The sequence below is a fragment of the Diaphorobacter caeni genome (assembly GCF_015354245.1).
GTDB lineage: Bacteria > Pseudomonadota > Gammaproteobacteria > Burkholderiales > Burkholderiaceae_C > Diaphorobacter_A > Diaphorobacter_A caeni.
Map to the genome: position 1 here is coordinate 454,988 of NZ_JADKYZ010000001.1, position 230,686 is coordinate 685,673.

Annotated in this window: 180 protein-coding genes, 3 tRNA genes and 2 pseudogenes (2 of these 185 cut by a window edge); 89 read left to right on the plus strand and 96 right to left on the minus strand. The window is 64.5% G+C overall.

All coding sequences use genetic code 11. The features are described 5' to 3' along the window. The 4 genes in view from ISG32_RS02065 to ISG32_RS02080 are tightly spaced (at most 5 nt apart) and all read left to right on the plus strand, a layout consistent with a single transcriptional unit that may run on beyond the window. Nucleotides 1-155: the 3' portion of a hypothetical protein gene (locus ISG32_RS02065; protein WP_194769347.1), read on the plus strand. The gene continues 613 nt to the left of window position 1, outside the view; only the last 155 of its 768 coding nucleotides appear in the window; its start codon lies beyond the left edge, outside the window; it ends in the stop codon at nucleotides 153-155. Further along, on the plus strand, nucleotides 152-1,369 hold the full coding sequence (locus tag ISG32_RS02070) for a COX15/CtaA family protein (RefSeq protein ID WP_228529532.1): 1,218 nt from the start codon (nucleotides 152-154) through the stop codon (nucleotides 1,367-1,369). The genes ISG32_RS02065 and ISG32_RS02070 overlap by 4 nt, the downstream gene beginning before the upstream one ends. Further along, nucleotides 1,366-2,325 carry a heme o synthase gene (gene cyoE / locus ISG32_RS02075; RefSeq protein ID WP_194769348.1) on the plus strand — a complete coding sequence of 320 codons (960 nt, stop codon included), beginning with the start codon at nucleotides 1,366-1,368 and terminating at the stop codon, nucleotides 2,323-2,325. The genes ISG32_RS02070 and cyoE overlap by 4 nt, the downstream gene beginning before the upstream one ends. A 5-nt stretch (nucleotides 2,326-2,330) precedes the next feature. Beyond that, nucleotides 2,331-2,969, plus strand: coding sequence for an SCO family protein (locus ISG32_RS02080; RefSeq protein WP_407645015.1), 639 nt, complete (start codon nucleotides 2,331-2,333; stop codon nucleotides 2,967-2,969). Between the two features lie 584 nt (nucleotides 2,970-3,553). Here the strand turns inward: ISG32_RS02080 and ISG32_RS02085 are convergent. From ISG32_RS02085 to ISG32_RS02100, 4 genes are all read right to left on the minus strand, one after another. After that, nucleotides 3,554-4,582 (minus strand): Bug family tripartite tricarboxylate transporter substrate binding protein, encoded by a 1,029-nt coding sequence (locus ISG32_RS02085; protein WP_194769349.1) that lies wholly within the window; start codon nucleotides 4,580-4,582, stop codon nucleotides 3,554-3,556. 113 nt (nucleotides 4,583-4,695) lie between these two features. Then, nucleotides 4,696-5,637 carry an RNA polymerase sigma factor RpoH gene (gene rpoH / locus ISG32_RS02090; protein ID WP_194769350.1) on the minus strand — a complete coding sequence of 314 codons (942 nt, stop codon included), beginning with the start codon at nucleotides 5,635-5,637 and terminating at the stop codon, nucleotides 4,696-4,698. Nucleotides 5,638-5,962: 325 nt separating this feature from the next. Next, complete coding sequence (locus ISG32_RS02095; RefSeq protein ID WP_194769351.1) at nucleotides 5,963-6,364, minus strand: hypothetical protein; 402 nt, start codon at nucleotides 6,362-6,364, stop codon at nucleotides 5,963-5,965. 81 nt (nucleotides 6,365-6,445) lie between these two features. Then, nucleotides 6,446-7,390 carry a carbon-nitrogen hydrolase family protein gene (locus tag ISG32_RS02100; protein ID WP_194769352.1) on the minus strand — a complete coding sequence of 315 codons (945 nt, stop codon included), beginning with the start codon at nucleotides 7,388-7,390 and terminating at the stop codon, nucleotides 6,446-6,448. A 179-nt stretch (nucleotides 7,391-7,569) separates the two neighbouring features. Between ISG32_RS02100 and cutA the strand changes: the two genes are divergently transcribed. Beyond that, nucleotides 7,570-7,905 (plus strand): divalent-cation tolerance protein CutA, encoded by a 336-nt coding sequence (cutA, locus tag ISG32_RS02105; RefSeq protein ID WP_194769353.1) that lies wholly within the window; start codon nucleotides 7,570-7,572, stop codon nucleotides 7,903-7,905. A 26-nt stretch (nucleotides 7,906-7,931) separates the two neighbouring features. On the opposite strand, the gene ISG32_RS02110 is transcribed toward cutA, so the two are convergent. Together ISG32_RS02110 and ftsY are read right to left on the minus strand one after the other, a co-directional pair. Continuing rightward, on the minus strand, nucleotides 7,932-9,491 hold the full coding sequence (locus ISG32_RS02110; protein WP_194769354.1) for a serine hydrolase domain-containing protein: 1,560 nt from the start codon (nucleotides 9,489-9,491) through the stop codon (nucleotides 7,932-7,934). Nucleotides 9,492-9,685: 194 nt separating this feature from the next. Beyond that, nucleotides 9,686-10,843 (minus strand): signal recognition particle-docking protein FtsY, encoded by a 1,158-nt coding sequence (gene ftsY / locus ISG32_RS02115; RefSeq protein WP_194769355.1) that lies wholly within the window; start codon nucleotides 10,841-10,843, stop codon nucleotides 9,686-9,688. Between the two features lie 29 nt (nucleotides 10,844-10,872). Between ftsY and ISG32_RS02120 the strand changes: the two genes are divergently transcribed. The 3 genes from ISG32_RS02120 (at nucleotide 10,873) to rsmD (ending at nucleotide 14,381) form a co-directional block, all read left to right on the plus strand. Further along, on the plus strand, nucleotides 10,873-12,339 hold the full coding sequence (locus tag ISG32_RS02120; protein WP_194769356.1) for a M16 family metallopeptidase: 1,467 nt from the start codon (nucleotides 10,873-10,875) through the stop codon (nucleotides 12,337-12,339). Between the two features lie 63 nt (nucleotides 12,340-12,402). Then, a complete protein-coding gene (locus ISG32_RS02125; protein WP_228529533.1) occupies nucleotides 12,403-13,749 on the plus strand; it encodes a M16 family metallopeptidase in 1,347 nt (448 codons plus the stop codon). A gap of 14 nt (nucleotides 13,750-13,763) precedes the next feature. Continuing rightward, the gene (gene rsmD / locus ISG32_RS02130) at nucleotides 13,764-14,381 is read left to right on the plus strand and encodes a 16S rRNA (guanine(966)-N(2))-methyltransferase RsmD (RefSeq protein WP_407645022.1); all 618 of its coding nucleotides are present in this window, start codon (nucleotides 13,764-13,766) and stop codon (nucleotides 14,379-14,381) included. A 570-nt stretch (nucleotides 14,382-14,951) separates the two neighbouring features. Here the strand turns inward: rsmD and ISG32_RS02135 are convergent. After that, nucleotides 14,952-16,703 (minus strand): AMP-binding protein, encoded by a 1,752-nt coding sequence (locus ISG32_RS02135; protein WP_194769358.1) that lies wholly within the window; start codon nucleotides 16,701-16,703, stop codon nucleotides 14,952-14,954. Between the two features lie 199 nt (nucleotides 16,704-16,902). Then, a complete protein-coding gene (locus ISG32_RS02140; RefSeq protein WP_194769359.1) occupies nucleotides 16,903-17,856 on the minus strand; it encodes a LysR family transcriptional regulator in 954 nt (317 codons plus the stop codon). 136 nt (nucleotides 17,857-17,992) lie between these two features. Here ISG32_RS02140 and ISG32_RS02145 point away from each other — a divergent pair, with 136 nt between their 5' ends. Together ISG32_RS02145 and coaD are read left to right on the plus strand one after the other, a co-directional pair. Beyond that, nucleotides 17,993-19,006, plus strand: a complete 1,014-nt coding sequence (locus ISG32_RS02145) for a DMT family transporter (RefSeq protein WP_228529534.1) — start codon at nucleotides 17,993-17,995, stop codon at nucleotides 19,004-19,006. A gap of 49 nt (nucleotides 19,007-19,055) precedes the next feature. After that, a complete protein-coding gene (gene coaD / locus ISG32_RS02150) occupies nucleotides 19,056-19,556 on the plus strand; it encodes a pantetheine-phosphate adenylyltransferase (protein WP_194769360.1) in 501 nt (166 codons plus the stop codon). Between the two features lie 59 nt (nucleotides 19,557-19,615). On the opposite strand, the gene ISG32_RS02155 is transcribed toward coaD, so the two are convergent. Further along, nucleotides 19,616-20,617 carry a siderophore ABC transporter substrate-binding protein gene (locus tag ISG32_RS02155; RefSeq protein ID WP_194769361.1) on the minus strand — a complete coding sequence of 334 codons (1,002 nt, stop codon included), beginning with the start codon at nucleotides 20,615-20,617 and terminating at the stop codon, nucleotides 19,616-19,618. A gap of 180 nt (nucleotides 20,618-20,797) precedes the next feature. Between ISG32_RS02155 and ISG32_RS02160 the strand changes: the two genes are divergently transcribed. Then, nucleotides 20,798-23,062, plus strand: coding sequence for a FepA family TonB-dependent siderophore receptor (locus tag ISG32_RS02160; RefSeq protein WP_194769362.1), 2,265 nt, complete (start codon nucleotides 20,798-20,800; stop codon nucleotides 23,060-23,062). Here ISG32_RS02160 and ISG32_RS02165 read toward each other — a convergent pair. The 5 genes from ISG32_RS02165 to ISG32_RS02185 form a co-directional block, all read right to left on the minus strand. Beyond that, entirely contained in the window at nucleotides 23,035-24,234 is a 1,200-nt protein-coding gene (locus ISG32_RS02165; RefSeq protein ID WP_194769363.1) for a zinc-binding metallopeptidase family protein, read from the minus strand. The genes ISG32_RS02160 and ISG32_RS02165 overlap by 28 nt on opposite strands. 126 nt (nucleotides 24,235-24,360) lie before the next feature. After that, entirely contained in the window at nucleotides 24,361-24,678 is a 318-nt protein-coding gene (locus ISG32_RS02170; protein WP_194769364.1) for a BON domain-containing protein, read from the minus strand. 140 nt (nucleotides 24,679-24,818) lie between these two features. Beyond that, nucleotides 24,819-25,220: a DUF883 family protein gene (locus tag ISG32_RS02175; RefSeq protein ID WP_194769365.1), complete on the minus strand. Its 402-nt coding sequence runs from the start codon at nucleotides 25,218-25,220 to the stop codon at nucleotides 24,819-24,821. A gap of 108 nt (nucleotides 25,221-25,328) precedes the next feature. Further along, a complete protein-coding gene (locus ISG32_RS02180) occupies nucleotides 25,329-25,493 on the minus strand; it encodes a DUF1328 domain-containing protein (protein ID WP_166071004.1) in 165 nt (54 codons plus the stop codon). Nucleotides 25,494-25,723: 230 nt separating this feature from the next. Continuing rightward, complete coding sequence (locus ISG32_RS02185) at nucleotides 25,724-27,064, minus strand: sensor histidine kinase (RefSeq protein WP_228529535.1); 1,341 nt, start codon at nucleotides 27,062-27,064, stop codon at nucleotides 25,724-25,726. 161 nt (nucleotides 27,065-27,225) lie between these two features. Between ISG32_RS02185 and ISG32_RS02190 the strand changes: the two genes are divergently transcribed. Then, nucleotides 27,226-27,858 (plus strand): response regulator, encoded by a 633-nt coding sequence (locus tag ISG32_RS02190; protein ID WP_194769366.1) that lies wholly within the window; start codon nucleotides 27,226-27,228, stop codon nucleotides 27,856-27,858. A 97-nt stretch (nucleotides 27,859-27,955) separates the two neighbouring features. On the opposite strand, the gene ISG32_RS02195 is transcribed toward ISG32_RS02190, so the two are convergent. The 4 genes from ISG32_RS02195 to gpmA form a co-directional block, all read right to left on the minus strand. Next, nucleotides 27,956-28,354, minus strand: coding sequence for a response regulator (locus ISG32_RS02195; protein WP_194769367.1), 399 nt, complete (start codon nucleotides 28,352-28,354; stop codon nucleotides 27,956-27,958). A gap of 141 nt (nucleotides 28,355-28,495) precedes the next feature. Then, a complete protein-coding gene (locus tag ISG32_RS02200) occupies nucleotides 28,496-29,266 on the minus strand; it encodes a HesA/MoeB/ThiF family protein (RefSeq protein WP_194769368.1) in 771 nt (256 codons plus the stop codon). Between the two features lie 238 nt (nucleotides 29,267-29,504). Further along, nucleotides 29,505-30,944 (minus strand): S41 family peptidase, encoded by a 1,440-nt coding sequence (locus ISG32_RS02205; RefSeq protein ID WP_194769369.1) that lies wholly within the window; start codon nucleotides 30,942-30,944, stop codon nucleotides 29,505-29,507. Between the two features lie 271 nt (nucleotides 30,945-31,215). Beyond that, nucleotides 31,216-31,959: a 2,3-diphosphoglycerate-dependent phosphoglycerate mutase gene (gene gpmA / locus ISG32_RS02210; protein ID WP_194769370.1), complete on the minus strand. Its 744-nt coding sequence runs from the start codon at nucleotides 31,957-31,959 to the stop codon at nucleotides 31,216-31,218. Nucleotides 31,960-32,032: 73 nt separating this feature from the next. Here gpmA and ISG32_RS02215 point away from each other — a divergent pair, with 73 nt between their 5' ends. The 5 genes from ISG32_RS02215 to ISG32_RS02235 all read left to right on the plus strand — a co-directional run bounded on the left by ISG32_RS02215 (nucleotide 32,033) and on the right by ISG32_RS02235 (nucleotide 35,559). Further along, entirely contained in the window at nucleotides 32,033-32,440 is a 408-nt protein-coding gene (locus tag ISG32_RS02215; protein WP_194769371.1) for a rhodanese-like domain-containing protein, read from the plus strand. Nucleotides 32,441-32,506: 66 nt separating this feature from the next. Beyond that, a complete protein-coding gene (grxC, locus tag ISG32_RS02220) occupies nucleotides 32,507-32,767 on the plus strand; it encodes a glutaredoxin 3 (RefSeq protein ID WP_194769372.1) in 261 nt (86 codons plus the stop codon). 102 nt (nucleotides 32,768-32,869) lie between these two features. After that, nucleotides 32,870-33,319 (plus strand): protein-export chaperone SecB, encoded by a 450-nt coding sequence (gene secB, locus ISG32_RS02225; protein WP_194769373.1) that lies wholly within the window; start codon nucleotides 32,870-32,872, stop codon nucleotides 33,317-33,319. A 131-nt stretch (nucleotides 33,320-33,450) separates the two neighbouring features. Further along, the gene (locus ISG32_RS02230) at nucleotides 33,451-34,461 is read left to right on the plus strand and encodes an NAD(P)H-dependent glycerol-3-phosphate dehydrogenase (protein ID WP_194769374.1); all 1,011 of its coding nucleotides are present in this window, start codon (nucleotides 33,451-33,453) and stop codon (nucleotides 34,459-34,461) included. Nucleotides 34,462-34,683: 222 nt separating this feature from the next. Next, the gene (locus ISG32_RS02235; RefSeq protein ID WP_194769375.1) at nucleotides 34,684-35,559 is read left to right on the plus strand and encodes a tyrosine-protein phosphatase; all 876 of its coding nucleotides are present in this window, start codon (nucleotides 34,684-34,686) and stop codon (nucleotides 35,557-35,559) included. Nucleotides 35,560-35,571: 12 nt separating this feature from the next. Here ISG32_RS02235 and lysA read toward each other — a convergent pair whose 3' ends face one another. Continuing rightward, nucleotides 35,572-36,819 (minus strand): diaminopimelate decarboxylase, encoded by a 1,248-nt coding sequence (gene lysA, locus ISG32_RS02240; protein ID WP_194769376.1) that lies wholly within the window; start codon nucleotides 36,817-36,819, stop codon nucleotides 35,572-35,574. Nucleotides 36,820-36,925: 106 nt separating this feature from the next. Between lysA and ISG32_RS02245 the strand changes: the two genes are divergently transcribed. Further along, nucleotides 36,926-37,858, plus strand: a complete 933-nt coding sequence (locus ISG32_RS02245) for a LysR family transcriptional regulator (protein ID WP_194769377.1) — start codon at nucleotides 36,926-36,928, stop codon at nucleotides 37,856-37,858. 198 nt (nucleotides 37,859-38,056) lie between these two features. Here the strand turns inward: ISG32_RS02245 and ISG32_RS02250 are convergent, their stop codons facing one another. After that, nucleotides 38,057-38,314 carry a DUF3079 domain-containing protein gene (locus ISG32_RS02250; RefSeq protein WP_194769378.1) on the minus strand — a complete coding sequence of 86 codons (258 nt, stop codon included), beginning with the start codon at nucleotides 38,312-38,314 and terminating at the stop codon, nucleotides 38,057-38,059. Nucleotides 38,315-38,457: 143 nt separating this feature from the next. Continuing rightward, entirely contained in the window at nucleotides 38,458-39,309 is an 852-nt protein-coding gene (panC, locus tag ISG32_RS02255) for a pantoate--beta-alanine ligase (protein ID WP_194769379.1), read from the minus strand. On the opposite strand from panC, the gene ISG32_RS02260 reads away from it, so the two are divergent. After that, the gene (locus tag ISG32_RS02260; protein WP_194769380.1) at nucleotides 39,290-39,538 is read left to right on the plus strand and encodes a hypothetical protein; all 249 of its coding nucleotides are present in this window, start codon (nucleotides 39,290-39,292) and stop codon (nucleotides 39,536-39,538) included. The two genes, panC and ISG32_RS02260, sit on opposite strands and share 20 nt — an antisense overlap. Nucleotides 39,539-39,582: 44 nt before the next feature. Here the strand turns inward: ISG32_RS02260 and ISG32_RS02265 are convergent, their stop codons facing one another. The 7 genes from ISG32_RS02265 to panB all read right to left on the minus strand — a co-directional run bounded on the left by ISG32_RS02265 (nucleotide 39,583) and on the right by panB (nucleotide 53,577). Then, complete coding sequence (locus ISG32_RS02265; protein WP_194769381.1) at nucleotides 39,583-41,181, minus strand: hypothetical protein; 1,599 nt, start codon at nucleotides 41,179-41,181, stop codon at nucleotides 39,583-39,585. Continuing rightward, entirely contained in the window at nucleotides 41,178-42,566 is a 1,389-nt protein-coding gene (locus ISG32_RS02270; protein ID WP_194769382.1) for a type 1 periplasmic-binding domain-containing protein, read from the minus strand. Before ISG32_RS02270 ends, ISG32_RS02265 begins: the two co-directional genes overlap by 4 nt. Before the next feature lie 28 nt (nucleotides 42,567-42,594). Beyond that, nucleotides 42,595-43,212, minus strand: coding sequence for an SCO family protein (locus ISG32_RS02275; RefSeq protein WP_194769383.1), 618 nt, complete (start codon nucleotides 43,210-43,212; stop codon nucleotides 42,595-42,597). Then, nucleotides 43,209-45,038 carry a YncE family protein gene (locus ISG32_RS02280; RefSeq protein WP_194769384.1) on the minus strand — a complete coding sequence of 610 codons (1,830 nt, stop codon included), beginning with the start codon at nucleotides 45,036-45,038 and terminating at the stop codon, nucleotides 43,209-43,211. The genes ISG32_RS02275 and ISG32_RS02280 overlap by 4 nt, the downstream gene beginning before the upstream one ends. A gap of 1 nt (nucleotide 45,039) precedes the next feature. Continuing rightward, nucleotides 45,040-45,606 carry a hypothetical protein gene (locus ISG32_RS02285; RefSeq protein ID WP_194769385.1) on the minus strand — a complete coding sequence of 189 codons (567 nt, stop codon included), beginning with the start codon at nucleotides 45,604-45,606 and terminating at the stop codon, nucleotides 45,040-45,042. Between the two features lie 8 nt (nucleotides 45,607-45,614). Beyond that, a complete protein-coding gene (locus ISG32_RS02290) occupies nucleotides 45,615-52,166 on the minus strand; it encodes a cupredoxin domain-containing protein (RefSeq protein WP_194769386.1) in 6,552 nt (2,183 codons plus the stop codon). Between the two features lie 517 nt (nucleotides 52,167-52,683). Beyond that, complete coding sequence (gene panB, locus ISG32_RS02295; protein ID WP_194769387.1) at nucleotides 52,684-53,577, minus strand: 3-methyl-2-oxobutanoate hydroxymethyltransferase; 894 nt, start codon at nucleotides 53,575-53,577, stop codon at nucleotides 52,684-52,686. A gap of 124 nt (nucleotides 53,578-53,701) precedes the next feature. On the opposite strand from panB, the gene ISG32_RS02300 reads away from it, so the two are divergent. After that, nucleotides 53,702-55,522 carry a chorismate-binding protein gene (locus ISG32_RS02300; RefSeq protein WP_407645016.1) on the plus strand — a complete coding sequence of 607 codons (1,821 nt, stop codon included), beginning with the start codon at nucleotides 53,702-53,704 and terminating at the stop codon, nucleotides 55,520-55,522. 204 nt (nucleotides 55,523-55,726) lie between these two features. Then, a complete protein-coding gene (locus ISG32_RS02305; RefSeq protein WP_407645017.1) occupies nucleotides 55,727-56,800 on the plus strand; it encodes a porin in 1,074 nt (357 codons plus the stop codon). Nucleotides 56,801-56,962: 162 nt separating this feature from the next. Here the strand turns inward: ISG32_RS02305 and ISG32_RS02310 are convergent, their stop codons facing one another. The 5 genes from ISG32_RS02310 to ISG32_RS02330 form a co-directional block, all read right to left on the minus strand. Then, entirely contained in the window at nucleotides 56,963-57,664 is a 702-nt protein-coding gene (locus ISG32_RS02310) for a DUF4198 domain-containing protein (protein ID WP_194769388.1), read from the minus strand. 26 nt (nucleotides 57,665-57,690) lie between these two features. Then, nucleotides 57,691-59,724: a TonB-dependent receptor gene (locus ISG32_RS02315; RefSeq protein ID WP_194769389.1), complete on the minus strand. Its 2,034-nt coding sequence runs from the start codon at nucleotides 59,722-59,724 to the stop codon at nucleotides 57,691-57,693. Between the two features lie 226 nt (nucleotides 59,725-59,950). Further along, nucleotides 59,951-60,310, minus strand: a complete 360-nt coding sequence (locus ISG32_RS02320; protein ID WP_194769390.1) for a 5-carboxymethyl-2-hydroxymuconate Delta-isomerase — start codon at nucleotides 60,308-60,310, stop codon at nucleotides 59,951-59,953. A 42-nt stretch (nucleotides 60,311-60,352) separates the two neighbouring features. After that, nucleotides 60,353-61,219: a segregation and condensation protein A gene (locus ISG32_RS02325; RefSeq protein WP_194769391.1), complete on the minus strand. Its 867-nt coding sequence runs from the start codon at nucleotides 61,217-61,219 to the stop codon at nucleotides 60,353-60,355. Between the two features lie 29 nt (nucleotides 61,220-61,248). After that, nucleotides 61,249-61,452 carry a DUF3460 family protein gene (locus tag ISG32_RS02330; RefSeq protein ID WP_194769392.1) on the minus strand — a complete coding sequence of 68 codons (204 nt, stop codon included), beginning with the start codon at nucleotides 61,450-61,452 and terminating at the stop codon, nucleotides 61,249-61,251. Nucleotides 61,453-61,832: 380 nt separating this feature from the next. On the opposite strand from ISG32_RS02330, the gene ISG32_RS27740 reads away from it, so the two are divergent. The 3 genes from ISG32_RS27740 (at nucleotide 61,833) to bamE (ending at nucleotide 66,748) form a co-directional block, all read left to right on the plus strand. Next, nucleotides 61,833-65,102, plus strand: a complete 3,270-nt coding sequence (locus tag ISG32_RS27740; protein WP_194769393.1) for a purple acid phosphatase family protein — start codon at nucleotides 61,833-61,835, stop codon at nucleotides 65,100-65,102. A gap of 133 nt (nucleotides 65,103-65,235) precedes the next feature. Continuing rightward, nucleotides 65,236-66,030 (plus strand): DeoR/GlpR family DNA-binding transcription regulator, encoded by a 795-nt coding sequence (locus tag ISG32_RS02340; protein ID WP_194769394.1) that lies wholly within the window; start codon nucleotides 65,236-65,238, stop codon nucleotides 66,028-66,030. A 217-nt stretch (nucleotides 66,031-66,247) separates the two neighbouring features. Beyond that, a complete protein-coding gene (gene bamE, locus ISG32_RS02345) occupies nucleotides 66,248-66,748 on the plus strand; it encodes an outer membrane protein assembly factor BamE domain-containing protein (RefSeq protein ID WP_194769395.1) in 501 nt (166 codons plus the stop codon). 110 nt (nucleotides 66,749-66,858) lie between these two features. Here the strand turns inward: bamE and ISG32_RS02350 are convergent, their stop codons facing one another. The 4 genes from ISG32_RS02350 to ISG32_RS02365 form a co-directional block, all read right to left on the minus strand. Further along, entirely contained in the window at nucleotides 66,859-67,215 is a 357-nt protein-coding gene (locus ISG32_RS02350) for a hypothetical protein (RefSeq protein ID WP_228529538.1), read from the minus strand. Nucleotides 67,216-67,232: 17 nt separating this feature from the next. Then, nucleotides 67,233-69,302 (minus strand): methionine--tRNA ligase, encoded by a 2,070-nt coding sequence (gene metG, locus ISG32_RS02355; RefSeq protein WP_194769396.1) that lies wholly within the window; start codon nucleotides 69,300-69,302, stop codon nucleotides 67,233-67,235. A 93-nt stretch (nucleotides 69,303-69,395) separates the two neighbouring features. Then, complete coding sequence (locus tag ISG32_RS02360) at nucleotides 69,396-70,619, minus strand: patatin-like phospholipase family protein (protein ID WP_194769397.1); 1,224 nt, start codon at nucleotides 70,617-70,619, stop codon at nucleotides 69,396-69,398. A gap of 18 nt (nucleotides 70,620-70,637) precedes the next feature. Then, entirely contained in the window at nucleotides 70,638-71,225 is a 588-nt protein-coding gene (locus ISG32_RS02365) for a restriction endonuclease (protein WP_194769398.1), read from the minus strand. A 130-nt stretch (nucleotides 71,226-71,355) separates the two neighbouring features. On the opposite strand from ISG32_RS02365, the gene apbC reads away from it, so the two are divergent. From apbC to ISG32_RS02380, 3 genes are all read left to right on the plus strand, one after another. Continuing rightward, nucleotides 71,356-72,447, plus strand: coding sequence for an iron-sulfur cluster carrier protein ApbC (gene apbC, locus ISG32_RS02370; protein ID WP_194769399.1), 1,092 nt, complete (start codon nucleotides 71,356-71,358; stop codon nucleotides 72,445-72,447). A gap of 100 nt (nucleotides 72,448-72,547) precedes the next feature. Beyond that, nucleotides 72,548-74,839, plus strand: a complete 2,292-nt coding sequence (locus tag ISG32_RS02375) for an FdhF/YdeP family oxidoreductase (RefSeq protein WP_194769400.1) — start codon at nucleotides 72,548-72,550, stop codon at nucleotides 74,837-74,839. Next, nucleotides 74,836-75,141, plus strand: a complete 306-nt coding sequence (locus ISG32_RS02380) for a hypothetical protein (RefSeq protein ID WP_323745882.1) — start codon at nucleotides 74,836-74,838, stop codon at nucleotides 75,139-75,141. Before ISG32_RS02375 ends, ISG32_RS02380 begins: the two co-directional genes overlap by 4 nt. Before the next feature lie 9 nt (nucleotides 75,142-75,150). Here the strand turns inward: ISG32_RS02380 and ISG32_RS02385 are convergent, their stop codons facing one another. The 3 genes from ISG32_RS02385 to mnmH form a co-directional block, all read right to left on the minus strand. Continuing rightward, nucleotides 75,151-76,086 carry a bile acid:sodium symporter family protein gene (locus tag ISG32_RS02385; protein ID WP_194769401.1) on the minus strand — a complete coding sequence of 312 codons (936 nt, stop codon included), beginning with the start codon at nucleotides 76,084-76,086 and terminating at the stop codon, nucleotides 75,151-75,153. 389 nt (nucleotides 76,087-76,475) lie between these two features. Next, nucleotides 76,476-77,696 (minus strand): hypothetical protein, encoded by a 1,221-nt coding sequence (locus tag ISG32_RS02390; protein WP_194769402.1) that lies wholly within the window; start codon nucleotides 77,694-77,696, stop codon nucleotides 76,476-76,478. A gap of 90 nt (nucleotides 77,697-77,786) precedes the next feature. Next, nucleotides 77,787-78,839, minus strand: coding sequence for a tRNA 2-selenouridine(34) synthase MnmH (mnmH, locus tag ISG32_RS02395; RefSeq protein ID WP_194769403.1), 1,053 nt, complete (start codon nucleotides 78,837-78,839; stop codon nucleotides 77,787-77,789). A gap of 146 nt (nucleotides 78,840-78,985) precedes the next feature. Between mnmH and selD the strand changes: the two genes are divergently transcribed. Next, nucleotides 78,986-80,071: a selenide, water dikinase SelD gene (selD, locus tag ISG32_RS02400; RefSeq protein WP_194769404.1), complete on the plus strand. Its 1,086-nt coding sequence runs from the start codon at nucleotides 78,986-78,988 to the stop codon at nucleotides 80,069-80,071. 70 nt (nucleotides 80,072-80,141) lie between these two features. Further along, nucleotides 80,142-80,627 (plus strand): GNAT family N-acetyltransferase, encoded by a 486-nt coding sequence (locus ISG32_RS02405; protein ID WP_194769405.1) that lies wholly within the window; start codon nucleotides 80,142-80,144, stop codon nucleotides 80,625-80,627. 601 nt (nucleotides 80,628-81,228) lie between these two features. Here ISG32_RS02405 and ISG32_RS02410 read toward each other — a convergent pair. The 5 genes from ISG32_RS02410 to ISG32_RS02430 all read right to left on the minus strand — a co-directional run bounded on the left by ISG32_RS02410 (nucleotide 81,229) and on the right by ISG32_RS02430 (nucleotide 88,707). Continuing rightward, nucleotides 81,229-82,500, minus strand: a complete 1,272-nt coding sequence (locus ISG32_RS02410; protein WP_194769406.1) for a Zn-dependent hydrolase — start codon at nucleotides 82,498-82,500, stop codon at nucleotides 81,229-81,231. 39 nt (nucleotides 82,501-82,539) lie between these two features. Continuing rightward, nucleotides 82,540-84,009, minus strand: coding sequence for a dihydropyrimidinase (gene hydA, locus ISG32_RS02415; RefSeq protein ID WP_194769407.1), 1,470 nt, complete (start codon nucleotides 84,007-84,009; stop codon nucleotides 82,540-82,542). Nucleotides 84,010-84,312: 303 nt separating this feature from the next. Continuing rightward, nucleotides 84,313-85,803, minus strand: coding sequence for an NCS1 family nucleobase:cation symporter-1 (locus ISG32_RS02420; RefSeq protein ID WP_194769408.1), 1,491 nt, complete (start codon nucleotides 85,801-85,803; stop codon nucleotides 84,313-84,315). A 176-nt stretch (nucleotides 85,804-85,979) separates the two neighbouring features. Then, nucleotides 85,980-87,299, minus strand: coding sequence for an NAD-dependent dihydropyrimidine dehydrogenase subunit PreA (gene preA, locus ISG32_RS02425; protein ID WP_194769409.1), 1,320 nt, complete (start codon nucleotides 87,297-87,299; stop codon nucleotides 85,980-85,982). 52 nt (nucleotides 87,300-87,351) lie between these two features. Further along, entirely contained in the window at nucleotides 87,352-88,707 is a 1,356-nt protein-coding gene (locus ISG32_RS02430; RefSeq protein WP_194769410.1) for an NAD(P)-dependent oxidoreductase, read from the minus strand. Between the two features lie 410 nt (nucleotides 88,708-89,117). On the opposite strand from ISG32_RS02430, the gene ISG32_RS02435 reads away from it, so the two are divergent. After that, nucleotides 89,118-89,870 carry a TetR family transcriptional regulator C-terminal domain-containing protein gene (locus tag ISG32_RS02435; protein ID WP_194769411.1) on the plus strand — a complete coding sequence of 251 codons (753 nt, stop codon included), beginning with the start codon at nucleotides 89,118-89,120 and terminating at the stop codon, nucleotides 89,868-89,870. Nucleotides 89,871-89,882: 12 nt separating this feature from the next. On the opposite strand, the gene ISG32_RS02440 is transcribed toward ISG32_RS02435, so the two are convergent. The 7 genes from ISG32_RS02440 to fdhE form a co-directional block, all read right to left on the minus strand. Further along, on the minus strand, nucleotides 89,883-90,728 hold the full coding sequence (locus tag ISG32_RS02440; RefSeq protein WP_194769412.1) for a helix-turn-helix domain-containing protein: 846 nt from the start codon (nucleotides 90,726-90,728) through the stop codon (nucleotides 89,883-89,885). A 32-nt stretch (nucleotides 90,729-90,760) separates the two neighbouring features. Next, nucleotides 90,761-91,402, minus strand: a complete 642-nt coding sequence (locus ISG32_RS02445) for a LysE family translocator (RefSeq protein WP_194769413.1) — start codon at nucleotides 91,400-91,402, stop codon at nucleotides 90,761-90,763. Nucleotides 91,403-91,540: 138 nt separating this feature from the next. Then, nucleotides 91,541-92,242: a hypothetical protein gene (locus ISG32_RS02450; protein ID WP_194769414.1), complete on the minus strand. Its 702-nt coding sequence runs from the start codon at nucleotides 92,240-92,242 to the stop codon at nucleotides 91,541-91,543. A gap of 67 nt (nucleotides 92,243-92,309) precedes the next feature. Beyond that, a tRNA-Sec gene (locus ISG32_RS02455) sits at nucleotides 92,310-92,404 on the minus strand. Between the two features lie 26 nt (nucleotides 92,405-92,430). Beyond that, a complete protein-coding gene (gene selB / locus ISG32_RS02460) occupies nucleotides 92,431-94,365 on the minus strand; it encodes a selenocysteine-specific translation elongation factor (protein ID WP_194769415.1) in 1,935 nt (644 codons plus the stop codon). Nucleotides 94,366-94,603: 238 nt separating this feature from the next. Next, entirely contained in the window at nucleotides 94,604-96,046 is a 1,443-nt protein-coding gene (gene selA, locus ISG32_RS02465; protein ID WP_194769416.1) for an L-seryl-tRNA(Sec) selenium transferase, read from the minus strand. A 10-nt stretch (nucleotides 96,047-96,056) separates the two neighbouring features. Continuing rightward, on the minus strand, nucleotides 96,057-97,004 hold the full coding sequence (gene fdhE / locus ISG32_RS02470; protein ID WP_194769417.1) for a formate dehydrogenase accessory protein FdhE: 948 nt from the start codon (nucleotides 97,002-97,004) through the stop codon (nucleotides 96,057-96,059). Nucleotides 97,005-97,048: 44 nt separating this feature from the next. On the opposite strand from fdhE, the gene ISG32_RS02475 reads away from it, so the two are divergent. Beyond that, nucleotides 97,049-97,228, plus strand: a complete 180-nt coding sequence (locus ISG32_RS02475) for a hypothetical protein (RefSeq protein WP_194769418.1) — start codon at nucleotides 97,049-97,051, stop codon at nucleotides 97,226-97,228. 41 nt (nucleotides 97,229-97,269) lie between these two features. On the opposite strand, the gene ISG32_RS02480 is transcribed toward ISG32_RS02475, so the two are convergent. Genes ISG32_RS02480 through fdnG form a run of 3 tightly spaced genes read right to left on the minus strand, consistent with a single transcriptional unit; the run spans nucleotide 97,270 to nucleotide 101,895 of the window. Next, nucleotides 97,270-97,896: a formate dehydrogenase subunit gamma gene (locus ISG32_RS02480; RefSeq protein WP_194769419.1), complete on the minus strand. Its 627-nt coding sequence runs from the start codon at nucleotides 97,894-97,896 to the stop codon at nucleotides 97,270-97,272. Next, on the minus strand, nucleotides 97,893-98,816 hold the full coding sequence (gene fdxH, locus ISG32_RS02485) for a formate dehydrogenase subunit beta (protein WP_194769420.1): 924 nt from the start codon (nucleotides 98,814-98,816) through the stop codon (nucleotides 97,893-97,895). The genes ISG32_RS02480 and fdxH overlap by 4 nt, the downstream gene beginning before the upstream one ends. Before the next feature lie 13 nt (nucleotides 98,817-98,829). Then, a complete protein-coding gene (fdnG, locus tag ISG32_RS02490) occupies nucleotides 98,830-101,895 on the minus strand; it encodes a formate dehydrogenase-N subunit alpha (protein ID WP_194769421.1) in 3,066 nt (1,021 codons plus the stop codon). Nucleotides 101,896-102,227: 332 nt separating this feature from the next. Here fdnG and fdhD point away from each other — a divergent pair, with 332 nt between their 5' ends. From fdhD to ISG32_RS02510, 4 genes are all read left to right on the plus strand, one after another. Further along, a complete protein-coding gene (fdhD, locus tag ISG32_RS02495; protein WP_228529539.1) occupies nucleotides 102,228-103,091 on the plus strand; it encodes a formate dehydrogenase accessory sulfurtransferase FdhD in 864 nt (287 codons plus the stop codon). An 18-nt stretch (nucleotides 103,092-103,109) separates the two neighbouring features. Then, nucleotides 103,110-105,632: an ABC transporter permease gene (locus ISG32_RS02500; protein WP_194769422.1), complete on the plus strand. Its 2,523-nt coding sequence runs from the start codon at nucleotides 103,110-103,112 to the stop codon at nucleotides 105,630-105,632. Between the two features lie 63 nt (nucleotides 105,633-105,695). Next, nucleotides 105,696-106,526 (plus strand): hypothetical protein, encoded by an 831-nt coding sequence (locus ISG32_RS02505; protein ID WP_194769423.1) that lies wholly within the window; start codon nucleotides 105,696-105,698, stop codon nucleotides 106,524-106,526. Between the two features lie 124 nt (nucleotides 106,527-106,650). Next, on the plus strand, nucleotides 106,651-107,055 hold the full coding sequence (locus tag ISG32_RS02510) for a group II truncated hemoglobin (protein ID WP_194769424.1): 405 nt from the start codon (nucleotides 106,651-106,653) through the stop codon (nucleotides 107,053-107,055). A 69-nt stretch (nucleotides 107,056-107,124) separates the two neighbouring features. Here ISG32_RS02510 and ISG32_RS02515 read toward each other — a convergent pair whose 3' ends face one another. The 3 genes and pseudogenes from ISG32_RS02515 to ISG32_RS27880 all read right to left on the minus strand — a co-directional run. After that, on the minus strand, nucleotides 107,125-107,790 hold the full coding sequence (locus ISG32_RS02515; protein WP_194769425.1) for a Smr/MutS family protein: 666 nt from the start codon (nucleotides 107,788-107,790) through the stop codon (nucleotides 107,125-107,127). A gap of 95 nt (nucleotides 107,791-107,885) precedes the next feature. Further along, nucleotides 107,886-108,404 (minus strand): annotated as a pseudogene (radC, locus tag ISG32_RS02520) (RadC family protein); the annotation flags it as partial. A gap of 86 nt (nucleotides 108,405-108,490) precedes the next feature. After that, nucleotides 108,491-108,644, minus strand: a pseudogene (locus ISG32_RS27880) (UPF0758 domain-containing protein); the annotation flags it as partial. Between the two features lie 79 nt (nucleotides 108,645-108,723). Here ISG32_RS27880 and ISG32_RS02525 point away from each other — a divergent pair. From ISG32_RS02525 to ISG32_RS02580, 12 genes are all read left to right on the plus strand, one after another. After that, nucleotides 108,724-109,203: an FKBP-type peptidyl-prolyl cis-trans isomerase gene (locus ISG32_RS02525; RefSeq protein WP_194769426.1), complete on the plus strand. Its 480-nt coding sequence runs from the start codon at nucleotides 108,724-108,726 to the stop codon at nucleotides 109,201-109,203. Nucleotides 109,204-109,246: 43 nt separating this feature from the next. After that, nucleotides 109,247-110,242, plus strand: a complete 996-nt coding sequence (gene ispH, locus ISG32_RS02530; protein ID WP_194769427.1) for a 4-hydroxy-3-methylbut-2-enyl diphosphate reductase — start codon at nucleotides 109,247-109,249, stop codon at nucleotides 110,240-110,242. A gap of 219 nt (nucleotides 110,243-110,461) precedes the next feature. Next, nucleotides 110,462-111,787, plus strand: coding sequence for a hemolysin family protein (locus tag ISG32_RS02535; RefSeq protein ID WP_194769428.1), 1,326 nt, complete (start codon nucleotides 110,462-110,464; stop codon nucleotides 111,785-111,787). Between the two features lie 178 nt (nucleotides 111,788-111,965). Then, nucleotides 111,966-113,285 carry a serine--tRNA ligase gene (gene serS, locus ISG32_RS02540; protein ID WP_194769429.1) on the plus strand — a complete coding sequence of 440 codons (1,320 nt, stop codon included), beginning with the start codon at nucleotides 111,966-111,968 and terminating at the stop codon, nucleotides 113,283-113,285. Nucleotides 113,286-114,068: 783 nt separating this feature from the next. Next, on the plus strand, nucleotides 114,069-114,383 hold the full coding sequence (locus tag ISG32_RS02545; RefSeq protein WP_194769430.1) for a YkvA family protein: 315 nt from the start codon (nucleotides 114,069-114,071) through the stop codon (nucleotides 114,381-114,383). A 566-nt stretch (nucleotides 114,384-114,949) separates the two neighbouring features. Next, a complete protein-coding gene (locus ISG32_RS02550; protein ID WP_194769431.1) occupies nucleotides 114,950-116,014 on the plus strand; it encodes a response regulator in 1,065 nt (354 codons plus the stop codon). 12 nt (nucleotides 116,015-116,026) lie between these two features. Further along, on the plus strand, nucleotides 116,027-117,139 hold the full coding sequence (locus ISG32_RS02555; protein ID WP_194769432.1) for a sensor histidine kinase: 1,113 nt from the start codon (nucleotides 116,027-116,029) through the stop codon (nucleotides 117,137-117,139). An 897-nt stretch (nucleotides 117,140-118,036) separates the two neighbouring features. Continuing rightward, entirely contained in the window at nucleotides 118,037-118,183 is a 147-nt protein-coding gene (locus tag ISG32_RS02560; RefSeq protein ID WP_194769433.1) for a hypothetical protein, read from the plus strand. A 1,328-nt stretch (nucleotides 118,184-119,511) separates the two neighbouring features. Next, a complete protein-coding gene (locus ISG32_RS02565; protein WP_194769434.1) occupies nucleotides 119,512-121,392 on the plus strand; it encodes a choice-of-anchor U domain-containing protein in 1,881 nt (626 codons plus the stop codon). Nucleotides 121,393-121,637: 245 nt separating this feature from the next. Then, entirely contained in the window at nucleotides 121,638-122,768 is a 1,131-nt protein-coding gene (locus ISG32_RS02570; RefSeq protein ID WP_194769718.1) for an alpha-hydroxy acid oxidase, read from the plus strand. Between the two features lie 126 nt (nucleotides 122,769-122,894). Next, on the plus strand, nucleotides 122,895-123,965 hold the full coding sequence (locus tag ISG32_RS02575; RefSeq protein WP_194769435.1) for a pirin family protein: 1,071 nt from the start codon (nucleotides 122,895-122,897) through the stop codon (nucleotides 123,963-123,965). A 231-nt stretch (nucleotides 123,966-124,196) separates the two neighbouring features. Then, nucleotides 124,197-126,161 carry a gamma-glutamyltransferase family protein gene (locus ISG32_RS02580; RefSeq protein WP_194769436.1) on the plus strand — a complete coding sequence of 655 codons (1,965 nt, stop codon included), beginning with the start codon at nucleotides 124,197-124,199 and terminating at the stop codon, nucleotides 126,159-126,161. Between the two features lie 105 nt (nucleotides 126,162-126,266). Here the strand turns inward: ISG32_RS02580 and ISG32_RS02585 are convergent, their stop codons facing one another. After that, on the minus strand, nucleotides 126,267-126,479 hold the full coding sequence (locus ISG32_RS02585) for a hypothetical protein (protein WP_194769437.1): 213 nt from the start codon (nucleotides 126,477-126,479) through the stop codon (nucleotides 126,267-126,269). Nucleotides 126,480-126,822: 343 nt separating this feature from the next. Here ISG32_RS02585 and ISG32_RS02590 point away from each other — a divergent pair, with 343 nt between their 5' ends. Together ISG32_RS02590 and ISG32_RS02595 are read left to right on the plus strand one after the other, a co-directional pair. Then, nucleotides 126,823-127,860, plus strand: a complete 1,038-nt coding sequence (locus ISG32_RS02590) for an MBL fold metallo-hydrolase (RefSeq protein WP_194769438.1) — start codon at nucleotides 126,823-126,825, stop codon at nucleotides 127,858-127,860. A 369-nt stretch (nucleotides 127,861-128,229) separates the two neighbouring features. Continuing rightward, nucleotides 128,230-129,342: a transporter gene (locus ISG32_RS02595; protein ID WP_194769439.1), complete on the plus strand. Its 1,113-nt coding sequence runs from the start codon at nucleotides 128,230-128,232 to the stop codon at nucleotides 129,340-129,342. Nucleotides 129,343-129,362: 20 nt separating this feature from the next. Here ISG32_RS02595 and ISG32_RS02600 read toward each other — a convergent pair whose 3' ends face one another. Together ISG32_RS02600 and ISG32_RS02605 are read right to left on the minus strand one after the other, a co-directional pair. Beyond that, nucleotides 129,363-130,340, minus strand: a complete 978-nt coding sequence (locus tag ISG32_RS02600) for an amino acid ABC transporter substrate-binding protein (protein WP_194769440.1) — start codon at nucleotides 130,338-130,340, stop codon at nucleotides 129,363-129,365. A 14-nt stretch (nucleotides 130,341-130,354) separates the two neighbouring features. Further along, on the minus strand, nucleotides 130,355-131,701 hold the full coding sequence (locus ISG32_RS02605; RefSeq protein ID WP_407645018.1) for a dicarboxylate/amino acid:cation symporter: 1,347 nt from the start codon (nucleotides 131,699-131,701) through the stop codon (nucleotides 130,355-130,357). A 527-nt stretch (nucleotides 131,702-132,228) separates the two neighbouring features. On the opposite strand from ISG32_RS02605, the gene ISG32_RS02610 reads away from it, so the two are divergent. From ISG32_RS02610 to ISG32_RS02630, 5 genes are all read left to right on the plus strand, one after another. Then, nucleotides 132,229-132,825 (plus strand): (2Fe-2S)-binding protein, encoded by a 597-nt coding sequence (locus ISG32_RS02610; RefSeq protein WP_194769441.1) that lies wholly within the window; start codon nucleotides 132,229-132,231, stop codon nucleotides 132,823-132,825. A gap of 2 nt (nucleotides 132,826-132,827) precedes the next feature. Beyond that, nucleotides 132,828-135,185: a xanthine dehydrogenase family protein molybdopterin-binding subunit gene (locus tag ISG32_RS02615; RefSeq protein ID WP_194769442.1), complete on the plus strand. Its 2,358-nt coding sequence runs from the start codon at nucleotides 132,828-132,830 to the stop codon at nucleotides 135,183-135,185. A 21-nt stretch (nucleotides 135,186-135,206) separates the two neighbouring features. Further along, a complete protein-coding gene (locus tag ISG32_RS02620; protein ID WP_194769443.1) occupies nucleotides 135,207-136,529 on the plus strand; it encodes a cytochrome c in 1,323 nt (440 codons plus the stop codon). A 196-nt stretch (nucleotides 136,530-136,725) separates the two neighbouring features. Continuing rightward, complete coding sequence (locus ISG32_RS02625) at nucleotides 136,726-137,904, plus strand: hypothetical protein (RefSeq protein ID WP_194769444.1); 1,179 nt, start codon at nucleotides 136,726-136,728, stop codon at nucleotides 137,902-137,904. 135 nt (nucleotides 137,905-138,039) lie between these two features. Next, nucleotides 138,040-138,708: a class I SAM-dependent DNA methyltransferase gene (locus ISG32_RS02630; RefSeq protein WP_194769445.1), complete on the plus strand. Its 669-nt coding sequence runs from the start codon at nucleotides 138,040-138,042 to the stop codon at nucleotides 138,706-138,708. A gap of 661 nt (nucleotides 138,709-139,369) precedes the next feature. Here ISG32_RS02630 and ISG32_RS27820 read toward each other — a convergent pair. Further along, nucleotides 139,370-140,845, minus strand: coding sequence for a GGDEF domain-containing protein (locus tag ISG32_RS27820; RefSeq protein ID WP_194769446.1), 1,476 nt, complete (start codon nucleotides 140,843-140,845; stop codon nucleotides 139,370-139,372). 664 nt (nucleotides 140,846-141,509) lie between these two features. Between ISG32_RS27820 and ISG32_RS02640 the strand changes: the two genes are divergently transcribed. Continuing rightward, nucleotides 141,510-142,547, plus strand: a complete 1,038-nt coding sequence (locus ISG32_RS02640) for an asparaginase (protein WP_194769720.1) — start codon at nucleotides 141,510-141,512, stop codon at nucleotides 142,545-142,547. A gap of 8 nt (nucleotides 142,548-142,555) precedes the next feature. On the opposite strand, the gene ISG32_RS02645 is transcribed toward ISG32_RS02640, so the two are convergent. The 4 genes from ISG32_RS02645 to ISG32_RS02660 all read right to left on the minus strand — a co-directional run bounded on the left by ISG32_RS02645 (nucleotide 142,556) and on the right by ISG32_RS02660 (nucleotide 146,926). Continuing rightward, the gene (locus ISG32_RS02645; RefSeq protein ID WP_194769447.1) at nucleotides 142,556-143,269 is read right to left on the minus strand and encodes a phosphoribosyltransferase; all 714 of its coding nucleotides are present in this window, start codon (nucleotides 143,267-143,269) and stop codon (nucleotides 142,556-142,558) included. Between the two features lie 23 nt (nucleotides 143,270-143,292). Beyond that, a complete protein-coding gene (locus ISG32_RS02650) occupies nucleotides 143,293-144,390 on the minus strand; it encodes a BMP family ABC transporter substrate-binding protein (protein ID WP_194769448.1) in 1,098 nt (365 codons plus the stop codon). Nucleotides 144,391-144,533: 143 nt separating this feature from the next. Then, entirely contained in the window at nucleotides 144,534-145,190 is a 657-nt protein-coding gene (locus ISG32_RS02655) for a response regulator transcription factor (protein ID WP_194769449.1), read from the minus strand. Further along, nucleotides 145,187-146,926, minus strand: coding sequence for an ATP-binding protein (locus ISG32_RS02660; protein ID WP_194769450.1), 1,740 nt, complete (start codon nucleotides 146,924-146,926; stop codon nucleotides 145,187-145,189). The genes ISG32_RS02655 and ISG32_RS02660 overlap by 4 nt, the downstream gene beginning before the upstream one ends. A 271-nt stretch (nucleotides 146,927-147,197) precedes the next feature. Between ISG32_RS02660 and ISG32_RS02665 the strand changes: the two genes are divergently transcribed. Next, nucleotides 147,198-149,432 carry an IPTL-CTERM sorting domain-containing protein gene (locus ISG32_RS02665; RefSeq protein WP_194769451.1) on the plus strand — a complete coding sequence of 745 codons (2,235 nt, stop codon included), beginning with the start codon at nucleotides 147,198-147,200 and terminating at the stop codon, nucleotides 149,430-149,432. A 22-nt stretch (nucleotides 149,433-149,454) separates the two neighbouring features. On the opposite strand, the gene ISG32_RS02670 is transcribed toward ISG32_RS02665, so the two are convergent. Beyond that, nucleotides 149,455-149,997 carry a MarR family winged helix-turn-helix transcriptional regulator gene (locus tag ISG32_RS02670; RefSeq protein WP_323745883.1) on the minus strand — a complete coding sequence of 181 codons (543 nt, stop codon included), beginning with the start codon at nucleotides 149,995-149,997 and terminating at the stop codon, nucleotides 149,455-149,457. Between the two features lie 156 nt (nucleotides 149,998-150,153). On the opposite strand from ISG32_RS02670, the gene ISG32_RS02675 reads away from it, so the two are divergent. Then, nucleotides 150,154-151,137, plus strand: a complete 984-nt coding sequence (locus ISG32_RS02675) for a Bug family tripartite tricarboxylate transporter substrate binding protein (RefSeq protein ID WP_194769452.1) — start codon at nucleotides 150,154-150,156, stop codon at nucleotides 151,135-151,137. A 17-nt stretch (nucleotides 151,138-151,154) separates the two neighbouring features. After that, a complete protein-coding gene (locus ISG32_RS02680; protein ID WP_194769453.1) occupies nucleotides 151,155-152,510 on the plus strand; it encodes a sulfatase family protein in 1,356 nt (451 codons plus the stop codon). A gap of 15 nt (nucleotides 152,511-152,525) precedes the next feature. Here the strand turns inward: ISG32_RS02680 and ISG32_RS02685 are convergent, their stop codons facing one another. Next, nucleotides 152,526-153,647, minus strand: a complete 1,122-nt coding sequence (locus tag ISG32_RS02685) for an ATP-binding protein (RefSeq protein WP_194769454.1) — start codon at nucleotides 153,645-153,647, stop codon at nucleotides 152,526-152,528. Beyond that, complete coding sequence (locus ISG32_RS02690; protein WP_194769455.1) at nucleotides 153,644-154,354, minus strand: response regulator; 711 nt, start codon at nucleotides 154,352-154,354, stop codon at nucleotides 153,644-153,646. The genes ISG32_RS02685 and ISG32_RS02690 overlap by 4 nt, the downstream gene beginning before the upstream one ends. A 186-nt stretch (nucleotides 154,355-154,540) precedes the next feature. Between ISG32_RS02690 and ISG32_RS02695 the strand changes: the two genes are divergently transcribed. Further along, the gene (locus ISG32_RS02695) at nucleotides 154,541-155,491 is read left to right on the plus strand and encodes a dioxygenase family protein (protein WP_194769456.1); all 951 of its coding nucleotides are present in this window, start codon (nucleotides 154,541-154,543) and stop codon (nucleotides 155,489-155,491) included. A 628-nt stretch (nucleotides 155,492-156,119) separates the two neighbouring features. Beyond that, on the plus strand, nucleotides 156,120-158,723 hold the full coding sequence (locus tag ISG32_RS02700; protein WP_194769457.1) for a DUF7933 domain-containing protein: 2,604 nt from the start codon (nucleotides 156,120-156,122) through the stop codon (nucleotides 158,721-158,723). Nucleotides 158,724-158,921: 198 nt separating this feature from the next. Here the strand turns inward: ISG32_RS02700 and ISG32_RS02705 are convergent, their stop codons facing one another. Next, a complete protein-coding gene (locus ISG32_RS02705; RefSeq protein ID WP_194769458.1) occupies nucleotides 158,922-159,572 on the minus strand; it encodes an FABP family protein in 651 nt (216 codons plus the stop codon). A gap of 314 nt (nucleotides 159,573-159,886) precedes the next feature. On the opposite strand from ISG32_RS02705, the gene ISG32_RS02710 reads away from it, so the two are divergent. The 6 genes from ISG32_RS02710 to ISG32_RS02735 all read left to right on the plus strand — a co-directional run bounded on the left by ISG32_RS02710 (nucleotide 159,887) and on the right by ISG32_RS02735 (nucleotide 170,398). Continuing rightward, the gene (locus ISG32_RS02710) at nucleotides 159,887-161,665 is read left to right on the plus strand and encodes an IPTL-CTERM sorting domain-containing protein (protein WP_194769459.1); all 1,779 of its coding nucleotides are present in this window, start codon (nucleotides 159,887-159,889) and stop codon (nucleotides 161,663-161,665) included. Between the two features lie 207 nt (nucleotides 161,666-161,872). Next, the gene (locus ISG32_RS02715) at nucleotides 161,873-162,133 is read left to right on the plus strand and encodes a hypothetical protein (protein WP_194769460.1); all 261 of its coding nucleotides are present in this window, start codon (nucleotides 161,873-161,875) and stop codon (nucleotides 162,131-162,133) included. Next, nucleotides 162,123-163,961 carry a PepSY-associated TM helix domain-containing protein gene (locus ISG32_RS02720; RefSeq protein ID WP_194769461.1) on the plus strand — a complete coding sequence of 613 codons (1,839 nt, stop codon included), beginning with the start codon at nucleotides 162,123-162,125 and terminating at the stop codon, nucleotides 163,959-163,961. Before ISG32_RS02715 ends, ISG32_RS02720 begins: the two co-directional genes overlap by 11 nt. 49 nt (nucleotides 163,962-164,010) lie before the next feature. Next, nucleotides 164,011-166,182, plus strand: a complete 2,172-nt coding sequence (locus tag ISG32_RS02725; protein ID WP_194769462.1) for a TonB-dependent receptor — start codon at nucleotides 164,011-164,013, stop codon at nucleotides 166,180-166,182. Between the two features lie 906 nt (nucleotides 166,183-167,088). Further along, nucleotides 167,089-169,734 (plus strand): IPTL-CTERM sorting domain-containing protein, encoded by a 2,646-nt coding sequence (locus ISG32_RS27825; protein ID WP_194769463.1) that lies wholly within the window; start codon nucleotides 167,089-167,091, stop codon nucleotides 169,732-169,734. A 574-nt stretch (nucleotides 169,735-170,308) separates the two neighbouring features. Next, nucleotides 170,309-170,398, plus strand: a tRNA-Ser gene (locus ISG32_RS02735). 64 nt (nucleotides 170,399-170,462) lie between these two features. On the opposite strand, the gene ISG32_RS02740 is transcribed toward ISG32_RS02735, so the two are convergent. Continuing rightward, nucleotides 170,463-171,374 carry a LysR family transcriptional regulator gene (locus tag ISG32_RS02740; protein ID WP_194769464.1) on the minus strand — a complete coding sequence of 304 codons (912 nt, stop codon included), beginning with the start codon at nucleotides 171,372-171,374 and terminating at the stop codon, nucleotides 170,463-170,465. 150 nt (nucleotides 171,375-171,524) lie between these two features. Between ISG32_RS02740 and ISG32_RS02745 the strand changes: the two genes are divergently transcribed. Genes ISG32_RS02745 through ISG32_RS02760 form a run of 4 tightly spaced genes read left to right on the plus strand, consistent with a single transcriptional unit; the run spans nucleotide 171,525 to nucleotide 175,848 of the window. After that, nucleotides 171,525-171,740, plus strand: a complete 216-nt coding sequence (locus ISG32_RS02745) for a DUF3311 domain-containing protein (protein WP_194769465.1) — start codon at nucleotides 171,525-171,527, stop codon at nucleotides 171,738-171,740. Between the two features lie 19 nt (nucleotides 171,741-171,759). Further along, complete coding sequence (locus ISG32_RS02750) at nucleotides 171,760-173,148, plus strand: sodium:solute symporter family protein (protein WP_194769466.1); 1,389 nt, start codon at nucleotides 171,760-171,762, stop codon at nucleotides 173,146-173,148. A gap of 31 nt (nucleotides 173,149-173,179) precedes the next feature. After that, nucleotides 173,180-174,841, plus strand: a complete 1,662-nt coding sequence (locus ISG32_RS02755) for an amidohydrolase (protein ID WP_407645019.1) — start codon at nucleotides 173,180-173,182, stop codon at nucleotides 174,839-174,841. 14 nt (nucleotides 174,842-174,855) lie between these two features. Continuing rightward, nucleotides 174,856-175,848 carry a CobW family GTP-binding protein gene (locus ISG32_RS02760; protein ID WP_407645023.1) on the plus strand — a complete coding sequence of 331 codons (993 nt, stop codon included), beginning with the start codon at nucleotides 174,856-174,858 and terminating at the stop codon, nucleotides 175,846-175,848. On the opposite strand, the gene ISG32_RS02765 is transcribed toward ISG32_RS02760, so the two are convergent. Beyond that, entirely contained in the window at nucleotides 175,849-176,928 is a 1,080-nt protein-coding gene (locus tag ISG32_RS02765) for a LacI family DNA-binding transcriptional regulator (RefSeq protein ID WP_194769468.1), read from the minus strand. A 197-nt stretch (nucleotides 176,929-177,125) separates the two neighbouring features. Between ISG32_RS02765 and ISG32_RS02770 the strand changes: the two genes are divergently transcribed. The 3 genes from ISG32_RS02770 to ISG32_RS02780 all read left to right on the plus strand — a co-directional run bounded on the left by ISG32_RS02770 (nucleotide 177,126) and on the right by ISG32_RS02780 (nucleotide 180,786). Further along, entirely contained in the window at nucleotides 177,126-178,124 is a 999-nt protein-coding gene (locus ISG32_RS02770) for a Bug family tripartite tricarboxylate transporter substrate binding protein (RefSeq protein ID WP_228529540.1), read from the plus strand. Between the two features lie 75 nt (nucleotides 178,125-178,199). Further along, nucleotides 178,200-179,927 carry an N-acyl-D-amino-acid deacylase family protein gene (locus ISG32_RS02775; protein ID WP_194769469.1) on the plus strand — a complete coding sequence of 576 codons (1,728 nt, stop codon included), beginning with the start codon at nucleotides 178,200-178,202 and terminating at the stop codon, nucleotides 179,925-179,927. Between the two features lie 166 nt (nucleotides 179,928-180,093). Then, complete coding sequence (locus ISG32_RS02780; protein ID WP_194769470.1) at nucleotides 180,094-180,786, plus strand: SDR family oxidoreductase; 693 nt, start codon at nucleotides 180,094-180,096, stop codon at nucleotides 180,784-180,786. Nucleotides 180,787-181,080: 294 nt separating this feature from the next. Here ISG32_RS02780 and ISG32_RS02785 read toward each other — a convergent pair whose 3' ends face one another. Both ISG32_RS02785 and xsc read right to left on the minus strand, forming a co-directional pair. Next, nucleotides 181,081-182,031, minus strand: coding sequence for a bifunctional enoyl-CoA hydratase/phosphate acetyltransferase (locus ISG32_RS02785; RefSeq protein WP_194769471.1), 951 nt, complete (start codon nucleotides 182,029-182,031; stop codon nucleotides 181,081-181,083). A 222-nt stretch (nucleotides 182,032-182,253) separates the two neighbouring features. After that, nucleotides 182,254-184,071 (minus strand): sulfoacetaldehyde acetyltransferase, encoded by a 1,818-nt coding sequence (gene xsc, locus ISG32_RS02790; RefSeq protein ID WP_194769472.1) that lies wholly within the window; start codon nucleotides 184,069-184,071, stop codon nucleotides 182,254-182,256. 144 nt (nucleotides 184,072-184,215) lie between these two features. On the opposite strand from xsc, the gene ISG32_RS02795 reads away from it, so the two are divergent. Genes ISG32_RS02795 through ISG32_RS02805 form a run of 3 tightly spaced genes read left to right on the plus strand, consistent with a single transcriptional unit; the run spans nucleotide 184,216 to nucleotide 187,763 of the window. After that, nucleotides 184,216-185,037, plus strand: a complete 822-nt coding sequence (locus tag ISG32_RS02795) for an IclR family transcriptional regulator (RefSeq protein WP_194769473.1) — start codon at nucleotides 184,216-184,218, stop codon at nucleotides 185,035-185,037. Beyond that, nucleotides 185,030-186,019, plus strand: a complete 990-nt coding sequence (locus ISG32_RS02800; RefSeq protein ID WP_194769474.1) for an AAA family ATPase — start codon at nucleotides 185,030-185,032, stop codon at nucleotides 186,017-186,019. The genes ISG32_RS02795 and ISG32_RS02800 overlap by 8 nt, the downstream gene beginning before the upstream one ends. Nucleotide 186,020: 1 nt before the next feature. Beyond that, nucleotides 186,021-187,763, plus strand: a complete 1,743-nt coding sequence (locus ISG32_RS02805; protein WP_194769724.1) for a cobaltochelatase CobT-related protein — start codon at nucleotides 186,021-186,023, stop codon at nucleotides 187,761-187,763. 718 nt (nucleotides 187,764-188,481) lie between these two features. Here the strand turns inward: ISG32_RS02805 and ISG32_RS02810 are convergent. The 4 genes from ISG32_RS02810 to ISG32_RS02825 all read right to left on the minus strand — a co-directional run bounded on the left by ISG32_RS02810 (nucleotide 188,482) and on the right by ISG32_RS02825 (nucleotide 193,271). After that, on the minus strand, nucleotides 188,482-189,357 hold the full coding sequence (locus ISG32_RS02810; protein WP_407645024.1) for an ABC transporter permease subunit: 876 nt from the start codon (nucleotides 189,355-189,357) through the stop codon (nucleotides 188,482-188,484). A 10-nt stretch (nucleotides 189,358-189,367) separates the two neighbouring features. Continuing rightward, on the minus strand, nucleotides 189,368-190,156 hold the full coding sequence (locus ISG32_RS02815) for a taurine ABC transporter ATP-binding protein (protein WP_194769476.1): 789 nt from the start codon (nucleotides 190,154-190,156) through the stop codon (nucleotides 189,368-189,370). A 102-nt stretch (nucleotides 190,157-190,258) separates the two neighbouring features. Further along, nucleotides 190,259-191,266: a taurine ABC transporter substrate-binding protein gene (gene tauA, locus ISG32_RS02820; RefSeq protein ID WP_194769477.1), complete on the minus strand. Its 1,008-nt coding sequence runs from the start codon at nucleotides 191,264-191,266 to the stop codon at nucleotides 190,259-190,261. 583 nt (nucleotides 191,267-191,849) lie between these two features. Further along, a complete protein-coding gene (locus tag ISG32_RS02825; protein ID WP_194769478.1) occupies nucleotides 191,850-193,271 on the minus strand; it encodes an NAD(P)/FAD-dependent oxidoreductase in 1,422 nt (473 codons plus the stop codon). 477 nt (nucleotides 193,272-193,748) lie between these two features. Here ISG32_RS02825 and ISG32_RS02830 point away from each other — a divergent pair, with 477 nt between their 5' ends. Further along, the gene (locus ISG32_RS02830; protein ID WP_194769479.1) at nucleotides 193,749-194,150 is read left to right on the plus strand and encodes a nuclear transport factor 2 family protein; all 402 of its coding nucleotides are present in this window, start codon (nucleotides 193,749-193,751) and stop codon (nucleotides 194,148-194,150) included. A 270-nt stretch (nucleotides 194,151-194,420) separates the two neighbouring features. Beyond that, nucleotides 194,421-195,860 (plus strand): amino acid permease, encoded by a 1,440-nt coding sequence (locus ISG32_RS02835; RefSeq protein WP_228529541.1) that lies wholly within the window; start codon nucleotides 194,421-194,423, stop codon nucleotides 195,858-195,860. 87 nt (nucleotides 195,861-195,947) lie between these two features. On the opposite strand, the gene pdxR is transcribed toward ISG32_RS02835, so the two are convergent. Beyond that, the gene (pdxR, locus tag ISG32_RS02840; protein WP_194769480.1) at nucleotides 195,948-197,492 is read right to left on the minus strand and encodes a MocR-like pyridoxine biosynthesis transcription factor PdxR; all 1,545 of its coding nucleotides are present in this window, start codon (nucleotides 197,490-197,492) and stop codon (nucleotides 195,948-195,950) included. A gap of 349 nt (nucleotides 197,493-197,841) precedes the next feature. On the opposite strand from pdxR, the gene ISG32_RS02845 reads away from it, so the two are divergent. After that, nucleotides 197,842-197,918, plus strand: a tRNA-Arg gene (locus ISG32_RS02845). 254 nt (nucleotides 197,919-198,172) lie between these two features. Here the strand turns inward: ISG32_RS02845 and ISG32_RS02850 are convergent. The 12 genes from ISG32_RS02850 to ISG32_RS02905 all read right to left on the minus strand — a co-directional run bounded on the left by ISG32_RS02850 (nucleotide 198,173) and on the right by ISG32_RS02905 (nucleotide 214,974). Continuing rightward, the gene (locus ISG32_RS02850) at nucleotides 198,173-199,372 is read right to left on the minus strand and encodes an acetate/propionate family kinase (RefSeq protein ID WP_194769481.1); all 1,200 of its coding nucleotides are present in this window, start codon (nucleotides 199,370-199,372) and stop codon (nucleotides 198,173-198,175) included. 6 nt (nucleotides 199,373-199,378) lie between these two features. Continuing rightward, complete coding sequence (locus ISG32_RS02855) at nucleotides 199,379-200,833, minus strand: bifunctional enoyl-CoA hydratase/phosphate acetyltransferase (RefSeq protein WP_194769482.1); 1,455 nt, start codon at nucleotides 200,831-200,833, stop codon at nucleotides 199,379-199,381. A gap of 230 nt (nucleotides 200,834-201,063) precedes the next feature. Next, the gene (locus tag ISG32_RS02860) at nucleotides 201,064-202,914 is read right to left on the minus strand and encodes a PHA/PHB synthase family protein (RefSeq protein WP_323745884.1); all 1,851 of its coding nucleotides are present in this window, start codon (nucleotides 202,912-202,914) and stop codon (nucleotides 201,064-201,066) included. Nucleotides 202,915-203,152: 238 nt separating this feature from the next. Next, nucleotides 203,153-205,489: a CHASE2 domain-containing protein gene (locus tag ISG32_RS02865; RefSeq protein ID WP_194769483.1), complete on the minus strand. Its 2,337-nt coding sequence runs from the start codon at nucleotides 205,487-205,489 to the stop codon at nucleotides 203,153-203,155. 21 nt (nucleotides 205,490-205,510) lie between these two features. Then, on the minus strand, nucleotides 205,511-207,142 hold the full coding sequence (locus ISG32_RS02870) for a FecR domain-containing protein (RefSeq protein WP_194769484.1): 1,632 nt from the start codon (nucleotides 207,140-207,142) through the stop codon (nucleotides 205,511-205,513). A gap of 174 nt (nucleotides 207,143-207,316) precedes the next feature. Beyond that, nucleotides 207,317-208,030, minus strand: a complete 714-nt coding sequence (locus ISG32_RS02875; RefSeq protein WP_194769485.1) for a response regulator transcription factor — start codon at nucleotides 208,028-208,030, stop codon at nucleotides 207,317-207,319. A 363-nt stretch (nucleotides 208,031-208,393) separates the two neighbouring features. Beyond that, nucleotides 208,394-209,689 carry a tryptophan--tRNA ligase gene (locus tag ISG32_RS02880; RefSeq protein WP_194769486.1) on the minus strand — a complete coding sequence of 432 codons (1,296 nt, stop codon included), beginning with the start codon at nucleotides 209,687-209,689 and terminating at the stop codon, nucleotides 208,394-208,396. A gap of 50 nt (nucleotides 209,690-209,739) precedes the next feature. Then, nucleotides 209,740-210,411 (minus strand): site-2 protease family protein, encoded by a 672-nt coding sequence (locus tag ISG32_RS02885; protein WP_194769487.1) that lies wholly within the window; start codon nucleotides 210,409-210,411, stop codon nucleotides 209,740-209,742. 100 nt (nucleotides 210,412-210,511) lie between these two features. After that, the gene (locus ISG32_RS02890; RefSeq protein WP_194769488.1) at nucleotides 210,512-211,147 is read right to left on the minus strand and encodes an L-threonylcarbamoyladenylate synthase; all 636 of its coding nucleotides are present in this window, start codon (nucleotides 211,145-211,147) and stop codon (nucleotides 210,512-210,514) included. A 25-nt stretch (nucleotides 211,148-211,172) separates the two neighbouring features. Further along, nucleotides 211,173-212,063, minus strand: a complete 891-nt coding sequence (locus tag ISG32_RS02895; RefSeq protein ID WP_194769489.1) for a 3',5'-nucleoside bisphosphate phosphatase — start codon at nucleotides 212,061-212,063, stop codon at nucleotides 211,173-211,175. Nucleotides 212,064-212,296: 233 nt separating this feature from the next. After that, nucleotides 212,297-214,012 carry a single-stranded-DNA-specific exonuclease RecJ gene (gene recJ / locus ISG32_RS02900; protein ID WP_194769490.1) on the minus strand — a complete coding sequence of 572 codons (1,716 nt, stop codon included), beginning with the start codon at nucleotides 214,010-214,012 and terminating at the stop codon, nucleotides 212,297-212,299. Then, nucleotides 214,009-214,974, minus strand: coding sequence for a phosphoglycerate mutase (locus tag ISG32_RS02905; protein WP_194769491.1), 966 nt, complete (start codon nucleotides 214,972-214,974; stop codon nucleotides 214,009-214,011). The genes recJ and ISG32_RS02905 overlap by 4 nt, the downstream gene beginning before the upstream one ends. A gap of 99 nt (nucleotides 214,975-215,073) precedes the next feature. On the opposite strand from ISG32_RS02905, the gene ISG32_RS02910 reads away from it, so the two are divergent. Together ISG32_RS02910 and lolD are read left to right on the plus strand one after the other, a co-directional pair. Then, nucleotides 215,074-216,327 carry a lipoprotein-releasing ABC transporter permease subunit gene (locus tag ISG32_RS02910; protein WP_194769492.1) on the plus strand — a complete coding sequence of 418 codons (1,254 nt, stop codon included), beginning with the start codon at nucleotides 215,074-215,076 and terminating at the stop codon, nucleotides 216,325-216,327. Nucleotides 216,328-216,331: 4 nt separating this feature from the next. Beyond that, complete coding sequence (lolD, locus tag ISG32_RS02915) at nucleotides 216,332-217,015, plus strand: lipoprotein-releasing ABC transporter ATP-binding protein LolD (protein WP_194769493.1); 684 nt, start codon at nucleotides 216,332-216,334, stop codon at nucleotides 217,013-217,015. Nucleotides 217,016-217,030: 15 nt separating this feature from the next. On the opposite strand, the gene ISG32_RS02920 is transcribed toward lolD, so the two are convergent. From ISG32_RS02920 to ISG32_RS02935, 4 genes are read right to left on the minus strand one after another with little or no spacing between them, the layout of a single operon-like run. After that, nucleotides 217,031-218,083, minus strand: coding sequence for a VWA domain-containing protein (locus ISG32_RS02920; protein WP_194769494.1), 1,053 nt, complete (start codon nucleotides 218,081-218,083; stop codon nucleotides 217,031-217,033). Between the two features lie 43 nt (nucleotides 218,084-218,126). Continuing rightward, entirely contained in the window at nucleotides 218,127-219,125 is a 999-nt protein-coding gene (locus tag ISG32_RS02925; RefSeq protein ID WP_323745885.1) for a DUF58 domain-containing protein, read from the minus strand. Then, entirely contained in the window at nucleotides 219,118-220,134 is a 1,017-nt protein-coding gene (locus ISG32_RS02930) for an AAA family ATPase (RefSeq protein WP_194769495.1), read from the minus strand. The genes ISG32_RS02925 and ISG32_RS02930 overlap by 8 nt, the downstream gene beginning before the upstream one ends. 34 nt (nucleotides 220,135-220,168) lie before the next feature. Continuing rightward, nucleotides 220,169-221,107 carry a S1C family serine protease gene (locus ISG32_RS02935; protein ID WP_194769496.1) on the minus strand — a complete coding sequence of 313 codons (939 nt, stop codon included), beginning with the start codon at nucleotides 221,105-221,107 and terminating at the stop codon, nucleotides 220,169-220,171. Nucleotides 221,108-221,355: 248 nt separating this feature from the next. Here ISG32_RS02935 and ISG32_RS02940 point away from each other — a divergent pair, with 248 nt between their 5' ends. From ISG32_RS02940 to ISG32_RS02975, 8 genes are all read left to right on the plus strand, one after another. After that, entirely contained in the window at nucleotides 221,356-222,216 is an 861-nt protein-coding gene (locus tag ISG32_RS02940; RefSeq protein WP_194769497.1) for a TatD family hydrolase, read from the plus strand. Next, nucleotides 222,213-222,749, plus strand: a complete 537-nt coding sequence (locus tag ISG32_RS02945; protein WP_194769498.1) for a DNA-deoxyinosine glycosylase — start codon at nucleotides 222,213-222,215, stop codon at nucleotides 222,747-222,749. Before ISG32_RS02940 ends, ISG32_RS02945 begins: the two co-directional genes overlap by 4 nt. After that, nucleotides 222,736-223,533, plus strand: a complete 798-nt coding sequence (locus ISG32_RS02950) for a spermine/spermidine synthase domain-containing protein (protein WP_194769499.1) — start codon at nucleotides 222,736-222,738, stop codon at nucleotides 223,531-223,533. Before ISG32_RS02945 ends, ISG32_RS02950 begins: the two co-directional genes overlap by 14 nt. Nucleotides 223,534-223,585: 52 nt before the next feature. Then, nucleotides 223,586-225,379: a GspE/PulE family protein gene (locus ISG32_RS02955; protein ID WP_228529543.1), complete on the plus strand. Its 1,794-nt coding sequence runs from the start codon at nucleotides 223,586-223,588 to the stop codon at nucleotides 225,377-225,379. A 345-nt stretch (nucleotides 225,380-225,724) separates the two neighbouring features. Continuing rightward, the gene (locus ISG32_RS02960) at nucleotides 225,725-226,213 is read left to right on the plus strand and encodes a tripartite tricarboxylate transporter TctB family protein (protein WP_194769500.1); all 489 of its coding nucleotides are present in this window, start codon (nucleotides 225,725-225,727) and stop codon (nucleotides 226,211-226,213) included. Between the two features lie 16 nt (nucleotides 226,214-226,229). Then, nucleotides 226,230-227,741 (plus strand): tripartite tricarboxylate transporter permease, encoded by a 1,512-nt coding sequence (locus ISG32_RS02965; protein WP_194769501.1) that lies wholly within the window; start codon nucleotides 226,230-226,232, stop codon nucleotides 227,739-227,741. Between the two features lie 359 nt (nucleotides 227,742-228,100). Further along, complete coding sequence (locus tag ISG32_RS02970; RefSeq protein WP_194769502.1) at nucleotides 228,101-229,066, plus strand: DMT family transporter; 966 nt, start codon at nucleotides 228,101-228,103, stop codon at nucleotides 229,064-229,066. Between the two features lie 31 nt (nucleotides 229,067-229,097). Further along, the gene (locus ISG32_RS02975) at nucleotides 229,098-229,898 is read left to right on the plus strand and encodes an SDR family oxidoreductase (protein ID WP_194769503.1); all 801 of its coding nucleotides are present in this window, start codon (nucleotides 229,098-229,100) and stop codon (nucleotides 229,896-229,898) included. An 80-nt stretch (nucleotides 229,899-229,978) separates the two neighbouring features. Here the strand turns inward: ISG32_RS02975 and ISG32_RS02980 are convergent, their stop codons facing one another. Beyond that, nucleotides 229,979-230,686: the 3' portion of a BPSS1780 family membrane protein gene (locus ISG32_RS02980; protein WP_194769504.1), read on the minus strand. Its footprint extends 123 nt past the window's final position; the window shows 708 of its 831 coding nt (coding positions 124-831); its start codon lies beyond the right edge, outside the window — the gene reads right to left on this strand; its stop codon occupies nucleotides 229,979-229,981.

The window sequence follows — 230,686 nt, forward strand, 5'->3', positions numbered from 1 at the left end:
ACGTGGTCGACCCCATGGGCCATTGGATGATGCGCTTTCCCGCCAGGATGGACCGCAAGAGCGCGTCGCAGGCCAAGCGCGATCTGGATCGCCTGCTGCGCGCGTCGTCGTCCTGGGACAAGGCGGGGCGCGACGAGGAGATCGTGAAGCCATGAGCTTGAACGCGAGCGACATGCAACCGCTCTACGACTTTGCCCCGGTGCTGGAGTTGATGGCCTTCGGTCTGGTGATCGCGCTCGCGCCCATCACCTGGGTGTGGCTGCGCAATCGCCACCATACGCCCGTGCGCAAGCTGCAGGCGCTGACCGTGCTCACGCTGTTCCTCACCTTCGATCTGGTGCTGTTCGGCGCATTCACGCGCCTCACCGATTCGGGCCTGGGCTGCCCCGACTGGCCGGGCTGCTACGGCAGCTCCAGTCCCGTCGGCGCGATGGCGGAAATCACCGCCGCGCAGTCCGCCATGCCCACCGGCCCCGTCACGCACGGCAAGGCTTGGGTGGAGATGATCCACCGCTATCTCGCGACGACCGTCGGCGTGCTCATCATCGTGCTGACCGTGGGGGCGTGGCGGCAGCGCCATCAGGCCAGAAAGCAGAAGGCGCCCGAGCCCGCGCTCAGCCCGTGGTGGCCCACGTTCACGCTGTTCTGGGTGTGCCTGCAGGGCGCGTTCGGTGCGTGGACGGTGACGATGAAGCTCTTTCCCGCCATCGTCACGCTGCACCTCATCGGTGGTTCCGTGCTGCTGATCCTGCTGTGCGTGCAGGCCGTGCACAAGACGTTGAACAGCAAGCATCTGCAGCCCGTCCAGATTCCGCGCGGAATGTACGTCGCGATGGCCGTCACCGGCCTGCTCGTCATCGTGCAGACATTGCTCGGCGGCTGGGTCAGCACCAACTACGCGGTGCTCGCATGCACCACTTTCCCGACATGCCAGGGCAGCTGGTGGCCCGCGATGGATTTCTCGCAGGGCTTTCAGATCTGGCGCGAGCTTGGCCTGCTCAAGGATGGCAGCCATATCAGTTTTCAAGCGCTGACCGCGATCCACTATGTGCATCGTCTGGCCGCCTACATCGTGCTGGCCGCGCTGATCGCGCTGGCCTGGCGCATGCATCGCGCGCAGGTGCTGCGCGATCAGACGCGCTGGCTCGCGGGGCTCACGCTGCTGCAGTTTCTCACGGGCCTGTCGAACGTCGTTCTCGACTGGCCACTGGTCGCCGCCGTGCTCCACACGGGTGGTGCGGCAGCGCTGCTGGTGGTGCTGACGTGGGGCCTGGCTGCAAGCAGACCGGCGGGCCACGCCACCGTCTCCGCTTCCATCAGAGCCGAGCAGAACAAGGTGCGCGCAAGCACCACGAAAGTTTCCGTATGAGCGCCGCTCCTTCTCCTTCACCGTCGACTTCTTCTTCCACCGCACCGGCCGCAGCGCCCAAGCCTGCCGCGACCGCCGCGCACCTGCCATCGCGCTTCTCGCAGTTCTATGCGCTCACCAAGCCGCGCGTGGTGCAGCTCATCGTGTTCTGCGCCTTCATCGGCATGGTGCTCGCCGTACCCGGCATGCCCAGCCTCGAGCAATGGGGCCTGATGGCGATCGCCAGCGCAGGCATCTGGCTGGTGGCCGGAGCGGCGGCCGCCTTCAACTGCATCGTGGAGCAGGGCATCGACGCCAAGATGAAGCGCACCGCCTGGCGCCCCACGGCCAAGGGCGAGCTGTCGAACTCGCAGACGCTGATCTTCTCGGCGGCGCTGTGCGCCATCGGCTCGGCCATTCTGTACGTGCTGGTCAACCCGCTCACCATGTGGCTCACCTTCGCCACCTTCGTGGGCTACGCGGTGATCTACACCGTGATCCTCAAGCCGCTCACGCCACAGAACATCGTGATCGGCGGCGCATCGGGCGCCATGCCTCCGGTGCTCGGCTGGGCCGCGATGACCGACCACGTCGGCCCCGAGGCGCTGATCCTGTTTCTCATCATCTTCCTGTGGACCCCGCCGCACTTCTGGGCCCTGGCGCTCTACCGCGTCGAGGACTACCGCAAGTCCGGCCTGCCGATGCTGCCCGTCACGCACGGCAACGAGTTCACGCGGCTGCAGGTTTTTCTCTACACCATCATCCTGTTCGCCGGTTGTCTGATGCCTTTCGTCTACGGCATGAGCTCGTGGATCTATCTTGCGGTGGCCGTGGTGCTGAGTCTGGGTTTCTGCTGGTATGGCTTCAAGCTCTGGCGCAATTATTCCGACGCGCTTGCGCGCAAGACCTTCCGTTTCTCCCTGATCCACCTGAGCGCGCTTTTCGCGGCGCTGCTGGTCGATCATTACGTCCTGTGAGAAGAATGAATTCCAAGCGTATGAACACCGACAAGCGTGATGCACTGAAACGACTCGCCCTTTGGGGCGCGGCCACCTCCTCGCTCGCCACCATGCTCGCCGCATGCTCGCCGTCCGCGCCCTCGTCACCCCAATTTCAGGGCGTTGACGTGACCGGTGCCGAATACGCCAAGGACTTCCCGCTCCTGGACCAGAATGGCAAGCAGCGCAGCATCAAGGACTTCGCGGGCAAGGTGGTCGTGGTGTTCTTCGGCTACACCCAATGCCCCGACGTCTGCCCCACGACGATGAGCGAACTCGCCGAGGTCAAGCGCTCGCTGGGAGCTGATGGCGACAAGCTGCAGGGCGTCTTCATCACCGTCGACCCAGAACGCGACACGCCCGAAGTGCTCAAGGCCTACATGGCGAATTTCGATCCGACCTTTGTGGGGCTGGTTCCTTCGCTGGAACAGCTTCCTGCGCTCGCCAAGGAGTTCAAGATCTATTACAAGAAGGTGGACGGGAAGACGGCGACGAGCTACACGATGGACCATTCGGCGGGTAGCTACATCTACGATACCAAGGGGAATCTGCGGGTCTATTCTCGGTATGGGTCGGGGGGGGCGGCACTTCTTTCTGATGTCAAAGCGCTGCTTGCTGGTTGATTTTTTGCTTCTGTTCTTTGTTTGAGTTCAGAGGCCGGGTCTCGCCCCGGCGGGCGAGTAACTTTTCGCTTGCGCGCGAAAAGTCACCAAAAGCGCGCTTTGAAGTCCTCCGGCAGAACTCGCTATGCGCTGCGCGCGCCGCTCGAACAACCGCCGGAAATCAGTTTGGAAGAGGTGTTTGCGGCACGTTGCTTCGCTCGTGCCGGGGTGCTTGCTGAGTTGGGTTGAGGGGCAGACGCCCACTGTTCTTTTGAGTGACGTTGATCCAGCGAGCAAATCAAAAATCGCGCAGCGCTGGCACCCCAGCATCTCGCGAAGTCGCGAGATGCCCGGCACGAGCGAAGCAATGTGCCGAAAGCACCTCTTGTGAAAACTCTGACTCGCGGCGGTTGCCCGAGCGGCGCGCGCAGCGCAAAGCGAGTTCTGCCGCGGGTATTGAAAAACGCATTTTTGGTGACTTTTTGGGCAAGACCAAAAAGTTACTCCGCCGCCGGGCGGAACTCCCGGCCTCCACCCTAAAACCCGCCACTCCCCTTTAACCAGAAGGCAAAAAATGAGGCAAGAGGTCCGCCAACCTCAACAATTCACTCCGCCCGAATCCCCTGATCCTTGATGATCTTCCCCATCACCGCCGTATCGGCCTTGATCCGATTGGCCAGCCCCTCAGGCGAAGACCCCACAGCCTGCCACCCCTGCTGAAACATCTTCGTGCGCACTTCAGGAGAACGCGCAATCTCGATCAACGCATCGGACAGCCGCGCCTGCAGGTTCGCGGGCATCGTCGACGGCGCAGCAAACGCGTTCCACATCTCCAGATTCAGATTCGGCACACCCGCCTCGGCGAGGCTGGGCACGTCCGGTGCGAGCGTGCTGCGTCCTGCGGCCGTCACGCCGATCAGGCGCAGTTTCCCGGCCTTTTCCTGAGCGAGCGCCAGGGCCGGAGGCAGCAGGGCCATCTGCAACTGGCCGCCGAGCATCGCCTGAGCGACCTGTGGGTATCCGGGGTAGGGCACGTGCACGGGCGCGATGCCGGTGCGGACCTTCATCAGTTCCGTGCCGATGTGGCCCACGGTGCCCACGCCGGGCGTGCCGTAGCTCCACTTGTCGCCCGCCTTTTTGGCGGCTGCGAGGAAGGCGCGCGCGTCCGTGCCGTCGGGGGCGTCGGGCAGATGCACCGGCGCTGTCAGCACGAGTGGCGAAACGCCCACCAGCGTGAGCGGTGCCAGATCCTTCTGCGGGTTGTAGGGAACGCGCTTGTTGATCAGGTTGGCGACGGTCAGGTTGCCGTTGATGAACAGGCCGATGGTGTGATCGTCACGCGACTTGGCGATGTGGTCGGCCGCGATGTTGCCGCCAGCGCCGACCTTGTTTTCGACGATCACCGGATGGCCGAGCTTCTTGGACAGCGGCTCGGCAAAGGTGCGCGCCGTCAGATCGGGCGAGGAGCCACCGGGAAAGCCAACCACGATGCGCAGCGGCTTGTTCGGCCAGCCGGGCGTGGCGTCAGCGCCTTGCGTGGCGGAAAAAGCCGGGCCACTGGACAGGGCCGCGAGCGCGAGCGTCATTGCCGTCGTGCCCAGCACCGTGCGGCGGGCCTTGGAGAATGGAGACATGGGGTTGGAGTCTTTCTTTCGTCTGCACCAAAACAAAAGCGCGCAGCTCCTTGAACGGATCTGCGCGCTTGCAATTATCGCCCTGCGGCCCGCAAGGGCCCGGGAGCATGGGCTCAGGCGTACTCGGCCAGTGCCTTTTTCATCTTCTTCATCGCGGCCACCTCGATCTGGCGGATGCGCTCGGCGCTTACGCCGTAGACGGCGGCCAGATCATGCAGCGTCATGCCGCCCGATCCATCGTCGTTCACCTTCAGCCAGCGCTCTTCCACGATGCGGCGGCTGCGCTCGTCGAGGCTCTCCAGCGCGGTGGCGATGCCGTCGCTGGCAAGGCGGTCACGCTGATGGTTCTCGATCATGGCCGTGGGCTCGTGGCTCGCGTCCGACAGGTAGGCGATCGGGCCGAAGGCCTGCTCGCCGTCGTCGCTCGGAGCCGGGTCGAGCAGCACGTCGCCTCCCGACAAGCGGGTTTCCATCTCGATGACTTCTTCGCGCTTGACATTCAGCTGTTCCGCCACCATATCGATTTCATGGTCGGACAGCGTGTCACGCACGACGGCAGCATCGTCCATGGCCGATTCGGCCTTGAAACCCTGCTTCATCGAGCGCAGATTGAAGAACAGCTTGCGCTGAGCCTTGGTGGTCGCCACCTTGACCATGCGCCAGTTCTTCAAAATGTATTCGTGGATTTCGGCCTTGATCCAGTGCATGGCGTAGGACACCAGACGCACACCCTGATCGGGGTCGAAGCGCTTGACGGCCTTCATCAGGCCGACATTGCCTTCCTGGATCAGGTCGCCGTGCGGCAGCCCATATCCGAGGTATTGGCGCGAGATGGAAACCACGAGGCGCAGGTGCGAGAGCACCAGACGACCGGCGGAGTCCACGTCGCTGTCATTCTTGAGGCGCCGGGCAAACGTCTGCTCTTCCTCCACGGTCAGCAGAGGCAGGCGGTTCACGGCGGAAATATATGCGTCCAGATTCCCCAGCGGCGGCACCAGAGCCCAGGGGTTTGTGGGCGCCAGAGACGTCGAGGAGGATGTAGCTTGCAGGTTCATCAAAGACATCCTTTCATCACCAATTCGGTTCATGTTAGCACTCTGTTGGAGTGAGTGCTAAGCCATAAGTTCCCCACTTTTTTACTTGGGTACTGAATTTCTGATTGCAATAGCAGAAAGACCATACCGATCAAGCATTTATCAGGGAAATGTCACTGAATTTCGAGCTCGATTTCACCCAGTGGCAGCACCGGAAATCCGAAACTCCGACGGGTTTTCGGCTGTTTCAGGATGATGCAATCGGCTTTGTTCTAGCGCAGTCGTTGAATTTTGACTGCGCGTGTCGGAAAAGTTCGCGTCGCCGGACGTCTTCACATTTCTTTTCTCAGGTGCGCAAGGTGTCTGCATCGGGTGACGCAGGCCGCCACAGGCAGACCTCCCGCCCATCGTCATCCTGTCCCCAGGCCTCCCACCCGAGGCTGCGGGCGACCTCGGCGGCCAGCGATTCATACCAGGCAGAGTGCGCGGACTCGTTGTAGGGATATCGCAGCTCAAGCAGATTGACGTGCTTGGGTGGTGGAGCGCCTTGCCGGACGGCGTAGTTGCCCGCTGCGGAGCATGCAAAGGCCTCCAACGTGGCGCGCGGCTTGTGGTCCCTGATGACGTTGAACAACCCATGCCCGGTGCCTTGAAGCCCGGGCTGGTGAGCCAGCAACGTGACAAGGGTGTTCAACGGGATGGAGCGACCATGGGCGGCGTCGGATCGGATGGCTAAATAGATGGTCATTCAAACATTTCAAATGTCAGAGTTGCTTTCCAATTCCGATGTGGCAACTTTGAACCGCAGAGGAATTGCGACGCTCCCGTTTCAGTTCCCTACGGTCGACACCGCCTTCTTCGCTCCCACATCCACCTTGAGCTGGAAGATGTCGGGCCGCGCATAGTGGCCGCTGGCGTCGAAATCGAACTTGCCGCGCGGCACCATGATTGGGTCGATGTCGGCGTAGAGAATGGTTTCGGCCTCGTAGTTGGGGCCGGCCATCACTGCGCCGGTCGGGTCGATGATGGCACTGCCGCCGCGCAGCAGCACGGTTTCGGGATCGTTGCCGAGGCTGCATTCGAAGTCGGCGGGGTAGGCCTCGCGGCGCAGGAACTGACAGGCGGTCAGCACGAAGCAGCGGCCCTCGAGCGCGATGTGGCGCATGGTGGGCAGCCAGGTGTCGCGGTCGTCGGCGGTGGGCGCGCAGTAGATGCTCACGCCCTGGCTGTACATGTGCATGCGCAGCATGGGCATGTAGTTTTCCCAGCAGATCACCGCGCCGATGCGGCCGTAGGGCGTGTCCACGGCCTGCATGGTGGAGCCGTCGCCGAAGCCCCAGATCAGGCGCTCGCCCGCCGTGGGCATGAGCTTGCGGTGTTTGCCGACGAGGCCGGCCTTGCCGCTGAAATACAGCGCCGTGCAGTACAGCGTGCCGCCGTCGCGTTCGATGCAGCCGATCACGACGACGGATTCGGTCTCCTGCACCGCTTCGTTGAGGATCGCGATCTCTTCGCCGTCCATATCGATGGCCTGGCTGTAGTAGGTGGCGTAGGCATCGCGTGCCGTGGGCTTGCGCAGGCCGATGGGGCTGCCGAAGCTGTTGCCCTTGGGGTAGCCACCGAGAAAGGCTTCGGGAAACACCTGGACCTTCGCGCCGTGGCTGGCGGCTTCGCGGATCAGCGAAGCGGCCTTGAGCGCGCATTCGATGCTGTCGGTGGGAATGGAAGAGGCCTGGATCACTGCGGCCTTGAAGGGCTTGGTCGCGGTCGTCATGTCGTGTTGTCTCCTGCAGTTGTTGGAATCGTTCCGTCAGTCTGTCAGTCGCGATGACTTTTATACGCGAGTTGGCGGATTGCAGGGGGCTATCCGGCACTTGGTGGCGGTGAATTCGAACGGCCGAAGACGGCGGACAATGTCCAGATCGAAGGCGTCAATGACGCGAAAGGACAGCGATGCGCGAACTCGACACCCATATGCCTCCGGTGAGCGTGCTCACCACCACGGTCGGAAAGGAAGAAGATGCCCGCCGCATCGCGAGCACGGCGGTGCGCGACCGGCTCGCGGCCTGCGTGCAGGTGGAGCGGATTGCGTCGCACTATGTGTGGCAGGGCACGCAGTGCGAGGACGAGGAGTGGCGTCTGGTGTTCAAGACGCTGCCGACGGGCATGTTCGCGCTGCTGCGCTGGCTGCGCGCCCAGCACCCGTACGACCTGCCGCAGATTCTGGTGCGCGAGGAACAGGCCTCGCGTGAATACGCGGCGTGGGTCGAGGATCGGCTGAAGGTCTGAAGATCAGGCCGACTTCAGACCATTTTTCAGGCCGCTTTGCCGGGCTTCTTGCTGACGATTTCAGGCAGCGAGGTGATGCTCGAATTCACGTTCACGCTGCGCGCGATGCGCACGTAGGGACCGTTGAAGCGGCACACCACTTTGTCGCGGAAGGCCGATTCGACGAAGGTCCAGGTCATCTCGAAGGTGCGTGAATCTGTCCACTCGCCGGTCGCCACCACTCGCATGTTGTCGGGCTGGTATTCGTGGTGCAGCTTGTTGCCGGTGACGGTGGTCGAGCCTTCCACGGCCTTGCCGACACCACATTGCACGACATGCGTGCCACGATCATCTTCCATGGTGAAACGGCACTGCCCTTCGCTGAAATCGAACTTCACCGAGCGGACCTTCTCCGTGTTGTCGGCGAACTCGTAGGAGTGGCCCGAGATGGTTTCGGCCAGCGGCGATTGCGTGGCGCGCGGTGTGGGCATCAACTGCAGCTGCTTCAAGCGAGACGACAGCTTGGCGTTCGCGGCGGGCTTTTCTGCCTTCTCGAATGCCTTGGGGAAATGCTTGTAGACCGCCTTGGCGAGAAAGCCCGCGCCCGATGGGTTGGCGCAGTTCATCGCGATGACGGCATTGTGCTCGGGGAACACCATCGAGTATTGGCCGAACAGGCCGTCGGCCAGATAGACGCCGTTCGGGCCCAGCCACCACTGGTAGCCGTACTGACCCGGCGTATGAGGCTGCTGCACGGCCTTGACCCATTCGGCAGGCAGCAACTGCTTCCCTTTCCATTGACCGTTTTGAGCGTGCAGGATGCCGAGCTTGAGTGCGTCCGCGGTCTTCCAGGACAGGCCGTTCGCGCCGGGCGAAATGCCTTCGGGACCGACGTCCCATTCATAGCCTGTGATACCCAGCGGCTCGAAGAAGCGCGTCTTCAGATAGTCCGCAGTGGACTGGCCCGTGGTCTTGGTGATGATGGCCGAGAGCATGTAGGTCGCGGCGCTGGTGTAGACGAACTTGGTGCCGGGCTCAAACTTCACTGGAATCTTGAAGAACTCCGCAATCCAGCTGGTCTTGATCGGACGCCACACCGAGCCCGAGGTCATCTTTTCGTGGCCGGTGCGCATGGTCAGCAGATCGCGCACGGTCATCGCGGCGAGATTCGCGCTCACGTCGGCAGGCAGATGCTCTGGGAAGAACGAAACGACCTTGTCGTCGAGCTTGAAACGACCCTCGGCGATCGCCATGCCCACGGCGCTCGCGGTGACGCTCTTGGTCAGCGAGTGCGTCATGTGGATGCGCTCGGGACCGTAGGGCTCCCACCAGCCTTCGGCCACCACATGGCCGCTGCGCCAGAGCATGAAACCGTGCATCTCGTAGGCGTTGCGCTCGACCTCGTCGAGAAAATCCATGATCGCGGCGGACGACACGCCCTGCGATTCAGGCGTTGCGCGCAGCAGGCCGTCTGTTGGAAAAGCGAGTGGAGCCGTCGCGGCGGTGCGGGCCAGCGCGCCACCGACCGAAATGGCTGCGGCGCCGCCCAGCGACAGCCGCAGCAGGCCGCGTCGCGAGAGTTCGAGGGATGGGGGTGTGCTCTGCATGCAAGGTCTCCTGTGCGTGTTGTAGATGGAATCGTTGAGACCGATTCTGGGGAGCGAATCTGTCAATCGGCTGTCAATCAATGAACAGGATTCCTTGCCGTGGAATGCGGCAACGCGGGCGTAGCAGTGGCATCCCATCAAGAAAAAGCCCTGCACGAAGGCAGGGCTGATTGGGGGGGGCTGCTTGGGGGCGCTCAGGCCAGCAGCGCCTGAGCAAACTCACGTGCGTTGAAGGTTTCGAGGTCTTCGACCTTTTCACCCACGCCGATGAAGTAGACCGGGATCGGCTTTTCCTGCGCGATGGCGGCCAGCACGCCGCCCTTGGCGGTGCCGTCGAGCTTGGTGACGATGAGGCCGGTGAGCTGCAGCGCTTCGTCGAACGCCTTGACCTGGTTGAGCGCGTTCTGGCCGGTGTTGCCGTCGATGACCAGCAGCACCTCGTGCGGGGCGCTCGCGTCGGCCTTGGTGACCACGCGCTTGATCTTCTTGAGCTCTTCCATCAAATGCAGCTGCGTGGGCAGGCGGCCTGCGGTGTCGACCAGCACGACGTCCTTCTTGCGGGCGCGGCCGGCGCTCACGGCGTCAAAGCTCACTGCGGCCGGGTCGCCGCCGTCCTGGCTGACGATCTCGACGGTGTTGCGCGTGGCCCAGACGCCGAGCTGCTCGCGCGCGGCAGCGCGGAAGGTGTCGGCGGCGGCCAGCAGCACGCTTTCGCCGTGGTCGGCCAGGTGCTTGGTGAGCTTGCCGATGGAGGTGGTCTTGCCCGCGCCGTTCACGCCCGCGACCATGATCACGGTGGGCGTGTGGGTGCCGATGGAAAGCGACTTCTCGAGCGGCTTGAGCAGGTCGGCGAGCGCGTCGGCCAGCAGCGCCTTCACGGCGGCGGGGTCGGTGGTCTTGGAGTCCTTCACGCGCTGCTTGAGGTCGGCCAGCAGGTGCTGCGTGGCCTTCACGCCGGTGTCGGCCATGAGCAGCGCGTCCTCGAGCTCTTCGTAGAGCGCATCGTCGATCTTCGTTCCGGTGAAGATCGTGGAGATGCTGCTGCCGGTCTTGCGCAGGCCGGCCTTGAGGCGGTCCATCCAGCCCTTGCGGTCACCTGCGTCGCTCGGTGCCTCGGGCTTGGCCTGGGGTTCCTGAACGGCGGGCAGGTTGTCCGAATTGCCCGATGATGCCGGCGGGTTATCCGCTTGCGGGGGGGTATCCTTGCTGGCAAACGGATTGCGCAGCCAGCTCTTGGCACCCGAAGCGGCCACCGGCTTGTCGGTGGTTTCGGGTGCAGGCGCGGACGCGGGAGCGCTCGGGACGGGCGTTTCAGCGGGGTCTGAAGATTTTTTCTTGAAGAAACTGAACATTGTCGGGTACTTAGAATCCCATCCATTCTATGAAACAAGCCATTTCCATTCTTGGCCTGCTGGCCTGTGCGCATGTCTCGGCGTTTGCCGACACGTCCGCCAACCCCGTTTCCAACCAGCCCGCGCCCGCCGCCGCGGCGGTGAAACCCGAAGCCACGACGGCCGATGGGGCGCAGCTTTTCACGCTGAAAAATGGCATGCAGCTGATCGTCAAGCCCGACAAGCGCGCGCCCACGGCGGTGCACATGGTCTGGGTGCGCGTGGGCGCGATGGATGAGGTGGACGGCACGACGGGCGTGGCCCACGCATTGGAACACATGATGTTCAAGGGCACCGCCAAGATCGCGCCCGGCCAGTTCTCCAAGCGCGTGGCGGCGCTGGGCGGGCAGGAGAATGCCTTCACCACGCGTGACTACACGGGCTACTACCAGCAGATTCCCTCGAACCGGCTGAAGGACGTGATGGAGCTGGAGTCTGACCGTTTTGCCAACAACCAGTGGCCGGACGAGGAGTTCAAGAAGGAAATCGAGGTCATCAAGGAAGAGCGCCGCATGCGCACCGAAGACCAGCCGCGCTCTGCGCTGTTCGAGCAGTTGAACGCGACGACCTATACCGCATCGCCGTACCGCCGCCCGGTGGTGGGCTGGATGAGCGATCTCGACTCGATGACGCCGCAGGACGTGCGCGAGTTCCACAAGGCCTGGTACGTGCCGCAGAACGCTGCCGTGGTGGTGGCGGGCGATGTGGACGTGGACAAGGTGCTGGCGCTTGCCGAGCAGACTTATGGCCAGATTCCGCAGGGCGTCGTGCCCGCGCGCAAGCCGCGCACCGAGCCTGTGCAGAAGGGCATCCGCCGCATCGATTTCAAGGCGCCCGCCGATCAGGCTTTCGTCGCGATGTCGTTCCGCTCGCCCAGCCTGCGCCGCGTGGACCAGCTCACCGACGAGGATCGTGACGCGCTGTCGCTGCTGATGCTCTCGGCGGTGCTGAGCGGCTATGACGGCGCGCGCCTCGACCGTGCGCTCACTCAAGGCGCTGACCGCGTGGCCGACAGCGCGGGCAGCTCGGCATCGATCATCGGACGCGGCCCGGGCAATTTCATCCTGACCGGCGTGCCCGCTCCCGGCAAGACGACCAAGCAGGTGGAGGACGCGCTGCGCGCACAGATCACCCGCGTGGCCAAGGAGGGCGTGAGCGAATCGGAACTGGCGCGCGTGAAGGCGCAGTGGACGGCGTCGACCGTGTACGAGCGCGATTCGCTGTTCGGCCAGGCCAACGACCTCGGCGGCAATTGGGCCGAGGGCTTCCCGCTCGACGCCGACGACCAGATCCTCAAGCTGCTGCGCAATGTCACGCCGGACCATGTGAAGTCCGTGGCGCAGCGCTATTTCGGCGACGACCAGCTCAATGTCGGCACGCTGCTGCCTCAACCCGTGGCCCCCGGCGCCAAGCACCCAGCAGCGCAGCAGGGCGCGGGCGGCGACCGCATGCACTGATCGACCATGGCCACGAAACGGATTGAACAAGATATGTTGATGATGACGAAGCAAAAAAGTCTCATGAAGACGACGGTGCGTGCAGGCCTGCTCGGCGCGGGTCTGGCGATGTGCGCGCATTCGGCATGGGCGCTGCTGCCCATCCAGCACTGGACCGAGTCCAACGGCGCGCGCGTGTGGCTGGTCGAAAGCCCGGCGATTCCGATGGTCGACGTGCAGATTGATTTCGACGCGGGCGCACGACGCGATCCCGCGCAGCAGATCGGGCTGGCGAGCGCCGCCGCAGGCATGAGCTCCAAGGGTGTGCGCGCCGGTGCGGGCGGCAAGGAGCCTGCGCTCGAAGAGAATGCGCTGGGCGAGGCGTGGGCCGATCTCGGCGCGAGCTTCGGCGCGAGCGCCGAGCGCGACGGCTTTGTGTATTCGATGCGCTCGCTCACTGATCCCGAACTCCTGGCCAAGGCCGCGAATCTGGCCGCGCGCCAGATCGGCGAGCCGAGCTTTCCGCAGAACGTCTGGCAGCGCGAGCGCTCGCGCTGGGAAGCGGCGCTCAAGGAGGCCGCGACCAAGCCCGGCACCGTCGCGAGCAAGGCGTTCGCGGCCGATGTCTACGGCAAGCATCCCTACGGTTATCAAACGACCGCCGAGTCACTGCAGCGCATCAATGCGGGCGATCTGCAGGCGTTCCACAAGCGCTATGTGCAGACCTGCGGCGCGCGCGTGAGCATCGTCGGCGCGCTCGACAAGGCGCAGGCGCAGCAACTCGTGAACAAGCTGCTCTCGCGCCTGCCCGCCAAGGCGGCGGGTGACTGCGCCAAGCTGCCCGAGGTGCCGCAGGTGCAGCCGCTCACCAAGGCCACCGAGCAGAACATTCCTTTCCAATCCGCTCAGGCGCACGTGATCATCGGCCAGCCCGGCATCAAGCGCGACAACCCGGACTTTCTCGCGATCCTCGTGGGCAACCACATTCTGGGCGGCGGCGGTTTCACGTCGCGCCTGACGCAGGAAGTGCGCGAAAAGCGCGGTCTGAGCTACAGCGTGGGCAGCGGCTTCTCGCCGGGCCTCGACGCGGGCGCGTTCGTCGTCGGCCTGCAGACCCGGCCCGACCAGGCTGCGGAAGCGGTCAAAGTCTCGCGGGACGTGGTCAAGCAGTTCGTCGAGCAAGGCCCGACCGAGGAAGAACTGCGCGCCGCCAAGGACAACCTGATCGGCGGCTTTGCACTGCGCATCGACAGCAACCGCAAGCTGCTCGGCAACGTGACCAACATCGCATGGAACAACCTTCCGCTCGACTATCTCGAGCACTGGACCGACCGCGTCGAGGCGCTGACCGCCAAGGACATCCGTGACGCATTTCAGCGCATGGTGCAGCCCGAGCGCATGGTCACCGTGATCGTGGGAGGCAAGCAATGAGACCGCGTTCGACCATGCTGAGCGAAGCCGCAAAGAAAAAAGCCGCCGCCGCGAAAAAGCCCGCACCCGCCGCCTCACATGGCGCGGGTGAAGTGCGCATCGTGGGCGGCCTGTGGAAGCGCACGCGCCTGCCCGTCGCCGACCGCCCGGGCCTGCGCCCCACGCCCGACCGCGTGCGCGAGACCCTGTTCAACTGGCTGGGTCAGGACCTCACCGGCTGGCAATGCATGGACGCGTTCTCGGGAACCGGCGCGCTCGGTTTTGAAGCCGCATCGCGCGGCGCGGCGCAGGTGCTGATGAACGAGGCGGACATGGGGCTGGTCACCCAGCTCAAAAGCATCGCGGCCAAGCTCAAGGCGGACAACGTCCGCGTGTTGCGGGGGGACGGGGTGGCTGCGATCAAGCAGTGCGCTTCGGGCAGCATGCATCTGCTGCTGCTGGATCCGCCGTTTGACAGCGCGCTGTTCAAGCCTGCGTTGGAGGCGGCTGCCAAGGCTGTGGCCGTTGACGGGTTTGTTTACCTGGAAGCTCCGCGGGAGTGGAGTGAGGATGAGGTGCTTGCTTTGGGGTTGGAGCGGTTCCGGCATTTGAAGGCCGGGGCGGTGCATGCGCATCTGCTGCGTCGTTCTTGATGTTTTTGTTTTTTGGGTTTTCGGTTTTTTGTTTTGAGGGCGGAGGCCGGGACTGCCCCCGGCGGGGCAATCACTTTTTGCTTGCGCGCAAAAAGTAATCAAAAACGCGCTTTCAATACCTCCGGCGGAACTCGCTGCGTTCCTTCGTCACTCCGCTCGGGCAACCGCCGGAAGTCAGTTTGAAAGAGGTGTTGCGGCACGTCGCTGCGCTCGTGCCGGGGTGTTTGCAGAGTTGGGTTTAGCTGCAAATGCCCACTGCTTTTTTGAACGAAGTCGATCCCGAGAGCAAGTCAAAAATCGCGCAGCACTGGCGCACCAACATCTCGCGAAGTCGCGAGATGTTCGGCACGAGCGCAGCGAAGTGCCGAACATTCCTCTTGGTTAAACACTGAATCGCGGCGGTTGCCCGAGCGGCGCGCGCAGCGCAAAGCGAGTTCTGCCGCGGGTATTGAAAAGCGCATTTTTGGTGACTTTTTGGGCAAGACCAAAAAGTTACTCCGCCGCCGGGCGGAACTCCCGGCCTCCGCCCTCAACCAAACAACAGAAGCCAGCTAGCTAGCAAAAAGAAAGTCACCCCTTGAGGCCAGGAAAATCCTCCTCAAAAAACTCATGCTCCCCGCGAGCAGCGGCTTGTACCTTCAACACCTCATCCTTGCGCAACTGCACCCGACGAATCTTCCCGGAGATCGTCTTCGGCAACTCATCGACGAACTCGATGCGCCGCACCCGCTTGTAGGGCGCGAGCCGCGAGCGGGCGAACGCAAAGATCTCCTCCGCGAGTTCGCGGCTCGGGGGTGTGCCGGTGGTGAGGATCAGATAGGCCTTGGGAACGGCAAGGCGCACGGGGTCGGGGCTCGGGACGATGGCGACTTCGGCGACGGCCTCGTGCTCCATGAGTGCGCTTTCCAGCTCGAACGGACTGATGCGGTAGTCGCTGGCCTTGAACACGTCGTCGGCGCGGCCCACGAACGTGATGTAGCCGTCGGCATCGCGCTCTGCCGTGTCGCCCGTGTGGTAGTAGCCCTCGCGCATGACCTGCGCGGTCTTTTCGGGGCTGTCCTCGTAGCAGACCATCAGGCCTGTGGGGCGGGGCGAGAGGCGCAGTGAGACCTCGCCCTCGTTGCTCTCCTTGTCGTCCACGTCGAGCAGCACCACGTCGTAGCCGGGCAGCGGTCGGCCCATGGAGCCGGGCTTGAGCGGCTGGCCCGGCGTGTTGCCGATCTGCGCGCAGGTCTCCGTCTGCCCGAAGCCATCGCGCAGCGTGAGGCCCCAGGCGTCACGCACCTGGTCGATGATCTCGGGGTTCAGCGGTTCGCCGGCGCCGATCACTTCGCGCAGCGTGAGGCGCTCGCGCCACGGGCTCAGGTCTTCCTGGATCATCATGCGCCAGACGGTGGGCGGAGCGCAGAGGCTGGTCACCTGGTGGTCCTGCATGGCCTGCAGCAGGGCCTTGGCGGAGAAGCGCGCGTAGTTGTAGATGAAGATGGTCGCGCCGGCGATCCATGGCGCGAAGAAGCAGCTCCAGGCGTGCTTGGCCCAGCCGGGCGAGCTGATGTTCAGGTGCACGCCGCCGGGCTGCAGACCGATCCAGTACATGGTCGAGAGATGGCCGACGGGGTAGCTCTGGTGGGTGTGCAGCACGAGCTTGGGTTTGGAGGTCGTGCCGCTGGTGAAGTACAGCAGCAGCGGATCGTCGGCGAGCGTGCGGCCCTCGGGCGCGAAGACGGTCGTGTGATCCACTGCATCGGCGAACGCATGCCAGCCGTCCTGCCGCGCGCCGACGCAGATGCGCGTGTAGTCGCCTGCGAGCTGGGTGAACTTGTCGGTGTGGGCGCTCGCCACGACGACATGGCGGACCTGACCTCGGTCGAGGCGGTCCTGCAGATCATCGGCGGTGAGCAGCATGGTTGCGGGAATCATCACCGCGCCGAGCTTGATGCAGGCGAGCATCAGCTCCCACAGTGCAAGCTCGTTGCCCAGCATGAGCAGCACGCGGTCGCCGCGCTTGACGCCGAGGCTGCGCAGCCAGTTGGCTACCTGCGACGAGCGCGCGCTCATCTCGGCGAAGCTGCGGCGCGTCTGGCTGCCGTCCTCCTCCACGATGTGCAGCGCCACGGCCTCGTTGCCGCGCGCCATGTGGTCGAAGTAGTCGAGCGCCCAGTTGAATTCGCCAAGCTCGGGCCAGCGGAATTCCTGGTAGGCGCGTTCGTAGTCGGTGCGGTGCTTCTGCAGAAAATCGCGTGCGGCGATGAAGGCGTCGCGTGATTGCTCGGGGCCGATGTGGGGCGTCGCAGTGCTGGGAGTGGACGTGGGCACGGACATGGTCGTTTGTCTCCTTGAAGGCGTTCTGGTGGTTCTTTTGTCATCGGCGCAGGCGCGAGACATGCCTTGAATGTAGAGCGATTGCCCGTGCCGCCGCGGTACGGTTCCCGCAACGCTGGTAGCAATATGCGCCAGAAATCCGGACGCATGACACATTCGCCGTGCCATGATTGTCGAGCGCGCGGCGCAGGCCTGTCTGTCAGCGGGAGGCGGCTTTGGCGTGCTGCAGCAGAAAGTCCAGCATGGCCCGCAGCTTGGGCGGAATGCGCGGGCCCGGCGCGTGCACCGCGTAGGCCATGCGCGGCGCGTAGCTGCCCGTGAGCTGCCAGTGCGGCAGCACCTGCACCAGCTGCCCGGCCGCGATGGCGGGCTCGGCCACGAAGTCCACGACCAGTCCCACGCCGGTCTGCGCATCGGCGCGCAGCGCCTGCCGCAGGCCGAGGCTGCTTGCGATGGTGAGTGGGGTGCTGAGCCGCACCTTCACGGGCGGCGGCGGGACGGAGGCATCCGCCGCATCGGCGGGCGTGAATTCGACGAGGTTCTGGAACGCGCCGTAGCCCAGCGTCATGCAGCGATGCGCGGCGAGATCGGCGGGCGACTTCGGCACGGAATGCGTCTTGAAATAGTCGGGGTGCGCGACCAGCAGGTAGCGTACCTCACGCAGCGGATGTGCGACCAGCGATTGCGGCAGGGCCTCGTGCGTGGTGATGCGGATCGCGAGATCGATGCCCTGCGCCTGCAGGTCGACTATCGCGTCGCTCATGCCAAGCTGCACATGCACTTCAGGCCACTGGCTGCAGAAATGCGGCAGCAATGGGGCAAGCCAGAGATCGCCGAAGACGACCGGCGCGCTGATGCGCAGCACGCCCTGAGGCTGCTGGCGATGGGCGGCGGCGAGCGAGACGGCTTCTTCCGCGTTCTGCAGCATGTGTCTGCAGGCCGCGTGCACTTCCGCGCCCACTTCGGTCAGTGAGAGAGCGCGCGTCGTGCGGTGCAGCAGCTTGACGCCGAGGCGCAGCTCGAGCCGCCCGACGCTGCGGCTCACCGCCGAGGTCGTCAGGCCCAGCTCGCGCGCGGCGGCCGCAAAGCCGCTGCGCTCCACCACATGGGCAAATACCTCGAGATCGGCCAGCGGGAGAGCGTCGTAGTTCATGGGCGGGCGGCGGACATCACTGTTGAAGTGGAATCAACAAATCTTTGCTTGCGGCGATCATTGTTGAATCTGCAGATGTGCGACATCATCCTGCAAAACCAGAGCGCTGCCAATGTGCGCAGCAGGAAAGAATCTCATGAACGGCTCGCAGTCTTCCACGTCCTTCACCCCCACCACGTCCACCCCACCCACCATGGCCAACGCGTCGATGTCCGCCTCACCGCCACCCCCACTTGCCAGTCGCGCAAGCGGCGGCGTCTGGCGCATGGTGCTGGCGATGGCGCTGTCGGGCACCATCGGGCTCTTCGTCATCGAGAGCGGCCTGCCGGTGGAGGTTGTCGTGCTGTCGCGCTGCGTGATCGGCGCGCTGGCGCTCGCGCTGTGGATCACCGCGCGTCGCGAATGGGTCTCGCTGTCGCGTCGCGATCTGGTCTGGATGGCGGTGGGCGGCATGGCGCTGGTCATCAACTGGGTGGCGCTGTTCCATGCCTATGCGTTTGCGGGCATCGGCATCGCGACGGTGGTCTACCACGTGCAGCCGTTCTTTCTGGTGCTGGTGTCGGCGCTGGGCGGCGAGACCATCGGCTGGCGCCGCGTGCCCTACATGCTGCTGGCGCTCGCGGGCGTGGTGCTCAGCAGTGGCGTGGTGCACGAGATGCAACTTGCAAATACCGCTGCGTCGCATGGACAGAGTGTGGTCCAAGGCGTGCTGCTGAGCCTGCTGGCCGCAGCGCTCTACACGCTGACCGTGGTGGCCACGCGGCGCGTCAAGCAGGTGCCGCCCGCGCAGACCGCGATGCTGCAGATGACGGCCGGCGGCGCGGTGCTGGCGCTCTGGGCGCTGCCCCTGCTGCTCGGCAGCGCGGCCCTGCGCTCGGCGTCGGTGCCGCTCGTGCAGACGCTGCTCTGCGTCGTCACGCTGGGGCTGGTGCACACGGCGCTGATGTACGTGATCATGTACGGCGCCTTTCAGCGACTAGGCGCGGCGGCGATCGCGATTCTGAGCTTCATCTACCCCGCCATCGCGCTCACGGTGGACCTGCTGTGGTTCGGCATCCGGCCCGGCGCCTGGCAATGGCTGGGCATCGCGATGATCGCGGCGGCGATCGCGGGCTATCGCATCAGCGAACTGCGTGCGGCCAAAGCGTGAAATCGTGCTGCAGTGCAATGCATAATGCGCCCGAAGGAGATACACAGCCATGGCGCAAAACGTGCTTGCCATCTATCCAGGAACATTCGACCCGATCACGCTCGGGCATGAGGACATCGTGCGTCGCGCCAGTCAGCTGTTCGACCGCGTGATCGTCGCCGTGGCGGCGGGGCACCACAAGAAGACGATGTTCAACCTGGAGGAGAGGATCGCCATGGTGACCGAAGCCTGCAGCCCCTATCCGCAGGTGAAGGTGGAGAGCTTCGACGGCCTGATGCGCGACTTCGTCGTCGCGCGTGGCGGCAAGGCCATGGTGCGCGGGCTGCGTGCGGTGACGGATTTCGATTATGAATTCCAGCTTGCGGGCATGAACCGCCATCTGATGCCCGAAGTGGAGACCGTGTTTCTCACGCCGAGCGACAAGTACCAGTTCATCAGCAGCACCTTCGTGCGCGAAATCGCCACGCTGGGCGGCGAGGTCGACAAGTTCGTCTCGGCGAACGTGCAGCGCAGGCTCAACGACAAGCTCGCGCTGACGAAGAAGCCCTGATCGGTTGACGCGCGCAGCGGAATGACATTGAACAGACCCGTCCGGGTCTGTTGTCACTTTCAGGCGGCGCTGGCAGCGCTGTTGGCTGTCAACGCGCCGCGGATCTGGCGCACGTTCTGGATCATCGCGGTCGGAGCGGCGCTGCCCATCAGGTACCAGCCCTTGGGGTCGAGGAACACGACCTGGCCGCGCTTGCCGGCCGTCGTCGCGCGGATGGTGGCGTTGTCGAACACCTTCTCGGACGCAATCGCCACGCCGCCGCCCGCCGCCGAGCCGGTGGCCGCGTTGCGGTCGATGACATAGAGCCAGTCGGGGTCGATGCGCGCGATGTCGTCCATGGTGAAGGGCTGGCCGCGCGCGGGTACCTTGTCCGCTGCGAGTGCGGGCTGCACGCCGAGCACGTCATGCAGCAGGCCGAAGCGCGTGCCCGGCGCCTGTGGGCTGAGCTTGTCGTTGATGGCGAGCACCAGCAGTCCGCGACCGGCCTTGGCGGTGATTGGCTTGAGCTCGGCGATGTCGTCATGCACCTGCTTCATCAGTTGCTCGCCCTGCGCCTGCTTGCCGTAGAGCGACGCCAACGCCTGTACGTTGCGGCCCATGTCTTCCAGCAGTTGCGTGCCGCGCGTGCTCATGTCGAGCGTCGGGGCGATGCGCGCGAGGGTCTCGCTGCGCGCGGCGGAGCGGCCGCCGACGAGGATCAGATCGGGGCGGATGCGGCTCAGCGCATCGAAGTCGGGATCGAACAGGCTGCCCGCGATGGGGTAGCGGGCGTGGTCGCCAAACCCCTGCAGGTACTGCGGAAAGGCCGCGCGCGGCACGCCTGCCACGGGCAGTTGGAGGCTCTGCATGATGTCCAGCGAGGCGAGGTCGTAGGCCACGACACGCTGCGGATTCGCGGCGACGCGGGCGTTTCCTCTGGCATGGCGGACGTCGACGGTGCCGGTAGTGCCGGTGGAGGACCGTGCCAGGGTCAGTCCGTGGAATGTCGCGGTGCCAAGGGCCACCGCGAAGGCGAGCGCCGTGCGGCGGGTCAGTTGAGGGGGCGTCGAAAGCGGCGACATCTGAGGTTCTCCTGAAACAAAAACGGTCAAAACAAACATTCCTCTTTTTCAGCTTGTGTGCACAAGTCCATCAGGTTGACAAATGACTTGTCACCGTGAGTGGGTTTTGTTGACAACATTATCAACTCACAAGTGTAATAAGAATTAATTTTATTTGCATTTGAGTTGAAAAAGGAAAGCATGCCCATCTCGCACCGTCACAGCCTGTTTGCCCTGAGCGCCATCGCTTTCGGTGTTCATGGACTGGCTCAGGCCCAGACATCCGCTCAGCCGGCCCCGACCGCCGTCACCGAAACCGCCGCCAGCGTGGTGCTGCCCGAGACCACCGTGCGCGCCACCGCCGAGCAGGAACTGAAGCAGGCGCTGGGCGTGTCGATCATCACGCAGGAGGAACTGCAGGAGCGGGCACCGGCGAATGACCTCTCCGAGCTGATCCGCACCATGCCCGGCGTGAACCTCACGGGCAACTCGTCGTCGGGCCAGTTCGGCAACAGCCGCCAGATCGACCTGCGCGGCATGGGCCCCGAGAACACGATGATCATGATCGACGGCAAGCCCGTGCAGTCGCGCAATGCCTCGAAGATGGGCCGCACCGGCGAGCGCGACACGCGCGGCGATTCCAACTGGGTTCCGGTGGAGGCCATCGAGAGCATCGAGGTCATCCGTGGCCCGGCCGCCGCGCGCTACGGCTCGGGTGCAGCGGGGGGCGTGGTCAACATCATCACCAAGAAGCCAACCGACAAGCTCGCCGGTTCGGTCACCGTCTACGCCAACAAGCCCGAGCATTCGGAAGAGGGCAACACCAAGCGCGCCAGCTTCAACCTGTCGGGCCCGGTGGCCGAAAACCTGTCGTTCCGCCTGTTCGGCAACATCGCCAAGACCGACGCCGACGACACCTCGCTCAACAGCCATGTCTCCGATCTGGCGCTGGCCCCTGCGGGCCGCGAGGGCGTGCGCAATCGCGACCTGAACGCGCTGCTGCGCTGGGACCTGACGCCCCAGCAGGTGCTGGAGTTCGAGGCCGGCACCAGCCGTCAGGGCAACATCTATGCGGGCGAGCGCCTGATGAACAGCGACACCAATGCCGCCAACATGCAGGCCTTGCTCGGTCAGGAAACCAACATCACCCATCGCAATACCGTCGGTCTCACGCACCGCGGCAAGTGGGACTGGGGCACGTCGCGCCTTGTCTTCCAGTCGGAAAACACGCGCCGTTCGCAATACCCCGTCGGCTTGGCCGGCGGCCCCGAAGGCTCGATCACATCGACCGATCCGGCCAACATGGTCACGTCCAAGCTGGCCAACTATTTTCTGAACGGCGAAGTCAACACGCCCCTCAGCATCGGCGGCCAGCGCCACATGCTGACCTCGGGCTTTGAATACCGCAACGAGAAGCTCAACGATCCGGGGGCCAACGCGCAGTCCTCCGTCAGCAATGGCGGCGACGACATCTCGGGCCTGACGGGCAGCGGAACGCGCAGCGGCAAGTCCGACGCGCAGACATGGGCCTTCTACGTCGAAGACAACTTTGAGCCGATCAAGAACCTGATCTTCACGCCCGGTCTGCGCTTTGATCACCACAGCCAGGCCGGCAGCAACTGGAGCCCGAGCATCAACGCGACCTACCACCTGACGGATCAGTGGTCGGTCAAGGGCGGCGTGGCGCGCGCGTTCAAGGCGCCGAATCTCTACCAGACCAACGTCAACTACCTGTACTACACGCGCGGCCAGGGCTGTCCGCTCAATTCGCCGAATCTGGGCGGCGGCTGCTACATCCGCGGCAATCCTGATCTCAAGGCCGAGACCAGCGTCAACAAGGAGCTGGGACTGGCGTTCAGCAGTGGCGAAGGTCTGGATGCGAGCCTGACCTACTTCCAGAACGACTACAAGAACAAGATCTACGCGGAGATGAACGACGGAACCTCGACCGTGGTCGGCACCACGCAGGTGTTCCAGTGGATGAACGCGAGCCGCGCGGTGGTGCGTGGTTTCGAGGGTAATCTGACGCTGCCGCTGATCGGCAACCGTGGCGACACCCTCAAGTGGACCAACAACTTCACCTACATGATGAAGAACCACAACAAGGACAACAACCAGCCCCTGTCCGTGATTCCCAAGTACACGGTGAATTCGACGCTGGACTGGCGCGTGACGCCGGCCTGGTCCACGCAGCTGTTCGCGACGTTCTACGGCCGTCAGGAGCCGCGCACCATCAACGCCGGTGGCTCGGCCGCCACGGGGGACGCGCTCACGGAGCTGGGCTCGTACGCCACCTTCGGTCTGGGCGCGCAGTACCAGATCAAGCGCGAATTCTCGGTCAACTTCGGCGTGAACAACATCGGCGACAAGCGCCTGTTCCGCACGGCTTCGAACTCCGCCGGCGGTGCGGCGACCTACAACGAGCCGGGCCGCACCTACTACGTGTCGCTCACCGGCAAGTTCTGAGCGTGATGGGGTGACGCCATCTGGGCGGCGCTTGCGATGCGCCGCTCGGAGATCACCTCGTGCACGAAGCGCATCTTCTCCTGCGCCCGCGCGCTCAGGGCGAACGGGTAGGCGTCGATCTGTCCGAGGCTGCGCGTGAGGCTGTTGAGCAGCAGCGTGGTCGGCACCAGCGCCGACAGCATGCTCTCGAACGGCGGCGGCGGCATGATGAAGGGATCGATCATCGTGAAGTGCTGATCGCCCAGCGGGCTCGGCACATTGATCTGCGTGTCAAAGCTCTTGGCGGTCTCCAGCAGATCCACCAGATGCAGATAGTGGGCCCAGGTCTCCGCCCAGTCCTCCCACGGATGGGCCGTGGCGTAGGCGCTCACGTGCGTGTCGTGCCACTCGGCATCGGGCACGGGCGTGCGCGCATAGTAATTCTGCAGCGCCTGTGCGTAGTCCTGACGTTCGTCTCCGAACAGCGCGCGGAATTCCTCGAGCAGGCGTGGCTCGCCGCGCGCGATCAGCGCATCCCAGAAATAGTGACCGATCTCGTGCCGCAGGTGACCGAGCAGCGTGCGGTAGGGCTCGTGGAACGCAAGCCTGCGGCGCACGCGTTCGTCATCGTCGGCCTCGGCCACGTTCAGCGTGATCACGCCGGAGGCATGTCCGGTGAGCACCGGCGTCGCGCCGGGGAGGTCGGCGAGAAATTCGAAGACCGGGCCGGACTCGCCCGGCAGTGGATCGAGTCCGAGACGGATGTCGATGTAGTACAGCCGCCGCTTGGCCGACTCGATCTGGCCCCAGCGGCGCACGTTCAGCGGATCGGACAGATCCGGCAGCACGCGGGTGTGCTGGCAGGCGCGGCAGAGCGCGTCCTCGGGCGTGCCCGGAGTGTGGATGAGCGCGAAATTGCAGGCGCCGTAGCGCGTGCGGTTGGCGCACATCTGGTAGCGCAGATAAGGCGCCTCCGATTCGCTGACACCGGCGCTCGACGTGTTCTCATGCGTCTCCTGCAGACCCGGGCGGGGCAGGCGTCGCTCGTACAGTCCGCTGCCGTCGCCGCTTTGAATCAGCGCGACCACGTCCACATGCTCGCGCACGAACGCCAGCGTGCTGCCGCAGTGCACGCACTGAAAGCTTTCGAAGAACACGAGGAAGCCGCAGTGGCCGCAATGGAAGAGACGCATGGTCGGGCATTGTGCCGTGAGTGGCGAAAGTTTTCAGCGGGCCGGATGTGGCAACGCCGCCCAGTGTCGGGGGCGGCGTCGGGGATGTGTGGGTCTGCGTGCTTACGGGCTTACGGGCTTACGGGCTTACGGACGCACGACGATGCTGTTGCGCACTTCGCGAACGCCCTTGGTGGTGCGGGCGATGGACTGGGCCTGGTCCTTTTCGGCCTGCGACTTGGCGAACCCGGAGAGCTGCACGGTGCCGTTGAGCGTCTCCACGCTGATCGAGGTGGCCGCCACGGTCTTGTCCTCAGCGAACTTGGCCTTCACGGCAGCGGTGATGCCGGCATCATCCACGTACTCGCCAACGGATTGCTGGTCACGCGCAACCGAGCAGCCGGTCGCGGTGACGATGGTCACGCCTGCCATGGCGGCAAAAGTGAGTGCTCGAACATATTTCATGGTGGACTCCTCTTGTGAAAACAGGGATAGAACAGCAGCGGATCGACGGTGATTCGGCTCTGGTGCGATGCCTTGATCACCTGGGTCGTCGACCGATGTGACCAGTGCCGGCGAGGGCGCTGGTCACGCAGCGGCGAGGCTCAGCGGTCGTCGCCGCGACCACGCGCCAGCATCACCAGCACGGCGGCGGCCGCACCTGCCGCGGCCGCGATCATCAGCGACTTGGCGGGTTGCTCCTGCACATACTGGTTGGTGGCGTCGGCGGCCTGGTGGAACTGGCGGCGAGCGCGCTGGCTCGAATCGGCCATGTAGTTGATGCCGCGATTGGCAAACTCCTGAGCGCGTGCGGCGAGGTCTTCAATGCGCGAGCTTGCGCGCAGTTGCTCGTCCCATTCGTCCAGCGTTTCCTCTGCCTGATCCAGCGCCTTGTTGGCGGCTCGGCGCGTGGTGTACGCCGCCTGCTTGGCGGAGTCCAGCGCGTCCTCGGCCGCTCCCTTGGCAGCATCGGCAACATTCTCGGCAGCCTTGTGCAAATCGCTCATTGAATTTCCTTTCGTTGTAGTGCTGCGGTCGTGCATGCTCCTCGTCGCATGTACTTGCAGTGACGGATTGGAGACCGGATATCGCGAATCCGTTCCCGCGCTTCATTGTCATTTTCGGTTGATCAGCCCCATGACGAAGGTGATGACCGCGATCACGATGAAGACAAAGAACAGGATCTTTGCGATACCGACTGCGCCAGAGGCGATCCCGCCGAATCCGAACAGGGCCGCCACCAGTGCAATCACCAGAAATACTACTGCGTAATGGAGCATATTCACATCCTTGCATGGGTATCGTCACAAGCTGTTGAAATCAACAGCGCATGAAACCACTTTATGGCAGCGATGTGGAGGGCTTGGCCGGTGTGGGGCGCTTGCGTCTGTAGGATCAGGGCTGACAAGGTGGCGCGGACGGCGACTCGCGCACGGCTTTTGTCGCGGCGCATACGCCCCGCACGGCCCATGGGAATGCAGCCGCGAAGAGGCTCAGAGCGTGTTGACGATCAAGCGCTGTGGGGCAGGGTGGCGGATACCAGCGTGCCCTCGCCGGGGTTGGAAGTGACGGTGAGACGCCCGCCCGCCGCCTCCACGCGGTGATGCATGCCGGCGAGGCCGTGCGCCGTGGGCGAGACCATGTGCGTATCAAAGCCCGAACCGTTGTCGCGGACCTGCACGGTGACATGCGTGGGGTAGTCGTGCACGGTGATCAGCACCTTGCTCGCGTTCGCGTACTTGCTGATGTTGGTGAGAGATTCCTGTATCAGTCGGTAAACGGTCAACTGCATGAATTCGGAGAGCTGAACGGACTCCAGGTTCACATCCACCTCGATCTTGGAGCGCTCGGCGAATTCGTGCGTGAGGATCTCCAGCGTGGCCGTGAGGCCGAGATTGGAGAGCGAGGAGGGGCGCAGATCCTCGATGATGCGGCGCTTGAGCGCGATGACGCTGTTGAGCGTCTCCACGAGGTGATTGAGGCGCTCGGAGACTTCGGGCTGCTCGAGGTTCACGCGTGAACGCAGTCGCGCCACGTCGAGCTTGGCGGCCGTGAGCAGCGCACCGAGCTCGTCGTGCAGTTCGCGCGCGAGATGCCCGCGTTCCTCTTCACGCACCTGCTGCAGGTGCGTGGCGAGCTTGCCGAGCGAGGCGGTGCGCTCGCGCACCAGCTGCTCGAGCTGGCTGCGCTCGCGGGCCTGCACTTCCTTCTCGCGCTCGTCGGCTTCCTGCAGCGCCTCGGCCTTGCGCAGGTACATGTAGAACGCCAGCAGACCAATGGTCGCGACTGCCGCGATGCCGATGCGCGAGAGCATCAGTGAATGCGTGATTTCGTCGTTGCTGCTCTCCGCACGCTGGATGGTTCGCTGGGTCATGCGCTCCGCGGTCGTGCGGATCGCTTCCATGTGCTTGAGCCCGACGTCGGTGGTGACCACGAACTTCCATGCATCGTCGTTGCCGCTGCGGCGCAGCTGCAGGCTCAGGTCCAGCTCGGAGATGCGGCGCGCGATCTGGCTCGAGAGCTCGGTGAAGTCGCGGCTGTCCTCGGGGCTGCTCTGGAGCAGGCCATGCAGCCGGTTGATGTCGTGCTCGATGTTCTTGGCACTGGCCGCGTAAGGCTCGATGTACTGCGCGTTGCCGGTCAGCAGATAGCCGCGCAGCCCACTCTCGATGCTGAGCATTTCGCGCACCAGCCGCTCCAGCGTGCGGCGCGTGGTCTGGGCTTTCTCCAGGCTCTGGATGGCGGTGTGGGATGCAAAATATCCAACCTCATTGACGGCCACCAGCACGACAGCGGCCAACAGAGCCAGCAGCATGTTGATGGACATTCTGGTGAGGGGAAACTTGCGCATGGATGTTAATCCTAGTAACACAATTGAAAGAAACACCTATAACGCTGCGCGCATCCATGGCATCATTCAATTGACTTGGCTTTATATTGCGTTTCAATAGTAGTCGCTATTTCATTCATCGAATGAGTGGCCTTGGCCGGTCTCATTCAGAAAGTACGAGAATGATCAGAGTTGGAATCGTGGACGATCACGCGATTGTCCGTTCGGGTTTGAAGCAGTTCTTGTCGGAGCACGTTGATTTGCGTGTCGTCGCAGAAGCCGCGAATGGCCGCGAAGCCATCGACTTGATCCGTGCGCATGAAATCGACGTGCTGGTCATGGATCTGGCCATGCCGGGACAAAGCGGCATTGACGCGCTGGCCATGCTGCGTGCCAAGGCGCCTAACATGGGCATTCTCATCCTGAGCGGCTATCCGGAAGAGCATTACGCGATCAACCTGATCCGTCAGGGCGCGAGCGGTTACCTCAACAAGGAATGCGACCCCAAGGAAATCGTGGAGGCCATCCGCACCATCGCGCTGGGTCGTCGCTACCTCACGCCTGCGGTGGCCGACCTGCTCGCCCAGCAGCTCAACCGCAAGGACAATGCGCCGCCGCATGAGCAGCTGTCGGAACGCGAGTTCCAGGTGTTTCTGAAGCTGGCGCGCGGAGAAACCGCGGGAGACATCGCCAAGTCCCTCTCGCTGAGCGTGAAGACCGTGAGCACCTATCGCACCCGCCTGATGGAGAAACTCGGGCTCTCCTCCAACAGCGATCTCACCTACTACGCCCTCAAAAACAAGCTGATCGATTGATTCGGTTTTTTCGTGGGGCTCATGCGAAGCCTGAGGCTTTGATGCTTCGATGGGGCAGTCGTTCTCATGCGGCAATGCAGGCCAAGTTCTTCTGCGATCAGGACAGCTTGCGGGATTCCACGTGGGTGCGGCCGTGCTCTCGGCAGTAGTCAACTAGGGCCTCGATTTCGTTGGACTTGTCGAAGACGGCATCGACTCCCAGCTGGGCGCAGCGCATGCGCACATCGGGTGTGGCGTAGTTGCTGAGCACGATCATCTTCTGGGATTTGTCGCGCTTGCGGCAGGCTTCGAGAACGCCGAGGCCGCTGCCCTGGCGCAGAAACAGGTCGATGATGGCGAGGTCCCAACTGGCGGGGTTCGACGTCAACCACGCCTTGCCGGCGTCTTCCGTTTCGGCCATGCCAATGGCCTCGACATCGGCCAGCTCTTCCAGCGCGCCGATGAGGTTTTCGCGAATGGTCGCGTTGTCTTCCACAATGTAAGTCCGCAATTTCACGTCTGCCCAGATGAAGTCGATTTCCAATCGTGTCGCGTTCTTTTTGCTGACCACGGGACGGCGAAACGCGCAGGGGTTACTTTACGTGTCGGCTGCGTGACATTTTGCCAGCGTCAGGATGCAGGACGCGTCGGAAAGCGCCTACTTGCCGGTGCCGGCGGCTGAGGCAGCACAAACTTTGCACTCGGGGTCGCGGGCGGTGCGCATTTCGGTCCAGCGCATGCTGCGGCCGTCGAGCATCAGCAGGCGCCCGGTGAGCGGCTGGCCCGCCGTCTCGACGATCAGCTTGAGCGCTTCGGCCGCCTGCATCGAGCCGATGATGCTGACCATGGGCGCAAACACCCCCATGGTTGAGCATTGCACCTCCTCGAACTCGTCATCGGGCGAGAACAGGCAGGCGTAGCAGGGCGACGTGTCGCTGCGGGGATCGAAGACGCTGATCTGGCCGTCCATGCGGATGGCGGCGCCGGCCACGAGCGGCTTGCGTGCCTTGACGCAGGCGGCGTTGATCGCGTGGCGGGTCCTGTAGTTGTCGGTGCAGTCGAGCACGACGGTGGCGTCCTCCACGAGCCGCGAGAGGGCATCGGCGTCCACGCGCGCGCGCACGGTGCGCACGTCCACGCCGGGGTTGATGGCCAGCATGGCGACCTTGGCCGACTCCACCTTGTCCATGCCCACGCGCTCGGTGGTGTGGGCGATCTGGCGCTGCAGATTGGTGAGGTCCACCTGATCGTCGTCGACCAGCGTGACGCGGCCCACGCCTGCTGCCGCGAGAATCAGCGCCACGGGGGAGCCGAGGCCGCCCGCGCCGATCACGAGGGCGTGTGCGGCGAGAATGCGCTCCTGGCCCTCGATGCCGATGTCGTCGAGCATGATGTGGCGGGAGTAGCGCAGGAGTTGGTCGTCGTTCATCGGGTTGCAGTCATCGTCGAGAGATGGTTCTTCGCAAGATTGTCGGACGTCGAGCGCGACGCTGCCTCACGAGATGGCCCATCTTGTTGTGGTGGCGCTCGTTCGGACGCCCAGTGCGCTTAGTTGGCCCGCTCCTGAATCCTAGGTGCTTGGCCATTCCGTGATGTACCAGCAAAAAGGCCGGGAGGAACCGGCCTTTTCTTTGTTCAGCGCATTGACGTTTCCGTCAACGCGTCGTTCATTCGTCCTTCTTCGCTTCGGGGCGTTCGGTCTTGGACTTGCTCGCCAGCACGGTCGTGCCGCGCAACTGGTTGATCGCCTGGTTGAGCTGGAAGTCCTTGTCAGAGCCGAACTCGGGCAGGCGGTCCTTCTTGGCCTTTTCCTTGTCCTTGGACTCTTCCTCGAGGCGCTTCATGGCTTCCTCGCGGGCCTTCTCGCGTGCGGCGTCCTTGACTTCCTCGCCCTGACCGCTGGAGAGATGCTTCTCCAGATCGGCCTCGCGGGGGCGCAGCGAGGCGTACAGGTCGCCATCGGGCGTCTCGTCGACCCACACATCGGGCACGATGCCCTTGGCCTGGATCGAGCGGCCGCTTGGCGTGTAGTAGCGCGCGGTGGTCAGCTTGATGCCGGTGTCGGGGCCGAGCGGGCGCACGGTCTGGACCGAGCCCTTGCCGAAGGTCTGGGCGCCCATGACGGTGGCACGCTTGTGGTCCTGCAGCGCACCGGCCACGATTTCGCTGGCGGACGCCGAGCCTTCGTTGACCAGCACCACCAGCGGCACCTTCTTGAGGGCGGCGGGCAGGCTGCGCAGCGGGTCGCTGCCGCGGCGCGCGTAGTCTTCAGGCGAGGCCTTGAAAGTCGACTTGCTTTCGGGCAACTGGCCGTTGGTGGTCACCACGGTCACGTTCTCCGGCAGGAAGGCGGCGGAGATCGCCACGGCCGCATCGAGCAGACCGCCCGGGTCGTTGCGCAGGTCGAGCACCAGGCCCTTGATGTTGGGGTCCTGCTTGTACAGGTCGTCCACCTTGCGCACGAAGTCGTCGACCGTGCGTTCCTGGAACTGCGACAGGCGCACCCATGCGTAGCCCGGCTGGACCATCTTGGCCTTGACCGACTGGGTCTTGATCTCTTCGCGCGTGATGGTCACGGGGAAGGTGCGGCTTTCGTCCTTGCGCAGGATGGTCAGCGTCACCTTGGTGTTGGGTTCGCCGCGCATGCGCTTGACGGCGTCGTTGAGCGACAGGCCCTTGACGGCCGTGTCGTCGATCTTGGTGATCAGGTCGTTGGTCTTGAGACCGGCGCGGTCGGCGGGGGAGCCTTCAATCGGCGAGACGATCTTGATCAGGCCGTCTTCCTGCGTGATCTCGATGCCGACGCCCACGAAGCGGCCGCTCGTGCCCTCGCGGAATTCCTTGAAGGACTTCTTGTCGAAATACTGGGAGTGCGGATCCAGGCTGGCCACCATGCCGGAGATGGCGTCGGTGATCAGCTTGCGGTCATCGACCTGATCGACGTAATCGGTCTTGATCAGACCAAAAACCGCCGACAGTTGCTGGATTTCTTCCAGAGGCAGAGGCGCCATGCCGCTGCGTGCCACCGTCTGCAAGGACACGGTGGTGAGTGCGCCGGCAAAGACGCCGACGGAAATCCAACCTGCAATTTTGAGTTTTTGGCCCATATATATGTTACCTCAACCGAACTATGTACAACATCTTAGTGCGGTATTGACCTCGGGCAGTTCCCGGGGTTCCATTGCCTGACAACTTATTGCACGCCCCCACACGGTGGGCGGCAACGTCGAATGTCCTCGAAGCGCGGGACTGCCTGCGGATGGCCTGCTGACAATCGGGCGCAAAGAGGACATTGTGACGCAAGGTGGGGCTTTTCCCCCTGCAATCAAGGTTTCTTCACATGCGCCGGTCGGAAAACCAACACCGGCGCGCGAAAGATCAGGCTTTTCCTTGCGAGGCCACGGCTGCAGCGGCCTTGGCGGCGGCTTCGGCGTCGCCCAGATAGTAGTGGCGGATCGGCTTGAGGTTGTCGTCGAGCTCGTACACCAGCGGGATGCCGTTGGGGATGTTGAGGCTGACGATGTCGTCGTCCGAGATGTTGTCCAGGTACTTGACCAGCGCGCGGATGGAGTTGCCGTGCGCGGCGATTACCACGCGCTTGCCCGAGCGGATCGTCGGGGCGATCGAGTCGTTCCAGAACGGCAGCACGCGGGCCACGGTGTCCTTGAGGCACTCGGTGAGCGGAATCTGCTCCTGGTCGAGACCGGCGTAGCGGATGTCGCTGCGTTCGCTGCGTGGGTCGGTCGCCTCGAGCGCCGGTGGGGGGGTGTCGTAGCTGCGGCGCCAGACGAGCACCTGCGCGTCACCGTACTGCTTGGCCATGTCGGCCTTGTTCAGACCCTGCAGGCCGCCGTAGTGGCGCTCGTTCAGGCGCCAGCTGTGCTGTACCGGCAGCCAGGTGCGGTCCATCTCGTCGAGCGTGTGCCAGAGCGTGCGGGTGGCGCGCTTGAGCACGCTGGTGTAGGCCAGATCGAATTCGTAGCCTTCGGCCTTCAGAAGGCGGCCGGCATTCTTTGCCTGCTCGATGCCCGTCGGCGTGAGATCGACATCGGTCCAGCCGGTGAAGCGATTCTCAAGATTCCAAGTGGATTCGCCGTGGCGAATCAGTACCAGTTTATGCATGGGTTACCCTCGAAGGAACAGGCCAAAACCCGACATTCTAGAATTACGGGGTTTGCCCAACCCAAGGACGTTCGTGAAATTCATCTTAGACAACTGGTATTTGATCCTCATCGCGCTGATTTCGGGCGCCTTGCTGCTGGTTCCCATGATCAAGGGGGCGAGCGCCGGCTCGCTTTCGACCGCCCAGGCCATCCAGCTGATCAACCGCGAGAAGGCTGTGGTTATCGATGTGTGCGAACCTGATGAATTCGCGGCCGCTCATGTGAAGGGCGCGAAGAGCGTGCCGCTCGGCCAGCTCGAGGAAAAGCTGCCGCAGGTCGTCAAGAACAAGGCGCTGCCGGTGATTCTGGTGTGCGCCAAGGGCCCCCGCGCCAACCGCGCCGTGGGCGTGGCCAAGAAACTGGGCTATGACAACGCGCAGGCGCTCGCGGGCGGCCTCGCCGCCTGGCGCGAAGCCTCGCTGCCGGTTGAAAAGGCCTGATTCGCCTCCACGTGGGGCTGGCACGCCAAGGCCCCGCGCCACAACTACAACTGAAAGGAACACCCCATGCAAGTCGTCAAGATGTACACCACCGCCGTGTGCCCTTACTGCATCCGCGCCAAGCAGATCCTCAAATCCAAGGGCGTGGAGCACATCGAGGAAGTCCGTGTGGACACTAACCCCGACGAGCGCGTGAAGATGATGGAAATCACCGGCCAGCGCACCGTTCCGCAGATTTTCATCGGTGAAACCCATGTGGGCGGACACGATGATCTCGTCGCGCTGGACGGCCGTGGCGGCTTGATGCCGCTGCTGCAAGGCGCTTAAAAAATTCTGGCGATGTCCCCGCACATTGCATAATGGATTGTTTCGCCCCGGAGAGTTGTTTTCCGGGCGATCTATGTTTCAGACTGAAAGACCCAACCGACCATGGCGACCGAAGATACCCCAGTGTTCCAGATTCAACGCGTTTATCTGAAGGACCTGTCCCTGGAGCAGCCGAACTCTCCGGCCATCCTGCTGGAGCAGGAACAGCCCAACGTGGACATCCAGCTTGGCGTGGAAGCCAATCCCGTGGCCGAAGGCATTTTTGAAATCGCCGTGACCGCCACCGTGCAGACCAAGATCAAGGACAAGACCGTGTTCCTGGTCGAAGCCAAGCAAGCCGGCATCTTCGAAATCCGCAACATTCCTGAAGACCAGATGGGTGCCATCGTCGGCATCGCCTGCCCGCAGATCGTGTATCCCTACCTGCGCGGCAACGTGGCGGACGTGATCACCCGCGCCGGCTTCCCGCCCGTGCATCTGGCCGAAATCAACTTCCAGGCCATGTACGAGCAGCAGCAAGCGGCCGCTCAAGGCAACGCCACGGCTCAGTAAGCCCTTGTCTTACTGACCGCTGAAAGCGAACAGATCCCCGCGAACGGCTCCGGCCTTCGCGGGGATTTGTTTTTTTCCGGGCAGTGGTTTCTTCACCTGCCTGCCACGCAACTCTTGCTATTCTTCGCGCCATGAAGATTTTCGTCATCGGAGCCGGTGCCTGGGGCACGGCCATCGCCATGAGCGCCGCCGGCAGCGCGGGTGGGCATATCGTCAAACTCTGGGCGCGTGATGCCGCGCAGGCCGCGCAGATGCAGGCCGAGCGCGCCAATGCCCGGTATCTCAAGGGCGGCCGCTTTCCCGCGTCGCTGGCCGTCGTGAGCGGCGATGTCGCGCCCCATGTGGCCGATGCCGATCTGATCGTTCTGGGCACGCCGATGGCCGCCCTGCGCGAATGGCTGACGCAGCTCTCCGATGTGAAGGTGCCGGTGGTCTGGCTCTGCAAGGGCTTCGAGGCCGTGGCCGCCGATGCGCCAGCGGGCGCGGTCGGCCTGATGGCGCACGAGGTCTGCAGGCAGGTGGCTCCCCATCTGCGCAGCGGCGTGCTCAGCGGCCCGAGCTTTGCCGACGAGGTGGCGCGCCAGCAGCCCACGGCGCTGGTCGCGGCGAGCGCGCATGCCGAGGTCTCCGAGATGCTGGTGACTGCTTTTCACAGCGAGGCGATGCGCGTCTATGCCAACGGCGACATCGTCGGCGTCGAGGTCGGCGGCGCGGTCAAGAACGTGCTCGCGATCGCCACGGGTCTTTGCGACGGTCTGCAACTCGGCCTCAACGCCCGCGCTGCGCTGATCACGCGCGGGCTGGCGGAGATGACGCGCCTTGGTCTCGCCCTCGGCGCGCGGGCCGAGACCTTCATGGGGCTCTCGGGACTGGGTGACCTCGTGCTCACCGCCACCGGCGACCTGTCGCGCAACCGCAAGGTCGGCCTGCTGCTCGCCAAGGGCATGACGCTGGGCGAGGCGGTCCAGTCGCTCGGCCATGTGGCCGAGGGCGTCTACAGCGCGCGCACGGTGCTCGCGCGGGCGCGTCTGCTCGGCGTGGAAATGCCGATCACGGAGACGGTGGTGGGCCTGCTCGATGGAGAAGTGGCCGTTGGCGATGCGGTGCAGACTCTGATGACGCGCGATCCACGCGGCGAGTGAGGCGCGGATTCATCTCGCAACCTGCGCCGAATGCCCCAGTGAACCGCTGAGGAATGTGGCTTTTCGCTTTGCGCAAATCCCTGTCGCCAAAGGCTTTTCCGAGGCCTAAATCAGCCTTTGTCAAAACATAGGCTGAATTGTCTTGCCCGAAATCCCGCTTCAGTAGATTCTCCGCCCCCAGCAAGCGACACCCAATAGTCGCGCTTGTGCGAGGGATTTCGAATGAATAGTCGGCAAAATCACTTTCTTTTCGCGCGAAATGCGCGCATTTATCGTCGCAGCGCACTGGGGCTCATCGGACTCGGTCTGGTGCCGCCTCTGGCGTTCACCACCATCGTCTCCTCCCGCGGCCAGCGCGCGGAGCATGAGGGGCTGCCCACGGTCCAGGTGCCGCTGCTGCATCTGCCCTCCATCCACAATTTCCGGGACGTGGCGGGCGTTGACGCGCAATCGCCTTATCGCAATGTGCATGGCGTGGCGCTGCGCACCAGAACGCTTTACCGCTCGGGCTGGATCAGCGCCGACGATGCCGATGCGCAGCGCCTGCGCACTCTGGGTGTGGATGTGGTCTACGATCTGCGGCCGCAGGAGCAGCGCGACAGCCAGCCCGACCGGGTGCCGCAGGGCGCCGAGTACGTGCCGCTGTTTCAGATGGGGGCGTCGGCGTCCGCTATGCAAGGACGGCAGGCTGCAGCGCCCGAGAGCATGGAGGAGCGGATGCGCTTTTTCGTGTCGGATCAGGGCATCCGCACGCGCACCGTCTTTCTGCTCGAGCAGATGGCGCTCGTGGAGGGAGCACAGGTGTTTCACTGCGTGCTGGGCTGCGATCTCACGGGGTGGGTCACGGCGCTGCTGCACACCATCGCCGAGCTGCCGCAGGACGTCATCATGCAGGACTATCTTCTGAGCAACGAGCGCCTGAAGAGCGAAGCGAATGCCGAGGCGCAACCGGCGCCCGTGCAGGCGAGCTACCTGCAGGCCGCATTGCACGAGGCCACGGCACGCCATGGCTCGGTGCAGCAGTTCATCAACGAAGGCCTGAGGCTCGGTGAAGCCGCCCAGCAGCGGCTGCGAGGCAAACTGCTGATGCAGACCTGACGCGCCCGTCGATCACAGACCCAGTTCGAGCGCCAGCAGTTCCTCCACTGTCTGGCGGCGGCGGATCAGGCGGGGCTTGCCTGCGTCCACCAGCACTTCCGCTGCCAAGGGGCGCGTGTTGTAGTTGCTCGACATCGATGCGCCGTAGGCACCCGTGTCGTTGATCACCAGCAGATCGCCGACGTTTGCGCCCGCGAGCTCGCGCGGCAGCACCACGCCGCCGTCGCCCTGGGTGAACACGTCGCCCGATTCGCAGAGCGGGCCCGCCACCACGCTGGGCGCGGCGGGCAGTTCCTTGCCGTCGCGGCGCAGCACCTGCATGGCGTGGAAGCTGCCGTACATGGCTGGGCGCATCAGTTCGTTGAAACCGGTGTCGACCAGCACGAAGTGGTTGTTGCCCGCGTTCTTGGTCGCGCGCACGGTGCCCAGCAGCACGCCGGACTCGGCCACGAGGAAACGGCCCGGCTCAATCTCGAGTCCGAGCGCATGGCCGACGATGGCCTCGGCCTGCTTGCGCGCGGCGTCCCACAGGCCGTGGTAGTGCGCTGTGTCGATGGTCGCGTCGCCATTGCGGTACGGAATCGACAGACCGCCGCCCGCCGAGATCGCATGCAGATCGTGGCCCGCGTCCTTGGTGGTCTGCACCAGCTTGACCATCGCGCCGCAGACTTCCTGCAGATGGCCGTAGTCCACGCCCGAGCCGATGTGCATGTGCAGCCCGGCCAGCACCAGGCCGCCCGCGTGGATCGCATCAAGCGCGGCCTGCAGGTCGGTGTGCCAGATGCCGTGCTTGCTGTGCTCGCCGCCGGTGTTGGTCTTGTTGCTGTGGCCGTGGCCAAAGCCGGGGTTGATGCGCAGCCACACATGGTGGCCGGGAGAGGCTTCGCCCAGCTGCGTGAGCATGTCGATGGAACCGGCGTTCACGGGCACCTTGTGCTCGACCACGGTGGCCAGCGTCGCCTCGTCCATCACGTCGGCGGTGAAGACGATGTCGCTTGGCTCGCCGAAGCCTGGCTTGAAACCGGCAGCGATGGCTCGCAGGATTTCGCCGCGCGAGACCGAATCCACCTTCACGCCCTGGCCGCGCATCAGCTCAAGGATGTGGATGTTCGAGCACGCCTTCTGCGCGAAACGGATGGTGTCGAAGGGCTTCAATTGCGCGATGCGCGCGCGGATGGTGTCGGCGTCATAGACCCACAGCGGCGTGCCGAATTCATCGGCCAGTTGCCAGAGTTGGGCGGGGGAGAAGGGATTGCTCATGGTGCGGAAATCTCTGTGTGGTTGGGGCGATCATCGCAGGCGGAGGGTATTTGGTCGAATACTTTGATTTTTCATGTTCATTCATTTCTGATATGGTCTGCGCACCATGTCCAGCTCACCTGTCAGCACCGTTTCTCCCGAAGATTCACGCATCGGTCACCGTCACATCGAGGTCTTTCGCGCCATCATGCTCGCGGGCGGCGTGACGGGTGCGGCGCGGCTGCTCTACACCTCGCAGCCCACGGTGAGCCGCGAGCTCGCGCGGCTCGAGTCGCTGCTCGGCTATGCGCTGTTCGAGCGGGTGCAGGGCCGCCTGCGCGCCACCGCCAAGGCGCTTTCGCTCTGGGACGAGGTGCAGCGCAGCTGGCAGGGGCTCGATCATGTGATCGAGCATGCGCTGGCGCTCGCGCAGCCGAACCACTCGCACATCAGCGTGCTCAGCATGCCCGCTCTGAGCCATGCGCTGCTGCCCGGAGCGCTCGCGCGGCTGCAGCAGGCGCAGGGCCCGCTCGCGCTCAGCGTGGCGAGTCAGGATGGCCCGCTGCTGCTCGAATGGATGTCGGCCCAGCGTTTCGATATCGGGCTTACCGAGCAGTGCGACGCGCCGCCCGGCACGCGCGCCATCGCGCTGCCTGCAGTGGATGAAGTGGCGGTGCTGCCCGTTGGCCATCCGCTTGCCAAGAAGAAGCGTCTCAAGGCCACGGACTTCGCGGGGCAGCCCTTCATCAGCCTGGCGCGCGATGACATCTATCGCCAGCGCATCGACGCGGAATTCATGCGTGCCGGGGTCGAGCGCCAGCTTCTTCTGGAGGCCCACAGCGCCATCGCCATCTGCGCGATGGTGCAGCACGGCCTCGGCATCGCCATCGTCAACCCGCTGACCGCGCGGGCCTGCGAGGGCGAGCAGCTCGTCGTGCGGCCGCTCGCGTTTTCGATTCCGTTTCAGGTGCAGGCGCTGCTGCCGTTGCACCGTCCTGCCGTTGCCGGCGTCGATGCGCTGCTGGAAGCGCTGCAGGCCGAGGTCGCCGCATCGGCCTGATGACTGACCCCTCGCGGCATGGCTGCATGGGGAGTGGAGGAGGGTTTCATGCTCCGTTTTTCAGTTCTGTTTCAAACCTCAACCGGACGGCACGTCGTATCAGGAATATGTGTTGACGGCCAAGGGCGAACGCCACTCGCAGTTGATCGACAAGCGCACGGGAAAGCCGGTGGCATCCATGGTCCCATGGTGCCGAGATCAGCGGATGGAGTCGTCCTTGTGACTGGGCGTACCGACGTACGCATGGTCGGTGGCGGTGGGTGATGTGGCCGGTGAAGCGCTCGGCGGGGCGTCATTCAGGCCCCATTCTGCCCAGTCGTCTCCGAAGAGTTCCATCGGGTGCTGAGTGCGGTCCGAGCCGTTGCCGCAGGCGAGTGAGTCAGCGGCGCAGTATTGATCGCATCCCCAGCAGTTGCGTTCGGGGTGGGCGGGGTGAATCGGAAACTTCTTGGCCATGCTGCTGTATTGCGTCAAGTCTCATTGCCATGAGCTTGAGCGCCTTGCAGTGCCATGGTTTTGCCTTGCGTCAATTTCACGGAGATAAGCCGTGACCGATGTATGCGCCGCTCCAGCGATGACAGCGCGCTGGAGCGAAAACGTCAGAACTCGAGGTTGTCGATCAAACGCGTGTTGCCCAGGCGCGCGGCGCCGAGCGCGACCAGCGGCGCGTTGGTGCCGCTCGTCGCATCGGCGGGCGCGAGCAGATCGCTGCGGTTGCGTACCGTGAGGTAGTCCGGCGCCCAGCCCTTGGCGCGCAGGGCGGCCATGGCCTCGGCTTCGAGCGCTGCGAGCGGCGTGCCGCCACGGCGCGCGGCTTCGGCCAGCGACTTCAGCGCCTGCGACAGCGCCATCGCCTGCTCACGCTCGCTGGTGTTCAGATAGCCGTTGCGCGAACTCAGGGCCAGACCATCTTCCGCACGCGCCGTGTTGCCCGCGATGATCTCGATGGGCAGCGCGAACTGCTGCACCATGCGGCGGATCACCATGAGCTGCTGGTAGTCCTTCATGCCGAACACAGCCGCGCCGCCGCCCGTGGTGGCGAACACGCTCGAGAACAGCTTCATCACGACGGTGCACACGCCGGTGAAAAAACCGGGGCGAAACTCGCCTTCCAGAATGTCGGCCAGCAGCGGGTCGGGCTGCACCTTGAAGACCTGCGGCTCGGGATAGAGATCCTTCTCGCGCGGCGCGAACAGCACATCGCATCCGGCCGATTCGAGCTTGGCGCAGTCGGCATCCCAGGTGCGCGGATAGCTGTCGAAATCCTCGTGCGGCAGAAACTGCAGTCGATTCACGAAGATGCTCGCGACCGTCACGTCGCCATGCTGCCCGGCAATGCGCACCAGCGACAGATGACCGTCATGCAGATTGCCCATGGTGGGCACGAAGGCGGGCTTGCCACGCGATGCAAGCGCGGCACGGAGTTCGGGAATGGAATGGGTGATTTGCATGACGCTGGGAAATGTCTCGATGTGTTCTGTCCAGGCCGCAAGTATCGTTCAAGTGCCGCAGCCGCTCGCCTCGGGGTGCGAGAATGCCCGGATTCGGGAGCCCATTCTCATGGGCAAGAAGCCGCGCGCATCGTCTCATCCAACCTTGATCGTCATCGCCGTCTTCGCGGCGGTGATGGGCGTTGGTCTGCCGCTCGTGCATTCCGGATGTCTTGAGCGCGCGCGGTGAATGATCTGCTGCACTGAAGAACCGTGCGTCGATGCACGCAGCGTTCAATCCCCGCACACCCGCTGCCCCGAACTCGTCGCCTGCGATTGCGCTCGAGCGGCAGGCGAGGGGGTCAATGGCTGAGCGTCGATCTGGATCCACTGGCTTGCATTCGTGGGGTGCGGCTCCATGGATTCCACCTGATTCACGCGCCGCAGAAAGCAGAAGTTCTCGAACGGCACGGGGGGCTGGTAGCCTTTGACGCCAAAGGCCGTGGCTTCGGGGCCGAGGTATTCGCTGATGGGGGACTCGTAGGAGCCGAAGGCGTAGCCGCCGCGGCGGCTGGCGCCGGGCAGGCCGAGGTCGACGGAGCTGGTGCCCGGTGCGTGGTTCGCGCCGCCGCTGAAACCGGGTGAGAGCGTGACGCGCACCGCGCGGCGCACCACGCGTGCGTCCTCCTTGGCGGACCAGATCATCTTGAAGCGGCCCAGTTGCGCACCCGTTGTCGGAACCAGACGCGTCGCCAGGCGCGCGGGGGCGGCAGTGGGGGGCAGGGCGTTGCTGTCGACGTCGTCATCGAAGATGTCCACCGACACGCTGCGTGACGGATCGCTCGTGAAGCCGATGAGCTTGAAGCGCGATGTCTCTTCCTGCGGCAGATCCGCATAGCGTTCACCGACGGTGCCTTCCAATGCCTCTTCAATGAACACGTAGGCCGGGTCCACGCCGGGCGACGTGTAGATGCCGAGCTCCGCGTCGAGGCCGTGCAGCGAGATGAAGTACCCCTGCGCGTCCTTGTCGATTCGACCCACGTAGTTCACGAAATCGCCGACCCTGAGCGGCGCGGGGAGATGCGGTCTGCAGCCCGGCAGGGCGACTGCTCCGATGCCGGCCGTGCCGCCCTGGACCGGCACGCTGCCGCAGGTGAAGCGCTTGACGGCCGCGCCGGCGGGGCGGTTGCTTGACGGGCACAGCGCATCGTTCGCGCTGCGCGGAACGCACACGGGAAAGCCGGTGCGCGCATGCACGGGAGAGTTGCCGGGGTCGACGGCGAAGCGCTGGTCCTGCGTGGTCTGCGCGCGGCCGTAGATGCCTTCGGGGTCGTTGAGCTTGATGCGCGCGGAGGCGGCATCGCTGCCGGTGCCGGGTTCGGCGCCGACGACCATGCTGCCGTCCGCTGCGAAGCTGCGGATGAAGCCGCCGCCCAGGTGAAACGCGCCTTGCGATATGCGCACGGATCCGGCGAGATAGACGCCGTTGAGGAGGTTGCCCATGACCTCGACCTCGGCGGGTGGCAAGGGGCATTGCCTGCCTGCGAATTCCGGCGTGCCGGGACAGGCGAGCTCGGCGGTGCGCAGATCCTGCAGTGCCAGGCCGCTGCGGTTGGGGTCGATCGTGGAGCGCAGATTGCGCCCTTTGAAAATCTGCTGCGCCGTGAGGTAGCCTCCGGGCATGGTGATCACCAGATTCTGCGGCAGCCGCACGTCCACGCCGCGCACGCGCAGGGTGGCGGCCGATGTCCGGCTGGAGGGCTGGTCGAGCGTGAAGCGTTCGATGTGGCCGACGATGACGAAGCCGCTCGGCGGCTGCACCGGCTGCGCCCACGCGATGGAGACGAGTCCAAGCCACAGCAGCGCGAGCAGGGGATGAGTGCGGACTTTCATGGCAGCTCCTTTCGTGGGTGCTGATCGACAACGGGCGGGGACGAGGCGAAGGATTCGGGAAGCCAGCCGTGTGCGCTGCTGCGGCTGAACGCGAGCGGCGCGCCGGGCAGCGGCGCGTATCCGGTGAGCGTGCGGGTCTGAGCGAGCAGGGATTCGGGGACCACATTGCGGCCGCTGCGCGCCAGCGCTTCCACCGTCGTGCGCGCGGCGGTCTGACCGAGCACGAACCACAGTGATTGCGCCTGCTGCTGTGCGAAGTCGGCCACGGCCAAGGGGACGAAGAGAACGAGGCGATGGTCGAGCCGGGGATCGTCCAGTGGCCTGGCTCGCATGCCGGAGAGCTCGATCAGCTGCCTCAAGTCGACACCCGCATTGCGCCAGCGCGTGCGCAGCGCGTCCACCTCCGCCGCCGGTGCGAAGGCCGCCACGCAAAGGCGTGTGCCGGCAGGCCATGGGCGCGCAGAGTTGGCCTCGGGCATGTCGACGGAACCGGCCAGACCCCGTGGGTCGTGGATGGCGCGCGTGCAGTCGGGAGGCGCGGTTTTCAGCAGTTCGACGGCGATGCGCGCCTGCTGATCGAGGCTGGGCAGCAGCGGCCAGTGCCAGCCCGCGGGATCGGCATCACGCGCCAGAAAATCGAGCGTCGCGATGCTGGGCAGGCGCTGCGCGCGCAATGGCCATTGCTGTTGCTGGCCGGATGTGAGTGCGCTCGCCACGAGTGCGAACACGTCGCTCGGCTGCTCGCGCTCCGATGGGATCAGGCGCAGACGGCGTCCATGCACGCCGCCCGCCGCGTTGGTCGCGTCGATCACGCTTTGCGCGCCCGCAGCGACCTGCGTGCGGGCCGCCGCCTGCGTGAGTCCATCCAGCACCAGACCCAGCCGCACCTCGTTGGCGGTGAGCCCGCGCTGCGGCTGCGCGGCGTTGCCGAGCCAGGGCCAGAACGCATCGAGCGCCGCAGCCTCTTCGGCCGTGGGCGCGTAGCGCGGCATGGCGGGATGCAGGGCGCGGCCATCCGCTCCGCGCGCGTTGCGAAGCGCGTTGTGCAGTGCATCCTCGGCGCTGACGCCCGTCACGCCCTTCACGCCTTTCGCGCGCAACGTGGAAAGGCGCACATCCGGCGCGGCGACGTTGGCCTCGCGCGAGCCCTCGCCAAGCGGGCCATGGCATTGCACGCAGGCCGATGCGAACGCGGGCAAGGGAGCGCCGGAGACGGTGGCGGCGCGCGCGAACGGCTGCGTTCCGTAGTAGAGCGCGCGGCCCTGAGCGGCACTGTCCGACCAGCTCTCGGCTCCCTGTGCTGCACGCGCCGTGCAGGCCGACTGCAGCGCGGCCATCCAGGTCGCGGCGCTGAGCAGCAGAATCAGGGAGTTTCTGGGGGACATGGCGACAGGCTCGTTGTGTGGGCCGAGTTCAGGCCGCCGCCGCGCGCAGCCATTGCAGCAGTTCATCCGCGCTCGCAAGGCCCAGAGAGCGCAGCCAGCGCGATTTGCCGGCGTGGCCGATCCAGGTCTGCGCGGGGTGCTCGGCGAGCGATGCGGCATGCACGTCGAAGGCGCGCAGCACCTCGTCGATGTCGCGCGTGCGGGTGGCGCTGCCGGTCAGCATCCACCAACGGGCGGCTGCGCCGAGACGCGCCTCGTAGCGCTGCGCAAAACGCGATACGGCCTGCGGCGAATCGCCCAGCGGATCGATGGACAGCGAGAGCAGGGTGACGTTGGGCAGGCGTTCCTTGTCCAGCAGCTCCTGCAGCTGCCGGAAGATCGCCGTCTGCGGCGGACAGAAACTGCTGCAGCCGGTGTAGAAAAAATTCACCGCGACCGGACCACTTGCGAGCAACGGCCGAAGCTGCGTGGGCGTGCCGTGGTGATCGAGCAGGCTCACATCGGGCACGCGCGGTGGCTGCGTGTTCCATTGGGGTGGCGAAGAGGGACGCGCCCATGGCGAGCCCGGCAACGCCGTGCAGGCCAACGCCGCACCGGCCACCACGCCTCCAAGTACATCGCGCCTTTGCAGGGCATTCGTTTTCATGGCGTGGCTCCCAGCACGCGGGTGCCGAGCGCACCTGCGTGGAACGGCAGATCCTGCGATGCGCTGCCCACCAGCAGATCGATGCCCGCAGACGCGGGGGCCTGCCGGATGCGGGCCTCGTAGATCCCGTCGCCCGCGGCGCGCATGGCCTGACGGGACTGCCAGCCGCTTCTTCTCTCGAAAGCCAGCAGTTGAAGATCGTGCACGCCGGGCAGCGGGCGGGTTCGCTCCCCTTCGCCGATGCTGAGAGCCGCACGTACCAACCATGCGTCGCCGTCGGGCTGCACCTGCACCAGTCGGGCGCGCACCTGCGCGGCGGCCGAGGCCACGGCGGACTGGTTCTGCGTGCCGATCACGGGGACGTCCAACGCGACGCATTCCGCAAAGCGCGGCTGCACCCCGCTCACCACCAGCTCGTAGCTGCCGCCACGCGGTGCGCGCAGGGTCGCGCGATAGCGGCCCTGTCCCAGCGACTGCAGTCCATCGTCAAGCAACAGCAGCGCGAGCGGGCTGCGCCGGTAGTTGGAGAAGCTGCCGATGGGGGCCATCATGCCCTCGGTGTATTGGTAGATCTGGCCGTCGTGCGGGCTCGCGACGTACATGCCCGCACCATCGGGCAAGCGCTGCAGACGTTGGGCGCCGCTGCCCGCCGAGAGGCTGGGCGTGGCGTCGCGCGGATCGGAGCCTACCGCCACCTGCACCGGCTTGGCCTGGCCGCTGCGCAGATCGGCCAGCGACAGCAGAACGGCGCGCGATGCGGGAGCGCTGTGCAGGTAGGCGAAACTGCCGCTGAAGGCGATGTCGGTCACGGAGGAATCGATCGGAATGGTCTGCAGCACCCCTGCCGTGGCCACATCGATCACCATGACCTCGCGGTCGGTGGCGGCGAGCGCATGTCGTCCCTCGTCGAACAACGCGATGCGCTGCACGGGGCCGCGCGTGGTCAATCGCTGTTGCACGAGCCCCTGCGCGTCCAGCCATGCAAGGCCGCCGTCCGCGAGCGATGCGATGGCGCGCTCGGCCAAAGGACTCCATGCCGCGTGCAGCACTCGGCCGCTGGGAGCGACCTGACCATTGGCGCGCACGATGCCGTTCACGCCAAGTCCCAGCGGCTCGCCGGAGCGGTCCGGCTGCAGCCAGCCCTGCACGCGCGGCGCGGCGATGGGTTCGGGATCGCTTTGCGCGCTGGCGATGCGCAGCCATTCGTCGCGCCCCGCCTGCGCCACCCACACGGCGCCACCGGCCTGCGCGAGCGCGACCGGGCGCGCGCCCTTGGTCAGGGTGTAGCTGCGGCGCACGCGGCGTGCATCGGTGTCGACGACGACGATCTGATCGACCTCGGGAAGCGCCAGCCACACCTCATGCAGGGCGGGGCGCTGCAGCACGGCGGAGGGCGTTCCGGGCAGGGTCACGATGTCTTCGAGCTTGGCCTGATTGAGCCGCAGAAACGGGTTGATGAAGGTGAGGGTGTTGTCCGTGTTCACCGCGAGCAGACGGTGGATGTTGAAGTCCAACGCCGCGCGCCGGCCCAGCCCCGGAGACGCCAGCATGCGCACCTTGTCGCGACAGGCGAGCTCGCCTTCGGCCAGTGTGGGCAGAGGCTTCTGCAGCCATGCGGCGAGCTTGCGCGCGGGCAGCTCGACGGGCTGGCCGGTGGCCTCGTCGCGCAGGGTGAGATCAAGCGTCGCAAGTCCATCCGCAGGCAGCGCAGTGAGCTGCACCTGCATCGTCACCGGGCCCTCGCCCGATGCGTGCGCGGACAGGCAAAGCGCAGCGGCGCAGAGTGCCGGTGCGAAGCGTCGTGCGAGGAGCGATGGCCGCAGCATCTCAGCGCATCCAGTGGTAGACCCAGCCGATGGCCATGCGGCCCATCGCCGAGTCGCAGCGCACCTGCACGCGGATCGACTCGATGCGCTCCATGGGCGACACGCCCGCGCTGAGGAACGCGGCCGAAGTCATCTCACCCGGAAGGCAGACATGGTCGCTCGTGCCGGAGACCGGCGGCATGTCTTCAAACACCGTGGAGCCCGCCAGACGGATCGAGAGCATGGCCTCGTAGGGCGTGCCCACGAGCGCCTGCAGACCTGCGAACAGCCCCACGCTGCGCACGCCCGGCGAAAAGCTCAGCGTGAGAGGGCCCGCGTCGGGCGCAGTGAGCGTCAGGATCGGCGTGCGCCGCTCCAGGTTCAGATTCAGGCCGCCCGCAGGCGAGCAGACGGAGCACTGCATGACCTGCGTCGGGACCGGCGAGGTCAGCGTGACGGCGCACTGCCCGCTGCTGTGCGGGTAGGCGCCGGGCCCAAGCAGCGGCTTCATGGGCGGCTGGTCGCCGGGCCTGAGCCAGCCGATGACGTTGCTGTCGTTGAACTCGGTGGGGTACATCGTATGGGCCATGGCGGTTCTCACGGTTTGGTGGAGGCGTTGGATGATTCGTCGGATGGCCCGCGAACGCGCAGGATGCTCCATGCGCCGCCATCGAACACGAAGCTCGCCTGGCTGCGGATTAGGTAGTCCTTGGGCAGTGCGGCCTTGCCGCCCGCGACCATGCCCAGCGTCACGCCCATCATCGGACCGAAGCCGTTGTAGACACCCTGCCAGCTCAGGCAGCCGGGTTGCATCGGGCCGCTGGAGGTGTCGCAGCGCGTCGCGTCGAACACCCGCGACTGCTGGCTCCATGGATAGAAGGGGAAGCCGTGCCCCGCCACGGTCAGCCCCTGCTGGCGCGTGTGTCCACCGGCATGCACGAAATGCAGGCGCACCGGCTGGCCCGCCGTGGCGTTGATCACCGGCGTTTCGGGATCGCAAGCGAGCGGGCCGTCGCCATTGGGCGGCATGCCGGCCTCACACTGCGCGCCTTGCCTGGCGGAACTCAGCATGCGCGTGAGGTCGAAATTCTCGTTGCGGTCCCCGAAATCCGCCGACGGGCTGCCCGCCGTGCGCGCCCACAGCGGCTCGGTGCGGAAGTTGATGGCCTTGACGCCGTAGTCATCGGGCTCCTCCGCGCCCTTGAGGTCGGGCACCGGAAAGCCGCGCTGCACGGCGCTCACCGCGTCCTGCATCAGCAGCACGTGGTCGCCGTAGCGATGGCCATCGGCCGTGCAGACCGTGCGCGATGCGCCGCCGGGGAAATCGCGCTGGTCGTCGTCGCACACGCGCGATCCCTCGGGGCCGATGACCAGCGCACCGGCCATGCCATGCGCGGCGTGCTTGACCACGTCGCCGAAGCTGCGCAGTGGCAGTCCGCCGAATTCGACCGCGCGGCTCTCCACACGCGTGGCTCCGGCGTCGACCACGCGGTGCAGATCGCGCGCCGACCACACCAGCGTGCGGCTGCAGCGATCGGCCTCGCGCTCCTCGTCGCTTTTGCAGGCCGGCACCAGTGACCCGGGCGCTTGAGTGAGCGAGGTGGCAACCCCGGTTTCTGCGGCCACCAGCGCAGCGTTCAAGCTGACGTTGGAGCCATCGCCGTGCAGCGGGTTCTGCGCCACGCGTGGCGCCGAGAGGCCCACCGTGCTCGACATGGTGAACTGGTTGAGGTTGAAGCCGTCGGTGATCATCGGCAGGAAGTTGTAATGGGCGTGCGCCTCGGTCAGCTGCGTCGTGCGCGGCTGCGCGGGTGCAAGATGGTTGCGCAGCTTCACCGTGATGCACTGGCCCGCGGCGGCGCGCAGCACCAGGGGCTCGATGGGGCGGCGCTGCTGGCGGAACTGCTGCTGCAACTGAGCCCAGTTGTCGGCGTGCGATGCGGTCTGCGCTTCGGCGGGATCGGTGCCGTCGAAGCAGCCCATGTCGGTGAGCTTGCCGGCGTCGCGCCTGCAGGTCCTGCTCTCGCGGTTGAGCACGTAGACCACGGCCTGCGGATCGCGGATGTCGAAGCGGCGGCTGTATTCCAGCCCTGCCGTGGGCGATCCGCAATCGCCCATCAGCTCGCAGACCTTGGCGACGCTCACGTCAAAGCTCTTCACCTCCACGGCTTCATCGAGTGCGCGGCCGCTGGTGCAGGCGGCCGTCTGGGCCTCTGCCAGTTCCGTCGTCGGCGTGGCGGTGGCGCGCGGCACGCGCGCGATGAGGCGGGCAATCTGGTCGCGCTCGTTGACCAGCCCGCAATCGCGGCCCTGCGATGGATCGCAGTACGCGCGCAGCGTTCCCCACATGCCGTCCCAGAGCTGGTCAACAGACGATCCGAAGTACAGATAGTCCGCCTGCGGCAGGCTGAAGTTGGGAATCCGCACGTCGAACTCGAAGTGCTCCGAAATGCCGATGGGCTGCGCATTGGTGTAGCCGGAATGCTCGGAGTCCGGCTTGCTCAGCCACTTCACGCCATTCATCGTGAAGATGTGCTGCGCCTCCTGTGAGCCCTGCACCAGGCGGATCTGCACCGGGTCGCCCTCGTGGCTGGCGAGGATGGGGGTGGCCACGTCGCCGAATGCGCGCCACGACTCGTTGACCTGCAGAGTGCGCCGACTCGCCCTCTCGCGGGCCGCGCAGAAGTCGCGGAAATCCTCGACGTCGCGGCTTTCGAATTGGAAGTCCGGCGCGGCCCCATTGAGCCGCCATTGCGCGGAAGGATAGAGCGCGCAGTTGAAGTCCTGACGCCATTGCTCGGCCTGCCGCACGACGGTGCGCAGCAGGGCTTTCTGCTTTGGCGTGGACTGCATGGCGCGCAGCGTGGGCGACACGAGATCGACCTCGCTTTGCGGCGCCGCGCGGTTGCTGTTCTGGGCAATCCATTTCACATAGCTGCGCGTGGCCAGCTCATGGTCGCGCCGGGCATGCACGGCGCTGGAAAAGCCATTCGCCATGTCGCGCAGGCAGTCGCTGTCGCCCACGCGGCAAGTGCTGCCATCGGCTCGCTTGGATGATTCGGAATAGTCGAATCCGCCGAGCGATGGACTCCAGTGCACATCCGCAATGCGCAGCGCGAGCGGCTCGTTGCGGTAGTTCACCAGCTGAGTGCCGGGGTCTTCGCTGGCGATCACGAGTGGGCGCGCCGGGTTCACCGCCACCTGCCGCTCGCCGAAGCGGCGCATCGACACATCGCGCGGCAGCTCGGTGTTGATGGGTTCGAGCGCGAGGTTGTAGACGGTGGAGAAATCGGCGAACGCCAGCCCGAACTCGCGCCGCGTCTGGTGCGCCTCGCCGCTCGCGCAGCTCACCTCGTTGCCGACCAGATAGGGACTGCTTGCGGGTTCGTTCACGCAGGTGGGCGAGACGATGGTAGCGCGCGTGGAGGTGGGGCCTCCGTCCGTGCGTGTCAAGCGGCCAGGCGTTGGCGTTGGGGCAGAGGCTGGGGCAGTGTTCCCCGTCTGGTCCCGGATCAGCTTCAGGGTGGGGCGGGGCTTGAGCATGGCGATCTGTTCGTCACCGGATCCGCCCAAGGCAATGGGGTCGACACTCAGATCGGCGCCGCCGATGAGGGCGTGCGCAAGGCAAGTTTCGGCACGAGCGGCCGACAGCTGGTCCGCAGCGGTGGCCTGCGCGCCGAGCGCAGAAACGCGTCGGCGCTCCGCGAACGACGCCTTGATGCCTGCGTCCAGCGACAGCGGATCGTCGGCGTTGGCGGACGCCACCGCCGCGCAGGCGGTCAGCAGGCTCTTTCTTTGCACCGGATCGGCCGGTAATTCCGCGCGCCAGACCGAGTTGGCGGGCTCGATCACCAGTGCCGCGTAGAGACCGTGCTGCTGGTGCGAGCTCGGTCCGAAATGGTCGTGCGTGAACACGGTGCGCAGCGTGTTGTCCTTGCCCGCGAGCGGGCCGTTGCGCACCAGAATGGGATCGGCCCACCAGCGCTGCGTGGTGCGCTGTGCGCCGCAGTAGGGGTGGTGCTTGTTCAATCGCTCGAGATAGGCGTGATCGCTTTCGCTCGCACCCTGCGGTGGACACAGGCCCTTGTCGGCGAGTTGCCGATCGCGACCCCTGTTCTCGTAGATCGAGCCGTGGGGCTGGAACAGCGGGTGCGCCTTGGGGCTCAGCACGCGGCGACCGGCGGTGTGGTTGATCGCCATGATGCGCTCGCGCACTTCGTCGGGGCTGTACGCGCCGTCCTCGTAGTTGAAGCCATTGCCCGAGCCGTCGGACGAGGTCACGTCGAACTTCACCAGATGGATGTGCTGGCCGATGGTGTCGGTGGGGGTATAGATCTGGAAGTCGTCGGCGTTGAGTGCGCTCGGCACGAAGTTGCTCGACTTGAAGTTGATGCAGTCACCCGAGTTGGCGCGAAAGAACAGCGGCTCGGGCATCTTCGTGCGGTTGTTGGCGTTGATCACGTCCTTGATGTCGTCTTCGAGAATGACGATGCGGCCCTGCGGGTCAAACCAGCCATGGCGGTTGACGGTGATCTCGGTCTGGATGAACGCGGCACGGTAGTCGCGCTTGGGCGCGTTGATGGGGCAGGGGTTGGCGAACGGGGCGCCGGGCGCGCGGCCACGGCCGTTCACGCGGAACAGGGGCTCGCCGTCGGGCGGGTTCATGTCGGCCGTGCTCGCGGCAAAGGCGGTGCGGTAGCCGTTGCCGTAGGTCCACCAGCCAGGGCGGGGCTGCGTGTTCATGACAACCGGGTTCAGTCCTCCGTCGGCCAAGGAGGCGGGCTGCGCGAGCTTCCCTTCGTGAAAGCGCATCGCCGCCTTTTCCGCCGTCGTTCCTTCATGCGGAAGCACCTCGATTTCCAGCGATTTCCACTCGCCCGCGAGCGCTTCGAATGCCGTGGGAAATTCGCGCGCGACCTTGGCGCCGATGAGCTGGGCCGCATCGCCGCCCTTGGCCTTGGCGGCATCGAGAAGCTTGCGGTAGCCCGGCGTTCCGGGCCGCTCGCGCGCCAGCATGGAGACCTCGCCGCTCTTGACCACGTGGCGCGGAAGGCCGCCGTCCACCACCTTGGCGGGGTCGGGGGGCTGGGTGTAGTCGGTGTAGCTGGTGTCGTTGACGTCCATGTCGAGCACCGGCTGCGGTGGGCGGTGTCCGGGCTGGCCCGCGACATAGAACGGATAGCCACGGAACGCGGCGCTGGGCATGGGCGCCAGCGCGATGCCGGGCAGCGGGACGATGGCGGGACTGGCGATGCCCTCGGCCACTTCGGCGTCCGGCAGGCTGCGGCTTTGCGGATCGTTGCTGGCGCTCACCGGCTTGGCGGGGTCGAAATTGCCGCGATGCAGGCCGCTTTCGAACACGTCGTGCACGCGCCAGAGCTCCCACATGCCCTGCGCGAAATGCGGGTAGAGGTGGCAGTGAAAGATCGAGTCGCCCACGGTCAGGTTGCGGTTGCCCGAGCCGCCGAACTCGATGCCGTAGCTGAAGGTCGCGCCCGGCGCGATCGTCTGCGAGTCGAGGTAGGTGGAGTTCGGGTCGCTCGCGTCCATCACCCACTGGTGCGCATGCAGGTGAAAGACGTGTGTCTCCTTCGGGCCCGCATGCAGGTTGCGGAACACGACGGGGTCGCCAAGGTAGCTGTGGTGCACGTTCGATGGGTCGTCGGGATAGCGCGCGCCGGTGGGGCGCTCTCCGTTGCCGTCCCACTTCAGGACCAGCGCCGGATCGCCGTTGGCCCAGGACGAGAGGAAGAACTCCTCCGCGCGGCACTCGGGGCATTTGGCGGCCGGTCCGACGCCACGCTGCGGCTGCGCGGCATAGGCCGTCGAGCCCATGCTGGAGACGCCGTAGTTGATGCCCATGCCGTCCTTGATGTAGTGCAGCGGGTTGTCCTCGTCCTCGAGCTCGGGGAAGGCCTGGACCGCGTGCACCTCGTCATGCAGGATCACGGTGAACTCGCGGAACGACGGCTCGCAGCGCTGGCCGTCGACCAGCGTGTCTTTCATGCGGGTCTCGCAGCGCTTGTGCTGTGCGGCGCTGCGCACAATGATGGCGTTGAGATCGCTGTGCACGATCTCGCCGTTCTGCACGAGCGAAATCTGCTCGTAGTCCACTTTCTCGAACGGATGCGCGTCGCCGCCGGCCGGCGTTTTGGTCACGCTGCGCATGATGTCTTCGTCAACCTGAGAGCGGTACCAGCGCGACTGCGGAGGCTCCACGTTCACCGCCGCAAACAGGCCCAGCCCGATCTGCCCGCCATCGCCCTCGCCGCCGATGGGTGCGGCGGTGGAGTGTGCAAAGAAGCTGCCTTCACGCGGCGCGGACCAGAGCGTGACCGAGACCTGGCCGGGCTGGATCACCGATCCGCTTTGGTAGCGGTTCCTGACGTCGCTGGAAGTGCCCGGGTTGAAGAAGATGCCCTGCTGGTTGCGCAGGCCGACATAGGTGCCGTCGCCGCCGCATACCGCGTTCACCGGGCAATGGCGCGGCTGCTGCACATCGAGGCCCGCCACGAAGAACGAGGCGCTGCGCGTGCGCGGGGCATCGACGCTGACCTTGGAGAGCGGCTTGAGCCGCCGCGACGATGGACTGCCGATGGGGTCCATCAGATGGGCGGGCGCCGCCGCGACGCGTTCGCCGTTCAGAGGCACCGTGGGGTCCGGCGGTTTGCCGCCTTCGTCCTCCCACTCAGGAGCGAGCCAGTTGTGCAGCGTCACCTGCAGGCAGCCGCCCTCGTGCGCGCGCAGCACCAGCGGTCGCGGGCGCTTGTCCTCGCGCAGTCTGGCGTTGCCGGGGCCTGCGGGGCCCTTGCTCGAATCGAGCGCCACCACGTCGCGCTTGAGCGCATACATCATCCCCGCAGGCACGAAGGCGCCAAAACGGTTGAGCACATAGGCCTGCTCGAGCGCGACGATCTCCGCACGCGTGGTGTTGCCCGGATGGCATTGCGTGGCGGCCTGCGGTGGCTGGGGAGGGGCCTGCGGAGTCGGCTCAGGGGCGGTGGGCGGCGCGGTGCAACTGGCCAACGCCACGGCAAGGAACAGGACGGGGACCAGAACCCGCATCGGGTCATGGGGCGGAACCTGCAGCACATGACGGGGGGCGCGCGCGTCCTTGTCACCGACTCCCGTGGTTCGACTGAATCGCATCATGTTCTCCCCTCGTGCGAAGCGTTCGGGCATGGCGCTGCCGGCGTGCAGACAGGGCCGCAGGGCGGTTCATTGTGTAGACGGGCTACATCACGGTGGTCGTGTATCGGGGCGGTCTTGCGCGGCCTGGCGATACAGGAGCTGCCCCGCATGGCCTGCGCACCGGTCGCAGCGCATGGTGATGCTGCGACGCTGATCTCCACGTCCGTGCCCGTTCTTTGTGTCCCCTCGAACGTGAGCACATCGGTGCGTGGATTTCTAATTCATTGGCACGCTACCTACGGAGTCAGACGGCGTGAGCGGGTCTTGTCCGCTGCGGCCTGGCGCGCGCATCCGCCGAAACGGCTGGTGGATGCGGCGAAAAGTACCTGAGCGCTCACTTCGTCTGTGTCAACTGCACCGTAGCATGTTTGTGCAAATTTGATGTAACGTGGGAATCCATAGGAATTGTTAACGAATTCCAAACCAAAAAGGAGTCGTTGCTGACCGATTTCAGGTTCACGACTCTTGCGATTGCTTACCACGCATGGACTTGATCGTCCGGAAATTCTCCCGATTTGACGGCCCGCACATAGGCCTCGATCGCCCCGCGCACCGAGCCCGCATCCTGCATGAAGTTGCGCACGAACTTCGGGTTCTTGCCCAGATTCACGCCCAGCATGTCGTGCATGACCAGCACCTGCCCGGCGGTGCCGCTGCCCGCTCCGATGCCGATGGTGTGGCAGGTGGCGAGCGCCTGGGTGAGGCTGCGCGAGAGCTCGGCGGGCACCATCTCGAGCACCAGCATCGACGCGCCCGCTTCCTGCAGTTCGGCGGCCTGACGGCGCAGCGTGGCGGCGGCCACGTCATCGCGGCCCTGCACGCGGTAGCCGCCGAGCGCATGCACGGTCTGCGGCGTGAGGCCCAGATGCGCGCAGACCGGCACGCCGCGCTCGACGAGGAACTGCACGATGGGCGCGGTCCAGCCGCCGCCCTCGAGCTTGATCATGTGGGCACCGGCCTGCATCAGTCGGCTCGCGCTGCGCATCGCCTGCTCCTTGCCCTCCGCATAGCTGCCGTAGGGCAGGTCGCTGACCAGCCAGGCCGTGGCCTGCGCGCGGTGCAGACCACGCGCGACGCATTCGGTGTGATAGGCCATGTCGTCAAGCGACACGCCCACCGTGCTGTGCAGGCCCTGGCAGACCATGCCGAGCGAGTCGCCCACCAGAATGCACTCGACGCCCGCCGCATCGGCCACGGCCGCGTAGGTCGCGTCGTAGGCGGTGATCATGGTGATCTTCTCGCCCGCTTCGCGCATCTGCGCGAGGCGCGGCAGGCTGATGGGCTTGCGCTGCGGCATCGGTGATGCGGGCGGGATGGTGCCGTAGGGGGTGCCCGTGGTGGATGTGGTGGATGTGCTTGTGGTGTTCATGGCGTTGCCTCCGCGTTTTTGAAAATTGGGGCAGTCTATAAGAGAGCCCGGAACCGCGCCACGGTGCAAGGACATGCGCGGAGCTTCGAGAGGATCCCCCACCGCATGGAATAATTTGCGCCCCATGCCCGCCTTGCCCAGAATGCCTTTCGCCCTGATCGATTTCCCCCAGCCGCATCACCCGGAATCGGCGCGCATGCGCTGGCGCTTTGGCGCGCCGCTGCGGGTCTGGCAGGCACATGCGCTGTCCGAAGTGCGCGATGTGCTCGACGCCGTCGAGCAGGCCGCGCGTGCCGGGCGCTGGTGCGTGGGGGGGCTGGCCTACGAAGCCGCGGGAACGTTCGACACCGCTTTTTCCACGCACATTCCGAAGAGTGCGAAGAGTGCGAAGAGTGGATCGCCGCTTGCATGGTTTGCCGAATTCGACGGACCGCTGACCGATGATGCCGATGCGCATCCCGAAGCCACTCACGCGCTTGCCCACATCCACTGGCAAGCTGGCGCGCATTCCGAGCCTGCGCGTGGCGCATTCGAGGTCGATATCGCGCGCATCCACGCGGCCATTGCGGCGGGCGAGTGCTACCAGATCAACTACACAGCGCCGCTGCATGGCGAGCTGTTCGGCTCATCGCAAGCATTGTTTGATGCGCTGCGCGCGTCGCAGCCCGATGGCTATGTGGCAAGCATGCCATGGGGTGAGGAGCAGGTGCTCTGCCTGTCTCCGGAATTGTTTTTTGACTGGGATGGCGAGGCGCTGCTCACGCGCCCGATGAAGGGCACGGCGGCGCGCGGCGCGACGCCCGGGCAGGACGCGGCGCTTGCCGAGCATCTGGGCACGTCGCCCAAGGAGCGTGCGGAGAACGTGATGATCGTCGACCTGCTGCGCAACGATGTCTCGCGCATTGCGCAGCCGCACAGCGTGAAGGTGCCCCGTCTCTTTCATGTCGAGGCGCTGCCTACCGTGTGGCAGATGACCTCGGACGTGACCGCGCGCACGCGCCCCGGCACGCGGCTGGTCGATGTGTTCGCGGCGCTGTTTCCCTGTGGCTCGATCACCGGCGCGCCCAAGGTGCAGGCGATGCGCCTGATCGCCGAGCTCGAATCCGCGCCGCGCGGAGTCTATTGCGGCGCGCTCGGCATCGTGCGGCCGGGCGATGCGCCGGGCCAGCTGCATGCGACCTTCAATGTGCCGATCCGCACGCTCACCGTGCGTGATGAGCAGGTGCAATGCGGCATCGGCAGCGGCATCACCGCGAGCGCCAACGCGGCGGACGAATGGCTCGAATGGAAGCACAAGCGCGCTTTCATCGACCGCGCGCTGCCACCGCTGGAGGTGCTCGAAACGCTGGCGCTGAGCGGTGGAGATTTCAGGCATCTCGACCGGCATCTCGCGCGCATGCGGGCATCGGCCAAGCACTTCCGCATCGACTGGCCCGAAGCACAGATCACCGCGTCGCTCGACGCCCTGCGCGCGACACACGCGGAAGGCGACTGGCGCGTGCGTCTGCTGCTCGGCAAGCAGGGGGCGTTCACCGCGCAGGCCTTCGCGCTGGCCGCGACGCCACAGCCCGTGAAGCTCGCTCTGGCCGACCGGCCCTTCATCGCCGCGCACAGCGATTTCGTGCGCCACAAGACGACGCGGCGCGGGCACTACGCGGCGTGGGAGCCTGCGGCGGGCAGCGGCGTGTTCGACGTGATTCTGTGGAACGAGGCGGGCGAGATCACCGAATGCACGCGCGGCAATGTCGCGATGCGGCTCGGCGATGGACGCTGGATCACGCCGCCGCTTGCCTGCGGTCTGCTGCCCGGCGTGGGGCGCGCGCTGGCGATCGAGTCGGGGCGGGTGCGCGAAGAAGTGCTGCATCTGCGCGACATCGACAAGGTCGTTCAGTGGGCCTTCATCAACAGCCTGCGCGGTTGGCTGGACGCGGATCTCGTGCGCTGACGGTGACTGTGAAGGCGCGCGCGGTATAACGCAAAAACCGCGCGGAATTGTCGGCTGCGATTAATCCAGCATGACAAAGTAGGGTACGCGGGCTTGTCCCTGAATTGTCACACTTAGTCACTCAAATTGACTTGTCCCGACATCGGGCCAGGCCGGTTTGCCAGTGAGCCACCGGCTGTTCGTTTGATCCATTCAATCCATTCCATGAACAGCATGAACAAGACCCTCGTCGCCATCGCCGCATTGCTCGCCGCTGCGGGCGCATCGGCACAATCCTCGACCTCCTCGGTCACGCTCTTCGGCGTGGCGGATGTCTCCGTCGCCCACCTCAAGAGCGACACCAACAGCGTGAGCGGTGTGTCGAGCGGCGGCGTGTCCAGCAGCCGCCTGGGCTTTCGCGGCGTCGAAGATCTGGGTGGTGGCCTCAAGGCAGGCTTCTGGCTCGAAGGCGGCATCGCGGTCGACAACGGCGGCAGCGGCTTCAAGTTCGACCGCCGCTCCACCGTCAGCCTGATGGGTGGCTTCGGCGAGGTGCGCATCGGCCGCGACAAGACGCCCGCGTACCTCAACATCGAGACCTTTGATCCCTTCGGCGACGTGGGCGTGGGCGGCGTGAACGGCGCCAACCTGATCGGCGGAACGAGCGTCGCGGTCGGCACGCCCGAGGGCAGCGGCCACAAGCGTGTGAGCAACAGCATCAACTACATCCTGCCCAAGCTCGGCGGCTTCTACGGCCAGCTGCAGTACGGCTTCGGCGAAAAGGCCGACGGCATCGCCAACGACCGTCTGGGCAGCTCCGCCGCCGTGCGCCTGGGCTACCAATCCGGCCCGCTGAACGTGGCGGCTGCCTACGGCACGACACGCGGTGGCACCGATGCCAAGGGCGTCGACTACAAGGCATGGAACGTGGGCGCCGCCTACGACTTCGGCATGGTCAAGCCCATGGCCCAGTTCGCCACCGAGCGCGGCAACTCCAGCCAGCGCGTGGACATGTACCTGATCGGCGCGACCATGCCGCTCGGCGCGGGCGAACTGCGCGCGGCCTACTCGCAGATCAGCACCAAGCGCATGAACGACGCCGACACCCAGCGCTTCTCTCTTGGCTACGGCTACAACCTGTCCAAGCGCACGCAGGTCTACGCGACGATCGCGCACATCAAGAACGATGACAACGCCAAGCGCGGCTTCGCGGTCTCGTCGTCGTCGCTGATCAGCCCGACCATGACGGCCGGCGACAGCGCAACGGGATTCGAGTTCGGCGTCCGCCACTCGTTCTGACCGTTCCTGCGTTGGGACCTGTTCCTGCCTGGTGGGGAAGCGAGCAGGTCCTTTCTATCAACGCAACTTGGCCTGCATTCTTCGGAATGCGGGCTGTCTGTCTTTGCGCTGCTGATCGGTACGTCGAAGATGTTGGCCAATACGAACCGCCCGAACTTCGGGTCAATGGGCCGGGAAGGTGACCAGCGTCTCGTAGCTGATCTGCGTGGTCTTCGCGTTGCCCGTCACCGGTATGCGCAATATGGCCTGGAGCTGGTTGGTTCCGGCCTTCGGTGTCACCGCGACCAGACCGTTCGCGTCCGACATCACGGGTTCACCTTTCTCGCCGAGCGAGACGCGCACGCCCTGTTTGGGCTGGCCGTCGAACAGCACCTGGAACTGCACCGGCTGGCCTGCGTGCGCGGGCTGGTGGGTGCGGGCGACGAGTTCGAACTTCTGGCCCAGTTCCTTTTTCGACAACACGCCCCATTGGATGAAGGTCTTGTGGAACTTGAGCGCGTGCACGCCGCTGGTGGCGCCGGGGTTTTCGTCCATCGGCTTGTTGACCATCGGACCGTCGCCGACCCGGCTGTAGAAGCCGTTGTCGAACTCCGCGGAGAGCATCGCGGCTTCTTTTTTGGGCGTCACGCGGGCACCGTCCTGCAGGGGCTCGATCTTCACATCGATCTTGCGTCCGCGTCGGTCGTAGGCCTGCACGCTGGTGAGCTTTTCGATGGGAAAGCTCTCGAGCTTGCCCTCATGGCCGCCGAACTGCACGGTGTAGGCGCCGTTGGCATCGGGCTCGAGCCAGACGTTGTGGGCCTGCGCCAGCGGGGTGGTGAGCAGGGCGGCGAGGCAGGCGGTGCGCAGGTGTGCGAGTGTCATGGCTGAAAGATCAATTCGGAAAAAATCTAGAAGCGCGCATGGACGCCGACCTTGAAGGTGCGCGGCGCGCCGGGCGTGTAGAGCTGCATGCCACCGATCATCGAGGACGAGGTGGCGTGGACCTTGTCGGTGAGATTGCTCACCAGGGCGTAGAGGCGCAGGCCATTCATGGGCAGATCGTGGCTCAGGCCCAGGTCCCATGTCGCGAAGCCGTTGTGGAAGGCGGCGTTCGCGTCGTTGACCGCGTAGCGGCCCACGCGTCGCCAGGTCAGTGTGGTCTCCCATGCCGGGGCGGGGCGCCATGTCGCGCCGAACGTGGTGGTGGTGCGCGGCACGCCTGCAACGCGGTTGCCGATGAGCGCGGCGTTGCCGTTCTCGAGCACGCGCGAGTGGGCGCTGCCCCAGGCCAGCTGCAGATCGATATTGCGGTGCGCGGCCCACAGCGCGCTCATCTCCACGCCGGTGCGGCGGGTGCGGCCGTAGTTCTCGTAGACGCCGGGCGCGACGTTGCGGATCTCATCGGACGAGATCATGCGGTACGCGGCAAGGTCCACTACCAGATCGGCGAAGGGCTTGAGCTGCACGCCGACCTCGGTCTGGCGAAAGACGTTGGGACTCAGGCTGGCCGCGCCGAGCGCGTATTTGGCGAACGTGCTGGGCAGCGCAAAGCCTTCGGACCAGCTGGTTCGGAACAGCACGCCCGGCGCGACCTGCGAGCGCACGCCGAACTTGGGGCTGCCGTGCGACACGCGGTTGAGCGCGCCGCACGGGTCGCTGCCGGTCTCCGCGCCATTGCGTTCGCAGTCGCCGGTGAAGCGGTCCCAGCGCATGCCCGCCGACACCTGCAGCAGCGGGTGAATGGGCGCGTCGATCTCGCCGAAGGCCGAGACGCTGTTGAGCCTGGATGTGCGGTCGCTGATCGCGGGGTTCACGCGCGCGCGGCGGTCGAGGCCATCAAAGTATTCGTAGTCGGTCGATTCGCGGAACGCCTCGATGCCCGCCACCCATTTGAGTGGCGTGAGGGAGGTCTGGTGGCTGCCGTTCAGGCTGGTGCCCGCGCCGTAGACCGCACGGTCATAGTTCTCTTCGCGCTGGCGCCATGCGGTGGTGCTGACCGGACGGCTGAACCAGCGCGTGAAGCTCTGGCGCGTGGTGTAGGCGAACGACAGCCAGGTGAGCTCCGGCGCGAGCGAGTAGCGCGCATCGGCGCGCAGCGTGGCGAAGTCCTTCTTCGCGCCGTCGTTCATCGCGCGTGGGTCCTTGCCGTAGGGATCGGTGGCGAACTGCGCGCCCGTCAGATAACCCGGCGAGTCGCCCTCGCTGTGATGCAGTCGGCCCGACACGGCAATTTCCAGATCGCCCGAGACCTGCTTGCTCCAACGTGCGGCCAACGTGGTTCGGTCGTGGTCGGACTGCGTGCGCCAGCCCTTGGTGCGGTAGTGCTGCGCTGCCAGATTCAGATGCTCTCCCTCGTCGATCTTGAGGCCGAACGCGGCCTGCGCATCGAGCGTGGCATGCGACGAGAGGCTCAGATCGGCCTCCTTGTACTGCTCGCTTTTGCGAGTCTCGATGGCCATGAGCCCCGCGCGATTGAAGTTGCCGTACAGCGCCGACACGGGTCCCTTGTAGACCGTGAGCCGCTGGATTTCGAGCGGCACGATCACGTTCAGATCGACATATCCATCGGCATGCGACATGGCCTCGTTGAGCGGAATACCGTCAAGCACCACGCCGATGTCGCCCCCATGCCCGCCACCGCCAAAGCCGCGCATCACGATGGCGTCGCCCACGCCCGAGAGGTTGTAGTTCTGCACGTTCATGCCGGGCACCTTGCGCAGCAGATCCTGCGGATGGCTGATGTGCGCGTCCTGAAAATCCTGCGTCGTCAGCTCGGTGGACGAATAGGCCGCAGCGGCGCCGCGCGTGGTCTGGCCCTTGATTTCGATGGTGGGCAGCGAGGCGACGGATTCCTGCTCCGATGCGTGGACGGAAGCAGAGAGGAAAAGCAGCGCGCAGGTGGCGGCGAGAGGATGGGGGTGAAAGAAGGCTCGTGGGTGCATGGCGCGGGGTGCGGGAAGCAGGTCTCCTGATCGTTATGAGCAGAAGAGCATGCAAGGTCCGTACCTGCGGTAACGCTGGTGTGAGGCAATGCACGCCTGGCATTGCCCCAGCTTGGTGCATCCGGTATGGAGTGGCCGCGTGGAGGATTGTGCGGCTGTCAGTTTGTCTTGCAGTTGTGTCGCTCAGGTGAAAGAGTTGCTTTCGCCTGAGCGTGAGAGGGAGGCCTTACAGCCGTTCCTTCACATAGCTCGGACGGTCCATGTCCACGATCTCCACGCTGAGCTGGACCATCACGCCCGCAGGACGCGGCGTGTGCTTGCGCAGCACCACGGCAACCTGTTCGGCGAGTTCTTTCTTCGCCTCGGGCGAGCGGCCCGAGAGCAGGCGCAGCTGGGCGTGCACGAAGCCGCGATTGGCGGGCTGGTTGCCGATCTCGAAATGCTCGATGCGGTTGGTGCGACTCTTGAGGTCGGCCTCTTCCTTGATCTCAGGATGCGCGCACAGCGCGGCGTTCACGTCCTTGAGGATCTGTGCCTGCGGAAAGTCGGTGAGATTGGCGCTGTAGTCGATGACGAGATGGGGCATGTCGGAGGTCTCCGCAAAACGGGGGGATTGGAAAAAAACGGATCAGACCGGCGTGTAGGCCAGGCGCACGTAGATCGGCGCGAAAGCCTCGGCCTGGGTGATCTCGATGAGCGTTTCCTTGGCGAGCTCGAGCATCGCGATGAAGGTCACGACCAGCACCGTGCTGCCCTTTTCAGGCTGGAACAGCTCTTCGAATTCGACGAAACGGCGGCCCTGCAGCGACTTGAGCATGTTGCTCATGTACTCGCGCACCGAGAGCTCCTCGCGCGTGATCTTGTGGTGCTGCACGAGCTTGGCGCGCTTGAGGATGTCGCGCCAGGCGTCCTGCAGATCGACCAGCTCCACATCCGGAAAGCGCGGCTGCAGGCTCTGCTCGATGTAGACCTGCGCGCGCAGAAAGTCGCGGCCGTACTGCGGCACGGCGTTGATGCGCTGGCTCGCGAGCTTCATCTGTTCGTACTCGAGCAGGCGGCGCACCAGTTCGGCGCGCGGGTCTTCGGGCTCGACTTCGCCTTCCTGCTTCTTGGGCGGCAGCAGCATGCGCGACTTGATCTCGATGAGCATCGCGGCCATCAGCAGGTACTCGGCGGCCAGCTCCAGATTGCGGCTGCGGATCTCGTCCACGTAGCTCAGGTACTGCTGCGTGACCTTGAGCATCGGAATGTCGAGGATGTTGAAGTTCTGCTTGCGGATCAGATAGAGCAGCAGATCCAGTGGGCCTTCGAAGGCCTCGAGAAAGATCTCGAGCGCATCGGGCGGAATGTACAGATCCTGCGGCAGCGCGAACAGCGGCTCGCCATAGAGGCGCGCGAGAGCGACCTGATCGATGACGTCAGGCAGGCCATCGCTGCCCGGGGGGGCGGGCGGCGCGTCGTCTTCGGTGATGGACGGGTCGTCGTGGTCGGCCATGGCGGGCGCCGCTCAAGCGCGGCGTCGCATCAGGAGTTGGTCTGATAGACGTAGGGCTTCTGGGCGACGCGACCGTCGTTGTATTCCTTCTGCACGTCGCGGTCGACTTCCTTGTCCCACAGCAGCGAGCGGCCATGCAGTTGCTGCGCTTCCAGCTCGGGCTTCTGTTCCTTGAGCTTGTTGATGAACTGCGTGGTGTCGGATTGGTAGTCGGGGCGGCGGAAGAAGGACATGGCTCGTTTCAGTGGCGTGCACGGGGCACGCGAAAAAGAAGAGAAAGAGAGAAAAACAGGCGGTTTGCCGCGCATTTTAGCCCTTGTGCGTCTTGAGAGCCTATTTGTGGCCCAGACGCGGGCCGGGCGCAGTCCCGACGCGGTCTTGCAGCCGCTGCCTCTGGCGGTCTGCCCCGCGTTGCCAATGCTCGCCACGGATCCAAGCGGGCGCTGCGGTTGACGTCTTGCCACCCGCCCGCCGAGATCGCCAGCAGGCTTCTTGTTTCCTCCAAGCGGTTCTTGGGATGTCATTGTATTTTCATGTAATTTTGTTAATTTTTGCATTTATTGGTGATTCCAGCCAATCCACACCACTGATTTGCCTTCAGGCAGGAGGATTCATGCAAAACAAACGGCGGCTTCTATGGCTTGCGGGTACGTGGGCGATCTGCGGCCTGGCCCATGCCCAGACACAGACCACGGTGCTTCAGGAGCAGAACTTCGACACGGCGGGCGTCGGCTCCACCATCGGCACCCAGCCGCCTGCGGGCTGGACGGTCAAGACCTTCTACTCCGACGGCTCGGTGGACGAAGTCAAGCCCGCCGCGGGCTACAACGCCACATGGCTGGGCTGGAGGTTCGTGACCACCGACGCCTGGAAGGCCAGCAAGTCCACCGCCGCCAGCACCAAGCGCGGCGATTTCAGCAAGGGCTCGGGCGGCATCGCGATCATCGAGTCCGACGGTCTGCGCGCCGAGAAGGTCTACAGCACCGCGCTGATCGCTCCCAGCCTCGCGGTGACGGCGGCCAAGCGCTATGTGGTCAGCTTCGACACCCACTACCGCCAGGGGCAGAGCCCGCAGACGGCGGACGTGACGATCACATTCGACAAGGGCGATGCGGTGGTCCGGTCGTACGCGGCCGACACGCTCAACCAGAGCGCGAGCGTGGAGTTCACCGCGCCCGCCGGCGCCACCACGGCACAGGTGAGCTGGAACTACCGCAGCACCGCCAACAACTGGTACTGGGCGCTGGACAACGTGAAGTTGCAGCGCGACGACACCCCGTCCGCCGGGCCGTTCGATCCTGCGGCGCTTCCCGCCACGAACACGAAGCCGGTGATGGCCGTCGGCCCGACGCTGCAGAACCCCGGCATGGACCACATGTCGGTGATGCTGGAAACCGCCGAATCGACACCGACGGTCTGGGTGCGCAAGGCGGGCTCCACCGGGCCGTTCACCATCGTCAACGCGGTCAATGCCGTGGGCGATTTCAAGGACGCGAACATTTTCTTCGCCGATCTCACCGGGCTGGATTCCAACACGCTGTATGAATACGCCGTCGTCACCGGCACCAGCGTCGCGCCCAAGCTCGCGGGGCCATACCGCTTCAAGACCTGGCCACGCGCGGGCGACAAGGTCATGAGCGCCAAATTCGCCACCGTGTCCGACACGCAGGACGGCATCGACAACCGCTTCAAGAACATCGTCAACGGCCTGATCGCCAACGACTGCGGCGGTCAGCCCGCGCAGTGCGCCGAGGCGCTCGCGGGCTTCGTCGTGCCGGGCGATCTGGTGGCCTCGGGCAACTCGCGCACCCAGTGGGCCGCGCAGTTCTTCACGCCGCTGAGCGCGCTCTCGGCCTACGTGCCGCTGCTGCCCGCCGCGGGCAACCACGAGTACTTCGGCGAGCAGGCCAGCGCAGGCAGCGAGAAAAGCTGGATGAAGACCTACCGCAAGTACTTCAACCGCCTTCCCTCCAACGGCTCCGAGAAGCATCCGCTGCACTGGTACTCCGTGGACTATCTGGGGCTGCGCATCGTCGCGAGCGATTTCAATCCCGCCTCCGCCATGCACAACACCGGCGGCTGGACCAACTACGACAACGGTCGTGGTCTGTTCCGCGCGGACTACATGAAGGAGCATCTCGACTGGTTCACCGGCCTGATGAAGCGCACGCGTGAAGAGGCCAAGCCCTACGTGCTGCTGCTCAACCACCACCCTTGTCTGAGCGAGAAATGGCGGCAGGGCGAGGTGATCGCGGCCTGCGACTTCATCTCGCAGCTTGAAGACTACGGACGCAGCAGCGGCGCCATCACCGCCAACGTGAACGGGCATGTGCATTTCTACGAACGCGGCAATTCGATGGACAGCCGCCATCTCTGGCTCAACGTGGCTTCGGGCAGCGGCGGCCTTGAATCGGCCGAGCAGGACGATGACACCGACCTCGACGTGATCGCCAACACCAAGCTCGCGTTCGGCTACGGCACGCTGCGCTACAGCTTCGACGACGCTGCCGCGCCGTCGCTTGAATGGAAGCGCTACGACCTGAGCGGCACGGCCGTCAGTCCATCGGCCAACGACGCCATCCGCGTGACCAGCGAGCGCTTCGCCGCCAGTCCGCAATTGCCCGAGGCCAGCCTCGGCAAGGTCGATGCAGCCTCGGTGCAGTTGCGCTATGCGATGAGCGGCTCTCCCGCGATCTACGAGGCGCAGTGGCAGCTCTCGAAATCGCGCAAGTTCGACGCCGGCGCGCCCGTCTACGACGTGTGGGGCAACGACACCCGCCGCGAGAACTGGACCTATCTGAACAACGCGCGCGTCAACACGCAAAAGGATGCGGACATCACCACGCTCGCGCTGGGACAGTTGCTCGCCAACCCCAAGCGCGTCTATCCGAACGTGGGCGCGGCCACCAAGCGCGGCAAGCTCAATCACGCGTTCATCGCGGGCGGCAACAGCCTGCTCGACCGCTGGAGCTGCGCCTACAAGTGGGATGAATACGGTGACACGGGCGGTGCGGACGATCCGCGCCAGGGCGGCCGTCAGTGCTTTGCCCGCCTCACGCAGGCCAATGGCGAGAAGGGCTCGGAGCTCGATCCGTTCAACGGCAAGGCGCCCGAGGTGCTGAGTCTTGGCAACGACGAGCGCTGGTACTGGCGCGTTCGCGTGCGCGACGAAAACCTGAACTGGTCGGACTGGAGCGCGGCCGGATCATTCGAGCTCGGCAACCCCGCGCCTGAGCCGACCGATCCGGTCGACCCGGTCGATCCGGTCGATCCCGTTGATCCCGTTGATCCCGTCGATCCACCAAAGCCCCAGGTGCTGATCGACACGCAGCTCCCGTCGCCCGGCGCGGGCCTGCCCGGCGCCAGCCTCAACGTGCAATCGCTCGAGAGCTGCAAGCAGGTCACCTCGAGCGCGAGTGCCGTGCCCGCCGGTTTGCTGCCCGATGGACAGAAGGCGGCGAGCGGTCTCATCGCCTTCAGCCTGAGCGACTGCGCCACGCCGGGCTTCGAAGCCAGCATCACGCTGACTCTCCCAGCGCCACTGCCCACGGGCAGCAAGCTCATGAAGGTGTCCACCGACGCGAGCGGCAACAAGATCGCCACCGAGATCCCGAACGCCACCATCACCGGCAGCACCGTGAGCTACCGCGTGACCGACGGCGGCGTGCTCGACGAGGATGGCAAGGTCAACGCCGCCATCGTCGACCCGGTGCTGATCGCGAGCCCTGCCACCGTCGTGAACCCACCGGTGACGCCGCCCGTCACGCCAACGGTCCAGCCGGTTCCCGTAGGCCACCCGCTGATGCTGGCATTGGCCGCGTTGCTGATGGGCGGATGGGGTGCATGGAGGCAGCGCCGCGACCAGCGCGCATCTCGCGCATGACGAGCGCGATGACGACATGAAGCGGGCTCGTCGAGAGCCGCTTCCCTGAGATCGTCAACACGCTCTGAGCCGGGGCGACTTCGCATATGCTCGAAGTCGCCCTGCATTTTTTCAAGCCAAGGCCAGACCACCCATGTTGCAAGAAGACCGGTTCGCACGCATCCAATCGCTGCTCGCATCCCTTGACCGCGTGCGCACCGAACAGCTGATCCAGGACCTGCAGGTCTCGCGAGAGACCATACGCCTCGATCTGCTCGCGCTCGAATCACTCGGCCTCGTGCGCCGCGTGCATGGCGGCGTCGCGCGCGTGGCCCAGGAGGAAGAGCCTCCGTTCGTGCAGCGCCAGACCCAGCGCGTGAGCGAAAAGCGCGCCATCGCCCGCGCCGCCGTCAAGCGCCTGCACCCCGGCCAAATGGTGTTTCTGGACGCGGGCACGACCACGGGCATCTTTGCCGAAGAGCTGTGCCTGATGAAGACGCCGCTCGTGGTGGTGACCAACTCCATCGCCGCCGCGCTCAAGCTCCAGTCCGCGCAGCCTGGTGTGTCGGGATCGAACGGATCGAGCGCGCTGCGCGTGATCCTGCTCGGCGGCGACATCAATCCCGAAGTGCCCTGCACCTATGGCGAGGTCACGCTCAACGCCATCCGCAACTACCGCGCCGACGTGGCCCTGCTGTCGCCGTTTGGCATCAGCGCGGCCGACGGCGTCACCTTCTTCGACGCCCACGAAGCCAGCGTCGCCACGGCGATGATCGAGCAGTCATCATCCTTGCAAATCCTGGCCGACTACAGCAAGGTGGGCGTGCGCGGGCGCTATGCCGTCGCAACGGCGGCGCAGACGGATGCGGTGGTGACCAATGCACACGCGGCGAATGCCGCAGCGTTGGCGGAGCTGCGGGAGGCGAGTGTCGCGGTGGTCGAGGTTTAGAGGTAACGTGGAGCGACGGCGTTGGACCCATGGCAGGCCGCGCCTGTCCCGCAATCGAACCTGCTGACTGGTGAACACTGCAAACATTCGTACGATTTGGCATCTTCGCCAACCCAAACCGCTTCTGACGCGTTAGAGTGCCGTCCTCGAGTGAGTTCACGGTGGATCACTATGATGACGAACGCCTCTACGACAGGTTCAATCGGAAGGACATTTCATGGCAATGACGCGCATGGTGCGTGCAGGTTTGGCGGCGGCTCTCGCGGTGGTCACGATGTTGGCCGGGTGTGACAACCAGCGCATCAAGGAGCTGGAGGAGGGTGTCTCCACCGAGATGGACGTGCGCGCCAAGTTCGGCGAGCCCGAGTTCGTCTGGCAGGAGCCTGATGGCTCGCGCACCTTCGAATACAACCGCCAGCCCATGGGCGCGCGCAACTACATGATCACCATCGGCACCGATGGCAAGATGAGCGCGCTGCGCCAAGTGCTTGCGCCGCACAACTTTGAAAAGATCCAGCCCGGCATGAGCCAGGAGCAGGTGCGCCGCATCCTCGGCATGCCCGCCAAGGCCGTGCCCTACAACCTCAAGCAGACCGTCGAGTGGGACTGGAACTGGATCGACCCGCCCACACGCCAGATGCACTTTACGGTGGTGTTCGGCCCGGATTTCCGGGTGAAGAACAGCTACAGCGCCGAGAAGCTGCACGACGGTCCTTGATCCGGCGTCGCCTTCGGCGGCCTCCTGATCGCCAGGATGCGCCGCACCAGGCTTGGCGTTGCGATGAAACTGGAAGCCGTGAACGTCGTTTGCCATTCACTGGCAACCGTTCACTGCGGCGAGTTGGACCCCGCGGCGTGCGCGGGCGCTGCAGCACCCGCGCTGGCACCCGAACGGGTGGGTTGATCTGTCAACGGCGCCTCGCGCGATTCGCGGTATTTGATGGTGATCCCGCTGTTGTCCGGCTTTTCATCGTCATCATCGAGCATGGCATCGGCCGCCTTGCCCACGCCCTTGCCAACGATGCGCACGGTGCCGATGGCGGCGTCCGCCGCGAGGCCCACCACCGATCCGGCGACGCTGACCACGGTGCAGCCGGACAGCGAGGTCAGCAGCCAAGGCGCGCCGAGGAGAAGCCACAAAAAAGCCCCGGGGCTTTTGCGGCGAAGGGGCTTGGGTGTGCTCATGAGATGAACGCGTCGGGTCAGTGAATGCGCATGCCGGGCGTCGCGCCGGGGAAGGGCTCAAGCACGTAGATGCCGGGGTGGGCTTTCTCGTCCGCGTGGCTCGCTGCGAGGACCATGCCTTCGCTCACGCCGAACTTCATCTTGCGCGGTGCGAGGTTGGCGACCACCACGGTGAGCTTGCCCTGCAGCTGCTCGGGCTTGTACATGCTGCTCACGCCGCTGAAGACGTTGCGCGTGCGGCCTTCGCCCACGTCCAGTGTGAGCTGCAGCAGCTTGGTCGAGCCTTCGACAGCCTTGCATTCGACGATCTTCGCGATGCGCAGGTCGACCTTGGCGAAATCATCGATGGTGATCGTGGGGGCGATCTCTTCGCCACCGGGCAGCACTTTTTCCTCTACCGGAGCAGGAGGGGCTTCAAACAGCGCGTCGAGCTGCTTCACGTCCACGCGCTGCATCAGGTGCTTGTACTCGCCGATCTGGTGATCCTTGCCCAGCGGCTTGGCGATGTCGGCAAAGCTCTCGGGCGGCACGATGAGGAAGTTCGCGACCTCTGCGGCCACCTGCGGCAGGATGGGCTTGAGGTACACGGTCAGGATGCGGAAGGCCTCGATGCAGGTTGTGCACACGTCCTGCAGGCGCGCGTCCATGCCTTCCTTCTTGGCCAGTTCCCAAGGCTTGTTGGCGTCGACATAGCTGTTCACGCGGTCGCACAGCAGCATGACTTCGCGCACTACGCGCGCGGTGTCGCGGGCCTCGTAGGCCGCGACGATGGGGCCTTGCTGCTCGCGCAGCTGGGCGATCAGCGCCTGGCCGTCGTCGCTCATCTCGCCGAGCTTGCCGCCAAAACGCTTAACGAGGAAGCCCGCCGCGCGCGAGGCGATGTTCACGTACTTGCCGATCAGATCGGCGTTCACGCGCGCCATGAAGTCTTCGGGGTTGAAGTCGATGTCCTCGTTCTTGCCGTTGAGCTTGGCGCCCAGGTAATAGCGCAGCCACTCGGGATTCATGCCGAGGCTCAGGTACTTGAGCGGATCCAGACCCGTGCCGCGGCTCTTGCTCATCTTCTCGCCGTTGTTCACCGTCATGAAGCCGTGCACGCAGATCTTGGTGGGCGTCTTGCGTCCGCTGAACTTCAGCATCGCGGGCCAGAACAGCGTGTGGAAAGTGATGATGTCCTTGCCGATGAAGTGGTACTGCTCGAGGGCGGGATCGGCCATGTAGGCGTCGTAGTTCTCGCCGCGCTTGTTGAGGAGCTCCTTGAGCGAGGCGAGATAGCCCACGGGCGCATCCAGCCACACGTAGAAGTATTTGCCCGGCGCGTCTGGAATCTCGATGCCGAAATAGGGCGCGTCGCGGCTGATGTCCCAGTCGTCCAGACCTTCGCTGGTCGTGCCATCGGGATTGGTGCGCACGCCGAACCATTCCTTGATCTTGTTAGCGACTTCGGGCTGCACATGCACGCCGTCCTGCGTCCATTCGGTGAGGAATTCCACGGCACGCGGATCGGAGAGCTTGAAGAAGAAATGTTCCGACGTCTTGAGCACCGGCTTCGCACCCGAGAGTGCGGAATACGGGTTGATCAGATCGGTGGGTGAGTAGACGGAGCTGCACACCTCGCAGTTATCGCCGTACTGGTCCTTGGCGTGGCAGCGCGGGCACTCGCCCTTGATGAAACGGTCGGGCAGGAACATGTTCTTCTCGGGGTCGAAGAACTGCTCGATCACGCGCGTCTCGATGAACCCGGCCTTCTTCAGGTCGAGATAGATCTGCTTGGACAGCTCGTGGTTCTCGGCGCTGTCGGTGTTGCTCCAGTTGTCGAAGGCGATGTGAAAGCCGTCGAGATACTGTTTGCGTCCGGCGGCGATGTCGGCCACGAACTGCTGCGGCGTCTTGCCCGCCTTCTCGGCCGCGATCATGATCGGCGCGCCGTGCGCGTCGTCGGCACCCACAAAGTTCACCACATTGCCCTGCATTCGCTGCGCACGCACCCATGTGTCGGCCTGGATGTATTCCATGATGTGGCCGATATGGAAGTTGCCGTTGGCATACGGCAGTGCGGTGGTGGCGAAAATCTTGCGTGCAGTCATCGGTTCAAACTTTCGGTAAGCCTCGAAATTGTGGCAAATGGGCCATTTCGGGCGGAACCCTGCATTGTAATTGGTGAAGTTTTCTTCTACGCCTTAGTGGGCTTGGCCGGGGGCCGTCCATCCAAAGAATGCACAGATTTCCTCGCGCTTGGCCTCCACGTCCGCGCGGCCGAGAGCCATCAGTTCGCCGGTGAAACCGGGCTCGAACAGCAGGTAGCTCGCAAGCGCCGCGCCGCCTGCGCCGGGTTGGCCGGGTATGGGCTCTTTCACCCCGACGGCGCCGAGCAGGGTGCGGATGGTGGCGGGGAGTTCGCTGATGTGGCGCGCGGCGATTTCGTCGATGCGCTGGCTGGGTGAGATCACCTGCAGATTCAAGGGGCGCAGCGGGCTGCGCGCGCGGGCTTCGGCGGGGATGAGGGAGAGGGTCTGGTTGATGCGCTCGGCGCGTTCGATGTCCACCGAGAGGGCATCGAGGAAGATGCTGGAGAGCGCATGGCCGCCGATCTGGGCGAGCGAGGGGTAGCTGGGTTCCGCTCCTTGCGGCAGTTGCGCATCGGGCTCCTTCATGCGGCCTGCGCCGATGACGAGGATGCGTTCTGCGCCCAGATGGATGGCGGGCGCGATGGGGGCGGTCTGGCGCATCGAGCCATCGCCGAGGTAGTGGGGCTGGCCGTCCACGGTGACCGGACGGGCAGGGAAGATGAACGGAATGGCCGAGGAGGCGAGCAGGTGGCTGATGCCAATGTCGGTGCGCACGGCCTTGCGCTGCGAGCGCACCCAGGGCGCGCGGGCGTCGCGTGACTGGTAGAAGGTGATGTGCTCGCCAGTGGTGTAGCTCGATCCGGTGACGGCGAGGGCGCTCAGGTGGCCGTCGCGTATCAGCTCGGGGAGGCGGTCGAGGTGCACGAGCTGCTTGAGCAGTTCGGCCAGCGGCTGGTTGTTGAGCAGCGCATGCGGGCGCACCTTGCGCCAGCGCGCGACGGTCCAGCCGAGCGAGAGCAGCGTGAGCCAGTGCGCGCCGCTGCGGATCACGCTCAGAGAGTCGGCGCGGTAGACCTGCTCGGCGTGAAAGTGCCGCCAGACGCTGGCGACATGGCGCACGGCGTCGTCGAAATGGTCGGCCGCGCTGGCCAGAGCCGCCGCGTTGATGGCTCCGGCCGAGGTGCCGCAGAAGATCTGGAACGGGCTGTTCTGGCGCGGCAGGCCGCAGGCGATGCGCAGGTCGGCGATGGCTTCGAGCACGCCCACCTGATAGGCCGCGCGCGCGCCGCCTCCCGAAAGTACCAATCCGGTGAGAGGCGTGTGCGCTGTTTGCATGTGGGGGGCCAAAGGGTGTCAGGTGTTGTTTGGTCTCGATTTCGGTTTCGACTTCAGCAGCATCGCGGCGAGCGCGTCGCCTTCGAGCAGCAGCAGGCCGTGCTCTTTGGCATAAGCGCGCGCCGTCTCGCTCAGGGTGCCTTGCAGCACCACGTAGACGCCGTACTGTGTCTTGAGTCGCACGACGGCATCATTTAGTTCCCTCAGAGGCTCGACACCGTGCGTGGCGGCCTTCCAGCGGCGGGCGCTGACCAGCGTGGCGGTGCCGGATTTTTCCAGGCGCAGGTCGGCGGCGCGGTCGGTGATGTGCTGCACGCTCTGGCCCTCGCTCGCCCATGCGGCCTCAAGGGCGCTGGCGAACTGCTTCCACGACATGGCGGCCGCTTCGGCGCGGATGGCCTCGACCTTGGCGCTGCTCGGTGCCTTGAACTGGCGCCATGCGGCCATGCAACCGATGATGAAGATGGGCGCGGCACCCAGCGCTGCAAACGGCCAGATCTCCTTGGGCAGCAGGGCGCTGCAGGCCGCCACGATGGCGATGGCGATCACGAAACTGATCCACCAGGGTGAACGCAACAGGATTGCGAACAGGGAGTTCTTGGCCATCTTCAACTTCACGGGGAAACCTTCTTGGGAGCTTGCGTCAGGGTAAATGACGGATTTTTTGTAATGCCACGTGCCTGCACGTGTGTTCCAGCTTGGATAGACTACCCGACTCTCGAGGAGTTAATGAAGTATGGCCATTACTGAACAGGGTCTCATGGAGGCTCTCGCCCAGGTCCGCGACCCCTATACCGGTAAGGATTATGTGAGCACGCGCGCGCTGCGCAATGTCTCGATCAGCGGCGGCGACGTCGCCTTCGACGTGGAAATCGGCTATCCCGCCAAGAGCCTGGTGCCCGAGCTGCGCCAGCAACTGGTGACGGCCGCCAAGGCGCTGCCGGGCGTGGAGAACGTCTCGGTCAACGTCGTCAGCAAGATCATTGCGCATGCCGTTCAGCGCGGCGTGCAGATGCTGCCCGGCGTGAAGAACATCATCGCCGTGGCGTCCGGCAAGGGCGGCGTGGGCAAGAGCACCACGGCCGTGAATCTGGCGCTGGCGCTGGCGGCCGAGGGCGCGAACGTCGGCCTGCTCGACGCCGACATCTACGGCCCGAGCCAGCCGCTGATGACCAGCACCTCGGGCAAGCCCGAGAGTCTGGACGGCAAGCTGATGGAGCCCAAGCGCAGCATGGGTCTGCAGATCAACTCCATCGGCTTTCTGGTGGACGAGGAGCAGGCCATGATCTGGCGCGGCCCGATGGCCAGCCAGGCGCTGGAGCAGCTCATCATGCAGACGCGCTGGCAGGACCTGGACTACCTCGTCGTCGACATGCCTCCGGGCACTGGCGACATCCAGCTGACCATGTCGCAGAAGGTGCCGCTGACCGGCGCCGTGATCGTGACCACGCCGCAGGACATCGCGCTGCTCGACGCCAAGAAGGGCATCAACATGTTCCAGAAGGTCAACGTGCCGATTCTGGGACTGGTGGAAAACATGGCCGTGCACGTGTGCACGAACTGCGGCCATGTGGAACACATCTTCGGCGAAGATGGCGGCAAGAAGATGGCCGAAAAGATGGGTATGGACTACCTTGGCGCGCTGCCGCTGGCCATGAGCATCCGCCAGCAGGCCGACAGCGGCAAACCCACGGTGGTGGCCGATCCGGATGGCGACGTCGCGAAGATCTACAAGTCGATCGCGCGCACGGTGGCGGTGAAGATCGCGCAGCAGGCCAAGGACTTCTCGTCCAAGTTCCCGACCATCACGGTGAGCAAGAACACCTGAGCGAAGCCATCGGGTGAATCGCCCAGGCTGCCGCAGTGTGGCCGGGCGAGCGTGAAGAGCACGAGACAGTGCAGGGCAGAGTGCCCAAGGAGACAGCGCCATGAGCGAGCAGAAGATCGAGTTCTACAAGGGCCCTGCCGGTGGCTGGGGTGCGCTCAACAGCGTGAAGAATGCGCTGCTCCGGCAGGACATTCCGCTCAAGGGCGCGAAGACGCTGCTCTCGGCCAACCAGCCCGATGGATTTGACTGCCCGGGCTGCGCGTGGCCGGATCGCCATCACGCATCCACGTTCGAGTTCTGCGAAAACGGCGTCAAGGCCGTGGCAGCCGAGGCCACCGCGCGTCGCGCGGGCCCCGAGCTGTTCGCGCGGCACACGGTCAGCGAGCTGGCCGGCCAGAGCGACTTCTGGCTTGAAGACCAGGGGCGGCTCACGCACCCGATGGTGTTCGACGCGGCGAGCGACAAGTACCTGCCCATCGCGTGGGACGACGCGTTCGCGATCATCGCGCGGCATCTGAACGCGTTGCCCGATCCCAATCAGGCGATCTTCTACACCTCGGGCCGTGCGAGCAACGAAGCGGCGTTTCTCTACCAGCTGTTCGTGCGCGAGTTCGGCACCAACAATTTTCCCGATTGCTCCAACATGTGCCACGAGCCGAGCGGCAGCGCGATGCGCCCGCAGATCGGTGTGGCCAAGGGGACGGTGGAGCTGGACGATTTCGAGCGCGCCGACGCGATCTTCATCTTCGGGCAGAACCCGGGCACCAACCATCCGCGCATGCTCGGCGAGCTGCGCGAGGCGCACAAGCGCGGCGCGCGCATCGTGAGCTTCAACCCGCTGCGCGAGCGCGGGCTCGAGCGCTTTGCCGATCCCCAGGACAAGCTGGAGATGGCGACCTTCGGCTCGACGCCCATCAGCACGCACTACTTCCAGCTGCGCGTGGGCGGCGATCTTGCGGCCCTCAAAGGCATGATGAAGCATGTGCTGGAACAGGAAGACGCGCGTGGCGACGTGCTCGACCGCGCCTTCATCGCTGAGCACACCAGCGGATTCGAAGCGCTCGCGCACAGCCTGCGTGAGGAATCCTGGCAGGTCCTCGAAGAAGAATCCGGCCTCGGCGAGGCGCAGATGCGCAGCGCGGCCGATGTATACATCGGCGCCAGGAGCGTGATCGCCTGCTGGGGCATGGGCATCACGCAGCATATGCATTCGGTGGCGACGATCCAGATGATCGTGAACCTGCTGATGCTGCGCGGCAATCTCGGCCGCCCCGGCGCGGGCGCCTGTCCCGTGCGCGGACACAGCAACGTGCAGGGCGACCGCACCATGGGCATCTGGGAGAAGCCACCCGCCGCGCTGCTCGACAAGCTGCAGGCGGTCTACGGATTCGAGCCGCCGCGCGAGAACGGCGTGGACACGGTCGAAGCCATCGCCGCGATGCGCGATGGCGACGCCAAGGTGTTCTTCGCGCTCGGCGGCAACTTCGCTGCGGCCACGCCCGACACCTACGAAACCTGGAAGGCCCTCGCGCGCTGCGACCTGACGGTGCACGTCACCACCAAGCTCAACCGTAGTCACGTGGTGCATGGCAAGGAGGCACTGATCCTGCCGTGCCTCGGCCGCACCGAGATCGACATGCAGGCCAGCGGCGTGCAGGGCGTGACGGTGGAGGATTCGATGAGCATGGTGCACATCTCGATGGGCATCAACCCGCCCGCGTCGGAGCATCTGCTGTCCGAGCCCGCCATCGTCGCGCGGCTCGCGCATGCGACGCTCGGCGGGCGCAGCCGCGTGAACTGGCTGCAGCTCGCAGGCAATTACGCGCTGATCCGCGACGAGATCGAAAAAGTGTTCCCCGACTTTGCCCGCTTCAACGAGCGCGTGGCGGTGCCCGGCGGCTTTCGCCTGCGCAACACGGCGAGCGAGAGGGTGTGGAGCACGGCGAGCGGCAAGGCGTCATTCTTGGCGCACGCGGTGCCACGCGACACGCCATCGCACCGCGCACGCGAACGGGTGCGCGACCAGGTTGTCTTCACGCTGCTCACCACGCGCTCGCACGACCAGTACAACACCACCATCTACGGCATGGACGACCGCTACCGCGGCGTGTTCGGCCAGCGCCGCGTGGTGTTCATCCATGCCGACGACATCCGCGCGCTCGGCATGAAGGATGGAGACTGGATCAACATCCGCACCGTCTGGGACGACGGTCAGGAGCGACGCGCCGACGGCTTCAAGCTCGTGGCCTACGACATCCCGCGCGGCAATATTGCGGCTTATTACCCAGAGACCAATCCGCTGGTGCCGCTGTCGGCCGTCGCGGCCAATGCGGGCACGCCTACCTCCAAGTCCATCCCCGTGGTGCTGGAGCCGGGCAGGGCGCCCGCGTGAGCCAGGAGGCGGGCGATGCGTCACGCGAGCAGCCCGTGCCGCTGGCCGCACGGATTCTGCTGGCGCTTGCGCAGGAGTTGAAGGCGCGCGGTGATGAAACGGCAGCGGTGCCGCTGTCGCGTCTGTCGAAGATTCTGGGAGAGAGCGCCAGCGTACTGATGCGCGAGATCACGCTGATGAGCGATGCGCAGATTGGAGCCCAGCGCGGGCCGGGCTGGGTCCGCTTGCAGCAGGACGAGTCACGCTGGCTCGTGCTGCTGACGCCCGCAGGCCGCGCGCTTCTCGACGAAGGCGCGCGGTAGCCGTCTGGATCAGCGCTTGTTGTTGTCGAAGCGTTGAAAAACAGTGGCGATGATCGGGCCGGAGATGTTGTGCCACACGCTGAAGATCGCGCTGGGCACGGCGGCCAGCGGCGAGAAGTGCGCGGTGGCCAGCGCCACGCCGAGGCCCGAGTTCTGCATGCCGACCTCGATGGCCAGTGTCTTGCGCTTGGGCACGCTCATGCCGAACAGCTTGGCCAGACCGTAGCCGAGCAGATAGCCGAGACCGTTGTGCAGCACCACGACGGCGAAGATCATCAGACCGCTGGTGGCGATGCGCTGCTGGTTGCCCGACACGACGGCGGCCACGATGGCGACGATGGCGATCACCGAGACGAGCGGCAGCACATCGACGGCGGCCTTGACCTTGTCGCGCAGAAAGGTCTGGCAGATCACGCCAAGCGCGATCGGCAGCACCACCACCTGCACGATGGACCAGAACATGGCGGCCGCGCTCACCTCGATCCACTGGCTGGCCAGCAGATAGATCAGCGCGGGCGTCACGATGGGCGCAAGCAGTGTGGTCACGGAGGTGATGGCCACCGACAGCGCAACGTCGCCGCGCGCCAGAAAGGTCATCACGTTCGAGGCCGTGCCGCCGGGGCAGCAGCCCACGAGGATCACGCCCACGGCCACTTCGGGCGGCAGGTTCAGGCCCTTGGACAGCGCCCAGGCCAGGCCCGGCATGATGACGAACTGACCGAGCACGCCGATGGTCACGTCCAGAGGGCGGCGCAGCACTTCGCGGAAATCCGCCTTGGACAGCGTGAGACCCATGCCGAACATGATGACGCCCAGAAGCGGCACGACGTAGGGGCCGATCCATTTGAACTGTGCGGGGAAATAGAAAGCCAGAATGGCGAAAAGCAACGTCCAGAGAGCGAACGTCCTGCCAACGAATTGGCTCAGGCGAGCGATGGCCTGCATGGTGAAAAATCCTTGACTCAAAAACCGTGCAGCGCGGCGTTGGGTGTGCAGGGCGCTGCAAAGGCCGCGGGGCGGCCGGATCGACAGATGGGCAGGGTTCGGGGCCTGGGTGGCGGCGCAGAACTTCCCTAAGCGCGTGTTGACGATCTCGTCGTGAGGCTTGCCGGATGCGGATCGGGATGGGCTGCGAGGCGCAGACCGCCCGAGACCGCGCCTGCAAGGCCGCGTGGAGATCGCAAAAACGCACTAAAGACAGACACGGGTAAGTGCGATGGCCACGCGGCGTGGGTCGGAACGCGGGGCACATCGGGAATCTTAGGGAGTTTGCGATACCGATGTCGCCCGTGGGTCATTGCGGGCGGCATTGTCAAGTGCCTGCGCCTGTGAAATCAACGGGTTCCGCGCGCCAGAATCTGCGGCTCGTGCAGCGCGGCGTTCAGGGCCTCGTCGCGCAGCCAGCGGTTGCCCGGCATGTAGAGATAGTCTTCGCAGTTGGACGCCTCGCAGCGCTGGCTGTCGATGATCTCGAGGATCACCGCATCGCGTGTTCCGTCGTCGGTGGAGCGCCCCTTCACGCGCGCCGCGACGATGCGGCCCTGTTCGTCCCAGTTGGCGATGGGGCCGCGCAGCAGCACGTTGGACCAGTCGTACCGCCCGCCATTGGCGGAGCGCACCGTGGCCTCGATGGGCGTGCGCGCCTCGTGCATGCGCACCGCCACGAGGATCACGCTGTCGCCGAAGCGAAACGGATTCTTCTCCAGCGCCCGCAGCTCGACATAGCGCGTCGCGCCATGCTTGTGGGCAAACGCGCGCAGGCGCTTCTCGTTGGCCTGCAACTGCTCGGCCTGCTGCTTGTCGCGCTGGGCGCTGGCCTGTTGCTGTGCCGCGCGGTTGCTGTAGCTCTGCCAAGTGTGTGGCGCGGCTTCGGCCGTCGCGCTGATGGGCCTCGAGGCCTGGGCCACGCCACCCGGAATGTTGCCGTAGGAATCGGGTGACCAGCCCGTGCCGTCATGCAGCAGCACGCGCAGCTGGCGGCCTTTCAAGGCATCCGCGCCCGAGGCTTTGCAGATGGAGAGCCAGCGCGCATACGCCTTGTCCATCCAGCCCTTGGCGAGATCGTCGCTCGCGAAATCTCCGTTGGCCGAGACCTGCAGGCTCAGCGGTTGGCAGATCGACGGCGGCAGCTTGCCCTCCACGCGGCTCTCCACCCAGAGCCGCCCGGCCTTCGCGCCCTTGGGCGCATCGAGCGGGCCGGTGTCGAGCAGCACGCGCGTGCTGTCCACGCGCTTTGTGCCCAGCGTCTGCGGATCGGCGAGATAGACGCCTTGAGTGAACTTGCCTTGCCACACGACGGGCGCTGCGGACTGCGCATAGCGCGACTGCCATGTCGCCTTGCCATTGCCATCTGCCAGACCGTTCTTGCATGCGCCTTCGTACTGTGCGATGTACTCGCCACTGCGCAACTGGCCCGAGGCCAGCACATCGCAACTGCCGGTGCTCACGCCTTCAGGCGCGGCGTGGGCGATGGCGCCCTGCGCGAGCAGGCAGGCGGCGAAGAGGGCGGCGCGCCAAGGTGTCGTGAACGAAGTCGAAGGAGTGGGTCTGCGCATGGACGGTTCGCTGGATGAAGAAAACCACCCGACTATGTCAGAGAGGGCGCGCGCAGATTGTCAGCGTTTGTAGTTGCAGTCGGTCTGGGGTCAGACTTCCAGCGCGATGATCTGCGCGGCGATGCGTTCGATGTCCGGCTGTTCGAGCGACGTGGCCTCGATCTTGCGGCGCTGTTCCCAGCCGCTGAAATGATTCGATTGCGACCGTTCGTAGTGGGGGTCATAGTGCATGCGCATGAGCTCCGCGAACAGCGGCGAGAGCGATTTCTCGCGTGCCCACTCCTGCCATCGGCCGACGGTTTCCTTGCCGAGGGATTCGGTCAGAACACCGAGCTTGTCCGTCAGCGCGTCGACATCGTCGCCCAGATACGCATAGTCGCGCAGCAAGTAGGACAGGCGTGCCTCGGGCGTGGCGGCGACCTCGATGGCGGGCGCGGCGCGCATTTGCGTGACCAGCGGCAGCGGCACGGTGAGGCGGCCGATGCGCGCGCTTTCGCCTTCCACATAGAGCGGGCGTGAGAGATCCAGCGACTCGAGCACGGTGCCGATCTGGGTCTCGAAGTTCTTCTGCGAAGGCTGGTCTACGCCCGGGAGATTGCCGAGCAGCGAGCCCTTGTGGCGTGCGCAGTGCTCCAGATCGAGCACCTGCGCGCCCTGGTCGGTGAGCGCCTGCAGCACGCGCGTCTTGGCACTGCCCGTGGCACCCAGAATCACGCGCAGCTGCAGCTTGGGAACAAGGTCCTCGATCTGAGAGATCACATGCCGGCGGAACGACTTGTAGCCGCCCGCGAGCTGCTGCGCGTCCCAGCCGACGAGGCGCATCCAGTGCACCATCGAGCCGCTGCGCATGCCGCCGCGCCAGCAGTACACGAGCGGCTTCCAGCGCTCGGGCCGTTCGGCGAACTGCTCTTTCAGATGCCTGGCCAGATTGGCGGCCACCATCGCGCCGCCGACGCGCCGCGCCTCGAACGCGCCCTGCTGCACATAGATCGTGCCGACGATGGCGCGCTCCTCGTTGTCGAGCACCGGGCAGTTGATGGCTCCGGGAATGTGGTCAAGGGCGAACTCCGCAGGCGAGCGCGCATCGATGATGGCGTCGAAGCGGTGGCGGTCTGCAGGGCGAACGGGCTGGAAATGGGACATGGGGCGTGGAAATCTGAGGGCACGACTATAGCGGGCTGCATTTGGCAGCGTTGTCCGCGTGAGTATCCGCGCACGCAGGTTGAGTGCTCCGAATCTGGGATGATCAGGGCTGAATCCCCTGTCATCCTCCCCATTTCCAGACTGCCATGACCGCATCAGCACCCACCCCTTCCGCCTCCACTGCAACGCCCGCACTGCCGCGCCTGACATCGCTGTCGCACGGTGGCGGCTGCGGCTGCAAGATCGCGCCGGGCGTGCTGTCGGAGATTCTCAAGTCGAGCGGCGCGAACGCCGTGATCCCGCCCGAGCTGATGGTCGGCATCGAAACCTCGGACGACGCCGCCGTCTACAAGCTCAACGACGAGCAGGCGCTCGTGGCCACGACCGACTTCTTCATGCCCATCGTCGATGATCCGTATGAATTTGGCCGCATCGCCGCGACCAATGCGCTGTCGGACGTCTACGCCATGGGCGGCAAGCCCATCATGGCGCTGGCACTCGTCGCCATGCCCATCAACGTGCTGCCGCTTGACGTGATCGGCGCGATCGTGCGCGGAGGTCAGGACGTGTGCCGCACCGCAGGCATTCCGATTGCGGGCGGCCACACCATCGACTCGGTCGAGCCGATCTATGGCCTCGTCGCCATGGGGATCGTCCACCCCGACCGCGTGCGCCGCAATGCCGAAGCCAAGGCCGGTGACGTGCTCGTGCTCGGCAAGCCGCTCGGCGTGGGCGTCTATTCCGCAGCGCTCAAGAAGCTCAAGCTCGACGACGCGGGCTACCGCGAAATGATCGCCAACACCACCAAGCTGAACACCCCCGGCCCGCTGCTTGCCGACCTGCCCGGCGTGCATGCGATCACCGACGTAACGGGCTTTGGATTGGCCGGACACGCGCTTGAAATGGCACGCGGCGCGGGCGTCAGGATCGTGGTCGACTGGGCCAAGGTGCCGCTGCTGCCCGGTGTCGTCCAGCTGGCCGAAGAAGGCAACGTCACCGGCGCCAGCGGCCGCAACTGGGCCGCCTACGGCGCGCAAGTGCAGCTTGCCCCAGGCCTGCATGCCACCACGCAGAACCTTCTGAGCGACCCCCAGACCTCGGGCGGCCTGCTCGTCGCCTGCGCACCTGAAGCTGTCAACGACGTGCTCGCGATCTTCGCGCGCGAAGGATTTGAAGCGGCGGCAGTCATCGGCCACGTCGAGGCCGGAGCCGCCCGACTGCAGGTTGCGTGATTTTTTTGCTTTTTTCCGTTTTGGTTCTGATTTGAACCGCTTGAGTTAGCTGAGTTGAGTTGAATTGAGTATGAATTCCGAACTTGTGATCCGTCCCGCCGTCATCGGCGACACCGACACCATCCTGCGCTTCATCCGCGATCTCGCGATCTTTGAAAACGCCGAAAACGAAGTGCTGACCACTGCAGCGCATGTCCACCGCACCATCTTTTCCGAAGGCGCCACCGCGCATGCGCTGATCTGCGAGAGCGAGGGAAGCCCCATCGGATTCGCGGTCTACTTTTACAACTACTCCACATGGCAGGGCCGCAACGGCATCTACCTTGAGGACCTCTACATCGACCCCGAGGCGCGGGGCAAGGGCGCGGGCAAGGCGATGCTCCAGCACATCGCGAAGATCGCGGTGGAAAACGACTGCGGGCGATTCGAGTGGAGCGTGCTGGATTGGAATACGCCTGCGATCAAGGTGTATGACGCGATTGGGGCGAAGCCGCAGAGTGAGTGGATTCGGTATCGGTTGACGGGGGATGCGTTGTTGGAGTTGGCTTCTTCGTAAGGCTCTTTCTCTGCGTTTGCCTTTGCCTTTGCTGTGGTGCTGGCGGCGGAGGCCGGGAGTTCCGCCCGGCGGCGGAGTAACTTTTTGGTCTTGCCCAAAAAGTCACCAAAAATGCGTTTTTCAATACCCGCGCCAGAACTCGCTTTGCGCTGCGCGCGCCGCTCGGGCAACCGCCGCGAGCTAGTGCTTAACCAAGAGGAATGTGCGGCACGTCGCTGCGCTCGTGCCGCTCATCTCGCGACTTCGCGAGATGCTGGGGTGCCAGAGCTGCTCGATTTTTGATTTGCTCGCTGGATCAACTTCGTTCAAAAGAGCAGCGGGCCTTTGCCCACCAACCCAACTCAGCAAGCACCCCGGCACAAGCGCAGCGACGTGCCGCAAATACCTCTTGGTTAAGCACTGACTCGCGGCGGTTGCCCGAACGGAGCGACGCAGTCGCGCAGTGAGTTCTGCCGCGTGACCCCGAATTCAAAAGCGCGCTTTTGGTGACTTTTTGGGCAAGACCAAAAAGTTACTGCCCCGCCGGGGGCAGTCCCGGCCTCTGCCCTCAACCCAAGAGCAGAAGCCAAAAGAAAAGTCACAAGAAAAGCAAAAAGAAAACTCAGCCCCCAGCCCGCTCCAGCATGGCATGCAACAGCACATTGCACCCCGCAGTGATGTGCTCAGGCTTCGCATCCTCAATCTCATTGTGCGAGATCCCATCCTTGCAAGGAATGAAGATCATCCCCGCAGGAGCCAGCCGCGCCATGTAGACGGCATCGTGCCCAGCGCCGGACACCGCATTCATGTGGGAATAGCCCAAGGTTTCAGCACCACGCCGCACCGCCTCGATGCACTCCGCGTTGAACGGCTGCGCGGGATAGCTCGACACCAGATCGATCCTGATCGGCAGACCGGTTTCCTTGCTGATGCGATCGGCCACGGCGCGGATGTCCGCGTCCATGGCCTCGCAGTCCGCGTCGCTCGCGTTGCGCAAGTCGATGCTGAACTTGACCTCCCCGGGAATCACGTTGCGGCTGTTGGGGTGCACGTGCACCATGCCGACCGTGCCGCGTCCGTGCGGTGGGTGACGGTGGGCGCAGGCCACCACTTCCTGCATCACGCGGGTCGCCACCTGCAGGGCGTCCTTGCGCAGGGCCATGGGGGTGGGGCCCGCGTGGGCTTCCATGCCGGTCACGGTGCAGTCGTACCAGCGGATGCCCAGAACGCCGGTCACCACGCCGATGGTCTTGTCATTGTCTTCGAGCACCGGGCCCTGTTCGATATGGGTCTCGAAGTAGTAGCCGATGGGGTGGTCGCCCGGTTCCTCGGGGCCGATGTAGCCGATGCGTTCGAGCTCTTCCTTCACGCTCTTGCCTTCGGTGTCCTTGGCGGCGTAGGCGTGTTCCAGCGTGAAGGCCTTGGCGAAGACGCCCGAGCCCATCATCACCGGAACAAAGCGCGAACCTTCCTCATTGGTCCAGAACGCGACTTCGATGGGGGCTTCGGTCTCGATGTTGTGGTCGTTCAAAGTGCGCACCACCTCGATGCCTGCGAGCACGCCGTAGTTGCCGTCGAACTTGCCGCCGGTGGGCTGGGTGTCGATGTGGCTGCCGGTCATGATGGGCGGCAGGCTGTTGTTGCGGCCGGGGCGGCGCATGAAGCCGTTGCCGATCTTGTCGATGGTGACGGTCATGCCGGCTTCCCTGGCCCAGCGGGTGACCAGATCGCGGCCCTTCTTGTCGAGGTCGGTGAGCGCCAGGCGGCACACGCCACCCTTTGCCGTGCCGCCGATTTCGGCAAGTTCCATGAGCGATTGCCAGAGGCGCTCGCCGTTCACCCGCAGGTGGCTGGTGTCTGTGTGGTGGTTGCTCGTTTTCACTTTGGTGTCCATGTTGGTTATCTCCTCGGGGTATTTTGCAGCACGCGCCGCTCAACCCTGTTTGCGTTCAACCGCAGTGGGTGCGAGGTCTTGGGAGCGCTTTTGCACCGCCTGGAAATTGGGGCCGAAGGCAGGACGCTTGAAATATTGGCCTGCGCCTTTTTCCGCACGCAGATCGCCATTGGCATAGACGAGCTTGCCGCGGCTGATGGTGTGGCTGGGCAGTCCGGTCACGTTGCGGCCTTCGAAGATGTTGAAGTCGCCCTTGGAGTGCTGCGTCTTCACCGACAGCGTCTTGGTGGCCTTGGGGTCCCAGAGCACCACGTCGGCGTCCGCACCCACGCCGATGAAGCCCTTGCGTGGGTAGACGTTGAACAGCTTGGCGGTGTTGGCTGAGGTGATGGCGACGAACTCGCTCGGTGTCAACCGCCCGGTGTTCACGCCCGCATCCCAGACCACCGCCATGCGTTCCTCGACGCCGCCGGTGCCGTTGGGCGTCTTGGCGAAGTTGTCCTTGCCGGCCGCCTTCTGCGCGGCGCAGAAGGTGCAGTGGTCGGTCGCGGTGGTGTGCAGATGGCCCGCCTGCAGTCCGCGCCAGAGCGCCTCCTGGTGTTCCTTGGGGCGGAAGGGCGGGCTCATCACGTAGGCGGCGGCGGTTGCGTAGTCGGGGTGGCGATACACGCTGTCGTCGATGGTCAGGTGACCCGCGAGCACTTCGCCATACACGCGCTGGCCACGTGCACGGGCCCGCGCGATCGCGTCGGCGGCTTCGATGCAGCTCACGTGCACCACGTAGATGGGAACGCCGAGCACGTCGGCAATCGCGATGGCACGGTTGGCGGCTTCGGCCTCCACCATCGGAGGGCGGGACAGTGGGTGGCCCTCGGGACCGGTGATGCCCATGCGCGCGACTTCCTGCTGCAGCAGATAGACCAGCTCGCCGTTTTCGGCGTGCACCGTGGGCATGGCGCCGAGCTCGAGCGCGCGCTTGAAGCTGTTCACCAGCGTCTCGTCGTCGCACATGATGGCGTTCTTGTAGGCCATGAAGTGCTTGAAGCTGTTGATGCCTTCCTCGCGCACCAGCGTGCCCATGTCTTCGCGCACCTTGTCGCTCCACCAGGTGACGGCGACGTGGAAGGAATAGTCGGACGCGGCTTTCTCAGCCCAGCCGCGCCACTTTCTGTAGGCGTCCATCAGCGGTTCCTGAGGGTCCGGAATCACGAAGTCGATGATGCTGGTGGTGCCTCCGGCCAAGGCGGCGGCGGTGCCGGTGAAGAAGTCGTCCGCCGTGACCGTGCCCATGAAGGGTAGCTGCATGTGCGTGTGGGGGTCAATGCCCCCGGGCATGACGTATTGGCCGCTGGCGTCCAGCGTTTCGGAACCGGCAGGAGCCTGGGCAGCAGCCGTGTCTCCGACTGCCGCGATCCTGCCATCGACGATCAGGACGTCGGCGCGTTCTTCGCGATCGGCATTCACTACGATGCCACCACGGATCAGAATAGGGCGGCTGGCTGTGCTCATCATGTTGCTCCTTTGCTTACTTACTCACTGGGGAAACTTTGGGAATTTCGTGCTTTTGACGAATTTGCTTTTCGTTTGTTGTTTGGCAGTCTTCGTTTTGGGGTGCCGATACAGGCCCTCATGCGTCGTTGCAAAGGCTTGCCATACCAAAGTACTGTCTGCGCCTTTGACGCCTAGCCTGAGGGCCTGTCTCGTCATTGGGGTGGGGGTTCGATTGCCCGCTCCGCTGCCTGGTTGGGTTGTTTGAAAGCCGGGGGCATTGGTTGTATTCCGGCTTTGCCTCTTTCATCCTTGGAACTTATTTCATGCTCGCTTCAAAGTGGCTTGTGTGGACTCCATGTGGCTGCCCATGCCGAGGCGATAGACCACGGCGGCGATGAACAGGCCGATGAACCAGGCGTAGGCATAGAGTTCCTTGAAGACGGCGCCAACGTTGGGGAATGTGTTGGGGAAGGCCGCGTTGAGGAAGCCGGGCACGTTGGGAGCCACGCCGATCACGAAGGCCGCGATGGCTACCCAGTTCCAGCCGCCGGAGTAGGAGTACCTGCCGTTTTCCTTGTAGAGCTCGGGCACGTCGAGCTGGGTGCGGCGGATGAGGAAGTAGTCGACCATCAGGATGCCGGCGATGGGGCCGAGCAGGGCGGAGTAGCCGATGAGCCAGGTGAAGATGTAGCCTTGCGTGGATTCGAGGATCTTCCACGGCATCATGATGATCGCGATGGCCACGGTGATGTAGCCGCCGGTGCGGTAGCTGATCTTGCGTGGATTGAGCGCGGAGAAGTCGTAGGCGGGGCCGACCAGGTTGGCGGCGAGGTTGACGCTGACGGTGTCGACCAGCAGCACGATGAGCGCGATCAGCACGGCGATGCCGGTCATGCGCGCGGCCACGTCCACGGGGTCCCACAGCGCCTTGCCGTAGATGACGACGGTGGCGGAGGTGACGATCACGGCCAGACCCGCGAGCAGGCCCATGGGAACGGGCAGGCCGATGGCCTGACCGACGACCTGGTCACGCTGCGATTTGGCGAAGCGGGTGAAGTCGGGGATGTTCAACGCCAGCGTTGCCCAGAAGCCGATCATGGCGGTGAGCGATGGCCAGAAGGACGACCAGAACTGGCCTGCCTTGGTGCCTCCGGCTTCAAACGCGGAAGGCTTGGAGAGGATGGGGCCGAAACCGCCGGCCTTCTCGTAGACCCACCACAGCAGCACGAAGCAGATGACGATCTTGGCGGGGGCGGTGTAGGTCTCGAGCTTGCGGATCGACTCGATGCCGTGCACCACGAAATAGAACTGAATGGCCCAGAACACCAGGAAGCAGATGAGCTGCGCGAGGTTGATGCCGAGGCCGGGGATCTTGTCGCTCTCCAGCGGGTGCCCGAGGATCACGCCCAGCAGCGTGTAGATCATCAGGCCGCCGAACCAGGTCTGGATGCCGTACCAGCCGCAGGCCACGAGCGCGCGCAGCACGGCGGGCAGCTTGGCGCCGCGCGTGCCGAACGAAGCGCGTGCCAGCACCGCATAGGGGATGCCGTATTTCGCGCCCGCATGGCCGATGAGCAGCATCGGAACAAGCACGATCACGTTGGCCAGAAAAACCGTCATCACCGCCTGCATCGCCGACATGCCGCCCTCGACCAGACTGGCCGCGAGCGTGTAGGCGGGAATGCACATCACCATGCCGATCCACAGCGCCGTGAAGTGATACCAGCGCCAGGTTCGCTGCGCCTCGGTGGTGGGCGCCAGATCGTCATTCGTCAGGTCGCTGGCGGCACCAGCGGGATGCGGGCTTGTCATGGGAACGCTCCTGTTTTCAAGTAGTCATTGGGGGAAGCAAACTCTCATAGCATTAGCAAAAAACCTACCAACTCCAGCAATGCAATCTTGCAACGCAATTGCCCCGAAACGGGGCAGTTGCGTTTGCTTATGCGGATCGAAAAATCAAGTCACCCAAACTGCAAAAGTGACGATGTTCATGCCTCCGCAGCCGTAAGGCATTGGGGATTGTTCGGATGCGTGGTCCAGTTTCCGTATTCGCCGGTCACCTTGATGCCGGTGCGTGCGTCCACTTCGCCCACCGCGAGCGTGCGCATCGAGATGGTGTCCGGCACCGGGCAGATCGATACGCACAGATTGCAGCCCACGCATTCGGCTTCGTTGATCTCGAATCGGCGCTCTCCGTTCTCTCCTTTTTGGTAGAAGATGGCCTGATGCGAGGTGTCTTCGCAGACCACGTGGCAGCGGCCGCATTGGATGCACGAATCCTGGTCGATGACGGCCTTGTCGATGTGCTTGAGGTTGAGCTGCTTCCAGTCCTTGACCGTCGGTACGGCCTTGCCCTTGAAGTCGTCGATGGTTTGATAGCCGTGCGCGTCCATGAAGTTGGAGAGGCCGTCACACATGTCCTCGACGATCTTGAAGCCGTAGACCATCGCGGCCGTGCAGACCTGTACCGTGCCGCAGCCCAGCGCGATGTACTCGGCCGCGTCGCGCCACGTCGTCACGCCGCCGATGCCGCTGATCGGCAGGCCGGCGGTCTCGGTGTCGCGGGCGATCTCGCCCACCATGTTGAGCGCGATGGGCTTGACGGCCGGGCCGCAGTAGCCACCGTGCGAGCCCCAGCCGCCGGTGCTCGGATGCATGACCATGGACTCCAGATCCACGCCCATGATGGAGTTGATGGTGTTGATCAGCGAGACCGCATCCGCGCCGCCGCGCTTGGCTGCGCGGGCGGGCATGCGCACGTCGGTGATGTTGGGCGTGAGCTTCACGATCACCGGCAGCCTGGAGTAGTGCTTGCACCACTCGGTCACCATCTGGATGTACTCCGGCACCTGTCCCACGGCCGCGCCCATGCCGCGCTCGCTCATGCCGTGCGGGCAGCCGAAGTTGAGCTCGATGCCGTCGGCTCCGACGTCCTCGACCATCGGCAGGATGCGCTTCCAGCTCTCTTCGACGCACGGCACCATGAGCGAGACGATCATTGCGCGGTCGGGCCATGCGCGCTTGACGCGGCGGATTTCGTCGAGATTCTGCTGCAGCGGCCGGTCGGTGATCAGTTCGATGTTGTTCAGGCCGATCACGCGGCGGTCCTGCGACATGAGCGTCGAGTAGCGCGGGCCGTTCACGTTGACGACCGGTGGATCTTCGCCGAGCGTCTTCCAGACGACGCCGCCCCAGCCGGCTTCGAATGCGCGGGTGACGTTGATCTCCTTGTCGGTGGGCGGTGCGGATGCGAGCCAGAACGGATTGGGACTTTTGATGCCCAGAAAATTGCTGCTGATGTCGGCCATGTGGGTTCTCCTGATTCGGATTGGATGAAGTGGCGTGGGGCCTGGCTCAGGCTCAGGCCGCGTTCAGCGCCGCATGGATGGACTGCGCGGCGACCTTGCCGTGCTCCACCGCTTCCACGGTGAGGTCGCGTCCTCCCGCGCGGCAGTCGCCACCTGCCCAGACGCGCGCGACGCTGGTGCGTCCGTCTTCGTCCGTGGCGATCCGTCCGCCCGTCAACTGGATCGTCGTGCCCGCGTGATCGGCGCTGTAGGTCTGGCCGATGGCCTTGAGCACCATGTCCGCTTCGATCGTGAACTGTTCGTCGGTTTCGGTGATGCCGCCATCCGCGCGCTGCGTGGTCATCGCAAAGCGCACGCCGGTGACCTTGCCGTTCTCGCTGAGGATTTTCTTGGGAGCGCTCCAATGCTTGATCTTCACGCCATGCGTCTGTGCCCAGCGCTGCTCGACCGTCGATGCCGACATGGCGGCTGCGCCGCGTCGGTACGCGATGGTCACGTCCTGCGCGCCCAGTTTGGTGGCCTGAACGGCCGCGTCCACCGCCGTCATGCCGCCGCCGATCACCACCACGCGGCGGCCGACTGGCACGTCGGCGAAGCTGCCTGCCTGGCGCAGTTCGGCAATGAAGTCGACCGCGTTGCGCAGACCTTCCGCCTGGGGCTCTGCGATGCCGATGGCGTTCACGCCCGAGAGGCCAAGGCCGAGGAAAACCGCGTCGTGGCTCTCCAGCAGCGAGTCCACCGTCATGTCGCGACCCAGGCGCTGATTGCAGCGCACCGAGATGCCGCCGATGGACAGCAGCCAGTCGACCTCCTTCTGCGCGAAACCGTTGGTCGTCTTGTAGGTCGCGAGACCGTATTCGTTCAGGCCGCCGAGCTTGGGGTGCGCGTCGAACAGCACCACGTCGTTGCCGCGCATCGCAAGACCATGCGCGCAGGCAAGGCCCGCGGGACCCGCGCCCACCACGGCGATGCGCTTGCCGGTGGAGGCCGCGCGGGTGAACAGCGGCGCACCGGGGTTGTCGAACAGCGCGTCGGTCGCGTAGCGCTGCAGCGAGCCGATCTCGACCGGCTTGTCTTCGTTGGTGTTGCGCACGCAGGCCTGCTCGCAGAGCACTTCCGTGGGGCAGACGCGGGCGCACATGCCGCCGAGCGGGTTGGCCTCGAGAATCGCGCGCGCCGCGCCCCGGTCGTTGCCTTGCGCGATGCGCTGGATGAAGGAGGGGATGTCGATGCTGGTAGGACAGGCCGTGGCGCATGGCGCGTCGTAGCAGTAGTAGCAACGCTCGGCCTCGATCAGGGCCTGTGGCTTGGTCAGCGGGGCGTGCGAGTCGCTGAAATTCACAGCGTACTCGACGAGGTTCAGGCGTGCGGCGTGCACTCCACACGCGCGGTTGGCGGTCGATTCCATCGTGGCTCCTTTGTTGTGGGTGGGGCGTGAAGTCAGAGGTGCGGGGCGGGCGTCCGCGCGCACCGCCGCGCTCGGGGGCTGCGGTGCGAAGTGAGTTGTCGCCAAGTGGAGAGATCGATCGCCGCGTGCGCGCAGGGCGGCGCAAGGCGATGGGAGCGCGCAAACTGTCGAGGTGTCATCGTGGGCCTCTTCTATGCGTTGCTGCGGGTCTGTGCCCGCATGGGTGGCTGGGTCAGAACGTCGTGCGGATCACATCGGCAATCTGGCGTTGCCGCAGTGTCCGTGCGCATGGCGTGCTGTCGTGGCTGATCAATAATTTACTTTCTGGTAAAAAATTACCAATCAGTAAAAACCCACGGCACGCAAACCTTGTGCCTGAAAATGTCGCAGTGCCGCATCACAATGGAGGCATGACAGACGTGCGAAAAGTTTCCAATGCCAATGAGCCCGGTGCGCCCGTAGAGGCGAGTGCCCGCTCCAGAAAGGTGCGCGTGCACAACGACGATGCACCCGTGCCCTCCAATGTGCCCCCGAATGGAACGCGCGCGCCGACCGCCTCGCGGCTGCGCAAGGAGCAGAACATCCTCAAGGAGGCCGAGAACCAGTTCGCCGTGCTCGGCTTCGAGGGCGCCTCGCTCGAAGGCATCGCGAACGCGGTGGGCATCAGCCGCCACAACCTGCTGTACTACTTTCCAAGCAAGGAAGTGCTCTACCGCCGCGTGCTCGACGATGTGGTCTTCGGCTGGCTGGCCGGCATGGAGGACGTATGGCGCGAGCCCACCGATCCGGTGAAGGCGCTGCGCACCTACATTCACGGCAAGCTGCGTTCATCGCTCGAGCGCCCCAACGCCGCAAAGATCTTCGCCAAGGAAGTGATCGCGGGCGCGCCGCGCTACGCCGACGTGATCGCAGCGCGCGTGAAGCCCGTGCTCGATCTCGAGGTGAAGACCTTCGAGACCTGGGCGCAGAAGGGACTGGTCACGCGGCTCGATTTCACGCACCTGATGTTCGTGATCTGGACCGTCACCCAGGCCTATGCTGAACACCAGGCGCAGTTCGCGATCCTGCTTGGCAAGCCCGCACTCGACGAGGCGGACTTCGAGCGCGCGGAAGAAGTGATCACGCGGCTGGTGCTCAGCGGGCTGGGGCAGAAGGTGGATTGACGCGCCAGGCGTTCAGCGCGCGGAGGGCAGGTGCAGCGTCGCCGTCTGCGCGTAGTTCCCCGGCGTGAGCGCATGGTGCGTCTTGAAGCTGCGCTGCATGTGCGACTGGTCCGCAAAGCCCATCTCGTGCGCGGCCTGCGCGAGCGTTGCGCCATCGGCGAGCAGACGGCGTGCACCGTTCAGCCGCAGGTTGAGCCGATACGCACCAGGCGTCACACCGGTGGCGGCCTTGAACTGGCGGATGAAGCGCGACGGGCTCAGCCCTTGGCTTTCCGCGAGGGATTCGATGGTGATGTCGGAGTCGGGACGGGCGTGCAGCGTCCGCAGCGCGTGGCGCACGGCATCGGGCTCTGCTGCATTGGGCGCGGTGGTGTGGCGGCGGGCGTGCTGCCGCAGAAAATCCTGCAGCTCGCGACGATGCGCCTCGATGTCGCACGCGTTTTGCAGCGGTTGGCAAAGGCGATCCACCAGCACAGCCGCGTCGCGTGAGTGCAATGCGCGGTGATCGAAGGTGATGGCTCGCGTGGGCCTGTCGCCATGCACATCCGCATCGACCTGAGTATCCATCTGCGCATGCAACCAGTCTGCCTTCACGAACAGCATGCGATAGGCCCAACTGCGCGGCAGCTCGGGATTGCAGGCGTGCCAGCGATGCGGCTCGATCAGCACCACGCTGCCCGCGCGCACCGGCTCGGGCCCCTGCGCGTGATGGAACATCGCTCCGCCATGATCGACGATGCCGATGGAGTACTCCTCATGCGTGTGCAGCCGAAAGCAATGCGCCGAAGGCTGGCTCACGCGCAGCTCCAGCCACGGAGCCTCCGGATGGCGGTGGAACTGGTGGATCGGTTGCGTCATGGTGGAACGACTCATGTGCGAGGTCGGCGTCATCATGCCAGCATCCCGCCAACGCTGGCCAGCAGCACCGCCGCCAGCACCCAATTGAGCGCACGTTGCCTGCGCGCCGTGCGCAACCAGCGCCGCAGCACATTGCCCAGCAGCGCCCAGCAACCCACCCCCACCATGCAGGCCAGAAGCGACACCAGACAGAACGCGAGCAAGGTCGCATGCGGCACGTCGGCCTGCATGGACAACGGCACCACGAACAAGCCGACGCCCGACAGCGCGACCAGCCAGGCCTTGGGATTGAGCGACTGAATCGCCACGCCCTGCCAGAACGCCTGATGGAATCCCCGCGGCACGCTGACGGCATCGCTGACTTGTGCGGCGTTGCCATCATCAACGCGATCTGCCACCGGCGCCCGCGCGATGCGCCAAGCCAGCCACACCAGATACGCCGCGCATATGCGCGACGCCATCACCGCCACGGCCGGATCGCGCAGCAGCCACTGCCCGAAGAGCCCCATGATCCAGACCACGACCGCATAGCTCACGCTCGCTCCCACCACATAAAGCAACGCACACCCACGCCGCGACTGACTGCCATGCCGCATCGCGAGCACATTGACGGGCCCGGGCGTGATCGCGCCCGCGAGGGCAAAGCCGGCCATGGCGAAAAGGGAGGAAAGCATCGGGTCCAAACTGCGGTGGGAGTGGAGATGCTGCAGTGTGGCGGGATGCGGCGTGCGTGTATTGAACGCAATTGCGCGCAGGGATGGTGGCAGCAAACAGCCCGCGTGAAAGAGGCCTGCGTTGGCGAGGGAGGTGCTCTATCTGCTGAACGCGCTTTTCGGCATGAGTGTTTTGAAGAATTCAAGCATCTTGTTCAGGTCCGCCTTGTTGGCGGTGCTGGAGCAGCTTGTTGGTTTGTAGAAGGAATAGTCCGCTTCGTCATGCAATCCAAAGACCGTCATGCCCCACATGCATTTGCTTTTGTCGGTTGCTGCGATGTCGAAATCAAGAGCGGCGGGCAATCCATTCAGACGGCTGTTCATGGCGGAACTGGGAACGCATGCTTTGAACTTGCTTTTGTTGTGGAGCATTTTGACCAGAAAAATCTGACCGATTTCCGTGTCGTAGTGAACGCCTGCTCTCGACTCGTCATCAACGAAATAGGCTTTGATCCGTTCGGGCTTCTGAAACGCATATTTTTGTGCCACGCTGGCAATCCCCGGCTGATCATGATGCTTGAACGCGCTGGCATCCAGCATGATTGCATCGGGGATTTCAACGGTGTTCCATGTGATTTCAGACGGCACGGTGTATTGCCCTGAAATCTCAAGGGAGCGTTTGCCTGGGCAATCGTTGTTGCTCTGCGCGTGCGACGCGAGTGGGAGCAGGACGGCAAGCCACAGTACACAATTCAAATTGAGCATCAACGATCCTCCATAGTGTTTCGATTGCGCTGTCATGGGCGTGAAATCCATTGTGGATTCTTTGAAGGCGTTGCCCCTGCCGTAACGCTGCAGCAATGGCTCTCTTCAAGCTGCCGGTGCGGAGTCCATCATGCTTGAACACTCTTGTTTTTGCACTGGAATCTGGCGGAAGAGAGCAGGAGTCGAACCTACCGACCGCGCGTGGCGCAATCCACCGGGTTTGAAGCCCGGGCGCCCCACCAGGGACGTTTCTCTTCCAATATGCAGTGTCCGTTGCCCAGGCTCTAGTTCTCGTTGCCGCTGTCGAACAGCGACGTGCCGGGGCGCAGCAGATGCTGGTCTTTCACGCGACGGGTGAAACCGACGCGGTCGAAGAACTCGAGCAACTGGATCGCGCGCTTGCGGCCGAGGCCGGTGGCGTCGCGGAACGCGGCGGCCTGGAGGCCTGCGTCCGACGAGGTGCATGCGCGCGCGATTTCTGCGAGACGCTCGATTGTATTCAAAGGATAGAACAAATCCTTCACTACCTGAAAAACTTGACCGCGACGTGCGAGACTGGCGAGCGTCTGGCGGACCAGAGTCTCGGGGGTCTTGGTGTCGGCGGCGAGGGTGCGCACCCAAGGTGGGTCAAAGGCTCCGTTGATCAGCAGAGGCAGCAGCTGCTCGGCGATCTGCTCCTCGGCTTCGTTCATGCGCACCGCGTGTTCCGGGCGGTGCAGCCAGTGGCCACTGCGCGCCATGCTGCCGTCGGCGAGCAGTTGCTCGATGAGGTATTGCCACAGCGCCTCGTCGGCGCGCGGTGCGGCAAGGCGCTTGAGGCGCTTGATGTCGGGACCGATCTCGTCGGGCGAGGTGGTGTGGAAGGTCTGCAGGCGCTCGATCACCAGCGCTTTCAAGGATTGCAGCGCGGCGGGCGCAATCGCCATCTGTCCGTTCGAGAAGCGCAGCGCATCCGGTGGCAGAGTCAACGCGTCGGCGCTGCTCAGGCCTTCGGCACGTGCGGCACGCAGCAGGTCCAGGCCCATGGCCGATTGCGCGAGCAGCGCGGCCAGACGATCGGCGCGTTGCGGCAGTGCCTGGGCCTGCAGGGTGGCAAGGCGTTCGGGCGTGCTGCGATAGCGCTGCGGGGCGTAGGGATCGAGCACGCGGATGCCGGCGATGGTGCGGGTGGCCGAGGCGTCCCGCAGCACGCCGCGATCACCATGCCATGCGGGCAGGCTGCCGTGCAGCACGATCTGCGCGAGCGCGGTGGTGCCGGGTTCGAGCGTGGTACGGCCCAGCAGCACGATGCTGCCCATGAGGTCGCTGGTGCCAAGGTGCACATGCACGGGTGTGCCCGAGCGCAGCGCGCGTTCCTCGTCGGGCCAGAGCGTGCATTCGACGTCGAGGCGTTCGGTATGCAGCGCGATGTGGCTGGCACTGATCCAGTCACCGCGATGCACTTCGTCCTTGGCCACGCCCGCGAGCGCCAATGCGCTGCGCTGTCCGCGCGCGGCGGACGTGGCCTGTCGGTTCAACGCGTGGATGCCGCGCACGCGCACAGACTTGCCGCTCGGGCTCAGCGTGAGCTCGTCGCCGATCGAGACGGTGCCGTGCGTGATGCTGCCGGTGACCACGGTGCCGACGCCGGTGAGCGTGAACGAGCGGTCCACGGCCATGCGGAAGGCGTGCGTGTCGGAGCCTGGCGTCGCGGCGCTGCCGTCATGTTCCAAGGCATGCGCGAGCAAGTGCTGGCGCAGCGCATCGATGCCTTCGCCGGAGAGGGCGGACACTTCGAACATGGGGGCACCCGCGAGCGCGGTGGGGGCGAGCAGCCGGGTGACTTCGGCGCGCACTTCCGCGATGCGTTCGGCGCGGGTGGCGGCGTCGAGCCGGTCCGTCTTGGTGATGGCGACCGTGGCCTGCTGCACGCCAAGCAGCGAGACGACCGCGAAGTGCTCGCGCGTCTGCGGCATCACGCCGTCGTCGGCCGCCACCACGAGCAGGGCATGGGCGATGCCGGTGGCTCCGGCGAGCATGGTGTGCAGGAGTTTTTCGTGGCCGGGAACGTCGACGAAGCCGAGCGTCGTGCCGTCGTCGGCATGCAGATAGGCGTAGCCCAGCTCGATGGAGATGCCGCGGCGTTTTTCCTCTGGGAGACGGTCCGTTTCAACGCCGGTGAGTGCGCGTACCAGCGAGGTTTTGCCGTGGTCGATGTGTCCTGCGGTGCCGATGATCATTTCTTGATTCTAATTTTGGTGGGTGATTTTGCGGTGTGACGGACTTCGGGTCTTCTCGGACGTTGGCAGTCTTCGTTTTGGGGTGACGATATGGCCCCTCATGCGTTGTTGCAACTCCTTGCCGTACGAAAGTACTGTCGGCGTCGGTGCGCCTAGCCTGAGGGGCCATCTCGTCTTTGGGGTGGGTGTTCAAACACCCTTGGCGCTGCTGAGGTTGCTGCCGCTTTTTCTGTGTTTCTCAGTGCATGTTCATCGCGCTTGCTAGCGTTGTCAGTTGCTGTGTGAAAGTGGCTTCGTCGCGGGTCTCGAGGCAGCGCAGGTCGAGCCAGAGTGTGTCGTCGGAGATGCGGCCGATGACCGGGCGGGGGAGGCTGCGCAGGGCGGCTTCGAGCTTGCCCAGGGCGCGGCCGGCGCGCTTGATGTGGATGGGGCGAATGGCGAGGCCGTAGCTGGGCAGGGTGTCCACGGGCAGCGCGCCGCTGCCGATCTGGCTGAGCATGGCGGCGGTGCTGACTTCGTATTCCGTGCCGACGGCCGCTTGCAGCGCGGCGACGAGTGCCTGGGCCTGCGCCTTCATCTGCGCCTGTGGGCGGGTGAAGAGGCGCAGCGTGGTGAGGCGCTCGGCCAGATGTTCGGGCGTGAGGTAGAGCTGCAGCACGGGCTCGAGCGCGGCGAGCGTGAGCTTGCCCACGCGCAGCGCGCGCTTGAGCGGGTTTTTCTTGATCTTGGCGATCAGGTCCTTGTTGCCGACGATGAGGCCGGCCTGCGGGCCGCCGAGCAGCTTGTCGCCGCTGAAGGTGACGATGTCCGCGCCCGCTTCAATCGTCTCGCGCACGGTGGCCTCGTGTGGCAGGCCGTATTGCGCGAGGTCGACCAGCGTGCCGCTGCCCAGATCGACGGCCAGCGGCAGGCCGCGCGCGTGGGCGATCGCGGCCACTTCGGCCTCGGTCACGCTTTTGGTGAACCCCGTCACTTCGTAGTTGCTGCAATGCACCTTCATCAGCAGCGCGGTGTCGTCGGTGATGTTGTCGGCGTAGTCCTTGGGGTGCGTGCGGTTGGTGGTGCCCACTTCGACCAGCCTGGCGCCCGCGCGGCTCATGATGTCGGGGATGCGGAAGGCGCCGCCGATCTCGACGAGCTCGCCGCGCGAGACGATCACTTCCTTTTTGGCCGCCAGCGCGTTGAGCGTGAGCAGCACCGCCGCCGCGTTGTTGTTGACGACGGTGGCGGCTTCGGCACCCGTCAGCTCGCGCAGCAGATCGTTGACAAGATCATCGCGATCACCGCGCCCGCCCGTGGCCAGATCGAACTCGAGATTGGCCGGCGTGGTGAGCGCCTGCACCACCGCGTTCACGGCCGCATCGGGCAGCAGCGCGCGGCCCAGATTGGTGTGCAGCACGGTGCCGGTGAGGTTGAACACGGCCTTCAGGCGCGGCGCGAATTTCTGCGCGAGGCGTGAGGCGGCCTGCCGCGCGATGGCGTCGGGCTGCAGATGCTCTGCGGTCACTTCGCCAGCGAGCGCCGCGGGGCGCAGCTCGTCAATCGCTGCGCGCACGGCCTGGGTGGCGGCGGTGTTGCCATATTCGGCGATGAGCGCCTTGAGCGCGGGCGTGCCGAGCACGCGGTCCACGGCGGGCAGGCGGGCTGCGGAGGAGATCGGTGCGTGTTCGGCAGTGCTCATGGTCAGGCGGTCAGGCGTTGTGGTCGTCGGGTGTCGCGTCGGTTTCCGCCATCGGCAGCAGCGGGTTGATGCTGGCGCGCGCGAAGTCGGTCTCGCTCATCAACAGGTCCAGCATCAGCGTGGCGAGGTCGTCGGCCAGCGGTTCCGCGAACGGGTCCTTTTCCTGATTGGTGATCTTGCGGTAGGTGTGGCATACGTCGCAGGTCTCGGCCAGCACGGTCTCGTCACCGCCATCGACCTTCTGGTAGCGCACGCCCTTGGTGCTCTCGCAGTGGCTGCACTTCACGCGCACCATGTGCCATTCGGTGGCGCAGGTGCCGCAGTGCAGATAGCGCAGGCCCGCGTCGCGACCGCCGATGCGGATCACGCTGGCCACGGGCGCGGTGGCGCAGACGGGGCAGATCGAGGCGGGGTCGGTGTACGGCACGTCGCTCTCCTGCAGGCGGCTCGCGCGGTCGGCGAACGTGACCTGCAGCGCGGCCATCACGACGGGGGCGGCGGCGAGGTCGGCGCTGTCGGTGAGCAGGCCCACCAGCACGCGGCGCGCGAGCGTGTCGCGCTCTTCGGCGCTCATGGTGCGCAGCGACTGCAGCGTGGGCTGGACGGCCTCGGGCACGTGTTCCGCGTGGTCCAGCGCATCGAGCAATTGCATCAGCACGTCCTGCCACACTGGGTCGATGTGGCTCGCGGCGGGCAGCAGCGGCATGGAGTGTTCCTGGGCCTGCGCGATCAAGTCAGCGTCGGGCGCGGCGGTCTGCACGCTGGCTGCGGCCTTCTGCTGGGCGCGCACGATCTGCGCGACGAAGCGCAGGTAGTCGGCGATGGGGTTGCCATCGGCCTTCTGTTCGAGGCGCGCGGCGCGCTCGGCGAACAGTTGCACAGGCAGGGGCAGGCGAATGCGCTGCGGGTTGGTGCGGTCGAGCGACTCGATGTCGCCCGGTTGAAGAATGCGTTGCACTTTGGAGGGACTCCCAAAAACCAGGTTTCTTGCGGAATTGCGAGATGACGAGCAGCGGTTGGATTCTTTGTGTTGCAGCGCAGCGTTTTGACGTGGCGCCTGCGGTGCCGATGGGCCAATGGGCCAATCGTGCGGAGATGCCGGGAAAGACCGGTCCGGGTCGGCAGAATCCGGTGCTCCTTTTCTTTCAATTTCGTGTTCAACCAAAAAAACAATGCCGCTGACCACCCGGGCGGTCAGCGGCAGGGCAGGGACTTTTGCTATGTTAGCTGTTGTCGCCCGTCATCTTGCGATACCAGCCGCGGTGGTGCTGTTTTGCCCAGGCACGCGTGACCGTGCCGTAGAGCATCGCGCGGATGGTGCCGCGGGTCCAGATGGCGGCGTAGACGTGCATGATGATCAGGCCGATCATCCACACGGCCGCCACGGCGTGCAGCACCGAGGCGATGCGCACCACGTCCACGGGCAGGTTCAGCCAGGCGCGCCACATCAGGACGCCGGTGACGATGAGCATCAGCATGCCGATGCCCAGTCCCCAGAACAGCACCTTCTGGCCGCCGTTGTACTTGCCCTGCTCGGGCATGTCATGGTCGTCGCCGTCCACCATCTTGTTGACGTTCTTGAGCCACTCGACGTCACGTGGTTCGATCACGTTGAGCTTCGCGAAGCGGAAGAACATCACCAGGAAGAACACGAACATCACCACACCGATGTAGGGGTGCAGGATGCGCGTCCACGGTCCACCGCCGAACAGCATGGTCAGCGGGAAGAACGCCGGATGGAAGAACGCCAGACCGGAGAGCGCCAGCAGGATGAAGCAGATGCCCACCACCCAGTGGTTCAGGCGCTCCGAGGCGGTATAGCGTTGCAGGTCACGAGGATTGCGTCTCATGGCTGATTCTCCTTGGCTTCGGCTTCACGGTCCTTGCGTTCCATTTCATCTTCCAATTCCTTGGAGACCTCGTTCGGCCCCTTGGTGATGTAGTGGAACAGGCTGCCGATGGCGGCGGCGCCGAGCAGCGCCATCGACACCGGCTTGGCCAGACCCTTCCAGACGCTGACCATCGGGCTGATGGTCGGCGTGTTGGGCAGGTCGGCGTACAGCGACGGCTTGTCCGCATGGTGCAGGACGTACATCACGTGCGTGCCGCCCACGCCTTGCGGGTCGTACAGGCCGGCCTGCTTGAAACCGCGCTCGTTGAGGTCCTTGACGCGTTCCGCGGCCTGGTCCTTCATCGCCTTCTTGGTGCCGAACATGATGGCGCCGGTCGGGCAAGTGGTGACGCAGGCCGGCTCGCGGCCAACGGCCACGCGGTCCGAGCACAGCGTGCACTTGTAGGCCTTGTGGTCCTTCTTGGAGATGCGCGGCACGTTGAACGGGCAGCCGGTGACGCAGTAGCCGCAGCCAACGCAGTTTTCCTCATGGAAATCCACGATGCCGTTGGTGTACTGGACGATGGCGCCGGGCGATGGGCAGGCCTTCAGGCATCCGGGGTCGGCGCAGTGCATGCAGCCGTCCTTGCGGATGAGCCATTCCAGATTGCCCGTGGCCTCGTTGTCGTATTCGGTGAATTTCATCACCGTCCACGCGTTCTCGGTCAGGTCGGTCGGATTGTCGTAGGTGCCGTGGTTTTCACCGGGCTCCTGACGCAGATCGTTCCACTCCATGCACGCTGTCTGGCAAGCCTTGCAGCCGATGCATTTGGAGACGTCGATGAGTTTGGCGACTTCGCCGGACTGCGGCGACCGCGCCTGTGGAGGCGGGGTCGTCGTGGCCGAGAGGCGCATGATATCGAGTGATTGCAGTGACATCAGTTGCTCCTCATTAGGCCTTCTCAACCTTCACGAGGAAGGTTTTGAATTCCGGCGTTTGGCTGTTTCCATCGCCGACGAACGGGGTCAGGATGTTGGCCAGATAACCTGGCTTGGTCACACCCTTGAAGCCCCAGTGGATCGGAATGCCCACGTGGTGAACCATCTTGCCTTCGATCTTCATCGGCTTGATGCGCTTGGTGACCACGGCGACCGCCTTGATCGAACCCCGCTTGGAGGACACCTTCACCCGGTCGCCCGCCGCAATGCCCAGCTCCTTGGCCAGCGCTTCGCCGATTTCGACGAACTGCTCCGGCTGCGTGATGGCATTGACCAGCGAGTGCTTGGTCCAGTAGTGGAAGTGCTCCGTCAGGCGATAGGTCGTGCCCACGTGCGGGAACTCGTCCGCCTTGCCGAAGGTCTCCCAGATGTGCGGGAACACCCGTGCCGCCGGCGAGCTGGTGGCCTTGGGGTTGTTCGGGTACATCGGGTTCTTGCCGATCGGCGTGTCGAACGGTTCGTAGTGCGTGGGGAACGGACCTTCGTTCATGCCCTTGCGGGCGAAGAAACGGGCGACGCCTTCCGGGTTCATGATGAACGGACCGTTGCCGGTTTCAGGCGCGATGCCCACCCCGGTATCCGGCACGTCAGCACCTGCCCAGGCCTTGCCGTTCCACTCGACGAGCTTGCGGTTCGGGTTGAACGCCTTGCCCGCCACGTCGGCCGAAGCACGGTTGTAGAGCACGCGGCGGTTTGCCGGCCAGGCCCAGGCCCAGTTCAGCGTGTTGCCGATGCCAGTCGGGTCGGAGTTGTCGCGGCGGCCCATCTGGTTGCCCGCCACCGTCCATGCACCCGCGTAGATCCAGCAGCCCGAGGCCGTGGAGCCGTCGTCGCGCAGCTCGGCAAATCCGGAGACTTGCTGGCCTGCGGGTCGCAGCACCTTGGTCGGGTCCTTGGGATCGGTGAGGTCGACGAGCGCCTTGCCGTTGTACTCCTTGGCGATCTCTTCCGAAGACGGATGAGCCGGCTGTGCGTACTTCCAGTCCAGATTCGCGATCGGGTCCGGGAATGCGCCGCCGTCCTTGGCGTACATGGCCTTCAGGCGCACATGCAGGGCCGACATGATGGCCACGTCGGTCTTGGCTTCTCCCGGTGGCTCCGCAGCCTTCCAGTGCCACTGCAGCACGCGCGACGAACTCACCACCGCGCCGTCTTCTTCCGCGAAGCAGGTGGTCGGCAGACGGAACACTTCGGTCTTGATGTCCTCGGTCTTCACGTCGTTGAACTCGCCGAAGTTCTTCCAGAACTCGGAGGTTTCAGTCGCCAGCGGGTCCATGACGATGAGGAACTTCAGCTTGGACAGGCCATCGCGCACGCGGGTGCTGTTGGACAGCGCCGCGATCGGGTTGAAGCCCTGTGCGATGTAGCCGTTGACCTTGCCTTCGTTCATCAGCTGGAAGTACTGGAGCATGTCGTACGGCTTGTCCAGCTTGGGCAGATAGTCGTAGGCCCAGTTGTTTTCCGCCGTTGCCGCAGCACCGAAGAACGACTTCATCAGGCTGACGTGGAACTTGGGATAGTTCTGCCAGTAGCTCATCTGATTGGCGCGCAGAGGCTTCTGCGTGCGGCTCGCGATGTAGCCCTGATAGTCCTGCTCCGCCTGATTGGGCAGCGTGAGGTAGCCCGGCAGGCTGTTGGTCAGCAGGCCCAGATCGGTCAGACCCTGGATGTTGGAGTGACCGCGCAGCGCGTTCATGCCGCCACCAGCGATGCCGATGTTGCCGCACAGCAGCTGCACCATCGCGCCGCAACGCAGGATCTGCGCGCCGGTGGAGTGCTGTGTCCAGCCGAGCGCGTACAGAATCGTCGCCGCACGGCCTGGAACGGCGGTGGACGCGAACTGCTCGCACACATGCTTGAACTTGTCCTGCGGCGTGCCGCAGACGCTCTCCACGCGCTCTGGCGTGTAGCTCTCGTAGTGCTTCTTCATCAGCTGGTAGACGCAGCGCGGGTGCTGCAGCGTCGGGTCGGTCTTGACGAAGCCATCTTCGCCCAGCTCGTAGTCCCAGCTCTTCTTGTCGTAGGTACGCTTCTCTTCGTTGTAGCCCGAGAAGATGCCGTCCACGAATTCATAGTCATCGCGCACGATGAAAGTGAAGTCCGTGTAGTTTTTCACGTACTCGTGGTGGATCTTGTCGTTCGAGAGCAGGTAATTGATCATGCCCCCGAGGAACACGATGTCCGAACCTGAGCGGATCGGCGCGTAGAAATCCGCTACCGAGGCTGAACGGTTGAAACGCGGGTCCACCACCATGAAGTGCGCCTTGTTGTGCGCCTTTGCTTCGGTGACCCATTTGAAGCCGCACGGGTGCGCTTCAGCGGCATTGCCGCCCATGATCAAAATGACGTCCGCATTCTTGATGTCGACCCAATGGTTCGTCATCGCTCCACGGCCAAACGTCGGGGCAAGACCTGCCACCGTCGGGCCGTGTCAAACACGGGCTTGGTTGTCGAATGCCAGCAGGCCCCACGAACGGGCCACTTTGTGCGTGATGTATCCGGCTTCGTTGCTTGCTGCGGAAGCAGCCAGCATGCCGGTGGTCAGCCAACGGTTGACCGTCAGGCCGTCTTCGGTCTTGGCGACGAAGTTGGCGTCGCGGTCGTCCTTGAGCAGCTTGGTGATGCGGGTCAGCGCCTCGTCCCAAGACATGCGCTTCCACTCGTTGGAGCCGGGAGCGCGGTACTCGGGGTACAGCAGACGGTTGGGGCTGTTGATGAAGTCGAGCAGACCGGCGCCCTTGGGGCACAGCGTGCCGCGGTTCACCGGGTGGTCCGGATCGCCCTCGACGTGGATCACCGAGGACTTGGCGTTCTTGCCGCCCGTGCCCAGCGAATACATGAGGATGCCGCAACCGACCGAGCAGTACGTACAGGTCTGGCGCGTGACCGTGGTCGACGCAAGCTTGAACTGACGCACCTCCGCAAGAGCGGCCGTGGGCGAGAAGCCCATGGCCACGAGGCTGGAGCCGACCAGGCCCGCCCCGCTCATGCGGAAGAAATGTCTTCTGTTCATGTCCATGACAGATCCTCCTTTGATGTTAGTGGTGAGAAATTCATCGCAGTAGCTTTTGATAACTGGCTTGATTCCGGCGCCGCAGATGAGCAGACGCCAAAACCTCCAGTGCCGGTGGACGCTGGAGGACCAAAAAACTGCCTGAAGTCACGATGGAGAGCCATTTGCCGCACTGCAGCAAATTGTTGGTGCATGCCCGCTTTTGCAGTGAACGGCTGGATGCGCTGGACATCGTGGCTTGGAGACGAGTTGCGATGATCTTAACTGGTTGATTCAATTCCCTCAATGAGCAGCAGGTCTGGGGGAAGCGCCCAGTGGCACGCTGGTATCGTTGTGGTATGCAAAATTCAGAGAGTTCTTCATCCGCCTGCCCGATGGCGGACATGCCCGGGACGACGCTGCCCTCGCTGGTGCAGGTGCAGGCCCATCAATGGTCTGCGGGGGGCGGTGCGGGGCAGGCGGTGTCGCGGGAGGTCTCGGCCGAGGTGCCGGTGGCCATGGTCTTCAACGGCATCTCGCACGCCGTGATGATGGCAAGCCCCAGAGATTTGGTCGAGTTTGGCGTGGGTTTTGCGATCAGCGAGGGCATCGTCGAGAGCCCAGAGGACTGCCGCGATGTCGAAACCGAGGTGCATGGAGCCGGGACGCCCGACGCCAGTTGTGCGGTGCACATGGAGATCGCGTCCCGCCATTTCGCGCGCCTGAAGGACCAGCGCCGCACGCTCGCCGGGCGCACGGGCTGCGGGGTGTGCGGGATTGACAGCATTCAGGCGCTCGATCTGCATCCCGAGCAGGTGCCGTCGCCCGCGTGGCGCGATCGGTTCGGCGTGGAGTCGATCAACGCCGCGTTCTCGGCGCTGTCGGCCAAGCAGGCGCTCAACGCGCGTTCCGGCTCGCTGCATGCGGCCGGTTGGGCGAGGCCCGACGGCACGCTCGAACATGTGATGGAGGACGTGGGCCGGCACAACGCGCTCGACAAGCTCATCGGCAAGCTGGCGCTGGCAAGGGAGCTGGGCACGCCGGGCTTCGTGGTCATGACCAGTCGCACGAGCTACGAGCTGGTTCGCAAATGCGCACGCGTGGGCATCCCGGCGCTCGCGACCATTTCGGCGCCGACCTCGCTCGCCCTGCAACTGGCCGACGAGGCTGGCATGCAGCTCTGGGGTTTCTGCCGCCCGCCTTCGGCGGTGCGCTACGTCTGATCGCTGGAGGCCGCATTCATGAACATCTCCGCGTGGACTCTGGGCTGGCGCACTCTCTGGCGCGATGTGCGCGCGGGCGAGCTGCGCCTGCTGATCGTGGCCGTGACGCTGGCGGTCGCGGCGCTCACGTCCGTGGGCTTCTTCTCGGACCGGCTGCAAAGCGGCCTGCAGCGCGATGCGCTGCAACTGCTGGGCGGCGATGTGGTGATCGTGAGCGACAACGCGACGCCCGACACCTTCGTGCAGGGGGCGAAAAGGCTGGGCCTGCGCGGCGCCGCGACGCTGAGTTTCCCGACCATGGCGCGCGCAAGCGATGCTCAGGGCGGCGAGAGCAAGCTTGTGGCCTTGAAGAGCGTGGACGACAACTATCCGCTGCGGGGCCAGCTCCAGACCGCGACCCAGGTCGCGCAGCCCGGCGCGGCGACCAGCGAAATACCGGCGGCGGGCGAGGCGTGGGCCGATGCGCCGCTGCTCGAGTCGCTCGGCATCGCCGTGGGCGACACGCTTCTGCTGGGCGACGCCAGCCTGCGGGTCAGCCGCATCATCACGCTGGAGCCTGACCGTGGCGCGGGCTTCATGAGCTTTGCACCGCGTGTGCTGATCAACGCGCAGGATCTTGCAGCGACCGGCCTCGTGCAGCCCGCGAGCCGCATCACCTACCGTTTTGCAGTGGCGGGCGATGCGCCGCGCGCGGTGCAGCAGTTCAAGGACTTCGCGACCAGGCTCGTTGATGGACACGAGGTGCGCGGGGTGCGCGTGGAGTCGCTTGACAGCGGCCGCCCCGAGATGCACCAGACGCTGGTGCGCGCACAGAATTTTCTGAATCTCGTGGCGCTGCTCGCGGCCCTGCTGTCCGCCGTGGCCGTGGCGCTGGCCGCGCGCGGTTTTGCCAACGAGCATCTGGACGCCTCCGCCATGCTGCGCGTGCTGGGCCAGAGCCAGCGCACCATCGCCTGGGCCTACGCCATCGAGTTCGCGCTCATTGGTCTTTTCGCCAGCCTGCTCGGCGTGGCGCTGGGCTTTGCGGTGCATTACGTGTTCGTGTGGATGTTCTCCGGGCTGGTCAACGCGGTGCTGCCCGCCGCCACCTTTTGGCCGGTGCTGTTCGGCCTTGGCGTGGGGCTCACGCTGATGTTCGCCTTCGGCCTGCCGCCGGTGCTGCAGCTCGCGCAGGTGCCGCCGCTCAGGGTGATCCGCCGCGATCTGGGAGGCTTCAAGCCCGCGTCGCTCTTCGTGCTGGGCCTCGGCATGGTCGGCTTCGCCGTGCTGCTGATGGCGGTGAGCCGTGATCTCAAGCTGGGCGGCATCGCGGTCGGCGGCTTTGCGGCGGCGGTGGTGGTGTTCGCGGCGCTGGCGTGGCTGGCGGTCAAGGCGCTGCGGCGCATGGTGAACGAGGCCACCGCGCCGCGCTGGCTGGTGCTCGCGACGCGGCAGATCTCCGCGCGTCCGGCCTATGCGGTGGTGCAGGTCAGCAGCCTGGCGGTGGGGCTGCTTGCGCTGGTGCTGCTGGTGCTGCTGCGCACCGACCTGATCAGCAGCTGGCAGAAGGCCACGCCGCCCGATGCGCCCAACCGCTTCGTGATCAACGTGCTGCCGGAGCAGGCCGAGGGTTTCCAGAACGCGCTCAAACAATCGGGCGTGCAGAAGTTCGACTGGTATCCGATGATCCGTGGTCGCCTCGTCGCCGTGAACGGCAAGGAGGTGAGCCCGGACGACTACGCCGAGGACCGCGCCAAGCGCCTTGTCGACCGCGAGTTCAATCTCTCGAACGCTGCCGAGCCGCCCGAGCACAACATGATCGTCGGCGGTGCCTGGAAGGCCGAGGAGCAGGGCGCGATGAGCGTGGAGGAGGGCATCGCCAAGACGCTGGGCCTCAAGCTCGGCGACACGCTGCGCTTTGACATCGGCGGCATCCAGAACGAAGCCAGGATCACCAGCCTGCGCAAGGTGGACTGGGCGTCGATGCGCGCGAACTTCTTCGTGATGTATCCCGTCGCGAACCTGCCAGATGTGCCCGCGACCTATCTCGCCGCCTACCGCGCGCCCGACAAGCCGGGCTTTGACAATGCGCTGGTGCACGAGTTTCCCAACATCACCAACGTGGACCTGAGCGCCACGCTGCAGCAGGTGCAGACCGTGCTCGGTCAGGTGATCCGCGCGGTGGAATTCCTGTTTGGCTTCACGCTGGTGGCCGGGCTGGTGGTGCTGTTCGCGGCCGTCACCGCCACGCGCGAGGAGCGTGCGCGCGAGTTCGCCATCATGCGTGCCATGGGCGCGCGCGGGCAGTTGCTCAGGCAGGTGCAGCGTGCGGAGCTGGCCGGCGTGGGCCTGCTCGCGGGGTTTCTCGCCAGCGTGGTGGCCGTGGCGGTGGGCTGGGCGCTGGCGCGCTATGTGTTCGACTTCAGCTGGAACGCGCCGCTGTGGGTGCCGCTGGGCGGCGCGGTCTGCGGCGCGCTGCTGGCGCTGGCGGCGGGTTGGTGGGGGCTGCGCGAGGTGCTGCGCAGGCCGGTGGTGGACACGCTGCGGCGTGCGGCGCAGTAAAAGATTGCACGGCGGTGCAGAGGCGGCGCGGCTCCGTTATGCTCGCCTGCGGTGACGTTTCACATGACTGAGAAATTGACAGAGAATTATTCGGACCTGTTCGCCGATACCCGACCGCTTGCATCGCCGCCCGAGCCGCTTTCGCCGAATTCTTCGGGGAGTGCCGTGGTGGTCGCTCGTCCCGTTTCGTTTTTGCGCTGGATGGTCGAGGGCATGCGCGCGACCTTCCTGCTGCGCTCGCGCATCGCGCTGGATGCCGTTCCCGGTCCATGGCAGCTCGCCTTCCTGATGCTGATCGCCAGCGGGCTCGACGTGCTGTTCGATTGGCTCTCGCTGTCCGGCGACGTGCAGTTCAACTACCAGGGCTGGCTGATTCAATGGAGCCTGTGTCTGATAACGCTCTGGATCGGCTGGTGCCTCGCGCCGCGCGTGCGCCTTGGCGCGGCGCAGGCCGCGGGCCGCGTGATCGCATGGTTTGCGCTGCTGACCTGGGCGCTGCTGCTGCCGATGCTGGCGTATTACAGCGTCATGTTCTGGATCAAAATTGCCGACGACAGCGACGTGCCCGCATGGGTGGGCGACTTTTCGATGAGCCTGATCGCCTCGATCTGGATGTTCGCCGTCATGAGCAAGGTCTCGCGCCACTATTTTGAAAGCTGGCTGCGCGCGTTCATCCTGGTGCTGGCCGTGTTTGTCGTGACGGCCGTGCTGTTCGCCACCGCGGATGCGGAAACCTGGCTCGCTGCGGATTCCGACGTCAATCCGGTGGAAGTCGTTCCGGGTGACGAGGAGTCGGACGACGGCACCGATGAAGAGGACGACACCGGCTCGACCGAGCTGCTGGAGGCGCTGCTGCATGCGCCGATCCCGCCTTTGTCACACCGCGTGATCTGACGCGGGCCTTGCCATTGGAGCGCAGGGGAATGCGGGACAATCGCCGCTGCCCTGCTTGCTTGTTGGCTTGCTCTCTTTCGTTCTCACCTTCTCAATCCACTCTCGTCCGACTGCACCGCGCGCCATGCCAGAAGAAACCCCGAATCAACACGCTCCCGCCACGCCCTTCGAATGGATAGGCGGCGAAGAAAAGGTGCAGGCGCTGGTCACGCGCTTCTACGACCTGATGGATCTGGAGCCGGTCTACAAGGAACTGCGCGCGGCCCACGGTCCCGCGCTCGACGATGCGAGGCAGAAGCTCTTCTGGTTCCTCTGCGGCTGGCTTGGCGGACCGGACTATTACCAGGAACGCTTCGGACACCCGCGCCTGCGCATGCGCCATTTCCCCTTCGCCATCGGCATTCAGGAGCGCGACCAATGGGTGGCCTGCATGAATCAGGCGATGGAGGAAACCGGCGTGCCGGACGAGCTGCGCGAGCGGCTCAATCAGAGCTTCATGGGGACGGCGGACTGGATGAGGAACCGATGACCCGCTGAGCGAGGTGAAGGAGCGAGGTCACTGCGGCCTCAGGCGCGCTCTCAGAACGTGTTTGCGACCTCAGCCACTCATGCGACGCTGGGAGGGCTGCAGCAGCACGACCAGCGCGCCCGCGCCGCCTTCCGCGGGCCGGGCCTGCACGAACGCCAGCACTTCCTTTTTCTGCACCAGCCAGCTTTGCACCCGGCCCTTGAGAACGGGGGTCTTGCCGGGCGAGCCGAGGCCCTTGCCGTGGACCACGCGCACGCAGCGGATGCCGGTGCGGAACGACAGCCGGATGAATTCGCCGAGCGCTTCGCGCGCCTCATCGGTGCGCAGGCCGTGCAGATCGAGCTGGCGCTGGATGCTCCAATGCCCGGCACGCAGCTTGCGCGTCACGTCGGGGCCGATGCCGGGGCGGCGAAAGCTGAGCTGATCATCGGTGTCGAGCAGGGTGCTCACGTCGAAGGCGTCGCTCAGCGATTCGCGCAGCACGCGCTCTTCGTCGAGCTCGCGCTGCACCGGCAGCGGATCGGGGGGCTCGGGCGTGTACCACATGCGGTCGCTTTGCCCGCGCAGGGCCTTGACGCTGCCGATGGCATCACGAAACAGGTTCTGCTCGCGCTGCGCCTTGCGCTGGGCCTCGGCGAGTGCGCGCTTGCGTTCCGCCTCGCGCTCGGCGGCCTCTGCAATGGCTTTGCGCAAGGATTTTAGGTCGGCGAGAGAGCGGATTTTGATGTCTGACATGGCACGGCGAAGAACAACAGCGTTTTTACCGCATCAAAGGAGCCTCCTCGACCGCAAGGGGGAAAAATTGCGCTGAATCGCATGTTTTGAAGGAATCACATATGCCCGCTCTCGGCCATCGACAGGGCGGCACCCGGTGCGACGATGAAATGGTCCAGCACGCGCACGTCGACCAGCGCCAGCGTGGTCTTGAGCAACTGGGTGAGCTGGATGTCGGACGCGCTGGGCGCGGTGTTGCCGCTCGGGTGGTTGTGGGCGAGGATGACTCCGGCGCAGTGGTGGTGCAGGGCGCGCACCACCACCTCGCGCGGGTAGACGCTGGCCTGGGTGAGCGTGCCGCGAAACAGCTCCTCCATGGTGATGAGCCGGTTCAGGCTGTCGACGAACAGCACGACGAAGACTTCATGGCGCTTGGCCGCCAGGTGCAGCTGAAGGAATTGCTTGACTGCTTGAGGCGAATCAAAAATTGTGTCCCTGCTGAGCTGCTCGGTCAGGGCGCGGCGGGAGAGCTCGAGCACCGCGACCAACTCCGCGCGCTTGGCCGGCCCCAGTCCCTTGATCCGCTTGAGATCGCTGCCGCTTGCGTTCAGAAGACCGGAGATGCCAGCAAATCCGGTGGTTCTGGATGGGGGTGGAGGCGGGATGGGCTCGGCGACGCCAGGAATCGCCTGCGCCGCGTGGACGATGTCGGCATGCGGGGTGATGAGCTCCTGGGCGAGCTCGAGCACGCCTTTTCCCTTGATGCCGGTGCGCAGCACGATGGCGAGCAATTCCGCGTCGCTCAAGGCCTGGGGGCCGCGCGCGAGCAGTTTTTCGCGGGGACGGGACTCGGCGGGAAGGTCTTTGAGGGGCATGTCGATGTCGCTTTCGTCAGGCAGGCTCATAAGGGAATCCCCGATTTTTTACAATGGCGGCAGTTTTGCGAGGCCATTCATGTCAAGTTCCACCCCCGTTTCCGATTCCGCCGTGCCTACCGTGCAACCCGGCTCCTTTCTCACGCTGCACTATCGACTGGCGGGACCGGCCGGTGACGTGATCAACACCTTCGAGGGCCTGCCCGCCACGCTGTCGCTGGGCACGGGCGAGCTGGCGCCGGCGGTCGAAGAGCGCCTGCTCGGCATGGCCGAGGGCACGCGTGCGACCTTCGAGCTGCCCGCTGGCGTGGCGTTCGGCGAGCGCAACCCCGACATGCAGCAGTGGCTCGCGCGCAAGGCGCTCAACGAGCTCGGTGATCCGATGGAGCAGTACACCATCGGCGACGTGGTGCAGTTTCCCACCCCCGACGGCTCGGGCACCTTCGCGGGCACGGTGCTGCAGGTGCGCGAGGGCGACGGCGCGGTGCTGTTCGACTTCAGCCATCCGCTCGCGGGCCTGCCCGTGACGTTCGAAGTGCAGCTGATCGGCGTGCTCTGAGCCGCCTGCGCGTGACCACATAAAAAAGCGACCCACGAGACCCATGCAAAAACCCCAGGAAATCGTTCTTGCCGAACCGCGCGGCTTCTGCGCCGGCGTGGACCGCGCCATCGAGATCGTCGAGCGCGCGCTGCAGAAATTCGGCCGCCCGATCTACGTGCGCCACGAGATCGTGCACAACACCTACGTGGTGAACGACCTCAAGAACAAGGGCGCGATCTTCATCGAGGAGCTGGACGACGTGCCCCCCGGTGCGACGCTGGTCTTCAGTGCCCACGGCGTGAGCAAGGCGGTTCAGCGCGAGGCCGAAGCGCGCGGGTTCCAGATCTTTGACGCCACCTGCCCGCTGGTGACCAAGGTGCATGTGGAGGTCGCCAAGCTCGCCAAGGAAGGCTACGAGTTCATCATGATCGGCCACAAGGGGCACCCCGAGGTGGAGGGCACGATGGGCCAGCTCAGCGAGGGCATCCATCTGGTCGAGGACGTGGCGGATGTCGCCACGGTGCAGCCGGGCCAGACAGAACGCCTGGCCGTCGTGACGCAGACGACGCTTTCCGTGGATGACGCGGCCGCGATCACCGCCGCCGTGCGCGCGCGCTTTCCGAGCATCCGCGAGCCCAAGCAGCAGGACATCTGCTACGCCACGCAGAACCGTCAGGACGCCGTCAAGCTGCTCAGCGGTCAGGTCGATCTGGTGATCGTCGTCGGCAGCCCCACCAGCTCCAACAGCAACCGCCTGCGGGAGCTGGCCGCGCGTCTGGGCACGCCCGCCTACATGATCGACAGCGCCGACGAGCTGCAGCACGAGTGGTTTGACGGCATCGCGCGCGTGGGCCTCACGGCCGGCGCATCGGCGCCCGAGGTGCTGGTCAAGGATGTGATCCACCGCATCAAGGAGCTTGGGGCCACGTCGGTGCGCAAGATGGACGGCGTGGAGGAAACGCTCAAGTTCCCGCTGCCCAAGGGCCTCAAGATCGACGCCGCGACCGGCCTCGAGATCGAAGTGCGCAAGACTCCGGAAACCGGACCCGGCCGCTGACGTATCAAAACAACGCTTGATTCAAGCTCCTGAATTGAGAGCGACAAACGCATTGTCCATGTAGGATTGCATCGCAATTTCCTCAAATTTTCATGAACGCGGCAGCAACGCGCACTATGATGACCGTAGTGCGCGCCGGGTACTGTTCCAGCCGCAGCCGCGCGAATTCATACAATTTGGGCTTCTCTACACCGGGGGAGTACATCGGTCTCCCTGATCATGGAAATAGCAATACTGTTCGCCCTCATCCTGCTCAATGGCTTGTTCGCCATGTCGGAGCTGGCCTTGGTTTCAGCGCGCAAGACGCGCCTGCAGAAACTCATCGATGAGGGCGATAGCGGCGCCAAGGCAGCCGTCAAGCTGGGCGAAGATCCCACGCGCTTTCTCTCCACCATCCAGATCGGCATCACCTCGATCGGCGTGCTCAACGGCATCGTCGGCGAGGCAGCGCTGGCGCAGCCGCTTGGCCTCTGGCTCATCAAGATGGGCATGGACGCCAAGATGGCGGGCTACCTGTCCACCGGCCTGGTCGTGGTGCTCATCACCTACTTCTCCATCGTCGTCGGCGAACTGGTGCCCAAGCGTCTGGGCCAGAGCTACCCCGAGACGCTGGCGCGCATCGTCGCGCGGCCTATCAACTGGCTGGCCATCGCCACCAAGCCGTTCGTGAAGCTGCTCGCAGGCTCCACCGTGGCGCTGCTGCGCGCGCTGGGCGTGAAGGAGGGCTCCAGCAGCGCGGTCACCGAGGATGAGATCCACGCCGTGCTGGCCGAAGGCACAAGTGCCGGCGTGATCGAATCGCACGAGCACGAGATGGTGCGCAACGTGTTCCGCCTCGACGACCGCCAGATCGGTTCGCTGATGCTGCCGCGTGCGGATGTGGTGTACCTCGACGTGGAAGACTCGTTCGAAGCCAACCTCAAGCTGGTGGAGGAATCCGACCACGCACGCTTTCCCGTGGTGCGCGGCAGCATGGAGAACGTGCTCGGCGTGATCAACGCGCGCCAGTGGTTTGCCCGCGCCGTGCGCGACCCCGCCGCCCGCGATCTGGCGGAGCAGCCGCTCAAGCCCGCGCTCTATGTGCCCGAAACCATCAACGGCCTCGAACTGCTTGACGAGTTCCGCCTCTCCGACGTGCAGATGGCTTTCGTCATCGACGAGTACGGCGAAGTGCAGGGCATCGTCACGCTGCAGGACCTGATCGAGGCCATCACCGGCGAATTCCAGCCGCGCGACCCCGAGACCTCGTGGGCCGTGGAGCGCGAAGACGGCAGCTGGCTGCTCGACGGCCATATCCCGGTGCCGGAACTCAAGGACCGCCTGAACCTCGCCAGCGTTCCCGAAGAGGACCGTGGCCGTTACCACACGCTCAGCGGCATGCTGATGTTCCTCACCGGCAAGCTGCCCGCGGAGACGGATGCCGTGCAGTGGGAAAACTGGCGCTTCGAGGTCATCGACATGGACGGCAAGACCATCGACAAGGTGCTCGCCACCCGCGTGCCCGAGCCGGAGATCGACCTCTCCGCCGAATCGATCTCGGGCTGATCCGCCAAGCCGGTTTCGGTCTGACGCGCCGCCTGCCAGCAAGCCCTCTTCGGAGGGCTTTTTGCTGCCCGCGCGCAGTCGCGCATCGCAGGGCGGCGTCGCGAATGCGCATCGTCCGCGCGGCGATTTTCCGCCACACCGCGCCCCGGGGCGGCCGCTCCATTAAAATCGACGGTCTATGCTAGACATCCTCCAACTCCGTAAAGACCTCGATTCGGTCGTCGCTCGTCTCGAGACCCGCAAAAAGCCACAGGCATTCCTGAATGTGGACGCTTTCAAGTCTCTGGAATCCGAACGCAAGACGATTCAGCAACGCACGGAGGAGCTGCAGGCCAAGCGCAACACGCTGTCCAAGCAGGTCGGCATGCTGATGGGCAAGGGCGAAAAGGACGCCGCCGAAGCCGCCAAGGCAGAAGTGGCAGCGCTCAAGGGCGAACTGGAAACGTCGGCCGCGCGTCTCGAGCAGATCCAGTCGGAAATGCTGGGCATGCTCCAGGCCGTGCCCAATCTGCCGCACGAGAGCGTGCCGGTCGGCGCCGATGAACACGCCAACGTCGAAGTGCGCAAATGGGGCACGCCGCCCACGTTCGCCTTCGAGGCCAAGGACCACGTCGACGTCGGCACGCCGCTCGGCCTCGACTTCGACATGGGCGTGAAGCTCTCGGGCGCGCGCTTCACCGTCATGAAGGGCGGCATCGCCCGCATGCACCGCGCGCTCGCGCAGTTCATGCTCGACCTGCAGACCGGCGAGCACGGCTATACCGAATGCTACGTGCCTTATGCGGTGAACACCGACTCGCTGCGCGGCACCGGCCAGCTGCCCAAATTCGAGGGCGACCTGTTCGCCGCGAAGAAGGGCGGCCAGGACGGCGAACCCGTGCCCGACAACACCGCACTTTATCTGATCCCCACCAGCGAAGTGCCGCTCACTAACTTCATGCGCGACGTGATCGTCGCCGAAGCCGAACTGCCGATCCGCCTGACCGCCCATACGCCGTGCTTCCGCTCCGAAGCTGGCAGCTACGGCCGCGACACGCGCGGCATGATCCGCCAGCACCAGTTCGACAAGGTCGAGATGGTGCAGATCGTGCATCCGGAAAAGAGCTACGAAGCGCTCGAAGAAATGACCGGGCACGCCGAAACCGTGCTGCAGAAGCTCGGCCTGCCGTACCGCGTGATGTCGCTGTGCACCGGCGACATGGGCTTCGGCGCCGCCAAGACCTATGACCTCGAAGTCTGGCTGCCAGGACAGAGCGCGTACCGCGAAATCAGCTCGATCTCCAACTGCGAAGCCTTCCAGGCGCGCCGCATGCAGGCACGTTTCAAGAACGCTGCAGGCAAGAACGAGCTCGTCCATACCTTGAACGGCTCGGGCCTTGCGGTTGGGCGCACGTTGGTGGCTGTGCTCGAGAACTATCAGAACGCTGATGGTTCTGTGACGGTGCCTGAGGTGTTGCGGCCTTATATGGGTGGGGTGGCTACGCTGACTGCGGGTTGATTCTCTTCTCTTCACTTCACGTTGTTCTCTTTGCATGGGGTGGGGTAGGGCTCTTTTTGAGGGCGGAGGCCGAGAGTTCCGCCCGGCGGCGGAGTAACTTTTTGGTCTTGCCCAAAAAGTCACCAAAAATGCGCTTTTGAATACCCGCGGCAGAACTCGCTTTGCGCTGCGCGCGCCGCTCGGGCAACCGCCGCGAGCTAGTGCTTAACCAAGAGGTGTGTTCGGCACGTCGCTTCGCTCGTGCCGAAACATCTCGCGACTTCGCGAGATGCTGGGGTGCCAGTGTTGTGCGATTGCTTGCTGCAACTCGGTCACTTCGTTCGAAAAGAGCAGTGGGCATTTGCAGCTAAACCCAACTTTGCAAAAGCCCGGGCACGAGCGAAGCAAAGTGCCGCAAACACCTCTTCCAAACTGACTTCCGGCGGTTGTCCGAGCGGAGTGACGAAGGAACGCAGCGAGTTCCGCCGGAGGTATTGAAAGCGCGTTTTGGGTTACTTTTTGCGCGCAAGCAAAAAGTGACTGCCCAGCCGGGGGCAGTCCCGGCCTCCACCCTCCAATCCCCAACAACCGCAAAAAGCTGCACCGACGCCATCCCTCGCAAAAATAATAAAAAAAATCGACAACATCTTGTCATCCCCCACCGAGCCCACACGTTATTCCCTCTGCCACCGCTGATCTTTCCCCCGCCCCCTCATTGGAAGACCCAGGCGAGGAAACATCAGCCCGGAGCAAAGCAACTGTCCGTCCTTCTGTCCGTCTGCCATCACCACCGGAGGTACCACCATGTGGAAGCTGGGTCGTCTGTTCACCATGTTTCGCAAGGAGCTGCTGCTCGCCTGGGCCGTCCTGCGCGACCCGCGCTCTCCCAAGGCCGCCAAGCTCGTGACGGTGCTGGCCGCGCTTTACGTGGTGAGTCCGGTGGATTTCGTCTCTGATTTCATTCCCGTTCTGGGATGGCTGGATGACGGGCTGATCGCCTATTTCCTGCTGCAGCTGGCGTTCAAGTTCCTGCCTCCCGAGCTGCTCGCTTCGCTGCAGTCGCGCGTGGGTGAGCGCACTCGACAGCAGAACCCCAAGCACAAGCAGACGGCGACGTAGGTCGCTCGCTGAAAGACAAGACAAAAACACCACGACGACGAAGTCAGGTGACCAGAAACTGGTTGCCTGGCTTTCTGTTTCTGGTGGAGCCGAATCACCGCCTGTTTGGCGGCGGTGAGCGGGCTATTTGCGCCCACGATGCGCGCGCGACCGGAGTTCTGAGCTTATGTTTCCTTTCATTGGGTGTAAGTAATTGCTCGCATTCGGTTGCGGGGTGCTGCTCCCCAAAAGGATGAAAAGGCGCAAGGGCCACATTCTGTGGAGCCACCGAAATGGTAAACATGGTGGTCCAAAATACCCCATTTAAGTGATAGGCAAGATGCAGCGCAATGTATCTAATGGATACGTATGTTGTGTGTGATCGCCAGCTATCAGGTGCTCTGAAGTGAAAGTGATCGCGCTCCAGTTCACAAGGCTTGGGTTGACAAGTCTGCAATGGGGGGAGGCTCTGAGATGAAGTTGATCCTGGCGCAAGCATTCGGGCGGATCCCTGCCGAGATGGGGTGGCGGGCGTTGTGCATGGAAGTTGCGAAAGCGCAACCGCTGACGTGCGCGTGAGCGTAAGCGTGAGCGTTCATCCCATGGGCCCTGATGCGCCTCGTCCCATCATCCTCTGTGTGGAGGATGAACCCTCATTGCTGCACGATCTGTGCGAGGAGTTGCGCGCGGCGGGGTACGAGCCGGTGGGCGTGCCCGATGTGGAGCGGGCGCAGAACCTGCTGTCTCAACTGACGCCCGCGATGATCGTCTGCGACGTCAATCTGCCGGGCAAGAGCGGGCTGGAGTTCATGTCCGAACTGCGGACCGGCGAGCACTTGAGCGATGTGCCGTTCATGCTGCTCACGGCGCTGGCCGATCGCGAGCATGTGCTGTGCGGCAAGCGGGCCGGGGCGGATGACTATCTGGTCAAGCCGGTGGATTACGACATGCTGCTCGCCAGCATCGCCTCGCGCCTGGCTCAGGTCGGACGCCTGCAGGCGAGCCATCGCACGCGGCTGCGCCAGCAGTCCAACGAATTGCTGCTGCAATGGACCAACGTGCTCGACAAGATCAGCCATTGCGCGCTGGTGTGCGATGCGGCGCTGGGCGTGCGTTTTGCCAACCGTGCGGCCTACAGCCTGTGCAGGGATGGCGACAACAGCCTGCTGTCGGTGGACGACATGGGGCAGATCGCGCTGAACGGCGACATCGTGCGGCATCCCGACGTGCGGCAGTTTCTGGCGGGCGACGGAGAGGCCGTGAAGATCGACATCTCGTCGCGCACCGGAGCGCCGAGAAACTGGCAGGTGTCGATGCTCGCGCTCGGCGAGCGCAGCGCGGTGACGCCAGTGCGGGACGAATCGTTCGTCGTGTTCCTGTCGGACCTGTCGCAGCGCCATCTGCACAACCGCGCGGCGCTGGCGCGGCGGTTTTCGCTCACGCCCACGGAGATGCAGGTGGCGAGTCTGCTCATCGACGGACTGACCAAGCAGGAGATGTGCGAGCAGTTGAACGTCAGCGCGGCCACGACGGCCTATCACCTGCGCAATCTGTTCAGCAAGACCGACACCAAGCGCCAGGCGGAGCTGGTGGCCATGCTCATGTCCGTCGCGTGGAACGACATCGCCATGCCCGCGAGTGCGCGGCATTGAGGGCACGGTACCATGGAGTCTCTGGCAGCAGAACCACCCCCACCACCGCCGCTTGCGATGCTTGGCGACAGGCGGGCGCGTCGGCGCTGGGCGCTGCTGCTGGGCATCGCGGTGCTGTTTTTGGCGCTCGGCGTGGGGGTGGCGTGGCAATGGGCGGTGCAGGTTGGCCAGCCCGATGTTCTTGACGCCGGCCGCCTGCTCTCGTTGTCAAGGCAGCATGGCGTTCTTCAGGAAAACTGGGATCGGCTGATCCTCGCCGTCTTTGCGGCATTCGTCGTGGTGCTCGTCATTGGCGGCGTGCTGGTGTGGCAGCTGCTCAGATCACTGTCGCATCAGCGCGAGCAATTGTGCGTCATCGCCGAGCAGCGCGACACGCTGCAGGACGCCGTCCAACAACTGCACGAGGCGCAGCGCGCCACCGAAACCTACCGCAACTTCGTCTCGCTGGTGTCGCACCAGTTCCGCACGCCGCTCGCGGTCATCGACTCCACCGCGCAGCGCCTCCTGCGCACAGCGCGCAGTGCACCGGATTCGGGCTTTGCCGACAGCGAACTGGTGCTCGAGAAAATGCATCTCACGCGCAGCACGGTGGAGCACATGAACAAGCTCATCGACAGCGTGCTCACCAGCGTGCGGCTGGAGAGCGGCGCGCTGCGGCTGCAGGCCCAGCGCCTCAACATGGACGAACTGGTGGGCAAGGTGATGGCGGCCCACGCGCATCTTCTGCACGATCGCCCGCTGCTCATGGAGACGGACGGCAACGGGCAGGACTTCGTCTGCATGGGCGACGCCAACCTGCTGGAGCACGTGCTGCAGAACCTGCTGTCCAACGCCTGCAAGTACACCGAGGCCGGAACCGCCATCTCCGTCACCCTCGCACGTGCCCACAACGGGCACATCCTCTGCACCATGCGCGACTGGGGCGAGGGCGTGTCCGAGACCGAGCTGCCCCTGCTGTTCGAGCGTTTCTTCCGCTCCGAAACCGCGCGCTCGGCCAACGGAACGGGCCTCGGGCTCTACCTCGCGCGCTCCATCGCGCAACTGCACGGCGGCGACCTGCACGCGAGCCTGCCGCAAGGGGGCGGTCTGGCGGTGCATCTGCGGATTCCGGCAGGCCCTAGGTAGACGCCCGACGTGCGTAGAAACCAGTTTGTTTTTTGTGATTTTTGCGACTGACTGTGTTTTTCCCATCCGAACGAATGGGGCGCTAACTGAAAAGAATTCTTACGCTTTAACCAACTGACTCTTGAGGCTGCAGCTTTGCATTGCTGGGGCGCGATCCGAATGGATTGCGCTGATGCCCAAGGGCAGGGTGGCGATCAATTTCCATACTAGTTTGAGGCAATCACATGAAAAAAAACGAGCGGAGCCGGGGGCACTTAGGTGCGCACGGAGGGAGAGGGAATAGTTGTTGGGATCAAACCGCACCCATGCTCCGCGCCGTCGCGGTGGCGGGGGCTTTGATGGCACTTTCCCAAGCTTCTTGGGCGGCAGACGAAAATGCGACTTTTTCGTCAGGCTCAGGCGAATGGGACGTCCCTTCAGGAGTGACGAAGATCACCATCACGGCGATTGGTGGAGGAGGAGGAGGTGGTGGTGGTGTACGAGGAAATGGAGGTGGCCCAGGCGGAACCTCGGTCAACGGTGGCGCTGGCGGCGGTGGTGCGCAGATCGTTTTGACTGATCTTTCAGTGAAGCCGGGCAGCAAGGTTCAACTGCATACCGGCGGTGGTGGTGGTGGTGGCTCAGGTGCCTCGGGGGGAAATAATGTCAGCTCCTCCGGGGGCGGAGGAGGCGGCTCCACCTACGTTCAATGGACTACGTTTTCCAATGAATCAAGGAGTTTGATTGCGGCTGGAGGAGGCGGCGGCAGTGGTGCCTCTACCAGCAATCCATCATCTGTAACGAATGGCGGTGTAGGCTGCCTGGCGTCGTTGTCTGGCGGTGCTGGCGGTGGCGGTGGGACAGGGGTTGCCGGCGGAAGTGGGGGAGTGCCCAGCACTACTGTAGGTGGTGGAGGAAATGGAACCGCCAGCAACGGTTCGAGCGCAAGTACGGGTGGTGCAGGTCAAGGCGGTGCAGGCGATGGTGTCGGAAATGCAGGCCGTACTGCCCAAGGTGACTCCAACGGAGGTGGTGGAGCGGGCTATGGAGGAGGAGGCGCGGTAACAAACGCCAACGCGCGCCGAGGCGGCGGTGCGGGCGGCAGTGATTGGCCCACGCGTGTTGCGAGCGCTTCAAACAGCGGATCTCCTTGTTCGGGCGCGAGCAACGGGGGGACGGCGGGTGTAGCAAATCCGAGTAGTAACAACGATACCGACCGCGTTGGCGCTCCCGGTGGCGCTGGTTCTGTCACCATCTCCTGGGTGCCGGTGCCTGTCCAAACACTGACCTGCCCGACTTCGGGCCAAAGCATCCCATGGGGTCAGACGGTGCCGGGTGTTGACGTGTCGGCTCCTTCCGGAATGACGGCAGGTGCCGTTTCCTACAGCAACGTTTCGAACAGCGCCTGTACGACTGTGGGCGGAGTGCCCACTACTACCGGCATCGGTGCGTGTTCCTATACGGCCACTGCTGCAGCAAGCGGAACTTTGGCGGAAACGTCCAAGACATGTGATATCGGAAGCGTGGTGAAAGCCACGCCTGTGATCAATTGGACGGATACAGCGACTACCGTCGCGGTGGATGGCCAAGTCCAGCTCGCCGCGACAAGCACTTCGGGGGAGGGTGCGGTTTCCTTCAACGCTGGGTCCTCCACGGGCTGCACGGTCACGCAGCAAGGTGGCGTTGTGACCGGGACGGCAGCGGGCGGGAGCTGTGCGGTCACTCTTGCTCAGGCGGAATCGGAGCACTTCAATTCCGCATCCAGCTCGCATGCAGCCATTGCGGTGACCAAGGGAGTACTGAGCAGCCTTTCGGTTTCGTGGCCCCAAAGTATTGCGGTTGGGACGGGTTCTTCATTGATGGTGATAAGTTATGACGCTCGAGGTGGAGTCCCAACTGTCAGCACCACGACGGCTAACTGCTCGGCGACGGCGACAGCGACAGGTGCCGTCGTCACAGGTTTAGTCGCCAATCAGCCTTGCTCGTTGGTGGTGAGCCAGGCTGAAACCGCCAACTATCTTGGCGCAATTCAATCGAACAGCCTCTCGGTCGGGAAGGGGAAGCCCGTGTTGTCATGGCCGAGCGTGCTGCCGACTCTCAAGGTCGGTGAAGCGGTGGCTCCCACACTGACAGCGACCAGTTCCGTGAGCCTGGCAGATTTGGCGAACCCTGTGACCTATTCCGCATCGGGTGCACCCAACGCGAATGAATGCACGGTCACGTCGGCCAACGGTGTTGGGACCATTACGGCAGCACATGTGGGTACCTGCACGATCACAGCAAGCCAGACTGGCAATGCCAATTACGAAGACGCGGCGTCGATTGTCACGACTGCGTTGGCCGTCAATCAAGGCGACCAAACCCTCGTATGGAGCACGCCAACGGCAACCACCATGTCGGTTGACCAAAAGCTCACGCAAACGGCCACCACCACGGTTACCCCCATCCCTTCGGGCAATGCCGTGAAGTACAAGAGCAACACCACTACGGTCTGCTCCGTGAATGGCAGCACCGGCGAGGTGACCGCGTTGAAGGCGGGCACCTGCACGATCGCAGCGAATCTGGATGGCAACAATGACTACACCATGGCGAGCGAACGGACACATGACATCATTGTCGGCACGGCCAAGCCACAGCTGACGTGGAGCACTTCCGTGCCTTCGCTGGTGGTGGGGGACACGACCAAGTCGCTGACCGCAACCAGTACCGCAACCGGCACCAACGCGTCGCTGCTTGTCTACAGCTCCACCACGCAGACGGTGTGCACGATCGATTCGTCTACCGGCGTGATCCAGGCTCTCAAGGCAGGTGCCTGCAGCGTGCATGCCAATCAGGCGGCAAGTGCTGACTACTACGACAAGGCAGATCAGATCGACAACACGCTGACGGTCGGCAAGGCCAGCCAGACGCTGACTTTCCCGGCGCAGACTACTGCCACACGCGAGTTCGCATTGAATGGCACGTTCGATGTGTTACCGGTAGCCACAAGCGATCATCCGGCCACAACGCGCCCCGTCAAATACAGCTCTGCCACCGCATCGGTGTGCGAAGTTACGGGCACGACGGTGACCATGAAATCCGCCGGTACCTGCACGCTGAATGCCAATCAGGACGGTGATGATGACTACACCGCCGCTGCGCAACAGCAGCGGAGCGTGCAACTGGGCGAAGCCAAGCCAACGCTGACATGGGGCACGGTGCCCAGCCTGGTGGTGGGTGACAAGACCAAGTCGCTTGTTGCTTCCAGCTCGGTCTCTGATGGTTCCGCCGTTCAATACAGCAGCAAGGATGCAGCCATCTGCGCGGTGGACAGCACGAGCGGTGTGATCGACGCCAAGAAGAAAGGCACTTGCACGATTGTTGCAAACCAGCCGGCCAAGACCAACTTCTATGTGGCGGCGGACGCGATCGAGAAAGACATCGAGATCGGCCAGACTGCGCAGACACTGACTTTCCCGGCGCAAAGCCCTGCTGAACGCCCGTTCCAGCGCAATACGACGTTTGACGTGTCGCCACTCGCCACGAGCGATCATGTGGACGAAGCCAACCGCCCCGTCACCTACAGCTCCACGACCGCAGCCGTCTGCCAAGTGACTGGAAAAACGGTGAAGATGCTGAAGGCCGGAACCTGCACGATCGCCGCCGACCAGGCGGGCGACGACACTTACAGCAAGGCGGTACAGAAGACGCAGGATGTGGTGTTCAAGTCCAACAAGACGTTCTCCGGTACCACGGTGCCTGAAACGGACACGCCTTCCGGCACAGCCACGGTCACGCTGGACGGCGGCGGCGATACCTGCGGTTTCGACACGACGGCTGGCGCTACGGCGTTCGAGAAAGGTCCAGGCACCCTCGCAACGGGTGAAACAAGCAAGCAGGGTCAGTTCCGCTTCAAGCTGCTCGATTGCGACCAGACCGCAGTGAAGGTCACCATCCAGTGGCCTCAGCCAGTGGCTGGCATGCGCAAGCTGGGCAAGGCGACACGTGACGCCGACAAGGCCACTTTCTTTGCACCGACCGATCTGGCCATCTCCAAGGACGGACTGACCACCTCCTACACCGTCAAGGACGGCGAACTGGGTGACGATGACTGGACCGTGAACGGCGAGATCGTCGATCCTGTGGTTTCGTTGCAGGCAGCCCCGGTCACGCCACCGGCCGGCCCATCGGGCGCGGTGTCGGTACCCTTCCTCAACATGGGTGGTCTTGCACTGCTGAGCCTCATGGCTTCGGTGATGGGCGCACTCGGACTGCGTCGTCGCAAGGCGGCGTAAGGTCAAGCGCAGCGCTCTGCGCCGATAGCCTGAACGGCCTGCAACTGGAAACGGTTGCAGGCCGTTGTCGTCATGGCTGCCGCGTGAGCGTCTGATTGCCACCATTGGCAGACATCTGGCGCGGGCCTTGGCAGCGGATCGTCGAGAATGGGGGCTGAATTCCGACGGCGACCGACATGAGCAGCAACAGCAACAGCAGCAGCAGCAACGACCCCAGCCAGACACTTCCTTCTTTCCTGAACGCGCTGAACGCTCTGGGAGAGCCGGTGCGGCCCGCGTGGCAGCGCATTCCGGCGGACATCATGTCGCTGCGCGACTATGAGCGGCACGCGCTGCACCATGTGGAGCGCGCCTCGTGGGCGCACATCGCCTGCGGTGCGGATCAGGAACTGAGCGTGGCGCACAACCGTGCGGCGTTCGACGCTCTGCGGCTCGTGCCGGAGCCGTTGCCCGATCTGTCGAATGCGCACACGCGCGTCGATCTGCTGGGCCGCAGCCTGCGAAGCCCGATCCTGCTCGCGCCCGTGGCCTATCAGCGCCTCATGCATCCGGACGGCGAACTGGCGACGGTGCGCGCCGCGATGGCGATGCAGACGGCGATGATAGTGAGCACGCTCGCCACGCAGACCATCGAGGACATCGCGCAGGCGGCCGAATCCGCGCGGCGCGAGCTGGGGCGGGGCGCGCCGCTGTATTTCCAGCTCTACAGCCAGCCCGAGCGCGGCACCTCGCTGAACCTTGTGCGCCGCGCCGAGGCGGCGGGGTACGAGGCCATCGTGTGGACGGTGGACGCCAACATCAAGCGCTCGCGCTTTCCGCTGCCGCCCGGCGTGGAGGCGATCAACCTGCGCGGCAGCGCGCAGCAGCCGACGCAGACCAGCGATCTGACGAGCGAGCACATCCTCTTTGGCACGCCGCTCGCGAATCAGGCGCCGGGCTGGGACGAGCTGGCCTGGCTGCGCAACGAGACGCGGCTGCCGCTGGTGGTCAAGGGCATCCTGTCGGCCGGTGCGGCCAAGCGGGCGGTGGAGCTGGGGGCGGATGCCATCGTGGTCTCCAACCATGGCGGGCGGGTGCTCGACGGGGTGGTCTCGCCCATCGACGTGCTGCCCGCGATCCGCGCGGCCGTGCCGCAGCACGTTCCGCTGATCGTCGACAGCGGCGTGCGTCTGGGCACCGACGTGGTCAAGGCGATAGCGCTCGGCGCGACGGCGGTGATGGTCGGTCGTCCGCAGCTGCATGCGCTCGCCACCGCGGGCATGCTCGGAGTCGCGCACATGCTGCATCTGCTGCGCTCGGAGCTGGAACTGGCGATGGCGCAGACCGGCTGCGCGACGCTCGATCAGATCTCTGCGCAGTTGCTGGTGCGCGGTTGAACGGCGGTCGGTGGTCCGCAGGGCGGCTGATGGTGTCTTGCAATCGGTTGCATTGACCTCATATGCATTGTTGATCAGGTGCAGAACGGGCAGCGTCCCGCTGTGCTGAACAAGGAGCTTTCATCAATGACCACAACCAGCAAGCCATCGCTCATCCAGAGCGCACACGCCATCGAGGGGCGCCTGCCGGGGCTCGATCCCTTCATCTTCGGTGCCTACCACCAGGACCTGTACCCCAAGGGGAACGGCAAACTCGGCCCCGATCCCGCGCTGCTCAAGGGTCGCGACATCGGCATGGATTTCGGCCGTCAGGACGGCTGGAGCATGTACCACGGTGACGACGTTCCCGGCTTTCCGGCCCACCCGCATCGCGGCTTCGAGACCGTGACCATCGTGCGCAAGGGGCTGGTCGACCATGCCGATTCGCTGGGCGCGACCGCGCGCTACGGCGAGGGCGACGTGCAGTGGCTCACCACCGGCGCGGGCGTGCAGCACGGCGAGATGTTCCCCATGGTGCACGAGGACAAGGGCAACACGCTGGACCTGTTCCAGCTGTGGCTGAACCTGCCCGCCAAGAGCAAGATGGCGCCACCGGACTTCACCATGTTCTGGGCGCATGACATCCCGCATGTGGTGCAGACCGATGCGCAAGGCCGCCGCTCAGAGGTGGAGGTGATCGCGGGCGACTACGTGCCCGTCGATGCGGCTGCGGCCGGTGGTTCCGTGGCGACCAAGGCCCTGCGTCCACCGAGCGATTCGTGGGCGAGCGAGCCCGGTGCGGACGTGGCGATCTGGATCGTTCGGCTGGAGCCCGGTGCGAGCCTGACGCTGCCTGCCGCCTCCGCAGGAATCAACCGCGCGGTCTATCTCACGAGCGGCAAGACCGTGACCGTGGACGGGCACCGATTCGATCAGCGCGTGATGCTTGTACTGCGCTCCGATCTGCCGGTGCCGATGCGAAACGAGGGCGACGAGGTGATCGAGGTGCTGCTTCTGCAGGGCAAGCCGATTGGCGAGCCGGTGGCGGCGCGTGGACCGTTCGTGATGAACAGCGAACAGGAGCTCGTGCAGGCCATGCGCGATTACCAGCGCACCCAGTTCGGCGGCTGGCCATGGCCTTCGCATGCGCACACGCATGGCAAGGAAAAGCGGTTCGCCAGACACCCGGACGGGCGGGTCGAAACGCCGCGGGAGTGATCTTCGCACCGCGGATGCGGTGAGCCGCCAGACAGCGAACGGGCCTTCATGGCCCGTTCGCTTTTTTGCGTGCCGTGAACCGATGGTTGCAGGTCTGGGGGCAAATACTGACGCGGCCCGGCGACAGCTTTTGATACCGTGCAAGACTGGTCTGTCTCGTCTTGCGGTCCATCTCGGTCGCGGTCGATCCGGACCGGCATGAGCACCCCATTCAAACGACAGGAGACAACGATGCAGAAAAGAAAATTCTGGCCGCTGGCACCCATGGCCATCGCGGTGCTGCTGATGGGCTGCAACAGCAGCAATCACCATGATGACGAGAACGAGCTGCGCGTGGACACCGATGCCAAGAGCTGCACGGTGCTCAGCAGCTCGGGGGGATCGGTGGTGGTGGGATCGGGCGTGACGGGCGATCCCGCAGCGCCGGAGGCGGCTTCCGGGTATCGCCTCGGACTCAAGGCCAAGCAGTCGAACAGCTACATGGCCGTGGCCAACACGCCGCTGGCGAGCAAGGCGGGCTGCGAGGTGCTGAAGGCGGGCGGAACGGCGGTCGATGCGGCGGTCGCGATGCAGGCCGTGCTGGGTCTGGTCGAACCCCAGTCGAGCACGATCGCGGGCAGCGCATTCATGGTCTATTACGACGCCAAGACCAAGAAGGTCGTGGCCTACGACGGCCGCGAAACGGCACCGGCGGCGGCCACGGGCTACTATCTTGCGCGCCAGGACCAGGCCGATCCCAACTCCCCCGCGCCCGTGCCGTCGGCGCGCCGCAGCGGGCGCTCGATCGGTGTGCCGGGCGTGCTGCGCATGCTCGAGATGGCGCAGAAGGAGCATGGCCGACTCGCATGGAGCGGCCTGTTCGATTCAGGCATCAAGCTCGCGGATGACGGCTTCAAGATCCCGGGGCGTCTCGGCGACGCGATCAAGAGCAACGCCACCAGCCTCGCGCTGGACGGCAACGCGATGGCCACCTATTTCAAGGATGATGGCACGCCGCGCCTGACCGGCGAGGTGATGACCAACAAGCCCTATGCAGCCACGCTGCGCGCGATCGCGGGCAAGGGCGCGGATGCGCTGCACACCGGCGACATCGCCAAGAACATCGTCGCCAAGGCTGCGCAGTCGGTGGGGGACGATGCTGCGAAGACGCCGATCACGCCAAGCCTGATGACGCTCGAGGATCTCGCCAATTTCAAGCCCAAGAAGCGCGAACCGGTCTGCGTGAACTACCGCGGCGCCTACCATGTCTGCACCATGTCGCCTCCTTCGTCGGGCGGCATCGCCATCGCGCAGGGCCTCGGCATTCTGAGCCAGTTCAACATGGGGCAGTACGCGCCGATGAATCCGGGCAACGAGGGCGGCGTGCCGAGCGTGATGGGCGTGCATCTGCTCACCGAGGCCGAACGTCTGGCCTATGCGGATCGCGACAAGTACGTGGCCGACACCGACTTCATTCCGCTGCCGGGCAATGGCGTCTCCACGCTGCTGAACGCGGACTACCTCAAGGCCCGCGCCGCGCTCATCAATCCCGACAAGAGCATGGGCACCGCCCAGGCGGGTGATCTGGGCAGCGTGCCGCTCGGAGTGGACAAGACGGTGGAGCATGGCACGACGCATCTGTCGGTGGTCGATGCCTACGGCAACGTGGTGTCGATGACGACGACGGTGGAGTCCAGCATGGGCTCCTTCCACATGGTCGATGGCTTCCTGCTGACCAACCAGCTCACCGACTTCTCGGCCGCGCCCGTGGATTCCGCCGGCACGCCGATCGCGAACCGCGTCGCGCCCGGCAAGCGTCCGCGCAGCACCATGGCACCGACGCTGGTGTTCAAGGGCGACAAGCCCGGCGACTTCGTGATGGCGACCGGCTCGCCCGGCGGCGGTGCGATCATTCAGTACGTGATGAAGACCGTGGTCGGCGCGCTCGACTGGGGGCTGGATGCGCAGCAGGCGACCTCGCTCGTGAACACCGGCGCATCGAACAGCGCGACCACCGGCATCGATGGATCGAACACCTCGCTCGATCTCACGGCGCTGATCGACGGCCTCAAGGCCAAGGGCCATACGGTGAACTCGTCCGCGCAGTCGAGCGGCGTGGCCACCATCATCCGCGTGACCAAGGACGGCAAGTCGGTGCTGCAGGGCGGTGCGGATCCGCGGCGCGAAGGCATCGTGCTGGGCGACGGGGCGCTGTAGTTCTCTTCGGGCCCTTGGGGCGTGAGTCCGAGTGCGGGCCCGATCCACAATGACGACAGGGCGCTGCATGCGCCCTGTCGTGCTTTCTTTGTGAGGCGTTGGACGTTACTCCAGCAGCTGTCTGCAGATGTTCTTGCCGGTGGTGGTCAGCTGCAGGCTGCCGCCCACCCATTCCAGCCAGTGCAGCGACACCAGATCGTCGATCACGGCATCGTCGATCTCATTGGCGCGGCGCTTTTGAAGCAGCTGCGACACCTGCGGCAGGACATCACGCAGCGTTTCCCGCCGGGCCTGCGGGACGGAAGACACTTGGTTCATACGAGCCCTTCTTTCATCTTGCGAACGGAATAGAGAAACCAGCCTACACGCTTGCGCGGCGGAGTGCATCGGGGAAGCCCTTGTTGCGCAGCGGCTGGCGATGTCCGCCGGGCCGCCGATGAGTCCTTGCAAGGCAATCGTTTCATTTTGCTGGATTTGGCGGGGCTTGCAAGCTGAATCTGGCGGCGCAGCGCGCACCGAAAAGGTGCCATCCCGGTGCCGCGGCTGAAATGAAGGTGACAGCAGCCGTTTTCCGGATCGCCGAATTCGGAGCATGATGCATGCACACCACGAAGCGGACGAGTCTTCGTCCCCGTCTCCCGAGCGCAACAGGAACACAAGGATGCCGCAAACCAATCTTTCCTTCCCGATGGAGCCCCCGGCCGCCGGCCAATGGCGCGAGGTCAGCAAGGGCGTCTACTGGCTGCGTCAGCCGATGCCGCTGGCACTCAATCACATCAACGTCTGGCTGCTCGAGGACGGCGACGGCTTCGCGCTGGTCGACACCGGGCCGCGGACCGAGGAAACGGTGGAGATCTGGACCCGTGTGCTCGCCGCCCCGCCGTTCGACCGCAAGCTCACGCGCGTGTTCGTCACCCACATGCATCCCGACCATGTGGGGATGGCCGGCTGGCTCACGCGGCGCTTCGGCGTGCGGCTGTGGATGTCGCGCCTTGAGTACCTGAGCTGCCGGGTGACGGTCTCCGACATGAACCGCGAGGCGCCCAAGGACGCGGTGGACTATTTCCACGAAGCTGGCTGGCCCGACGCCGCCATCGAGAAGTACCGCGCGCGCTTCGGCGCGTTCGGCAAGATGATCTACACGCTGCCCGACAGCTTCCGGCGGCTCTCGCACGGACAGAACATCCGCATCGGCGAGCGCGACTGGCGGGTGGTGATAGGGCGCGGTCATTCGCCCGAGCATGCCTGCCTCTACAACGAGCGGGACAAGCTGCTGATCTCCGGCGATCAGGTGCTGCCGCGCATCTCGTCCAACATCTCGGTGCACCCGCTCGAACCCGCCGCCAATCCGATGGCCGACTGGCTGGAGTCGCTCGACTGGCTGGAGCGGAACATTCCGGACGACGTGCTGGTGATGCCCGCGCACGACGAGTGCTTTCATGGCCTGCATGCGCGCCTGAAGTATCTGCGCGAAGGCCAGCACAAGTCGTTCGAGCGTCTGCGCGAGGCGCTGGCGCGGCAGCCGATGCGCGTGGTGGATACCTTCTCCGCGTTGTTCTCGAGGCCCATCGAGCCCAGTTCCAACCATTTCCATCTGGCCACCGGCGAGGCGCAGGCCTGCCTGAACTATCTGCTGGAGCGTGGCGACATCGACCGAACCATCAAGGACGGCATCGCCTGGTACACCGCCGCGCAGTAAGCGGAGTCATCCAAACATAGGCGGAGGCGTGCACGCCGCCTCCGCCTTGCCGCTGCGCGGTGTGCAGCCGCGCTCCCGAGCTTCTCCCACTTCCTCTTTTGTATGCTGTTTAAGCTATTGAATAAGTAATTTCGATAGTACTACCAAACAAGAGGATTGCAACGTGCTCACTGTGTTTCAATGTGAAAACCGGTGCCGCTGCCGCACGTTGAGCACAGACCGGGGGCTGGTGGACAACTCGCGACGTGAGCAATGACTGTCATGAAAACGTCACGTTGTGCGTCAATGATGCGATGTTTCCCCCGCACGACATGACATCCCACGCCTCGCGCCTCGCCGATTCGTTTGCCGCCAGACCAACGCTGGCGCATGTTGGGTTTTTCAAACACACGGTTCAGCGACGTGCGCCGGGAAGCCATCGTGGATGAGGCGCTGTCGCAGCGGCCACTCACGGCGCCGGATGCCGGACTGATCTGCGGCTGGCGATTTCTCGAGGGTTCGAGCGAGCCCGCAGCGGCCGTCACGGCGCAGGAGGCGGCCGCCTGGCTGGCCGCGCATGGCGGCGACGCGCCAGAGCAGGAGAAAACGGCAGAGGGCGACAAGGAGTTTCTCTGGCTGCACTTCAACCTCACCAACGCGCTCTCGCTGCGTTGGCTGGAGCGTCATGCGGCCCTGCCGGACACCTTCTTCGAAGCCCTGCAGGAAGGCGTGACCTCCACGCGCATCGAGCGCGCCGACGACTGGCTGGTCGCGGTGCTCAACGACGTGAATTTCGAATTCAACTTCGAGTCTGCCGATCTCGCGACGCTGTGGATCGGGCTGAATGATCGCCTCGTGGTGTCCGCGCGTTCCAAGCCGCTGCGTTCGGTAGACGAGTTGCGCGCGGCGGTGCGCGGCGGCGACAGTCCCGCGACCACGGCCGAGCTCCTCGAGCACATGATGCGCACCCAGGCCGACGTGCTGGTGAAAGTGGTGCGCGAGACCACGGCGCGCGTGGACCGCATCGAGGACGCGATTCTCGCGCGCAGCTTCGACCACCCGCGCTCCCAGCTCGGCAAGCTGCGGCGCCTTCTGGTGCGACTGCAGCGTCTGCTCGCGCCCGAGCCATCGGCGCTGTTTCGCTTGCTGCAGCAGCCGCCCTCGTGGATGAGCGAGGACGACCGCCAGGGCCTCGCGGCGGCGAGCGAAGAGTTCTCGCTGATGCTGCGCGACATGCTGACGCTGCAGGAGCGCATCAAGTTCCTGCAGGAGGAGGTAGCCGCCGCCGTCAACGAGGACAATGGCCGCAGCCTGTTCGTGCTGACCGTGGTGACCGTGCTCGCGCTGCCGATCAACATCCTCGCGGGCCTGTTCGGCATGAACGTCGGCGGCATTCCGCTCGCGCAGGACGAGCACGGCTTCTGGATCGTCGTGTCCATCGTGTTCGCGTTCACGGCGGTCGCCGCGTGGCTTGCGTTCCGCAGAAAGCGGCGCGACAAGTAGGCTCCGGGGCTCGCGTCGCGCTACTCCTTCTGCGTGGCCGCGAGGCTCTCCAGAATCACTTCGAGCTGCGGACTCATCGGCAGATTCAGCGTCTGCCCCGAAGGTAGCCGGCGCTGGAACCAGCGGCGGTACTGGCGCTCGATCTCGCCATCGGCGGCCAGCGCATGGAAGGCATCGGTGACGAGCTTGGCGAGCTGTGGATCGTCCTTTCGGAACATCACGCCATACGGGTCGTAGGAGAGAAAGTCGCCGACCACGTTGTACTGGCTGCGGCCGTTGGGTGTCCGCGCGATCAGGCCGTAGAGCAGCACGTCGTCGGTCGCGAACGCATCGGCCGCGCCGCTCGTGACCTGCGCGAACGACTCGGCATGGTCGCGCATCGGCATGATCTGCAGGTTCAACTGAAAGCGCTGCGACAGATCGTTCATCGTCTTCTCGTTGGTCGTTCCCGAGGTCACCGCCACCTTCTTGCCCTTGAGCTGGGTGTATTCGCGCACCGGCGATCCCTTGCGCACCAGCAGCTTGGTGCCCGCGACGAAGAAGGTCGGCGAGAACGCGACGGTTTTCTGGCGTTCGCGGTTGCTGGTGGTGGAGCCGCATTCGAGATCGGCCTTGCCCGATGTGATGGCCTCGATGCGGTTGGCCGACGTGACCGGCACCCACTGGATGTCAACCGGACGGTGCACCGCGAACTGCACGGCCTGCACCAGTGATTTGCAGAGCTCGATGGAATAGCCGATGGGTTGGCCACGCGCATCGAGATACGAGAACGGCACCGAGCTGTCGCGATGCGCAATCGCGATGCGGCCGGACTCCTGCACCTTGGCGAGCGTGCCGTTCAGCTGGAGCGGAGCGACGATGCCGCCGAGCCAGGCGGTGCTGGCGGCGGCCGCCGCATCCTGCGAGGGCGTCTGAGCCAACGTGGCCGATCCACAGGCCAGCAGCGTGCTCAGACACAACGCGGAGCGGCGAAGCAAAGAAAGGGCGTGGCGCGGCATGTGCAACTCCGCAATCAGGCCATGTCGGGCGTGGGCAGGGGCCGGGCCTCGCGCGCGGCCTCGGCGTCGAGCTTGCGGGCATGCGCTTCGGCCTCGTCTTCGGGCAACAGCTCGCCCTCCCACTTGGCGACCACGGCCGATGCGATGGAGTTGCCCACCGCGTTGGTCGCCGAGCGGCCCATGTCGAGGAAGGTGTCCACGCCAAGAATCAGCAGCAGGCCAGCCTCGGGAATGTTGAACTGGTTGAGCGTCGCGGCGATCACCACCAGCGACGCGCGCGGCACGCCGGCCATGCCCTTGGAGGTCAGCATCAGGATCAGCAGCATGGTGATCTGGGTGCTGAGCGGCAGGTGGATGTCGTAGGCCTGGGCGATGAACAGCGTGGCGAACGTGCAGTACATCATCGAGCCATCGAGATTGAACGAGTAGCCCATGGGCATCACGAAGCTCGAGATCTTGCGCTTGACGCCGAAGCGGTCGAGCGCGTCGAGAATCTTGGGATAGGCGGCCTCGGAACTGGCCGTCGCGAAGGACAGCATGAAGGCTTCCTTGATGAGCACGATCAGCTTGAAAATGCGCGGGCCGAGGAACACGAAACCGGCGGCCACAAGCAGTGCCCACAGCAGGAACAGGCCAAGGTAGAAATCGCCCATGAAGACCGCGAACTTGAGCAGAATGCCGAGCCCGTTGACCGAGATGGTGGCGGCCATCGCGGCGAGCACGGCGAGGGGCGCGAGCTTCATCACATAGCCGGTGATCTTGAGCATCACATGCGAGAGCTCGTCGATGGCGGCCACCAGCGTCTTGCCTTTCTCTCCAAGCGCGGCCAGCGCCACGCCGAAGAACATCGAGAACACGACGATCTGCAGAATTTCGTTGTTGGCCATGGCCTCGGCGAACGACTTGGGAATCAGATGGCTCACGAATTCCTTGAGCGTGAACTTGCCCGTCGCGAGGTTGGCCGACGCACCGATGTCAGGCAGTGGCAGGCCGAGGTTGTGACCGGGCTGCAGCACATTGGCAAGCACCAGGCCCAGCACCAGCGAGACGAGGGAGGCGGTGACGAACCACGCCATGGCCTTGACGAACACGCGGCCCACGGAAGACGCGTCACCCATGTGCGCGATGCCGACGACCAGCGTGGAGAACACCAGCGGCCCGATCAGCATCTTGATGAGCCGAAGGAACACGTCGGAGATGATGGAGATGTAGCCCGCGATCTCCTTGGCGGCGTTCTTGTCGGGGAAGTTGGCGAACACCATCCATCCCAGAAGAATGCCGAGGAGCATCGCGCCAAGAATCAAAAACGCTGCAGGGAGCTTCTTTTTGCCGGCGGGTGACGTAGCGGACATGGCTGTCATGACGTGCCTTTCGGTGGCTATGGATGTTGTATTTGCATCCTCATAATGTTGACCAGTGTTCAGGTTGTCCATCTGGTTTGTACCTACCGGGAAGTGCCTCGCGACAGGCTTCGCAGAGAGACTTGCGCAGGTGCTGCCCCGGTGACTTTTACATGCGGAAACGCCCATCTTTCCAACGTGGGAGAAGGGCAGCGTCGCCGCATTCGCGGTTCTGTCCGCACCATTCGGACAACGTCATTTCACAAACTTGGACTACAGACTCTGTAGGAGTTCGCCGCCTTTTGCGGCCAGCGCGCGAGGCAAGAATCAAGCGACAAGGATGACCCACGACATCCTGGAAGTCAGTGGCCCATGGTCTCTGGCGCTTCGCGCAATGCATGCCACTGGCGTGGCCAAGGCGAGTGATGTTGGACGCCAGAGCCGCCCCGCAGTGGTGACCTCGCCCCCGCTTGCTCCGCAAAGCGATGCGTGCAGCGCAGAGTGGCGCGAAGCGACCCCGTGCGGTGTTTTAACGCAGGAACTACAACATGAAATTCAAATTGAACGAGCAGCCGGTCGAGCTGCAGGGCGTCGCGTTCGACACGCCCTTGCTCTACGTGCTGCGCAACGACATGCAGCTCAATGGTCCGAAATACGGCTGCGGTCTCGGCGAATGCGGGGCCTGTTCGGTGCTCATCGACGGCAAGGTCGCGCGTTCGTGCTCGATTCCCTTGAGCGTCGTGGAGGGCGCGCATGTCGTCACGCTCGAAGGTCTTTCGCCCGCAGCGACGGCGGCGGCCAAGGCCAGCGTGGCGCAGGACGTGCAACTGCAGATGCTCGGTCAGGCGGCCATCGAGGCCAGCAACGCGGCCAAGCCAGCGGGCATGGCATCGATCACGTTGCACCCGGTGCAGCAGGCCTTCATCGAAGAGCAGGCCGCGCAGTGCGGCTACTGCACCAACGGCATGGTGATGGCGCTGGTCGCGCTGTTCGACAAGCAGCCCACCGCCAATGACGATCAGGTCAAGCAGGCGCTGTCGGGCAACCTGTGCCGCTGCGGAACCCATGTGGAGATCATGCGCGCCGCAGCGCGGGCCCGCGAACTGATCGCGCAAGGGGGCAACAAGGCAAAGGGAGCGGCGTGATCATGAAGAACGACATCAACCTCAACCTCCACCTCGGCCATCAGCGCACGCTTCCCGTTCAAATCACCCGTCGCCAACTGCTGAAGGCGGGTGGTCTGGTGATGGTGGCATCGGTCACCGCACCCCATCTGTTCGCGCAGAACGCAGCGCCCGCCGCTGCGCCGGCCGCGAAGGCTTTTCCGGTGCCTGCGGACAACCTGGTGAACACCTTCATCGCCATCGGCCCCGACGGCAAGGTGACGGCCTTCTGCGGACACGTGGACCTCGGCACCGGCGTGCGCACGGCGCTCGCGCAGATGGTGGCCGATGAGCTCGACGTGGGTTTCGAGCAGGTCACGATGGTGCTGGGCCATACTTTCAAGACGCCCGATCAGGGACCGACGATCGCGAGCGCAACCATCCAGGTCACAGCCAAGCCGCTGCGGCAGGCGGCGGCGCAGGTGCGTGAGCAACTGGTGACGCTGGCCGCGCAGAAGCTCGGTGCGCCCGCTGCGGCGATCACCACGCGCGACGGCGTGGCGCATGCGGGTGGCAAGCAGGTCGGTTACGGCGAGCTGGTGCAGGGCCAGAATCTGGAGCTGCCGCTCAACGCCGAAACCCCGCTGCGCAAGCCCAGTGAGTACAGGCAGATGGGCAAGTCGGTCGCGCGCGTCGACATTCCGAACAAGGTGCTGGGCGCGCTCACCTATGTGCACGATCTGCGCCTGCCCGGCATGGTGCATGCGCGCGTGGTGCGGCCGCCCTATGCGGGCGCAGATGCCTCGGCACCGTTCGGCAGCGCGCTGGTGTCGGTGGACAAGGATTCGGTCAAGCATCTGCCGGGCATTCTCAGCGTGGTGGTGCAGGGCGATTTCGTGGCCGTGGTGGCCGAGCGCGAGGAGCAGGCCATTGCGGGCATGCGGCAGCTCAAGGTGCAGTGGAAGGAGTGGGCGGGGATTCCCGATCTGTCGCTCGCCGGTCTGCACAAGACGCTCACCGACCTGCCCAAGAAGGACCGCGATCTGGTGGTGGAGGACGGGGCGCTCGACGCCATCAAGAACGCCGCCAAGGTGATCGAGGCCGAGTACGTGTGGCCATATCACATGCACGCGTCCATCGGACCGTCGTGCGCGGTGGCGCGCGTGGCAGACGGCAAGGCGGAGGTCTGGTCGGGCACGCAGAACCCGCACGATGTGCGCAAGGACGTCGCCAAGCTGCTCGACATGGATGTCGACGTGGTCAACATCCTGCGCATGGAGGCCTCGGGCTGCTACGGCCGCAATGGAGCTGATGACGTGACAGCCGACGCCGCGCTGCTCGCCAAGATCACCGGCAAGACGGTGCGCGTGCAGCTCATGCGCGAGCAGGAGCATGCGTGGGAGCCCAAGGGCACGGCGCAGCTGATCCGCGTGCGCGGCGGCCTCGATGCGCAGGGCAACGTCACGGGCTACGATTTCAAGACCTGCTATCCGTCGAACGGCGCGACCGTGCTGGCGCTGCTTCTGACCGGCAAGGTCGAGAACAAGGCGGTGGTGCAGGAGATGGGCGACCGCACGGCGGTGCCGCAGTACGAGTACCCCAAGCGCCACATCATCAGCCAGGACGCGGCGCCCATCGTGCGCGCCTCGTGGCTGCGCGGCGTGTCCGCGCTGCCCAACGTGTTTGCGCACGAATGCTGGATCGACGAGTGCGCCTACTCGGCCGGTGCGGACCCGATCGAGTACCGCCTGCGCTATCTGAAGGACCCGCGCGCCGTGGCGCTGATCGAGGCGATCAAGTCGCAGTCGAACTGGCAGGCAGGCCGCGCATTCCGCAGCCCGACGCCCGCAGGCGAGCGTCTTGCCAAGGGCCGTGGCTTTGCCTACGCGCGGTACTTTCACAGCAAGTTTCCGGGCTACGGAGCCGCCTGGTGCGTGTGGGTGATCGACGTGATCGTCGACCGCCAGACCGGCAAGGTCAGCGCCGAGAAGGTCTTCGTGGCGCAGGACACGGGCGCGATGGTCAACCCCGCCGGCGTGCGCCATCAGGCCCACGGCAACATCGTGCAGTCCACGAGCCGCGTGCTCAAGGAGTACGTCACCTTCGACAAGCAGGGCGTGACGGCGCTGGAGTGGGGCGGCTATCCGATCCTCCGCTTCCCCGAGCTGCCGGAGATCGATCTGCAACTGGTCGAGCGACCCGAAGAAGCGCCGATGGGCGCGGGCGAGTCCGCCTCGGTGCCAAGCGCCGCGGCGTTCTCCAATGCGATCTTCGACGCGACCGGCGTGCGCCTGCGCGAGGTTCCTTTCACCCCCAGCCGCGTGCTCGCCGCGCTCAAGAGCGCGCCCGCCGCATCCGAAGCACCGGCCGCCAACGCTGCAGCCTCGGCCGCGAGCCGCTAAGAAAGAGGGGGAGCACACATCATGCGTACCTTGAAGAAACTGTTTTTCATCGTGCTGGCACTGCTGATCATCGTGATCGGCGGCTTCTTCGCGCTGACCCATCAACCCGCCATCGAGCCCGCAGCCCAACCGGCGGCAGGCAGCTTCGCACCGCAGCTCATCGACAAGGGCAAGCTGCTGGCCGCCATGGGCGACTGCGCGGTCTGCCACACGGCGCCGGGCGGCACGAAGAACACCGGCGGCCTGCCCATCGCCAGCCCGTTCGGAACGATCTACACGACCAACATCACGCCCGATGCCGAGACCGGCATCGGCGGCTGGTCGTACGAGGCGTTCGAGCGCGCCATGCGCCACGGCGTGAACCGCGACGGCCAGTATCTCTACCCCGCGTTTCCCTACACCTCGTTCACCCGCGTGAGCGACGAGGACATGAAGGCGCTCTACGCCTATCTGATGACGCAGCCCGCCGTGAAGCACCAGCTGCCAAAGACCGAGCTGAAGTTCCCGTTCAACATCCGCCCCGGCATCGCCGCGTGGAACTGGATGTACCTGAAGAAGGGCCCGCTGCCCGAGGACACGACCAAGCCGCCCGAGTGGAATCGCGGCGCCTACATCGCCGAAGGGCTGGGTCACTGCAGCGCCTGCCATTCGCCGCGCGACCAGTTCGCGGGCGAGAAGGGCGGCTCGGAGAAGTTCGCGGGCAGCACGCTCGACGGCTGGAGCGTTCCCGCGCTCACCTCGAAGACCAGCGCGCCCATGCCCTGGACGGCCGATGATCTCTACGCCTACTTCAAGCACGGCTTCTCGCCGCGCCACGGCTCGGCCGCAGGGCCCATGGCGCCGGTCATCCACGGCCTCTCGCAGCAGAGCGATGCGGACCTGAAGGCGCTGTCGAGCTACATCATGTCCTTCAAGGATGCGAACGCGCAGTCCGGCGATGCCGAAGCCTTCGTCGCGGGCAAGTTCAAGGAGCCGAAGTTCGCGATCGACCATGAGGGCTACCGCCTGTTCGAGGGTGCCTGCGCAAGCTGCCACAGCGACGCGAGCGGCGTGAAGGACAGCATGTTCGGCGTGCGCCCGCAACTGGCGCTCAACACGAATCTGTATTCCGATTCGCCGAACAACGCGGCGCTGGTGATCCTCAACGGCATTCAGGAAGCCGCGACGCCGACGACCGGCACCATGCCGGCCTTCCGTCACAACCTGAGCGACGCGCAGATCGCCACGCTGCTCAACACCATGCGCGAGCAATACGGCCTCAAGCCGTGGTCCGATCTGCCTGCGCAGGTGGGCAAGCTGCGCCGCGACACCGCGCCCGGCGCGACGCGGCTGAGCGCGCATTGACGGGGTGCTGCGAACCTGCACGCAAGCGCAAGGCCGACCGCGTGTCGGCCTTTTCGCAGGTGTCGCTGTCGGGCATCTGAAATCGGTTTGAGATATAAATCCGTCATGTCAAAGCCCTTGCGGCGGTGGTGAGCCATCACTGCGTGCGCAATGGGTTGTATGCAGAAATCCAATTCTCTGACTCCGGGAGCCGATTTTGAGCCAGCAATTTCTAGTGATTTCCGGTGGCGAGCTGTGGCTGCACGAAGCCGACGGCCAATCCACGCAGATCGTCTCTCCCTTCGCCAAGGAAATGCTCCAGCGCGAGGCCGACCGGCAGCGCACGACCTCGTGGAAATACGCCGAGCGCGAGGACAGCAAGGGCCTGATCGGCCCTGCGCTCTGGGGGCGCGGTGGCGGCGGCGACGCCAATCTGGCGCCCGCGCGCTTTCTGCATGTCTGCAAGGCGGGCGATCCGCGCACCATCTACTACGTGATGACCGTGGGCCGCACGGTGGGGCTGTTCAAGTACTACCTCGACGAGCAGCGCGAGATCCGTCTGTTCCACAGGCAGCAGACGCAGATCCTCGGCCTCGCCTACCTGCCGCAGACGCGCCATGTGGTGCTTGCGATCATGGGCGGCGATGGCACGTCGCACCTCGAGGTCTACGACGAAGAGGGCACGCAGAAAGGCGCGATCACGCATGGCGACAGCATCGACGCCGCGCCCGCCGCCATGCCCGGCGCGGAGGCCACGGTGGTCTACCAGTCGTGGGGGCTCGCGCGCAATGCGGATTCCGGCGCGGTCGTGGGGCTCGGGCAATCGGCCGTGCACTGGGTGGACTACAAGGCGGGCGAGATGGACAGCCTGCTCGACGATGCGGCATGGGACTTCGTCGCGCCACGTATCTCCGAGGACCGCGTGCTCTACTCGATCCGCCGACCCGCCGACAAGCCGCTGCATGAAAAGGCGGGCGGAGCGGCCAAGGACGCGTTTCTGATGCCGCTGCGGCTGGGCAAGGCGGTGTTCGGGTATCTCAACGTGTTTTCGATGCTCTACGGCAAGGAGCCGCTGCGCTCGGCGGGCGGACCGCGCACGCCGGAACTCGATCAGGATCTTGGCACGCTGTGGCTGCACGGTCGGCGCATCGAACTCTCCAAGGTGCGCAGCGATCCCGAATACGCGGGCAATCTCGTGCCCGCGTCATGGAAGCTCATCGCGCAGGCGGGGCGCAGCGCCGCTCCTGACGAGATCGCCAGCCACGTCGCGCAATTTGACGTGCTGACCGATGGCTCCCTGCTGTATTCGAACGGCTACGACATCTACCACTGGCAGCGCGGCAGCGCCCGCAAGCTCGCGCGGCGTGAACTGGTCGAAGGGCTGCTGGGGATTTAACGATCGCCCCGCTGGGTCGCTGCGCGCTTGGGGCTCGCCGGCTTCATGCGGCGCGCACCTCTCGGGGGATCTCGGGTGATCTCGGGTGATCCACGGGGGCGGGTGCGAGCACTTCTTTGCATAATGGTCAACACCATGAGCACCACCGCCACACCCCACGCTTCCACGCCCTCCAGCTCCTCCAATCCGTCGAGCGCCCACTTCGACCAGTCGGCCGCCGACTGGGACCAGCGCCCCACCAGTCAGCAGCTGGTCGTGGTGCCGCCGAGGCTGATGGCCCAGGTGCCCTTTGGCGCCGAAGATCGCGTGCTCGATCTTGGCGCTGGAACCGGACTGCTGGCCACCGCCATCGCGCCCCAAGTGGCGCATGTCACGGCCATCGACATGTCGGCGCCGATGCTTGCCGTGCTCGACGCCAAGGGCCACGCGAACATCCGCACGGTGCTGGGCGACGTCGCCCAGTATTCAAAGGAGCACGCCGGGCAGTACAGCGCCATCGTCAGTTGCATGGTGCTGCACCACATCCCCGACACGGAGGAGACCTTCCGCGCCATCGCCGAACTGCTGCAACCCGGAGGGCGCATCGCGCTGGTCGATCTGTTTGCGGAAGACGGCACGTTTCACGGCACGCCCGAGGAAAACGCCGAGAAGGGCGTGCTGCACCATGGATTCGAGCCACAGGCGCTGCAAGCTCTGGCGAGCGAGGCGGGACTGGTCGATATCGCCTTCCAGCCCATAGCGGAAGTCCAGCAGCGCAACGGGCGCGCCTATCCCCTGTTTCTGATGACGGGACATCGACGCTGACCGCATCGCCGCTGTAACAAGCACCAATGCAACCGACAAACCAGTAGTTAAGGGTAATCACCAGTCAAAAACAGCCTGTTTGTGTAGCGCTTTCAACACATTCGGGCTCAAATTCACCTATTTAAGGGACAGACAAACCATCAAAGACCCTGTGTAATTCAGACATGGCATTGGCGTTTCATTCTGTATGGACAGAAATGCAATGTAGACAGTGCAAGAAACGTGATCAAAAGAAATCCAAGGGTGGGCGAGCTTGACCGCTCGAAGTGAAGAAGCGCGTGCAAGTGGTGAGGCGAGCGGAATACAGCTGCCGGGATGGACGAAGGACTGGCTGTCACATGCGGCCAGGCCGCAAAGCCCGAGGGGAAGGGCGAACAATGAATGCAGAGAACAAGTTCGATTGAATGGTGGGGAGGAAGCACGGGTCGGCGTCGCAAGGTGCCGGCCCGTTCTGTTTTGCGGGCCGCATCGCGTTGGCGGGGCTTGCCGCCCGGCTCTTGGAGCGTGTTTACGATCTCCATACCGCCCTGCAGGCGCGGCCTCGGGCGCTCTGCCGCGTTGCAAATCCTCGCAATAGCCCGAGCTGTTGCTGCGGTTTGCGCCTTGCAGCCCATCCCGATCCGCATCCTGCAAGCCTCGCGATGAGATCGTCAACACGCTCTTAGTCGGAAACCGACACCTGGATGACCCGGTTGCGACCTTGCTGTTTGGCCTTGTAGAGGCACTGGTCGGCGCGCACCAGCATGGTGTCCAGCGACACGGTCGAGCGGCGATCGGAGGCGAGACCGATGCTCACCGTGCATCGCAGCGGCTGCGCCTCGCCCTGCACGGAAATGGGCGTGACCTCCAGGCTGATGCGGATGCTCTCGGCCACCTGCAGCGCATCGGCCGCCGTGGCGCGCGGCATGAACACCGCAAACTCCTCGCCACCGAGGCGCCCGACGATGTCCTGGCGGCGCAGGCATTCGCCGAACAGCTGGCCCAGCCGGCGCAGCACATCATCCCCCGAGGCGTGGCCGAAGCGGTCGTTGACCGACTTGAAATGGTCGATGTCGATCATCAGCACCGAGCAGGATTCCGAGTGCTCCTTGAGCCGCTGCAGTGCGCTCGTGGAAGATTCCAGAAACGCGCGGCGGTTGGGCAGGTTGGTGAGCTCGTCGTGATCGGCGAGCAGCTTGAGGCGGCTGACCAGCGCGCGGTTGGTCGCCATCATGCTGCCGATCATGATGGGTGTGAGCATCACCAGCGACAGTCCCATGCGCACCGACATCACCAGATCGCGGTTGAGCACGCCTTGGGCATCGGTGAGCATGTTCACGCTGATGCTCACCAGCGACCAGGCGCTGACCCAGAACGTGATCAGCGCGGTCGTGAATAGGCTGTAGCTGACCGCGCACCACATCAGCGCGGGAATGGTGAAGGCCACCGCGCCCGGGCCGCCCACCATGCTGCCGAAGATGGCAGAGAGCAGCAGCGCGACGGCGGGGGCGACCCTCTCGACGGTGATCTGCTGGCTCAGCCAGCGCATCGGCTGGGCGGGGAACTGCGCGCGTGTCGGGATAGACAGCAGCAGCGGCAGAAAGCTGATGTAGTTCACCAGCTCGGTGGCGAACCAGATCGCGAAGCCCTTGATTGCGGTGTCGTTGAACAGATAGATCATCGCCACCGCGCCGATCAGGCTGGATACCGCGCTCGCGCCGACGATGGCCATCAGCATGTAGAGCACCGACGAGGTGGTCTGCAGCCGGTTCATCGAACGCTCGGTCCGGTGAAAGAGCCAGTAGCCCACGGCGACGCCCGCCAGATTGGCCACGTTCAGCAGCACGTTTTTGGTGAGCGAGGCTCCGGTGAGCGCATCGGCCAGAAAGTAGCCGGCCGCCGCCGCGATCCAGCCCCAGCGGTGCGCGAAGTGCGGGTAGCGGATGAGCATGCCCAGCAGGAAGGCATTGGTGGTCCAGTAGGCGGCGAGGTCACCCCCCGTGCGTGACAGGATGCCGAACAGACACAGCGCAAACACCGCGCAGCCCAGCAGCGTCGCGTTGACGGCGGGGCGTTGGATCAGATTCATCCACACGGACTCGGCGCCCAAGGGCTGGTCGCCGGGCGCAGCGGGTGAATAGGAATGCGGACTGGACACGGTACTGCTCTGGACCCCATTGCATCGGTCTGGAAATCGCGGCCCATGGGTGATCGAGGTGCGGCATTGCACTCGAAGCGGGCAGCAATCTCTTCAACCACTGTCTCGAAACAATCATTTACTTCGATGATCTCAAATGGCTGCCCCTCTGTCCATGAAGTGCATGGGTTCCGACTATGGGGTTTGCCTCTCCGGTTCAAAAAAAATACCTTCCAAACGGGGGTGGAAAAACAGTCTCCACGGCTTGGAGGGGATGGACGGCCTCATCAAATTAATGAGCGCCAAACCCCGCCATGACGTGGAAAAACAGCATTCTTGAACAGATGCACGACCGTGCGATTCGCGCGGCTGAACGGCATCCTCCGGTCCCTTGGGAGGCGTTGGTAAACCAATGTCAAATCACCAAAAGCTGAACGAGTGTAGCTGCGAGCATCAACGACCGACGGGCTCCATGTGAACGGGCGGGCCCGTGCCCCTGTCCATCGCCGCACGCCAAGCCGGCACGCCGCCATGCCGTCGACTTCACCGATTGCCATGACCTACCGGAGTCCGCATACTGCAATGGCAAAACCAATACTTTCAACTGATGGAGACAAGAGCGATGACGACACTCATGCAGCGATGGCTGACGCGTGCGGGATTGGGTCTGGTGGCGAGCTGCGCGATGGCGGTGATGCCCGACGCGCGGGCACAGGCACCGGCGCAGGGGGGCGGAGCGGAAAAGCCGGTCGTGGTCTTCATCGCCACCGGCGGCACGATCGCGATGAAGATCGATCCGGTGACCAAGGGCGTGGTGCCCGCGATCTCGGGCGACGATCTGATGCAGAGCGTGCCCGACGCGTCGAAGCATGCGCGCATCGAGGTCAACAACTTCTCGAAGATGAGCGCCAACTACATCACCAATGACTGGTGGGCGCGGCTGACCAAGACCATCGAGCAGACGCTCGCGCGCCCTGAGGTTGCTGGCGTGGTGGTGGCGCAGGGCACGGACACGATGGAGGAGACCGCCTACTGGCTGGACCTTACCGTCCGGTCGTCCAAACCCGTGGTGATGATCGGCGCACAGCGCAATGCCTCGTCGCCGGACTTTGACGGCCCGCGCAACCTGCTCAACGCCATCCGCATCGCGGTCACGCCCGAGGCGCGCGACAAGGGCGTGATGGTCGCGATGAACAACGAGATCAACGCCGCGCGCAGCGTGACCAAGACGCACACCGCCGCGGTCGAGACCTTCCAGGGCGGCAACTACGGCTGGCTCGGCGAGGTCTGGGACGACAAGGTCGTCTTCTCGCGCGCGCCGCTTCGCCGCATGCACATCGCGCTGACCACCGAGAAGTTTCCGGTGGTCCACATCTTCCCGATGTACGCGGGCGCGGATGGCAGCTTCATCCGCCATGCGGTGGATACCGGCACGCAGGGCATCGTGGTGCAGGCGGTCGGCATGGGGAACATGAACGTCTCGATGTTCGAGGCGGTGAAATACGCGCTCTCGAAAAACGTGCCGGTCGTCGTCGCGAGCCGCGTGCCGAACGGCCGCACGTATCCGCTCTATGGCTTTGACGGCGGAGGCAAGACCACCTTCGACGCGGGGGCGGTGATGTCGGGGGATCTGAGCGCGCAGAAGTCCAAGATCCTGCTCACGCTGATGCTGCAGGGCGGCAGCGTGGACCGCGAGGTGATCCGCAAAGCCTTCGAGAACTAAGCGCGTGTTTACATGGAGCTGGGCACCGGGGTCCAGCCGCCGTCCGTGCAGGTGAACGCCGGAATGTGGCCGACCGCGCGCACCTTGTGCGGCCAGCAGGGGCCCAGCTCGGCCAGCGCGTCGCGCCACGCGTAGCCCTCGGTCAGCGCGACCGCGAGGCCGACGACTTCGGCACCCGCGCGCTCGAGCAGCCGGATCGCGGCCACCGCGCTGGTGCCCGTGTTGATCACGTCATCGACCAGCACGACGCGCGTGCCGTCGAGGCGCTTGAGCAGGGCGGGATCGAGGTAGAGCCTCTTGAACTGGTCGGGGCTGGTCGAGGAGTTCATGCGCTCGCTCAGCGCGTCGTCATACCAGAACTTGCGCGACAGACCCATGGCCACGTAGTGGGGCAGGCCGAGCTTGCGCGCAGTCAGTCGCGCATAGTCCAGTCCCATGGTCGGCACGGCGGCCACGCAGTCCGGCGAGAAGGTGCTCGCGACCTGCGCAATCAGCGGCGCAAGTGCGTCTTCGACTTCGAACGGTGTCTGGTTCGACATCAGCAGCGCGATCGCACCATCGCGGCCGGGCAGGGCACGCAGCGGCAGCTCGAGCGTGCTGCCGTCGAGCAGCTCGACGGGATAGTGCGTGGTGTAGGGCGCTGTGTGGGGCGTCTGGCCGCGCGTGAACTCGCCCGCCTTGTGCCAGCGCGCGTCGTAGGGAGGAAGAGTGGTCGGGAACATGGCGGATGTCACGGCGCGTCGCGTTACTTCGGAAGGGAGCCGGTCACGCCCTGAACCAGCCAGTTCATCTGCAGCTTTTCCGCATCGGGCATCTCGCCGCCCGCGGCCACGCGCACCTTGCCGCTCTGGTCCTTGAGCGGGCCGAAGAACACGGGCTTCTTGCCGCTCGTGATGTCCTTGGCGCGCTGCTCGACCAGCTTGCGCACGTCGGCGGGCAGCTTGGGGCTGAACTTGTCGTAGTGGATCGCGCCGTCCTTCATGCCGATCCACACGTTGCCGGGCTTCCACTGCTTGGCCAGCACCTCGGAGATGATCTTGCTGTAGTAGATGCTCCAGTCCAGGCGCGCGGCTGCCAGCTGGGCGTCGCCGCCCCATTGCGCCATGTCGGTGTCCCATCCGAAGCCCCAGGCGCCGGCGGCCTTGGCGGTCTGCAGCGGTGCGGGGGAGTCGGTGTTCTGCATCAGCACGTCAGCGCCTTGCGCGAGCAGCGTCTTGGCGGCCTCGACTTCCTTGGGCGGATCGTAGAAGGTGTTGACCCACACGAGGCGCGTGGTGACTTTGGGGTTCACCGCCTGCGCGCACAGCGTGAAGGCGTTGATGTTGCGGATGATCTCGGGAATCGGCACCGGCGCGACCACGCCCAGCACGTTGGTCTTGGTCATCTTGCCCGCAATGGTGCCGTTCAGGCAGGCGCCTTCATAGGTACGGATGTCGTAGATGCCGAGGTTGGGGGCGGTCTTGTAGCCGGTGGCGTGCTCGAAGGCCACCTTGGGGAAATCGTCGGCCACCTTGACCATGCCGTTCATGAAGCCGAACGCGCCGCCGAAGATCAGCTTGGCGCCCTGGCTGGCGAGGTCGCGGGTGACGCGCTCGGCGTCGTTCTCGGACACGTTCTCGACGAAGATGGTCTGGATCTTGTCGCCGAATTTCTTCTGCACTTCCTGGCGCGCGAGCTCATGCGCATACGACCAGCCCGCACCGCTGGCCGGGCCGATGTACATGAAGCCGACCTTGAGCGGCTCGGCCGCGTGGACTGGGGTGGCAAGGGCTGCAATGGCGGCGCTGGCGGCCACGGAGAGAAGCGCGCGCGCGGCGGCGGGGCGAAGGGTCGATGCTGGCATGGTCGGCGCGCCGCACGTGGCGCGAAGGGGGAGAGGGGGTGGAGGAGAAAATTCGAAGTGGCGCAGCATAGACAAATGCCGCGCTTTACGCCATCCGACTTTGGTAGGGGGTGACAGGGTGCCGACGGGGCGCCCCAAGCCGTTCAGCCGAGCGCCTGCTCCGGGCGCGAGCCGCTGCGCATCAACCGCTCCATCGACCGCACCAGCGCGGCCAGCGTGGTCGTGCCCATCTTGCGCATCACCTGCGCGCGGTGCTGCTTGACCGTGGCCTCGCTCATGCCGAGCTGCGCGGCGATCTGCTTGTTCAAAAGACCTTCGACCACCCCGTGCAGCACCTCGTGCTCGCGTCGCGTGAGGCTGGCGTAGCGCAGGCGCAGGTCGGCCAGTTCCTCGCGCTCCTGATGTCCGGCGCGGTCGCGCAGCAGTGCTTCGTTGATCGCGCGCAGCAGGGCGGCCTCGCTGAACGGCTTGCTCAGAAACTCCATCGCTCCGGCTTTCATCGCGCGCACGCTCATCGGGATGTCGCCATGGCCAGTGATCATGATGGTGGGCGGCAAGGGGCGGCCGCCGGTTTCGTTCGCGGCGTGCAGCAGGTCGAGGCCGCTGATGTCCGGCAGCCGCACATCGAGCACGAGGCAGGCAGGAACGGTGTCATCGGCCTCGCGCGCCAGAAACTCCGACACGCGCGCGTACAGCCGCACCCGCAGTCCGAGCGAGCGCAGCAGGCTGTCGAGCGCCGTGCGGATCGCCGCGTCGTCGTCGATCACATGGACAAGGCCGCTTTCCATCGGTGGTGTCATCGTGTCTCCTCGCCCGGCAGTTCGAACCAGAACAGCGCGCCGCCGCTGTCGGAGGCATCGACCTGAATGCGGCCGCCGTGCGCCTCGACGATGGAGCGCGCAATCGCGAGGCCGAACCCCAGCCCGTCGGGCTTGCTGCTCTGGAACGCGTCGAACATGCGCTCGCGCCGCTCAGGTGCGATGCCGCCGCCGCTGTCGGCCACGGCCACGCGCAGTCGACGACCGCCATCGCGCGCGGTGATGTGAAGATGCAGGTCGCGCGGGTGGTCTTCGGGCAGGTCCTTGAGTGCATCCACCGCGTTGACCAGCAGGTTGATCAGCACCTGTTGCAGTTGCGTGCGATCGGCGTGGACGGTCGGCAGCGCGGGCGCCATGCGCACCCGCAGAGTGATGCGAAAGCGCCGCGCCTGCGCAGCCACGAGGCGCAGGCTGTCCCACGCGACCTGCGTGATGTCGACGCGCTCATGCGTGCTCGGCGTGCGCTGCAGGAACCCGCGAATGCGCGCCAGCACCTGCCCGGCGTATTCGCCGCTTGCGGCGATGCGGCGCGCTGCGGATGTCGCCTCGCCGATGTCGGCCGGCTGCATCGCGAGCCAGCGTGCGCAGGCGTTGGCGTCGAGCACCATCGCGGTGAGCGGCTGGTTGATCTCGTGCGCGATCGACGTGGCCAGCTCGCCGAGCGTGGTCAGCCGCGCGCGCTGGCTGATCTCGGCGAGCGCGCGCTCGGCGGCCCGCTCGAGCGACGAAGTCTCTGCCAGCCCCTGGCTGATCTGCGTGGCGACCAGCGTGAGAAAGTTTTCGTAGTCTGCATCGAACCGCTTGTGCGGATTGAGCGCCACCAACAGCCAGCACGGGGGGCGGTCCGCATGCGGCTCGGGGATCGGCACCACCGCCACTTGCCGGAAATGCGCCGCGCGCCCCGTCTGCGGTGGCAGCGCCTGTGCGGCGGCCAGCACCTGCAGCCGCGGTGCGCCGCGTACCGCGAGCGTCAGTGCATGGGCTGGCGTGATGGACTGCGGCTCGCCCGTGTGCGGCGGCAGCGACGAGGGAAATTCCACCCCGTCGCCAGACCCCGCATCCGCTGCGTGGCCCGCCTGCAGCAGCCAGCGCGTCGGCAGGGTCTCGCCATCGGGCACGTAGAGCGCGCACAGCGGCAGGTCGCGTGCATGCCGCGCAAGGCAGGCGGTCAGCGCTTCGTAATGCTGCGAGAGCTTGCGCGCGCCGCGCGTGCTGGCCGCCAGATCGGCCAGCATCGCCATGCGCCGCGCGCCCAGCACCCGCGTCGTCGCATCGAAGATCGGCGCGATGATGCCGCGCACCCGGCCCTCGGGATCGAACAGCGGGCTGTACGAGAAGACCTCGTGGATCTCCTCGGTGTAGTCGGCACGGCGGTACAGCAGTTCGATGTCGCTTTGCAGCACCGCACGGCCCGTCTCGAGCACCTGCAGGAGCAGCGGATGCAGCGTGCGCATCACGTCGGGCTGCACTTCGGCCAGTGGCCGCCCCAGCGCCCGCGGATGCTGCCCCTCGAAGAAATGGCGCGCCGCATCGTTCCAGAAGGTGCACAGCGTCTCGCCCCAATACACGATGTGCGGAAACTCCGAATGCAGCGTGATGCGCAGCGTGTCGTGCAGCTGCGCGGGCCAGTGGTCCGGCGGGCCGAGGGGGCTGGCGCGCCAGTCCTGCGCGAGGATGCAGCGCCCCACCTCGCCGCCTTGTGCGAGGTAGCGAAGCATGGGGGGCAGAGGTTGAAAAGTGTCCCGGGATCCGTCGGACGTGGCGGGAAATGACATGTGTTGGATGGCAGCACCCTGGCGTGCAGCGAACGAGCGATTTTACTCAATGACCAACGGACGCATGCCGCATCCCTGCGCCGCGCTCCCGTGCGCATGAGCCTCACGATGTGTAAAACACTATCGAATTGTTGGTTGTGATATTGTTTGTGCTATCTTGTTGCTCAAGCACGGGAATGCAGGGCTGCCCGCAACTTGCACGGAGTGATATTCAATGAGTCGACACACATCCTTGGCGGCGCTTGCCATTGCAGCGATGCTGCCAGCACTGAGTGCTGCCCAAAGCCTGGGGCCGAACCTCATCGTGAACAACGGGTTCGAGAACAACCCTCCCAACATTTGCGGCAACAACTACAGCGGGACCGGCAACCCGCGTTCTGTTGCGCCCTGGGTGGTGGGGGCGGGCGGCGAGCCGAACGTTGTGACCATCGATGGCGGCAATCTCTGTACGGGCTACGTCGGTGGACCCCTGATCGATGCGGAAGATGGCCATGCGGCCAACGTGCAGCAGCACTTTCTGGATATCCTGGGTCAGAACACCGTTTCGCAAACCTTCACCGTGCCCACGTGCGGCGCCACGGACACGGTGCCGCGCAACGTGGATTTCTACGGATTCTTCTCGGTCCGCGACTTCTCTTGGGCGACCGGAAGCGGATACATCCGCATCCTTGACAGGTCCGTATTGGACGTCAACGGAAACCCCACCGAACTCAAGCGAGTCGACGTCAACATCGGCTCCACGGACGCGAACGGCAACCCAATCGACCCCAGATACCAGACCTGGAAAAAATTCGCCGACTCGACGGCGGTCGTGCCTGGTCACCAGATCACCTATGAAGTGCTGATCACCGACTATCTGAATTTCGACAACGCCTTCATGGCGTTCACCGATTCCCCGTGCGCCTCCACCACGCTGGCATTGGCCAAGCAATGGAACGGCGCGGCCAATGGTCACGCCGCGGCGCTGACCGCCACGCGCGACAACGGCGCGACGCAGGTCGACACGTTCACATCGACCGCCACGGGTGCCCCAGGGCAGGTGAATCAGGATGCATCCCCCTTCACCGTTTTCGCTGCCGACGAGATACGCATCAGCGAGACGCTTTCCAATCTGGGCACCGCGACCTACAGCCAGTCCCTCAGTTGCACCGGCGACACCACGGTGACTCCACTGGGCGTCGGGCAATACAGCGTCAAGATCGGCAGCGTGAGCGTGAACACCGCCCCCATCGTCTGCACGATGGTGAACACCAACACGACCCAGTCCACGCTCACGCTGGTGAAGCAGTGGAACGGCGCGCAGGAGGGCGATGCCGCCGCGCTGACCGCCACGCCTCAAGGCAGCGGTGCCCCCGTCACGCTGACGTCCACGGCCACTTCGCTCGCCAATGACGCCGGTGGACAAAGCCAATCCGGCACGGCGACCGTGGTCGCGCCGGGGGCGGTCTACACGCTCACGGAGACCATCACCGGCAATGCGGTCTACGACAAGGCGCTGACCTGCACCGGCGCGCAGGTCGGCGGCGGTGGTGTCGTGACCGTCAATTCCGCCATCGGCACGCAAGCCGTCTGCACCATGAGCAACACGCTGGCAGCGCTTGCCATCACCAAGCAGCAGGACGCGGTGACTGACACCAACGGCTCCACTCTCGTCGGGGATGCGGGCGACGTCATCACTTATTCGTTCACCGTCACCAACACAGGCAAGGCCACGCTGCATGCGGTGGACATCAGCGATGCCTTGCCCGTGATCAGCATGTCCATCACGTGGCCTGATCCGGCAGCGCCTGGTGTCTTGAAGGGCGGCGAAGTGGCTACCGCCACTGCCAGCTATACCGTCACCCCGCAGGACGTCACCGACACCAAGGTGGACAACACTGCCACGGTCAGTGGCACAACGCCTGACAACCAGTCGGTGAACGCGACGTCGAACACGGTGAGCACGCCCACGCTGGCGCCGCATCCATCGCTCTCCATCACCAAGACCGCGACGGTGGCCGACACCAACCAATCGCACGCAACGGGCGACGCAGGCGATGTGATCAGCTACCAGATCGTCGTGACCAACACGGGCGATGTACCGCTGTCGGGCGTGAAGATCGATGATCCGCTGGCGGGGTTGACAACCCCCGTCGTGACATGGCCCGACAACAACCAACCGGGCGTGCTGGCCAAGGGAGCGAGCGCGAACGCCGAGGCCCGCTACACCATCGCAGCCTCCGATGCGGTCACAGGTCAGGTCAGCAACACCGCGACTGCCAGCGCCAATCCCGTGGCCGGCGTGAGCGCGGCCAATGTGTCGTCAACCGCGGTGACGCCGGTAGTGAAGTCGCCGGTGACGGCGAGCGCCACGCCCGTGCCGACGCTCGGCGAATGGGCGCTGATCTGTTTGTCGTCCCTGATGGCGATGGCCGCAGCCGTCGGTCTGCGCCGCCGCAACGCGCTTTGATGATGAATCAGAGGAGGCGGCGCTACACGTGCCGGCTGCCTTCCCGACGCGAGGGGTAGAGCCCGTTGTCGTCGGGCCCGCGTTCCATCGCCAGGGCCTGCTGCTGCAGCGACTGCAGCGCGCGGTCCAGCGCCTGCACGTCTCTGGTCGAAAGGTCGTTCAGCAGTTGCACGTTGATGGCGCGGATCTGTGGCCAGAGCTCATCGTGCAGGACCATGCCGGGCTGGGTGAGATGCAACAGCGCCTCGCGCCGGTTGGAGGCGTTGTGGGTGCGGGCGACGAGGCCCTTGGTCAAAAGCGAGTTGAGCGCGCGCGAGACGCGGGCGCGGTCGAGTTCGAGCCGCTCGGCCAGCACCGAGGGCTGGATGCCCGGCTCATGCGCCAGCCACATCAGCACGCCCCATTCGCGTCGCGTGATGCCGTAGCGGCGCTCGCACAGATGCGTGACGACGCGGCTCGAGGCCGCACTGAGCTTGGCGAGCCGGTACAACAGCAGCTCGGGCGGGTGTTCGGGATGCGACAGTGTGGGCAACAGAGGAGGCAAGGGCGGCATGCGGGAAAACACGGTGCATGGTTGATTTGAACAATTGTCGCCGCATCCTCAACCATCGGGAGTTGAAAAATCGAGCAAGCTCATTCGAGCACGCAAACACGCTCTGAATCCTGCCCGAGCCGGGACCCCCGGCCACATCCGCTCTTTTCCCGCAACGGAGTTCCGGCCATGAAGCCTCAGCAGACACCACGTCGTCGTCAATTCATCGCGCAATCCAGCGCCGTGCTCGCAGCTTCGCTGGGCTGGCCGCTGCTCGCGTCCGCGCAGGATCAGGTGCTGCGCCTCATCGTCGGCTATCCGCCCGGCGGCGGCACCGACCGCGTCGCGCGCATCGTCGGCGACAAGCTGCAGGCCGCGCTTGGCAGTCCGGTGATCGTCGAGAACAAGGTCGGCGCCGGCGGCCGCGTGGCCGCGCAGTACATGAAGACCACGCCCGCGAACCAGCCCATGCTGATGCTGGCCAATCCCGCCGTGATGGTGGTCTCGCCGCTGGTGGTGAACGATGTGGGCTATGACGCGGACAAGGACTTCGTGCCGGTCAGCGAGGTCAACAGCTACGTGTTCGGCGTCGCGGTGTCGAGCGCGGTGCCGGTCAAGGAACTCTCGCACCTGCTCGCCTGGCTCAAGGCCAATCCCAAGCAGGCCAACGTCGGCGTTCCGGCCACGGGCAGCCTGCCGCATTTCTTCGCGCTGATGCTTGGCCAGAAGGCCGGAGTGACGGCCGAGGCGGTGGGCTACAAGGGCTCGGCGCCGCTGGTCACCGACCTCATCGGCGGCCAGGTTCCGGTGGCGGTGGACACGCTCGACGTGCTGCTGCCGCAGCATGAATCGGGCAAGCTGCGCATTCTTGCGGTCTCGGGCGAGCACCGTCATCCGGCGGTGCCGCAGGTCGCGACCCTGAAGGAGTCCGGCGTGAACCTGAGCGCCGAGGGCTGGAGCACCTTCTTCGCGCCGCGCTCCATGCCGCCCGCGCAGGTGCAGCGCTATTCAGGCCTGATCCAGAAGGTGATGCAGGACCCCGATACCCTGCGCCTGTTCAAGGCGAGCAACCTCGATCCGGTCGTGAGCTCGGCTGAGCAGACCCGCCAGCGCATCGCCGCCTACCGCAGGCAATGGGAGCCGGTGATCCGCGAATCCGGCTACCGTTCGTGATGGCGGCGAGCGTGACCATGCCCACCACACCAACCAGACCGCAGCGCCCCAACATCGTCTTCATCGTGGCGGATGATCTCGGCTACGCAGACCTCGGCTGCTATGGCGGACGCGACGCGGCGTTCGGCGCGGTCTCGCCCGAGATCGACCGCCTCGCGAAGAACGGCCTGAAGCTCACCCAGGGCTATTCGAACTCGCCCGTGTGCTCGCCCACGCGCTTTGCGCTGATGACCGCGCGGTATCAATACCGTCTGCGCGGCGCGGCCGAGGAGCCCATCCGCACCAATACGCGTGGCAACGCCGAACTGGGCCTGCCGCCCGCGCATCCCACGCTGCCCTCGTTGCTGCGGGACGCGGGCTACCGCACGGCGCTGATGGGCAAATGGCACCTCGGCTATCCACCGCACTTCGGCCCGCTGATGTCGGGCTACGAAGAGTTCTTCGGCCCGATGTCCGGCGGCGTCGACTACTTCACCCACTGCGGCGCGAATGGGCAGCACGACCTCTGGTTGGGTGAGGAGGAAAAGCGCCAGGAGGGCTATCTCACCGACCTGATCACCGAGCGCTCCATGGACTTCATCGACCGCATGGCCGCAGCCGCGAAGGAGGGAACTCCGTTCTTTCTGAGCGTGCACTACACCGCGCCGCATTGGCCCTGGGAGACGCGCGACGATGAGGCGCTGTCGCGCGAGCTGGTCGAGAACCAGCAGGCGATCTACCACCTGCACGGCGGCAGCGTCGAGAGCTACCGCCGCATGATCCACCACATGGACGAAGGCATCGGCCGCATCATGCGCACGCTGCAGCAGCACGGGCTGGATGAGGACACGCTGGTGGTCTTCACCAGTGACAACGGCGGCGAGCGCTTCTCCGACAACTGGCCGCTGGTGGGCGGCAAGATGGACCTCACCGAAGGCGGCATCCGCGTGCCGTGGATCGCCCACTGGCCGCGCGGCATCGCGCCCGGCACGGTGAGCCGCCAGACCTGCATGACCATGGACTGGTCCGCCACCATGCTCGACCTCGGCGGTGCCACCGCGCATGCCGGCTATCCGCTCGACGGCCTGTCGCTCGTGCCGCTGCTGCGCGACGCGGATTCGCTGAACGACCGCCCGCTCTTCTGGCGCATGAACCATCGCGGCCAGCGCGCGATGCGCGAGGGAGACTGGAAATATCTGCGCGTGGACGGCGTCGACTACCTCTTCAACCTGATGAACGACGAACGCGAACGCGCCAATCTCGCGCCCGTGCAGCCCAAACGCCTGACCACGATGATCGCCGCATGGGAAGCCTGGAACGCCAGCATGCCGCCGATTCCGGGCGACGCGACGGTCAGCCTCTGCTACACCGCCACGGACATGCCGCAGCGCTGAGTCCAGCCGAGGCCATCACGCATCGCTTCGCCCCGCATTTCCCAGCGGCAGTTGCACCGTCACGCGCAGTCCGCCGTCCTTGCGGTTGGCGAGCCAGACGTTGCCGCCGTGTTCGACCACGATGGCGCGCACGGCGGCGAGGCCCAGTCCCATGCCTCCGGTTTCGCGACTGCGTGAGGCTTCCACGCGGAAGAACGGCTCGAACACGCGGGTGAGCAGCGCCTCGGGAATGCCGGGGCCGGAGTCGTCGATCTGCAGCACGCACTGACCGTCGCTTGCCGCCAATCGCACGCGTGCCGAGTGGCCGTATTTGAGGGCGTTGTCCAGCAGGTTGCCGATGACGCGCTTGAGCGCGAGCGGGTCGCCCGTGAGGGTGATCGGGCTGCCGGGCTCGACCTGCACGTCGTGCCCCATGTCGATGAGATCGTCGGCCACGCTCTCGACCAGGAGACGCATGTCGAGGCGCTCGTGGCTGCGCTGCAGGCTCTGGTCGCGGATGAATTCCATGGCGGCGGAGATCAGCATGTTGATCTCCCGCATGTCGTTTTCCACGCGACTGCGCAGCGGCTCGTCGAGCTCTTCGAGGCGGAAGGCGAGGCGCGTGAGCGGCGTGCGCAGATCGTGAGCGATGGCGCCCACCATTTGGGTGCGATCGTGCAGCTGACGGCCCACGCGCTCATGCATTTCGTTGAAGGCCTGCGCGGCATCACGCAGTTCGGTGGGGCCGTTCACGGGCAGCGGATTCGAGGTGCGCGCCGTGCCGAACTGCCGCGTCGATTCGGTCAGCCGCGCGAGCCAGCCGGTCCACGACGAGGCCAGCAGCCAGCCCAGCGGAAGAATGGCGGTGAGGCCGATCAGCGCGACCCACAGCAGACGCGTGATGGGCACGTTGGCTGGTGGAGGAGGGCGGTCGTCGCGTCGCTCGCCGTGCTCATTCATCGGCGGCGGCCTGCGGCTGTCCATTTCGCCTGTCATGTCGCGCGGGCCGGATGTGCTGGGTGGTCCCGAAGGACCGGGAGGGCGGCGGTCGATGCCGGCAAACAGCAGCGCCGCGAGCACCGTGGTCAGCAGCACGGCGACGGTCAGCAGAGCGAGCATGCGCGCCCGCAGGCCGGTGCGTGCGAGGAACCGCATCATCGCATCGACACCTCGGGCACCAGCAGATAGCCCTCGTTGCGCACGGTGCGGATCAGCGTCTCGTCGGTGCGGGTGTTGAGCTTGCGGCGCAGGCGGCTGATCTGGCTGTCGATGGCGCGGTCGAACACCGCCACGTCGGCATCATTGCCGCGCACCATGTCGAGCAGCGAGTCGCGGCTCAGCACCTTGCCGGGGTTTTCGACCAGCGTCTGCAGCAGTGCGAACTCGCCGTCCGACAGGTGGATCGCGATGCCCTGCGCGTCGCGCAGGCTGTGGCGGCCCAGATCGAGCACCCAGCCGCCGAATTCGTAGCGCATGTGGCGCCGCGCACCGCCGCGACGACGCCGGAGCACCGCGCGCACGCGCGCCAGCAGCTCGCGCGGATTGCAGGGCTTGGCAAGGTAGTCGTCCGCGCCGACTTCCAGCCCGACGATGCGGTCCGTGTCCGCGCCCAGCGCGCTGAGCATGATGACGGCCGGCGCATCGGGCGCGTCGGTCAGCGACTGTGCCGCGCTCAGGCCGTCTTCGCCGGGCATCATCACGTCGAGAATGAGCAGATCGAAGCGGTCGCTGGAGAGCTGCAAGCGCATGTCCGCCACGTCCACGGCGCTGGCCACGTGGTAGCCGTGATGGGAGAGAAATCCCGTGATCAGGCTGCGCAGTTCGGAGTCATCGTCGACGACGAGGATGCGTGAATGAAGGTCCATGATGGGTTGGAGCGTGCTGGTGATCTCCACGTGGTCTTGCAGGCGCGGCCTTGGGCGGTCGGCCGCGTTCGCAGTATAGCCACGGGTTTTTCACGCTTTTTGTCAGGTCTGACACACAAGGGCAAACGCCCGTGACATGTGCTGCCTAGAGTTCACTTTCAAACCCGGGATGAAAGGAACGAGACCATGTACGAGAACGACAATGCAACGAACACCAACGCGGTCGGCCAGCACGATCACGACGGCGGCCTGCAGCAGGACCTGATCGTCGACGCGCTGCGCGATCCGCGCCGCCGCATGCTGTTGGGTGGACTGCTGGCAAGCGGCACCTTCGCGCTGATCGGCGGCTGCGGCGGTGGCACCGACAGCGTCACCGATTCGAGCGGCGGCAGCAGCACCACCACGACGGACACGACGACCGGCACGACGACCACCGACACCACCACAACCACCGACACGGGCACCACGACATCGTCGTGCATCGCCGACCCGCAGGAAACCGAGGGCCCCTATCCTGGCGACGGCTCCAACACCTCGAATGGCGCGGTCACCAACGTGCTCACGATCAGTGGCGTGGTGCGCAGCGACATCCGCGGCAGCTTCGGCAGCGCCACGGGCACGGCGCAGGGCGTGCCGCTCACGCTGACGATCTCGGTGGTCAACAGCAACGCGAACTGCGCGGCGCTGGAGGGCTATGCCATCTACATCTGGCACTGCACGCGTGACGGCACCTACACGCTGTATTCGAGCGACGTGCTCAAGGAGAACTACCTGCGCGGCGTGCAGGTCACCGACAGCAAGGGCCAGGTCACCTTCGAGACCATCTTTCCCGCCTGCTACTCGGGCCGCTGGCCGCACATCCATTTCGAGATCTATCCCAGCCTGGCCAAGGCGACGAGCTACAAGAACAAGATACTCACCTCCCAGATGGCCATGCCCAAGGACATCTGCACGACCGTGTTCAACGACGCCACCGGCTACAGCGCCAGCGTGCGCAATCTTGCGCAGGTCACCATCGCCAACGACAACGTGTTTGGCGACAACACCGCCGCCCAGATCGCCCAGCAGACCCCGACGCTCGAAGGCTCGGTCGCCAAGGGCTACACCGGCAGCATCGTGGTCGGGGTGCCGGTGTGACGCGCGGGGTCCGAGAGCGTGCTTGCGCTCTGATGAGACCCCGCTGAATTGCATGCAGCGCGCTCTCACCGCGAAGGTGACCTGACAGCGCTCAAGCGCAGGCATGCGAAGGCCTGCGCCACTCTCTTTCTCTTTCTCTTTCACGCGATTTCATCACGTCGCACACTTCTGAGCGGTCCCTTCTTCCTTCCCCCTTCTTCTTTCGCGTGGTGTCGCGGCCCGGGGTGATCCGTTTGTCGTTCTCCACGCCTCCGCACAGCGCCTTCTTCAGTTCTTCAAGACGGAAAGCGAGGCGCTAGCGCGGCTTGGGTAGAAGAGCGTGCGCGATGGCTCAACTCATCCGCGTACGGTTCACTGGTCAACCGGGTTGAATGTGGCTGAGGGCGCGTCGGGATGCTTCGAGCGGTTTCCCTCATTGCAAACAACTATCATCTGGTGATCATTTATGACCTAGCCTGCATTTGTCTTACTGATAGTATTGGTATTCAATACAGAAGTTCGATATTCAAAAATATGCATAAAGGGAATGCACATGTCGAGTTCATCGAGGATCACGTCGTTCGCAGGGGTACGGTCAGTTCATCGCACGCGGTCACTCCCTGATTCCCGTGAGGGCGGATTCGTTGCCGTGAGGCGCGCAATCCTGGGGCCGAGCAAGCCGCTTGCCCTGATCTGTCTTCTTGCCTCCACCCAACTCGCCTGGGCTGCCCCCGGAACGCCGGGGACGCCGCAGGCGCCGAAGGTCCTTTTTCTGGAAGACTTCGACAACACTTCCGTGACGCAGCCAACGCTGGGGCCGAACAACGGCAGCGGCAGCGACCCGACGCAGGCGACGATGGTTCATACCTACCTGAGTGCTGCGACGGACTATCTGAACAATCCACTGGGCCAGACCTACGTTGCAAGCGGCGTGTACCAGACCGACACCAACGTGCCGTTCTGGGCGAACGCTCAATGGTGCAACGGCATCTGGATGAAAGACGACCAGCCGTATCCTACGGCGCCGCAGCTGCCGGCTCCGTATACCTCCGGGGTGCCCGACGTATGGGTCTGGCCGGGCTTCGACGCGTCGACGACACCGGCACGCTACTGCAGTGGAAATGTGTGGGCGCCGCCGGAGCAGTCGTGGAAATGGCTGGGGGTGCTTGCCAACGTGCTTGGGCAAGTGACCAAGTCTGTGACGGATCCATCGGACGCTGCCGCAAAGGGCAATCATGCGATTGCGGCATTCACCAATCTTCCCGCGAACCGGACTGCAGCTCCGCAAACGCCTTTCAATGTGGTGCTTGAAACGGTGAAGCCGATTCCGGTACCCGAGGGCGGGCGCTTCGTCACTTTTTCAGTGGCGACGGCTGCGATGGGGTGCGCGGGGCCGGGCAAGGACCCCAGAACGTTCAACCCGCAGTTCAACTTCAATCTGATCGATGTGCAGACCAACAGCACCATCGAATTGACGCCGGTGGCTGTGGACCCCTGCACGCAGGGCACCAATTTCGATGGCGCTCAATTGCCTTATCCAGCGAGCGGCTATGGAGGGAACTTGTCCGGCGTGTATGCGGGACAGTTTTATGCGAACGCATCCCATCGACTGGCGGGCAGTTTCGTGAAGCTGCAGGTCACCAGCGAGAATTCCAATGGCGACAGCAATGACGGTGCGTTCGACAATCTGTTGCTGGTCGACGTGACTCCCCAACTGGACAAGTCCTATTCCTCGGGGACTCTTGAGCGTGCACAGACAGCGAAGCTGACCTTTACCATCACCAACACCTGCAGCGAGGACGGAACCTCCGGCACGACCTGCAAGCTGCTGGAGGCCAGCGGCTGGAGCTTCTCCGACACTCTGCCCGCTGGCCTGATCTTTGCCAGCCCGGCCAATCAGCAAACCACCTGCGGTGCGCCGACTGCAGTCGCACTCTCGGGCAACAATGGGTTGAATGTCACTGCTGGGTCGATTGGTGCGGGGGTCGCGTCGTGCACGGTTTCCGTCGATGTCGCTCTGGATCCCTCCGTGGTGATACCGTCCGGCGGTCTGGACATGACCAATAGCCCTGTCATTGCCGGCGGACCGTCGAGCGGCCCCGGCATCGTGGCGACGAGCTTTCTGAACCCGCCCGCGAGCGCCACCATCAAGGCGCTGCCGAGCGCCGATCTGCAGGCTGTGCCGGCGGCAACACAAACGGTGAAGGCCGGAACGCCCGTGACGGTCGTGACGCAATGCATCAATGCAGGGCCGGACGTGGCGTTGACACCCACCTGCACTGTCAGTGGTGTGCCGGGCGACGCGAGCGGCATCACGCAATCGTGCCAGCCTGCATCGGGCTCCGTGGATCTGGGCATGGGTGATTCCATCACCTGCACAACCACGTTCACGCCGCAGTCCACGGGTACCGTGAAACTGGACACCGTGGCGTACTCGACGACGCAGGACCCCGATTCAACGAACAATGACAAGCCCAGTTATGTGAACGTGGTGGCGCTCGCGGCCGACATGCAGGCAACGTCCGCTTCCACTCAGGCGGTGAAGGTGGGCACACCGGTCACGGTCGCCACCCGGTGCGTGAATGCGGGGCCGGACGTCGCAGCCGCTGCGACCTGCGTGGTCACCGGCATTCCCGGTGATGCAACCGGCATCCAGCAATCCTGTGCACCTGTGTCCGGTTCAACCAGTCTGACTGTGGGGAGCGAGATCAGTTGCACGACCACGTTCACTCCGACCAAAGCGGAAACCATCACGTTGACGACCACTGCAGGTTCGAGCACACCGGACACGGCACCGTCCAACAACCAGGCGCCCAGTGTCGTCGTGGCGGCTTTGATCGTGGCTGACATGCAGGCCAGCGGGCCTACCTGGGTGGACACGGTGGTCGGCACGCCGGTGACCGTGACCACCACCTGCCTGAACGCCGGTCCAGACGCGGCAACCGACGCGAGTTGCGTCGTGACCGGTGGTCCCGCCGATGCCGTCACCGTGTGCACGCCCACACCGCCCGTCGCGAGTCTGGCCAGAGGCAGTGCGATCAGTTGCACCACCACCTATACGCCCCAGACAGGCAACCGTGTGACGCTGGTGACGACAGCCTCCAGCACCACCGCCGACTCCAATGTCGCCAACAACATGGCAGAGACCGTTTTAGGCTCGGGCGCCACTGCAGTGCCTGTGGACTCACGTTGGATGCTGATCTTGCTTGGACTGGCGCTCAGCGTGCTGGCCTGGAGAAGATCACGTCGCTGACCGACGGGTGCCCCGGGGAGTGATGAGCGATCCGGGGCAGGCTCGCATCAGTGAACGGATCCCGCAGTCTTGGCAACGGGTTCGCGGACACCGCACACCGCGTTCATCGTCAAGGAGGCGCCATCACACAGGCGCCTCGCCCGTCACATGCCCGCGGCGCGCAGCATAGCAAGTGCGGGGCGTGAATCGTGAAGTGGTTCAGGAAGACGTTCCCTTGTGCTTTGCCAGCGCCGTGGGATTCAGCGTGCATTCGCCCACCTTGCGCAGCGTGTTGCGGTCAGTGTGAGGGAAGGGCTCCTTGCGGTCCGGCGTGACCAGCAGGGTCTCCTGCTCATACGACCAGGTGCCGTCGTCATGCTTGGTCACGGTGATCGTGTAGCGCTCGGTGCGGAAGGCGTATTCGAGAAACGGGTTGGACGAGATACCGTTGGTCAGCGAGCCGCGCACGGCCTCGAGCGTGAAGCTCTTTGCATCGGCCGTGGTCTTGCCCACCGCCATCGCCGTCTGACCACGGGGAATCGTCAGCGTCTGGATGATGGTGCCGGTCGCGGGTTCCCAGAGCCAGTAGCCGACCTGGTCGTGAAAGGTTTCGGGATCGTCGGGCTTGAAGATCTGCGTGTGATAGCGCAGCCCGTAGAAGAGCTGCGGACCGTTGGTCTGCGCGTCGATGGGCTGCATCTGCATGTGCTCGATGAACGCCTGCTTCTCGGGCCCGTCGGCCTTGGGGTTGACGTCCAGCCCGCGCGTGCCGGTCCAGATTCCGGCCATGTTCGACAGTGGCCCCAGATGCGCCAGCGTGTCGGTGCTCGGCTCCGGTTCGGTATAGATGTCGGCGGGAAAGTCGGCCATGTGGATTCCTTGCGCGTGGATGTTTGTGATTGCGGAATCATTGTATGCAGCGGCGATGGACGGCGTGGCGACCTCGCGGCCCACGCGAGCGAAGACGCTTTGCTGGTGATGGGCCATGTGGCGTGAGGAGGCGAGGACGCGCTCATGGAGGCGGTGCACCTCCCATGCAAGCCAGTTGCATGCTTTTGATAGCCAATCATGATCTATTCAAAAATATCGATAAATTCCTTTTGAAAAATGAGCGTTATGTGAATAATCGATCCTTTGTGAATACGTAACAAAGGGTAGACGCCATGGGTGTACGCATTGGGTGGATGCACAAGTTGATTGACGGTTTGCAGAGCGCATGGCGCTCCACCAAGGGCACCAAGGGCACCAAGGGCGCGACAGTGCGGCCTGTCTGGATGATGGCAGTGCTCATGACAGGCACGCTGTTGGCCGGCCACTCGCAGGCGCAGTCCGTGACTCTGTCTTTTGACGACTTTGCCGGTTGCACGGCGGGCGCCCTCAACAGAAACGACGTGCTCACTGCGACCGGTACCGCAGGCATCTATGTGAATTCCAACTGGGACCCGGTCTGCGCAGGTTGGACATTCACTGGCGCCGCACTGCTCGCTGCCCGGCCTGGATCGCCGCCTGCAGGCTCACTTTCAATGCCCGGCACCGGCCATGCCATCTGGCTCAATGAAGCCGTTCCAAGCATGTCGCGAGCCAAAGGTCAGATGCACCGTGATTTCCCGGGCCTCGCACGTGGAGAGACCTATCGTGTCTCGCTGGAAACGTGGACGGACGACGTTGATGCGGACACTGGGCTGCTGGCCGAAATCATCGATATCGACGCGAATACCGTGTTGTCCACCACGCAACTCAACATGGTGCGCGGCAGTGGCCCGCAGACGCTGGTCAACGAGATGTGCGCGAGCAGCGCGGTGGGGGGCACCACGCCGCTGAACCTGAGACTGCGGCTGTCCGAAAACGGCCCTGCGGGGTCTACATCGTCTCCCATCCTTACCAACGTCAATTTCGAAGCGTTGGGCCAACCATGCGACTACGTCGTGACCTATGTGCCCAACGGCGGAACGCATGTTCCCAGCGAGACGGTCGTGAGCGGACAGAAGGCCAGCGTACCCACGCCGCCCACCAAGCCCGGCGAGGGCTTTGCGGGCTGGTACACGACCAATGCTCTGACCACGGCGTATGACTTCAATATGCCGGTAACCAGCAATCTGTCGTTGTACGCCCAATGGACGACTGGCTTGTACTACGTGAGCGGCAACGTCACCGGATTGGTCTCCGGGCGCACGCTGGGGCTGACGCTCAACACGAGCCTCGGCAGCATCAGCATGACAAGCGATGGGCGTTTCCAGTTTCCGCAAGACTTTGCCCAGGGCGCGGCCTACGAAGTCCAGGTGAGTACCCAACCCGTCAACCAGCGCTGCACGGTGAATGCGGCTGGCGCGGGCGCCATTCCAACGCCGGGCAAGGATGTCTCCGGCATCGTGGTGACTTGCGTGGGCCCGTACACGGTGAGTTTTGATACCACCGGTGGCACGGCAGTCCCATCCCAGGAACTGGGCCCCGATGGCCGGGCGACACGACCGGCGGTGGACCCGGTCCGCAGCGGCTTTGTCTTTGACGGCTGGTACAGCGATGCCCCAACCACGCAGGTGCATGACTTCGGTGCGCTCGTGAACGCTGACGCCACGGTGCATGCCAAATGGATACCGCTGTACCGCGTCGGCGGATCGCTCAGCGGCCTGCAGGCAGGGCAGAGCGTGGTGCTGCTGAACAACGGCGGCGACGCGCTCACGTTGGCGGCCGACGGCGTGTTCCACTTCGCATCGATGATCAATGCGGGAGCTTCCTACGACGTGGCGGTCGGCACTCAGCCCTCCGGCCAGACCTGCACGGTCTCCGCAGGCTCGGGCAGCAATGTCTCGGCGGACGTAGGCAACGTCGTCGTCACCTGCTCGGCCGACACGCCGCCTGCGCACACCGCCACGCCGGTGCCCTCGCTGGGGCAGTGGGCGGTGATGCTGCTCTCGCTGATGATGGCGGGGCTCGCGCTGGTGCGTTCGCGCCGCCATTTTTGAGCGCGTGCTGACGATCTCCACACGGTCTTGCAGGCGCGGCCTCGCGCCGAGATCGTAAACACGCTCTGAGCTGGATGAGAGAGACGCCCCTCCTGTTGAGATACAGGGGTGAGCGTCTGCACGACGCAGATTTGCAACACTTCATTTCACATTGATAATGCAAACCAATATCATTTGCATCTTTGAAAAAAATGATTGAAGTGACAAATGCTGGTTCTGGGTTGGTTGGCGGCCATCGTCTCAGGGTGGTTTCTTTGTCTCGCGGCTCCGCGTTTTGACACGCGGCTGCGTGGGGGCGTCGGCTTTGCGCTGAGCGGCCTGTGCTTCGCCGCCGGCGTCGCTGCGTTGGCGCGCGCGGGACTGGGGCTGGCGGAGGCCATGGCATGCGTGCTGGGGCTGGTCATGCTGGCGGTGCCCTGTGTGAGCTGGTGGCACGCACCCAAAAAGAAGGCGAGGGGTGGCGCATGAATTCCAGTGCGTTCGATGCGGCTCCGCGGCATCTCTTCTTCAAAGGCGTGGCGGGCTTGCTGCTGGGCTTTCCCTTGTCGCTCTGGATCAGTTGGCTGTTGATGTACACGGGGCTCGGGCCCGCGTTTGCGCCCGCGCGCGATCAGGTGGCGATGTGGCTGGTGGTGCCACTGTGGTGCACGGTGCTGTGCGCGAGCTTCTTGGCGAGTACGCGTCTGCGTTGCATGGTGTGGCTGCTCACAGCCAATGCGCTGGCCGCCGGGCTGTGGTGGGTGATGCGATGAAGATCAACGCGCAAATTCTTCGCGACTACCTGGCCGTGCACAGTTGGGTGGGCATCGTGTGCGGACTGCTTTTGTACGTTGCGTTCTATGCCGGTGCATTCTCGATGCTGGAGCCCGAGATTCGGCAATGGACACAAAAGGCGGTGTCCAAGGCCGATGTGAGCGCCGATCCTGATCGCGCATTGCAGCAGTTTCTTGTGCAGCACCCCGATGCCAAAGGGCGTCTGAGTTTGCGTCTGCCCGGAGCGGACAGCACGACGCCGTTGATTCGACTTTCATCCAGAGAAAGCGAGCATTGGTACGAGCTGCGAAACGATGGCAAGGTGCACGAAGCGGGCCTTGGTAAGGAGAGCGATAACGCTGGCAATTTTGTGGATTACCTGCATCGCAAGGGCGGCTTACCGCTGCCGCTGGATTGGGCGGAGCCGGTGATTGGTGTGGTGTCGCTGCTGTATGCGCTGGCGTTGGTGTCGGGCGTGGTGGTGCTGCTGCCTTCGCTGGTGAAGGATCTGTTCTATCTGCGCATAGGCCCCAACATCAAGCGCATGTGGCTTGACGTGCACAACCTGCTCGGTGTCGCAAGCCTGCCATTTCATCTCGTCATTGCGCTGAGTGCGGCGGTGTTCGGTCTGCATGACTGGATCTACGACGCGCAGGATAAATTCATCTACCGCGATGGGCTGCAGGCGACCGTGCAGCGCGACAGCATCAAGCATCCCGTTGTCGATAAGGCGCAGTGGCTCGCACCCACGGAGCTGATTCGCAAGGTGCGCGAGCAGGTGCCGGGCTTTGAGCCGCAGTCGCTTGATTTTGTGGGGATGGGCGGCAAGCGCACGTTTTTGTTGGTGACCGGGACGGACGACCGGTACTTCAAACGCGGCGCGCAGCACGGCTTTGCATTTGTGAATCCGGGCACGGGGCAGATCTACGACCGCATTTATTTTCCCGGCGAAAAGAGCAATGCACTGAGTGCCTCGCTCGTCAGCTTTTTCTCATTGCACTTTGGCAGCTTCGGTGGTGATCCGGTACGTGTGCTGTATGTGTTGCTCGGCTTGAGTGGCGCGTTGATTTTCTACACCGGCAATTTGCTGTGGATTGAAACCCGCACCAAGCGGCTGCGCACAACGCGCGAGATCGAGGCGCGTCCGAGGCACGTGCGCATCATGTCCAGCGCCACGCTCGGCATCTGCGTGGGTTGCGCAGCCGCGTTGCCTGCCACGCTGGTGGCTTCGCGCCTATTGGCACCGCACATGGCGAATGTAGATGGCGTGCATCAATGGACTTTCTATCTCTTGCTGGCGGGTTGCTTGGTCTACGCGTTTCGTTTTGGCGCGCAGCGCGCGGCCACTGCGCTGTTGTGGGTTGCCGCTGCAGGCAATGCGCTGGTTCCTTTGTTGGCATGGCTTCAGAGCCTTGCGCCATCGCTGTTCAGCGACTCGGAATACAGGACGCATCAACCTCAATTTCTGCTGTTTGAAGGACTGTGCGCACTGCTCGCTTTGTTCTTCGGATGGTTGGCTATGCGGCACAAAAAGCAGGCTTAGTCACATCGCTTTTTTCAGTCCCAGTTTCATCGTCAAAAGGTTTTCATACATGCAAAAACAAACCGCCTTCAAACCTCGGCTCAACGTTATTGTTCTGGCGTTCATCGCTGCCAGCGCAAGCTCGTTCGCACACGCTCAGTCCAACGCAGAAGCGACACCCGAATCGCAGGCACAAGCACAAGCGCCTGCAACGCTTCCGCAAGTCAACGTGCGTGACAAGTACGAGCGCGAAGATTTGCCTACGCTCGCACCGGGCCGCAAAGCCGCCAACGGTGCGCGTCTTGGCATTCTGGGCGCAACGTCCATCGTCGATGCGCCGGTGCACGTCAACGCTTACACCCGCGAGCTGGCTGAAGACTGGTCCGCGTTGTCGCTGCAGGACGTGCTGGAGAACGATGCTGCGGTCGTCTTCACCACCAACAAAGGCCACTTGCTGCAAAACTTCAACTTGCGCGGTCTGGATGTGACCGCGATGGATATTGCAACGAACGGCCTCTACGGTATCGCGCCCGCCAACTCCGTGCCGATCGAAATGTTCGAGCGCGTGGAGGTGATGCGCGGCCCGAACGTGTTGCTGTCGGGCATGCCGCCGCTGGCGAGCGTCGCCGGTTCGGTGAACATGGTGACCAAGCGCGCGCTGACACAACCTGTGGCCGACCTCACAACCACCTATGTGTCGGACTCTTATTTTCAAGTGCATGCCGACGTGGGCAAGCGATTCGGCCCAGAGCAACGACTGGGCGTGCGCTTCAACGGCGTGTACGGATCGGGTGACATGGGTGCGGAAGACGAGTCGCAGAAACGCAAGGTGGGCGCGCTTGGACTCGACTACATCGGCGACAACTACCGCCTTTCGCTCGATGCCTACAACAGCGTCAACAACATCGATGGCGGCAGCCCCGGCATGTTCAGCTTTTTGGGTAACGCTGCGGCGCGCGGGGTCGGCGTGGTTCTGCCTGCACCGAGTGGCGATGTGAACATGTTCCGTGGCTCGCATGGCAAGTACGACAACAGCGGCGTGCTGGCCCGCGCGGAAGTGGATTTCAATTCGAACTGGCAAGGCTACTTGGCGCTTGGCGCGTCTGAAGCGGAAGGCAAGGGCTTGCTGTTTGGCACGCGCGCCATCGTGACGGCCGAAGACGGCACCACACGCGGCGCGATCTACAACGTGCACACGCAGTCCGAGCGCCGCACGGCGGAGGCGGGCGCTATCGGCAAGTTCACCACGGGCAGTCTCGACCATCGCTTGCAGGTGTCGTTCAACATCCTCAAGCACAAGGAAGGCTCGTACAACACCGCCTGCAATTACTGCTACACCACCAACATGTACAACCCGACGACGCCGACCTTCCCGGCCGCGCCCGTCTGGAAGGGCTACACCACCGAAAACGAATTTCGCTCCGTCGCGCTTGCCGACACCATCAGCATGGCCGACGACAAAGTGCTCGTCACGCTGGGCTTGCGCCATCAAAGCGTGAAGACGCCGATGATCAGCGGCGCGGCATCCAATTACAGCAAGAGCCATCTCTCGCCAATGGCGGCCATCATCGTGCGACCTTGGAGCGATGACATTTCGCTGTTCGCCAACTACACCGAAGGCTTGGAGCCGGGTCGTATCGTCGGCACGGGCTATGCCAACTCGGGCGAATCGCTCGACGCGATGCAGACCAAGCAGGGCGAGTTCGGCGTGAAGATCAAAGCCGGTGAAATGACGCACACCGTCAGCGCCTTCCAGATCAAAAAGCCATCGGTCATCACCAACAGCAACAACTATCAGGTGCTCGACGGCGAGCAGCGCCTGCGCGGACTCGAGTGGAGCGCGTTCGGCAAAATCGCGCCCACGCTGTCGCTGCTCGGCGGCGTGGAATACATCAAGTCCCGCCAGATGAACACCGGGCTGGAAAACTTCGGCGTACCCAAACTGCGCACCCGCATCGGACTGGATTGGGACACCCCGATCAAGGGTCTCACCGCCGGTGGCCGACTGCTCTACACCGATGGGCAATGGGTCGACTCGGGCAACAAACTGCGCCTGCCCTCGTGGACGCGCTTCGACCTGATGGCCAAGTACGAAACCAAAGTCGGCGCGACTCCGCTGCGCCTCAACGCCAGCGTGGAAAACGTCGCTGGCCGCAAGTACTGGACCGGCATGTTCACCGACGGCTTCGCCATGCCGGGCGCGCCACGCACCTATCGCATGTCGGCGACGGTGTCGTTCTGATCGGCATTGCTGCGTCTCCAAAATAAACGACGGACTTTGGCGCTGCGGTCATGCCGCGGCGCCGTGGTCAGTCATGCGCGGATCCACCGGCTGACCGTCTGAAACGTGTTGCTCGCGTGCAACTAAATGTGAAAAACTATCAAGCTCCGTTATGTATTTGCTGGGTGGCCTGCTCGCCCCGTGAGTGCTTTCGCATTTGGCCGGTGAGGGACTCCTGATCTTGCCAACCATGCCGGAACTGCCGTTGTGACAATCGCCTCCCCGCAGCGGACATGCAGTCCAGCGCTGCGGGCCATAAGGATGGAACGGTGGGAGCGCTCCATTTCATCTCTGTGCTGACAGCCTGCAGAAACAGTGGCCCGGCTGTGGCCGCCGGCGTGGCCTGCGCCGCTCCCCAATGCATCAATTCAGGGAGCGCAGTGAGCAGGCGACGCATTGCGTCAACGGTCACCACATTGGCCGTACGCCTCGAAAACACCTGAAAAGCAAACAAAGCGGATCCAGGCGATCCGCTTCGCAGGGCATGACCGCGTCTGCAGTCGTTGAGCAGCCCCGAAAAGATTCCTGCACGCGACTCCTGTTAATCCCTAGCAATTCACTTCAATTGCATACTTTTTGTATCTCGATATATATACTTTTCATGGATCTGCCTTTTATGTAAGGCGATGTGTATCCAGCGTGGGGTGTTCAGACGTCTGTACCGATGCCACTCCGTTGCCAGCGAGGGGATGCTGGTCGCAAGCGTGTCGGGCGTTCGCATGGTGCTGTTTCGTCTCAGACTGTGAGGCGAACGTCAACACGCCCTTGGAGATGGCGACGTGCTCCATCCATGGCGCTAGGTATTTGAAACCGGTAGTTCAAAAAAATATAGGCTGAAAATTGAAAAGAAAAGATCGAGTGAAGAGCGTGGGGTTCAACCTGAAAAATCGCCATTGGTTTGAACCAACGGCACTGGGCATGAAGACGGCGATAGGTGGCGCATTGATGATCGGGTCGCTCACATCCGCCATGGCTTCGCCCCCCGCGCAAGAAGTTCCATTGGAGATATTTCGCGAAGACTTTGAAAACACGGCGCAAAAAGTGAGTCCCCCTGACCTCACCAATGCGCTGACGATGGATGAGTACGTCAGTGCCGCCACGGATTACAAGGGGCAGGTCGTAGGCATGACGTACGGCGCCGAAGGCAATTTGAGTGCCAGCACGTCAAGCGCCAGCGGAGGCAATGGCTCGGTAGACGGCTATTCCGGTGTGCCCTTCTGGCTGAACAAGCAATACTGCAATGGCCTTTGGCTGAGCGCTGACGCATCGGCCACGCCATACCCCAGCGCCAAGTTGCTGGCGCCTTACAAAGCGTTCACGGGTGCTCAGACTGTTGAAGCCAACCCGGGCAATGCCAATTATTGTCAGGCAACCACCAACAACACGGTTGCCAGTGACGCGTGGAGCGATCTGCAGGTGCTGGCCAACGTCCTCGGGCAGATCTCCAATCCTGGATCAGGGCCGGGCGCCAACAAATCCAACCGAGCCATCGCCGCATTCACACAGTTGCCGAACAACCGCAACTACCCCAACACGCCGATGATTCAGTTGAAGATGATGAAGTCGGTCCCGCTGCCGAGCTACCCGGGCTCCAGTGGTCGCTTCATCAGAATGTCCGTGGCGATGGCTGCGAGAAACTGCGCGTCTTCCAGCGGCACGCCAGCCAACGCGAATCCGACATTCGATTTTTACCTGATCAAGGATCTGGCACAGAACTCGACGCCGGCAGTCAACCCGAGCAATCTGGAGCGGTTGACCACCAAGTCCATTGACGTCTGCACATCCGGTCAACAGTATGTGAACGTCGGAACAAATCCCGGTGAATTGCCCTCCGCTTTGCCGTCGGGCAACGTGAACAGGTACGAGAGTGGAGCGCGCGCTGCCCAGTATCGCAGCGACATTCCCCTGCTGGTCAGCACGCCGAATATCGCTTTGCAGATGGTCAACAGCAATGCCTCGGGTCAGGGCAACGACGCCGCCTTCGACAATCTTCTCGTGGAAGACATCACGCCCACGCTCAGCAAGTCCTTCGCGCCTCAGACCGTGATCAATGGCGAGACGACCAGGCTGACCTTCGTCGTCACCAACACGACCGACAATATGCTCAAGTCCGGTTGGTCCTTTGCCGATACCTTGCCTACAGGCATGACGGTGGCGAGCGCTCCCAATATCCAGCATGACTGCGGGACGGCCGTCGTGAACGCTGCGCCGGGCTCCAGCACCATCGTGATGAACTCGGGGCAACTGAACGCGGGAGCTACATCCTGCCAAGTGTCGGTGGATGTCGCCATCAATATTCCGAGCCCGGTCACGGCCCTCACCACCTTGCGCAATGGCTCCGGCAGCCCCGGCTCTGCGGGTGACACCACAACCGTGGGCCTGAACCCGCCAGCCGTTGCCGAGTTGATCGTTCTGCCTGTGGCTGACATGGCGGCCACGCCAGGAACAGACAAGACGGTGGAGGTCGATACCCCTGTCTCCATCACGACAACCTGCACCAACGTCGGCCCCGAAGTCGCATTGGCCGCAACTTGCGTTGTGACAGGTGTGCCAACGGATGCAGCCGATTCTTCCACTGTATGCACCCCCGAATCGGGAACGGTGGATCTTCAGCCGGGCAAGGCCATCTCCTGCACGACGAAGTTCACCCCGAAATCCGCTGGCGTCGTGAACCTTCTCACAACGACCGGCACCACTTCGCGGGACGTGGATTCAACCAATGACAAGGCAACCACACAAGTCCTGGTGCCACCGATCGCGGACATGCAGGCATCCGCACCGACCTATGCCAAGAGTGAAGTCGGCAAGCTCACTTCGGTCACCACGACCTGCACCAATGCTGGGCCCAGCACCGCAGCGTCGGCCAACTGCGTGGTGACGGGCGCGCCAGCGGGTGCAACCACGGTTTGCACGCCCACCACACCGGTCGGCAAGTTGGTTTTGGGCGCAAGCATCAGTTGCGTCACCTCCTTCACTCCTGCGACGGCGGCGCCGATCACGTTGGTCACCACGGCCAGCAGCACCACGCCAGACCCCGATCCGGGCAACGACACGGCATCCACCTTGCTGACGGACGGTCAGTTGGCGGACATGAAGTCGACGGCACCGACGACGGTGGCAAGCACTCCTGGAACGCCCGTTTCCGTGACGAGCGTCTGCACCAATGCAGGCCCGGACGCAGCGGCATCCGCCACTTGCACGGTGACGGGAGCCCCTGCTGATGCAACCACCGTTTGCACACCGGACTCATCGGCTGCCAGTTTGGCTGTGGGTGCAAGCATCTCGTGCACAACCACCTTCACGCCTCAAGACGCAACGCCAGTGACGCTGACCACGACGGCGGCCAGCACGACGATGGATCCCTATCCGGCCAACAACGTCGCTTCAACGAAGGTCGGCGCCGTAAGTCCGTCTTCCGTGCCAACGCTCGGCACGTGGGGATTTGCCGTGCTGTCGCTCCTGCTGGGAGGCGTTGCGGTGGTTCGTCAGCGCCGCACTCACAACGCAGATTGATGAAGTGAGGGAGCGACGGCATGGCTGAAACGCCATGTTCCCGCTCCCTTATTCACCAGTCATCCAGACGTTCAATTCCAACCGGACTCGACATTGGGCGCAATAGCGATGCTGCGGTGGATTTGAATTCCACCGCTCTGGTTGAGAAATCTTGAGAGACGGGCCCAAGCGGCCCGTTTCATATGGGCATTGAGCATTGAGCGGCCCTTTTGGCTGCTTGCCGCCCGAGCGCTGGGAGTCAGGAAGTGGCTGGAGCGTGTCTCGTGCAGGATGGCCTATGGGGTTCATGGTTGAGTGCTGCTGGCCTCACCTTGAGGCAAGGAGGGGCCGGAGCGCTGTATCTCCCGGGGCCAAATGAAGTTGGGGCAGTGGGCGTTGCCGCACTGGCCCTGCGCCGCCGAACCTGGTTGCATTGATTTGGCGTGAACGGGAGTGGGCTGAAAGGCCCCCTTCCGATCTAGATCGCCAGTGTGTTCTTGCATGCCCAACAATGTGCAATCCGACGAATTGATCAAAATCCGTATATCTTTCAGGGCACCGAAAATTTCCTGCTAGAATACTAGCTTCGAGTCGCGGAGAGGTGGCAGAGTGGTCGAATGTACCTGACTCGAAATCAGGCGTAGCAGCAATGCTACCGTGGGTTCGAATCCCACCCTCTCCGCCAGAATGCAAAAACCCGTGCAGCTCTTTGAGTTGCACGGGTTTTCTGTTTTCTGATCCGCACTTGCTCAATCCTCCTCCATCTCCCCCCAGGATTCCCGCGTGAAGGCATACAGCACGTCGAGTGCGGGCGACAGCGTGCGCGTTGCGATGCGGGCGATGCCGTAGCGGCCGTAGCGGTGGGGGTCGATGGCGATGGGGACTTCGGCGATGGTGCCGTTGGCGCGTTCGCGGCGGGTGATGGCGAGGATGCCGAAGAGCAGGGCGTCGCTGGCCAGGGTGACGCTGCGCAGGGTGTCCAAGTCGTTGCAGTGCAGGGTGAAGAGCTTGTCCTGTTCGGCCTCGGGGCCCCAGAGGTCGGTGAGGCGGCGGGTGATGGCGGTGCTCAGCGTGGTGGTGGCGAGCGGGTATTGGCGCAGGGTGTCGAAGTCCACGCGCTTGTGGCGCAGGATGGGGTGGCCGGCGCGGCAGACCATGCCGGCTGCGAGGTGGCCGAGAGGCTCCACTTCGACGTCGTTGGCGGAGTTCAGGATGTAGCTGTCGCCGACGATGGCGTCTATGGACTCGCTGCGCAGGCGCTCCAGCAGGGCGGTGGTGGCGCCGAGTTCGGTGCGCACCTTGATGGCGGGGTGCTGCTGCGCCATGTGGATCAGAAACGGAGTGAGCAACAGCGCGGCCGGGCCGGGGGCGAAGCCGACGTTCAGGTGGCCCTCTTTGGCGCCGCGCAGCAGTTCCATGTCGCGCTGCAGTTGCGTCATCTCCAAGCGGATGCGCCGCGCGCGTTCGGCGACGACTTCTCCGAACACCGTGAGCCGCGCGCGCCTTGCTCCCCGGTCGAAGAGTTGGGCCTTGAGCTCATCTTCCAGAGCGCGGATGCTGCGGCTGAGCGCGGGCTGCGTGAGGTGGACGGCGCGCGCCGCGTCCGAGAAGGTGCCGTGTTCGACGACGGCCAGCAGGTGTTTGAGCTTCTGTGAATCCATGAGTTTCATTCATGCTTTTCGAACAAACTTTGCATTTGAATTATAGGAACAATGTTTCTAACATGCGTTCCACAAACGGTCCGCACCCTATTTTTGGCGGGCCATCGGTGGGCGGAAGGTGCCCGCCGGATTCATGACAGGAGACAAACCATGTTCAAAGTGCTCATCGGGCTCGGCATACCGTACATCGCGGTGATTGGGCTGCTTCCCTGGGTCTCGACGGTCGAACTTTCGCTGCTCGGCGTGCCCTTCATCTATCTGTGGATTTTTATCTGGTTCGTGTTGACGTCGGCCTGCATGTACGCGGTCTGGTATCTGTTCGACCGCCACGAACCCGAGGCGCTCGCGGCGCACGGTGATCACTGAATCGAGAAGGACTGACGTCATGGCTTCCATCGTTTTTCTCGGCTTCATCGTTTACTCGCTTTATCTGGCCATTCGCTCACGCAGGGGCGGTGGCGATCAGAGCGTGCATGATTTCTTCGTGGCCTCGCGGCAATTCGGCGCGTGGCTGGTGTTCTTTCTGGCGGCGGGTGAGGTCTACAGCATCGGCACGATGGTGGGTTTTCCCGGCGGTATCTACGCCAAGGGGCCGACCTACGGCGTCTGGTTTCTGGGCTACATCCTGCTGGCCTATCCGCTTGGTTATTTCCTGGGGCCGAAGATCTGGGAGGCAGGTTCGCGGCACAACGCGATCACCTTGCCGGACCTGTTCAAGGGCCACTACCAGAACCGCGCGCTTGAGCTGATCGTCGCGGCATCGGCCATCATCTTTCTGCTGCCATGGGGCCAGCTGCAGTTCACCGGGCTGGTGGCTGCGCTCAAGGGGCTGGGCTGGAACTTCACGCCGCTGCATCTGGTGCTGATCTCGGCCGCGCTCGCGTTCACCTACATCGCGATCTCCGGCGTGCGAGCCATGTCGTACATCGCCATTCTGAAGGACATCCTGATGCTGGCGGCGATCATCGTGACCGGCGTGGCCGTGGGCATGCATGTGGGCGTGGACGAGGTGTTCCAGGCCGCGAGCGCCAAGGTCAGCAACCACATGAATCCGACCGAGCTGCGCTTTTCGATGAGCACGATCTTCTTTCAGTCACTGGGCTTCTACATGATGCCGTTCGCGATCCAGAACTTCTTCACCGCCAAGAGCGCGAACACCATCCGCCGCACGCAGATCGTGATGCCGCTGTACATGCTGATGTACCCGTTCCTGGTGCTGGCCTCGTACTACGCGATCAGCCAGAACCTCGAACTCGCATCGCCCAACGAGGCGTTCTTCGCGGCGGCCACGCGTCTGTTGCCCGGCTGGCTGCTGGGGCTGGTGGCGGCGGGCGCGGCGCTTTCGGGTCTGCTGGTGCTGGCGGGCATCTGCCTTGCCATCGGCCCCATCGTCACCCGCAATCTGATGCCCTCGGTGCCTGAGCAGAAACAGAAGTTCGCGAGCAAGGTGGTGATCGTCATCTATCTGCTGATGTCCATCGTGATGACGCTCGCGACGCCCAACCTGATGCTCACGCTGATCAACACCGCGTACTACGGCGTCACGCAATTCTTCCCCGGCGTGCTCGCGATTCTTTTCAAGAAGAAGCTGCGCCCGATGGCGGTGGGCCTTGGCATTCTGTGTGGTCAGCTCTCGGCGATCGCCATGTATGTGGAGCAGCCTGACTTCGGTGGCGTGAACCTGGGTCTCGTGAGTCTGGCGGTGAATCTGGTGGTGCTGTTTGCAGCGCAGTGGCTGCTGCCACGCCCTGCGGCGCAAGTGAAGACCGCGTGATCGATCGGCGGTGCAGAGAATGAAAATCGAGATGAACATGACAACTCAAGAAAGCGGCGCCACACAGGTCTTCGTGGCGCGCAAGATCCTCACGATGAACGCGGCGCAGCCCGCCGCGACCCATGTGGCCGTGCAGGGCGGAAAGATCCTCGCGGTGGGCTCCGAGGCGGACATGGCGGCATGGCCCGACGCCGAGCGGGTGGATCGCTTTGCGGACAAGGTGCTCATGCCCGGCCTCATCGAGGCGCACAGCCATTTGATGGAAGGCGCGATGTGGGACGCGGTGTATCTGGGCTTCTTCGACCGGCGCGACCCGGACGGCAAGCTGTGGAAGGGGCTGCGCACGCTCGATGCCGTGCTTGAGCGACTGAAGGAGGCAGAGGCCAGGCTGATCGATGCCCATGCGCCACTGCTCGGCTGGGGCTTTGATCCCATCCTGTTCGGCACGGCGCGCCTGTCGGTGAACGAGCTCGACACCGTGTCCGCCACGCGGCCCATCGTCGTCATGCATGCGAGCGTGCATCTGATGAACGTGAATTCGGCCATGCTCGCGATGGCGGGCATCGACGACGACACCGACATCGACGGCATCCACAAGGATGCGAATGGTCAGCCCACGGGCGAGCTGCAGGAGTTCGCGGCGATGTTTCCGGTGCAGAAGCTGCTGGGCAAATCCATGTCGCTTGCGGCGGCGGAAGAGAGCACGGCGATCTGGAAGTTCGGCCGCGTCGCGCAGTTGGCGGGCGTGACCACGGCCACCGATCTGGTGAGCGATCTCTCGGACGTGGGTCTCAAGACCTTGCACGAGGTGACGGCCGACGAGGCCTATCCGATGCGGGTGGTGCCCGCGTTCGCTCCGCAGCGCAATCCCGAAGGCGGAGCGGCGCGTGTGCTCGCGGCACGCCAGGGCGAGAGCGACAAGCTGCGCTTCGGTCCGGTGAAGTTCATCGTCGATGGATCGATCCAGGGCTTCACGGCGCGACTGCGCGATCCCGGATATGTCGGCGGCCAGCCCAACGGCCTGTGGCTGATTCCACCGTCGCAGCTGCTCGATCTGTTCATGCCGTTCCACGCGGCGGGCCTGCAGCTGCACATCCACACCAATGGCGACGAGGCCACCGAGGTCGTGCTTGACGTGGTGGAGGCGATGCTGAAACAGCATCCGCGCGACGATCACCGCCACACGCTGCAGCACTGCCAGCTGGCCGATCGCGCGCAGCTTGAGCGCGCCGCGAAGCTTGGCATGTGCATCAACTTTTTCTCGAATCACCTCTACTACTGGGGCGATGCGCACGCCACGCAGACCGTGGGCCCCGAATGGGCGGCGCGCATGAATCCGGCCGAGACCGCGCGCCAGTTGGGCATCACCTTCTCGATGCATTCGGACGCGCCGATCACGCCGCTCAACCCGCTGTTCACCGCATGGTGCGCCGTGAACCGCGTGTCCGCATCGGGCCGGTCGCTTGGCGAGGCGGAGCGTCTGTCGGTCGATGACGCCTTGCATGCGGTGACCATGGGCGCGGCGAAGACGCTCAAGCTCGATCACCTGATCGGCAGCATCGAAGCGGGCAAGTTCGCGGACTTCGCAGTGCTCGAGCAGGACCCGTCCGCCGTGCCCGCATCCGGGTTGAAGGACGTGCCGGTCTGGGGCACGGTGCTGGGCGGTCGCGTCTTCGAGGCACCTGCCAAGTGAACGCCAAGCAGACGATGACGCCCGCAGCGATTCCCATGGTCGTGGTGGGAGGCTATCTGGGCTCGGGCAAGACCACGCTGCTCAATCGTCTGCTGGGCAACACCGAAGGGCAGCGCGTGGCCGTGCTGGTCAATGACTTCGGCGAGATCAACGTCGATGCCGCACTGATTCGCTCGCGCAGCAGCGACGTGATCCAGCTCGAGAATGGCTGCGTGTGCTGCTCCATCGGCGACAGGCTGGTGCAGGCGCTCGCGGCCGTCGGAGAGCGCGTGCAGCGTCCCGACCTGCTGGTGATCGAGGCGAGCGGCGTGTCCGATCCCACGCGCATCGCGCAGGTCGGCATGCTGGACGCGGATTTCCGCCTGAACGCGGTCGTGGTGACCGTCGATGTATCGAACATCGAAAGCCACCTGCGCGATCCGATGATCGGCGACATGCTGCGCCGGCAGATCGCGGGCGCCACCGCGCTGGTGCTGACCAAGTGCGATCTGGTGGGTGCTCAGGATGTCGAGGAAGCGGCAGAATGGCTCGCAGAAATCGCGCCACGCGCGGCGCAGTTCCGTGCGGAGATGGGCTGCATTCCGTCCTCGGTTTTCTTCGATGAAGCGCCGCGCGTCGCGCGTCCGTTTGGTCACGACGGAGGCGGCTGGAAGCGGCGGGGATCCGACGCGCTGCTGCACGACGCGATCAGCTCATTTTTCCACCGCACGACGCGACGCTTTCACAAGCAGCGGCTTCGGCAGGTGCTGCGCGAGCTGCCAGCGGGCACGTTGCGTGCCAAGGGGCTGGTCCATGTGCTCGAGAAATCTTCGGCACAGGAGTTCCATGTGGTCGCTGACCGCGTGCGGATCGCGGATGCCGCCGCGTCTGCCGTGCATCCCGCTGATGCCATTGCCGTAGCCGATGCCGTCGATGCAGTCGAATCCGTGCTGGTCTTCATCGGCTGTTTTGCACCGGGCGACGAGGCGCTGGTGCGAGCCCGCCTGGACGGCGCGTTGGCCGCCTGATCAGACGCGCTTTTTCCTGCCGCGCACGACGGGCTTTTCCGTCTCCACTGCCGCGCAGCTGTCGCGCACCTTCAGGCTCGCCTCCAGCACGTAGGTGTCTTCGCCCACATCCTCGTCCAGACCGCTGAGCAGATAGTGCGCCGCCTTCATGCCGACCTCGCGGATGGGGAGGTGGACGGTGGTGAGGGGCGGGTTCATGTAGGCCGAGAAATCGTTGTCGTTGAAGCTGACGACCGAGATGTCTTCGGGCACGCGCACGCCGTTCTGCTGAAGTCCGCGGATCGTGCCGACCGCGAGGTAGTCGCTCGCGCAAAGCAGGGCGGTCACGCCGGTGCGCGCGGCGAGCACCTGCTCGGCGGCGATGCGGCCCTGCTCGAATCCGTGCTCGGTGTGCACGCAGGCGGCATCGACGATGCGCACGCCCCGCTTCTTGGCCGCGGCCTTCACTCCCAGCATGCGATGGCGCGAGCGATAGCGCAGAGGGCCCTGCACATGGCCCCAGACCAGACCGATCTCGCGGTGCCCGAGGTCGGCCACATGATTGAGCGCGATGTGGCCGTTGTGCGCTTCGTCGAGACCGATGCAGTGGCCGCCGCCCAGCGGATTGCCCCACAGGTGCGCGTGCGGAATGCCGGGGTAGCGCGAGAGAATGTCGCTCGCCTGCTCCAAGCCTTCAAACCCGAGCAGCGCGATGGCGTCGACCCCGCGCGCCAGCATTGCGGCGAGCGCGGCGAATTCGGTCTTGCCATCCGGCACGGGGGCGGACAGCAGCAGGGTGTAGCCCTTCTTCGCGACCTCGCTCTCCAGGCCCTCGACCACCTGCGCGAAGTTGGAGCTGCCGAACTTGAGAATCACCGCGCCGATGGTGTGGCTGCGTCGCATGGCGAGCGCGCGTGCCGCGCCGTTGACGACGTAGCCGAGCTTTTGCACGGCGAGCATCACCCGCTGGCGGGTTTCCTCACTGATCATTTCCGGGCGGCTCAGCGTGCGCGAGACGGTGCCGGTGGAGACGCCCGCCATGGCGGCGACGTCGGCAAGCGAAGCGGGTCTGGCCACGGAGGTCCTGGCGTTCTGGTTCATGGGGGCAATCGGATGCAGTTCACAAATGCGTGAAAAGACTAATGGTATCTACTGAATCTTATCCGCCCGGGATGCGCATACCATTTTATGCAAGCGCTTGCATTGAGTTGAATTAAAAATTTCAAAGGACGTTTCATGAGGCGCGGTGGCAGCAGAACATGCCGCAGATTCGTCCATCCACCCACATGGAGACAACCATGATCCGCAGATTCACAAGACGCTCCTGTCTCGCTCTCGGCGTCATCGCGCTCGGGCTGCAAGGCACTTCTTCCGCATGGGCCGACGAAGTCTGGCCGCAGCCCGGCAAGCCGATCCGCATCGTCGTGCCACTGCCCGCAGGCTCGGGCTCCGACGTGGCCGCGCGACTGCTCGGCAAGCTGATGAGCGATGAGCTCAAGGGGCATCCGGTGATCATCGAGAACAAGCCCGGCGCGTCGACCTTCATCGGTGCGCAGGACGTGGCGCGCTCGGCGCCGGACGGGCATTCGCTGCTCTACACCATCGTCATCACGCACACGCAGAACCCGCACCTCTACGCCAAGCTGCCGTATGACCCGGTGAAGGATTTCACGCCGCTCGCGCAGGTGATGAAGTCGGCCACGGTGCTGATCGCCGCGCCCAATGCGCCGTTCAGCAATCTCAAGGAACTGGTGGCCTATGGCAAGGCCCACCCAGAGAAGCTGAACTACGCGAGCTATTCGCCGGGCTCGACCTCGCATCTCAACGCCGAACTTCTGCAGATGCGTACCGGAGTCAAGATGCTGCACGTGCCCTACAAGGGCGCGACCGATGCGTCGCGCGCGCTGGTGGCGGGCGATGTGCAGATCTACTTTGACGGCACGGCGAGCGCGGTGGGGCTGATCAAGGCGGGCAAGGCCAAGGGCATTGGTGCGGCCACGCCCACGCGCGTGCCGGCGCTGCCCGATCTGCCGACGATTCAGGAGCAGGGCGTGGATGGCATCAACATCGTCGGCTGGCAGGGCGTGTTCGGTGGCGGTCGGATGTCGCCCGCCTTGACCGAGAAGGTCAGTGCGGTGCTCAGCAAGGTCTCGCGCTCCAAGGAGATGCTGGCGCTGATCGAGACCCAGGGCAACGAGGCCTCGGGCGCGGGGGCGGCGGAGTTCGCTCGCATCGTCGCGAGCGACAGCACCAAGTGGGGCGAGGTCATCAAGGCCGCAGGAATCAAGTTGGATTGAGTTGGATTTGAGTTGGATTGAGCTGGACCGGGTGGACGCTCGGTGCAGGCACGTAGAGGCAAAGGAAGAGAAGTCATGTTCGATACAGTCATTCGAGGCGGCCGCATCGTCGACGGCACCGGTCAGCCCGCATTTGAAGGCGATGTGGGGATTCGGGACGGAAAGGTCGCGGCGGTCGGCGGCAAGCTGTCCGCAGGCAAGCAGGAGATCGACGCGAACGGCGCGCTGGTCACTCCGGGCTGGGTGGATGTGCACACGCATTTCGACGGGCAGGCGACGTGGGACCCTTACCTGAGTCCGAGCACCGATCACGGCGTGACCAGCGTGGTGATGGGCAATTGCGGCGTGGGATTCGCGCCGGTGAAGGCCGATCGCCGCGAATGGCTGATCCGCGTGATGGAAGGCGTGGAGGACATTCCGGGCACCGTGCTGTCCGAGGGCATCCGTTGGGACTGGGAGACGTTTCCCGAGTACCTCGACGCACTTGCGCGCATGCCGCGCGCGCTCGACGTGGGCGCGCAGATTCCGCATTCCGCGGTGCGCACCTATGTGATGGGCGAGCGCGGCATCACGCACGACGAGGCCACGCCGGACGACATCCGCCAGATGATCCAAGTGGTGAAGGACGGTCTGAAGGCCGGAGCGCTGGGCTTCTCGACGACCCGCACCTTCATCCACAAGTACGAGACGCGCAAGTTCCCGCCCGGCACGTTCGCCACGCCGGACGAGATTCTGGGCATCGCAAGAGCGATCAAGGAAGTGGGGCACGGCGTGTTCCAGATGACGTCCAACCACTACCAGATGGAGACGGAGTTTCCATGGCTGCGGCAGATCGCCATGGACAACCAACTGCCGGTGGCCTTCGCGCTGGTGCAGACCGACGGCACGGCGGAGAACTGGCGGCGTCTGCTGCAGAGCCTCGATCAGGCGCACAGCGACGGCGTGCCGATCTATGGTGCGGTGGCCGGGCGGCCTGCGGGCATTCTCATGGCGTGGCAGGGCTCGATCCACCCCTTCATGGCGCACGATGTATGGAAGGCGCTTGCGCCGCTTGCGTGGGAGGAAAAGCTTCAGCGTCTGCGCGATCCGCAGGTGCGCGCGCAGCTCACCGACATGCAGGCGCTGCTCGGATCGGCGGAGTTCGATTCGCGGCTCGCCTATCTGACGCAAAGTTTCCAGAAGATGTACGCGCTTGGCGCCGAGCCCGACTACGAGCCGCCGCAGGAGCTCAGCATCGAGTCGATATCGAAGCGCGATGGGCGCAGCCCGCTCGAGATCGCCTACGACATGCTGATGGCGCAGGACGGCAAGGGCATCATCTATTTCCCGAGCTTCAACTACGCCTACAACGACCTGAGCCAGCTGCACACGCAGCTGCAGCATCCGCAGACCATGATGAGCCTGGCCGATGGCGGCGCGCACTGCGGCTACATCTGCGACGTGAGCATGCCCACCTACATGCTCACCCACTGGGTGCGCGACCGCGCGCGCGGACCGCGCCTGTCGCTTGAGCACATCGTGAAGAAGCAGACCAGCGACACCGCGCAGATCTATGGAATGCGGGATCGCGGCCAGCTCACGCCGGGCTATCTGGCGGACGTGAACATCATCGACTTCGACAAGCTGCGCTTGCCGCCGCCCTATGTGGCCTTCGATCTGCCGGCCGGTGGACGGCGACTGAACCAGACCGCTGAAGGCTATGTGGCCACGCTCAAGCGCGGCGAGGTCATCATGCGACATGGCGAGGCGACGGGAGCGCTGCCCGGCGGACTGGTGCGCGGGCCGCAGGCACGGCCTCAATGAAAGCGTGTGGAGATCGTAAACACGCTCTTAGGGGTGCATCAGCATCCCGCCTGCATGCATGGGCATGCAGGGAATGCGCCCCTCTCGATGCCATGATGGGCGCATTCTCTCCACTGGTTGCGGGTCCGGTTCAGAATCCGCGCAAGCGAACAAAGGCATCTCCTTCATGAGCAACGAAATCAAAACCGCCATCATCACCGGCGCTGGCGGCGCGCTGGGCTTCGCCGTGGCCACGCACCTGCTGGAGCAGGGCTTCCAGGTTGTCGCGCTGGAGCGGCATGTGGAGCATCTGCAGACGCGCTTCGGCGATGCGCACGCGCGTCTCCTGGCCATCGCCTGCGACGTGACGGATGCAGCCAGCATCCGCGCCGCATGCGATCAGACACTGCAGCGCTTCGGCCGCATCGACGTGCTCTGCAACATCGCGGGCGGCTTCAGCATGGGATCGTCGATCGCGGGCGATGCGATCGAACAGTACGAGCACCTGATGGCTCTGAACGCAGGCGCGGTCTTCAAGACCATGCACAGCGTCGCCCCCACGATGGTCGCGCAGGGCGCGGGCAGCATCATCAACATCGGCGCCCAATCCGCGCTCACCGGCGGCGCGAACATGACGGCCTACTGCGCATCGAAAAGCGCCGTGATCCGCATGACCGAATCCTTCGCCGCCGAGTTCAAGGCGCAAGGGCTGCGCGTGAACTGTCTCCTGCCCCGCATCATCGACACGCCGCAAAACCGCAAGGACATGCCGGGCGCCGATTTCACGCAATGGACGTCACCAGAAAAAATCGCGCAGACCATCGGCTTCCTCGCATCGGAGCAATCAGCAGCCGTCAACGGCGCCAGCATTGCAGTTTGAAAAAGAACTGACCTGTACCCGCACCCGCCAGCCGGAGTGGGCCTGCGAAGCGCAGCGAGCGCCAGAACCGCCAGCACCAACGGCAAGACAGCCCCTCAGGCGCGACGCGAAGCCGCAGACAGTATGTTCATACGGCAAGGCTTCGCAACAAAGCATGAGGGGCTGTCTTGCCGCCTTGAAACGACCAACCCAACCAAAAAAAGAATAAAAAAATGCCGAAGCACTTTGCAGAGCTCCGGCACATACAAGACCCTTGCAGGTCGACTTCGAAAGCAACTTGAAATTCAGTATGGATCAGGCGGCGAGAACGGCCAGCGCACATGACGCGATCCGCGCTTCGACGGAGTCCGAACGGCTGGTCAGCACGATCGGCACGCGCATGCCGAGCACGAGGCCCGCGCATTCCGCGTCCGCCATGTAGACCAGCTGCTTGTAGATCATGTTGCCTGCCTCCAGGCTGGGCACCAGCAGCACGTCGGGATGGCCGGCCACGTCGGAAGTGATCCCCTTGTTCTGCGCCGAGCGCAGCGAGATCGCGTTGTCATACGCGAGCGGGCCGTCGACGATCCCGCCGGTGATCTGGCCGCGATCGGCCATCTTGGACAACGCCGCAGCGTCCACCGTGCCGGGAATGGCGGGGTTGACGGTTTCCACGGCCGAGAGCACGGCTACGCGCGGCGTCTGGATGCCGATGGCCTTGGCCAGATCGATGGCGTTCTGAGCGATGTCGCGCTTGGCCATCAGGTCGGGAAAAATGTTGACGACGCAGTCGGTCATGAGCAGCGGGCGCTCGTAGCCCGGCAGGTCCATCACGAACACGTGGCTCGCACGGCGACCGCCGCGCAGACCCGCTTCCTTGGCGACGGCCGCGCCCAGCAGTTCGTCGCTGTGCAGGCTGCCCTTCATCAGTGCCTTGGCGGCACCGTCACGGCACAGCGCGGCGGCCTGCGAGGCGGCGGCGCGTGGGTCGTCGGCGGTGGCGCGGATCTCGGCCTTGGAGAGGTCAAGGCCGGCCTGTGCGGCGGCGGCTTCGATGCGTTCCTTCGGACCCACGAGCAGGGGCTTGATCAGCCCGGCATCCGCGGCCTGCAGTGCGGCCTGCAGCGAACCCGCGTCACACGGATAGGCGACCGCCACCGGAATCGCGCCCTTGGCACGGGCCTTGTCGAGCAGTTGATCCAGGTGAGGACGGGGCTTGGGCGCGGTGTTGTCCACGGCCACGGTGAGGTTGGGGTTGGAAGCCACGGCGATGTCTCCAGTCCGTTGATTGATGGTTTGACCGATTGTTCTGTCGTTGATGTGCGGGCACTTGGCGGCGCGCTTGTGCAAACGCCGCTGTCACCCTCACCGCAACCCTCTCCCCGTTGGCGGAAGAGGGCTGCGGTGAGGGCACATCCCGGCAGGCCGGAATGTGCGCGTGTCACGGTGGCGTGAACCTGAATGCAGGCTCACGCGGTGACGTGGGACTTACACGAAGTCCTTGTACTTTTCCAGCAGGCGCACGGGCTTGGCCAGAGCGTCGCGGCGGAACGGGTCGCCCAGTTCCCGTGTGCACATGATTTCGATGACGCAGGTCTTGCCTTCGTTCATCTGCATGTCGATGGCCTTCTTCAGTGCAGGGCCGACGTCTTCCAGCTTGTCGACGACGATGCCTTCAGCGCCCATGGACTTGGCGATTTCGGACCAGCTTTCGCTTTCCAGTTCGCCTGCCACGAAGCGGCGGTTGTAGAAGTCCACCTGGTTCTTCTTCTCGGCACCCCATTGACGGTTGTGGAACACCACGGCGGTCACGGGAATGTTGTGACGCACGGCGGTCATCACTTCCATCATCGACATGCCCCATGCGCCGTCACCGGCGTAGGCGACAGCAGGACGGTCCATCGCAGCGCACTTGGCACCGATGATGGTGGGCAGGGCGTAGCCGCAGTTGCCGAACGACATCGGAGCGAAGAACGAACGTGGCTCGTCAAAGCGCAGGTAGCTGTTGGCGACGGAGTTGATGTTGCCGATGTCGGTGGAGACCATCACGCGGGCAGGCATCGCCTTTTCCAGTTCGCGCAGAACCTGACGTGGGTGCAGGTACTCGCCGCCGGTGGGCGTCTTTTCCTTCTTGGCTTCCTCGATCATGTCCAGGCTGTAGGCGTCGCGCTCGTGCGTCCAGCCGTCCAGTTCCTTTTCCCATGCAGCCTTTTCGCTGGCGACGGTGTCGGCGCGGGCGGCCTTGGTGGCGTCGCAGTCCAGCTTCACGTTGGCCAGGCGCTTGACCAGCTCTTCAGCGACAGCCTTGGCGTCGCCGTTGATGCCGACGGAGATCTTCTTGACCAGACCCAGGTTGGTGTGATCGGCTTCGACCTGAATGATCTTGGCAGTCTTGGGCCAGTAGTCCATGCCGTGCTGTGGCAGCGTGCCGAATGGGCCCATGCGGGAACCCAGAGCGATCACGACGTCGGCCTGAGCGATCAGCTTCATGGCGGCCTTGGAGCCTTGGTAGCCCAGAGGGCCGGCCCACAGGGGGTGCTTGGCAGGGAATGCGTCGTTGCGCAGGTAGCCGGTGGCAACCGGTGCGCCCAGACGCTCCGCCAGAGCTTGAGCAGCGGCAACGCCGTCAGCCATCACCACACCACCGCCAGCCAGGATGACTGGGAACTTGGCTGTCTTCAGCAGTTCAACGGCTTCGGACAGGCTCTTCTCGCCGCCGTGGCCGCGGTCAACGCGCATGGGCTTTGGAATCTCGCACTCGATCTCGCCGTAGAAGTAGTCGCGTGGGATGTTCAGCTGCGTCGGGCCCATTTCGGACATGGCGCGGTCGAAGCAACGGCCGGTGAATTCAGCCATGCGCTTTGGATTGCACACGTGGCCTTGGTACTTCGTGAATTCCTGGAACATCGGCAGCTGGTTGGCTTCCTGGAAGCCGCCCAGACCCATGCCCATCGTGCCGGTTTCAGGCGTCACGATCACGACGGGGCTGTGTGCCCAGTAAGCGGCGGCGATGCCGGTCACGCAGTTGGAGATGCCTGGGCCGTTCTGGCCGATCACCAGACCATGGCGGCCGGAGACGCGTGCATAGCCGTCAGCCATGTGGGCGGCGCCTTGCTCGTGCACCACGGGGATCAGACGGATGCCTGCAGGCGCGAAGATGTCCATGGCGTCCATGAAGGCAGAGCCCATGATGCCGAACATTTCGGTCACGCCGTTGGCGACGCAGGTTTCCACAAAGGCTTCGGACGGGGTCATCTTGGTGACGCCTTCAACCACCTTACGATTGTCAGCTTGGGCTTTAGTCATCTTTGTCTCCTTGAGGAAGATGGAAAAAACGGAACTTAAAGTTCCAGAAAAAGAAATTACGAACGCAAGTCTAAGGGATGTGTTCGCAAAAAAGCAAGAAATTTCTTTTTTCGGAATAAATTGACTCAAAAAACGGAACTCAATATGATCGATGGCGATATGAAGAACACCGACAACAGCACGACCAAACTGGATGGGGACACGCCCAACCTGCGTCTGTTTGCGCTTCTGGAGGTCATCGCGCAAAAGGACACGCCTTTCACGCTGCAGTCCATCGTGGAAGAAACCGGTCTGCCCAAGCCCTCCATGCACCGCATGCTCACGCAGCTTGAAACCGCGGGCATCCTGCAGCGCGAAGGCAATGGCCGCCACTACGCCACGGGCCGCCGCCTGATGCGCCTGGCAGAGAACGTCCTGCTCAACAACACCACGCATGGTGCGCGCCATGCGGTGCTCTCCAATCTGGTGAACGATCTGGGCGAGAGCTGCAACATCACCGCCTTCTCCGGCAGCGAGGTGCTGTATCTCGACCGCGTGGAAACGCCCGCGCCGCTGCGTTTCTATCTGCACCCCGGCTCACGCGTGCCCGCGCACTGCTCGGCCACCGGCAAGATGTTCCTCAGCCAGATGGCACCGGCCCAGCGCCGCCGCCTGCTGTCGGCAGCGCCGCTGGAGGGCTTCACCACCAATTCGCTGACCACGTTCGACGCGGTGGATGCCGAACTCGACAAGGTGCGTGAGCAGGGCTACGCGTTCGACAACGAAGAATTTCTGCCGGGCCTGCTGTGCCTTGGCGTGCTGGTGCCGTCGCACAGCGGCAACTCCAACATGGGGCTTGCGGTGCAGGCCCCGATCATGCGTTTCTCCAAAGAGAAGGCGCTCTCCTTTCTCCCCAAGTTGCAGGCCGCAGCGCAAGCGATCGCCCGCATCAACGACGATGTTCCACCTGGAGCAGATGATGACTGACCTGACCTCCCTCGAGCCCACTTCCACGATCAGCGTGCGCGAGGTGTTCGGCATCGACACCGACATGCGCGTGCCCGCTTTTGACGAGCGCACCGACCACGTGCCGCGCATCGACACGGCCTACCGCTTCAACCCGCAGGTGACGATGGCGATCCTCGCGGGCTTCGCGCACAACCGCCGCGTGGTCATCCAGGGCATGCACGGCACGGGCAAGTCCACGCACATCGAGCAGGTCGCCGCGCGCCTGAACTGGCCCTGCGTGCGCGTCAATCTCGACGGCCACATCAGCCGCCTTGATCTCGTCGGCAAGGACATCATCACGCTGCAGGACGGCAAGCAGGTCACGCAGTTCCAGGAAGGCATCCTGCCATGGTCGCTGCAGCGCCCGGTCGCCATCGTGTTTGATGAATACGACGCTGGTCGCCCCGACGTGATGTTCGTGATCCAGCGCGTGCTCGAGCGCGAGGGCAGCTTCACGCTGCTCGACCAGAAGCGCGTGATCCAGCCGCACGCCTTCTTCCGCCTGTTCGCGACGATGAACACGCTCGGCCAGGGCAATCTCTCGGGCCTCTATCACGGCACGCAGATGCTCAACCACGCCCAGCTCGACCGCTGGAATCTGGTGACCACGCTGAACTACCTGCAGCCCGCCGAAGAGGCCGCCATCGTGCTCGCACGCGTTCCAGAGATGGACACGCCGCAGGGCCGCCATCAGATCGACGCGATGGTGGCGCTCGCCAACCTCACGCGCAAGGGCTTCGCCGTGGGCGATCTGTCGCTTTTGATGTCGCCGCGCACGGTCATCACCTGGGCCGAGAACACGCAGATCTTCCACGACGTGAAGCTCGCGTTCGAACTCACCTTCCTCAACAAGTGCGAGCCGGCGGAGCGCACCATCGTCGCCGAATACTTTCAGCGCTGCTTCGGCCAGGAGCTGAACGCACGCACCGACGACCCAGCCCTGCAGGTGCACATTGGCTGAGATGGGGCAGGAGCTGATCGGCGATACGTCGTTGCCCGAAGCTCCCAAGGCGCCCGTCAATCCCCACGATCCGACGCTTGCTGAAATGGAAGCCTGGGGCGGTGCGCTGCTGCGCGCCATCACCGGTGACGCCTCGCTGCAATGGAGCGGCCAGACGCTGTATGCCGGCACCACGCCGCAGGCGCTGCCCGCCGCGCACCATGCCGAGGTTCCCGCCGTGCTCGCCGACCAGCGCGGCCTGCTCGACAGCGTGGGCCTGCGCCTGTCGCTCAGCGACGCGCAGCTGCACCGCACGCATTTGCCCTCTGATCCCATCGAGCGGCTGATCTTCGAGCTGCTCGAGCAATTGCGCGTGGAAAGCCTCGTGCCCGTCACCTGGCCCGGCGCGCGCGAGAACATGCGCCAGCGCTTTCTGCACTGGGCGCAGTCGTTCATGGATTCGGGACTCACCGAAAGCGATCTCGGCATCCTGCTGTTCGCCGTCGCGCTGGTGTCGTGGAGCCGATTGACCGATCAGGAAATGCCCGACCGCATGTCCGACGCCATCGAAGCCACGCGCATGGGCATGTCGCCGCATCTCGGCCGCTACTGGGTGCAGCTGCGCCGCCACCGCGAAGACCAGACCGCCTTCAGCGAACCCGCGCTCGCCGTGGCCCGCTGGGTGGGCGAGGCCGTGCGCGCCGCACAGGAGGAGGCGCCACGCGGCAACGGCAATCCCAAGCGCCGCAGCAGCTTCGCGCTGCCGCTGCATTTTGAATCGCAGAACCTCGATGAGCTTCCGCTCGCCCAGACCGGCGACAGCCGCGCCTGGGCCAGCTCGTCGCAGACTTACCGCGTCTTCACTCGGAAGTACGACCGTGAAGAGCCCGCGACCGAACTGATCCGCCACGCCCAGCTCGTCGAATTCCGCGAGCAGATGGACGACGAAATCTCCCGCTCCGGTCTGCACGTCGGACGCATCGCGCGCTACTTTCAGCAGCGCCTCGCGACCCATCAGCGCGACGGCTGGAACTTCGGTCTGGAAGAAGGGCATCTCGATGCGGGACGGCTGTCGCAACTCGTGAGCGATCCGCAACTGCGCGAGATCTTCAAGGACGAAATGCAGCGCCCGATCAACGAGACGGCGGTCACGTTTCTGCTCGACTGCTCGGGATCGATGAAAAGCTATTCCAAGCCCATGTCCATCCTCGTCGACGTGCTGGGGCGCGCCTTGGACATGGCGGGCGCGCGCGTGGAAGTGCTGGGCTTTTCCACCAACGCCTGGAACGGCGGCCGCGTGCGCCGCGACTGGCAAAAGGCGGGGCAGCCGCAGTTCCCCGGCCGTCTCAACGAGCGCCTGCACATCATCTTCAAAGATGCCGGAAAACGCTGGCGCCACGGCCGTCAGGGCATAGCGGCCCTGCGCAGGCCCGACATTTTTCGTGAAGGCATAGACGGTGAAGGCGTCGACTGGGCCTGCCAGCGCCTGCTCGCGCAGCCCGCCCGCCGCCGCATCCTGATGGTGATCTCCGACGGCTGCCCCATGGACACCGCCACGCACCAGGTGAACGACGAGCACTACCTCGACCAGCATCTCCGCCAGGTGCTTGCCGCGCGGGAACGGGCGGGGGACGTGAAGGTCTGCGCTTTGGGCGTGGGGCTGGATCTGGGGGTGTTTTATCGGCAGCGGCTGGCGGTGGATCTGCACCAGCATGTGGATGAGGCTTTGTTGCTTGGCGTTGCTGAGTTGCTGTGTCGCAGGTGATTTTTTTGTTGGCTTTTTTGAGGGCGGAGGCCGGGAGTTCCGCCCGGCGGCGGAGTCACTTTTTGCTTGCGCGCAAAAAGTAACCCAAAACGCGCTTTTGAATACCCGCGGCAGAACTCGCTTTGCGCTGCGCGCGCCGCTCGGGCAACCGCCGCGAGTCAGTGTTTAACCAAGAGGAATATTCGGCACGTCGCTTCGCTTGTGTCGAAACATCTCGCGACTTCGCGAGATGTTGGGGCGCCAGTGCTGCTCGATTTTTTCATTTGCTCGCTGGGCCGACCTCGTTCAAAAGAGCATTGGGCATTTGCAGCTAAACCCAACTTTGCAAACGCCCCCGGCACGAGCGAAGCAAAGTGCCGCAACACCTCTTCCAAACTGATTTCCGGCGGTTGTCCGAGCGGAGTGACGAAGGAACGCAGCGAGTTCCGCCGGAGGTATTGAAAGCGCGTTTTTGATTACTTTTTGCGCGCAAGCAAAAAGTGATTGCCCCGCCGGGGGCAGTCCCGGCCTCCGTAAGCAATCCCACAACAAACTAAAAAAGCAAAAAAAACGGGCGGCCAAATCAAGGCCGCCCGAATCACTGTCCGCAAGGAGACGGGTGTGCTGTACCCCCGCCATCACCTGCTCAAAAGGTGCCCCCGTCAACGGCCGTTCACAACAAAGATGAAGGCCCAAGAGTAGAAGAGGAGGGCACCGACTCCTCACCCCACAGGTTGGATTACATGCGTCCCTTCCATGGAACCAGACGCTTCTCCACCCACCGCATGAAAAGGTCGAATATATACGCCACCACGCCGATCACGATGATGCCCATGATGACGATGTCGGTACGCAGGAAGTTCGATGCGTTCAGCACCATCTGGCCCAGACCGACGTTGGCGGCCACCATTTCGGCGGCGACCAGTGTCGTCCAGCCGAAGCCGATGGCGATGCGCATGCCCACCAGGATGTCGGGCAGCGCGGCGGGGATGATGACGTAGCGGATCACCTGCCAGTAGCTCGCACCCATGGAGTAGGCGGCGTTGATCTGTTCCTGCGCAGCGCTGCGCATGCCCGAGCGGGCGGCGAGTGCCAGAGGCGCGAAGCAGCTCAGGAAGATCAGCAGGATCTTGGGCGTTTCATCGATGCCGAACCAGATGATGATCAGCGGCAGGTAGGCCAGTGGTGGCAGTGGGCGGTAGAACTCGATCGGTGGATCGAAGATGCCGCGTGCCACGCGGGACATGCCCATCGCGATGCCCAGCGGCACGGCGACGATGAAGGCCAGCCAGAACGCTACGGTCACGCGCAGCAGACTGGCGGAAAAGTGCTGCCACAGCGGCTTGTCGTTGGCCTGGCCGGTAAGGTACTCGTAGAACTGCTGAAAGACCGCTTGCGGGCTTGGCAGGAAGAGCGGCTTGACCCAGCCGAGGTTGGTGGCGGCGAACCACAGCGCGAGCAGCACGATCACGGTGACGATGCTGATGCCGACGCTCGAGCCTTCGCCCGGTGTCTTGAAACGGCTGGTCTTCACGGGCCCCGGTGGTTGGGATGGGGGCGTTTTCTGAGGGGCCACGCGTGTGGCCTTGGGTGTGCTGGTAGGGACATTGGTCATGGTGGCGGCATCAGACATGATCTGTCTCCCGGTGGTGAATCAGGCTCAGAACTTCTTCTCGCATCTTGATGAAATCAGGGCGCGACTTGACTGCGCGGGCGTCGCCGGTGCGCAGGAACTCGTGGCAGAAAGGCATGTCGTCATAGACATGCGAGATGCGTCCGGGGCTGGGACTCATGACGATCAGGCGGCTTGCCAGAAACAGCGCTTCTTCGACCGAGTGGGTGATGAAGAACACCATCTTGTTGGTGGCCTTCCAGACCTTGAGCAGAATCTCCTGCACCTGCTCGCGCGTGAATGCGTCGAGCGCGCCCATGGGTTCGTCCATGAGCAGCAGGGCGGGGTCATTGGCCAGCGCACGGGCAATGCCCACGCGCTGCTGCATGCCGCCCGAGAGTTCATAGACCGCGCGCTTGGTGTAGTTCTGCAGGCCCACCAGACCGAGCTTTTCCTCGGCGATCTGGGTACGGGTCTTGAGATCGACGCCGCGCATGCGCAGGCCCAGCGCAACGTTGTCGACCACGTTGAGCCACGGCATCAGCGCGTGCTTTTGAAACACCACGCCTTGATTGGCGCCGGGGCCGTCAATGGGTTTGCCGTCCAGCAGGATCTCGCCGCTCGAGGGCGCAAGAAAGCCAGCCATGCAGTTGAGCAATGTAGTTTTACCGCAGCCCGATGCTCCCAGCGCGACGACGAAATCCCCGTCGTGCATGGTCAGGTTGACGGGCGCGAGGGCTTGCAGATGGCCGCCCTTGACCTCGTAGTTGACGGTCAGTTCGCGTATGTCCAGAGTTGGCATGACACCGCTCTCCAAAAAGAAAATGACGTAAGTGAATGGTCCATGGCGGCTCCGTCTCCCGTTGGAGCAGGAGATCGGAGCGGCCGTTCGTGATGCCGGGGCTTACTTGCCCAGCGCCTTCTTCACATACGCGTCGGTGACGAACGCGGAGTAGTCGGGTTTGACTTCCTGGATGCGACCCTGGGACTTCAGGAACGTCGCGGTGTTGCTCATGGCCTTGGCCGCGCCGCCGCCCAGCCACTGGGCGGTGAGCTGGTCTTCGGCGCTTGGGAACTTGTAGAGCGACATGGCGGCTGGCACGTCCTTCGGATCGGCCTTGCACCACTTGGCGATGGCCTTCACCTCGTTCGACTCGGGCGTCCACTTGGCGAGGTTGTCACGCACCTGGGAGCTTGCGCGGTTCAGGGCCTTCACGAAGGCGACCATGAATTCCGGATTTTCCTGCGCGAACTTCGAGGTCACGACAATGCCTTCGAACGTCGGGAAGCCCATTTGAGCGATGGAGCCGGAAGTGGCCAGCACCTTGCCTTTTTGCTTGACCTTGGCGAGCACCGGATCCCACACGAATGTGCCGTCGATGTCACCACGTTCCCACGCGGCGGCGATTTCCGGTGGGCGCATGTTCATGATGTTGACCTTGCGCGCGTCCACGCCTTCCTTGCCCAGCGCAGCGATGAGCTGGTAGTGCGCGGTGGAGACGAACGGCACGCCGATGCGCTTGCCTTCCATGCTCTTGAAGCTGGTCACGCCGCTGCCGTCGCGTGCAACCAGCGCTTCGGCGCTGGCGATGTCGGCGGAGACCCAGAACAGCTTGATGTCCTGACCCTGGCTGGCCGCCGCGGTGAGCGGGCTCGAGCCCAGCTCGCCCATCTGCACGTCGCCCGAGGCCATGGCGCGGATCACGTCGCCACCGCCCGAGAACATGCGCCAGTTGATCTTGTAGCCGGTCTCCTTCTCGATCTCACCGGACTCCATGACCAGACGCAGCGGAACCAGCATGTCCTGGTTCGCGAACGTCACTGTCTTCTGCTGGGCGCACACGGCGCCCGTGATCGCCAGCGCTGCCGCTGCGATGCCTGCCTTCAGCACAAACCGTTTTTGCATTGTCATTTTGCTTGTCTCCATTGTTTTAGAACGAAATCGGTTGAACTACGAAACCAGAAAAACACTTCCCTGATGACACTCCTTGTGTATGCGTCGATGACCCCTTTTCTGGTTCGAATCCGAAAGCCCGTGCCCGTGTTTTCGTGAGCCTTCCAGTTGCACTGTAGTGAGCAACCGTGTGCAGGATGTAGGGCCAGTTGCGGTCTATCGTTAGGTCCAGTGGGGTGCGCAGGCGCGATTTGTTGAACAAATGCCGCCATGTTGCAGTGCGTGCAAGTGGGGTGCGCAGCCTGCAAAGCCTTGTGCGGCGCGTGCATTGCGATGCTACGCTGGCTTGCGGCGAATGCGCGCCCAAGCGAATTGGGAGATGGATAGGTGATTTCACTGATCTGCTCGCAAGAGTTGAACAAGAGGCTCTTTGCACGGTTTTGAGGTGGCCGTGCGGGAGTGCTTGTTGCATTGCAATATGTATGCCAGTGAAATCACTCAAGTTGTTGAAAACAAAAGAAAAAAGGAGGCTCCTCCCTTGCGGGATGAGCCTCCGGAAGTCGCAGCGGGAGCTACGTTTACGATCTTGGAGGGAGGTGGATCAGCCTTGCTCGTCCTGGTGGTGATACCAGTGATAGAGGAAGCGCTGGCCCATGCGTCGGAATGGTGCGAACGCTTCGGAGCGCACCGTGTTGAACACGTTCGGGTACTCGAGCGGCGAGTTGTAGATGGGCAGCTCGAACGCCTTCAGGTGCTGGCCTGCGATGCGCTGCGCCATCCGGCGGCCGGCATGCGCGGAGAACGACACGCCGTTGCCGCCGTAGCCCACCGCGTAGAAAATGGTTTCCTTGGGGTCGGGCTGCGTGATGCGCGGCATCATGTCGTGGCTCACGTCCACCCAGCCCCACCACGAGTAATCGATCTTGATGCCCTTGAGCGCGGGGAACTTGTGGTGCAGGCCATCGACCAGCTTGGCCATGTGCACGGGGTTTGGAGCGTCCGCGCCGGTGATGGAGCTGCGGCTGCCGATCTGCACGCGGTTGTCGGGCAGGCGGCGGTAGTAAAAGCGCAGCGTGCGCGTGTCGGTGATGACCTGGGTGGTCTTGAAGTTCGTCGCTTCGAGTTCCTCGGGCGTCAGCGGGCGCGTGACCAGCGAGTTCGAGAGGATCGGCATGATCTTGTTGCGCAGCTGCGGGTGCAGCTTGTTGCTGGTGTAGCCGCCGGTCGCGAAACCGACCGACTTGGCCTTGACGACGCCGCCCGGTGTGCGCAGATAGTGCACGCCATTCTTGGTTTCCACGTCAAGCACGGGGCTTGCGGGGTGAATCTTCACTCCGAGCGAGCGTGCCTTGCGCAGGTAGGCGAAGGCGAGCTTGAGCGGGTGCACGCCGATGCCATCGGGCTCGTGCATCGCGCCGAAGCTGTCGGCATCGTTCACCCAGTCGCGCTGCACTTCTTCCTTGCTGAGCATCTTCGCGTCGTAGCCGAACACGTCGCGCATCAGCTTGGTTTCGCTGCGCAGGAAGTCCATCTTCTTTTCGCGGTGGGCGATGTAGAGGTGGCCGCCTGGCTGCGGTTCGCATTCTGGGAATTCCGCGACCAGGTCCTTGAAGGTCTGAAAGCCTTCGCGGATTTCGGCGTCGAGCTTGAGTGCGGTTTCCTTGCCCCAGCGCTCGACCCAGCCCGAGCGGTACAGGCGACCGCTGGCGTTCTGGCCCTGACCGCCGTTGCGGCTGGTGCAGCCCCAGGCGCTCTGGTTGGCTTCGAGGACGATGGCCTTGATGCCGTGTTCACGGGCGAGGAAGAGGGCGGTGGCGAGGCCGGTGAAGCCCGAGCCGACGATGACCACGTCCGCTTCGATGTCGCCGGAGATCGGGCCGTCATCTTCGGGTGGAACGCCTGCCGTGCCCACCCAGTAAGTGGGTGCATACCCCGTGCCCTGGCCCGGATTGGGCATGACGAGCGGGTCGTACTGTGGGTCGTAGGGGCGCATGTAGCTGGGGCGCACGTCCTCTGCCTTCATTGTGGGTCTCCTTTTTTCGCCGCAGCGGTTAGGTCCGGCTGGCGGCATCGATGTCCAATAGCTCTGAAATCCGGGGGGGCGCGGAGCGTCCGACCTCAGAGCGTGTTGACGATCTCCACACGGTCCTGCAGGTGCGGCCCCGGGCGGTCTGCCGCGTTGCAAACCGCAGCAATGGCACGAGCCGCATTCAGCAAGCCTCGCGATGAGATCGTCAACACGCTCTAAGGAAAAGAACGCACTTTGACAGTGGGGTCAGCATAGCCAGCAGCCCGTCGCGCAGTTAGCGCCAGAGAAGAAGTTTCCATAGGTCCAGATATGACGGTTTTTTTTCGGGACAATCGCTGGACTTAACGATAGGTCGGCGCTGGTTCTACGAAAGCCTTGCGGGCTTGCCTAATATCCGCTCCATCGTTTCGTTTGCCGCGCGCCGCTGGTGTTGCGCATGGCAGCAAGTTTTTTGAAGGACAAGGAGACAGCATGAGCAACAGCGCCAACCAACCCGATGCGCAATTTCTGGCACGTTTTGCCGACGCATGGAACAAGCACGACATCGACGCGCTGATGAGCTTCATGGCGGACGACTGCGTTTTCCACGCGGTCGCGGGCCCCGATGAACTGGGCAAGAGCTTTGTGGGCCGCGAGCAGGTCCGCGAAGGCTTCATGGCCGCCTGGGGCGCGTTCCCCGACGCCGCATGGCTGGATGGCGATCACTGGGTGAACGGCGACCGCGGTGTCTCCGAGAGCACATTCAAGGGCACCGCCGCCGACGGCTCGCGCGTGGAAGCGCGCATGGTCGACATCTTCACGTTCAAGGACGGCAAGATCGCCGTGAAGAACGCCTTCCGCAAGAACCGCCCGGCACTCGCCAAGGCCGCCTGATCCACTCAGGCACATCACACTCGCCGCAAGGCAAACGTCAGCGCCCGGCAACGGGCAGCAGGCAACAGGCACTACAAACCGGACGCCACGTCGCCACGCTCCAAGAGCGTGGCGCGTCCGGCTGTGCCCGCCGCTGACTTCTCCACTCGCAACGGATAACCGGACGCAGATACCGGAACCGGCCACGCTGTGCGCTCGATGCCCGAGATCCGGGCAAGGCATTGCACTGCAAGGGCAGAGTCAGGACATCCGAAAACAAGGAGACATTTCATGCATAACCCCCAAACCGCAGCGTCGGGGCTTTCGACCGGGCTCAAAGAACGCCACATGACCATGATCGCCCTCGGTGGCGTGATTGGCGCGGGTCTGTTCATCGGCTCCGGCGTCGTCATCAAGCAGGCAGGCCCGGCGGCCGTCATTTCCTTTCTGATCACGGGCCTCCTGGTCGTGCTGGTCATGCGCATGCTCGGGGAGCTGGCCTGTGCCATGCCCGGCGGCGGCTCGTTCTACGAATACTCGCGTGAGGCTTTCTCCGACCGTCCCGGTCTCTCGCGCCTTGCCGGCTTTCTGACCGGCTGGATGTACTGGTACTTCTGGGTGATCGTGGTGGCGCTCGAAGCCGTAGCGGGCGCCGATCTGCTGCGCTACTGGCTGCCCGACGTGCCCGGCTGGATCATCAGCCTCGTGCTGCTCGTGATGCTCACGCTGACCAATCTGGTGTCGGTGAAGTCGTTCGGTGAATTCGAGTTCTGGTTCTCGTCGATCAAGGTTGCGGCCATCGTCGTGTTCCTGTTCGTCGCCGGTGTGCACGTGCTCGGCTGGACGCCCGGCGCGCACGGCCTGCAGATCGCCAACCTCACGCAGCACGGCGGCTTCGCGCCCAACGGCTGGGTGCCGGTGCTGACCGGCGCGGTCGCCGCGACGGGCTTTTATTTCGGTGCTGAGATCGTGACGATCGCCGCCGCCGAAACCGCTGAACCACAGAAGGCCGTCGCCAAGGCCACCAACTCGGTGATCACCCGTGTGCTGGTGTTCTACGTGGGCTCCATCCTGCTCGTCGCCTGCCTGGTGCCATGGAACAGCAAGGAGATCGCCACGCCTTACGTGAGCGCACTCAACGCCATGGGCGTGCCCGCTGCCGCCCAGATCATGAACGCCATCGTGCTGACCGCCGTGCTCTCCGCATTGAACTCGGGTCTGTACGCCTCGTCCCGCATGTTGTTCGCGCTGACCAAGCGCGGCGATGCACCCAAGGCGCTGGCCAAGGTCAGCAAGAACGGCGTGCCGGTGCGCGCCATCCTGTTCGCCACGCTGTTCGGCTACGGCGCCATCGTGATGTCCTACGTCTCGCCCGACACGGTGTTCGCGTTCCTCGTGAACTCCTACGGCACCGTGGCGATCTTCGTCTACATCCTGATCGCCATCTCGCAATTGCGTCTGCGCAAGCGTCTCGAACGCGAAGCTCCGCATCTGCTCAAGGTGCGCATGTGGTGCTTCCCGTACCTCACCTGGCTCGCCATTGCAGGCATGACGGCCATCGTCGTCGCCATGGGCTTCATTCCCGAGCAGCGCACCCCGCTGGCCCTGGGCGTGGTGAGCTTGGGCATCCTGCTGATCGCCTACTTCATCCGCCATCTGGTGAACGGCGGCAAGGCACCGGAAGAGCGCGAGCCTACCAACTTCAAACGGGTCAAGCTCAAGAAGACCTGAGCAGGCAAGGGTGGGTAGAAGAACAAAAGCACCGCGGCGCGAGAGCGCTGGCGGTGCTTTTTCATTTGGTCGCTCAAAGCGACCTGATCAGACCGATTTCATTGCGGCGGCCAGCGCCTGTATGCCTTGGGGGATTTTGGGGGCGGGTATGGACTGGTATCCGAGCCGGATGAAATTCCCGGGAGCCACCGGCGACTTGAAGAAGATATCCCCTGGCTCGATCAGCACCCCGTGCTCCGCCGCGCTGCGCGCGAGCGCCATGGCGGACACATGGTCCGGCAACTGCACCCAGCATGAACCACCGCCACGCACCGGGGTGATGTGACATTCGGGCAGGTGAGTTTCCATCGCGGTGATCAGAGCGGCGTGCCGTTCCTTCTGCGCCTGCGCGAGGCGGCGCAGCTGTGCCTCGTAGTGGCCGAGGGAGATGAACATCGCGAGCGTGCGCTGCACGAACGTGGTGGGGTGGCGGATCATCAGGCGGCGCAGGGCGCGCAGTTCCTGCAGCAGCTCGGGCGCGGCGACGATGTAGCCGATGCGCAGGCCCGGGGCAAGGCTCTTGGAGAGGCTGCCCACGTAGATCACCCGGTTGCTGCGGTCCAGGCTCTTGAGAGCCGGGACGGGCTGGTCGTCGAAGCTGCTTTCGCTTTCGTAGTCGTCCTCGATGAGGATGATGTCTTCTTCCTGCGCCATGTTGAGCAGCGCGTGGCGGCGCTCGAGCGGCATGGTCACGCCGGTGGGGCACTGGTGGCTGGGGGTGACGTAGAGATAGTCGAGGTCACGCAGATCGCTGGACAGCGGCAGGCCGTCTCCGTCGACCTGCATGTACTTGAGCTGCGAGGTGCGGCTGGTGAAGATGTTGCGTGCGTCGGGGTAACCGGGGTCTTCCATGCCGACGTGCGAGTCGTCGCGCAGCAGCAGGTCGCCCACCATGTAGAGCGCATGCTGAGCGCCGACGGTGATGATGATTTCCTCGGGCGAGGCCCAGACGCCGCGGCGCGGCAGCACCTTGGTCTGGATCTGGTGGATCAGGCTGTCGTCGTCGCGCGTGATGTAGTCGGGTGCCCACTGCTGAATGTCGAGCACGCTCAGCGCCTTGAGGCAGCACTCGCGCCATGCGGCGGTGGGGAACAGGTCCTTGTCGAACTGGCCGTAGAGAAACGGATAGGGGAAATCCTGCCAGTTCTGTTCTTTGACGATGCTGCGCTGCTGGCTCGGGCGCAGCCACAGGCGCTGGTTCCAGTCGGTGGGATGGATGGCCGTGGCGTCGGTGGTGGGTTCGGCCGCCGCTGCCGCGGCGGCGGTGGCCGTCTGCAGCTTGCGGCCCTGGAGCACGTCGGGGTGGATGAAGTGGCCCTTGCGCTGACGGCTGAGCAGGAAGGCCTCTTCGGTCAGCTGCTGGAACGCCAGCACGACGGTGATGCGGCCCACGCTCAAGTGGCGCGCAAGTTCGCGGCTGGAGGGCACGGCATCGCCGGGCGTCAGCACGCCGGTGAGAATGGCATCGACAAACATCTCGCGGATCTGGCCCTGCAGGCTCAGGCCGGGTTTGGCGCTGCGGTGGAACAATTGCTCCCACATCGCGCCCGAGGGCGTCGTTGCATGGGCAGGTGTTCGGGAATCCGTCGTCATTTCTTGGTTCTACTTTGCACTCACACGTGGAAGGCCGCGTGACCCGGCCGCTCCACCATCTTGTCCTGTCGTCCTTGGCTGCAGCGTCCGGACCGGTTGTCGGTGGGGCCACAGGTTTGCACTGCCGATCCGCGCTTCGAGCCCAGTCCAATGGACGTCGCTCTGAATTTCAATGACTGTCGGCGAGCGAAAGCATCATTGACGAATTGAATGCGCGGGGCAAGCAGATTTGTAATTTGACACGCTTGGAGCCCGGTCTGCGGGCTCAGGGGGCATTTGTGAAGTTTTTTTCGAAAAATGGTCAGATTTGATTTCGGGTCAAAAAACTCCGCTATAATTCAATGCTTCAGCGGCTGTAGCTCAGCTGGATAGAGTACTTGGCTACGAACCAAGGGGTCGTGGGTTCGATTCCTGCCAGCCGCACCAAACGTGAAGCCTCAAAGCAGAAATGCTTTGAGGCTTTTTCGTTTTCGTCGTTTGCTTTTGACCATTGCTCCGTCTCTCCGTTGGTCGTGTGGAGTTGACGACATAGGCCTTCTGCTTTGTTGCCAAGCCTTGCCGTACCAACGTACCGTCTGCGGCTTGGTGTCGTGCCTGAGAGCCTGTCCCGTCATTCGGACCATGAGTCCAAGCGGCGCGTTGACCGCTCGCTCCCTTCATCTTCTTTCGTTCTTTCAGTCCTAGACGATGCGCAGCAGGGCTGCGGCGTCTCGTGCGGCTACGCGGCCTTCATCGGTGGGGATGACCCAGACTTCCACCGTGCTGTCTTCCGCATGGATGGCGGTTGGCCGTTTGCCCTTTGCTTCGCGGTTGCGCTGTTCGTCGATGCGCACGCCGAGCCAGGCGAGGTGCCTGCAGGCGGCCTCGCGCAGTGCCGGGTCGTTTTCGCCGATGCCGCCACTGAAGGCGAGCAGGTCGAGGCCTTCGAGGCAGGCGACGAGCGCGCCGGTTTCCCGCACCACGCTGTGGGTGAATTGGGCGATGGCTCGTCTGGCGCGTTCGTCGCCGTCGGCGCTGGCGGCGCGCAGCGTGCGCATGTCGGCGGAGATGCCCGAGACGCCAAGCAGGCCGCTTTCCTTGTACAGCAGGCTCTCGATGCGCGCGTGCTCCCAGCCTTGCTCCATGAGATAGAGCAGCACACCGGGGTCGATGCTGCCGCAGCGCGAGCCCATCATCAGACCGTCGAGCGCGGAAAAGCCCATGGTGGTGGCGATGCTGGTGCCGTTCAAGGTCGCGCAGAGGCTCGCGCCGCTGCCGAGGTGGGCCATGACCACGCGCTGGTTGGCGCGCGCGCTGCGCTCCTTGAGGACCGACTGAAGGTATTGGTACGAGAGCCCGTGAAAGCCGTAGCGACGCACGCTCTGCGCGCTCAGCTCCTGAGGCAGGGCGAAGGCGCAGTTGAGTTCGGGCATGTGCGCGTGGAAGGCGGTGTCGAAGCACGCGACCTGCGGCACGAGCGCGAACGCTTCGCGGAAGCGGCGTATGCCTTCGAGGTTGTGCGGCTGGTGCAGTGGCGCGAGCGAGTTGAACTGCGCCAGCTGCGCGAGCACTTCGTCGTCGATCAGCACGCTGCTTTTGTAGATGCCGCCACCATGCACCACGCGATGCGCGATGGCCTGGATTTCGGGCAGGCCTTCGAGCTTGGGAACGAGCGCGCGCAGTTCGTCGAGTGAGGCCTTGAAGGCGGTGCTGCCGGGCGGAACGGCCAGCGCGCCCTTGAACTTTTCGTCGCGATATGTCCAGCCGAATTCAGGCGTGCCACCGGGCTGCAGACCCTGCACCGAGCCGGCCAGAATTTCAGGCAGCACCTGGCCGTCGAGCACCGGGTGCAGCGAGAACTTGAGCGAGGAGGAGCCCGCGTTGATTGCAAGAATCGCCATGCTGCGTCAGCCCTTCGGTGTTTGCGTTGGTGTATTCGGCATGTTGGAAGACGCCAGTTTGCTGCGTGCGTCGTGCGCCATCATCAGGCCGAGCAGGGCCGAGGCGGCGCGTGCGCGCGGGCCGTCGGCGCGGCTGGTGAGCGCGATCGGAACGCGCGCGCCGAGCACGATGCCCGAGCCCGAAGCGCCGGCCAGATATTCAAGCTGCTTGGCGAGCATGTTGCCGCTTTCAAGATCGGGCACGAGCAGGATGTCGGCCTGTCCGGCGATCTTCGATTGAATGCCCTTGATGCGCGCGGCCTCGGCCGAGATGGCGTTGTCGAAGGCCAGCGGGCCATCGAGTTCGCCGCCCTGGATCTGTCCGCGCTCGGCCATCTTGCACAGCGCCGCAGCGTCGAGCGTGGCGGGCATGTTCTCGGCCACGGTCTCCACGGCCGCGACGATGGCGACCTTGGGCGTGGCCACGCCCATCACCTGCACGAAGCGGATGGCGTTCTGCACGATGTCGACCTTCTCTGCGAGCGTGGGCTGGATGTTGATGGCCGCATCGGTGATGAAGAGAGGTTTGCTGTAGGCGGGCACGTCGAAGCGGAACACATGCGAGAGGCGGCGGCCGGTGCGCAGCTCGGGCTTGGCGAGCACGGCCTTGAGCAGTTCGTCGGTGTGCAGGCTGCCCTTCATGAGCATCTCGACCTCGCGGCGCGCGGCCATGTCTGCGGCCAGCGCCGCTGCGGCGTGGCTGTGCTCGGTGCCGTGGATTTCCACTCCGTCGAGCGCGACACCTGCCTCGGCGGCCACCTGCCGGATGCGGGCCTCGGGGCCGATCAGCACGGGAACAATGAGGCCGAGACGTGCCGCATCGAGCGCGCCGCGCAGCGAACCCGCATCGCAGGGATGAACGACGGCGCAGCGCACGGCGGCCAAATCCTTTCCGAGCGCCAGCAGTTGGTGATGGCGTGCCTCGGGGTCGTAGAGCGCGATGAGCGGCGCGTTGATGCGCTGCACGCGCAGCTTCTCGGTGGGAGCGAGCAGCTTGGCGCGGCCCTTGAGGACGATCTCGCCGGACTGGTTGCTGACCTCGCAATCCATGATCACGCGATGGCGTGCCTCGTCTTTTTCCGCGACGGTGGCGCTCACGGTGAGCGTGTCGCCGACATGCACGGGATGGGTGAACTGCAGTTCCTGGGACAGATAGATGGTGCCGGGGCCGGGGAATCGGGTGCCGAAGAGCGCGGAGATCAGCGCGCCGCTCCACATGCCGTGGGCCACGACCTGATGGAAGGCCGTTCCCTGCGCGAACGAGGGGTTCATGTGCGCGGGATTGATGTCGCCCGAGACGGCTGCGAAGGCTTCAATGTCGCGTTGCGAGAGCGTTCGGACCAAGCTGGCCTTCTGACCTACCTTCAACTCGTCAAACGTGACGTTTTCCAGCCATTCTTCGTTCTGTGTTTCCGGGTTCATGTGATCTGGGTTACGAAGCCTTATCGGCTTCGATGGGTGGGTCGTTTGGGGGCGCCAATACAGCCCCTCATGCGTCGTTGCTCACGCTTGCCGTACCTGAGTACTGTCTGCGCGCGAGACGCCTGGCCTGAGGGGCTGTCTTGGCGTTGGGGTGAACAGGTCGAGGCCCGCTGCGCTGCTTGGGCCTGTGGTGGGAAGAGGATACCTGTTTGATTTGACGGGGCGATTTTTCAGTCTGCGTAGCGGACCCTGACGTAGTCGCCGGGGGCGTCGCACAACTGGTGCTCCGGTTTGATTTTCTTGGGTGCCTTGGGCTCGCCGGAGTGCTGCTGGAGCCAGGCGTGCATCGCTTCCCACCACGAGCCCTGGGTGACGGGCGTGCGCATGGCCCAGTCGTCGGGGGCGGTCCAGCTTTGGTGGCGTTCTCTGGGTTCGGTGCTGATCTGGTAGCTGCGGCGGGGGCGGCCGGGTTCGCTCACGATGCCTGCGTTGTGGCCGCCCGCCGCGAGCACGAAGGTGACGGGCGTGCTGGTCTGCAGATGGATGCCGTAGACCGAGCGCCATGGGGCGACGTGATCGCGCTTGGTGGCGACGACGAACAGCGGCACGTTGATGTCCATGAGCGCGACGGCCGATCCGGCGAAATGGTATTTGCCGCAGGCAAGCGCGTTGTCCAGGAACATCGCGCTGAGGTATTCGGCGTGCATGTCGGCGGGCAGGCGGGTCTGGTCAGCGTTCCAGCTCATGAGGTCGAAGCTTGCCTCGGCCTCGCCGAGCAGGTAGCGGCGCATGTTGCGCGACCAGACCAGATCGCGCGAAGAGAGAAACTGGAACGAGCCGCCCATGTCCTTGCCGGACATGTAGCCCTTCGCATTCATCTTCTGGCGCAGCGTGGCGAGCTGGTCTTCGTCGATGAACACGCCCAGTTCACCGGGCTCGCTGAAATCGGTCTGCGCGGCCAGCAGCGTGCAGGAGGCGAGCTGTGGCAGATGGTCTGGAATGAGGCGTTCCTGTTTGGCGTTGAACGCGGGCGCATGGCCCTCGGCTTTTTGGCGCTCGATGCGCCCGAGCGTGGCCGCGACGATGGAGAGAAACGTGCCGCCAAGGCAGTAGCCCATCGCGTGAATGCGCCTGGCGTCGCCGACTTCGCCCACGGCCTGCATGGCCGCGAGCACGCCGGTGCTGAGGTAGTCCTCGATGGCGAGATGGCGGTCCGATGCATTGGGGTTGCGCCACGAGATCATGTAGACCTGATGGCCCTGCTCGAGCAGGTACTTGACCATCGAGTTGTGCGGCGACAGATCGAGGATGTAGTACTTCATGATGCACGAGGGCACGATGAGCACCGGCTCGGGATGCACCTTGGCCGTCAGCGGCGCGTAGTGGATCAGCTCGATCAGGTGATTGCGGAAGACCACCTTTCCGGGCGTGACGGCGACGTCCTGGCCGACGACGAACTCCAGCGGTTTGAGCGTGTCCTGCGCGGGCTCGGTGCTCAATGCCTTGCCGGCCTCCATGGCGTCTTCCATCAGATATTGCCAGCCCTGCATCAGGCTCTTGCCATGGGTCTCCTTGAGGCGCGAGAGCACCTCCGGATTGGTGGCGATCCAGTTCGATGGCGCGAGCGCATCCAGCCACTGGCGCGCGAAGAAATCAACCATCCGCGCATGATGGCGGTTCATTCCATCGACCTGCACGGCGTCCTGCCACCAGGACTCCACGGCGGTGAAGTGGTCCTTGAGCATGCGATACGGCCAGTGCGACCATTCGGGCGCGCGAAAGCGCGAATCGGTTTCGTGCACGCTTTCGTCGACCACTTCGCTTTCGTTCTTGAGGCCGGCGATGGCGCGTTGACCGGCGAGCCGCATCGCGTAGTGCGCGAGCTCCTTTTGCTTGCCCGGCGCGGCGGCGATGTGCAGCGCCCAGTCGGCCCCCGCCAGTGCGAGGGCGATGGGCGAGAGACCCATCGCCGAGCGGCTCATGTGGCCACGGACACGGTCATCCCAGTTTTGTGCGCCGAAGGCTCGTCGCAGGTTTTCAAATGATGCCCACGGATCGTTTCCCGGCATGTCCCATTGCATATCGAACTCCCACCCCAACACAGGTTGTCAACAGATGTCTCTGACCATTGTCTGGGAATGTGCCGGGCAAGGTCCGGGTAAATCCTTGGAGCATGATGGAAGTCAATTCTTGCACTCGCAGCACTTGCCAAGCGCTGGCTTGTCGGGGTGGTCCAGGCGGTAGTTGCGAGAAGTTGAAGGCCGATGATTGGAACTGGCGCGAGAATCGCCGCGCTTGCGTCAGAGCGTGTTTACGATCTCAGGTGGCGTCCGGCATGGTTTTGGGCACATGCAGGCGGAATTCAGTGCCGCAGCCGGGCTCGCTGACCACGTCGATATGGCCGCTGTGGCGCTGGATCACGGTGCGAACCAGTGCAAGGCCAAGGCCGATGCCTTGAATGCCGGGGTGAGTGCTCTCGTGCAGGCGGCGGAAGGGCTCGAACAGCGTGGCGCGCTTTTCGGCGGGAATGCCGTGGCCTTCGTCGCGGATGCTGATCACCCAGTCGTCGCCTTCGGTGAACAGGTTGCAGTGCACGGTGGTCTGCTTCGGGCTGAACTTGAGCGCATTGCTCATCACGTTGCCGATGGCGCGCCCGATCATGCTGCGGTCGCCCCAGCAGGCGGCGATGTCGGGGCGATATTCGAGGCGCACCTGCACCTGTTTTTCCTGCGCGCTGGCCCATGCATCGTCCACGCTTTGCTCGAGCAGTGCGCCAAGGTCGAAGGTGGTCAGCGTGTAGGTCTGCGACTGCGCGCTCGCAAGGCGCACAAAGCCCTCGGCCATCGACAGCGACGACTGCGCATAGCGCTCGATGCGCGGCAGCAGCTCTGACGAGGGCACCTGATCCGGATACTCGCGGTGCATCTCCAGCAGCGTGATGATCGATGCGACGGGCGAGCGGATGTCGTGCGAGATGAAGTTCAGCGCCTCGTCGCGCTGCTTCTGCGCGCGTCGCATGTCGGTCAGATCGACCAGCGTGACCAGCCAGCCCGCATTGGAGCTGGCGGCGAACGGCTTGCACAGCAGCAGGAAGTAGTGGCCCTGATCGTCGCGGCACTCCTGCTGGCTGGGAAGGTCTGGCCATTTGAGCGGATTGAGAGACAGCAGCGGTTTGCCGGATTCGGTGTGCACCAGATCGGAGAGCAGCTCGGCGAGCGCATGGCCGATGGGGTCGGGCGTGGTGTCCTCCACAAGCCGGGATGCGGCCGCGTTGGCCAGCGTGATCACTCCGAGGCTGTCGCAGACGAAGGTGGGCGAGGGCAGTTGATGCAGGCTGTCGCGCACGAAGTGGTGCAGCTCGCGCAGTTGCTGCGTGGCCTGCTCCACGGCGTGGATGCGGCGCTCGAGGAAGTCGCTGGGCAGAATGCGGTTCGGGCGCATGACGGTCGGGGTCGGCAGCTTCACGCCGTCCTGCGTGAGATCGTGCATTTCCTGACTCAGGAACATGGCGGCGGCCGAGAGGCGTCGCCAGCTCCACAGCGGATAGCTCAGCAGCACGCCCATCATTCCGGATGCGGGTGAGAACTGCCAGCCGGTCGCGAGGGTGGTGACCGCGCCCACCAGCAGCATGAACAGGAACATCAGGCTGCAGGCGACCAGCGCGGCGAAGGGGCCGAGCAGCAGAACCGCGATCAGCGACGCGGCGACCGGCAGCAGGTTGAACACCAGATTCCACGACTGCGGCGCCGGCATGATGCGCACGCCTTCCATCCGCGAGTTGAGCACATGGGCCACGAGCTCGACGCCCGGAATCCGGTCTGCCGACGGACCGACGGGCGCGGCGAACATGTCGCCGAGGCCGGTGGCCGTCGCGCCCACGAGCACGTACTTGTTGTGGAAGGCGTCGGCGGGCACGCGCTTCATCAACACGTCGATATAGGAATAGGTCGTGAACGTCGGCCCTGCCCGAGAGCCCTTGGCGAACGGGATCACGCGCAGTCGGCTGCGTTGCCATTCCTCGCGCGCATCGGGAACGCTGGCGCCGTCGCAGCCGGGATACTCTCGGGCCCGCGCCGCGCATTGCATGGCGAGGCTGAAATGCGGGCGCATCGCACCTTCCGGGCCTTCGAACAGATAGAGCCGCCGGGCCACGCCGTCGGAATCCACCTGAACATGCACATGGCCGAGTTGCGCCGCTCCTTCGCGGATCACCGGCAGCGGGGCGTCGACGGAGGCTCTGGTCTCGTCGGTGCTGCGGATGATCGGCAGCACCACGTTGCCGTTGCGGGCGATGGCCTGCGAGAGGATGGTGTCGTCTCCGGGATAGTCGGCATCGGGCTCGCTGAACAGCACGTCAAGGCCGACCGCGCGCGGTGACTGCTCGGTGATCTGGTCGAGCAGCTGCGCATGCAGGGCGCGCCTCCAGGGCCATCGGCCGATGGCCTCGATGCTGCGGTCATCGATGGCGACGATGACGATGTCCCGATTGGCCTCGGGCGCGTGCAGGCGACCGCCCACGTCGTGGATCAGGTGGTCCACGCGCTGCAGCGCATCGGTCATGCACAGCCAGGTGACCAGACACAGCAGCACCACAGTGAGCAGCGACCACTCGCGCTGCTGGAGCTGTGGTCGACTGGTGGCGCGAAATGGACTCATGCGCTCAGCGGATCAAATGCCTCACTTGCGCGTGAGGGGTTCACCGTCGGATGAGGTCAGAGGCACGCCATAGCCGCTCTGCACTTCGGCTGCGGCACGCACCAGACGGGCCGCCGAGAACGGACTCTCGAGCCCGGTGGCGGTGTCATGCGTCTTGATGCGCACATAGTAGGCACCGGGCTTGACGTCGGTAGAGTCCCACATCGGCTTGTCGAGCTTCTCGTCCGTCAGAATTTCGGCGAAGTCCTCGGTGCGCGCGAGCTGCAGGCGGTAGGTCTGATCGGCCTCGCCGGACCACTGCAGATGCAGGCCGGGATTGTCTTCGGGGCTGTTCAGCGCGGAGAGATCCGGCGTGGCTGGATTGTTGGCGAGCTTGAAGGCCTGCGGCTTGGCGAACGGTCCCTGATCGGGCGTGCCATCCGCCAACTGGCGAATGCTGGCCGCGCGCCACAGATAGCTGCCCACTGGCAGGCTCGAGAGCAGCGCGCTGCAGTCGCCGGTGTTCTTCTGATCGAGCAGTGGCTGGGCGAATCCCGCCGCATCGGTGGCGACCTGAATGCGATAGGTCTGCACGCCACTCACCGGCGTGCATTGCAGTGAACCCGAGGTGCGCGACGTCGTGCCGCCCGGAGCGGGTTGCTGGTAGAGCGGCGGCGGTGGCTGGGTCTTGACCTTGAGCTTGCGCTTGGCCGGCATGCCGGGCAACTGCTGCCCATCAATGGCGCGCGCGAGGACATAGTAGTCGCCGTCATCGACGAGCTTCATGCGCACCTGCGCCGTCGTGAAGGTGCCACTGCGCAGCACCTCGGACATCGACTCGTCACGCGCGACCTGCACCTGATAGGCGCTGGCCTGCTGGACAGGGTCGAGCTGGAGACTCAGGAAGTTCGAGTCCTCCATCGTGTCGGGCAGTTTGGAGAGATCCGGCGACGGCAGCAGCGTCTGGGCCTGACCGAGCTGACCATCGCTGCTGACCGCAACGCCCTGACCTTCGTTGATCATGGCGGCGCCGGCTTTGTCACTGCCCTGCACCGCGACCGTGCCCTGAGTGACCGACGACAGCGCGCTGCCACTGTCGGTAAGCGAGACATCGAAGGTGGTGCCGCGCACGCTGGTGGTGGCGCGTGGAGTGCGCACCTCAAACTTGCGGGTCGGGTCGGGCTCGGTGCCCACGGTCGCGTTCACGCTGCCCTTTTGCATCTCCAGCACCGATTGCAGGCTTCCGGCGCGGCCCTTGCGGCGCAGTTGCTGCAGTTGCACATCGGACTGCGCCTGAATGCGAATCAGACTGCCGTCGGCCAACTTGACGGTAACGAACGAATCCGGCGCGACCTTGATCTCGGCGCCTTCGTTGAGTTTCTGGCCTGCCTTGAGTTCAGTGGCTTGTTCGCCGGGTTGGGTCGTGACGCTGGCCTGACCTTGCACAAAACTCACTTCCGCTGATTGCATTGGAAGGAATTTGACTGGAATGCGAAGAATCGATCCTGGTTGCAAGTGCCTTGGATTGCTTACCCGGTTGTACTTCTGCAACTCGGCCCAGAGCTTGGTGTTCCCGTAGAAATCGGTGGACAGGCGTTCGAGCGTGTCGCCCTGTCGGACCTGATGCTCGATGAATCCATCGGGATTGGCCTGCGCAAACAGGGGCAGGGCCATGGCAGCGAGTGCCACGGCCCTGAGGATCAGTTGTTTCGGCGGCGATTGACTCAGCAAACAAACCACGGTACTTCCTCCCGGACAAATGTCATTATTCCAGTCTTCGCGCTTTCGCGCGTGCTGATGACGCTATCCTACAGAGAGTTGAGCACTGTGGTGCAACCGGGCGCTGATTTACAGGGATATCAAGGCGTCTTCGGATTTGGGCTTGACGGCTTCGAAACGATAGCCCATGCCGTAGACGGCGGTCACGATGAAACCGTTGTCGGGGCGCAGGTCCAATTGGCTGCGCAGGCGCGAGATGTGGGTGTCAAGCGAGCGCGAGATCACGTCGCTGGTCTGGCCCCAGATGATTTCACGCAGGTGGTCGCGCGAGAGCAGGCGGCCCATATTCTGAAAGAGGAACAGCGCCAGATCGTATTCGCGGTTCTTGAGCTCGACGGGCTTTCCGTCCATCTCAAGCGTGCGTGTTTCGGGCAGGAAGCGGTAGCGGCCGAACTCCAGCACCTCGTTGACGGCTGCGGGATAGGCTCGGCGCAGCAGGGCACCGACGCGGGCCGTGAGCTCGCCCACGCGCACGGGCTTGACCATGAAGTCATCCGCGCCGCAGTCGAGACCTTCCACGATGTCGCGCTCTTCCTGGCGGCTGGTGACGAAAAGAATCGGCAGATCCAGCCCCACATGCTTGCGCACCCAGCGCACCACCTCGGGACCCGAGGTGTCGGGGAGGTGCCAGTCGACCAGCAGCAGATCGAAGGTGTCGCGTCGCATGTCCTTCATGAGGGCCGCGCCGGTTTGATACGTGTGACACGAGTGCCCCATGTCGGTTATGGCACGCTTGAACAGCTCGAGCTGCAGTGCGTCATCATCCAGAGCCACAATTCGCATGGAAATCCTTGCAGGAATGCATTGGGAAAAAGCTTCGGCAGAGTATAGGAAGCAGACCGATGAACGGCACATTCGCGGCGTGAAGTTAACATTTGTTAACTGCCCCGGTCACTGCCCTGAATCCCTGTTGATATACGTCGATTGTGTTTCCGCTGACTTCTTGCGGATCACGTATTGGCTCGAAGCTCTGGAATGCGATGTCGCAAGCCTTTCGGATCTCTGTTGGTAGCTGTTCTCCTCTGGAGTGTTTTTAAGATCTCATCGCGAGGCTTGCAGGGTGCGTGATTGGCAACGCGGCTGACCGCTCAAGGCCGCGCCTGCAATACCGAGCGGAGATCGCAAATGCGCTCTTGGGATTGAGGATCAGGCAGCGTTGCGCAGGGCGTCGAGAGCGGCCTGCACATCGGTCTGGCTCACGCCATCGGCCAGCGTGAGTTGCGACGCGAGGGAGGCCAGCGCGCCGGCATCCTTCTGCAGCTGTCCGATGGTCTGTCCGGCGTCCTTGGGCGCGGTGAACGCGGCGCTTTGCAGCAGCAGCTTGCCGTCGGCCGCCACGAGCTTGAAGTAGAACTTGCCGTCGGCCTCGCGGTATTGCTTGAAGCTCGGCAGCGCGACCTTGGTCTCCTTGGCTGCCTTCTTGCTGCCGGAGCCAGCACGCAGGCTGCGCAGGCCCACGGCTTCACGCAGCGTCTGCACGAAGGGGTGGGACTTGGCGCGCGCGCGTTCCTCGCCGATCCGCAGTGCGGCCTCGACCTTGTCGGGGTGGGCCATCAGGTCGTCGTAGTGCGCGCGCATCGGCGTGATTTCCGCGTCGATGCACTCGAACAACGCCTGCTTGGCATCGCCCCAGGAGATGCCGTCGGCGTACGCGCGGCGCATGGATTCGGTCTGCTCGGGCGTGGCGAACGCCTGGTAGAGCTGGAAGAGCGCGGAGCCTTCGATCTCCTTGGGTTCGCCAGGCGCGCGCGAGTCGGTGACGATACTGCCCACGAGCTTCTTGAGCTGATCGCGCGGGGTGAACAGCGGGATCGTGTTGTCGTAGCTCTTGCTCATCTTGCGGCCGTCGAGACCGGCGATGGTCGCCACGTTTTCCTCGATCGCGGCCTCGGGCAGCGTGAAGTGTTCGCCGTAGAGGTGGTTGAAGCTCGACGCGATGTCGCGCGCCATCTCGATGTGCTGGATCTGGTCGCGGCCCACGGGCACCTTGTGGGCGTTGAAGATCAGGATGTCGGCGGCCATCAGCACGGGGTACATGAACAGACCCGCGGTCACGCCGTCGTCGATGTCACGACCTGCCTCGGTGTTCTTGTCCTGCGAGGCCTTGTAGGCGTGCGCGCGGTTGAGCATGCCCTTGCCGGTCACGCAGGTGAGGAACCAGGTCAGCTCGGTCACCTCGGGCAGGGCCGATTGGCGGTAGAAGGTGACATGCTCTGGATCAAGCCCTGCCGCCAGCCAGCTTGCGGCGATCTCCAGCGTCGAGCGGTGCACGCGCTCGGGGTCATGCGCCTTGATCAGCGCATGGTAGTCGGCGAGGAAGTAGTAGCTCTCGACGCCCGGATCGCGGCTGGCCTTGATGGCGGGACGGATCATGCCGGCGTAGTTGCCGAGGTGGGGTGTGCCGGAGGGGGTGATGCCGGTGAGAAAGCGGGTGACGGACATAATTTGGAGATGAAAATTCAGGAAATCGGAACGATAGGGGAGCGTGCCGCTCAGCCCACCAGAAGTGCGCGGAACGGCATCATGAGCAGGCTGATGACGTAGTAGCCCGCCGTCATCAGCGGCTGCAGCCAGTAGTCGCTCACCACGCCTGCGATGACCAGTCCCATGACGATGAAGAAACCGTAGGGCTCAAGCCGTGCGAGCCACTGCGCCTGCTTCCAGGGCAGCAGTCCGACCAGCACGCGGCCACCGTCGAGCGGCGGAAGCGGAAACAGGTTGAACGCCCACATCACCAGATTGACCATCACGCCGGCCTTGGCCATGGCGAGAAAGAAGCGTTCGTTGACGCCGAAGGCGACGAGCACGATCAGGAGCAGCGCCCACAGAATCGCCTGAATGAAGTTGGCGAGCGGGCCGGCAAGCGCCACCCAGATCATGTCGCGCTTGGGATTGCGCAGATGTGAGAAGTTCACCGGCACGGGCTTGGCGTAGCCGAACAGGAAGGCGCCCGAGGTCGCGAAGTACAGCAGCAACGGCATCAGAATCGTGCCGATGGGGTCGATGTGCTTGATCGGGTTGAGGGTGATCCGGCCCATCATCAGTGCGGTATTGTCACCAAAATGACGGGCCACGTAGCCGTGAGCGGCCTCGTGTACCGTGATGGCAAAGAGCACCGGAAGGGCGTAGATCAGAACGGTTTGAATGAGATTGGATGCGTCCACGCGGCCATTTTCGCAGACCTGAGCGGCGGGCCGGACGCGAAGCCCCAAAAACGCATGTCCGACATGCTGAATTGGGGCTGTGCGGGGTCTTTCCGGGGCGTCAGAGGCCCAGAGCGGAAAGGCTGCCGCGTCCCTCGCGCACCACCACCGCCTCGCCGCCGTTCTCCATCGGCGTGAGATCGACCACCGTGGTCGGCTGCTGCGGGCAGGGGCCCGCGTCGACCACACCGTCGATCAGCTTCTCGAAGCGCTCGCGGATTTCCTCGGGGTCGTTCAGCGGCTCGGTCTCGCCGGGCGGGATGAAGGTCGATGCCAGCAGCGGGGCGCCGAGCATCTCCAGCAGCAGCTGCGTGCCCTTGCGGTCGGGCACGCGCAGGCCGATGGTCTTGCGCTGGGGATGGCTCACGCGGCGCGGCACTTCCTTGGTCGCGTCGAGGATGAAGGTGTAGGGGCCGGGCGTCGCCTGCTTGAGCAGACGGTACTGGCGGTTGTCCACGCGCGCGTAGCTTGAGAGTTCCGACAGGTCGCGGCACAGCAGGGCGAGATGGTGCTTTTCGTCGATCTGGCGGATGCGGCGCAGGCGTTCGACGGCCTTGGTGTCGTCAAGCTGGCAGACGAGGGCATAGCTCGAATCGGTGGGGATCGCCATCACGCCCCCACTCTGCAGAATCGACACGGCCTGCTTGAGCAGACGCGGCTGCGGGTTTTCTGGATGGATTTCGAAGTACTGCGCCATGGATGGTGATTCTTGATCTTGGTGTTCAGGCGGTCTCGCGACGCTGGATGCGGTGGGCGATCACTTCCCATACGGGGGTGAGCTGGCTGGGCAGGGGCGGCAGCGTGCCCAGATCGGTGTGGGACTCATCGGGGCTGTGGAAGTCGCTGCCGCGCGATGCGGCCAGGTCGAACTCCAGCGCCATGTCGGTGTAGGTCTTGTATTCGGACGGGGTGTGGCTGCCGGTCACGACTTCCACGCCCTGGCCGCCGTGCTTCTTGAATTCAGTGAACAGCGCGTATTCCTCGTTGGCGGTGAATCGGTAGCGCGCAGGGTGCGCGATCACCGCCATGCCGCCCGCCTCGCGGATCCAGCGCACGGCGTTGGCGAGCGTCGCCCACTGATGCGGAACGAAACCCGGATTGCCTTCGGTGAGGTAGCGCCGGAACACCTCGGAGGTGTCGCGGCAGGCGCCGACCTCGACCAGATGGCGCGCGAAGTGCGTGCGCGAGATCAGCTCGGGATTGCCCACGTACTTGAGCGCACCTTCATAGGCCCCGTGAATGCCCGCTTCGGCGAGCTGCCTTGAAATCTCCTGCGCCCGCGCGCCGCGGCCTCCGCGGGTGAGCGCCAGACCCTGCACGAGCTGCGCGTCATCCGGGTCGAAGCCGAGACCCACGATGTGCACCGTGTTGTCCGCAAAAGTGACCGAGATCTCGGTGCCGGTGAGATAGTCCATGCCGTTGGCATGCGCGGCGACCCGCGCCCGGTGCTGACCGCCGATCTCGTCGTGATCGGTGAGCGACCAGAGCTGCACGCCATTGGCGCTTGCGCGTTCCGCCAGAACTTCGGGGGTGAGCGTGCCGTCAGACACTACGGAGTGACAGTGAAGATCGGCGTTGAGTGGGGGAGAAAGAGAAATAGACACGTGGCCCATTTTATGGGCGCAGCGCGGAACGTGCATCACTGACATTTGTCAGTGCATGCACATATGGACGATTAATTGCAAGCAGACGTTTGGAAAAGCGTCACCCTCTTGAGCCGCTTCGCGCATTTCACGGGCTCCGCGCATTGCTGCGCAAGGCGGGCCTTGCGCAGTGGCTCTCGTCTGGGCTGAACCATTCTCACACGCTCCCGAAGGTGCGCGGCTCCATCGGGAAATGCCTTTCTTCAGTCCGCCCAGCCCTCGACGAGGAACTGCACCTTGCGCTCGCCGCGCCATTCGTTCACGTCGAGGCGGAAGGCCAGCGTGGCGCGGGCGGGCAGCGGGTCGGTGTGGCCGAACCAGATGGCGTCCACCGGCTGGCCCTGGTGCAGCAGCTTGATCGACAGGTGATTCTTGGCCTCGCCGACGAGGCGCTGGCTCACGATCTCGACCTCCTCGCTGAAGGTCGGCGGCGCAAAGCCCTGGCCCCAGACCTCGCGGTGCAGCACGTCGACGAGTTCCGCGCGGCAGTATTCGGGCGCGAGCGGGCCGTCGGTCTCGAGCTTGCGGGTGAGCGTGGCGGCGTCGAGCCATTCCTGCGCGACCTGCGCGAAGCCCTGCTCGAACACGTCGAAGAACTCCTCGGCCACGGTGCAGCCGGCCGCCATCGCGTGGCCGCCGAACTTGAGCAGCACGCCCGGATGGCGCTTGGCCACCAGATCGAGCGCGTCGCGCAGATGAAAGCCGGGGATGCTGCGGCCCGAGCCCTTGAGCTCGTGTTCCTTGCCCGGCGCGCTGCTGGCGGCGAAGACGAAGGTCGGGCGATGCAGCTTGTCCTTGAGGCGCGATGCGACGATGCCGACCACGCCCTCGTGAAAGTCGGGATCGAAAACGCTGATCGCCGCTGGCGGCTCTTCGCTTTCGTCGAACAGCGTCTCGGCCATGAGCATGGCCTGCTCGCGCATGCCGCCTTCAAGCTCGCGGCGTTCGCGGTTGATGGCGTCGAGCTGTCCGGCCAGATCGGCGGCACGCGCAGGGTCATCGGTGAGCAGGCACTCGATGCCGAGCTTCATGTCGTCCAGCCGCCCGGCGGCGTTGACGCGCGGGCCAAGGCCGAAGCCGAAGTCGAAGGTGGTCGCTTCCTCCGACTTGCGGCCCGTGACCTTGAACAGCGCCGCCACGCCCGCGGGCATATGTCCGGCGCGAATGCGCTTCAGACCCTGGGCGACGAGGCGGCGGTTGTTGCTGTCGAGCTTGACCACATCGGCCACGGTGCCCAGCGCCACCAGCGGCAGCAGCGGCTCGAGTTTGGGCTGCGTGGCCTTGTCGAACACGCCGCGCTCGCGCAGCTCGGCGCGCAGCGCCATCAGCACATAGAACATCACGCCGACACCGGCGGCAGACTTGCTTTCGAAATCGCAGCCCGGCTGGTTGGGGTTGACGATGGCATCGGCCAGCGGCAGCGTGGGGCCGGGCAGGTGATGGTCGGTGACCAGCACCGACAGGCCCAGCTTTTTGGCCTCGGCCACGCCCTCGACGCTGGCGATGCCGTTGTCCACGGTGATCAGCAGGTCGGCATTGCGCTCGTGCACGCGGCGCGAGATCGGTGGCGTGAGGCCGTAGCCGTCCACCACGCGGTCGGGCACGAGGTAGTCCACGTTTTTCGCGCCCAGCAGGCGCAGGCCGCGCACGCCCACGGCGCAGGCGGTGGCACCGTCGCAATCGTAGTCAGCGACGATGATCATGCGCTTGTCGGCGGCGATGGCATCGGCGAGCAGCGTGGCCGCTTCACGTATGCCGCGCAGGCCCGACGGAGGCAGCAGGCGCGCAAGGGCATCGTCGAGCTCGTCGCTGTTGCGCACGCCGCGCGCGGCGTACAGGCGCGCCAGCAGCGGATGCACGCCCGCCTGTTCCAGCGTCCACACGACTCGCGGCGGAATGTCTCTGGCGATGATCTTCATAGTTTGCTTTGCAGGTCCAGAAAGCGTTGCGGTCTGGAGAAAAGGCTTTTGAGTTTCTGGCCGAAGCCGCGCTCGGCGGTCTCGAACTGCATCGAGCTGCATTCGCCGCACAGCGTGAGCCGGGCCTTGCCGCCCGCCGCCACATGGTGCTCGATCTCGGCCACCGCGCCGGCGTCAAGCTCGCGCCACTGCGCGGCCCACTGTGGCCAGTCTTCGCGCAGCGCCGCGTCGCGCAGGCCGCTTGGAACCAGTGGCGAGGCACTGGCGGGCGGGACGGTCGGCAGGCGGCCCGCACCGTGCATCCAGAAGGAGTTGACGGGCGGCAGACCTTCCTCGGCGCGCGCGTCGTTCAGCGGATGGGTGTAGAGCAGCATCTGCATCTCGCTTTGCAGGCGGTGGATGGCGCGCGTGTGCTCGGCGTTGTCGGCCAGCGGCATCCACGAGCGCACATCGCGCTGGGTCACACGATCGAGCGAGGCGGTGGTCACGCCATCGAACACGTCACCACAGGCGATCCAGCGCATGGGTTCGTCGTAGATCAGTTCGATGCCATCGTCGGCGAACCACGGCGCAAGCAGCTCCATCAGCGCGCGCGAGCTGAACGGCGTGAGCTGCAGATCGGCCGGGTCCAGCATCGTCACATGGTCGGTGCTGACATGCCATTGGCAGGGGGTGATGTAAGCCCACGCTTTCGATCGAATGGTTTCATCGCGCAGATGGCGCTGCTGCCACGCGGCCCAGGGCGTGATGCCGTTCTTGGCTGCGGGCAGGCCGAGGGCTCGGGCCAGGGCGCGTTCGTGCGGCGGGGAGAAATCGGTTTCCTCACCGGCATCGGTGCCCGCGAGCGTCATGCGCGCGAGCAGGCGATCCAGATGCGGCAGGGGCAATTCTTTGAGCGTCTGCTGGCAGCCCGGCGAAGGGCTGGCCGCGAAGGGAATGAGTAAATGGGGGACGTCCGACATGGGGTCTATTGTCCGGGATGCCACAATCCATGTGCACAAGCAGGCCGGATTTTGTGATTTGCACAGAGCCGACCGGTCTGCGTCATGATTCCAACCACCATGCAAATTCCATACGAACTGGCCGTGGGCTGGCGCTATACCCGCGCGGGCCGCGCCACGCGGCGCAACGGCTTCATCTCTTTCATCTCGGGCGTGTCGATGCTGGGCATCGCGCTTGGGGTGGCCGCGCTCATCATCGTGCTCAGCGTGATGAACGGCTTTCAGAAGGAAGTGCGCGACCGCATGCTCGGCGTCGTCTCGCACATCGAGGTCTTTGCGCCGCAGGGTGCCGCGCTGCCGGACATGCCGCTCACGCTCAAGGAGTCGCGTGACAATCCCAACGTGGTGGGCGCCGCGCCCTTCGTTTCGGCACAGGCGCTGCTTGGGCGCGGTGACGAGGTCAAGGGCGCGCTGGTGCGCGGCATCGATCCCGCGCTCGAAGGCCAGGTGACCGACATGGCGGCCGAGCATGTGCAAGGACTCAAGGCGCTGGTGCCCGGCGAGTTCAACGTGATTCTGGGCAGCGAACTCGCGCACAGCATGGGCGTCCTGCCCGGTGATCTGGTGACGCTGATCGCGCCCTCGGGACAGGTCACGCCGGCCGGCGTGGTTCCGCGCATCAAGCAGATGAAGGTGGCGGGCACCTTCAATTCCGGCCACTATGAATACGACTCCGCGCTGGTCTTCATGCACCACTCGGACGCGGAGAAGATCTTCCGCCTCGAAGGCCCGACGGGCATCCGCCTCAAGATCAAGGACCTGCACCTGGCGCCCGAGGTGGCGATGCAGCTCGCGCATTCGCTGTCCGGCCATCTGCTGATCCGCGACTGGACGCAGCAGAACAAGACCTGGTTCGCGGCCGTGCAGCTCGAGAAGCGGATGATGTTCATCATCCTCACGCTGATCGTCGCGGTGGCGGCGTTCAATCTGGTGTCCACGCTGGTGATGACGGTGACCGACAAGCGCGCCGACATCGCGATCCTGCGCACGCTGGGCGCGAGCCCGAAGAGCATCATGGGCATCTTCGTCGTGCAGGGCGCGATGGTGGGCGTGATCGGCACGCTGGCCGGTCTGGGGCTGGGCCTCCTGATCGCCTTCAACATCGACGTGATCGTCCCTGCCATCGAGCGCCTGCTGCACACGACTTTCCTGCCCAAGGACATCTACCTCATCAGCAAGATGCCGAGCGAGCCGCAGTACGGCGACATCATGCCGATCGCCGTCATTTCCCTGATTCTGGCCTTCGCGGCCACCCTGTATCCGAGCTGGCGCGCCAGCCGCGTGAACCCAGCCGAGGCGCTGCGCTATGAGTGATGCGATGAACGACCAGAACAAGAAGATCGTGCTGCGCGCGCGCGGGCTGACCAAGCGTTTTGAAGAGGGACGGCTCGACGTCACCGTACTGCATGGCGTCGATCTCGACGTGTACGCGGGCGAGACGCTGGCCATCGTCGGCGCCTCGGGTTCGGGCAAGAGCACGCTGCTGCATCTGCTCGGCGGACTGGATGCGCCGACCAGCGGCAAGGTCGAGTTGATGGGCCAGGATCTGGCGCTGCTGTCTGCCGACAAACAAGGCCGCCTGCGCAACGAGCACCTGGGCTTCATCTACCAGTTCCACCATCTGCTGCCTGAATTCAGTGCGCGTGACAACGTGGCGATGCCGCTGCGCATCCGCCGCTGGGACAAGGAGCGCTGCCTGCAGAGCGCGGATGCGATGCTGAAATCCGTGGGGCTGGAGCAGCGCGTGCAGCACCGCCCGGCGGAGCTCTCGGGCGGCGAGCGTCAGCGCGTGGCGATCGCGCGTGCGCTGGTCACCGCGCCCGCCTGCGTGCTGGCCGACGAGCCCACCGGCAATCTCGACCGCAAGACGGCGGACACGGTGTTCGGGCTCATGATGCAGCTCGCGCGCGATCGGGGAACCGCCTTCGTGATGGTGACGCACGACGAGTCGCTGGCCGCGCGCTGCGACCGCGTGCTGCGCTTGGTCGCAGGCAATCTGTGATCCAGGCGCTGAGCCTCAGAGCACCCGTCCGTACCACCACAGCGACAGCGTGGCCGCGAGGATGATGAACAGCGCGCCGACCAGCGCGAGCAGCGAGGAGACCTCGGTCTCGCGCTTCTCGAGCGTGAGGCGCGAGTGCAGCGTCTCGTAGACCTTGAGCAGATCCTGCGCGGTTGCGGCGTGGAAATATTCGGCCTTGGTGAGCTTGGCGACGCTCTTGAGCGTTTCCTCATCGAGCCGCACGCGCATCGACCAGCCTTCGAATTCGATCACCGTGCCCTCGGGCGTACCCACGCCGACGGTGTAGACGCGCACGCCCCGGTCGGCCGCCCATTGCGCCGCGAGCAGCGGGTCCACGCCGGTGTTGCGCTGGCCGTCGGACAGCATCACGATGGCGGCAGAGTTGTATGAGCCCGGTGGGACCGGCGCGGGCGGCATGCGCTGCGCACCGGGGCTGTTGCCGATCACCTCGTCGATGCTGCGTGCGAACATGCCCTCGCGTCCCGAGAGCGCCGCGAGATCGACGCCGCTGCCCGGAAAGATGGCCGCGAGCGCCATCAGAATGCCATTGCCCGTGGCCGTGCCGCGCTGCAGCTGGAACGTGTCGATGGCGGCGTTCAGGTCGTCGTGGTTCTGCGTCGGCAACTGCGCGATCTGAGCGGTCCCGGCGAAGGCCACGACCGATACCCGCACATTGCGCGGCAGCGCGGCGATGAAGGCCTTGGCGGCGTTCTGTGCGGCCACCAGACGGTTGGGCTCGACATCGTTGGCGCGCATGCTGCCCGAGACATCCATGGCCAGCACGATGGTCTGCTGCTCGAGCGGCAGGCGCAGCGTGGCGATGGGCCGCGCGGCCGCGAGCAGCAGAGCGGCCAGCCCGATCAGGCACAGCAGCGGCGGAATGTGGCGGCGGATGCGCTGGCCCTTGCCCATGGCCTCGCGCGCGATCGACAGCGCGGGGAAGTGCAGCGCGGTGCTTCTTCGCCGCCGCTGCGCCAGCCAGTACAGGAGCACCAGAAGCGGTAGAAGCAGCAGCAGCCAAAGCATGGTGGGCCAGAGAAATGCCATGTTGCTGATGCTCCTTTCTTGCGTGTTCGTTGGGTGAGTTGATTCAGTGCGCGGCCGCCGCCTGAGGCTCGGATTCGACGTGCCTGATGAGGCGGCTGGTCCGCAGTCCGCGCAGCGACAGAAAACGGATCATGGAGTCGAGCAGATCGTCGTCGGTGGCGAGCTCCAGCGTGTCGACGCGGGCCTGCGCGAGGCTGGCGCGCAGTTGGGCCTCCCGCTCTGCGGCCAGGCGCGCATAGCGTTTGCGAAAGCCGCTGCTGCGCGTGTCCACATGCAGGCGCTCGCCGGTCTCGGGATCGCTGAGCCAGACGAGACCGATGTCCGGCAGCTCGAGCTCGAGCGGATCGAGCAGCCGCACCGCGACCACGTCATGGCGCTCTGCCAGCCGCGCGAGCGGTTTCTCCCAGCCTGGATCGCTCATGAAATCGGAAACCAGAAACACCGTCGAGCGACGGCGCAGCAGGCCCTGCGCGGACTGCAGCAGGCGGTGCAGCTGGGTCGTTCCGGGCGTTCTTTCCGATGCGGCGGAGGGCGTCAGGATCGGTGCTCCTCCGCCCATCAGCATGTGCAGCAGCTGCAGCACATGCGCCCGGCTGCTGCGCGCGGGCAGGGCGCGATCTCGCGCGGCGCCGCCGTGCAGCACGGCACCCACGCGGTTGCCGCGCCGGGTGAACAGCCGCGCGAGCACGCCCGCAAAGCCGATGAGCTGGTCACGCTTGGTGCGACCGGGTGGGCCGAAATCCACCGACGCGCTCAGGTCCAGCAGAAACCAGGCGGTCATCTCGCGGTCCTCGGTGAACACGCGCACATGGGGCGTTCCGAGGCGCGCGGTGACGTTCCAGTCGATGTGGCGCACGTCGTCGTGCGGCTGGTATTCGCGCAGATCGGCCAGATCGATGCCGGTGCCGCGCATCAGCGTGCGGTAGTCGCCCTGCAGCAGCCCGTCGAGCCGCCGCAGCACGCGCCATTCGAGCCGCTGCAGCAGCTGCTCGGCGTTCCGCGTGACTGTGGTGGCCTCGGCGGGCTTGACGCTATCAGGCACGGCGTGCCTCCTTGTCGCTGATGTCGGCCGTGCGCGCCGGGGCGGGCAGGCGCACCAGAATCTGGTCGATCAGCGCATCGACGTTGCGGCCATCGGCCATGGCCTCGTAGGACAGCGAAATGCGGTGGCGCAGCACGTCGTGCGCGAGCTCCTTCAGGTCCTCGAGCAGCACGTAGCTGCGCCCGCGCATCAGCGCCAGCGCCTGCGCACCTTCGGCCAGCGCGATCGTGGCGCGGGGACTGGCTCCGCAGGCGATGGCGCCGCTCAGGTCCTTGAGTCCGTAGATGCCCGGGTTGCGCGTGGCCGCCACCACCCGCACCGCATACTGCAGCAGCGAGGGGTCGACATAGACCTCGCGCGCCGCGCGCTGCAGCTGCGCGAGCTGCGTGGTGCTCGCCACGGCCTGCACGGTCACAGGGGGGGCGAGCGCGCGCTCGGCGATCACGAATTCCTCGTCCTCGCTCGGATAGCCGATCACCACCTTCATCATGAAACGGTCCACCTGCGCCTCGGGCAGCGTGTAGGTGCCCTCGGTCTCGATGGGGTTCTGCGTGGCCATCACGAGAAACGGCTCGGCCACGCGGTGGGTCTCGCCCGCGATCGTCACCTGCCGCTCCTGCATCACCTCCAGCAGTGCGCTCTGCACCTTGGCGGGCGCGCGGTTGATCTCATCGGCCAGCAGCAGATGGGTGAACACCGGGCCGAGCGTGGTGCTGAACTCGCCGGTGCGCTGGTTGTACATGCGCGTGCCGATCAGGTCGGCGGGGACAAGGTCGGGCGTGAACTGGATGCGGCGGAAGTCACCGTTGACGGTGGCCGCGAGCGTCTTGACGGTGAGCGTCTTGGCCAGACCCGGCACCCCCTCGACCAGCAGATGCCCCTGCGCGAGGATGGCGACCATCACGCGCTCCAGAAAGCGGTCCTGGCCGACGACGACGCGCTTGATCTCGTAGAGGATCTGCTCCATCAGCACGGCGGTCGGTGGGGTGGTGGGGCTGTGGGTCTCCATCGTGTTCATCCTTGCGCGCTGAATGGGCGCGGGTTCAGAAGGGGGGCGAGCCGAGCGCCTTGGCTGCGTTTTCTATGGGCACGGCAAAACCGATGCCCAGCGAGGTCCGTGACGAGGTCGGGTTGAGAATCGCGGTGACGATGCCGATGACCTCGCCGTCCATGGTGACCAGCGGCCCGCCGGAGTTTCCGGGGTTGGCCGCGGCGTCGAACTGGATCAGGTTGCGCAGCGTCTGCTTGCCTTCGGGCGACTGGAACTCGCGCTTGAAGCCCGAGAGCACGCCCGCTGACACCGAAGGCCCAATGCCGAACGGAAAGCCGACCGCGATCACCTGATCGCCCGCGTTCAGGCCCTCGGTGGAACGCATGGCGGCGGCCTGCAGATCGTCGGGCGGCTCGGTGGCCTTGAGCACCGCGAGGTCGTTCTCCGGCTGGATGTTGATGACCTCGGCGTTGGAGGTGCTGCCGTCCGCGAACTGGACCGCGATGCGGCGCGCGCCGTTGATCACGTGCAGGTTGGTGAGAATGACGCCGGTGTCCACCACCACCACGCCCGTGCCCTCGCCGCGCTCGACCTCGGTGCCGCGCTTGGTGCGGGCGTAGCTCACCACGTGCACGACCGATGGCGCGATCTTGGCGGCGGCTCTGGCGGTGGGCGAGGGGAGGGTCTGCGTCTGCAGCGTGCGCAGCACGGCCGCGTCGATGTCCTGCTGCGTGATTTGCTGCGGTGCACGATGCTTCTGGTCATGGACCCAGAAGCCGAGCATGGCCGCGTTCATCGCAAGCACGAGCGCCAGCAGCAGCCAGGCGACATGCGGGCGGCGGCGGGTGTGGGGGGAGGGGGGCTCGGCTGGTTCGGGGTTGGCCCGCGGGGGGCTCTCGTCCGCCGCGTCTGCGTCAGCGACCAGCGGCGTGTCCCCGGCGGCGGAGACAGGGGCGCGGCGTGAGCTGCTGTAACGGGCGATCCGGGGCATGCGGCACCTTTGCTGGCGGCCTCTGCGTCGTGCGAGCTGTGGCGCAGAGCCTCCTTCAAAGCAGTTAAGGAGAGTTTCTCGATGGCTTGAGAGCCACAGTAGCACGGATTCCCGGGGAGCGCACACCGAATTGGATTTCGTCTTACAAGGAGTGGTCCGATGTTGCGCGACTTCACATCATGGCATCTGCGATACGGCGGGAGACCCGGTGGCCGCCGATGCGTTCCGATCTGCGGCATCATTCCCCCATGCAGACTGCACCCACCACTCCGTTCTGGATAGACACCCATTGCCATCTGGACGAATTCGTCGTTCATGGCGGGCAGGAGCATGCCGATGCCATGCGCGCCGAAGCCCGCGGCGCAGGAGTGGCGCAGTGCGTGATACCGGCGGTCGAGCGCGGCAACTGGCAGGCATCGCGCGAGGTCGCGCACCGCTGGGGCGACAGTTACGCGCTCGGCATTCATCCGCTGTACACCCCACGCGCCGAGCAGGGCGATCTGGCCGCGCTCGAGGCGGCGCTTGCCGAGGCGAGCCGCGATGCCCGGCTGGTGGCGGTGGGCGAAATCGGGCTGGACTATTTCGTTGCAGGCCTCGATCCGGCGCGGCAGGAGCATTTCTACCGCGCGCAGCTGCAACTGGCGCGGCGCTTCGATCTGCCGGTGATCCTGCACGTGCGCCGCTCGGCCGACCGGTTGCTCAAGCATCTGCGCGAGGTGCCGGTGCAGGGCGGAATCGCCCATGCATTCAACGGCAGCCTGCAGCAGGCCGAGGCCTTCATCGCGATGGGCTTCAAACTTGGCTTTGGCGGTGCGCTGACGTTCGAGCGGGCGCTGCAGCTGCGGCGTCTGGCCGAGCAGTTGCCGCCCGAGGCACTGGTGCTTGAGACCGATGCGCCGGACATTCCACCCCACTGGCTCTACGTTACGGCCGAAGCGCGCGAGGCTGGCGTGCCGCAGGCGCGCAATGCGCCGGCGCAGTTGCCCCGGATCGGTGCGGTGCTGGCCGGGCTGCGCGGTATCGAGGCAAGCGAGATGGCGCGCATCAGCAGCGCCAACGCGGCAGCGGCGCTGCCACGGCTTGCGGCCTTGCTGGATGCGCGGCCATGACGGGGTCGGTGCAGTCGCTGCTCACCGGCCTGCCGCCCCTGGTAAGCCCCGAGACCCGGGTGCTGGTGCTGGGCAGCTTTCCGGGCGTGGCCTCGCTGCGGGCGGCGCAGTACTACGGCCATCCGCAGAATCATTTCTGGAAGATTCTCGCGGCGCTCTGGCCCGGGCATCCCTTGCCCGACCGTGCGGACTATGCCGCGCGATGCCGGTGGCTGCTGGAGCGGCGTCTCGGCGTCTGGGACGTGTATGCCGCCTGCGAGCGCGAGGGCAGCCTGGATGCCGACATCCGCAACGCGCAGGTGAATGATTTTGCTGCGCTGCAAAAGCAGCTCCCGCACCTGTCCGCCATCGCCCACAATGGCGGGGAGAGCTTTCGCCACGCGAAGGCGGTTCGCAGGAGCATGGCTTTACACGACGATGACAGAATCGCTTCGCTGCGTTTGCCGTCCACGAGTGCGGCCAACGCGTCGCAGAGCTTTGAAAAGAAACTGAATGCCTGGCGCGAGGCGCTGGCATCCCATGGATTGGTGTGAAGAGTTGACTACCCGAAAAAAACAAACCGCTGCCCCCCAACTGCCCGAGGTGAGCGTCTCCGACGATGGCGTGGCGCGCTATCTTCATCTGGGCACGCCCTGGGTGCAGGGATCGATGAAGATGGCAGCGCCGTTCGAGATCGATCTCGAGTACGTGCAGCGCATGATGGCCTGGCTGCTGTTCGTCGAGCCCGAGCGCGTGTCGCGCCGCCACGCGATGCAGCTGGGGCTGGGGGCAGGCGCGATCACCAAGTTCTGCGTGAAGAAGCTGCGCATGAAGAGCACGGTCATCGAGCTCAATCCGCAGGTCATCAGCGTCTGCCGCTCGTGGTTCAAGCTGCCGCCCGACAGCGCCAAGCTCGAGGTGGTGCTCGGCGATGCGGCCGAGGAGATCCGCAACGACAAATGGCTGGGCACGGTGGATGCGCTGGCGGTGGACCTGTATGACCACGACGCGGCGGCACCGGTGCTCGACAGCGCCGAGTTCTACAAGGACTGCCGTGCGCTGCTCACCGACGATGGTGTGCTGACGGTGAACCTGTTCGGCCGCTCGTCGAGCTACGAGAGCAGCGTGGCCAAGCTCGCCGAGGCCTTTGGCGAAGACGCGCTCTGGTCCTTCAAGCCCACGCGCGAGGGCAATACCATCGTGCTCGCGCAGCGCACGCCCACCCGTCCGACTCGCGCCGAGCTGATGGCCAGAGCCGAGGAAGCCAAGACCCGCTGGGACCTTCCCGCGCCCAAATGGCTGCGCGTGTTCAAGCCGGTCAAAGTGGCGACGGAATGAGTGGCGGATGCATCAAGAGCCCATCGACAAGAACATGGAAAGAGAGCGGAACATGAGCACGATGACCGACACGAATGGAGCCCCTGCACGCGGCAGGCATGAGGGACCGCTCGACTGGCGCACCATCGTCAAGTGGCTGCGCCGGGAAGGCGTGATCGATGCCGAGATGGCCGAGCGCACCATCGAGCGCTGCTCGCGCGCGGAGAGCGTGCAGCATCCGCTGGTGCGCCTTGGCAACGTGGGCATGGTGCGCGCGAGCGACGGAAAGCCGCTGGACACCTACATGCTCACCGAATACGTGGCGCAGCACAGCGACCTGCCGTATCTGCGCATCGATCCGCTGAAGGTCGACGTGGGCCGCGTGTCCGAGGCCATGAGCGCAAGCTACGCGGAGCGCCACAAGATCCTGCCGGTGCAGGCGTCGAATCTCGAGATCACGGTGGCGACGGCGGAGCCGTTCATCAGCGATTGGGTGGGCGAGGTCGAGCGCCAGTCGCGCCGCAAGGTCAAGCGGGTGATGGCCAATCCCGAGGACATCAAGCGCTACACGGCCGAGTTCTTCGCGCTCGCCAAATCCGTATGGCAGGCGCAGAAGGCCGGAGGCAACGCGGCGAGCGGCAACTTCGAGCAGCTGGTGGAGCTGGGCAAGGCCAACAAGCAGCTCGACGCCAACGACCAGGGCGTGGTGCGGGTGGTGGACTGGCTCTGGCAATACGCCTTCGACCAGCGCGCATCGGACATTCACCTCGAGCCGCGACGCGAGCAGGGAGTGATCCGCTTTCGCATCGACGGCGTGCTGCACGTGGTCTACCAGATGCCGATGAGCGTGCTCAACGCCATGGTCGCGCGGGTGAAGCTGCTCGGCCGCATGGACGTGGTCGAGAAGCGCCGCCCGCAGGATGGCCGCATCAAGACCCGCAACCCCGGCGGCGACGAGGTCGAAATGCGTCTGTCGACGCTGCCCACGGCGTTCGGCGAAAAGATGGTGATGCGGATCTTCGATCCGGACAACACCGTCAAGGACCTGAGCGCGCTCGGCTTTCCGCCGCACGACGCGCAGCGCTGGGAGATGCTGGTCAAGCGTCCCCACGGCATCATTCTGGTGACGGGCCCCACGGGCTCGGGCAAGACGACGACGCTGTATTCAACGCTCAAGCGCATCGCTACCGAAGAGGTGAACGTAAGCACGGTGGAAGACCCCATCGAAATGATCGAGGCGTCGTTCAACCAGACGCAGGTGCAGGCGCAGCTCGACTTCAACTTCGCCGAAGGTCTGCGCGCGTTGATGCGTCAGGACCCGGACATCATCATGGTCGGCGAAATCCGCGATCTGGAAACCGCTGAAATGGCGGTGCAGGCCGCGCTCACCGGCCACTTGGTGTTCTCGACCCTGCACACCAACGATGCGCCGAGCGCCGTCTCGCGCCTGATGGAGCTGGGCGTCGCTCCCTATCTCATCAACGCGACGTTGCTCGGAGTGCTGGCCCAGCGACTGGTGCGAACACTGTGCAAGGAGTGCAAGGTGCCTGACGAGGCGGCGGCGCCCGAGGCGCTGGCCGAGGTCATCAAGCCCTGGAAGTTCAACGGCGAGTACCGGGCCTACAAGCCGGTCGGTTGTCTTGAATGCCGGATGACGGGTTTCCGTGGGCGCATGGGCCTGTATGAACTGCTGACGGTGAGTGAGGAACTCAAGGACCAGATCAACCAGTCACCGTCCATTGACCGCATCCGCCGCCAGGGCGTGAAGGATGGCATGCGCCCACTGCGGCTCGCGGGCGCGATGCGCGCTGCCGAGGGCGTGACGACGATGGACGAGGTCATCGCGGCGACTCCGCCGCTGGAGTGATCACGGCGAGGCCGCAGGCCGAGAGAGTGCAGCAGGAACGCCGTGTTGGTGAAACCAACGCGGCGTTTGTTTTTTCGCAATCGAGCCTTTCGCAAATCCGAGCGCGAACCTGCGGAATAGGGGCACGAAGGTTTGAATGATTCGTCAGCGAGCTTGTCGATGTCGCTTCGTCTCGCAGGAGAGCTGCGTGTTACTACGTAGCTTATCCAGCAGTGCAACACGCTCGCAGGCCGCTTGTCTCTTAGGGAAAACTTGTATCCGGGTGTAGGTGGAATCCACATCGATTTGCACTGACGTGCAACTGACAATCCGCTGGTCGTTATCCTTTTCTCGGGAGACTTGTTTGTGAAAATAAAGAGCCAGAAAGATTTCTTTGCCGGCCTGATGTTCCTTGCCGTCGGAGGTGGTTTCGCCTGGGGCGCCACTACGTACAGCGTGGGTTCGGGCGCCCGTATGGGCCCGGGCTATTTCCCGCTGCTGCTGGGCGTCATTCTTGCCATCATCGGCGCCATCATCATGTTCAAGGCCACCGTGGTCGAGACCGAAGGTGGTGACCCAGTCGGCAAGTGGGCATGGAGGCAGATCGTCTTCATCATCGGTGCCAACCTGGTGTTCGGTCTGCTGCTGGCGGGCCTGCCTTCCGTGGGCATCCCGGCCATGGGCCTGATCATCGCCATCTACGGCCTGACCTTCATGGCCAGCCTGGCGGGCAGTACCTTCAATTTCAAGGAAGTGTTCATCCTCGCAACCGTGCTCGCCGCAGGCAGCTATGTGGCGTTCGTGTGGGCGCTCAACCTGCAATTCCCTGTGTGGCCTAGCTTCATTGCGGGTTGATTGGAGACACTAGAACATGGACCTGATACAAAACTTGTCGACGGGCTTCGGCGTCGCATTCACTTTCCAGAATCTGATCTACTGCTTCATCGGCTGTCTGCTCGGAACTCTGATCGGCGTGCTGCCAGGCGTGGGCCCCGTGGCCACCATCGCCATGCTGCTGCCCGCAACGTACGCGCTGCCTCCCGTGGCCGCGCTGATCATGCTGGCCGGTATTTACTACGGCGCGCAGTACGGTGGCTCCACCACCGCCATTCTGGTGAACCTGCCAGGTGAATCGTCCTCCGTGGTGACCGTGATCGACGGCTACCAGATGGCCCGAAAAGGCCGAGCGGGACCTGCGCTTGCGGCGGCCGGCATCGGCTCGTTCTTCGCAGGCTGCGTGGGTACCCTGATTCTGGCGGCCTTCGCTCCTCCGCTGACCGAAGTGGCCTTCAAGTTCGGCCCTGCCGAATACTTCTCGCTGATGGTGCTGGGTCTGATCGGTGCTGTGGTGCTGGCTTCGGGCTCGCTGCTCAAGGCCGTCGGTATGATCGTGCTGGGCCTGCTGCTGGGTCTGGTCGGTACCGACGTGAACTCCGGTGTGGCTCGTTACTCGTTCGACATTCCTGAACTGACCGACGGCATCAACTTCGTCGTGATCGCGATGGGTGTGTTCGGTTACGGTGAAATCATTGCCAACCTGTCCAAGGCCGACGATGAGCGCGAAGTGTTCACTGCCAAGGTGCAGGGCCTGTTCCCCACCAAGGAAGACTTCAAGCGCATGTTCCCCGCGATGATCCGCGGTACCGCTCTGGGCTCTGCTCTGGGTATCCTGCCAGGTGGTGGCGCTCTGCTGTCCGCTTTCGCTGCTTACACGCTCGAAAAGAAGACCAAGCTCAAGCCCGGTGAAGTTCCATTCGGCCAAGGCAACATCCGTGGTGTGGCGGCTCCCGAGTCGGCCAACAATGCTGGTTCGCAGACTTCGTTCATTCCTCTGCTGACACTGGGCATTCCACCCAACGCCGTGATGGCGCTGATGGTCGGTGCGATGACCATCCACAACATCCAGCCTGGTCCTCAGGTGATGACGAGCAACCCGGAACTGTTCTGGGGCCTGATCGCTTCGATGTGGATCGGCAATGCGATGCTGGTGATTCTGAACCTGCCGCTGATCGGCATGTGGATCAAGCTGCTGACCGTGCCTTATCGCTGGCTGTTCCCGTCCATCGTGCTGTTCTGTGCGATCGGCGTGTACTCCACCAACAACAACACGTTCGACGTGTGGCTGGTCGGTGCCTTCGGTTTCATCGGTTATCTGTTCTACAAGCTGGGCGTGGAACCTGCGCCGCTGCTGCTGGGCTTCATCCTGGGCCCAATGATGGAAGAAAACCTGCGTCGTGCGCTGCTGCTTTCGCGTGGTGACTGGAGCGTGTTCGTGACACGTCCGATCTCCGCAGGTCTGCTGGCCGCCGCTCTGCTGCTGTTGATCATCGTGCTGCTGCCAGCCGTGAGCAAGAAGCGTGAGGAAGCCTTCGTCGAAGACTGATGGAGTGATTACGCGATCTCTCCCTTGAAAACCCCGGTCGAAAGACCGGGGTTTTTCTTTTTCTGTGTTGTGTTTGCCTGTGGGGGATAACGCTGCCTTTGGCTGCGATCGGATGTCAGTGCAGGGGCGCCGAGAAATGCGTTCATGCGTTGTCGCGCCTCCTTGCCGTAGGGGTGGTCTTCGTCGGCGACGCTTGGCCTGAAAGCATTTCTCGACGCTGGGGTGGTGGATGGAGGCGCTCCGCCTGCGTCGTTGGCCCGCTACGACGGGGATTCGAGGGCATCCGCATCGTGCTGTTCCTGTTGGCGATGGCTGGGATGTCGCTCTGCGGACGGGGTGCTCGTGTCTGGGCACTCATAATGGGCTGCAACCCAGCTATTGTTTTCCCCGTGACTTCCGTCTCCTCTTCCTCCCCTTCAGCCACTCCTGCCAAGGGCCTCGCCGTTGGCATTGCGCTGGGCATGGTGGGCGCGATTGCATTCAGCGGCAAGGCCATCATCGTCAAGCTGGCGTATCGGCACGGGGTGGATGCGGTCACGCTGATCATGTACCGGATGCTGTTTGCGCTGCCGTTCTTCGTGGCGATGGCCGTGTGGTCGAGCCGGGGCAAGCCGCAGCTCATGCGGCGGGACTGGCTCGGGGTCATCGGGCTTGGCGTGTCGGGCTACTACCTGGCGAGCTTTCTCGACTTTGCGGGGCTCGCCTACATCACTGCGGGACTGGAGCGCCTGATCCTGTATCTCACGCCGACGCTGGTGGTTGCGCTCGGCTGGTTGCTGTATCGACGCGGCATCACCAAGGTGCAGGCCTTCGGCATGTTCGTCAGCTATCTGGGAGTGCTCGCGGTGTTCGGGCAGGAGGTGAAGGTCGCCGGCAGCAGCGTGGTCTGGGGCGTGTTCCTCGTGTTTCTCTCGGCGGTGAGCTATGCCATCTATCTGGTCTACAGCGGCGAGATGGTGCGGCGCATCGGGGCGCTGCGGCTCGTGGGGCTGGCGACGTCGGTGGCCTGCATCTGCTGCATTCTGCAGTTTCTGCTGCTCCGGCCGATGTCGGCGGCGTTCACCGTGGCGCCGCAGGTGATCTGGCTGTCGGTGCTCAACGCGGTGCTCTGCACGGTGGTGCCGGTGTTGCTCACGATGATGGCGATCGAGCGCATCGGTTCGGCCATGGTGTCGCAGATGGGGCTGATCGGACCGCTGTCGACGGTGCTCATGGGCGTGTGGCTGCTCGATGAACCGTTCACCACCGGCATCGCGCTTGGCACGGTGCTGGTGATCGCCGGGATATTCGTTTTCACGCGCGCGGGCGTGCGCGGCAGCGGCTAGTATTCCACTGGAATCATCAGGAGAAATCAACATGGATCTCGGAATTGCAGGGCGCTTCGCGCTGGTGTCGGGTGCGAGCAAGGGCCTCGGGTTTGGCTGCGCCGATGCGCTGGTGAGCGAGGGCGTGAACGTGGTGGTCGTCGCGCGTACGGCGGACGCCATCGAGGCGGCTGCCCAAAGGTTGCGCACGCGCGCCGCGCATGGTGCGAAGGTGATCGCCGTGGCGGCGGACATCACCACGCAGGCCGGCCGCGAGGCCGCGTTTTCCGCTGCGGGCGGGCCGGGTGTCGATTTCGACATCGTGGTCACGAACGCGGGCGGCCCGCCGACAGGCGACTTCCGCAGCTGGGACCGCGACGCGTGGATCAAGGCGGTGGACGCCAACATGCTCACGCCCATCGAGATGATCAAGACCACCGTGGACGGCATGGCGGCGCGCGGGTTTGGCCGCATCGTCAACATCACCTCGAGCGCGGTGAAGGCGCCGATCGACATTCTGGGTCTGTCCAACGGCGCGCGCAGCGGGCTGACGGGCTTCGTGGCCGGTCTGGCGCGCAGCTCCATCGCGGGCAAGGGCGTGACGGTCAACAACCTGCTGCCCGGCAAGTTCGACACCGACCGCCTCGCCTCCACGATCAGCGCGGCCGCCCAGAAGTCCGGCAAGTCGCAGGACGAGGCGCGCGCGCAGGCCAGCGCGCAGGTGCCCGCCAAGCGCTTCGGCACTCCGGAAGAATTCGGCGCGATCTGCGCCTTCCTGTGCAGCGCGCACGCAGGCTACATCACGGGGCAGAACATCCTGGCGGACGGCGGCCTCTACCCAGGCACGTTCTGATCTCCAGCCTCCAGCCTCTAGCGATTTGCAGGCCTCATGAAAAACGCCCGAACATGTGTCGGGCGTTTTGCTTTTGGTGCTCAGTCGATGAACTCGGTGTTCCGCGCGTTCTGCGCGTTTTGTGTGTTGGGCCGCTCGGGCGGCTCGAAGTTGTCTCGGAAGGTGAAGACGATGGACGTGAAGAACATCGAGGCCAGCACCAGAGCCGAGGCGATCATCATGGCGGCGACGATGGCGTTGCCAAGGCCCGCGACGGCCAGCAGCGTGACCACGAGGCTCACGACGATGCCCGCGCCGATGAACACGCCGAACCATACGATGCTGAAGAGCGTGAACGCGCCGATGTTGCGCGCGCAGGCCACGGCGCTGAAGAACAGGGCCTTCACCGGCGGCACGTTGTGCCAGTGCACGAGGCCGGGCGCATGCCAGAACAGCATGGACAGGGGCACGTACAGACCCATCACGATCCAGGTGGCGACGACGAAGCCGCTGCTTGTCGCCACTTCCTGCGTGAGCGGTTCGACGCCGAAGTACACGCGTGCGAACTGTCCAGCGTCCGCGAGGGACGCCAGGCCGATGATCAGCAGAAACAGCAGCGCGTAGATCCCGCCCAGCACGGCGAGCGCCCCGAGCCGCTGGCGGCCGGTGCGAAAGGCGTGGACGATGAGCGCGGGCGTGGGGATGCGGCCGAGACTGGTTTCCGCAGCCGCCTCCATCATCACCAGCGTGGCGGCCGGCAGGAGCGCGAGCGCGATGGCTGGGCCGATCAGGGGCAGCACGGACAGCAG

What these genes read in the sequence shown, in the direction of transcription:
- ISG32_RS02070 (WP_228529532.1), top strand. Translation starts at nt 152, where the DNA reads ATGAGCTTGAACGCGAGCGACATGCAACCGCTCTACGACTTTGCCCCG.
- cyoE (WP_194769348.1), top strand. Translation starts at nt 1,366, where the DNA reads ATGAGCGCCGCTCCTTCTCCTTCACCGTCGACTTCTTCTTCCACCGCA.
- ISG32_RS02080 (WP_407645015.1), top strand. Translation starts at nt 2,331, where the DNA reads ATGAATTCCAAGCGTATGAACACCGACAAGCGTGATGCACTGAAACGA.
- ISG32_RS02085 (WP_194769349.1), bottom strand. Translation starts at nt 4,582, where the DNA reads ATGTCTCCATTCTCCAAGGCCCGCCGCACGGTGCTGGGCACGACGGCA.
- rpoH (WP_194769350.1), bottom strand. Translation starts at nt 5,637, where the DNA reads ATGAACCTGCAAGCTACATCCTCCTCGACGTCTCTGGCGCCCACAAAC.
- ISG32_RS02095 (WP_194769351.1), bottom strand. Translation starts at nt 6,364, where the DNA reads ATGACCATCTATTTAGCCATCCGATCCGACGCCGCCCATGGTCGCTCC.
- ISG32_RS02100 (WP_194769352.1), bottom strand. Translation starts at nt 7,390, where the DNA reads ATGACGACCGCGACCAAGCCCTTCAAGGCCGCAGTGATCCAGGCCTCT.
- cutA (WP_194769353.1), top strand. Translation starts at nt 7,570, where the DNA reads ATGCGCGAACTCGACACCCATATGCCTCCGGTGAGCGTGCTCACCACC.
- ISG32_RS02110 (WP_194769354.1), bottom strand. Translation starts at nt 9,491, where the DNA reads ATGCAGAGCACACCCCCATCCCTCGAACTCTCGCGACGCGGCCTGCTG.
- ftsY (WP_194769355.1), bottom strand. Translation starts at nt 10,843, where the DNA reads ATGTTCAGTTTCTTCAAGAAAAAATCTTCAGACCCCGCTGAAACGCCC.
- ISG32_RS02120 (WP_194769356.1), top strand. Translation starts at nt 10,873, where the DNA reads ATGAAACAAGCCATTTCCATTCTTGGCCTGCTGGCCTGTGCGCATGTC.
- ISG32_RS02125 (WP_228529533.1), top strand. Translation starts at nt 12,403, where the DNA reads ATGAAGACGACGGTGCGTGCAGGCCTGCTCGGCGCGGGTCTGGCGATG.
- rsmD (WP_407645022.1), top strand. Translation starts at nt 13,764, where the DNA reads ATGCTGAGCGAAGCCGCAAAGAAAAAAGCCGCCGCCGCGAAAAAGCCC.
- ISG32_RS02135 (WP_194769358.1), bottom strand. Translation starts at nt 16,703, where the DNA reads ATGTCCGTGCCCACGTCCACTCCCAGCACTGCGACGCCCCACATCGGC.
- ISG32_RS02140 (WP_194769359.1), bottom strand. Translation starts at nt 17,856, where the DNA reads ATGAACTACGACGCTCTCCCGCTGGCCGATCTCGAGGTATTTGCCCAT.
- ISG32_RS02145 (WP_228529534.1), top strand. Translation starts at nt 17,993, where the DNA reads ATGAACGGCTCGCAGTCTTCCACGTCCTTCACCCCCACCACGTCCACC.
- coaD (WP_194769360.1), top strand. Translation starts at nt 19,056, where the DNA reads ATGGCGCAAAACGTGCTTGCCATCTATCCAGGAACATTCGACCCGATC.
- ISG32_RS02155 (WP_194769361.1), bottom strand. Translation starts at nt 20,617, where the DNA reads ATGTCGCCGCTTTCGACGCCCCCTCAACTGACCCGCCGCACGGCGCTC.
- ISG32_RS02160 (WP_194769362.1), top strand. Translation starts at nt 20,798, where the DNA reads ATGCCCATCTCGCACCGTCACAGCCTGTTTGCCCTGAGCGCCATCGCT.
- ISG32_RS02165 (WP_194769363.1), bottom strand. Translation starts at nt 24,234, where the DNA reads ATGCGTCTCTTCCATTGCGGCCACTGCGGCTTCCTCGTGTTCTTCGAA.
- ISG32_RS02170 (WP_194769364.1), bottom strand. Translation starts at nt 24,678, where the DNA reads ATGAAATATGTTCGAGCACTCACTTTTGCCGCCATGGCAGGCGTGACC.
- ISG32_RS02175 (WP_194769365.1), bottom strand. Translation starts at nt 25,220, where the DNA reads ATGAGCGATTTGCACAAGGCTGCCGAGAATGTTGCCGATGCTGCCAAG.
- ISG32_RS02180 (WP_166071004.1), bottom strand. Translation starts at nt 25,493, where the DNA reads ATGCTCCATTACGCAGTAGTATTTCTGGTGATTGCACTGGTGGCGGCC.
- ISG32_RS02185 (WP_228529535.1), bottom strand. Translation starts at nt 27,064, where the DNA reads ATGCGCAAGTTTCCCCTCACCAGAATGTCCATCAACATGCTGCTGGCT.
- ISG32_RS02190 (WP_194769366.1), top strand. Translation starts at nt 27,226, where the DNA reads ATGATCAGAGTTGGAATCGTGGACGATCACGCGATTGTCCGTTCGGGT.
- ISG32_RS02200 (WP_194769368.1), bottom strand. Translation starts at nt 29,266, where the DNA reads ATGAACGACGACCAACTCCTGCGCTACTCCCGCCACATCATGCTCGAC.
- ISG32_RS02205 (WP_194769369.1), bottom strand. Translation starts at nt 30,944, where the DNA reads ATGGGCCAAAAACTCAAAATTGCAGGTTGGATTTCCGTCGGCGTCTTT.
- gpmA (WP_194769370.1), bottom strand. Translation starts at nt 31,959, where the DNA reads ATGCATAAACTGGTACTGATTCGCCACGGCGAATCCACTTGGAATCTT.
- grxC (WP_194769372.1), top strand. Translation starts at nt 32,507, where the DNA reads ATGCAAGTCGTCAAGATGTACACCACCGCCGTGTGCCCTTACTGCATC.
- secB (WP_194769373.1), top strand. Translation starts at nt 32,870, where the DNA reads ATGGCGACCGAAGATACCCCAGTGTTCCAGATTCAACGCGTTTATCTG.
- ISG32_RS02230 (WP_194769374.1), top strand. Translation starts at nt 33,451, where the DNA reads ATGAAGATTTTCGTCATCGGAGCCGGTGCCTGGGGCACGGCCATCGCC.
- ISG32_RS02235 (WP_194769375.1), top strand. Translation starts at nt 34,684, where the DNA reads ATGAATAGTCGGCAAAATCACTTTCTTTTCGCGCGAAATGCGCGCATT.
- lysA (WP_194769376.1), bottom strand. Translation starts at nt 36,819, where the DNA reads ATGAGCAATCCCTTCTCCCCCGCCCAACTCTGGCAACTGGCCGATGAA.
- ISG32_RS02245 (WP_194769377.1), top strand. Translation starts at nt 36,926, where the DNA reads ATGTCCAGCTCACCTGTCAGCACCGTTTCTCCCGAAGATTCACGCATC.
- ISG32_RS02250 (WP_194769378.1), bottom strand. Translation starts at nt 38,314, where the DNA reads ATGGCCAAGAAGTTTCCGATTCACCCCGCCCACCCCGAACGCAACTGC.
- ISG32_RS02260 (WP_194769380.1), top strand. Translation starts at nt 39,290, where the DNA reads ATGGAATGGGTGATTTGCATGACGCTGGGAAATGTCTCGATGTGTTCT.
- panC (WP_194769379.1), bottom strand. Translation starts at nt 39,309, where the DNA reads ATGCAAATCACCCATTCCATTCCCGAACTCCGTGCCGCGCTTGCATCG.
- ISG32_RS02265 (WP_194769381.1), bottom strand. Translation starts at nt 41,181, where the DNA reads ATGAAAGTCCGCACTCATCCCCTGCTCGCGCTGCTGTGGCTTGGACTC.
- ISG32_RS02270 (WP_194769382.1), bottom strand. Translation starts at nt 42,566, where the DNA reads ATGTCCCCCAGAAACTCCCTGATTCTGCTGCTCAGCGCCGCGACCTGG.
- ISG32_RS02275 (WP_194769383.1), bottom strand. Translation starts at nt 43,212, where the DNA reads ATGAAAACGAATGCCCTGCAAAGGCGCGATGTACTTGGAGGCGTGGTG.
- ISG32_RS02280 (WP_194769384.1), bottom strand. Translation starts at nt 45,038, where the DNA reads ATGCTGCGGCCATCGCTCCTCGCACGACGCTTCGCACCGGCACTCTGC.
- ISG32_RS02285 (WP_194769385.1), bottom strand. Translation starts at nt 45,606, where the DNA reads ATGGCCCATACGATGTACCCCACCGAGTTCAACGACAGCAACGTCATC.
- ISG32_RS02290 (WP_194769386.1), bottom strand. Translation starts at nt 52,166, where the DNA reads ATGCGATTCAGTCGAACCACGGGAGTCGGTGACAAGGACGCGCGCGCC.
- panB (WP_194769387.1), bottom strand. Translation starts at nt 53,577, where the DNA reads ATGAACACCACAAGCACATCCACCACATCCACCACGGGCACCCCCTAC.
- ISG32_RS02300 (WP_407645016.1), top strand. Translation starts at nt 53,702, where the DNA reads ATGCCCGCCTTGCCCAGAATGCCTTTCGCCCTGATCGATTTCCCCCAG.
- ISG32_RS02305 (WP_407645017.1), top strand. Translation starts at nt 55,727, where the DNA reads ATGAACAGCATGAACAAGACCCTCGTCGCCATCGCCGCATTGCTCGCC.
- ISG32_RS02310 (WP_194769388.1), bottom strand. Translation starts at nt 57,664, where the DNA reads ATGACACTCGCACACCTGCGCACCGCCTGCCTCGCCGCCCTGCTCACC.
- ISG32_RS02315 (WP_194769389.1), bottom strand. Translation starts at nt 59,724, where the DNA reads ATGCACCCACGAGCCTTCTTTCACCCCCATCCTCTCGCCGCCACCTGC.
- ISG32_RS02320 (WP_194769390.1), bottom strand. Translation starts at nt 60,310, where the DNA reads ATGCCCCATCTCGTCATCGACTACAGCGCCAATCTCACCGACTTTCCG.
- ISG32_RS02325 (WP_194769391.1), bottom strand. Translation starts at nt 61,219, where the DNA reads ATGGCCGACCACGACGACCCGTCCATCACCGAAGACGACGCGCCGCCC.
- ISG32_RS02330 (WP_194769392.1), bottom strand. Translation starts at nt 61,452, where the DNA reads ATGTCCTTCTTCCGCCGCCCCGACTACCAATCCGACACCACGCAGTTC.
- ISG32_RS27740 (WP_194769393.1), top strand. Translation starts at nt 61,833, where the DNA reads ATGCAAAACAAACGGCGGCTTCTATGGCTTGCGGGTACGTGGGCGATC.
- ISG32_RS02340 (WP_194769394.1), top strand. Translation starts at nt 65,236, where the DNA reads ATGTTGCAAGAAGACCGGTTCGCACGCATCCAATCGCTGCTCGCATCC.
- bamE (WP_194769395.1), top strand. Translation starts at nt 66,248, where the DNA reads ATGGCAATGACGCGCATGGTGCGTGCAGGTTTGGCGGCGGCTCTCGCG.
- ISG32_RS02350 (WP_228529538.1), bottom strand. Translation starts at nt 67,215, where the DNA reads ATGAGCACACCCAAGCCCCTTCGCCGCAAAAGCCCCGGGGCTTTTTTG.
- metG (WP_194769396.1), bottom strand. Translation starts at nt 69,302, where the DNA reads ATGACTGCACGCAAGATTTTCGCCACCACCGCACTGCCGTATGCCAAC.
- ISG32_RS02360 (WP_194769397.1), bottom strand. Translation starts at nt 70,619, where the DNA reads ATGCAAACAGCGCACACGCCTCTCACCGGATTGGTACTTTCGGGAGGC.
- ISG32_RS02365 (WP_194769398.1), bottom strand. Translation starts at nt 71,225, where the DNA reads ATGGCCAAGAACTCCCTGTTCGCAATCCTGTTGCGTTCACCCTGGTGG.
- apbC (WP_194769399.1), top strand. Translation starts at nt 71,356, where the DNA reads ATGGCCATTACTGAACAGGGTCTCATGGAGGCTCTCGCCCAGGTCCGC.
- ISG32_RS02375 (WP_194769400.1), top strand. Translation starts at nt 72,548, where the DNA reads ATGAGCGAGCAGAAGATCGAGTTCTACAAGGGCCCTGCCGGTGGCTGG.
- ISG32_RS02385 (WP_194769401.1), bottom strand. Translation starts at nt 76,086, where the DNA reads ATGCAGGCCATCGCTCGCCTGAGCCAATTCGTTGGCAGGACGTTCGCT.
- ISG32_RS02390 (WP_194769402.1), bottom strand. Translation starts at nt 77,696, where the DNA reads ATGCGCAGACCCACTCCTTCGACTTCGTTCACGACACCTTGGCGCGCC.
- mnmH (WP_194769403.1), bottom strand. Translation starts at nt 78,839, where the DNA reads ATGTCCCATTTCCAGCCCGTTCGCCCTGCAGACCGCCACCGCTTCGAC.
- selD (WP_194769404.1), top strand. Translation starts at nt 78,986, where the DNA reads ATGACCGCATCAGCACCCACCCCTTCCGCCTCCACTGCAACGCCCGCA.
- ISG32_RS02405 (WP_194769405.1), top strand. Translation starts at nt 80,142, where the DNA reads ATGAATTCCGAACTTGTGATCCGTCCCGCCGTCATCGGCGACACCGAC.
- ISG32_RS02410 (WP_194769406.1), bottom strand. Translation starts at nt 82,500, where the DNA reads ATGGACACCAAAGTGAAAACGAGCAACCACCACACAGACACCAGCCAC.
- hydA (WP_194769407.1), bottom strand. Translation starts at nt 84,009, where the DNA reads ATGAGCACAGCCAGCCGCCCTATTCTGATCCGTGGTGGCATCGTAGTG.
- ISG32_RS02420 (WP_194769408.1), bottom strand. Translation starts at nt 85,803, where the DNA reads ATGACAAGCCCGCATCCCGCTGGTGCCGCCAGCGACCTGACGAATGAC.
- preA (WP_194769409.1), bottom strand. Translation starts at nt 87,299, where the DNA reads ATGGCCGACATCAGCAGCAATTTTCTGGGCATCAAAAGTCCCAATCCG.
- ISG32_RS02430 (WP_194769410.1), bottom strand. Translation starts at nt 88,707, where the DNA reads ATGGAATCGACCGCCAACCGCGCGTGTGGAGTGCACGCCGCACGCCTG.
- ISG32_RS02435 (WP_194769411.1), top strand. Translation starts at nt 89,118, where the DNA reads ATGACAGACGTGCGAAAAGTTTCCAATGCCAATGAGCCCGGTGCGCCC.
- ISG32_RS02440 (WP_194769412.1), bottom strand. Translation starts at nt 90,728, where the DNA reads ATGACGCAACCGATCCACCAGTTCCACCGCCATCCGGAGGCTCCGTGG.
- ISG32_RS02445 (WP_194769413.1), bottom strand. Translation starts at nt 91,402, where the DNA reads ATGCTTTCCTCCCTTTTCGCCATGGCCGGCTTTGCCCTCGCGGGCGCG.
- selB (WP_194769415.1), bottom strand. Translation starts at nt 94,365, where the DNA reads ATGATCATCGGCACCGCAGGACACATCGACCACGGCAAAACCTCGCTG.
- selA (WP_194769416.1), bottom strand. Translation starts at nt 96,046, where the DNA reads ATGAGCACTGCCGAACACGCACCGATCTCCTCCGCAGCCCGCCTGCCC.
- ISG32_RS02475 (WP_194769418.1), top strand. Translation starts at nt 97,049, where the DNA reads ATGACGAGCAGCGGTTGGATTCTTTGTGTTGCAGCGCAGCGTTTTGAC.
- ISG32_RS02480 (WP_194769419.1), bottom strand. Translation starts at nt 97,896, where the DNA reads ATGAGACGCAATCCTCGTGACCTGCAACGCTATACCGCCTCGGAGCGC.
- fdxH (WP_194769420.1), bottom strand. Translation starts at nt 98,816, where the DNA reads ATGTCACTGCAATCACTCGATATCATGCGCCTCTCGGCCACGACGACC.
- fdhD (WP_228529539.1), top strand. Translation starts at nt 102,228, where the DNA reads ATGCAAAATTCAGAGAGTTCTTCATCCGCCTGCCCGATGGCGGACATG.
- ISG32_RS02500 (WP_194769422.1), top strand. Translation starts at nt 103,110, where the DNA reads ATGAACATCTCCGCGTGGACTCTGGGCTGGCGCACTCTCTGGCGCGAT.
- ISG32_RS02505 (WP_194769423.1), top strand. Translation starts at nt 105,696, where the DNA reads ATGACTGAGAAATTGACAGAGAATTATTCGGACCTGTTCGCCGATACC.
- ISG32_RS02510 (WP_194769424.1), top strand. Translation starts at nt 106,651, where the DNA reads ATGCCAGAAGAAACCCCGAATCAACACGCTCCCGCCACGCCCTTCGAA.
- ISG32_RS02515 (WP_194769425.1), bottom strand. Translation starts at nt 107,790, where the DNA reads ATGTCAGACATCAAAATCCGCTCTCTCGCCGACCTAAAATCCTTGCGC.
- ISG32_RS02525 (WP_194769426.1), top strand. Translation starts at nt 108,724, where the DNA reads ATGTCAAGTTCCACCCCCGTTTCCGATTCCGCCGTGCCTACCGTGCAA.
- ispH (WP_194769427.1), top strand. Translation starts at nt 109,247, where the DNA reads ATGCAAAAACCCCAGGAAATCGTTCTTGCCGAACCGCGCGGCTTCTGC.
- ISG32_RS02535 (WP_194769428.1), top strand. Translation starts at nt 110,462, where the DNA reads ATGGAAATAGCAATACTGTTCGCCCTCATCCTGCTCAATGGCTTGTTC.
- serS (WP_194769429.1), top strand. Translation starts at nt 111,966, where the DNA reads ATGCTAGACATCCTCCAACTCCGTAAAGACCTCGATTCGGTCGTCGCT.
- ISG32_RS02545 (WP_194769430.1), top strand. Translation starts at nt 114,069, where the DNA reads ATGTGGAAGCTGGGTCGTCTGTTCACCATGTTTCGCAAGGAGCTGCTG.
- ISG32_RS02555 (WP_194769432.1), top strand. Translation starts at nt 116,027, where the DNA reads ATGGAGTCTCTGGCAGCAGAACCACCCCCACCACCGCCGCTTGCGATG.
- ISG32_RS02560 (WP_194769433.1), top strand. Translation starts at nt 118,037, where the DNA reads ATGGAACCGCCAGCAACGGTTCGAGCGCAAGTACGGGTGGTGCAGGTC.
- ISG32_RS02565 (WP_194769434.1), top strand. Translation starts at nt 119,512, where the DNA reads ATGTCGGTTGACCAAAAGCTCACGCAAACGGCCACCACCACGGTTACC.
- ISG32_RS02575 (WP_194769435.1), top strand. Translation starts at nt 122,895, where the DNA reads ATGACCACAACCAGCAAGCCATCGCTCATCCAGAGCGCACACGCCATC.
- ISG32_RS02580 (WP_194769436.1), top strand. Translation starts at nt 124,197, where the DNA reads ATGCAGAAAAGAAAATTCTGGCCGCTGGCACCCATGGCCATCGCGGTG.
- ISG32_RS02585 (WP_194769437.1), bottom strand. Translation starts at nt 126,479, where the DNA reads ATGAACCAAGTGTCTTCCGTCCCGCAGGCCCGGCGGGAAACGCTGCGT.
- ISG32_RS02590 (WP_194769438.1), top strand. Translation starts at nt 126,823, where the DNA reads ATGCCGCAAACCAATCTTTCCTTCCCGATGGAGCCCCCGGCCGCCGGC.
- ISG32_RS02595 (WP_194769439.1), top strand. Translation starts at nt 128,230, where the DNA reads ATGTTGGGTTTTTCAAACACACGGTTCAGCGACGTGCGCCGGGAAGCC.
- ISG32_RS02600 (WP_194769440.1), bottom strand. Translation starts at nt 130,340, where the DNA reads ATGCCGCGCCACGCCCTTTCTTTGCTTCGCCGCTCCGCGTTGTGTCTG.
- ISG32_RS02605 (WP_407645018.1), bottom strand. Translation starts at nt 131,701, where the DNA reads ATGACAGCCATGTCCGCTACGTCACCCGCCGGCAAAAAGAAGCTCCCT.
- ISG32_RS02610 (WP_194769441.1), top strand. Translation starts at nt 132,229, where the DNA reads ATGAAATTCAAATTGAACGAGCAGCCGGTCGAGCTGCAGGGCGTCGCG.
- ISG32_RS02615 (WP_194769442.1), top strand. Translation starts at nt 132,828, where the DNA reads ATGAAGAACGACATCAACCTCAACCTCCACCTCGGCCATCAGCGCACG.
- ISG32_RS02620 (WP_194769443.1), top strand. Translation starts at nt 135,207, where the DNA reads ATGCGTACCTTGAAGAAACTGTTTTTCATCGTGCTGGCACTGCTGATC.
- ISG32_RS02630 (WP_194769445.1), top strand. Translation starts at nt 138,040, where the DNA reads ATGAGCACCACCGCCACACCCCACGCTTCCACGCCCTCCAGCTCCTCC.
- ISG32_RS02640 (WP_194769720.1), top strand. Translation starts at nt 141,510, where the DNA reads ATGGCGGTGATGCCCGACGCGCGGGCACAGGCACCGGCGCAGGGGGGC.
- ISG32_RS02645 (WP_194769447.1), bottom strand. Translation starts at nt 143,269, where the DNA reads ATGTTCCCGACCACTCTTCCTCCCTACGACGCGCGCTGGCACAAGGCG.
- ISG32_RS02650 (WP_194769448.1), bottom strand. Translation starts at nt 144,390, where the DNA reads ATGCCAGCATCGACCCTTCGCCCCGCCGCCGCGCGCGCGCTTCTCTCC.
- ISG32_RS02655 (WP_194769449.1), bottom strand. Translation starts at nt 145,190, where the DNA reads ATGACACCACCGATGGAAAGCGGCCTTGTCCATGTGATCGACGACGAC.
- ISG32_RS02660 (WP_194769450.1), bottom strand. Translation starts at nt 146,926, where the DNA reads ATGCTTCGCTACCTCGCACAAGGCGGCGAGGTGGGGCGCTGCATCCTC.
- ISG32_RS02665 (WP_194769451.1), top strand. Translation starts at nt 147,198, where the DNA reads ATGAGTCGACACACATCCTTGGCGGCGCTTGCCATTGCAGCGATGCTG.
- ISG32_RS02675 (WP_194769452.1), top strand. Translation starts at nt 150,154, where the DNA reads ATGAAGCCTCAGCAGACACCACGTCGTCGTCAATTCATCGCGCAATCC.
- ISG32_RS02680 (WP_194769453.1), top strand. Translation starts at nt 151,155, where the DNA reads ATGCCCACCACACCAACCAGACCGCAGCGCCCCAACATCGTCTTCATC.
- ISG32_RS02685 (WP_194769454.1), bottom strand. Translation starts at nt 153,647, where the DNA reads ATGATGCGGTTCCTCGCACGCACCGGCCTGCGGGCGCGCATGCTCGCT.
- ISG32_RS02690 (WP_194769455.1), bottom strand. Translation starts at nt 154,354, where the DNA reads ATGGACCTTCATTCACGCATCCTCGTCGTCGACGATGACTCCGAACTG.
- ISG32_RS02695 (WP_194769456.1), top strand. Translation starts at nt 154,541, where the DNA reads ATGTACGAGAACGACAATGCAACGAACACCAACGCGGTCGGCCAGCAC.
- ISG32_RS02705 (WP_194769458.1), bottom strand. Translation starts at nt 159,572, where the DNA reads ATGGCCGACTTTCCCGCCGACATCTATACCGAACCGGAGCCGAGCACC.
- ISG32_RS02710 (WP_194769459.1), top strand. Translation starts at nt 159,887, where the DNA reads ATGCACAAGTTGATTGACGGTTTGCAGAGCGCATGGCGCTCCACCAAG.
- ISG32_RS02715 (WP_194769460.1), top strand. Translation starts at nt 161,873, where the DNA reads ATGCTGGTTCTGGGTTGGTTGGCGGCCATCGTCTCAGGGTGGTTTCTT.
- ISG32_RS02725 (WP_194769462.1), top strand. Translation starts at nt 164,011, where the DNA reads ATGCAAAAACAAACCGCCTTCAAACCTCGGCTCAACGTTATTGTTCTG.
- ISG32_RS02740 (WP_194769464.1), bottom strand. Translation starts at nt 171,374, where the DNA reads ATGGATTCACAGAAGCTCAAACACCTGCTGGCCGTCGTCGAACACGGC.
- ISG32_RS02745 (WP_194769465.1), top strand. Translation starts at nt 171,525, where the DNA reads ATGTTCAAAGTGCTCATCGGGCTCGGCATACCGTACATCGCGGTGATT.
- ISG32_RS02750 (WP_194769466.1), top strand. Translation starts at nt 171,760, where the DNA reads ATGGCTTCCATCGTTTTTCTCGGCTTCATCGTTTACTCGCTTTATCTG.
- ISG32_RS02755 (WP_407645019.1), top strand. Translation starts at nt 173,180, where the DNA reads ATGAACATGACAACTCAAGAAAGCGGCGCCACACAGGTCTTCGTGGCG.
- ISG32_RS02760 (WP_407645023.1), top strand. Translation starts at nt 174,856, where the DNA reads ATGACGCCCGCAGCGATTCCCATGGTCGTGGTGGGAGGCTATCTGGGC.
- ISG32_RS02765 (WP_194769468.1), bottom strand. Translation starts at nt 176,928, where the DNA reads ATGAACCAGAACGCCAGGACCTCCGTGGCCAGACCCGCTTCGCTTGCC.
- ISG32_RS02770 (WP_228529540.1), top strand. Translation starts at nt 177,126, where the DNA reads ATGATCCGCAGATTCACAAGACGCTCCTGTCTCGCTCTCGGCGTCATC.
- ISG32_RS02775 (WP_194769469.1), top strand. Translation starts at nt 178,200, where the DNA reads ATGTTCGATACAGTCATTCGAGGCGGCCGCATCGTCGACGGCACCGGT.
- ISG32_RS02780 (WP_194769470.1), top strand. Translation starts at nt 180,094, where the DNA reads ATGAGCAACGAAATCAAAACCGCCATCATCACCGGCGCTGGCGGCGCG.
- xsc (WP_194769472.1), bottom strand. Translation starts at nt 184,071, where the DNA reads ATGACTAAAGCCCAAGCTGACAATCGTAAGGTGGTTGAAGGCGTCACC.
- ISG32_RS02795 (WP_194769473.1), top strand. Translation starts at nt 184,216, where the DNA reads ATGATCGATGGCGATATGAAGAACACCGACAACAGCACGACCAAACTG.
- ISG32_RS02800 (WP_194769474.1), top strand. Translation starts at nt 185,030, where the DNA reads ATGACTGACCTGACCTCCCTCGAGCCCACTTCCACGATCAGCGTGCGC.
- ISG32_RS02805 (WP_194769724.1), top strand. Translation starts at nt 186,021, where the DNA reads ATGGGGCAGGAGCTGATCGGCGATACGTCGTTGCCCGAAGCTCCCAAG.
- ISG32_RS02810 (WP_407645024.1), bottom strand. Translation starts at nt 189,357, where the DNA reads ATGACCAATGTCCCTACCAGCACACCCAAGGCCACACGCGTGGCCCCT.
- ISG32_RS02815 (WP_194769476.1), bottom strand. Translation starts at nt 190,156, where the DNA reads ATGCCAACTCTGGACATACGCGAACTGACCGTCAACTACGAGGTCAAG.
- tauA (WP_194769477.1), bottom strand. Translation starts at nt 191,266, where the DNA reads ATGACAATGCAAAAACGGTTTGTGCTGAAGGCAGGCATCGCAGCGGCA.
- ISG32_RS02825 (WP_194769478.1), bottom strand. Translation starts at nt 193,271, where the DNA reads ATGAAGGCAGAGGACGTGCGCCCCAGCTACATGCGCCCCTACGACCCA.
- ISG32_RS02830 (WP_194769479.1), top strand. Translation starts at nt 193,749, where the DNA reads ATGAGCAACAGCGCCAACCAACCCGATGCGCAATTTCTGGCACGTTTT.
- ISG32_RS02835 (WP_228529541.1), top strand. Translation starts at nt 194,421, where the DNA reads ATGCATAACCCCCAAACCGCAGCGTCGGGGCTTTCGACCGGGCTCAAA.
- pdxR (WP_194769480.1), bottom strand. Translation starts at nt 197,492, where the DNA reads ATGACGACGGATTCCCGAACACCTGCCCATGCAACGACGCCCTCGGGC.
- ISG32_RS02850 (WP_194769481.1), bottom strand. Translation starts at nt 199,372, where the DNA reads ATGGCGATTCTTGCAATCAACGCGGGCTCCTCCTCGCTCAAGTTCTCG.
- ISG32_RS02855 (WP_194769482.1), bottom strand. Translation starts at nt 200,833, where the DNA reads ATGAACCCGGAAACACAGAACGAAGAATGGCTGGAAAACGTCACGTTT.
- ISG32_RS02860 (WP_323745884.1), bottom strand. Translation starts at nt 202,914, where the DNA reads ATGCAATGGGACATGCCGGGAAACGATCCGTGGGCATCATTTGAAAAC.
- ISG32_RS02865 (WP_194769483.1), bottom strand. Translation starts at nt 205,489, where the DNA reads ATGAGTCCATTTCGCGCCACCAGTCGACCACAGCTCCAGCAGCGCGAG.
- ISG32_RS02870 (WP_194769484.1), bottom strand. Translation starts at nt 207,142, where the DNA reads ATGGCCCTGCCCCTGTTTGCGCAGGCCAATCCCGATGGATTCATCGAG.
- ISG32_RS02875 (WP_194769485.1), bottom strand. Translation starts at nt 208,030, where the DNA reads ATGCGAATTGTGGCTCTGGATGATGACGCACTGCAGCTCGAGCTGTTC.
- ISG32_RS02880 (WP_194769486.1), bottom strand. Translation starts at nt 209,689, where the DNA reads ATGTCCGTCACCCGCTTTCTCACCGGCATCACCCCCTCCGGCACACCC.
- ISG32_RS02890 (WP_194769488.1), bottom strand. Translation starts at nt 211,147, where the DNA reads ATGGCGCAGTACTTCGAAATCCATCCAGAAAACCCGCAGCCGCGTCTG.
- ISG32_RS02895 (WP_194769489.1), bottom strand. Translation starts at nt 212,063, where the DNA reads ATGGGCCACGTGTCTATTTCTCTTTCTCCCCCACTCAACGCCGATCTT.
- recJ (WP_194769490.1), bottom strand. Translation starts at nt 214,012, where the DNA reads ATGAAGATCATCGCCAGAGACATTCCGCCGCGAGTCGTGTGGACGCTG.
- ISG32_RS02905 (WP_194769491.1), bottom strand. Translation starts at nt 214,974, where the DNA reads ATGTCGGACGTCCCCCATTTACTCATTCCCTTCGCGGCCAGCCCTTCG.
- ISG32_RS02910 (WP_194769492.1), top strand. Translation starts at nt 215,074, where the DNA reads ATGCAAATTCCATACGAACTGGCCGTGGGCTGGCGCTATACCCGCGCG.
- lolD (WP_194769493.1), top strand. Translation starts at nt 216,332, where the DNA reads ATGAACGACCAGAACAAGAAGATCGTGCTGCGCGCGCGCGGGCTGACC.
- ISG32_RS02920 (WP_194769494.1), bottom strand. Translation starts at nt 218,083, where the DNA reads ATGGCATTTCTCTGGCCCACCATGCTTTGGCTGCTGCTGCTTCTACCG.
- ISG32_RS02930 (WP_194769495.1), bottom strand. Translation starts at nt 220,134, where the DNA reads ATGGAGACCCACAGCCCCACCACCCCACCGACCGCCGTGCTGATGGAG.
- ISG32_RS02935 (WP_194769496.1), bottom strand. Translation starts at nt 221,107, where the DNA reads ATGCCCCGGATCGCCCGTTACAGCAGCTCACGCCGCGCCCCTGTCTCC.
- ISG32_RS02940 (WP_194769497.1), top strand. Translation starts at nt 221,356, where the DNA reads ATGCAGACTGCACCCACCACTCCGTTCTGGATAGACACCCATTGCCAT.
- ISG32_RS02945 (WP_194769498.1), top strand. Translation starts at nt 222,213, where the DNA reads ATGACGGGGTCGGTGCAGTCGCTGCTCACCGGCCTGCCGCCCCTGGTA.
- ISG32_RS02950 (WP_194769499.1), top strand. Translation starts at nt 222,736, where the DNA reads ATGGATTGGTGTGAAGAGTTGACTACCCGAAAAAAACAAACCGCTGCC.
- ISG32_RS02955 (WP_228529543.1), top strand. Translation starts at nt 223,586, where the DNA reads ATGAGCACGATGACCGACACGAATGGAGCCCCTGCACGCGGCAGGCAT.
- ISG32_RS02965 (WP_194769501.1), top strand. Translation starts at nt 226,230, where the DNA reads ATGGACCTGATACAAAACTTGTCGACGGGCTTCGGCGTCGCATTCACT.
- ISG32_RS02970 (WP_194769502.1), top strand. Translation starts at nt 228,101, where the DNA reads ATGGGCTGCAACCCAGCTATTGTTTTCCCCGTGACTTCCGTCTCCTCT.
- ISG32_RS02975 (WP_194769503.1), top strand. Translation starts at nt 229,098, where the DNA reads ATGGATCTCGGAATTGCAGGGCGCTTCGCGCTGGTGTCGGGTGCGAGC.